General features: G+C 73.2%; 166 protein-coding genes, 2 pseudogenes and 1 riboswitch (1 of these 169 cut by a window edge). Of the genes and pseudogenes, 69 read left to right on the top strand and 99 right to left on the bottom strand.

Features of this window, described 5'->3' with window-relative positions; translation table 11 throughout:
- Positions 1 to 123: 123 nt before the first annotated feature.
- The 3 genes from AC07DW_RS02125 to AC07DW_RS02115 are packed head-to-tail and all read right to left on the bottom strand — an operon-like array spanning position 124 to position 2,368.
- Positions 124 to 528 (bottom strand): RidA family protein, encoded by a 405-nt coding sequence (locus AC07DW_RS02125; RefSeq protein WP_478855670.1) that lies wholly within the window; start codon positions 526 to 528, stop codon positions 124 to 126.
- Entirely contained in the window at positions 525 to 1,286 is a 762-nt protein-coding gene (locus AC07DW_RS02120; protein WP_478855669.1) for an IclR family transcriptional regulator, read from the bottom strand. Before AC07DW_RS02120 ends, AC07DW_RS02125 begins: the two co-directional genes overlap by 4 nt.
- Positions 1,283 to 2,368, bottom strand: a complete 1,086-nt coding sequence (locus tag AC07DW_RS02115; protein ID WP_478855724.1) for a sugar kinase — start codon at positions 2,366 to 2,368, stop codon at positions 1,283 to 1,285. The genes AC07DW_RS02120 and AC07DW_RS02115 overlap by 4 nt, the downstream gene beginning before the upstream one ends.
- A gap of 156 nt (positions 2,369 to 2,524) precedes the next feature.
- Between AC07DW_RS02115 and AC07DW_RS02110 the strand changes: the two genes are divergently transcribed.
- Complete coding sequence (locus tag AC07DW_RS02110) at positions 2,525 to 3,805, top strand: amino acid deaminase (protein WP_478855668.1); 1,281 nt, start codon at positions 2,525 to 2,527, stop codon at positions 3,803 to 3,805.
- Positions 3,806 to 3,817: 12 nt separating this feature from the next.
- Positions 3,818 to 5,401 (top strand): N-acyl-D-amino-acid deacylase family protein, encoded by a 1,584-nt coding sequence (locus AC07DW_RS02105; protein ID WP_478855667.1) that lies wholly within the window; start codon positions 3,818 to 3,820, stop codon positions 5,399 to 5,401.
- Between the two features lie 33 nt (positions 5,402 to 5,434).
- Here AC07DW_RS02105 and mptB read toward each other — a convergent pair whose 3' ends face one another.
- From mptB to AC07DW_RS02090, 3 genes are all read right to left on the bottom strand, one after another.
- Complete coding sequence (mptB, locus tag AC07DW_RS02100) at positions 5,435 to 6,889, bottom strand: polyprenol phosphomannose-dependent alpha 1,6 mannosyltransferase MptB (protein ID WP_478855666.1); 1,455 nt, start codon at positions 6,887 to 6,889, stop codon at positions 5,435 to 5,437.
- 37 nt (positions 6,890 to 6,926) lie between these two features.
- Positions 6,927 to 7,778, bottom strand: a complete 852-nt coding sequence (locus tag AC07DW_RS02095) for a S1 family peptidase (RefSeq protein WP_478855665.1) — start codon at positions 7,776 to 7,778, stop codon at positions 6,927 to 6,929.
- A gap of 191 nt (positions 7,779 to 7,969) precedes the next feature.
- Positions 7,970 to 8,749, bottom strand: coding sequence for an SDR family NAD(P)-dependent oxidoreductase (locus AC07DW_RS02090; protein WP_478855664.1), 780 nt, complete (start codon positions 8,747 to 8,749; stop codon positions 7,970 to 7,972).
- Positions 8,750 to 8,858: 109 nt separating this feature from the next.
- On the opposite strand from AC07DW_RS02090, the gene AC07DW_RS02085 reads away from it, so the two are divergent.
- Entirely contained in the window at positions 8,859 to 10,070 is a 1,212-nt protein-coding gene (locus tag AC07DW_RS02085) for a pyridoxal phosphate-dependent aminotransferase (protein WP_478855663.1), read from the top strand.
- An 82-nt stretch (positions 10,071 to 10,152) separates the two neighbouring features.
- Positions 10,153 to 10,545, top strand: coding sequence for an SCO4983 family protein (locus AC07DW_RS02080; RefSeq protein ID WP_478855662.1), 393 nt, complete (start codon positions 10,153 to 10,155; stop codon positions 10,543 to 10,545).
- Between the two features lie 263 nt (positions 10,546 to 10,808).
- Here the strand turns inward: AC07DW_RS02080 and AC07DW_RS02075 are convergent, their stop codons facing one another.
- Positions 10,809 to 12,635 (bottom strand): phosphoenolpyruvate carboxykinase (GTP), encoded by a 1,827-nt coding sequence (locus AC07DW_RS02075; protein WP_478855661.1) that lies wholly within the window; start codon positions 12,633 to 12,635, stop codon positions 10,809 to 10,811.
- A 207-nt stretch (positions 12,636 to 12,842) separates the two neighbouring features.
- Between AC07DW_RS02075 and trhA the strand changes: the two genes are divergently transcribed.
- On the top strand, positions 12,843 to 13,520 hold the full coding sequence (gene trhA / locus AC07DW_RS02070) for a PAQR family membrane homeostasis protein TrhA (RefSeq protein ID WP_478855660.1): 678 nt from the start codon (positions 12,843 to 12,845) through the stop codon (positions 13,518 to 13,520).
- 204 nt (positions 13,521 to 13,724) lie between these two features.
- A complete protein-coding gene (locus AC07DW_RS02065; RefSeq protein ID WP_478855723.1) occupies positions 13,725 to 14,303 on the top strand; it encodes a TetR/AcrR family transcriptional regulator in 579 nt (192 codons plus the stop codon).
- Here AC07DW_RS02065 and AC07DW_RS02060 read toward each other — a convergent pair.
- From AC07DW_RS02060 to AC07DW_RS02040, 5 genes are all read right to left on the bottom strand, one after another.
- Positions 14,293 to 16,683 (bottom strand): galactose oxidase-like domain-containing protein, encoded by a 2,391-nt coding sequence (locus AC07DW_RS02060; RefSeq protein WP_478855722.1) that lies wholly within the window; start codon positions 16,681 to 16,683, stop codon positions 14,293 to 14,295. The two genes, AC07DW_RS02065 and AC07DW_RS02060, sit on opposite strands and share 11 nt — an antisense overlap.
- A gap of 50 nt (positions 16,684 to 16,733) precedes the next feature.
- Complete coding sequence (locus tag AC07DW_RS02055; RefSeq protein ID WP_478855659.1) at positions 16,734 to 17,915, bottom strand: glycosyltransferase; 1,182 nt, start codon at positions 17,913 to 17,915, stop codon at positions 16,734 to 16,736.
- Positions 17,912 to 19,573, bottom strand: coding sequence for an ArnT family glycosyltransferase (locus AC07DW_RS02050; RefSeq protein ID WP_478855658.1), 1,662 nt, complete (start codon positions 19,571 to 19,573; stop codon positions 17,912 to 17,914). Before AC07DW_RS02050 ends, AC07DW_RS02055 begins: the two co-directional genes overlap by 4 nt.
- Positions 19,570 to 20,826, bottom strand: a complete 1,257-nt coding sequence (locus AC07DW_RS02045; RefSeq protein WP_478855657.1) for a glycosyltransferase — start codon at positions 20,824 to 20,826, stop codon at positions 19,570 to 19,572. The genes AC07DW_RS02050 and AC07DW_RS02045 overlap by 4 nt, the downstream gene beginning before the upstream one ends.
- A 271-nt stretch (positions 20,827 to 21,097) precedes the next feature.
- Positions 21,098 to 23,155 carry a thioredoxin domain-containing protein gene (locus tag AC07DW_RS02040; protein WP_478855656.1) on the bottom strand — a complete coding sequence of 686 codons (2,058 nt, stop codon included), beginning with the start codon at positions 23,153 to 23,155 and terminating at the stop codon, positions 21,098 to 21,100.
- Positions 23,156 to 23,385: 230 nt separating this feature from the next.
- Between AC07DW_RS02040 and AC07DW_RS02035 the strand changes: the two genes are divergently transcribed.
- The gene (locus AC07DW_RS02035; protein ID WP_478855655.1) at positions 23,386 to 23,952 is read left to right on the top strand and encodes a Uma2 family endonuclease; all 567 of its coding nucleotides are present in this window, start codon (positions 23,386 to 23,388) and stop codon (positions 23,950 to 23,952) included.
- Between the two features lie 124 nt (positions 23,953 to 24,076).
- Positions 24,077 to 27,301 carry a tetratricopeptide repeat protein gene (locus tag AC07DW_RS02030; protein ID WP_478855721.1) on the top strand — a complete coding sequence of 1,075 codons (3,225 nt, stop codon included), beginning with the start codon at positions 24,077 to 24,079 and terminating at the stop codon, positions 27,299 to 27,301.
- Positions 27,302 to 27,483: 182 nt separating this feature from the next.
- On the opposite strand, the gene AC07DW_RS02025 is transcribed toward AC07DW_RS02030, so the two are convergent.
- Both AC07DW_RS02025 and mca read right to left on the bottom strand, forming a co-directional pair.
- Positions 27,484 to 27,729 carry a hypothetical protein gene (locus AC07DW_RS02025; RefSeq protein WP_478855654.1) on the bottom strand — a complete coding sequence of 82 codons (246 nt, stop codon included), beginning with the start codon at positions 27,727 to 27,729 and terminating at the stop codon, positions 27,484 to 27,486.
- A gap of 1 nt (position 27,730) precedes the next feature.
- Positions 27,731 to 28,612, bottom strand: a complete 882-nt coding sequence (mca, locus tag AC07DW_RS02020; RefSeq protein WP_478855653.1) for a mycothiol conjugate amidase Mca — start codon at positions 28,610 to 28,612, stop codon at positions 27,731 to 27,733.
- Positions 28,613 to 28,709: 97 nt separating this feature from the next.
- On the opposite strand from mca, the gene AC07DW_RS02015 reads away from it, so the two are divergent.
- Complete coding sequence (locus tag AC07DW_RS02015; protein ID WP_478855652.1) at positions 28,710 to 29,111, top strand: DUF4307 domain-containing protein; 402 nt, start codon at positions 28,710 to 28,712, stop codon at positions 29,109 to 29,111.
- 177 nt (positions 29,112 to 29,288) lie between these two features.
- Entirely contained in the window at positions 29,289 to 29,786 is a 498-nt protein-coding gene (gene greA / locus AC07DW_RS02010; protein ID WP_478855651.1) for a transcription elongation factor GreA, read from the top strand.
- Positions 29,787 to 29,848: 62 nt separating this feature from the next.
- On the opposite strand, the gene AC07DW_RS02005 is transcribed toward greA, so the two are convergent.
- The 3 genes from AC07DW_RS02005 to ilvA form a co-directional block, all read right to left on the bottom strand.
- On the bottom strand, positions 29,849 to 30,697 hold the full coding sequence (locus AC07DW_RS02005) for an ABC transporter permease (protein WP_478855720.1): 849 nt from the start codon (positions 30,695 to 30,697) through the stop codon (positions 29,849 to 29,851).
- A 5-nt stretch (positions 30,698 to 30,702) separates the two neighbouring features.
- Positions 30,703 to 31,737: an ATP-binding cassette domain-containing protein gene (locus AC07DW_RS02000; protein WP_478855650.1), complete on the bottom strand. Its 1,035-nt coding sequence runs from the start codon at positions 31,735 to 31,737 to the stop codon at positions 30,703 to 30,705.
- 152 nt (positions 31,738 to 31,889) lie between these two features.
- The gene (ilvA, locus tag AC07DW_RS01995; RefSeq protein ID WP_478855649.1) at positions 31,890 to 33,119 is read right to left on the bottom strand and encodes a threonine ammonia-lyase; all 1,230 of its coding nucleotides are present in this window, start codon (positions 33,117 to 33,119) and stop codon (positions 31,890 to 31,892) included.
- A 113-nt stretch (positions 33,120 to 33,232) separates the two neighbouring features.
- On the opposite strand from ilvA, the gene AC07DW_RS01990 reads away from it, so the two are divergent.
- Genes AC07DW_RS01990 through AC07DW_RS01980 form a run of 3 tightly spaced genes read left to right on the top strand, consistent with a single transcriptional unit; the run spans position 33,233 to position 34,535 of the window.
- Positions 33,233 to 33,763 (top strand): MarR family winged helix-turn-helix transcriptional regulator, encoded by a 531-nt coding sequence (locus tag AC07DW_RS01990; RefSeq protein WP_478855648.1) that lies wholly within the window; start codon positions 33,233 to 33,235, stop codon positions 33,761 to 33,763.
- A gap of 32 nt (positions 33,764 to 33,795) precedes the next feature.
- Complete coding sequence (locus AC07DW_RS01985; protein WP_478855647.1) at positions 33,796 to 34,284, top strand: sigma factor-like helix-turn-helix DNA-binding protein; 489 nt, start codon at positions 33,796 to 33,798, stop codon at positions 34,282 to 34,284.
- The gene (locus AC07DW_RS01980) at positions 34,281 to 34,535 is read left to right on the top strand and encodes a hypothetical protein (RefSeq protein ID WP_478855646.1); all 255 of its coding nucleotides are present in this window, start codon (positions 34,281 to 34,283) and stop codon (positions 34,533 to 34,535) included. The genes AC07DW_RS01985 and AC07DW_RS01980 overlap by 4 nt, the downstream gene beginning before the upstream one ends.
- 28 nt (positions 34,536 to 34,563) lie before the next feature.
- Here AC07DW_RS01980 and AC07DW_RS01975 read toward each other — a convergent pair whose 3' ends face one another.
- Positions 34,564 to 35,718 carry a cystathionine gamma-synthase gene (locus tag AC07DW_RS01975; protein WP_478855645.1) on the bottom strand — a complete coding sequence of 385 codons (1,155 nt, stop codon included), beginning with the start codon at positions 35,716 to 35,718 and terminating at the stop codon, positions 34,564 to 34,566.
- A gap of 60 nt (positions 35,719 to 35,778) precedes the next feature.
- Between AC07DW_RS01975 and AC07DW_RS01970 the strand changes: the two genes are divergently transcribed.
- The 3 genes from AC07DW_RS01970 to abc-f all read left to right on the top strand — a co-directional run bounded on the left by AC07DW_RS01970 (position 35,779) and on the right by abc-f (position 39,516).
- On the top strand, positions 35,779 to 36,888 hold the full coding sequence (locus AC07DW_RS01970) for a hypothetical protein (RefSeq protein WP_478855644.1): 1,110 nt from the start codon (positions 35,779 to 35,781) through the stop codon (positions 36,886 to 36,888).
- 158 nt (positions 36,889 to 37,046) lie between these two features.
- Complete coding sequence (gene msrA, locus AC07DW_RS01965; RefSeq protein WP_478855643.1) at positions 37,047 to 37,709, top strand: peptide-methionine (S)-S-oxide reductase MsrA; 663 nt, start codon at positions 37,047 to 37,049, stop codon at positions 37,707 to 37,709.
- A 175-nt stretch (positions 37,710 to 37,884) separates the two neighbouring features.
- Positions 37,885 to 39,516 carry a ribosomal protection-like ABC-F family protein gene (abc-f, locus tag AC07DW_RS01960; protein WP_478855642.1) on the top strand — a complete coding sequence of 544 codons (1,632 nt, stop codon included), beginning with the start codon at positions 37,885 to 37,887 and terminating at the stop codon, positions 39,514 to 39,516.
- Between the two features lie 100 nt (positions 39,517 to 39,616).
- On the opposite strand, the gene AC07DW_RS01955 is transcribed toward abc-f, so the two are convergent.
- Both AC07DW_RS01955 and AC07DW_RS01950 read right to left on the bottom strand, forming a co-directional pair.
- Positions 39,617 to 39,964: a DUF1330 domain-containing protein gene (locus AC07DW_RS01955; RefSeq protein WP_478855719.1), complete on the bottom strand. Its 348-nt coding sequence runs from the start codon at positions 39,962 to 39,964 to the stop codon at positions 39,617 to 39,619.
- A 73-nt stretch (positions 39,965 to 40,037) separates the two neighbouring features.
- A complete protein-coding gene (locus AC07DW_RS01950) occupies positions 40,038 to 41,084 on the bottom strand; it encodes an NAD(P)-dependent alcohol dehydrogenase (protein ID WP_478855641.1) in 1,047 nt (348 codons plus the stop codon).
- 127 nt (positions 41,085 to 41,211) lie between these two features.
- On the opposite strand from AC07DW_RS01950, the gene AC07DW_RS01945 reads away from it, so the two are divergent.
- Positions 41,212 to 42,072, top strand: a complete 861-nt coding sequence (locus AC07DW_RS01945) for a helix-turn-helix domain-containing protein (RefSeq protein ID WP_478855640.1) — start codon at positions 41,212 to 41,214, stop codon at positions 42,070 to 42,072.
- 92 nt (positions 42,073 to 42,164) lie between these two features.
- Here AC07DW_RS01945 and AC07DW_RS01940 read toward each other — a convergent pair whose 3' ends face one another.
- The gene (locus AC07DW_RS01940) at positions 42,165 to 43,430 is read right to left on the bottom strand and encodes a L,D-transpeptidase (protein WP_478855639.1); all 1,266 of its coding nucleotides are present in this window, start codon (positions 43,428 to 43,430) and stop codon (positions 42,165 to 42,167) included.
- A gap of 214 nt (positions 43,431 to 43,644) precedes the next feature.
- Complete coding sequence (locus AC07DW_RS01935; protein ID WP_478855638.1) at positions 43,645 to 43,986, bottom strand: hypothetical protein; 342 nt, start codon at positions 43,984 to 43,986, stop codon at positions 43,645 to 43,647.
- Positions 43,987 to 44,092: 106 nt separating this feature from the next.
- Between AC07DW_RS01935 and AC07DW_RS01930 the strand changes: the two genes are divergently transcribed.
- Positions 44,093 to 44,383, top strand: a complete 291-nt coding sequence (locus tag AC07DW_RS01930; RefSeq protein ID WP_478855637.1) for a hypothetical protein — start codon at positions 44,093 to 44,095, stop codon at positions 44,381 to 44,383.
- Positions 44,384 to 44,414: 31 nt separating this feature from the next.
- Here AC07DW_RS01930 and hutH read toward each other — a convergent pair whose 3' ends face one another.
- The 5 genes from hutH to AC07DW_RS01905 all read right to left on the bottom strand — a co-directional run bounded on the left by hutH (position 44,415) and on the right by AC07DW_RS01905 (position 50,286).
- Complete coding sequence (gene hutH / locus AC07DW_RS01925) at positions 44,415 to 45,956, bottom strand: histidine ammonia-lyase (RefSeq protein WP_478855718.1); 1,542 nt, start codon at positions 45,954 to 45,956, stop codon at positions 44,415 to 44,417.
- Positions 45,957 to 46,020: 64 nt separating this feature from the next.
- On the bottom strand, positions 46,021 to 47,232 hold the full coding sequence (locus AC07DW_RS01920) for a GGDEF domain-containing protein (protein ID WP_478855636.1): 1,212 nt from the start codon (positions 47,230 to 47,232) through the stop codon (positions 46,021 to 46,023).
- Between the two features lie 105 nt (positions 47,233 to 47,337).
- A complete protein-coding gene (locus AC07DW_RS01915) occupies positions 47,338 to 48,126 on the bottom strand; it encodes an enoyl-CoA hydratase/isomerase family protein (protein ID WP_478855635.1) in 789 nt (262 codons plus the stop codon).
- Between the two features lie 39 nt (positions 48,127 to 48,165).
- Entirely contained in the window at positions 48,166 to 49,326 is a 1,161-nt protein-coding gene (locus AC07DW_RS01910) for an adenylate/guanylate cyclase domain-containing protein (protein WP_478855634.1), read from the bottom strand.
- Between the two features lie 108 nt (positions 49,327 to 49,434).
- Positions 49,435 to 50,286: a biotin--[acetyl-CoA-carboxylase] ligase gene (locus tag AC07DW_RS01905; protein WP_478855633.1), complete on the bottom strand. Its 852-nt coding sequence runs from the start codon at positions 50,284 to 50,286 to the stop codon at positions 49,435 to 49,437.
- Positions 50,287 to 50,395: 109 nt separating this feature from the next.
- Here AC07DW_RS01905 and AC07DW_RS01900 point away from each other — a divergent pair, with 109 nt between their 5' ends.
- Positions 50,396 to 51,997 (top strand): acyl-CoA carboxylase subunit beta, encoded by a 1,602-nt coding sequence (locus AC07DW_RS01900; RefSeq protein WP_478855632.1) that lies wholly within the window; start codon positions 50,396 to 50,398, stop codon positions 51,995 to 51,997.
- 9 nt (positions 51,998 to 52,006) lie between these two features.
- Positions 52,007 to 52,216 (top strand): acyl-CoA carboxylase epsilon subunit, encoded by a 210-nt coding sequence (locus AC07DW_RS01895; RefSeq protein WP_478855631.1) that lies wholly within the window; start codon positions 52,007 to 52,009, stop codon positions 52,214 to 52,216.
- Here AC07DW_RS01895 and AC07DW_RS01890 read toward each other — a convergent pair.
- A complete protein-coding gene (locus tag AC07DW_RS01890) occupies positions 52,213 to 53,358 on the bottom strand; it encodes an SGNH/GDSL hydrolase family protein (protein ID WP_478855630.1) in 1,146 nt (381 codons plus the stop codon). The genes AC07DW_RS01895 and AC07DW_RS01890 overlap by 4 nt on opposite strands.
- Positions 53,359 to 53,389: 31 nt before the next feature.
- On the opposite strand from AC07DW_RS01890, the gene AC07DW_RS01885 reads away from it, so the two are divergent.
- From AC07DW_RS01885 to AC07DW_RS01875, 3 genes are all read left to right on the top strand, one after another.
- Complete coding sequence (locus AC07DW_RS01885; RefSeq protein WP_478855629.1) at positions 53,390 to 54,052, top strand: TetR/AcrR family transcriptional regulator; 663 nt, start codon at positions 53,390 to 53,392, stop codon at positions 54,050 to 54,052.
- A 70-nt stretch (positions 54,053 to 54,122) separates the two neighbouring features.
- Entirely contained in the window at positions 54,123 to 54,251 is a 129-nt protein-coding gene (gene mmpB / locus AC07DW_RS01880) for a morphogenic membrane protein MmpB (protein ID WP_268251468.1), read from the top strand.
- Between the two features lie 57 nt (positions 54,252 to 54,308).
- Positions 54,309 to 54,917 carry a Maf family protein gene (locus tag AC07DW_RS01875; protein WP_478855628.1) on the top strand — a complete coding sequence of 203 codons (609 nt, stop codon included), beginning with the start codon at positions 54,309 to 54,311 and terminating at the stop codon, positions 54,915 to 54,917.
- Positions 54,918 to 54,959: 42 nt separating this feature from the next.
- Here the strand turns inward: AC07DW_RS01875 and AC07DW_RS01870 are convergent, their stop codons facing one another.
- Positions 54,960 to 55,418: a hypothetical protein gene (locus tag AC07DW_RS01870; protein ID WP_478855627.1), complete on the bottom strand. Its 459-nt coding sequence runs from the start codon at positions 55,416 to 55,418 to the stop codon at positions 54,960 to 54,962.
- 357 nt (positions 55,419 to 55,775) lie between these two features.
- On the opposite strand from AC07DW_RS01870, the gene AC07DW_RS01865 reads away from it, so the two are divergent.
- Together AC07DW_RS01865 and AC07DW_RS01860 are read left to right on the top strand one after the other, a co-directional pair.
- Positions 55,776 to 57,530, top strand: a complete 1,755-nt coding sequence (locus AC07DW_RS01865) for an acetyl/propionyl/methylcrotonyl-CoA carboxylase subunit alpha (protein ID WP_478855626.1) — start codon at positions 55,776 to 55,778, stop codon at positions 57,528 to 57,530.
- Positions 57,531 to 57,641: 111 nt separating this feature from the next.
- Positions 57,642 to 58,250, top strand: coding sequence for a TetR/AcrR family transcriptional regulator (locus tag AC07DW_RS01860; protein WP_478855625.1), 609 nt, complete (start codon positions 57,642 to 57,644; stop codon positions 58,248 to 58,250).
- Between the two features lie 153 nt (positions 58,251 to 58,403).
- Here the strand turns inward: AC07DW_RS01860 and AC07DW_RS01855 are convergent, their stop codons facing one another.
- A complete protein-coding gene (locus tag AC07DW_RS01855; RefSeq protein ID WP_478855624.1) occupies positions 58,404 to 59,375 on the bottom strand; it encodes a DeoR/GlpR family DNA-binding transcription regulator in 972 nt (323 codons plus the stop codon).
- Positions 59,376 to 59,555: 180 nt separating this feature from the next.
- Entirely contained in the window at positions 59,556 to 60,995 is a 1,440-nt protein-coding gene (locus AC07DW_RS01850; protein WP_478855623.1) for an NAD(P)H-quinone dehydrogenase, read from the bottom strand.
- 139 nt (positions 60,996 to 61,134) lie between these two features.
- On the opposite strand from AC07DW_RS01850, the gene AC07DW_RS01845 reads away from it, so the two are divergent.
- The 4 genes from AC07DW_RS01845 (at position 61,135) to AC07DW_RS01830 (ending at position 66,084) form a co-directional block, all read left to right on the top strand.
- Positions 61,135 to 61,572, top strand: coding sequence for a gamma-glutamylcyclotransferase family protein (locus tag AC07DW_RS01845; protein WP_146482009.1), 438 nt, complete (start codon positions 61,135 to 61,137; stop codon positions 61,570 to 61,572).
- A gap of 200 nt (positions 61,573 to 61,772) precedes the next feature.
- Positions 61,773 to 62,597, top strand: coding sequence for a purine-nucleoside phosphorylase (locus tag AC07DW_RS01840; protein ID WP_433114621.1), 825 nt, complete (start codon positions 61,773 to 61,775; stop codon positions 62,595 to 62,597).
- A 533-nt stretch (positions 62,598 to 63,130) separates the two neighbouring features.
- Positions 63,131 to 64,771: a phospho-sugar mutase gene (locus AC07DW_RS01835; RefSeq protein ID WP_478855622.1), complete on the top strand. Its 1,641-nt coding sequence runs from the start codon at positions 63,131 to 63,133 to the stop codon at positions 64,769 to 64,771.
- A 122-nt stretch (positions 64,772 to 64,893) separates the two neighbouring features.
- Complete coding sequence (locus AC07DW_RS01830) at positions 64,894 to 66,084, top strand: mannosyltransferase family protein (protein WP_478855621.1); 1,191 nt, start codon at positions 64,894 to 64,896, stop codon at positions 66,082 to 66,084.
- A 3-nt stretch (positions 66,085 to 66,087) separates the two neighbouring features.
- Here the strand turns inward: AC07DW_RS01830 and AC07DW_RS01825 are convergent, their stop codons facing one another.
- The 3 genes from AC07DW_RS01825 to AC07DW_RS01815 all read right to left on the bottom strand — a co-directional run bounded on the left by AC07DW_RS01825 (position 66,088) and on the right by AC07DW_RS01815 (position 68,814).
- Positions 66,088 to 66,678: a PH domain-containing protein gene (locus AC07DW_RS01825; protein WP_478855620.1), complete on the bottom strand. Its 591-nt coding sequence runs from the start codon at positions 66,676 to 66,678 to the stop codon at positions 66,088 to 66,090.
- A 30-nt stretch (positions 66,679 to 66,708) separates the two neighbouring features.
- A complete protein-coding gene (locus tag AC07DW_RS01820; RefSeq protein WP_478855619.1) occupies positions 66,709 to 67,326 on the bottom strand; it encodes a class F sortase in 618 nt (205 codons plus the stop codon).
- A gap of 114 nt (positions 67,327 to 67,440) precedes the next feature.
- Positions 67,441 to 68,814: a hypothetical protein gene (locus AC07DW_RS01815; RefSeq protein ID WP_478855618.1), complete on the bottom strand. Its 1,374-nt coding sequence runs from the start codon at positions 68,812 to 68,814 to the stop codon at positions 67,441 to 67,443.
- A 252-nt stretch (positions 68,815 to 69,066) separates the two neighbouring features.
- Between AC07DW_RS01815 and deoC the strand changes: the two genes are divergently transcribed.
- The 3 genes from deoC to AC07DW_RS01800 are packed head-to-tail and all read left to right on the top strand — an operon-like array spanning position 69,067 to position 72,354.
- Positions 69,067 to 70,014 (top strand): deoxyribose-phosphate aldolase, encoded by a 948-nt coding sequence (gene deoC, locus AC07DW_RS01810; protein WP_478855717.1) that lies wholly within the window; start codon positions 69,067 to 69,069, stop codon positions 70,012 to 70,014.
- A gap of 5 nt (positions 70,015 to 70,019) precedes the next feature.
- Positions 70,020 to 71,456: an aldehyde dehydrogenase family protein gene (locus AC07DW_RS01805; RefSeq protein ID WP_478855617.1), complete on the top strand. Its 1,437-nt coding sequence runs from the start codon at positions 70,020 to 70,022 to the stop codon at positions 71,454 to 71,456.
- Positions 71,446 to 72,354 carry an aldehyde dehydrogenase family protein gene (locus AC07DW_RS01800; protein ID WP_478855616.1) on the top strand — a complete coding sequence of 303 codons (909 nt, stop codon included), beginning with the start codon at positions 71,446 to 71,448 and terminating at the stop codon, positions 72,352 to 72,354. The genes AC07DW_RS01805 and AC07DW_RS01800 overlap by 11 nt, the downstream gene beginning before the upstream one ends.
- Positions 72,355 to 72,429: 75 nt before the next feature.
- Here AC07DW_RS01800 and AC07DW_RS01795 read toward each other — a convergent pair whose 3' ends face one another.
- Positions 72,430 to 72,792 (bottom strand): hypothetical protein, encoded by a 363-nt coding sequence (locus AC07DW_RS01795; RefSeq protein ID WP_478855615.1) that lies wholly within the window; start codon positions 72,790 to 72,792, stop codon positions 72,430 to 72,432.
- Positions 72,793 to 72,913: 121 nt separating this feature from the next.
- Between AC07DW_RS01795 and AC07DW_RS01790 the strand changes: the two genes are divergently transcribed.
- Positions 72,914 to 73,558, top strand: a complete 645-nt coding sequence (locus AC07DW_RS01790; protein WP_478855614.1) for an ATP-binding protein — start codon at positions 72,914 to 72,916, stop codon at positions 73,556 to 73,558.
- 212 nt (positions 73,559 to 73,770) lie between these two features.
- Here AC07DW_RS01790 and AC07DW_RS01785 read toward each other — a convergent pair whose 3' ends face one another.
- Complete coding sequence (locus tag AC07DW_RS01785; protein WP_478855613.1) at positions 73,771 to 74,493, bottom strand: SigE family RNA polymerase sigma factor; 723 nt, start codon at positions 74,491 to 74,493, stop codon at positions 73,771 to 73,773.
- A 149-nt stretch (positions 74,494 to 74,642) separates the two neighbouring features.
- On the opposite strand from AC07DW_RS01785, the gene afsQ1 reads away from it, so the two are divergent.
- The 5 genes from afsQ1 (at position 74,643) to AC07DW_RS01760 (ending at position 78,361) form a co-directional block, all read left to right on the top strand.
- Positions 74,643 to 75,320: a two-component system response regulator AfsQ1 gene (gene afsQ1 / locus AC07DW_RS01780; RefSeq protein ID WP_179166385.1), complete on the top strand. Its 678-nt coding sequence runs from the start codon at positions 74,643 to 74,645 to the stop codon at positions 75,318 to 75,320.
- Complete coding sequence (locus AC07DW_RS01775) at positions 75,317 to 76,810, top strand: ATP-binding protein (RefSeq protein ID WP_478855612.1); 1,494 nt, start codon at positions 75,317 to 75,319, stop codon at positions 76,808 to 76,810. Before afsQ1 ends, AC07DW_RS01775 begins: the two co-directional genes overlap by 4 nt.
- On the top strand, positions 76,803 to 77,411 hold the full coding sequence (locus AC07DW_RS01770) for a hypothetical protein (RefSeq protein ID WP_478855611.1): 609 nt from the start codon (positions 76,803 to 76,805) through the stop codon (positions 77,409 to 77,411). Before AC07DW_RS01775 ends, AC07DW_RS01770 begins: the two co-directional genes overlap by 8 nt.
- Before the next feature lie 76 nt (positions 77,412 to 77,487).
- Entirely contained in the window at positions 77,488 to 78,081 is a 594-nt protein-coding gene (locus AC07DW_RS01765) for a VanZ family protein (protein WP_478855610.1), read from the top strand.
- Positions 78,082 to 78,160: 79 nt separating this feature from the next.
- Positions 78,161 to 78,361, top strand: a complete 201-nt coding sequence (locus AC07DW_RS01760) for a PspC domain-containing protein (RefSeq protein WP_189550794.1) — start codon at positions 78,161 to 78,163, stop codon at positions 78,359 to 78,361.
- A gap of 88 nt (positions 78,362 to 78,449) precedes the next feature.
- Here AC07DW_RS01760 and AC07DW_RS01755 read toward each other — a convergent pair whose 3' ends face one another.
- Together AC07DW_RS01755 and AC07DW_RS01750 are read right to left on the bottom strand one after the other, a co-directional pair.
- The gene (locus AC07DW_RS01755) at positions 78,450 to 78,782 is read right to left on the bottom strand and encodes an ATP-binding protein (protein WP_478855609.1); all 333 of its coding nucleotides are present in this window, start codon (positions 78,780 to 78,782) and stop codon (positions 78,450 to 78,452) included.
- A gap of 129 nt (positions 78,783 to 78,911) precedes the next feature.
- Positions 78,912 to 80,066, bottom strand: coding sequence for an adenosine deaminase (locus AC07DW_RS01750; RefSeq protein ID WP_478855608.1), 1,155 nt, complete (start codon positions 80,064 to 80,066; stop codon positions 78,912 to 78,914).
- 100 nt (positions 80,067 to 80,166) lie between these two features.
- On the opposite strand from AC07DW_RS01750, the gene AC07DW_RS01745 reads away from it, so the two are divergent.
- From AC07DW_RS01745 to AC07DW_RS01735, 3 genes and pseudogenes are all read left to right on the top strand, one after another.
- Positions 80,167 to 80,937, top strand: a complete 771-nt coding sequence (locus tag AC07DW_RS01745; RefSeq protein ID WP_478855607.1) for an alpha/beta hydrolase — start codon at positions 80,167 to 80,169, stop codon at positions 80,935 to 80,937.
- Between the two features lie 114 nt (positions 80,938 to 81,051).
- On the top strand, positions 81,052 to 81,480 hold the full coding sequence (locus tag AC07DW_RS01740; protein ID WP_478855606.1) for a GNAT family N-acetyltransferase: 429 nt from the start codon (positions 81,052 to 81,054) through the stop codon (positions 81,478 to 81,480).
- Between the two features lie 12 nt (positions 81,481 to 81,492).
- Positions 81,493 to 81,577: pseudogene (locus tag AC07DW_RS01735) on the top strand (ATP-binding protein); the annotation flags it as partial.
- A 72-nt stretch (positions 81,578 to 81,649) separates the two neighbouring features.
- Here AC07DW_RS01735 and AC07DW_RS01730 read toward each other — a convergent pair.
- From AC07DW_RS01730 to AC07DW_RS01710, 5 genes and pseudogenes are all read right to left on the bottom strand, one after another.
- A pseudogene (locus AC07DW_RS01730) lies at positions 81,650 to 81,796 on the bottom strand (IS5/IS1182 family transposase); the annotation flags it as partial.
- A gap of 73 nt (positions 81,797 to 81,869) precedes the next feature.
- Positions 81,870 to 83,921: a hypothetical protein gene (locus AC07DW_RS01725; RefSeq protein WP_478855605.1), complete on the bottom strand. Its 2,052-nt coding sequence runs from the start codon at positions 83,919 to 83,921 to the stop codon at positions 81,870 to 81,872.
- 15 nt (positions 83,922 to 83,936) lie between these two features.
- Positions 83,937 to 84,686, bottom strand: a complete 750-nt coding sequence (locus AC07DW_RS01720; RefSeq protein WP_478855604.1) for a hypothetical protein — start codon at positions 84,684 to 84,686, stop codon at positions 83,937 to 83,939.
- Positions 84,687 to 84,735: 49 nt separating this feature from the next.
- Entirely contained in the window at positions 84,736 to 85,050 is a 315-nt protein-coding gene (locus tag AC07DW_RS01715; protein ID WP_478855603.1) for a hypothetical protein, read from the bottom strand.
- A gap of 101 nt (positions 85,051 to 85,151) precedes the next feature.
- Positions 85,152 to 86,117 carry a LysR family transcriptional regulator gene (locus AC07DW_RS01710; protein WP_478855602.1) on the bottom strand — a complete coding sequence of 322 codons (966 nt, stop codon included), beginning with the start codon at positions 86,115 to 86,117 and terminating at the stop codon, positions 85,152 to 85,154.
- 62 nt (positions 86,118 to 86,179) lie between these two features.
- On the opposite strand from AC07DW_RS01710, the gene AC07DW_RS01705 reads away from it, so the two are divergent.
- From AC07DW_RS01705 to AC07DW_RS01695, 3 genes are all read left to right on the top strand, one after another.
- Positions 86,180 to 87,469, top strand: a complete 1,290-nt coding sequence (locus tag AC07DW_RS01705) for an MFS transporter (RefSeq protein WP_478855601.1) — start codon at positions 86,180 to 86,182, stop codon at positions 87,467 to 87,469.
- A 33-nt stretch (positions 87,470 to 87,502) separates the two neighbouring features.
- Positions 87,503 to 88,198, top strand: coding sequence for a L,D-transpeptidase family protein (locus AC07DW_RS01700; protein ID WP_478855600.1), 696 nt, complete (start codon positions 87,503 to 87,505; stop codon positions 88,196 to 88,198).
- A gap of 67 nt (positions 88,199 to 88,265) precedes the next feature.
- A complete protein-coding gene (locus AC07DW_RS01695; RefSeq protein WP_478855716.1) occupies positions 88,266 to 89,240 on the top strand; it encodes a sigma-70 family RNA polymerase sigma factor in 975 nt (324 codons plus the stop codon).
- Here the strand turns inward: AC07DW_RS01695 and AC07DW_RS01690 are convergent.
- The 9 genes from AC07DW_RS01690 to AC07DW_RS01650 form a co-directional block, all read right to left on the bottom strand.
- Entirely contained in the window at positions 89,185 to 89,526 is a 342-nt protein-coding gene (locus tag AC07DW_RS01690; protein ID WP_478855599.1) for an STAS domain-containing protein, read from the bottom strand. The genes AC07DW_RS01695 and AC07DW_RS01690 overlap by 56 nt on opposite strands.
- 30 nt (positions 89,527 to 89,556) lie before the next feature.
- Positions 89,557 to 89,739 carry a hypothetical protein gene (locus AC07DW_RS01685; RefSeq protein WP_478855598.1) on the bottom strand — a complete coding sequence of 61 codons (183 nt, stop codon included), beginning with the start codon at positions 89,737 to 89,739 and terminating at the stop codon, positions 89,557 to 89,559.
- Between the two features lie 62 nt (positions 89,740 to 89,801).
- Positions 89,802 to 91,079 (bottom strand): thymidine phosphorylase, encoded by a 1,278-nt coding sequence (locus AC07DW_RS01680; RefSeq protein WP_478855597.1) that lies wholly within the window; start codon positions 91,077 to 91,079, stop codon positions 89,802 to 89,804.
- 120 nt (positions 91,080 to 91,199) lie between these two features.
- Positions 91,200 to 91,589 (bottom strand): cytidine deaminase, encoded by a 390-nt coding sequence (locus AC07DW_RS01675; protein ID WP_478855596.1) that lies wholly within the window; start codon positions 91,587 to 91,589, stop codon positions 91,200 to 91,202.
- Positions 91,586 to 92,857, bottom strand: coding sequence for an ABC transporter permease (locus tag AC07DW_RS01670; protein WP_478855595.1), 1,272 nt, complete (start codon positions 92,855 to 92,857; stop codon positions 91,586 to 91,588). The genes AC07DW_RS01675 and AC07DW_RS01670 overlap by 4 nt, the downstream gene beginning before the upstream one ends.
- Positions 92,854 to 93,963, bottom strand: coding sequence for an ABC transporter permease (locus AC07DW_RS01665; protein WP_478855594.1), 1,110 nt, complete (start codon positions 93,961 to 93,963; stop codon positions 92,854 to 92,856). Before AC07DW_RS01665 ends, AC07DW_RS01670 begins: the two co-directional genes overlap by 4 nt.
- Complete coding sequence (locus AC07DW_RS01660; RefSeq protein ID WP_478855593.1) at positions 93,960 to 95,495, bottom strand: ABC transporter ATP-binding protein; 1,536 nt, start codon at positions 95,493 to 95,495, stop codon at positions 93,960 to 93,962. Before AC07DW_RS01660 ends, AC07DW_RS01665 begins: the two co-directional genes overlap by 4 nt.
- Before the next feature lie 265 nt (positions 95,496 to 95,760).
- A complete protein-coding gene (locus tag AC07DW_RS01655) occupies positions 95,761 to 96,807 on the bottom strand; it encodes a BMP family lipoprotein (protein ID WP_478855592.1) in 1,047 nt (348 codons plus the stop codon).
- 234 nt (positions 96,808 to 97,041) lie between these two features.
- Entirely contained in the window at positions 97,042 to 98,262 is a 1,221-nt protein-coding gene (locus AC07DW_RS01650) for an amidohydrolase (protein ID WP_478855715.1), read from the bottom strand.
- Between the two features lie 393 nt (positions 98,263 to 98,655).
- Here AC07DW_RS01650 and AC07DW_RS01645 point away from each other — a divergent pair, with 393 nt between their 5' ends.
- Positions 98,656 to 98,859, top strand: a complete 204-nt coding sequence (locus AC07DW_RS01645; protein WP_478855591.1) for a hypothetical protein — start codon at positions 98,656 to 98,658, stop codon at positions 98,857 to 98,859.
- On the opposite strand, the gene AC07DW_RS01640 is transcribed toward AC07DW_RS01645, so the two are convergent.
- The 3 genes from AC07DW_RS01640 to AC07DW_RS01630 form a co-directional block, all read right to left on the bottom strand.
- Positions 98,846 to 99,679 carry a MerR family transcriptional regulator gene (locus AC07DW_RS01640; RefSeq protein ID WP_478855590.1) on the bottom strand — a complete coding sequence of 278 codons (834 nt, stop codon included), beginning with the start codon at positions 99,677 to 99,679 and terminating at the stop codon, positions 98,846 to 98,848. The two genes, AC07DW_RS01645 and AC07DW_RS01640, sit on opposite strands and share 14 nt — an antisense overlap.
- Positions 99,680 to 99,733: 54 nt before the next feature.
- Positions 99,734 to 100,393 (bottom strand): leucine efflux protein LeuE, encoded by a 660-nt coding sequence (gene leuE, locus AC07DW_RS01635; RefSeq protein ID WP_478855589.1) that lies wholly within the window; start codon positions 100,391 to 100,393, stop codon positions 99,734 to 99,736.
- Between the two features lie 82 nt (positions 100,394 to 100,475).
- Positions 100,476 to 102,056 carry an acyl-CoA mutase large subunit family protein gene (locus AC07DW_RS01630; protein ID WP_478855588.1) on the bottom strand — a complete coding sequence of 527 codons (1,581 nt, stop codon included), beginning with the start codon at positions 102,054 to 102,056 and terminating at the stop codon, positions 100,476 to 100,478.
- Between the two features lie 183 nt (positions 102,057 to 102,239).
- On the opposite strand from AC07DW_RS01630, the gene AC07DW_RS01625 reads away from it, so the two are divergent.
- Positions 102,240 to 103,094 carry a L,D-transpeptidase family protein gene (locus AC07DW_RS01625; RefSeq protein WP_478855587.1) on the top strand — a complete coding sequence of 285 codons (855 nt, stop codon included), beginning with the start codon at positions 102,240 to 102,242 and terminating at the stop codon, positions 103,092 to 103,094.
- Positions 103,095 to 103,602: 508 nt separating this feature from the next.
- Here the strand turns inward: AC07DW_RS01625 and AC07DW_RS01620 are convergent.
- The 10 genes from AC07DW_RS01620 to AC07DW_RS01575 form a co-directional block, all read right to left on the bottom strand.
- Entirely contained in the window at positions 103,603 to 104,745 is a 1,143-nt protein-coding gene (locus tag AC07DW_RS01620) for a hypothetical protein (RefSeq protein ID WP_478855586.1), read from the bottom strand.
- Positions 104,745 to 105,428, bottom strand: coding sequence for an RNA polymerase sigma factor (locus AC07DW_RS01615; RefSeq protein ID WP_478855714.1), 684 nt, complete (start codon positions 105,426 to 105,428; stop codon positions 104,745 to 104,747). Before AC07DW_RS01615 ends, AC07DW_RS01620 begins: the two co-directional genes overlap by 1 nt.
- A 266-nt stretch (positions 105,429 to 105,694) precedes the next feature.
- Complete coding sequence (locus AC07DW_RS01610; protein WP_478855585.1) at positions 105,695 to 106,576, bottom strand: hypothetical protein; 882 nt, start codon at positions 106,574 to 106,576, stop codon at positions 105,695 to 105,697.
- Positions 106,576 to 107,133, bottom strand: a complete 558-nt coding sequence (locus tag AC07DW_RS01605) for an RNA polymerase sigma factor (protein ID WP_478855584.1) — start codon at positions 107,131 to 107,133, stop codon at positions 106,576 to 106,578. Before AC07DW_RS01605 ends, AC07DW_RS01610 begins: the two co-directional genes overlap by 1 nt.
- Positions 107,134 to 107,236: 103 nt before the next feature.
- Positions 107,237 to 107,917 (bottom strand): maleylpyruvate isomerase N-terminal domain-containing protein, encoded by a 681-nt coding sequence (locus tag AC07DW_RS01600; RefSeq protein ID WP_478855583.1) that lies wholly within the window; start codon positions 107,915 to 107,917, stop codon positions 107,237 to 107,239.
- Between the two features lie 59 nt (positions 107,918 to 107,976).
- Entirely contained in the window at positions 107,977 to 108,276 is a 300-nt protein-coding gene (locus AC07DW_RS01595; RefSeq protein ID WP_478855582.1) for a hypothetical protein, read from the bottom strand.
- A gap of 63 nt (positions 108,277 to 108,339) precedes the next feature.
- Positions 108,340 to 108,549, bottom strand: coding sequence for a hypothetical protein (locus AC07DW_RS01590; protein ID WP_478855581.1), 210 nt, complete (start codon positions 108,547 to 108,549; stop codon positions 108,340 to 108,342).
- Between the two features lie 157 nt (positions 108,550 to 108,706).
- On the bottom strand, positions 108,707 to 109,744 hold the full coding sequence (locus AC07DW_RS01585) for a hypothetical protein (RefSeq protein ID WP_478855580.1): 1,038 nt from the start codon (positions 109,742 to 109,744) through the stop codon (positions 108,707 to 108,709).
- Positions 109,745 to 109,956: 212 nt separating this feature from the next.
- A complete protein-coding gene (locus AC07DW_RS01580; RefSeq protein ID WP_478855579.1) occupies positions 109,957 to 110,466 on the bottom strand; it encodes a hypothetical protein in 510 nt (169 codons plus the stop codon).
- A gap of 85 nt (positions 110,467 to 110,551) precedes the next feature.
- On the bottom strand, positions 110,552 to 112,207 hold the full coding sequence (locus AC07DW_RS01575; RefSeq protein ID WP_478855578.1) for a beta-N-acetylhexosaminidase: 1,656 nt from the start codon (positions 112,205 to 112,207) through the stop codon (positions 110,552 to 110,554).
- 157 nt (positions 112,208 to 112,364) lie between these two features.
- Between AC07DW_RS01575 and AC07DW_RS01570 the strand changes: the two genes are divergently transcribed.
- The 8 genes from AC07DW_RS01570 (at position 112,365) to AC07DW_RS01535 (ending at position 119,066) form a co-directional block, all read left to right on the top strand.
- Positions 112,365 to 113,102 (top strand): 2-oxo-4-hydroxy-4-carboxy-5-ureidoimidazoline decarboxylase, encoded by a 738-nt coding sequence (locus AC07DW_RS01570; protein WP_478855577.1) that lies wholly within the window; start codon positions 112,365 to 112,367, stop codon positions 113,100 to 113,102.
- Between the two features lie 135 nt (positions 113,103 to 113,237).
- Positions 113,238 to 113,618 (top strand): succinate dehydrogenase, cytochrome b556 subunit, encoded by a 381-nt coding sequence (gene sdhC / locus AC07DW_RS01565; protein ID WP_189550766.1) that lies wholly within the window; start codon positions 113,238 to 113,240, stop codon positions 113,616 to 113,618.
- Positions 113,619 to 113,626: 8 nt separating this feature from the next.
- Positions 113,627 to 114,106, top strand: a complete 480-nt coding sequence (locus AC07DW_RS01560; RefSeq protein WP_478855576.1) for a succinate dehydrogenase hydrophobic membrane anchor subunit — start codon at positions 113,627 to 113,629, stop codon at positions 114,104 to 114,106.
- Positions 114,107 to 114,128: 22 nt separating this feature from the next.
- Complete coding sequence (gene sdhA, locus AC07DW_RS01555; RefSeq protein ID WP_478855575.1) at positions 114,129 to 115,883, top strand: succinate dehydrogenase flavoprotein subunit; 1,755 nt, start codon at positions 114,129 to 114,131, stop codon at positions 115,881 to 115,883.
- Positions 115,883 to 116,641, top strand: coding sequence for a succinate dehydrogenase iron-sulfur subunit (locus AC07DW_RS01550; RefSeq protein ID WP_403855161.1), 759 nt, complete (start codon positions 115,883 to 115,885; stop codon positions 116,639 to 116,641). The genes sdhA and AC07DW_RS01550 overlap by 1 nt, the downstream gene beginning before the upstream one ends.
- A 165-nt stretch (positions 116,642 to 116,806) precedes the next feature.
- Positions 116,807 to 117,997, top strand: coding sequence for a cytochrome P450 (locus tag AC07DW_RS01545; protein WP_478855574.1), 1,191 nt, complete (start codon positions 116,807 to 116,809; stop codon positions 117,995 to 117,997).
- Positions 117,998 to 118,008: 11 nt separating this feature from the next.
- A complete protein-coding gene (locus AC07DW_RS01540) occupies positions 118,009 to 118,200 on the top strand; it encodes a ferredoxin (RefSeq protein ID WP_478855573.1) in 192 nt (63 codons plus the stop codon).
- Between the two features lie 107 nt (positions 118,201 to 118,307).
- On the top strand, positions 118,308 to 119,066 hold the full coding sequence (locus AC07DW_RS01535; protein ID WP_478855572.1) for a TetR/AcrR family transcriptional regulator: 759 nt from the start codon (positions 118,308 to 118,310) through the stop codon (positions 119,064 to 119,066).
- Here AC07DW_RS01535 and AC07DW_RS01530 read toward each other — a convergent pair.
- The gene (locus AC07DW_RS01530) at positions 119,032 to 120,357 is read right to left on the bottom strand and encodes a metallophosphoesterase (protein WP_478855571.1); all 1,326 of its coding nucleotides are present in this window, start codon (positions 120,355 to 120,357) and stop codon (positions 119,032 to 119,034) included. The genes AC07DW_RS01535 and AC07DW_RS01530 overlap by 35 nt on opposite strands.
- A gap of 13 nt (positions 120,358 to 120,370) precedes the next feature.
- Positions 120,371 to 120,622 carry an SCO4848 family membrane protein gene (locus AC07DW_RS01525; RefSeq protein WP_064068161.1) on the bottom strand — a complete coding sequence of 84 codons (252 nt, stop codon included), beginning with the start codon at positions 120,620 to 120,622 and terminating at the stop codon, positions 120,371 to 120,373.
- A gap of 85 nt (positions 120,623 to 120,707) precedes the next feature.
- On the opposite strand from AC07DW_RS01525, the gene AC07DW_RS01520 reads away from it, so the two are divergent.
- The gene (locus AC07DW_RS01520) at positions 120,708 to 121,973 is read left to right on the top strand and encodes a D-alanyl-D-alanine carboxypeptidase family protein (protein ID WP_478855570.1); all 1,266 of its coding nucleotides are present in this window, start codon (positions 120,708 to 120,710) and stop codon (positions 121,971 to 121,973) included.
- Here AC07DW_RS01520 and AC07DW_RS01515 read toward each other — a convergent pair.
- The 4 genes from AC07DW_RS01515 to AC07DW_RS01500 are packed head-to-tail and all read right to left on the bottom strand — an operon-like array spanning position 121,906 to position 125,018.
- Positions 121,906 to 122,808 carry a YihY/virulence factor BrkB family protein gene (locus tag AC07DW_RS01515; protein ID WP_478855569.1) on the bottom strand — a complete coding sequence of 301 codons (903 nt, stop codon included), beginning with the start codon at positions 122,806 to 122,808 and terminating at the stop codon, positions 121,906 to 121,908. The genes AC07DW_RS01520 and AC07DW_RS01515 overlap by 68 nt on opposite strands.
- Positions 122,796 to 123,203 (bottom strand): GtrA family protein, encoded by a 408-nt coding sequence (locus AC07DW_RS01510; RefSeq protein WP_478855568.1) that lies wholly within the window; start codon positions 123,201 to 123,203, stop codon positions 122,796 to 122,798. The genes AC07DW_RS01515 and AC07DW_RS01510 overlap by 13 nt, the downstream gene beginning before the upstream one ends.
- Positions 123,200 to 124,111: a decaprenyl-phosphate phosphoribosyltransferase gene (locus tag AC07DW_RS01505; protein WP_478855567.1), complete on the bottom strand. Its 912-nt coding sequence runs from the start codon at positions 124,109 to 124,111 to the stop codon at positions 123,200 to 123,202. Before AC07DW_RS01505 ends, AC07DW_RS01510 begins: the two co-directional genes overlap by 4 nt.
- Entirely contained in the window at positions 124,104 to 125,018 is a 915-nt protein-coding gene (locus AC07DW_RS01500; RefSeq protein WP_478855566.1) for a phosphatase PAP2 family protein, read from the bottom strand. The genes AC07DW_RS01505 and AC07DW_RS01500 overlap by 8 nt, the downstream gene beginning before the upstream one ends.
- A 162-nt stretch (positions 125,019 to 125,180) precedes the next feature.
- Between AC07DW_RS01500 and AC07DW_RS01495 the strand changes: the two genes are divergently transcribed.
- Together AC07DW_RS01495 and AC07DW_RS01490 are read left to right on the top strand one after the other, a co-directional pair.
- On the top strand, positions 125,181 to 126,548 hold the full coding sequence (locus AC07DW_RS01495) for an FAD-binding protein (protein ID WP_478855565.1): 1,368 nt from the start codon (positions 125,181 to 125,183) through the stop codon (positions 126,546 to 126,548).
- 10 nt (positions 126,549 to 126,558) lie between these two features.
- Positions 126,559 to 127,329 (top strand): decaprenylphospho-beta-D-erythro-pentofuranosid-2-ulose 2-reductase, encoded by a 771-nt coding sequence (locus AC07DW_RS01490; RefSeq protein ID WP_478855564.1) that lies wholly within the window; start codon positions 126,559 to 126,561, stop codon positions 127,327 to 127,329.
- 10 nt (positions 127,330 to 127,339) lie between these two features.
- Here the strand turns inward: AC07DW_RS01490 and AC07DW_RS01485 are convergent, their stop codons facing one another.
- From AC07DW_RS01485 to AC07DW_RS01475, 3 genes are all read right to left on the bottom strand, one after another.
- Entirely contained in the window at positions 127,340 to 127,927 is a 588-nt protein-coding gene (locus tag AC07DW_RS01485) for a 2'-5' RNA ligase family protein (protein WP_478855563.1), read from the bottom strand.
- A 182-nt stretch (positions 127,928 to 128,109) separates the two neighbouring features.
- On the bottom strand, positions 128,110 to 129,123 hold the full coding sequence (trpS, locus tag AC07DW_RS01480) for a tryptophan--tRNA ligase (protein WP_478855562.1): 1,014 nt from the start codon (positions 129,121 to 129,123) through the stop codon (positions 128,110 to 128,112).
- Between the two features lie 122 nt (positions 129,124 to 129,245).
- Complete coding sequence (locus AC07DW_RS01475) at positions 129,246 to 130,523, bottom strand: serine hydroxymethyltransferase (RefSeq protein ID WP_478855561.1); 1,278 nt, start codon at positions 130,521 to 130,523, stop codon at positions 129,246 to 129,248.
- Positions 130,524 to 130,559: 36 nt separating this feature from the next.
- A riboswitch (ZMP/ZTP riboswitch) is annotated at positions 130,560 to 130,651 on the bottom strand.
- A 108-nt stretch (positions 130,652 to 130,759) separates the two neighbouring features.
- Here AC07DW_RS01475 and rocD point away from each other — a divergent pair.
- Complete coding sequence (gene rocD / locus AC07DW_RS01470) at positions 130,760 to 131,962, top strand: ornithine--oxo-acid transaminase (RefSeq protein ID WP_478855560.1); 1,203 nt, start codon at positions 130,760 to 130,762, stop codon at positions 131,960 to 131,962.
- A 109-nt stretch (positions 131,963 to 132,071) separates the two neighbouring features.
- On the opposite strand, the gene pdxR is transcribed toward rocD, so the two are convergent.
- Complete coding sequence (gene pdxR, locus AC07DW_RS01465) at positions 132,072 to 133,511, bottom strand: MocR-like pyridoxine biosynthesis transcription factor PdxR (RefSeq protein ID WP_478855559.1); 1,440 nt, start codon at positions 133,509 to 133,511, stop codon at positions 132,072 to 132,074.
- Positions 133,512 to 133,558: 47 nt separating this feature from the next.
- On the opposite strand from pdxR, the gene AC07DW_RS01460 reads away from it, so the two are divergent.
- Together AC07DW_RS01460 and AC07DW_RS01455 are read left to right on the top strand one after the other, a co-directional pair.
- Positions 133,559 to 134,083: a carboxymuconolactone decarboxylase family protein gene (locus tag AC07DW_RS01460; protein WP_478855558.1), complete on the top strand. Its 525-nt coding sequence runs from the start codon at positions 133,559 to 133,561 to the stop codon at positions 134,081 to 134,083.
- Positions 134,080 to 134,805 (top strand): isocitrate lyase/PEP mutase family protein, encoded by a 726-nt coding sequence (locus AC07DW_RS01455; protein WP_478855557.1) that lies wholly within the window; start codon positions 134,080 to 134,082, stop codon positions 134,803 to 134,805. The genes AC07DW_RS01460 and AC07DW_RS01455 overlap by 4 nt, the downstream gene beginning before the upstream one ends.
- Here the strand turns inward: AC07DW_RS01455 and AC07DW_RS01450 are convergent.
- Positions 134,784 to 135,878: a GNAT family N-acetyltransferase gene (locus AC07DW_RS01450; protein WP_478855556.1), complete on the bottom strand. Its 1,095-nt coding sequence runs from the start codon at positions 135,876 to 135,878 to the stop codon at positions 134,784 to 134,786. The genes AC07DW_RS01455 and AC07DW_RS01450 overlap by 22 nt on opposite strands.
- Positions 135,879 to 136,278: 400 nt before the next feature.
- On the opposite strand from AC07DW_RS01450, the gene AC07DW_RS01445 reads away from it, so the two are divergent.
- From AC07DW_RS01445 to AC07DW_RS01435, 3 genes are read left to right on the top strand one after another with little or no spacing between them, the layout of a single operon-like run.
- Entirely contained in the window at positions 136,279 to 136,785 is a 507-nt protein-coding gene (locus AC07DW_RS01445) for a DinB family protein (protein ID WP_478855555.1), read from the top strand.
- On the top strand, positions 136,782 to 136,916 hold the full coding sequence (locus tag AC07DW_RS01440) for a hypothetical protein (protein WP_478855554.1): 135 nt from the start codon (positions 136,782 to 136,784) through the stop codon (positions 136,914 to 136,916). Before AC07DW_RS01445 ends, AC07DW_RS01440 begins: the two co-directional genes overlap by 4 nt.
- 27 nt (positions 136,917 to 136,943) lie before the next feature.
- Positions 136,944 to 139,883, top strand: coding sequence for a SpoIIE family protein phosphatase (locus tag AC07DW_RS01435; protein WP_478855553.1), 2,940 nt, complete (start codon positions 136,944 to 136,946; stop codon positions 139,881 to 139,883).
- 47 nt (positions 139,884 to 139,930) lie between these two features.
- Here AC07DW_RS01435 and AC07DW_RS01430 read toward each other — a convergent pair whose 3' ends face one another.
- Both AC07DW_RS01430 and AC07DW_RS01425 read right to left on the bottom strand, forming a co-directional pair.
- Positions 139,931 to 140,425 (bottom strand): LIC_13387 family protein, encoded by a 495-nt coding sequence (locus tag AC07DW_RS01430; protein ID WP_478855552.1) that lies wholly within the window; start codon positions 140,423 to 140,425, stop codon positions 139,931 to 139,933.
- A complete protein-coding gene (locus AC07DW_RS01425; protein WP_478855551.1) occupies positions 140,415 to 141,014 on the bottom strand; it encodes a DUF2867 domain-containing protein in 600 nt (199 codons plus the stop codon). Before AC07DW_RS01425 ends, AC07DW_RS01430 begins: the two co-directional genes overlap by 11 nt.
- 96 nt (positions 141,015 to 141,110) lie before the next feature.
- Between AC07DW_RS01425 and AC07DW_RS01420 the strand changes: the two genes are divergently transcribed.
- On the top strand, positions 141,111 to 141,671 hold the full coding sequence (locus AC07DW_RS01420) for a TetR/AcrR family transcriptional regulator (protein ID WP_478855550.1): 561 nt from the start codon (positions 141,111 to 141,113) through the stop codon (positions 141,669 to 141,671).
- Positions 141,672 to 141,945: 274 nt separating this feature from the next.
- On the opposite strand, the gene AC07DW_RS01415 is transcribed toward AC07DW_RS01420, so the two are convergent.
- The 7 genes from AC07DW_RS01415 to AC07DW_RS01385 form a co-directional block, all read right to left on the bottom strand.
- Positions 141,946 to 142,899, bottom strand: a complete 954-nt coding sequence (locus AC07DW_RS01415) for an ABC transporter substrate-binding protein (protein ID WP_478855549.1) — start codon at positions 142,897 to 142,899, stop codon at positions 141,946 to 141,948.
- 1 nt (position 142,900) lies between these two features.
- Positions 142,901 to 144,802 carry an ABC transporter permease gene (locus tag AC07DW_RS01410; protein WP_478855548.1) on the bottom strand — a complete coding sequence of 634 codons (1,902 nt, stop codon included), beginning with the start codon at positions 144,800 to 144,802 and terminating at the stop codon, positions 142,901 to 142,903.
- The gene (locus AC07DW_RS01405) at positions 144,799 to 145,950 is read right to left on the bottom strand and encodes a quaternary amine ABC transporter ATP-binding protein (RefSeq protein ID WP_478855547.1); all 1,152 of its coding nucleotides are present in this window, start codon (positions 145,948 to 145,950) and stop codon (positions 144,799 to 144,801) included. Before AC07DW_RS01405 ends, AC07DW_RS01410 begins: the two co-directional genes overlap by 4 nt.
- Complete coding sequence (locus AC07DW_RS01400) at positions 145,950 to 147,476, bottom strand: GMC family oxidoreductase (protein ID WP_478855546.1); 1,527 nt, start codon at positions 147,474 to 147,476, stop codon at positions 145,950 to 145,952. The genes AC07DW_RS01405 and AC07DW_RS01400 overlap by 1 nt, the downstream gene beginning before the upstream one ends.
- 23 nt (positions 147,477 to 147,499) lie before the next feature.
- Positions 147,500 to 148,996: an aldehyde dehydrogenase family protein gene (locus tag AC07DW_RS01395; RefSeq protein WP_478855545.1), complete on the bottom strand. Its 1,497-nt coding sequence runs from the start codon at positions 148,994 to 148,996 to the stop codon at positions 147,500 to 147,502.
- A gap of 133 nt (positions 148,997 to 149,129) precedes the next feature.
- The gene (locus tag AC07DW_RS01390) at positions 149,130 to 149,669 is read right to left on the bottom strand and encodes a hypothetical protein (protein ID WP_478855544.1); all 540 of its coding nucleotides are present in this window, start codon (positions 149,667 to 149,669) and stop codon (positions 149,130 to 149,132) included.
- Positions 149,666 to 149,920: a helix-turn-helix transcriptional regulator gene (locus tag AC07DW_RS01385; RefSeq protein WP_478855543.1), complete on the bottom strand. Its 255-nt coding sequence runs from the start codon at positions 149,918 to 149,920 to the stop codon at positions 149,666 to 149,668. The genes AC07DW_RS01390 and AC07DW_RS01385 overlap by 4 nt, the downstream gene beginning before the upstream one ends.
- A 105-nt stretch (positions 149,921 to 150,025) precedes the next feature.
- Between AC07DW_RS01385 and AC07DW_RS01380 the strand changes: the two genes are divergently transcribed.
- Positions 150,026 to 151,192, top strand: a complete 1,167-nt coding sequence (locus AC07DW_RS01380; protein ID WP_478855542.1) for an acyltransferase family protein — start codon at positions 150,026 to 150,028, stop codon at positions 151,190 to 151,192.
- A 12-nt stretch (positions 151,193 to 151,204) separates the two neighbouring features.
- Here the strand turns inward: AC07DW_RS01380 and AC07DW_RS01375 are convergent, their stop codons facing one another.
- From AC07DW_RS01375 to AC07DW_RS01355, 5 genes are all read right to left on the bottom strand, one after another.
- Positions 151,205 to 152,194 (bottom strand): malate dehydrogenase, encoded by a 990-nt coding sequence (locus AC07DW_RS01375; RefSeq protein ID WP_478855541.1) that lies wholly within the window; start codon positions 152,192 to 152,194, stop codon positions 151,205 to 151,207.
- Positions 152,195 to 152,362: 168 nt separating this feature from the next.
- Positions 152,363 to 153,397 (bottom strand): XRE family transcriptional regulator, encoded by a 1,035-nt coding sequence (locus AC07DW_RS01370; protein WP_478855540.1) that lies wholly within the window; start codon positions 153,395 to 153,397, stop codon positions 152,363 to 152,365.
- 468 nt (positions 153,398 to 153,865) lie between these two features.
- Positions 153,866 to 155,101, bottom strand: a complete 1,236-nt coding sequence (locus AC07DW_RS01365) for an NADP-dependent isocitrate dehydrogenase (RefSeq protein ID WP_478855539.1) — start codon at positions 155,099 to 155,101, stop codon at positions 153,866 to 153,868.
- A gap of 193 nt (positions 155,102 to 155,294) precedes the next feature.
- Complete coding sequence (locus AC07DW_RS01360) at positions 155,295 to 156,044, bottom strand: DUF3017 domain-containing protein (RefSeq protein WP_478855538.1); 750 nt, start codon at positions 156,042 to 156,044, stop codon at positions 155,295 to 155,297.
- Between the two features lie 23 nt (positions 156,045 to 156,067).
- On the bottom strand, positions 156,068 to 156,928 hold the full coding sequence (locus AC07DW_RS01355) for a bifunctional methylenetetrahydrofolate dehydrogenase/methenyltetrahydrofolate cyclohydrolase (protein WP_478855537.1): 861 nt from the start codon (positions 156,926 to 156,928) through the stop codon (positions 156,068 to 156,070).
- A 209-nt stretch (positions 156,929 to 157,137) separates the two neighbouring features.
- Between AC07DW_RS01355 and AC07DW_RS01350 the strand changes: the two genes are divergently transcribed.
- Together AC07DW_RS01350 and AC07DW_RS01345 are read left to right on the top strand one after the other, a co-directional pair.
- Complete coding sequence (locus tag AC07DW_RS01350; protein WP_478855536.1) at positions 157,138 to 157,785, top strand: RDD family protein; 648 nt, start codon at positions 157,138 to 157,140, stop codon at positions 157,783 to 157,785.
- A 211-nt stretch (positions 157,786 to 157,996) separates the two neighbouring features.
- On the top strand, positions 157,997 to 158,737 hold the full coding sequence (locus AC07DW_RS01345) for an RDD family protein (RefSeq protein WP_478855535.1): 741 nt from the start codon (positions 157,997 to 157,999) through the stop codon (positions 158,735 to 158,737).
- 107 nt (positions 158,738 to 158,844) lie between these two features.
- Here the strand turns inward: AC07DW_RS01345 and purH are convergent, their stop codons facing one another.
- Entirely contained in the window at positions 158,845 to 160,398 is a 1,554-nt protein-coding gene (purH, locus tag AC07DW_RS01340) for a bifunctional phosphoribosylaminoimidazolecarboxamide formyltransferase/IMP cyclohydrolase (RefSeq protein ID WP_478855534.1), read from the bottom strand.
- The gene (gene purN, locus AC07DW_RS01335; RefSeq protein WP_478855533.1) at positions 160,385 to 161,011 is read right to left on the bottom strand and encodes a phosphoribosylglycinamide formyltransferase; all 627 of its coding nucleotides are present in this window, start codon (positions 161,009 to 161,011) and stop codon (positions 160,385 to 160,387) included. The genes purH and purN overlap by 14 nt, the downstream gene beginning before the upstream one ends.
- A 250-nt stretch (positions 161,012 to 161,261) precedes the next feature.
- On the opposite strand from purN, the gene AC07DW_RS01330 reads away from it, so the two are divergent.
- Positions 161,262 to 162,041 (top strand): hypothetical protein, encoded by a 780-nt coding sequence (locus AC07DW_RS01330; protein ID WP_478855532.1) that lies wholly within the window; start codon positions 161,262 to 161,264, stop codon positions 162,039 to 162,041.
- A gap of 101 nt (positions 162,042 to 162,142) precedes the next feature.
- On the opposite strand, the gene AC07DW_RS01325 is transcribed toward AC07DW_RS01330, so the two are convergent.
- Positions 162,143 to 163,939 carry a cell division protein PerM gene (locus tag AC07DW_RS01325; protein ID WP_478855531.1) on the bottom strand — a complete coding sequence of 599 codons (1,797 nt, stop codon included), beginning with the start codon at positions 163,937 to 163,939 and terminating at the stop codon, positions 162,143 to 162,145.
- Between the two features lie 116 nt (positions 163,940 to 164,055).
- Here AC07DW_RS01325 and AC07DW_RS01320 point away from each other — a divergent pair, with 116 nt between their 5' ends.
- Positions 164,056 to 165,162 carry a helix-turn-helix domain-containing protein gene (locus AC07DW_RS01320; protein WP_478855530.1) on the top strand — a complete coding sequence of 369 codons (1,107 nt, stop codon included), beginning with the start codon at positions 164,056 to 164,058 and terminating at the stop codon, positions 165,160 to 165,162.
- Between the two features lie 109 nt (positions 165,163 to 165,271).
- On the opposite strand, the gene sucD is transcribed toward AC07DW_RS01320, so the two are convergent.
- The 6 genes from sucD to AC07DW_RS01290 all read right to left on the bottom strand — a co-directional run.
- Positions 165,272 to 166,156, bottom strand: a complete 885-nt coding sequence (sucD, locus tag AC07DW_RS01315; RefSeq protein WP_433114782.1) for a succinate--CoA ligase subunit alpha — start codon at positions 166,154 to 166,156, stop codon at positions 165,272 to 165,274.
- A gap of 20 nt (positions 166,157 to 166,176) precedes the next feature.
- A complete protein-coding gene (sucC, locus tag AC07DW_RS01310; RefSeq protein WP_478855529.1) occupies positions 166,177 to 167,355 on the bottom strand; it encodes an ADP-forming succinate--CoA ligase subunit beta in 1,179 nt (392 codons plus the stop codon).
- A 273-nt stretch (positions 167,356 to 167,628) separates the two neighbouring features.
- Positions 167,629 to 168,555 (bottom strand): hypothetical protein, encoded by a 927-nt coding sequence (locus tag AC07DW_RS01305; protein WP_478855528.1) that lies wholly within the window; start codon positions 168,553 to 168,555, stop codon positions 167,629 to 167,631.
- A 97-nt stretch (positions 168,556 to 168,652) separates the two neighbouring features.
- Positions 168,653 to 169,567 (bottom strand): hypothetical protein, encoded by a 915-nt coding sequence (locus AC07DW_RS01300; protein ID WP_478855527.1) that lies wholly within the window; start codon positions 169,565 to 169,567, stop codon positions 168,653 to 168,655.
- A 104-nt stretch (positions 169,568 to 169,671) separates the two neighbouring features.
- Positions 169,672 to 170,817 carry a VWA domain-containing protein gene (locus tag AC07DW_RS01295; protein ID WP_478855526.1) on the bottom strand — a complete coding sequence of 382 codons (1,146 nt, stop codon included), beginning with the start codon at positions 170,815 to 170,817 and terminating at the stop codon, positions 169,672 to 169,674.
- On the bottom strand, positions 170,814 to 171,499 hold the 3' end of the coding sequence (locus AC07DW_RS01290; RefSeq protein ID WP_478855525.1) for a DUF5682 family protein. It continues 1,687 nt past the right edge of the window; 686 of the gene's 2,373 nt are visible here — the last part of the coding sequence; its start codon lies beyond the right edge, outside the window; the stop codon is at positions 170,814 to 170,816. Before AC07DW_RS01290 ends, AC07DW_RS01295 begins: the two co-directional genes overlap by 4 nt.

Raw genomic sequence — 171,499 nt, 5'->3', positions numbered from 1 at the left:
ATTCCCTGCCCCCCTCACTCAAAAAAAAAAACCATCACCCCCCCCCCCCCCCCCCCCCCCCCCCCCCCCCCCCCCCCCCCCCCCCCCCCCCCCGTGCCGTGGGGCGGGGCGGTTCGAGCGGGGTCAGCCGAGGACCGCCATGGCGTCGATCTCGATGAGCAGGCCGGCGGGGAGACCGACGTACACCGTGGTGCGGGCGGCGGGGGGCACGGTGAGGCGGGCGAAGTACGCGTCGTAGATCTCGTTCATCTCGGCGAAGTGCGCCGTGTCGGTGAGGTAGACGCGCATCATCATCACGTCGTCCCAGCTCGCGCCGCCCTCCTTCAGGACGGCCTCGACGTTGGCGAGGGTCTGGAGGGTCTGCTCGCGCAGGGTGGGGCCGGCCGGGGTGGGGGCCCGGCCCTCGACGGCCGGGAGGAAGCCGACCTGGCCGGCGACCTGGAGGATGTTCCCCTTGCGCACGCCGTGGGAGAACCGGGCGGGCGGGGCGGTGTGGCCGGCGGGGGTGATCGCGGTCTTCTCGGTCATGCGGTGTCCTTCGGGGGTGTCGTGCCGGAGTACTCCCGGCTGATGGCGTCGGCGGTGCGGCGCACCAGCGGGAGGAGGGCGAGGAGTTCGTCGGCGGTGACGACGACGTTCGGCGCGGACACCGACATGGCGGCGACGACGCGGCCGTCCGCACCGCGGACGGGGGCGGCGACGCAGTTGATGGACTCCTCGTGGCCGCCCAGGTCGGTGGCCCAGCCCTGTTCGCGCACGGTCGCCAGCTCCTGGAGGAACGCGGCGGCGTTCGGGATCGAACGGGGCGTGTACATGGGGTAGTCGAGCTTCGCGGCGAGCGCGCGCCGCTCCGGCTCGGGCAGGTCGGCCAGCAGCAGTTTCGCCACGGCGGCGACGGTGATCGCGACGGGCTTGCCGATGCGCGAGTACATCCGGACGGGGTAGCGGCTGTCGACCTTGTCGATGTAGAGCACCTCGTTCTCCTCGTGCACGGCGAGGTGGACGGTGTGCCCGGTCCGCTCGCCCAGCTGTACGAGGTGGGGGTGGGCGATCTCGCGGATGTCGAGGTTCTCGACGGCTTCCTGCGCGAGGGCGAACAGCCGGGCGCCGAGGCGGTAGCGCTGGTCCTCCTGGCGGTAGACCAGGCCGTGTTCGTGCAGGGTGCGCAGCAGCCGCAGGGCGGTCGACTTGTGTACGCCGAGGGCGTCGGCGACCTGTCCGAGGTCGGCGGGGCCCCGCGCGAGCAGCGGCAGGATGCTGAGCGCGCGGTCGACGGTCTGGCTCATGGCGTACGTACCTCCTGGTCCTCCCCGGTACGCGTCCAGCCGGGGCCGAGGTGCAGTCTCCCCCAGGCGCCGTCGTCCAGGGCGGCGAGGCGGTCGGCGTGGGCGCGGGCTGGCGGGTCGGCGAGGTCGCCGGGGACGGTGAGCGCGGCGGCGGCCATGAGGTGCCCGTGGCGGAGGCGGCGCTCCAGGGCGAGCCCGCGGAGGGTGGCGGAGAGGAACCCGGCGGCGAACGCGTCCCCGGCGCCGACATGGGCGACGACCTCGACCCGGGGGGCGGGCACGAAGGCGACGGAGTCGCCCGGCGGGTGGGCGACCGCTCCGGCCGCGCCGGGGTGGCGGCCGGTCGGGGACCCGGAACCGTCGGGGCGCGGCGCGGCGGCGGGCGGTACGGCGGCGGGCGGCGCGGCGGCGCGGGCGTACGCCGTCGCGCCCCGCGCGCCGTGCTTGACGACCAGGACCGCCGGCTCCGGCAGTGCCGCGCGGATCGCCGCCGCGTCCCGCAGGCCCCATGCCGCCTCCGCCTCGTCGTCGCCGACGAGCACCAGGTCGGCGCCGCGCGCCAGGTCCAGCAGCACGGCGGGGTCGGCGCCGCGCCACAGGCCGGGACGGTGGTTGACGTCGAAGGAGAGCAGGGGGCGGCCGGGGCGGCGGGCGGTGAGGGCCCGCAGCAGGGCCAGGCAGCCGGCGGACAGGGCGGCGGTGATGCCGGTCAGGTGCAGGACGCGCGCGGCGGTGAGGTCCCGGGGCGGGACGGTGTCCGGGCTCATCGCCGAGGCGGCGGAGCCGGCGCGGTAGTAGACGACCTCGTGGCCGTCGTCGGCCCGGTCGGCGGCGGTGCGGAAGTAGACGCCGGTCGGGCGGTGCGGGTCGCGGCGTACGGCGGTGGTGTCGACCCCGTACGCGGCGACGGCCCGCACCAGGTGGTCGCCGAAGCCGTCGGCGCCGACGCGGCTGACCCACTTCGCGCGGTGCCCCGCCGCCGCGAGCGCGCAGGCGACGTTGGACTCGGCACCCCCGATGGCGCGGCTGAAGGACGGCACGTCGGCGAGGGGACCGGGGCGGGAGGGCAGGAATGTGACCATGGACTCGCCGAGACAGACGACGTCGGTTGCGGTCACGCTGGGGGCTCCTCACCGGGCGCTCCGGATCCATTGACCCGGCATTGCGCCGGATGTTAGACACCACCGAGCACTAGACGCAATGACCGTTGCACGCTATGCAACAGATGGGGGGCTGCCATGGCCGCCGAACACCTCAGGGCCGAGCACCTCGCGGCCGAGCGCGTCGACCACCGGTTCAAGGGGCTCCCCGCCGACGCCGAGGGCCTCACCGTGGGCGAACTGGCCGCCCAGCGGCGCGACCTGTTCACCGGCGGCTTCACCACCCCCGTCCTCGCCCTCTCCGCCGAGGCCCTGGAGCACAACCTGGCGCTGCTGGAGACCTACGCCGAGCGGCACGGCCTCGCCTTCGCGCCGCACGGCAAGACCTCCATGGCGCCCCAGCTGTTCGACCGGCAGGTCGCGTACGGCGCCTGGGGCATCACGGCAGCCGTGCCGCACCAGGCCCGCGTCTACCGGGCCTTCGGCATCCGGCGGATCTTCCTCGCCAACGAGCTCGTCGACGCCGCCGCGCTGCGCTGGGTGGCCGCCGAGTTGGAGCGGGACCCGGACTTCCGCTTCCTCTGCTACGTCGACTCCGTGCGCGGCGTCGAGCTGATGGACCAGGCCCTGCGGGGGACCGCCCGCCCCGTCGACGTCGTCGTCGAGCTCGGCGCGGGCGACGGCGCGCGCACCGGGGCGCGTACGGAGGCGGACTGCGCCGCCGTCGCGGACGCGGTCGCCGCGACCGGCACGCTGCGCCTGGCCGGGGTCGCCGGGTACGAGGGCGAGGTGCCGGACGCGACGTCCGGCTCGGTGCGGGCCTGGCTGCGCCGCCTGACCGCCCTGGCCGTCGAGTTCGACACGGCGGGCCGGTTCGCGGACGACCTCGGCGAGATCGTCGTCAGCGCGGGCGGCAGCGCCTGGTTCGACACGGTGGCCGAAGTGTTCGCGGAACTGCCCGCGCTGTCCCGCCCGGTGCTGAAGCTGCTGCGCTCCGGGGCGTACGTGTCGCACGACGACGGGCAGTACCGCGCCCTCACGCCGTTCAACCGGGTCCCGCGGGAGGGTGCCCTCCGGCCCGCGTTCCGGCTGTGGGCCCAGGTGGTGTCCCGCCCGACGGCGGAGCAGGCGTTCGTCAACGCGGGCAAGCGGGACGCCGCGTACGACCTGCACCTGCCCGAGGCACAGGTCGTCCGCTCCGCGCGGGACGGGTCGGTGCGGCCGGCGGAGGGGATCGCGGTGACCCGCCTGTCCGACCAGCACGCCTGGCTGGAGACCGCTCCCGGCGCGGAACTGGAGGTGGGCGACTGGGTCGGCATGGGCCTGTCGCACCCGTGCACGTCGTTCGACAAGTGGCAGTTGATCCCGCTGGTCGAGGCGGACGGCACGGTCGTCGACTTCGTCCGCACCTTCTTCTAGGAGCGCTCCGGAATGGACCTCGTCATACGGGACGCCCGCGTCGTGGACGGCACCGGCGGCCCGTCGTACCGCGCCGACGTCGGCGTCACCGGCGGCCGGATCGCCGCGATCCGCCGCGAGGGGGACCCGGCGCTGTCCGGCCGGCGTGTCCTGGACGCGCACGGGCTGGCCCTCTCCCCCGGTTTCATCGACATGCACGCCCACAGCGACCTCGCCCTGCTCCGCGACCCGGACCACAGCGCCAAGGCCGCGCAGGGCGTCACCCTCGAAGTGCTGGGCCAGGACGGCCTGTCGTACGCGCCGGCCGACGACCGCACCCTCGACGAGGTCCGCCGGGCGATCGCCGGCTGGAACGGCGGTGGGCCCGGGGACACGACCGTGGACCTGGACTGGCGGACCGTCGGCGAGTACCTGGACCGCCTGGACCGCCAGGGCATCGCGGTCAACGCGGCGTACCTGGTCCCGCAGGGGACGGTCCGCGCGTACGCCATGGGCTGGGAGGACCGGCCGCCCACCGGCACCGAGCTGGCCCGGATGAGACAGCTCGTGGCGGAGGGCCTGGAGCAGGGCGCGGTCGGCATGTCGTCCGGCCTCACCTACACACCCGGCATGTACGCGCGGGACGCCGAACTGACCCAGCTCTGCCGGGTCGTGGCGGCGTACGGCGGCTACTACTGCCCGCATCACCGCAGTTACGGCGCCGGCGCGCTGGAGGCGTACGCGGAGATGGTCGCCCTCACCCGGGAGGCGGGCTGCGCGCTGCACCTGGCCCACGCGACCATGAACTTCGGGGTGAACGAGGGCAGGGCGCCCGAGCTGCTCGCGCTGCTCGACGAGGCGCTGGCGGACGGGGCGGACATCACGCTCGACACCTACCCCTACACCCCCGGCTGCACCACGCTCGTCGCGCTGCTGCCGAGCTGGGCGGGCGAGGGCGGCCCGGAGGCGGTCCTGGCCCGCCTCCGCGACGACGCCACGGCCGAACGGATCCGCCACCACCTGGAAGTCACCGGCTCGGACGGCTGTCACGGCGTACCCGTCGAGTGGGGCACCATCGAGATCTCGGGCGTCTCCCGGCCGGAACTCGCCACCCACGTCGGCCGCCGCGTGGACGGCTGGGCCACCGCGCGCCGCCTGCTGGTCGAGGACCGGCTGGGCACGACGATCCTCCAGCACGTCGGCCACGAGGAGAACGTCCGGGCCATCATGCGCCACCGCGTCCACACGGGCGGCTCCGACGGCATCCTCCAGGGCGCCAAGCCGCACCCGCGCGCGTACGGCACGTTCCCCCACTACCTGGGGCGGTACGCGCGCGAACTGGGCGTCCTGTCGCTGGAGGAGACGGTCGCCCACCTCACCTCACGCCCCGCCGCCCGCCTCCGCCTCCCCGACCGCGGCCTGATCCGCGAGGGCCACCGCGCCGACCTGGTCCTCTTCGACCCGGACACGGTCGCGGCGGGCTCCACCTTCGAAGCCCCCCGCACCCTCCCGGTGGGCATCCCGCACGTCCTGATCGACGGGCGCTTCGTCATCGAGGACGGCCACCGCACGGACACCCTGGCCGGCCGCGCCGTCCGACGCCCGCCGACGCGCTAGGTCGGCCGGCCATCCGCCGCGCGCACCGTCCCGTCAGGGCGTGCGGGCCTCGTCCCGGCGCGCCGGGCGGGGGGTGGGGAGCCGGTCCGGACGGTGGGCGGGGGCCGGCTCGTGGCGCAGGAGCAGCGCCCCGACGGCGCAGGCGACGGCCGCCAGGGCGAAGCCGTACGCCGGGGTGCGGCCGGAGGGGGCCGTCTCGTAGACGAGGGCGGTGCCCAGCACCAGCAGGACCCGGCCCGCGCGGCCGTTCCAGGCCGTGGCGGCCACCACGGTGCCGCCCCACAGCAGGTACCAGGGCTGGACCATCGGCGACAGGGCCACCAGCGCGACGAGCGACAGGCCGAGCCCGTGCACCGGGTCCAGCCGGCCGCGTGCCGACCGCCACGCCAGGTGCCCGATGAGCGCGAGCGCCGCGGCGAGACCCAGGCGCTGGACGGCGGCCTTGACCGGGTCCGGATCGGTGCCCGCCGACAGGCGCAGCAGCTCGCCGAGGACGAGGCCCAGGTCGCTGGTGACCGACAGCGCGGTGTGGATCGTCCCGGCGACGCTCTGGGTCCGCAGCCAGCCGAACCCGGTGCCCGCGAGCAGCGTCGCGGCGACGGCGACCGCCCCGGCGACCAGGCCGGGCCCCAGCAACCCCTTCACGATCCGGTGACGGGACGCCGCCCGGCCCGCCATGACCCCGATGAACAGCAGCGCGACGGCGGCCGGGGACTTGACCGTCATCGCGAGTCCGACGACCGCGCTGCCCACGACCCACCGCCCGCGCCGGGCGAGGACCACGCCCGCCAGCATGAGGGCGATCATCAGCCCGTCGTTGTGCGCGCCGCCGATCACGTGCATGAGCAGCAGCGGGTTGAGCGCCCCCAGCCACAGGGCCCCCCGCTCGCCGTCCTCGCCACGCCCACCTGCCAGCCGGCGCAGCGCCCATACGATCAGGACCAGGGCCGCCACGGAGATCAGCCGCATCCCGAGCACCGCCGGCACGATCGTCCCGCCCGTCACCCGGACCACCGCCTGCGCCAGCACCAGGAAGACCGGCCCGTACGGGGCCGGGGTGTCCGTCCAGTGCCCGCCGACGCTCGCCGCGGCGTCCCCGCCGATGCCGGCCGGATCGAGCACGGACGGCCCGGCGCCGTACACGTCGTGGCCCTCCAGGACCATGGCGCCCTGGGCGATGTAGCTGTACACGTCGGCGCTGTGGAGGGGCGGGGCGAGGAGCATCGGCGCGGTCCACCAGCCGAGCGTCACCAGGGTGTGGCGTACGGACGACCCGGCCCTGCCGTAGCCCCACCAGGCGACCACGAGGAGGGTCAGGCCGAGGTACGCCAGGACGGTGGCCGCCACCGTGACCCCCGGCCCGTGGGGGACCCAGATCCCCCACGGGTCGCGGGACGGCAGCGTTCCGGCGGCCCAGCCGCCCGCGGCCGCCGCGGCCGATCCGGCCGCGCCCAGCCGGCGGTACCCGACAGCGCTCATTGCCCACATGACCCGCCAACCTATCGGGCGGGCCGGGCACGCCGCGCTACGGCTTGGGCAGGGCGCAGCCCGGCCGGCCGAGGTCGATCTTGTTGCCGGTGCCGACGCAGGCGACGATGCCGTACGTCTGCTGGGCGTAGTTGATGCCCCGGCGGACGGTCACGGTGCCGTTCTCGTCCACCTCGCACGGGTTGTTCATGGTGCAGCGCTGCCCGTCCTCGTTGCCGGTGTTGTTGACGGCGACGACCTTGCCGGTGGCGCTGTCGACGACGGGTGACCCGGAGGTGCCGCCGATGGTGTCGCAGGCGGCGGTGTAGCGGACGGAGTCCTTCATGGTCCAGCCGGCTTCCTTGAGCCGGTAGGCGAAGCCGTCGATCGAGCAGCTGTAGATCCGCTTCCAGTAGCCGGAGACGACCTTGATCGCGGTGCCCTGGGCGGGGCGGGTCGCGTTCAGTTCCAGCGCCCTGATGGAGTAGCGCGCCTCTATCTGGGCGTAGGTGCTGGTCAGCTCGTACAGCGAGACGTCGGTGTCGGTCATGGTCGCGTACGCGACCTTGGCGGCGCGCAGGGTGGCGACCTTGGTGCCGGCGGAGTTCAGCAGGCCGAAGGTGCGGCTGGAGGGCTTGTCGACGACGACCGCGCCGGGTGCGGGCATCCCGCTCTCCAGGCAGTGTCCGTTCGACAGGACGAGCGCGGGGTCGGCCGGCTGCGAGCCGGGTACGCGGACGACGGAACCGGAGCAGTTGCTGAGCGCGACCGTGCCGGCGAAGTCGACGGCCCGGACGGCCGGCGCGGGCTCGGCGGCGGGCGCCGGGGCGGTCGTGGTGGCGGTGGCGGTCGGGGCACCGGCTCCCAGGAGCACGAGTGCGAGCAACGCGCCGACGAGAGGCTTGCGCATGTGGGGGGTCCCCTCTGGGCGATGACTTTGTCATGCGCATTGTGAGGGGTGGGGCGGGTGTGGGAGGAGACCGTTTTCAGCCGCGCGGCGTCCGCTCGGCGGACGCGCGGCACCAGGGCCGTGAACCGGGCCCCGGGGCGAGGGCTCGGGGCGGCCGGACGCCGTAGCCGGGCCCGGGGGACGGGCGGGCGTCAGTCGTCCGCGAGGACCTGCGCGAAGCCCGTGTTGATCGCCAGGAGACCCCCGTCGACGCGCAGCGTCGTCCCGGTGATCCAGGACGCGTCCGGCGAGGAGAGGAAGGCCACCGCCGCCGCGACATCCTCCGGTTCACCCACGCGGCCGAGTGGGTACACCCGGTCGGCCAGCACCTCCAGCTCGCGCTCCAGCCCCTTCCAGCCGCGCGTGCGGATCGTGCCGGGGTCGACCTGGTTCACCCGGACACCGCGCTTGGCCGCGTCGGCCGCGAGGGTGCGGGTGAGCGAGGTGAGCCCGGCCTTGGCGGCGCTGTACGCGTGACCGCCGAAGGCCTGCTCGGCGTTGACCGACCCGATGTTGACGATCGCGCCGCGGCCCGACGCCGCCAGGGGCCGGAGCGCCGCCCGCGCGCACCGCAGCGCGCCGAGCAGCGTCACGTCCAGGGACCGCCGCCACACCTCGTCGGCCTCCTCCTCGAAGCGGGGCGCGTCGGGGATGCGCGCGAAGGCGTTGTTGACGAGGACGTCCAGCCGGCCGAACCTCTCCACGGCGCACGCCACCGCCGCCTCGACGGCCTCGCCGTCGGCCACGTCGCACCTGTACGCCAGCGCCCCGGGAATCGTCCCGGCCACCTCGCGGGCGGGCCCCTCGTCGAGGTCGACGACCAGCACCCGGGCACCCTCGGCGCCGAAGCGGCGCGCGATGGCCTCACCGATCCCGCGCGCCGCGCCGGTGACCAGTACGCCGTACCCGTCGAAACGTCCCGAAACGGCCATCCGCCGATGATGCCCGCACCGGTGCGGGGCGATCAAGGGGGCCGTCGGGCGGGGGCGAAGTGGCACAAAACACGAGGCGCCCCAACCGTCACCGCCGTAAGCTCGCGACATGCAGGTGATCCAGTCCACGAAGCTCGCCAACGTCTGTTACGAAATCCGGGGCCCGGTGCTCGAGGAGGCGATGCGGCTGGAGGCCGCCGGTCACCGGATCCTGAAGCTGAACACCGGCAACCCCGCCGCCTTCGGCTTCGAGTGCCCGCCCGCGATCCTCGAGGACATGCTCCGCAACCTCGGCGAGTCGCACGGCTACGGCGACGCCAAGGGTCTGCTGTCGGCGCGCCGGGCGGTGATGAGCCACTACGAGACCAGGGGGATCCCGCTCTCGGTCGAGGACATCTACCTCGGCAACGGCGTCTCCGAGCTGATCCAGATGGCGATGCAGGCGCTGCTCGACGACGGCGACGAGGTCCTCGTACCGGCTCCGGACTACCCGCTGTGGACGGCGTCGGTGTCCCTCGCGGGCGGTACCGCGGTGCACTACCGCTGCGACGAGCAGGCCGACTGGATGCCGGACCTCGCCGACATCGAGCGCAGGATCACCGACCGCACCAAGGCGCTCGTCATCATCAACCCGAACAACCCGACGGGTGCGGTGTACGACGACGAGATGCTGCGCGGCCTCACCGAGATCGCCCGCCGGCACAACCTGGTCGTCTGCTCCGACGAGATCTACGACAAGATCCTCTATGACGGCGCCACCCACACCCCGACCGCCGCGATCGCGCCCGACCTGCTGGTGCTGACCTTCAACGGCATGTCGAAGAACTACCGGGTGGCCGGCTACCGCAGCGGTTGGCTGGCGGTCTGCGGGCCCAAGGCGCACGCCTCCTCCTACATCGAGGGGCTGACGATCCTCGCCAACATGCGGCTGTGCGCCAACATGCCGGCCCAGCACGCGATCGCCGCCGCGCTCCAGGGGCGCCAGTCGATCGAGGCGCTGGTCCGGCCGGGCGGCCGGCTGCTGGAGCAGCGGGACGTGGCGTACGAGCTGCTGGTGCAGATCCCGGGCGTGACGTGCGTGAAACCCAAGGGCGCGCTGTACCTGTTCCCGCGGCTCGACCCGGACGTCTACAAGATCAAGGACGACCGGCAGATGGTGCTGGACCTGCTGCGGGCCGAGAAGATCATGGTGGTGCACGGGACGGGCTTCAACTGGCACGAGCCGGACCACTTCCGGATCGTCACCCTCCCGAACGCGGCGGACCTGGCGGACGCGGTGACGAGGATCGGCACCTTCCTCGACGGTTACGGCCAGCACTGACCCCAGCGCATGGAGTCAGCTCAACTTTAGACAGAATCCAAGGTAGGATGGTCTCCTGTCACCGAGCAGGAGGCCGTCCACCATGTACGAACCGATCCGCACCAAGTCGGTCCACCGGATGGCCGACGACGCCCCGGACCGCATCCCGCACCGCTCGCGCGAGGAGGAGCTGGACATCCAGCTCGCCGGTCACCTCGCCGCCCTGCTCGCCGTGACCGACGAGCTCGGTGACGCGGCCGCGGCGGAGAGCATCGCCCGCCAGGTCGCCCGGCTGCGCGGCGCCCCGCCCGCCCGGCACGCGGGCCTCACCGGTGCCGATCCGGTCACCCTGCACCGCCGCGCCCACGCCCTCGCGGGCCGCGCCCTGGTCGTCGCCGCCTCCCGGGCCGACACGGCCGCCGCGATCCTCGCCGCCGAGCGCATGGACGCGCACACCGCCGCCCTGGACGAGCCCCGTCCCGTCGGCGCCCTCTGACGGCCCCGGTCCGCGCCCGGTGAGGGCGCGGACCGGGTTGCCACCCCCGCACACCCCCACCCCCGTACGCACCCCGGCGGCACCGCCCGCCCCGCTCCCGCCGAACGCGCGACCGCACGCCGTGGCGCCGCACGCCGCACGCGTCAAAGGGTCGGCCCCCGAAGCCTGAGGGGACTTCGAGGGCCGATCACATCGCGGCGGGTCATTCGTGAACCCACAGGTCAGGGCGGATGTCGGGCTGACCCGCCACGAAATCCCGCGGGTCAGCCCAGGCGGGCGACCAGGGAGCGGTACTCGTCCCACAGCTCCGTGGGCGTGTGCTCGCCGAAGGTGTTGAGGTGCTCGGGAACCAGGGCGGCCTCCTCCCGCCACACCTCGGTGTCGACCTTCAGCAGGAAGTCGAGGTCCTCCTCCGGCATGTCGAGACCGTCCGTGTCGAGGGACTCGCGCGTCGGAAGGATGCCGATCGGCGTCTCGACGCCCTCGGCCTTCCCGTCCAGGCGCTCGACGATCCACTTCAGGACGCGGCTGTTCTCGCCGAAGCCGGGCCAGACGAACGCGCCGGCGTCGTTCTTGCGGAACCAGTTCACGTAGTAGATCTTCGGCAGCTTGTCCTGGTCGGGGGCGTTCTTGCCGACCTTGATCCAGTGGGCCATGTAGTCGCCCATGTTGTAGCCGCAGAACGGCAGCATGGCGAACGGGTCACGGCGCAGCTCGCCGACCTTGCCCTCGGCGGCGGCGGTCTTCTCGCTCGCCACGTTCGCACCGAGGAAGACACCGTGCTGCCAGTCGAAGGACTCGGTGACCAGCGGGACGGCGCTCGCGCGGCGGCCGCCGAAGAGAATCGCCGAGATCGGCACGCCCTTGGGGTCCTCCCACTCGGGCGCGATGATCGGGCACTGCGAGGCGGGGACGGTGAAGCGGGCGTTGGGGTGGGCGGCCGGGGTGCCGGAGTCCGGCGTCCAGTCGTTGCCCTTCCAGTCCGTGAGGTGCGCAGGCGCCTCCTCGGTCATGCCCTCCCACCACACGTCGTTGTCGTCGGTCAGCGCGACGTTGGTGAAGACGGCGTTGCCCCACAGGGTCTTCATGGCGTTGGCGTTGGTGTGCTCACCGGTGCCGGGCGCGACGCCGAAGAAGCCCGCCTCGGGGTTGATCGCGTACAGCCGGCCGTCCTCGCCGAACCGCATCCACGCGATGTCGTCGCCGATCGTCTCGACGGTCCAGCCGGAGATCGTGGGCTCCAGCATCGCGAGGTTGGTCTTGCCGCACGCGGACGGGAAGGCGGCGGCGACGTACTTCGACTCACCGTGCGGCGGGGTGAGCTTGAGGATGAGCATGTGCTCGGCCAGCCAGCCCTCGTCGCGCGCCATGACGGACGCGATGCGCAGGGCGTAGCACTTCTTGCCGAGCAGGGCATTGCCGCCGTAGCCGGAGCCGTAGGACCAGATCTCGCGGGTCTCGGGGAAGTGCGAGATGTACTTGGTGGAGTTGCAGGGCCACGGCACGTCCTGCTCGCCCTCGGCGAGCGGCGCGCCGAGGGTGTGGACGGCGCGGACGAAGAAGCCGTCCTCACCCAGCTCGTCCAGGACCGCCCGTCCCATGCGGGTCATGGTGCGCATGGAGACGGCGACGTACGCGGAGTCGGTGATCTCGACGCCGATGGCGGAGAGCGGCGAGCCGAGGGGGCCCATGCAGAAGGGCACGACGTACATCGTGCGGCCCTTCATGGAGCCGCGGAAGATGCCCTTCTCGCCCGCGAAGATCTCCTTCATCTCCGCCGGGGCCTTCCAGTGGTTGGTCGGGCCCGCGTCCTCCTCCTTCTCGGAGCAGATGAAGGTGCGGTCCTCCACGCGCGCGACATCGGTCGGGTCGGACGCGGCGTAGTACGAGTTCGGACGCTTGATCGCGTCGAGCTTGCGGAACGTGCCCTTGGCGACGAGCTCCTCGCACAGGCGCTCGTACTCGGCCTCTGAACCGTCACACCAGACGACGTTGTCCGGCTGCGTGATTGCTGCGATCTCGTCGACCCAGGAGATCAGCCCCTGGTGGTGGGTGGGGACGGTGGTGGGAGCCGCATTACCGCGCGCCACGATTGCTCCTTGTTGAGGGGTTTTGGGTTGTCTGCCCCGTGGGGGCTGCGACCCGGATGCTTCACTGCATGAACCTCTGGCGCTCATCCGGTGCCGACCGCACTCATCTGATCATCCGTGTCTTGTGCGCATATGTCCAGAGGGCCTCTCACGTGAGCATGACCACTCGATGCCGGTAGCCGCCGGGGCGTCGGTAACATTCCGGTCATGACTGCAGCCGGGCCCGAAGTGGCCGAGATAGAGCCTCCGCCGGTGAAACCGAGGCTGCGCGGCTGGCTGCACGCAGGCATGTTCCCGGCCGCCCTGGTCGCCGGCATCGTTCTCACGGCGCAGGCGGAAACGACCCGCGCCCGGGTCGCCTGCGGGATCTACGCCGTCACGGCCTGCCTGCTCTTCGGGGTGAGCGCCCTCTACCACCGGGGCGACTGGGGCCCGCGCGCCACAGCGGTGCTGCGCCGCCTCGACCACGCCAATATCTTCCTCATCATCGCGGGCACCTATACCCCGCTGACGCTGCTTCTGCTCCCGGACTCCACCGGGCGGGTGCTCCTGTGGGCGGTCTGGGCGGCCGCGGTGGCGGGGATCGCGTTCCGTGTGCTGTGGGTCGGCGCACCGCGCTGGCTCTACACCCCGTGCTACATCGCGATGGGCTGGGCGGCCGTCTTCTTCCTGCCCGACTTCCTGCGCACGGGCGGCGTCGCGGTGCTCGTCCTGGTGGTCACCGGCGGTCTGCTCTACAGCCTGGGCGGCGTGGTCTACGGACTCAAGCGCCCCAACCCGTCGCCGGCGTGGTTCGGCTTCCACGAGGTCTTCCACTCCCTGACGCTGGCCGCGTTCACCGCCCACTACATCGGCATCTCCCTGGTGACCCACCAGCACGCGTGACCGCACGCCGCCCCGTACGGCTCCGCGCGACCCCGGCGGAAACGGCCGTGACGCCCTCGCGTCACGGCCGTTCGCACATCCGGGCGATGGCGGACAATGAGCCATATGCCCGCCGACTCCGTCGACTCGCTCGACCCGCCCTCCTCGTACGCACCACCCGATCCGCTCGGGCCGTTCGACCCGCTCGGTGCGACGCGCCGGCCCATGGGGCTGCGGGAGCGCAAGAAGCTCAAGACCCGGGTCGCGATCCGGCGGGCCACCCACCGCCTCATCGCCGAACAGGGGTACGAGGCGACCACCGTGGAGCAGATCGCCGAGGCGGCCGAGGTGTCGCCCAGCACGGTTTTCCGGTACTTCCCCTCCAAGGAGGACATCGTCCTCACCGACGAGTACGGCCCGCTCATGGCGGACGCGCTGCGCGAGCGGCCCGCCGGCGAGGAGCCGCTGGAGTCGCTGCGCTCGGTCCTGACCCGGACCGCGGCCGCTCTGCTGGCGCACGAGCCGGAGGAGACGCGGCGGCGCGCCCGGCTGATGGCCGAGGTCCCGGCCGTACGCGCCCGGACGAGCGGGACGACGGCCGGGACCTCCCGGTTGCTGGCCGGGGCGCTGGCCGACCGCACCGGGCGGGGCGCGGACGACCTGGAGGTGCGGGTCCTCACCGCCGCCGTGATGGGCGCCTTCGGCGAGGCGATGGTCTACTGGGCCGAGCGCGACCAGCGGGACGATCTGGTCGCGCTCGTGCACCGCACCCTGGACGCGCTCGGGAGCGGGCTCACCGGGTAGGCGGGGCCCGGTGGACGTCCCCCTTCCCGCAGGCCACGCCGTCCCGGTCCGGGTCGAGCCGCAGCGGGTCGCCCCTGCCGTTGACCTTCAGGCGGCCGTAGTCGTGGTCCGCCAGCCAGTCGCACCGCGCCTTCGTCGTCGCCTTCACCGACCGCGGGAACACCGTCGGCACGCACACGCCGGCCGAGCCGTAGTGCCGGTCGCACCCGGCGATCCGCGGGCTGACCGGGACGGAGTCCCGCTTCTTCGGCGGCTTCTTCGGCGCGGCCGCGAGGTCGCCCGCGAAGTCGTGGACGTGCGCCGACCGCTCCGCCTCCGCCGCCATCGCCGCCGGTCCGCCGAGGTGCACCCACTGGGCGACGGACGGGACGCCGTTGGCGTCGACGGCGAAGAGCATGTACCAGCCGGGCGGGGCGAGGTTCGGGTTGGCGGTGACGTTGAGGTCCACCGTCCGGTCGTCGATCACGGACAGCGGCAGGTCGACGAACCGCTGGTTGGGGTCGGAGGAGTGGGTGACGGCGGCCGGGCGGATCAGCTCGGCCCGGGCGATCGGCCGGTCGACGGTGATCCGCCGGGTGTCGCCGTAGTTCCACCGGCCGTCGATCACGGAAGTGATCTTCGGGCGGGGGCCCTTGAGCAGGTACGGCGGTGTGTAGACCGACACGTCGTGGTTGTAGGTGCCGTTGCCGGGGTTGTCGCCGACCGCCATGACGCGGCCGTCGGGCAGCAGGAACGCCGAGGAGTGGTACGTGCGCGGTACCGGGTCGGCGGCCAGACCGGGCTCGTAGGTGTTGGTGACCGGATCGAAGAACGACGCCTCGTACACCGGGTCGGCCCGGTCGTGCAGACCGCCGCCGGTCTCCAGGACCTTGCCGTCCGGCAGCAGCACCGCCGAGACGAACATCTTGCCCTCGTCGCCGGTCTGCGGCCGCTTGCCCTGCCCCTGGTCGACCAGGCCCTGCGGGATGGGCGGCCCGGCGACGTAGGCCGGGTTCGGCTGCTTGAGGTCGATGATGTCGGTGAGGCGGTTGGCGACCGGGTTGCGCTCGTTGTTGCCGCCGCCGATGGTCAGGACCCGCTGGTCCTGGGCGGGCGGCAGCAGCACGCTCGCCGACTCGTCCCGCTCGTCCTTGTTCCTCAGACCCGGTACGTCGGTGATGGTGTTGGCGTCGTAGTCGTAGATCGACGCGCCGGTGCCGGGGGTGCCGTTGCCGAAGGTGTGGCTGCCGGAGTAGAACAGCCGCCCGTCCTGCATCAGGATCATCGACGGGTACAGGCCCCAGTACGACCAGGTCTGCTTCACCTCGTTCATCGGCAGCCACTTGTGCTGCGCGGCGGAGAACCTCTCCGCCGTCACGTTGCCGGTGGAGTCCTCCTTCAGGCCGCCGAAGGTGATCACGTCGCCGTTGCCGAGGATCGTCGCCGACGGATACCAGTGCCCGTCGTGCATGTCGTTGGTCCTGGTGTACGTCTCGGTGGCCGGGTCGAAGACGTACGAGTCCTTCAGGCCCTGGTAGCCGATCTTCCCGTCGGCGGACGGGTAGCCCTTGTTGCCGCTCATCACCAGCACCCGGCCGTCGGACAGCTGCACATGGCCGGCGCAGAACATGTCGACGGGCGTGGGGATCGTCCTGAACGAGCCGTTCGCCGGGTCGTACACGGCCGAGGTGAAGGTCCCGGCCTCGAACATCTCCGGGTCGTTGCCGGAGCCGGCGATCAGCAGCACCTTGCCGTTGTGGAGGACCACGGAGTGCATGGAGCGGACCGGGTTCTTGACGCCCAGGACCTCCCACCTGCCCTTGGCGCACTCCTCGGCGGTGCCGGTGCACACCGGGTCGGGGGCGGACGGGGCGACCTCCTCCATCACGTAGTCGTCGGTGGTGACGCCGCCGATACCGAAGACGGACACGCCCCAGGCGATCCGGTCGGTGCCCGGCGGCACGACCGGCGTGCGCACCTCGGCGCGGGCGTAGGCAGCGGCGGCCGGGAGGGTCTTGAGGTCGGTCCAGTACTGCCAGCCGGCGGTCGTGTCGTGCCGGAAGAGGGTGATCGCCGCGTCGGGGGTCGTCGACTTGTACCAGAGGGACAGGTCGTACTGCCGCTCGGCGGCGACGGCCGGGGCGCAGGCGGCCGACTCGGTGATGAGGGCCTTGCGGTCACCGTCGGCGCGGCGGGTCAGCTCGACCTTCATGGCGCGGGTGCCGGAGTGGGCGTCGGTCGTGGTGGTGAACGTGACGTCGTTGTCGCCCCAGCCGGACCGGGACCAGCAGGCGGGCATGGCGTCCTGGCCGGTGCCCGGGGTCTCGAAGCCGGGGTTCTTGATGAGGTTGATCCCGGCGGCGGCCGGGGGCTGGGCGGCCAGGAGGAGGCCGGAGGTCATGGCGCCGATGGCGAGCAGCGCCACCCGTCGCCTTCGTCGGGGGGTCGGCTTCACCGGACGTTCCCTTCCGTGCGGGCCGTACGCGTCCTGCGGGGCAGGTAGACCAGCGCCTCGGTCCCGGCGAAGCGCAGGACGAAGGTGGTCAGCAGCGCGAGGGCGGTGGCGGGCAGCACCGCCATGTGGAGCTGCCCGGCGAGCAGGGCGATCAGGGGGATGCGCAGGACGAGGTCGGCGTTGGCGAGCAGGGCGAACCGGCCGACGCGGTCGGCCCGGTGCCGGTGGTGGCGGCGGTCGCGGAACAGCAGGAGCTCGATGAGGAGGAAGTTCCAGGCGACGCCGAACTGGTTGGCGAGGATCTCGGCGGGCAGGTAGTGCAGCCCGGTGCCGGTGAGGAGGTACAGGGCGGCGAGGTTGGGGACGAAGCCGGTGAGGCCGATCAGCCCGAAGGCGGCCATGCGGGCGGCCGGGGACGCGGTGCGCAGCCCCACGAGGTGGCGCAGGAACCGCAGGCCTTCCGCGGTGGTCGACTTGGACTCGCCCGCGAACCGTTCCTCGAACACGAACGGCACCTCGGCGACGCGGGCCGGGCGGTTCCGTACGGCCAGCTCCAGCAGGATCTTGTAGCCGAGCGGGCGGAGGTCCTTCGCCGTCACCGCGCTGCGGCGGATGGCGAAGAAGCCGCTCATGGGGTCGCTGATGCCGCCCAGGGCGCGCGGGAAGAGCCCCTTGGTGAGCCAGGTCGCCCCGCGCGAGACGGCGACGCGGTGGCCGCCGGCGAGCCCGGCGCGGCTGCCGCCGGGCAGGTAGCGGCTGGCCACCACGAGGTCGGCGTCCTCCTTCTCGCCGGTGGCGACCAGGTCGGGGACGAGGGCGGGCGGGTGCTGGAGGTCGGCGTCCATGACGACGATCCAGTCCGAGGCGGCGGCCTTGAGCCCCTCGACGACGGCGCCGCCGAGGCCGCCTTCGGGGGCGTCGCGGTGGATGACGGAGACGGGGAAGGGGCAGTCCCGCGCGGCGTCGGCGATCACGGCGGGGGTGTCGTCGGTGGAGTCGTCGACGAAGACGACCTCGCAGGGGACGCGGCCGGGCACGGACGCGGCGATCCGGCGCAGCAGCTCCCGTACGTTGGCGGACTCGTCGAAGGTGGGGACGACGAGGGTGACGGCGCCCGGCTCGGGGACACCGCCGGTGACCGGGGCGGCGTGTTCGGCGCCGGTGGGCTGGATGGTCACGGGGCCTCCGCCCAATCGTTCCGGCCTCCGGCGGTCCCGCCGCCGGTGATCTTCCGGATCTCGATCCGTTCCTCGCCCTCGCCGAAGGTGGCGACGGGCGCCGAGTGCTCCAGCGCCGCCCTGACGTTGGGCAGGTCGCGCGCGTCGCGCCGTACGGTCGGGGAGGCGACGACGTAGTCGAGGTCACGCCAGCCGCGCGGCATGGTCCTCGTCACCGCCGGGTCCAGGTCGGCCTTGTAGAACCAGATGGCGCCGAGCCCGGGGTCGTATCCGGCGTGGACGAGGTCCAGCCAGAGCGCGTCGTCCACCAGCACGCGCGTGTGGGCCGGGTCGGGGATCTCGGTGCCGAGCCAGGCCGAGGCGGCGCGGTAGGGGGCGTTGGCGTCGGCGGTCATGGCGGTGCGGTCGCCGTCGTACCAGCGCGGGACGACGTACACGAGGGCGGTGGCCGCCAGGAGCACGGCGGCAGCCCGGCGGACCGGGAGGAGGGCGGGGGTACGGCGGCCCTTGCGCAGCACGGCGTGGGCGACGCTCGCCGCGCCGCCGGCCAGGACCAGGGCCAGGAAGGGCAGTGCCTGGATGACGTACATGGCCGGCAGGTAGCCGGAGGGGCGCAGGGCGACGAGCGCCAGGACGGCGACCGCCAGGGCTGGTCCGGCCAGTGCCCGGGCGGTGACCGACCGGCCGACGGTGGCCAGGAGCAGGGCGGCGCCGGCGAGGCCGCCGATCGGCAGGACCCGGTCGTAGTAGAGCCAGGAGTCGAGGACCCCGTTGGAGCCGGTGCCGTCGGTGAGGATGAAGCCGGAGCCGGGGCGGCCCATCTGGTACGTGATGCCGTCCCACAGGGAGACGTGTCCCGCGCCGGGCAGCAGCTCGCCCTTGAGGAGCGCGAACAGCGGGTAGGAGAAGCCGATCAGAACGCAGGCGGTGATGGCGCCGGTGACGGCGAACTTGCGGGTGTCGCGGTGGCTGTGGCGCCACATGGTCACCAGCAGCGCCGGCAGGACGACGAGCATCGTCTCCTTGGTGAGGACGCCGACGGCTCCGGCGACACCGGCCCCGAAGTGGTGCCACAGGTGTCTGCTGGGCGAGGCGGCGAGGCAGAACGCCAGCAGCATCCACATCACGGCGAGGTTGTCGAGGAAGATCTCCCGCTGGAGGACCACCGACAGCGGGGACAGCCCGAAGAGCACCATGGCCAGGCCGGCCGCCCAGCGCGGCAGCCACAGCCGGCGGGCCAGTACGTAGAGCAGCACCGCGGAGGCGGCGGAGACCAGCAGCATCGCCAGGCGCATCGATGCGACGGTCATCGTCTCGGGGGCGATCAGCGACGGGATCCAGGTGAGGGCGGCGAGCTGCATCCAGCCGAGCGGCGGGTGGTCGTACCAGTACGTGTAGTGGGCGAGGCCCCGGCCGTTCTGCACGGCCCACGCCTGGGCGAGGTAGGTGCCCTCGTCGTCGCTGAGGGTGGGGTAGTGCTGGATGTTCCAGCCCTGGACGAGGAGGATCGCCGCGAGGAGCACCCCGCACAGGATCAGGTCCGGGCGGGAGCCGCGGAAGCGGACGACCGGCCGGGTGACGAGGCGTCTCCTGTCGTGCGGTACCGGGGCGGTGCCCGGCTCGGGGAACGCGGGAGCGGCGGGCAGGGTCGCGGTCATCGGGCGGCCTCCTCGCGGACGAGGTGGGCGCCCACGTGACTGGTGAGCTCCCACTCGTTGCGGCCGCGCTGCTCGCGCCAGACGGCCCGGACCGCCGCGCCGGCCAGCAGCATCTGGTAGAAGGGCCCGCCGGCGATGAGCTTCACGTAGTGGACGAGGCGGACCCGGAGCCCGTACTGGCGGCCGAAGTCGTGCAGTCCGACGATCTCGAAGACGAACGTCACCATCGCGGTCAGCAGGGGGAGGAAGGTGATGACGGCGACGCCGATGGGGACGTCGAGGAAGAGCGCGATCGCCACGTTGAGCGGGATGACGACGCCGGTGAAGGCCTGCATGAACGGGGTCATCAGGGTGTGGCGGGCGAGCATCCGCTGCCCGAGGGTGGGCAGTTGCTTCCAGTCCTTCTTGCGGTAGACCTGGAGGAAGCCCTGGTTCCAGCGGGTGCGCTGCTTGAGCAGGCTCATCAGGGTGCCGGGGGTCTCCTCGCGGGTGACCATGTCGGCGTCGTACGCGACGACGACCTTCTTGCCGACGCTGGACAGCCGTACGCCCAGGTCGCAGTCCTCGGCGAGGCAGTTCTGGTCCCAGCCGCCGGCCTCGCGCAGGACGTCGGTGCGCACGAAGACGGTGTTGCCGCCGAGGGGGATGAAGCCCTTGGCGGCGTGCAGGTGGAGGCGGGACCGGAACCAGAAGAAGTACTCCAGGCAGTTGCGCAGGGAGTACCAGCTGGAGTGGAAGTTGATCAGCTGCACGCCGCCCTGGACGACGTCGGCGCCGGTTGCGCCGAAGGCGTGGTCGACATGGGCGAGCAGTTCGGGGTGGACCTGGTCCTCGGCGTCGAAGACGCCCACCACGTCCCCCCGGCAGTACGGCAGGGCGGTGTTGAGCGCCTTGGGCTTGTTCTTGGCGTCGTGGGTGTCGACGACGACCCGTACGCGGCCGGGGTCGCGCGCCGCGGCCCGGTCGGCCACCTCGGCGGTCCCGGGGTCGTCGTGGCCGACTATCACGATGATCTCGAAGTCCTGGTGCCGGGACTCCAGCAGCCGGTCGATCGTGTGCTCCAGGACCGCCTGCTCGTGGCGGGCGGGCAGCAACAGCGAGAACGACAGGCTCTGTTGTCCGTCGGGACTCTCGAACCGGGTGGCGGCGAGCGTCTCCGGTGTGCGCCAGGCGTGCATCTGCCACCACAGGGTGAAGGCGGCCATCCAGAAGAGCGCCAGCGATATCGCGGCGACGGACACGGAAATGAGCACGGAAAGGTTCCCCCCTCCGACCACGCCACGACGGAGCGGGTGAGCCCGCCGGTGGTCACACCGGTGGTACGCCGCCGCGATGCGGTCGTTCCCCAAGAGACATGTCAGGGGCGAATCGCGGCAGGACCCCCCTGGCCGTCGACGCCCTCGTTCAACGTCCGCGCACGCCCTCCCCAGAACGTGCGCGGAGTCTCCACTCCTTTGTCCGACGAGAATAGAGGCAGAGGGTGACAGTCAGGAGGTGTCTGGATGAAAACTGTGTCTCCGGGGGTCAGTTGGCCAGTTTGCCCGCCAGAGCCTCCGGATCCGTGGTAGGCGCGTCACAGGTGAAGTGGTGGCAGACGTACGCCGCGGGCTGCCCGTCCACCAGCGGACGGTCCCTGAGCAGCGGGAACTCCCCGGCGGCGGCCGGTGCGCCGAAGGCCACGACGGCGCCCGGAGCGGTTCCCAGCAGCGCGGCCCGGTGCAGCGCGCGGGCGGCGTCGTCGTCCGGGCGGCCGACGACGGCGACCTCGCGCGGCCCGTCGAGGAGCGCCTCCGCCACGGCCAGGCCCCAGCCGATGAACCGGGGCGCGCGCGGGCCGAGGGCCTTCACCACGCCCAGGGCGCCCTCGGCGGCGGCGCGGTGAGCCTCCGAGCCGGTGTGCGCCGCGTACGACAGCAGGGCCCCGGCGGCGGCGGTCCAGCCGGAGGGGGTGGCGTTGTCGGTGGGGTCCTGGGGGCGGCGGATCAGCTGCTCGGCGTCGTGCGCGGTGTCGTACAGCGCGCCGCCCTCGCCGGTGAACCGGTCGAGCACGATGTCGAGGAGGAACCCGGAGAACTCCAGCCAGACGCCCTCACCGGTCACGGCCGCCAGCGCCAGGAACCCCTCGGCGACGTCGGCGTAGTCCTCCAGCACCCCGGCGTTGGCCCCGGCGTGCCCGTCCCTGGAGGTGCGGCCGAGCCGCGCCCCGGGGTCCAGGTGCAGCCGTACGAGCAGGTCGGCGGCCTCCGTGGCCCGCTCGACCAGGTCGGGGCGGTCGAAGTAGGCGCCGGTCTCGGCGAGCGCCGCGATCGCCAGACCGTTCCAGGCGGCGACGATCTTGTCGTCCCGGCCCGGACGGGGGCGTTCCTCACGAGCGGCGAGCAGCCGCTCACGGATCCCCTCCAGCCGCTCGGCGTCGACGACCCCGACGCCCTGCGGCAGTTGCAGCACCGAGGCGCCGTGCTCGAACGTGCCCTCCTCGGTGACGCCGAAGTGCTGGGCGGCGTACGCGGCGTCCTCGTCACCGAGCACCGCGCGCAACTGCTCCGGCGTCCACACGTAGTAGGCGCCCTCGACGTGCTTGCCGGAGTCTCCGGCCTCGGGGTGCCCCCATCCGTCTCCGACGGCGCTGTCCGCGTCGAGCGCGGAGGCGAACCCGCCCTCGGCGGTGCGCAGTTCCCGCACCATGAAGTCCGCGGTCTCCAGCGCGACCCGGCGGGCCAGGTCGCTGCCGGTGACCCGCCACAGGTGGGCGTAGACGCGGCACAGCAGGGCGTTGTCGTACAGCATCTTCTCGAAGTGCGGCACGACCCACTCGCGGTCCACCGAGTACCGGGCGAATCCGCCGCCGAGCTGGTCGTAGATCCCGCCCCTGGCCATCGCCTCGCAGGTGTCGGCGGCCATCTGGAGGGCGCCCTCGGCACCGGTGCGGGCGTAGTGGCGCAGCAGGAACTCGATCACCATGGAGGGCGGGAACTTCGGCGCCCCGCCGAAGCCGCCGTGCCGGTCGTCGTAGTCGCGGGTGAGCCCGAGCAGCGCCTGGGCGAGCTCCTGCTCGCCGGGCGCGCCGGCCGCGCCGTGGGCGAGGGACCGCCCGGCCAGCTCCCGCACGATGTTGCCCGCGACCTCGTCGACCTCCTCGCGCCGGTCGGCCCAGGCGATCGCGACGCCCTGGAGGACCTGCGGGAAGGACGGCATGCCGTGGCGGGGCGCGGGCGGGAAGTACGTACCGAAGTAGAACGGCTCGGCGTCGGGCGTCAGGAAGACGGTCATCGGCCAGCCGCCGTGGCCGGTGGCGGCCTGCACGGCCTCCATGTAGACGGCGTCGACGTCGGGCCGCTCCTCGCGGTCGACCTTGACGGGGACGAAGTGCTCGTTGATGTACTCGGCGGTCGTCTCGTCCTCGAACGACTCGTGCGCCATGACGTGGCACCAGTGGCACGCCGAGTAGCCGACGGACAGCAGAACGGGTACGTCGCGCCGTCGCGCCTCCTCGAACGCCTCCGGCGTCCACGGCCACCAGTCGACGGGATTGTCGGCATGCTGAAGCAGATAAGGCGAGGTCACACCAGCCAACCGGTTCATACGACCCAGCCTCTCACAGCACCCCGCCCCGCCGGGGAGGCCTGCGGATCCGCCCGCGCACCGCCTCGCCCGGCCGCACCGCGCCCGTGCGCCCCGACGTGGTGCCCCCCATGCGGAATGGCCTCCGGGGGTCAGTCGCGACCTGTGAAATAGGGCGCCTCGGCATCGCAGGACAGTAGGCTGAGCCCAGCAGCGCTGGAACTGTTGAGGCTCCTCAGAGGAGGCACACCATGACCGCCGAGATGGTGGCGCCCGCCTGGATGCACACCCAGATCAGCGCGGAGCAGTACGACTCCTGGTCCGAGGAACAGTGTGCCGGTATCGAGATCGTGGACGGGATGGTCGTCGTGAGTCCGAGCGCCTCCAAGCGGCACAACCGGCTGGCCCGGATCCTGGCCAATGCCTTGGACGCCGCCGCGGGCAGGGACTGGAACGCCGACACGGACTTCGACGTCCGCCTGCAGGACGTTCCACTCAACAACCGCCGTCCGGACGTCATCGTCTACCGGGCGGAGACCATCGACCTCACGCCCACCCGCCCCGAACACGTACTCCTGGTCGTCGAGGTCGTGTCGCCCGGCTCGGAGACCACGGACCGGATCGTGAAGGTCGACCAGTACGCCAAGGCCGGCATCCCCTTCTACTGGCGGGTGGAACAGGCCGCCACCGGTGTCCCGATCGTCTACACGTACGTTCTCGACCCCGCCACCGAGGTCTACCGGGACGGCGAGATGTTCACCGGCGTGATCAAGGCTGCCGCGCCGTTCCCCGTCACCGTCGACCTGGGAACCCTCTGACAGCGGCGCGGGCGTTGTCCACAGCCCCTCGCACGTGTTGTCCACAGCCCCTCGCGCCGATCAGCCGTGCGGCGGACACTTGTCCCGGAGCGATCGCCGGCGGAGGGGGACGCGGATGACGCGGATGCGGGACAGCCATCGTGCGGAGGCCCAGCGGCTGCTGGCCAGGGCGGTGGAGGAGGAGGTGCGGCGCTCGGGCGGCCGTGCCGACGCGGCGGTGCTGCTGGCACGGGGCAGGGACGCGCTGGACTCCATGGCGGCGGGCGCCGCCGAGGAGTACGCGGCGTACGCGGCGGCGCTGGACGAGGCGGGAACGGACCGGGTCCCCCTGGCGGAGCGGTTCGACCGGCGGGCGGTAGGGGCGCCCGCGCTGGTCACGGCGGTCGCCGCGGTGGCCGCCACCGGCGCGGACCTGGCACTGGGCACGGCAGTGGGGACGGCGCTGGCGGCGGGGACGGTGGTCGCCGTAGCCGGGGCGGCGGCGACGGTGCTGCGGGCGACCGCCGCGCACTGGCCGGCCGCGCACCGGCGGGCCGGGGAGCTGGGCCGGCCCGGCGGCGCCGAGCAGTTGCGGCTCCAGTGGCTCACGGCGCTGGAGGTACGGGGCATCCGCCCCTTCCTGGACCAGCAGCGAATCCTGGCGGCCGCCACCGCGAAGAAGCCCGAGCCGCAGGCGGCGCCGCGGCTGCGCGGGCTCGACCGCAGCGCGATCGCCCGCCGGCGGGCCGCCCTGGAGCAGTCCTACGGGCACCTGCCCGAACCGGACGCGCCGTTCGCGGGTCGGCGCGCGGAGCTGGAGCGGATCGAGCGGTGGGTGCGGGAGGCGCGGGCGTCCACCGAGACGCGGCCCGTGGTCGTGGTGCTGCACGGCGAGCCCGGCGCGGGCCGCACCGCGCTGGCCGTGCGGGCCACGCACCGGCTGCGGGACCTGTTCCGCGGGGCGTGCCTGGTCGACCTGCGGGGCGCGGGGGGCGAGGAGCCGCCCCTGACGACGCGGGACGCCCTGCTGAGCCTGCTCAACCGGCTGGGGGCACCGCGTGAGCAACTGCTGCCGCGCGAGCGGTCGTCGGCGGAGCAGCAGGCGCGCAGGCTGGCCGAGGTGTACCACCAGCACCTGACCGGGCTGCCGGTCATCGTGGTGCTGGACGACGCGCACGACGCGGCCCAGGTCCGCACGCTGATCCCCGAGCGCTCGGACGGCCTGGTCCTGGTGACGGCGCGTGAGCCGCTGGAGCTGGGCGAGGACGTCCCGGCGTGGGTGCACCACCTGCCGGTGGGCGGTCTGGACGGGGCGGACGCCGAGGAGCTGCTGCGGTCGGCGGGCCAGGGCCCGCGCCCCGGTCCGTACGACGCGGAGGGCACGGAGCGGCTGCGGGAGCTGTGCGGCGGGCTGCCGCTGGCCCTGCGGGTGGCGGGCCCGGCCGGCGCCCGCCCGGTGGGCGAGGTCGTGCGGATGCTGGCCGGGCGGACGGGCGGCCCGGTGGAGCGGGCCCTGGCGTTCTGCTACGCCACCGACCTGGACGACGACCAGCGGCGGCTGCTGCGGCGCCTGGCGCTGGCGGGCCGGGCGTCCCTGGGCGCGGCGGCGGCCGCGGCGCTGCTGGCGGCCGGCGAGGAGGAGGCCCGGCAGCGGCTGCGGGAGCTGGCGGGGGCGGGCCTGCTGGACCGGGCGCGGGGCGACCGGTTCCGGCTGCACGACGCGGTGCGGGCGTTCGCGGCGGCGCGGCTGCGTGAGGAGGAGGACGCGGAGGCGATCGCCGCCGCGCAGGAGCGGCTGGTGCGGAACTACGCGGAGCTCGCCGACGCGGTGATCCGCATGGTCGACGGCAAGATGTCGACGCGGGCCGGCCAGGGGACCCGGTTCGACGGGCACGGCTTCGCGTCGCCGGACGCGGCGCTGCGCTGGCTGGACGACGAGTCGGCGTTCATCACGTCCGCCCTGCGGGGCGCGGAGGGTGTGAGCCGGCAGACGGTGCTGGACCTGCTGGGCGCGCTGTGCGACTACTGCCTGCTCCGCGGCGACCTGCACCGGCTGGGTGAGCTCCAGCAGCTCACGGAGGCGGTGGACCAGGGACTGCTGGTGCGGTCGGTGCGGTGGCGCACGGGTATCGCGGCGCGGCAGTTGGGCGAGCTCGACACGGCGCGTACGACGCTGACCTCCGTGGTGTCGCTGTACCAGGAGGCCCACCAGGACGCGGGGGCGGCGCTGGCGCTGTGCTCGCTGGGCATCACGCTCCACCACCAGGGCAACCTGCCGGAGGCGGCGGTGCGGCTGCGCGAGGCGCTGGAGCTCCAGGCGTCGCCGGAGCTGGCGGCGGACCGGGCGTGGACGCTGCACGCCCTGGCCGCGGTGGAGCGCGACCGGGCGAATCTCGGGGAGGCGCTGGCCCTGCTCGGCACGGCGCTGGCGCTGCACCGGGAGAACGAGTCCTTGCACGGCGAGGCCTGGGCACACTTCCAGCTGGGCCAGGTGTGCCTGCGCATGGGCGAGGTACCGGGCGCCGAGGAGGAGTTGCGGACGGCGCTGGAGCTGTACGGGCGCATCCACGACGGGCGCGGTGAGGCGTGGGCGCTCACCCAGCTGGGCCGGGCCCGCCTGGTGGCCGGCGATCCCGGTCCGGCGGCCGAGCAGTTGCGTACGGCCCTGGTGCGCCACCGGGACAACGAGGACGTGCGCGGCGAGGCGTGGACGCTGTACTACCTGGGCCAGGCGCTGGAGGACGGGGGCGAGACCGACGAGGCGGTGCGCGAGCTGGAGCGGGCCCGGACGATGTTCTCCCGGATGCGGGACGTGTACGGCCTGGCGTGTGCCCGCCACCACGCGGGCCGCGCCACCCGCGACCAGCGCGCCGCCCGGACGGGCAACCTCCGCAACTCGGGCTTCGCCCGGCAGCTGCTGGTGGACGCCCGCGCGGACTTCCGCCGCATCGGTGTGGCGCACGGCGAGGCGTGGACGTGCCTGGAGCTGGCGGTGATCGACGCGGGCAACAGCCGGGCCCCGCAGGCGCTCGCCCTGGCGGACGAGGCGACCGCGCTGTTCACCTCGTACGGCGACCTCCGCGGCGCGGACTGGTCACGCTTCCTCCGCTGCACACTGCTGCCGTACGCGTCTCCGGGCGGTGTGGAGGTCGGCACGGTCGTCGCCCAGCAGGAACTCACGGCGCTCAAGGACGCCGCCCACCCGGCGCGCGACCCGAGGCTGACGGAGGCCCTCTCGGCCTGGTCCCTGGTCCTGGAGCGCGGCATCCGCCTGGAATCGCCCTGGCAGGCGTGGACCCTCGGCCTCACCCCCGGCCGCCACGCGCGCGAGGTCATGGGCGTCCCCACAGCGGCCGGAGCCCGCCCCTGAGGCCCGGGGCGGCGGGCGCGGCACCCGTGGCCGCGCACACCGCGATCAGGGCACGGCGCCGCCCCGCGCGCGGCGCCGCCCCACGCGGAACGGACCGGAACGGAACGGGGCGGTCGCGGGCGCGGAAAGGCTCCACGACCACCGGGCCGGCGGTCGTGGAGCCGTGACGGCGACGGCGTTCGTTACCGCGCGCTCTTGCCGGACGCGGGCTCGGCACCCGCGGCGGCGGGGGCTCCGGAACCGGCTTCCGGGGCTTCCTCGAAATCGACCTTGCCCATGTGCCGGTTCATCGACTTCATCAGCAGCCACACGCCCACGGCCATGACCGCGAAGACGAGGAAACCGAGGACGCCGGGGGTCACCTTGTTCTCGTCGAGCTCCTTGGCGGCGAGCGGGACGAGCTGGGTCAGTGCCTGGTGTGCGCTCATGTCAGGCATTGTCCCGGATGCCCGCGAAGAGGTCGTCCTCGGGGAGGGAGGTGTCCACCACGGACTTGGCCAGCTCGTAGTCCTCGGTCGGCCAGACCTCCTTCTGGATCTCCATCGGCACGCGGAACCAGCCGCCGTCCGGGTCGATCTGCGTCGCGTGGGCGATCAGCGCCTTGTCGCGGATCTCGAAGAAGTCGGCGCACGGCACGTGCGTGGTGAGGGTCCGCTCGGCGCGCTCGAACTCCTTCCAGCGCTCCAGCCACTCGCCGTACGGCGACTCCAGGCCACGGGCGAGCAGCGCCTCGTGCAGGGCGACCGTGCGGGGACGGTTGAAGCCCTGGTTGTAGTAGACCTTCGAAGGCTGCCAGACGGGGCCGAACTCCGACTCCGGGTACTTCTCGGGGTCGGCCGCGCCCTCGAAGGCCACCATCGTGATCTTGTGGGTCATGATGTGGTCGGGGTGCGGGTACCCGCCGTTCTCGTCGTACGTGGTGATCACCTGCGGGCGGAAGGTCCGGATGGACTTCACCAGGCGCCCGGCGGCCTTGTCCACGTCCTCCAGCGCGAAGCAGCCCTGGGGCAGCGGCGGCAGCGGGTCGCCCTCGGGCAGGCCCGAGTCGACGAATCCCAGCCACTCCTGCTTGACGCCGAGGATCTCGCGGGCCTCGTCCATCTCCTTGCGGCGTACCTCGTGGATGTTCTCCTCGATGTACGGATCGCCCTGGAGCTTCGGGTTGAGGATGGAACCGCGCTCGCCCCCGGTGCAGGTCACGACCAGCACGTCCACCCCCTCGGACACATACTTGGCCATCGTTGCCGCGCCCTTGCTCGACTCGTCGTCGGGGTGGGCGTGAACGGCCATCAGTCGCAGCTGCTCAGTCAAGACTCGATCCTCAATGAATTGTCACATCGGGCGGCTTCTATAGTGACGGAATCGGTGGGCGGAAAATTCCGTCGTCCGGCCGAGGAGAGGAAAGATCATGAGCGCGGTGCGGGAAGGGCTGCCCGAGGGCCGTTACGGCCGCTCGGCGGACGAGCGCGCCGACCGCACGCTCAGGATCGTCGGCTCGGTGCTGGGCGTCGCGCTGCTCTCCCTGGTGGGCTGGTTCGGGTACGACTACATCGCCGGCCAGCGGATCAGCGCCGAGGTGATCAAATTCGACGTCTCGGCCGGCGACCGGGTGCAGGTGCACCTGGAGGTGCGCAAGGACCGGGACGCCAAGGGCTCGTGCACCCTGCGCGCCCTCGCGGAGGACGGCGCCGAGGTGGGCCACAAGGACGTCCGGTTCGACCGGGCCGCCGACCGGATCGACGAGGTCGTCACGGTGCGTACGACGGCCAGGGCGACCAGCGCCGAGCTGCTCGGCTGCACGGCGGAGTAGACGCGCCGGGGGCAGTCCGGTGTTCCCGCCGTGACCTGCGGGGACACAGAATCCGTGGCTTTCGTCCTCCCCCTTCTCCGCCGAAATTGTTAGGCTCGTGGTTTCGCCCATCCAGGAAGGCACAATCCTTCTGGGTAGGGCGATGCTTGTTATTCCCAGTACCGACGAGGAGCACCTGTGACCCAGACCAGCGACAACGTCACCTGGCTCACCCAGGAGGCGTACAACCAGCTCAGGGCCGAGCTGGAGTACCTGTCTGGTCCCGCGCGAACCGAGATCGCGGCCAAGATCGCGGCTGCGCGCGAGGAGGGCGACCTGCGGGAGAACGGCGGGTACCACGCGGCCAAGGAGGAGCAGGGCAAGCAGGAGCTGCGCGTACGCCAGCTGACGCAGCTCCTGGAGCACGCGAAGGTGGGCGAGGCTCCCGCGCAGAGCGGTGTCGTGGCGCCGGGCATGGTGGTCACGATCGCGTTCGACGGCGACGAGGACGACACCCTGGACTTCCTGCTCGCCTCGCGCGAGTACGCGAGCTCCGCCATCGAGACGTACTCCCCGCAGTCGCCGCTCGGCTCGGGCGTCAACGGCAAGAAGGTCGGCGAGGACGCCCAGTACGAGCTGCCGAACGGCAAGAAGGCGTCGGTGCGGATCCTCGACGCGAAGCCCTACTCCGGCTGACACCGGGCACGGACACGAAGGGGCCGGGCCGCACACGCGGCCCGGCCCTTCTTCGTCCGTCGTCAGCCCGCCGATCGGTACTTGCGCACCGCGAGGGTCCGGAAGACGACCAGGATCAGCAGCGACCACAGCACCGAGGCCGGGATCGGGTGCTGCATCGGCCAGGCGTCGGACGCCTGGAAGCCGGGCGGCAGGTTGCCGAACAGCTCCCGGCAGGCCTGCACGGTGGCGCTGAACGGGTTCCACTCGGCGATGTGCCGCAGCACGGTCGGCATCTTGTTGGCGTCGACGAAGGCGTTCGAGATGAACGTCAGCGGGAACAGCCAGATCAGGCCGCCGGACGTGGCCGCCTCGGGCGTACGGACCGAGAGGCCGATCAGCGCGCCGATCCACGAGAACGCGTAGCCGAGCAGGAGCAGCAGGCCGAAGCCGAGCAGCACCTTGCCGATGTTCTCGTGGACCCGCCAGCCGACGAGGACCGCGACGATCGCCAGGACGGCGAGCGTCAGGGCGGTCTGGACGAGGTCCGCGAGCGTCCGGCCGGTGAGGACCGCGCCGCGCGCCATGGGCAGCGAGCGGAACCGGTCGATCAGGCCCTTGTGCATGTCGTCGGCGATCCCGGCACCGGCGCCCGCGGTCGCGAAGGTGACCGTCTGGGCGAAGATGCCCGCCATCAGGAATTCCTGGTACGCGGACGGGGAGATCGCGGTGCCGACCTCGATCGAGCCGCCGAACACGTACGTGAACAGCACCACGAACATGATCGGCTGCACCAGCCCGAAGATGACCATCTCGGGGATCCGGGACATGCGGATCAGGTTGCGCCGGGCGATCACGAGGGAGTCCGCGACCGCCTGGGTGATGCCGCCGCGCGGTGTGGGGGCGGCGAGCCGGGGGGTGGTGCCGGACACGGTGCTCACTTCGCCTCCTCTCCGGCCGGTACCCCGGCCGGTTCTCCGGCCGCCGTGCCGCCATCGCCGCCGGCTTTCGCGCCGGTCCGTTCCTCGGCCAGTTCGGCGGTGTGGCCGGTCAGCGAGATGAACACGTCGTCGAGGGTGGGGCGGCGCAGGCCGATGTCGTCGATCTCGACGCCCCGGGCGTCCAGCTCGCGGATGACCTCGGCGAGCAGCTTGGCGCCGCCCGTGACAGGGACGGTCAGCCTGCGGGTGTGCGTCTCGACGGCGACCTCGCCCTTGCCGAAACCGGCGAGGACGGCACGGGCCGGGACGATCTCGTCGGGCCGGTGGACGACCACCTCCACGCGCTCGCCGCCGGTGCGGACCTTCAGTTGGTCGGAGGTGCCCCGGGCGATGACCTTGCCGTGGTCGACGACGCAGATGTCGTGCGCCAGATGGTCGGCCTCCTCCAGGTACTGGGTGGTCAGCAGCAGGGTCGTGCCGCCGGCGACGAGTTCCTGGATGACGTCCCAGAGCTGCTGACGGTTGCGCGGGTCGAGCCCGGTGGTCGGTTCGTCCATGAACATCACGGGCGGCGACACCACGAGGGCGGCGGCGAGGTCGAGGCGGCGGCGCATGCCGCCGGAATAGGTCTTGGCCGGGCGGTCGGCGGCCTCGGCGAGGTTGAACCGCTCCAGCAGCTCGCCCGCCCGGATCTTCGCGGCCTTGCTCGACATCTGGTAGAGCTGGCCGACCATGTGGAGGTTCTCGCGGCCGGTGAGGTACTCGTCGACGGCGGCGAACTGCCCGGAGAGGCCGATGGAGCGGCGGACCTCGTTGGGGTGCTTGAGGACGTCCACGCCCGCGACGACCGCCTTGCCGCTGTCGGGCTTGAGCAATGTGGTGAGGACGCGTACGGCGGTGGTCTTGCCCGCGCCGTTGGGGCCCAGCAGCCCCAGGACCGTCCCCTCGGGGACATCGAGGTCCACGCCGTCCAGAGCCCGTACGTCGCCGAAGGTCTTGACCAGACCTTCCGCGTGAATTGCGCCTGGCATGTGGGTTCTCCCGTTGATGGGTGACGCTACCCAAGCGTAGGGACGCGGGGCGGAACCCGCCCGGCATTTATGTGACTGGCACCACAGACCGGCGCGATACACCGCGTCTCACCGGAAGGCTCCGCCCGGCACCGACCGGGGCGCGCGGTGGTTCAGGGCATCACCGTGTAGCCCGCCTCCCGCAGGGCGGAGGCGACCTCCTCGCAGTGCTCCGGCCCCTTTGTCTCCAGGTGCAGCTCCACCTCCACCTCCGTCAGACCCAGCCGCGGGTCCGTACGGACGTGACCCACGTCCAGCACGTTCGCGTCCGCCACCGACAGAACGGCCAGCAGCGTCGCCAGGGCGCCCGGGCGGTCCGTCAGGCGCAGCCGCAGGCTCAGGTAGCGGCCCGCCGCCGCCATGCCGTGCCGCAGGATGCGCTGCATCAGCAGCGGGTCGACGTTCCCGCCCGACAGCACCGCCACCACCGGCCCGCCGAACGTCCCGGGCGCGCCCAGCAGCGCCGCCACCGGGCTCGCCCCGGCCGGCTCCACCACCAGCTTGGCCCGCTCCAGGCACAGCAGCAGCGCCGACGACAGCTGGTCCTCCGTCACCGTGCGCACCTCGTCGACGAGCTCCCGCACGATCGCGAACGGCACGTCCCCCGGCCGCCCCACATGGATGCCGTCGGCCATCGTGGGCGAGGTGCCGATCGCCAGCGGATGGCCCGCCGCGAGCGACGGCGGGTACGCGGCCGCTGCCTCCGCCTGTACGCCGATCACCTTCACGTCCGGCCGCAGCGCCTTGACCGCCACCGCGATGCCCGCGGCCAGCCCGCCGCCGCCGATCCCGACCACGATCGTCCGCACCTCGGGGCACTGCTCCAGGATCTCCAGCCCCACGGTGCCCTGCCCGGCGATGACGTCCCGGTGGTCGAAGGGGTGGATGAACACCGCGCCGGTGTCGTGCGCGTACTCCTGCGCCGCCGCCAGCGTCTCGTCCACCACCTGCCCGTGCAGCCGCACCTCCGCCCCGTACTCCCGCGTCGCCGCCACCTTCGGCAGCGGGGCCCCCACGGGCATGAACACCGTGGACCGCACGCCCTGGAGCGACGAGGCCAGCGCGACGCCCTGTGCGTGGTTGCCCGCCGACGCCGCGACGACCCCGGCCGCCCGCTCCTCCGGGCGCAGCCCGGAGATCCGCACGTAGGCGCCCCGCAGCTTGAACGACCCGGTCCGCTGGAGGTTCTCGCACTTGAAGTGGACCGGCGAGCCGACCAGCCGCGACAGGTACCGGCTGCCCTCCATGGGGGTGACCCTGGCGACGCCGGACAGCATCTTCTGCGCCCCGCGGACGTCGTCGAGGATGACGGGGTGTGAGGGGTATGGCGTACCGAAGCTCATGACGCCAAGTCTCGCAGCTCATCACGTTTGTGCAGCGCCGGTACCAAGGCGCGCGGGTCCGCGTACTCTGTCCCCCACCAACCGACCACCACCGCACGAGAGAGCCCCGAGCCATGCCCACATCTCAGGACATGACGACTGATCTCGACCCCGGTCTCCTCGATGCCCTCCAGCACCAGGTGGCCGTCTTCGCCCGCCGGGCCGAGCAGACCCGCCTCGGCGGCACCGGCCAGCTCCGCAACTCGATGGACCGCGCCGCCTACCTGCTCCTCAACCGCCTCGACCGGGAAGGCCCGATGGGCGTCAAGGCGCTGGCGGCCGGTATGGGCATCGACTCGTCGACCGTGACCCGCCAGGTCGCGCCGCTGGTCGACACCGGCCTGGTCAAGCGGACCTCGCACCCGGAGGACGGCCGCGCCGTCGTGCTCCAGCTGTCGCCGCGCGGCCAGGCCCGCCTGGAGGAGGTCCGCTCCTCGCGGCGCGAGCTGATGGCGCAGGTGACCGACGGCTGGACCGAGGCGGAACGCGAATCGTTCTGCACCCTGCTGACCCGCTTCAACTCCGCGCTGTCGGCCCGCCAGGCCGGCCTGCCGCCGGTGGAGCGGGAGACCGAACGGGACACGGAGACGACTCCGGCCTCTTGACCCACGCCGGGCGCCTGGCCTGATATGAGGACGTGCGAGAGCAGCGGCGGCACCAGACCACGGCGCGGCCCCCCGGCGCCCGGGAGCGGAACTTCGAGGCGTACGTCGCGGGCGCGGCCGGCCGGCTGCTGCACGCCGCCACGCTCCTGACGACCGAACCGCCCGGCCGCGCCCCGCGCGCCCAGACGCTGCTGACCGCCGCGCTGGGGGCCACCTACGCCCGCTGGGACCGGCTGCGCGGGGAGGACCCGTACGACCTCACGCGCCGTGAGCTGGCCGGCCGCTTCGCCCGCGCCGCCTGGCGCTTCCACCGCCCCCGGGGCGGGGTCCTGTCCCGGCTGACCCCGCTGGAACGGCTGGTCGTCGTGCTGCGCCTGTACGAGGGGGTCGCCGAGGAGCAGACGGCGGCGCTGCTCGGGCTCCCCGCGGAACGCGTCCGGGCGACCTGCACGCGCGCGGTGAGCGTGCTGCGCGGGACGGCCGGAACGCGGGGCGCGCCCGAGACGCGGGGCCCGCCGTGAGCGCCTACGACCGCAAGGAGGACGAGGTCCGGCGCATGCTGGACGCCCCGCCGCGCGGCCCGGTCCCGCCCGACCTGCTGCCCCGCGCGCTCGACCGCGGCACGCGCGCGCTGCACCGCGCCCGGGTGCTGCGCCGCCTGCTGTGGCTGCTGCTCACGGCGGCGGCGGTCGCGTTCGCGGTGTGGGCGTCCGTCGCCGAGCCGTGGCGGACACCGCCGGCGGGGGTCACGCCACCGTTCCTGGGCTGGTGACGTGACCGGCCGCGACCGGCGGGCGGGCTCAGCCCAGCGCCTGGCGCAGGTCCTCCAGCAGGTCGTCCACGTTCTCGATGCCGACCGACAGCCGCACCAGGTCCGCCGGGACCTCCAGCAGCGAACCGGCGACGCTGGCGTGCGTCATCCGGCCCGGGTGCTCGATGAGCGACTCGACGCCGCCCAGGGACTCGCCCAGCGTGAAGAGCCGCGCGCGGTCGCAGACCTCGACCGCCGCCTCCTCGCCGCCCCGGACGCGGAAGGAGATCATGCCGCCGAAGCTCCGCATCTGCTTGGCGGCGACCTCGTGCCCCGGGTGCTCGGGCAGGCCCGGGTAGAGGACCTGGGTGACCCTGGGGTGTTGCTGGAGCATCTCGGCGACCCGGGTGGCGTTCTCGCTGTGCCGGTCCATGCGCACGGCCAGCGTCTTGATGCCGCGCAGCACGATCCACGAGTCGAACGGCCCGGCGACCGCGCCCATCGCGTTCTGGTGGTACGCCAGCTCCTCGCCGAGCGCCGCGTCGGCCGTCACCAGCGCGCCGCCCACGACGTCGGAGTGGCCGCCCATGTACTTGGTCAGCGAGTGCACGACGACGTCCGCGCCGAGCGCCAGCGGCTGCTGGAGGTAGGGGCTGGCGAACGTGTTGTCGACGACGAGCCGGACGCCCGCCGTGCGGGCGACGTCCGCGAGGGCCGCGATGTCGGTGATGCCGAGCAGCGGGTTCGACGGCGTCTCGACCCAGATGGCCTTCGTCCGGTCGGTGATCGCGTCCCGTACGGCCGCCGGGTCGGAGGTGTCGGCGACCGACCACTCCACGCCCCACCGGGCGACGACCTTCGCGAACAGGCGGAACGTGCCGCCGTACGCGTCGTTCGGGATGACCACGTGGTCGCCGGGGACCAGCAGCGTGCGCAGCAGGCAGTCCTCGGCCGCGAGGCCCGAGGCGAAGGCCAGGCCGCGCCGGCCGCCCTCCAGCGCCGCGAGGTTCTCCTCCAGGGCGGTACGCGTCGGGTTGGCGCTGCGGCTGTACTCGTAGCCGCCGCGCAGGCCGCCCACACCGTCCTGCTTGTAGGTGGACACCTGGTAGATGGGCGGGACGACCGCGCCGGTCAGCGGGTCGGCGGTGTTGCCCGCGTGGATGGCGCGGGTCTCGAAGTTCTGGTGGGTGTGCTGGTCGCTCATGGGTCCCGAGCGTAGTCGCGGGCGGCGAGCCGCACCGGGCGCGTCCGGGACAATGGCGTCATGGAGATTCTCGTGTTCCTGTTCGCGGTGGGTCTGATCGGCGTGATCGTGGTGCCGTGGCTGCTGCGCCGCCGCGCCGGCGGCGGCATCCGTCTGGTGGCGCCGGGTTCGCCGGACGCGGCCGACCCGAGCGCGTACGGCTTCGTGCTCCAGGAGGAGCTGGACGTGCGCATGCCCGGGCCGGACCAGGACCTCCTGGACGTGCTGGACGTGGTGCAGCGCACCCAGGACTGGCGGGCCGCGTCGCAGTTGCTGGCGGGCACCGGCAAGGACGGCGAGGTGCGCTGGCAGCGGGTGCAGGCGTTCGCCGGCGCCGCCTCGCTGGAGCTGGCCCGGCAGCCGGGCACGGGCGGGGCGTGGCTGCGGGCGTGGCGGGCCGAGAAGCCGAAGGACCCGGGCGGGGCCGAGGTGCACGCCGAGTTCCTGGTGCAGCAGGCGTGGCGGTCGTCCTCGGCGGGCAGCGACGACTTCCGGATCATCCTGGAGGAGGCGCGCGCGGTCTGTGCGGAGGCCGCCCTGCTGGCGCCCGGCGACCCGGTCCCGTACATCACCGAGCTGGCCGTCGCGCGGGGCCTCGGCTACCCGCACGAGCAGTTCGACCAGGTGTGGGCGAAGATCATCGACCGGGCGCCGCAGCACATGGGGGCGCACCTGGCGGCGCTGCACTACTGGTGCGAGAAGTGGCACGGGTCGCGGAAGGACGCGGACCGGTTCGCGACGGCCGCCGCTGCGCGCGCCCCACAGGGCTCGCTGCTCGCCGCGCTGCCGCTGTTCGCGGTCTTCGAGCACCTGCCGGAGGTGGCCCTGGTGCGGGACTTCTACGGCACCGAGGTGGTGTCGAGGGCCATGGAGGGCGCACTGTACGCGGTGCACTCGGCCCGCCCGGACGACCCGATGCTGGCACACGTGCGCCACCTGCTGATCCACTTCCTGGTCCGGGCCGAACGCTGGTCGGAGGCCATGCACCAGCTGGTCCACGTGGACGGCCACGTGGGCGCGCTGCCGTGGACGCTGAGCGAGGACCCGGCGGCGGAGTACGCGATCCACCGGGCGCTCGCCGTCGCGGGGTACGAGGCGAACGGCGGCAGCCCGGCGACGCTCCCCCACTGACCGCGCGCACGGACCGCCGGCGCCGGGTGGGCCGGCGGGCGCGCCGGCACCGCGCCCGCGTCGGCACCGTCCGCGCGCGTGGGGCGTGGAATTCCGCCCCCCGCCGGAACGTTGTCCGGATGCCGCCCACACCGCGTCCGTACGAAGGAGTCACCGTCATGCTGTTCGGCCGCACCCCTGTGCTCCCCACCCCCGACCAGGCCCTGCGCGGCCGTCCGGAGCCGGACTTCACCGTCCCCTCCCGCCACACCGTCCTCGGCAACCCGCTCCTCGGCCCCTACCCGGCCGGCCTGGAGGTCGCCGACTTCGCCCTGGGTTGTTTCTGGGGCGCGGAGCGGAAGTTCTGGCAGACCGAGGGCGTATGGACGACCCTCGTCGGCTACCAGGGCGGCTACACGCCCAACCCCTCGTACGAGGAGGTCTGCTCCGGCATGACGGGCCACACGGAGGCCGTCCGGGTGGTCTTCGACCCGACCGTCGTCTCCTACGGCACGCTGCTGAAGCTCTTCTGGGAGTCCCACGACCCCACGCAGGGCTTCCGCCAGGGCAACGACGTGGGCACGCAGTACCGCTCGGCGCTCCACACCCACTCCCCCGACCAGGCGGCGGCCGCCGAGTCCTCGCGCGACGCCTACCAGCGGGTGCTGAACGGCTCGGGGTACGGGACGATCACCACCGAGATCCTCCCCGCCGACGACCGCCCCTTCTACCCGGCCGAGGGCTACCACCAGCAGTACCTGGACAAGAACCCCGGCGGTTACTGCGGCATCGGCGGCACGGGCGTCTCCTGCCCGATCGGCGTCGCCAGGGCCGACGGCTGAGCCGGAGCCTCCGCACCCGGTCGCACGGGCGGTAATCCGGTGGAACGGCGGCGGGCCGTTCCCTACCATCGCACGCATGGGTGCGTACTACTTCTTTCTCTGATCCCGGGCGCGGACGCGCAGGCGTCCCGTCATGCCCCGTCCTGCCCGAACCCGGACATCAGGGAAAGAACCCATGCGCGATCGCGCCCCTCACCCTTCGACCACCCCTTCCCAGCTCACCGTCAAGGACGTCTCGAAGGCGTACGGGGACAGGTCCGTCCTCGACGGCGTCACCTTCACCGCCCGCCCGGGCGAGCGCATCGGCGTCATCGGTGAGAACGGCTCCGGCAAGTCCACCCTGCTGAGGCTGCTCGCCGGTGCGGAAGCCCCCGACGGCGGCGAGGTGACCGTCCGCTTCCCCGGCGGGGTGGGCCACCTCGCCCAGACGCTCGGCCTCGACCCGGCGGCGACCGTGCAGGACGCCGTCGACGCGTCGCTCGCCGACCTGCGGGCGATGGAGCGCCGGCTCCGGGCCGCGGAGGCGACCCTCGGGGAGGCGTCGGACGCGGAGCTGGCCGCGTACGGAGAGCTGCTGAGCGCCTACGAGGAACGCGGGGGCTACCGGGCGGACGCCCGTGTCGACGCGGCCCTGCACGGGCTCGGCATCGGCCGCGTCGGGCGGACCCGGCGGCTGGGGACGCTGTCCGGCGGCGAGCAGTCACGGCTGGCCCTGGCCTGCGTACTGTCCTCGGGCGCGGAGCTGCTGCTGCTCGACGAGCCGACCAACCACCTGGACCGGCAGGCCGCCGGCTGGCTGGAGGAGCGGCTGCGGGCGCACCGCGGCACGGTGCTGGCCGTGACGCACGACCGGGCGTTCCTGGAGGCGGTAGCGACCGCGGTCCTGGAGGTCGACCGGGACACCCGGTCGGTGACCCGGTACGGCGACGGCTGGGCCGGTTACCGGACCGCGAAGGCCGCCGCCCGCCGCCGCTGGGAGCTGGACCACCGGACCTGGCTGGCCGACCTGGCGGACGCGCGGGCGCAGGTGGAGGCGGCCGGGCAGCGGCTCGCCGGCTCGGGCGGGGATCCGCGCGAGGGCTTCGGCAAGCACCGGCGCTCGCACGAGGCGAAGTTGTCCGGTCGGATCAGGGCGGCGCGGCAGCGGCTGGAGCGGCTGCGGCGGGATCCGGTCCCGGCGCCCCCGGAGCCGTTGCGGTTCGCACCCCGGCTGGTGGCGGCCTCCGGCGCCGCGGGCCCGGCGGTGGAGCTGGACGGGGTGGTCGTCGGCGACCGGCTGCGGTTGGCGGGGCTGGCCGTGGGGGCGGGCGACCGGCTGCTGGTCACCGGCCCGAACGGGGCCGGGAAGACGACCCTGCTGCGGGTGATCGCCGGGGACCTGCGCCCCGACGAGGGCACCGTGCGCCGCCGGGTCCCGGTGGGCTACCTGCCGCAGGAGCTCCCCCCGCGCCCGTCGCGCCGCCCGCTGCTGGCGGCGTACGCGGCGGGGCGCGGCGGGGTGCCGGAGGACCACGCGGCCGGGCTGCTGGCGCTCGGGCTGTTCCGGGAGGAGGACCTGACGGTCCCGGTGGCCGCCCTGTCGGTGGGCCAGCGGCGGCGCCTGGAGCTGGCGCGCCTGGTGACGCGACCGGCCGGCCTCCTCGTCCTGGACGAGCCGACGAACCACGTGGCGCCCGTCCTGGTCGAGGAACTGGAGGCGGCGCTGGAGGCGTACGAGGGGGCGGTCGTCGTGGTCTCGCACGACCGCCGCTTCCGGGGGTCCTTCACCGGCGCCCGGCTTGAGCTGCGGGCGGGACGCGCCGTGTGAGCGCCCGCCGGCGCCCCGTGCGCGCGCGTCGCCGGTCGCGCGCCACCCGCCGGGGCCACGCGCGCCCACCTCGCGCGCCCATCAGGGCCGCGCGCGCCGGTCAGGACCGTGCCGCCCGCAGCGCCGCCGCCGTCGCCGCCGGGTCGTAGCCGGGCGCGACGCCGTCGATCAGCAGGATGTCGCCGGCCATGTGCCGGGTACGCAGGGGGATCAGCTCCCGGTAGGGCTCGGAGTCGTACCAGTCGCGCGCGTGGTCCATGGACGGGAACTCGATGATCACGAGCGCGGCGTCCCACGACCCCTCGCGGACCTCCCTGGCCGGTGCGCCGTGCACCAGGAACCGGCCGCCGAAGGGGTCGAGGGTGGCCTGGATGCGCTCCATGTAGTGCAGGACCTCGTCGTCGGGGACGGCCGGGGGCCTGAGGTTGCCGAGGGCGTAGGCGGGCATGGGGTCCTCCTGGTGGGTTGCGGAGGACCCCATGCTCCCCAAGGCACGCGTCAGGAGTCGATTACCCCGGAGGTCATCGGATCGTCGAGGCGTCGATGACGAAGCGGTAGCGGACGTCGCTCCTCAGCACCCGCTCGTACGCCTCGTTGATCCGGTCGGCGGTGATCAGCTCGATCTCGGCGCCCAGGCCGTGCTCGGCGCAGAAGTCGAGCATCTCCTGGGTCTCGGCGATCCCGCCGATCATCGAGCCGGCGAGGGTCTTGCGGCCGGTGATCACGGAGAAGAGGTTCAGCGACACGGGCTCCTCCGGGGCGCCGACGTTCACCAGCGTGCCGCCGGTCCTCAGCAGACCCAGGTAGGCGTCGAGGTCCAGGGGCGCGGAGACGGTGGAGACGATCAGGTCGAAGGTGCCCGCGAGCTTGGTGAAGGTCTCCGGGTCGCCGGTCGCGTAGAAGTGGTCGGCGCCCAGCTTGCGGCCGTCCGCCTCCTTGCGGAGGGTCTGGCTGAGGACGGTGACCTCGGCGCCCATCGCGTGGGCGATCTTCACGCCCATGTGGCCGAGACCGCCGAGGCCGACGACGGCGACGTTCTTGCCGGGGCCGGCGTTCCAGTGGGCGAGCGGCGAGTAGAGGGTGATGCCTGCGCACAGCAGCGGTGCGGCGACGTCGAGGGCGAGGCCGTCGGGGATGCGGACGGCGTAGTTCTCGTCGACGACGATGTGGGTGGAGTACCCGCCGTAGGTCGGCTCGCCGTCGCGGTCGAGGGCGTTGTACGTACCGGTCATGCCCTCGACGCAGTACTGCTCCAGGCCCTGGCGGCAGTACGCGCACCGACGGCAGGAGTCCACGAAGCAGCCGACGCCGACGCGGTCCCCGGCCCGGTACTTCGTCACGCCGGGGCCCACCTCGGTGACGACGCCGGCGATCTCGTGGCCGGGCACCATCGGGAAGATGCCCTCACCCCAGCCGTCGCGGGCCTGGTGGATGTCGGAGTGGCAGATCCCGGCGTACTTGATCTCGATCAGCACGTCGTGCTCGCCGACCGCCCGGCGGGGAACGGTGACGCGCTCCAGCGGGGCGTTGGCGGCGGGGGCTGCGTATGCGGGAACGTTCGTGGTCATGGCTACGAGCCTGCCGGTGTCCTGGCAGGTCACCCAGCCCTCTGTGCGGCGTACGACCGGTGTGCGTACCACTGGCAGGGACAGGCTCGGCCCCGCGCCCGTGCGTACGACCCGGAATACTTGCGGTATGGATCAGCGTGCCGACTTGAGCGAATTCCTCCGTTCCCGGCGGGCCCGGCTGAAGCCGGAGGACGTCGGGCTGCCCGACTTCGGGCGGCACCGCCGGGTGCCGGGGCTGCGCCGGGAGGAGCTGGCACAGCTGGCCGGGGTCTCGGTGGCGTACTACACGCGCCTGGAGCAGGGCAACGGGCGCAACGTCTCCGTCGAGGTGCTGGACGCCATCGCCCGGGCGCTGCGGCTGACGGACGCCGAGCGGGCCCATCTGACGCACCTGGCGAAGCCGACGCACCGGAAGAAGAAGCGCGCGGCGGCAGGCCGGGCGCACACGGTGCGGCCACAGCTCCAGCACCTGCTCGACGCGATGGACGGGGTGCCCGCCTATCTGCTGGGTCGGCGGCTGGACATCATCGCGTGGAACCGGATGGCACGGGCGCTGCTCGGCGACTTCGCGGCGCTGGAGCCGCACGAGCGGAACATGGCCTGGCAGGTGTTCCTCGCGCCCAACGCCCGGGACCTGTACGCCGACTGGGACGCGAAGGCGACGGAGGTCGTGAGCGTGCTGCGGATGTACGCGGGCTGCTGGGCGGACGACCCGCAGCTGTCGGCGCTGGTGGGGGAGCTGTCCCTGAAGAGCCAGGAGTTCCGGACGCTGTGGGCGGCGCACCTGGTGCAGGACAAGGGCCACGGCACCAAGCGGCTGCGCCATCCACTGGTGGGCGAGATCACGCTCACGTACGAGACGCTGCGGGTGCCGGACGACCAGGACCTGGCGCTGGTGACCTACACGGCGGAACCGGGTTCCCCCTCGGCCGAGGCGCTGCGGCTGCTGGCGCACTGGGGCGTGGACGAGGTCGCGACCGCCCGCTGACCGGCCCGCCCCGCACCACGCGGGCGGTTCCCGTACGACGAGGGCGGCGGCCCTCCGTGAGGAGGACCGCCGCCCGCTGTCGTACCGGTGGATCAGACCGCGGAGCCGGCCTTCCACTCCGCCCAGCTCATGTTCCAGCCGTTGAGGCCGTTGTCCGGGGCGATGGTCTTGTCCTTGGAGTTCTTGACGACGACCACGTCACCGACGATCGAGTTGTCGAAGAACCACGCGCCCGGCTGGCTCGGGTCGTCCGCGCCCTTGGCGTCGTTCAGGCCCACGCAGCCGTGGCTGGTGTTGACGTTGCCGAAGATGGAGTCGGAGCCCCAGTAGTTGCCGTGGATGAAGGTGCCCGACGTGGACAGCCGCATGGCGTGCGGCACGTCCTTGATGTCGTACTCGCCCTTGCCGTCCTCCTTGGTGAAGCCGACCGTCGAGCCGTCCATCCGGGTCTCCTTGAACTTCTCGGAGATGACCATCTGGCCGTTGTAGGTCGGGTTCTCGGGCGCGCCGGCGGAGATCGGGATGGTCTTGACCGTCTTGCCGTCCTGGGTGACCGTCATGGTCTTGGCGGCGGCGTCGACGGTGGAGACCTGGTTGCGGCCGATGGTGAAGGTGACGGTCTTCTGCTGGACGCCGTAGACGCCGTCGGAGCCCTCGACGCCGTCGAGGTCGAGCTTCAGCGTGACCTTGGAGCCCTCGGCCCAGTAGTTCTCGGGGCGGAAGTCCAGGCGCTGGGAGTTGAACCAGTGGCCGACGACTTCCTGGCCGCTGCTGGAGGACACGCTGATGCCGGACTGGACGGCCTTCTTGTCCGTGATCGGCTTGTTGAAGTTGATGGAGACCGGCATGCCGACGCCGACCGTGGAGCCTCCCTCGGGGGTGTAGTTCCCGATGAAGCTGTTCTCCTTCGACACGGTGGTGAAGGACGAGTTCTCGTGGGCCTCCCGGCCCTCGGAGTCCTTCGCCGAGACGGCGATCTTGTAGGTGGTGGCCCGCTCCAGCTGCTCGGTGGGCTTCCAGCTCTTGCCGTCGGCGGCCATCTCGCCCTTGACGGCGGTGCCGTCCGGCGCGGTCATGGTCACCTGGGTGAGCGTGCCCTCGCTGACGGTGACCTTGGCGTCGTCGTTGATGCCGGCGTTCTGCGCGCCGTTCTTCGGAGTGATCGCTATTCGGGCCTGCGAGGCGTCCTTCGCCGCTGCCGCGTCGACCTGGGACTGTGACGTCTTCGAGCCGTCGGAGGCGTCGGCCTTCTCCTCACCGCCGCTGCAGCCGGTGAGCACCAGAACGCCGCCGAGCAGTGCGGACGCGGCCGTCAGGCCCCCGCGCCGCTTGCTGTCCGTCATCACACGCTTCTCCATCGTCGCCGAATCCCTGCCAACTGTCTCAACAACACCCATAACAACCCGTCCGGTTCCCCATCAGGCTCGGATGTGGGGAACACCACTGATCGACGCACCCGGGTGTCCACCGGTTCCCGATCTTCCCGGGGCAAGCGGACGCGCGGGAAGCGGGCCCCGGACCCCGCCCCCGGAGGCGGCCGTCCGGGACCCGGAACGTGTCGAGTCTCACACGCTACGGCCGTACGTCGTCGAGGTGGTCCTCATCATCCTCCTCGTCCAGCTCCCACATCTCCGCGTCGGAGTCGCGCTCGACCCGCTCGCTGGTCCACGACGCCTGGGCGAGCTCGACGCCCGGCACCCGGCCGACCAGATCGACCGGCTCGACGAGGTAGGCGAGAGCTTCCGCTTCGTCTTCTCGTACCGCGGACCGGGCGTGCGTACGCTCCTCGTCCGGCATGAATTCGTCGGCTTCCACGCGCTCCAGCGCGGCTGCGGCGAGTTGACCGCCGTCCGTCACGTCCAGCAGGAGTTCCACCCGAAGGCGCACATACCGTGATGTCTCAGCAGGGCTCATATGACGGAGCGTAAGCTGCCCGGAGCCGCGACTTTCCTACGACCCGCTGTGTTCATTAGCATCGGCGCACCAGTCAATTCTCGGTTCCGCAAGGGGATCTGAATCTGTGTCCGTCGCACGTCGACCGCTGCTGACCGCCACCGCCGCCGGGACCCTGCTCGGCGCGCTGTGGTTCGTCCCTTCGGCCAACGCCACCGTTGAACGGCCACCCGCGGAGCGGCACGAGACGAGAGCGTCCGCGGTCGTGTCCCCCGCCGGGGCGTCCGGCGAGCTCGTGCTCGCCGACACCGGAGGCGTGGACACCACCCCGTACGTCCTCGCCGGCACCGCCTTCCTGGGGCTCGGTACGGGACTGGTGGCCTTCGCCGTACGACGCGGGGCGCGCACCGTCCTGTGACGGGGCGCGCCCCCGCGCGTGGAGTTCCGGATCAGGCCAGCGGGCCGGTGACCTTCTCCACGGCCTCGACGAGCCCGCCCTCGCGCACGAAGGCGTCGGCGGCCTCCAGGTCGGGGGCGAGGAAACGATCCGGCCCGGGACCCTGGACGCCGGCCGCGCGCAGCGCCTCGATCGCGGCCCGGGAGGCGGGCGCCGGGGTGAGTCCCTCGCGCAGCTCGATGGCCCGGGTCGCGGCGTACAGCTCCACGGCGATGATCCGGCCGAGGTTGCCGACGGCGGTGCGCAGCTTGCGCGCGGCCGACCAGCCCATGGAGACGTGGTCCTCCTGCATGGCGGAGGACGGGATGGAGTCGGCGGAGGCCGGGACGGCGAGCCGCTTCAGCTCGCTGACCAGGGCGGCCTGCGTGTACTGGGCGATCATCAGGCCGGAGTCGACGCCCGCGTCGTCGGCGAGGAACGGCGGCAGGCCGTGGGAGCGGTTCTTGTCCAGCAGCCGGTCGGTGCGGCGCTCCGCGATGGAGCCGAGGTCGGCGGCGGCGATGGCGAGGAAGTCCAGCACGTAGGCGACGGGCGCGCCGTGGAAGTTGCCGTTGGACTCGACCCGGCCGTCCGGCAGGACGACCGGGTTGTCCACCGCGGCGGCGAGCTCGCGCTCGGCGACGAGCCGGGCGTGCGCCATGGTGTCGCGGCCCGCGCCGGCCACCTGGGGGGCGCAGCGCACCGAGTAGGCGTCCTGGACGCGCGGGGCCTCGTCCTGCTGGAAGTGACCGGTGAGCCCGGAGCCCTGGAGCACGGCGAGCATGTTCGCGGCGGCGGCGCCCTGGCCGGGGTGCGGGCGGATGGCGTGCAGCTCGGGCGCGAGGACCTTGTGCGTGCCGAGGAGCGCCTCGAGCGACAGGGCGGCGGTGATGTCGGCGGACTTGTAGAGCCTGTCCAGGTCGGCCAGGGCCATGATCAGCATGCCGAGCATGCCGTCGGTGCCGTTGAGGAGCGCCAGGCCCTCCTTCTCGCGCAGCTCCACGGGCTCGATGCCGTGCTCGGCGAGGAGTTCCCCGGCGGGGCGGACGCGCCCGTCGGGGCCCTCGGCGTCGCCTTCGCCCATCAGGGTGAGCGCGCAGTGGCTGAGGGGCGCGAGGTCACCGGAGCAGCCGAGGGAGCCGTACTCGTGGACGACCGGGGTGATCCCGGCGTTGAGTACGTCCGCCATGGTCTGCGCGACCTGGGGCCGGACGCCGGTGCGGCCGGAGCAGACGGTCTTCAGCCGCAGGAACATCAGGGCCCGTACGACCTCGCGCTCCACGGGCGCGCCCATGCCGGCGGCGTGCGAGCGCACGATGTTGCGCTGGAGCCGGGCCCGCAGCTCGGGGCTGATGTGGCGGGTGGCGAGCGCGCCGAAGCCGGTGGACACGCCGTAGACGGGCTCGGGCTTGGCGGCGAGGGCGTCGACGATCTCGCGGGCCTTGGCGAGCGCGGCGAGCGCCTCCGGGGAGAGCTCGACACGGGCGTTGCCGCGGGCCACGGCGATGACGTCCTGGTCGGTGGTACCGGACGTCCCCACCACGACTGTGTGCATATCCATATTCAGCAGCGTACGGACTGAATCCCAACGTGTCACTACCCCGCCTTCCCTGAGCCCCTTACCCGGCCGGGTCCCCGCCGCCCGGGGCGTCCGGCGGCGCGGGGAGCCCCGCGGTCGCGGTCGGGTCCGCTGGGGCGTCGCGGAAGCGGCGGCGGTCGCGCGCGAGGGCCGGCGGGTGGTCCGCCAGCGCGATCACCGTGCCGTCGCGGCCGGCCACCACCGGCTTGGCGGACCGCGCCGCCTTCGCCCGGTACTGCGCCGCGTCCGCCAGCCGGAACAGCCGCCGCGCCGACGGCACCGGCCCGATCGGGTCACCGGTCGACGCCACCCCGCACGCCACGCCCTCGCCCAGCTCCAGGTCACCGGCGCGTGCGCACAGCTCTTCCGCGGCGGCCACCACCTCGTCCGCCTCCGGCCCCACCGACACCAGGCAGAACTCGTCCCCGCCCAGCCGCGCCGCCAGCGCGCCCGGCAGCATCGCCCCGCAGTACGACAGGACCGACCCGAACCGCTCCAGCAGCCGGTCCCCCACCGCGTGCCCGAGGGTGTCGTTGACCCGCTTGAGGCCGTTGAGGTCGCACACCACCAGACTGACCACCGTCCCGTCCGCGAGGAAGCGCTCCACGGCACCGTCCAGCCGCATGTCCACCGCCCGCCGGTTGGCGAGCCCGGTGAGCGGATCGGTGAAGGCCAGCCTGCGGACCTCCTCCAGCCGCTCGGTCTGCGCGATCCCGGCCGCGACCACCGACGCGAGGACGGTCGCGAAGTCCGCGTCATGGCGGTCGAACACCGGCGCGCCGACCGGCCGCGCCACGTACAGCTCGCCCCAGGCCCGGCCGTGCATCACTATCGGCGCGACCACACAGCAGCCCCGGCCGCGCCGCCGCAGCGCCGCGACCCGGCCGCGCAGCGCGGCGTACTCCGGCTCGCCGGACACCGCCTCCCGCTCCGCGGCGGTCTCCACCCAGGCGTTCGGCTCCCCGCCGACCGCCCACCGCTCGTGCAGGAACTCGGTGATCTCGCAGAACTGGTGGACCGGGTACGTCTCGGAGTCGGGGAACTCCTCCTCGTCCGGCGTCCGCGCACCCGCGTTCACCAGCACCTTGAGCCGGCCCAAATCGCGCTCCCACGTCGAGAGCGCGGCGAACGACCCGCCGAGCGCGTCCCGGGCGCCCAGCGCGGCCGCCCGCCAGGTCTCGCGCGGAGTGTGCGCCGACGCCATGGCCTGCGCGAGCGCCACTACAGCGCGTAGCCGGACATCCTCACCCATTCCTCAAGCTTAGGGAGCATCCTCGACTTTTCACTCCCCGGGGCACTCCGGCCACCGCGGCCACATGCGCCGGGTCGATGCCGCGCTCCGGCCGGGCGTGCCGGATCACTGCCCGGGCCACTCCGGCTTCCGCTTCTCGTTGAAGGCCGCCACTCCCTCGGCGCGGTCGCCCGAGAAGGCCACCGACCGCCACGCCGCGTCCTCCACCTCCAGGCCCGCCCGCAGGTCCAGCCCGTGGCCCAGCCGCATGGCCCGCTTGGCGGCCCGCAGCCCGACCGGCGAGTTGGCGGCGATCCGCGCGGCCAGCTCCAGCGCGCCCTCCCGGGCGTCGTCCACGAGCCGGTCGACCAGCCCCAGCGACTCCGCCTCGGCCGCCCCCACGCGGCGCGCGGTGAACACCAGCTCCGCCGCCCGGGCGGCTCCCACCCGGCGCGGCAGCAGCTGCGTGCCGCCGCCGCCGGGGATCACACCCACCGACACCTCCGGCAGCCCGACGATCGCCGTGGCGTCGGCCACGATCAGGTCGCAGGCGAGCGCGAGCTCGAACCCGCCGCCCAGCGCGAAGCCGTGCACCGCCGCGACGGCCGGCATCGGCAGCTCCAGCACCCCGGTGTACGCGCCGCGCGCCACCGGCCGCTGGCGCACCAGCTCGGCGTCGGTGAGGGAGTTGCGCTCCTTGAGGTCGGCGCCCACGCAGAACGCCTTGTCGTTGGAGGAGGTCAGCACCGTCACCCGCACCGAGGGATCGGCGGCCAGCGCCTCGCAGGCGGCGCCGATGGAGCGGGCCATCTCCGTCGAGACGGCGTTCATGGCCTTGGGCCGGTCGAGGACCAGCTCCGCCACGTACTCATGACGGCGTACGGCGACGAATTCCCCGAAGCGCTGCTCGGACATGCGTGACACACCCTCCCGGTTAACGAACGTTAGCGACCGCTATCCGGGGATCTTAGGCTCCCGCCTCCTCAGCAGCCAGGGTTCGATCACGCCCAGCCCGCGCACCGGCCGCTGCCACATGGGCTGGAGCGCGAAGCGGTACGACGGCGGCGCCTCGCCCTCCTTCTCCGCGCGCGCCACCTCCTCCGCGACCTGGGCCTCCGACACCGGGGCCTCACCGGTGCGCGACAGCTCCTTCGCGAACGCCCCGTCGACCAGGACCGCGTCCTTGGGCGCTATTGAGGTGAGCCGGCTCGCCAGGTTCACCGTCGTACCGAAGACGTCGCCCATCCGGGTCGTGACCGTGCCGAAGGCGATTCCGACGCGCAGCGCGGGCATCGTCTCGTCGTGGGTGAGCGTCTCGATGAGCCGCAGTGCGATCTCGGCCGCCGTACCGGCGTCGTCGGCCGCGTAGAGCACCTCGTCGCCCAGCGTCTTGATCAGCCGCCCGCCGTGCGCGGCGACCAGGTCGGCGGAGGTGGTCTCGAACGCCTCGACCAGCTCGCCCAGCTCCTCCTCCTCCAGGCGCCGGGTGAGCCGGGTGAAGCCGACGAGGTCCGCGAAGCCGACCGCCAGACGCCGGTCCACCATCTCCTCGTCGTCGGCGGCCTGCACCACCCGCCCGGTCGCCGCGGCGAGCTGCCGCCGCCACACGTACACCAGGAACTCCTGGAGCTCCGGCAGCAACAGCTCGACCAGCGGATACGTCACTTCGGTGCGGGTCATCCCGGGCTCGGGCGGCTCGGTGAGACCCTCCAGGAAGGAATCGATCTGCCATTCGGCCAGCCGGGCGGTGGTCTGGCCGGTGGACCGGGCCACCTGAACGGCCATCGGCTCGCTCAGCAGGCCCGCCTCGACCAGACCGGCCAGCCGCCGCAGCGCCAGCACGTCCGCCTCGGTCAGGGCCTTGGCCTGCCCGATGTCGGCGAAGCCCATGGCCCGCCAGAACCTGGAGGCCAGGTCCATGGACACCCCGGCGGTGCGGGCCGCCTGGAAGGGGGTGTAGCGCCGCTCGGCGCCGAGGATCAGCTGCTCCAGCCGGATGGCCAGGGGGTCGTCGGTCGGCTCCGCCGTGTGATCGACGACATGGTGGGGGGTGGGGTACTCCGCCCCGCCCGGCCCGGACCCGGACCCGCCCGAGTTCGCGTCGTCGACGGTCACCGGCCGCCTCCTGCCCGTTCCCTGCGCACTGTCCTGCCGATCTGTAGCTGGATCGTCGTCCACGATACGGCAGGTGTGCCCTGGCTCACGTCCCGACGACCCAGCGCGTCAGTCCACCGGGCGCAGATGCACGACGTCGCCCGCGCCCACGGGCTCCCTTTCCCCGCCGGGCGGCGCCACCACCAGCCGGCCGTCCCCGTCGATGGCGACCGCCTCACCGGTGAGCGTGCGGTCGCCGGGCAGCTCGGCGCGGACGGTACGGCCGAGGGTCGCGCAGCCCGCCGCGTACGCCTCCTGGAGCCCGGACGCCGCCGGGTCGCCGCCGGCGGCGGTCCACCGGCCGTACCACCGCTCCAGGGAGCGCAGGACGGCGCGCAGCAGCGGGTCGCGGTCGGTGGAGATCGCGTCGGCGAGGAGGAGGGAGCCGGCGGTGGGGACGGGCAGCTCCTTTTCGTGGAGGGTGACGTTGAGGCCCAGTCCCACGACGACGCCGTCGTCGCCGGCGCGCTCGGCGAGGATGCCGCCGGTCTTCCGCTCCTCGCCGCCGACCTTCACCATCAGGTCGTTGGGCCACTTCAGCGCCATGTCCACGCCGGCGGCACGCGCCAGGCCGGTGGCGGCGGCGACTCCGGTGAGCAGCGGCAGCCAGGCCAGTCGGGCGACGGGGACGTCCGGCTTGAGCAGGACGGAGAAGAACAGGCCCGAACGGGCGGGCGCGGACCAGACGCGGTCCAGCCGGCCGCGCCCGGCCGTCTGCTCCTCGGCGACCAGCACGGCGCCCTCGGGCAGGCCGGCGGCGCGGGCGGCGAGGTCGGAGTTGGTGGAGCCGGTGGCGGGCACGATGTCGAGGGAGGTCCACAGGCCGCCGGTGCGGACGAGGGCGCGGCGCAGGGAAGGGGCGTTCAGGGGCGGTCGTTCGAGGTCCGACCAGGGGCTCCCTGGACCAAGTGAGGGCGTCATGCAAGCCAGCGTAGGTGTGGTAAACACCGCACTGCCGAACGGTATCGCCGCCGATACGCTACGGGTCAGTAGCCAACGAACCCGTGACCAGGCAGGGAGCGCCATCCCGATGTCCGAGCCGGCCAAGCCCCAAGAGCCCCAGAAGATCGACATCCATACGACCGCGGGCAAGCTCGCGGATCTGCAGCGCCGTATCGACGAGGCGACGCACGCGGGCTCCGAGCGCGCCGTCGAGAAGCAGCACGCGAAGGGCAAGTTGACGGCACGGGAGCGGATCGCCCTGTTGCTGGACGAGGACTCCTTCGTCGAGCTCGACGAGTTCGCCCGGCACCGCTCCACCAGCTTCGGCCTGGAGAAGAACCGCCCGTACGGAGACGGTGTCGTCACCGGGTACGGAACGGTCGACGGCCGCCCCGTCGCGGTGTTCTCGCAGGACTTCACGGTCTTCGGCGGCGCTCTCGGCGAGGTGTTCGGGCAGAAGATCATCAAGGTGATGGACTTCGCCCTGAAGACGGGCTGCCCGGTCGTCGGGATCAACGACTCGGGCGGCGCCCGCATCCAGGAGGGCGTCATGGCTCTCGGGATGTACGGCGAGATCTTCCGCCGCAACACCCATGCCTCGGGGGTGATCCCGCAGATCAGCCTGGTGGTGGGGCCGTGCGCCGGAGGCGCCGTGTACTCCCCCGCCATCACCGACTTCACGGTGATGGTCGACCAGACCTCGCACATGTTCATCACCGGCCCCGACGTCATCAAGACGGTGACGGGCGAGGACGTCGGCTTCGAGGAGCTGGGCGGCGCCCGGACGCACAACACCACCTCCGGTGTGGCGCACCACATGGCGGGGGACGAGAAGGACGCCATCGAGTACGTCAAGTCCCTGCTGTCGTACCTGCCGTCGAACAACCTCTCCGAGGCGCCCGCCTTCCCGGAGGTGGCGGACCTGGAGCCCAGCGACGAGGACCGGGAGCTGGACGTCCTCATCCCGGACTCGGCGAACCAGCCGTACGACATGCACACCGTCATCGAGCACGTCCTGGACGACGGCGAGTTCCTGGAGACCCAGGGCATGTTCGCGCCGAACATCCTCACCGGCTTCGGGCGGGTCGAGGGCTACCCGGTCGGTGTCGTCGCCAACCAGCCGATGCAGTTCGCGGGGTGTCTGGACATCGACGCCTCCGAGAAGGCGGCCCGTTTCGTCCGCACCTGCGACGCGTTCAACATCCCGGTGCTCACCTTCGTCGACGTGCCGGGCTTCCTTCCGGGCGTCGGCCAGGAGCACGAGGGCATCATCCGGCGCGGCGCCAAGCTGATCTACGCGTACGCCGAGGCGACCGTCCCGCTGATCACCGTGATCACGCGCAAGGCGTTCGGCGGGGCGTACGACGTCATGGGCTCCAAGCACCTGGGCGCCGACCTCAACATGGCGTGGCCGACCGCGCAGATCGCGGTGATGGGCGCGCAGGGCGCCGTGAACATCCTGCACCGCCGCACCATCGCCGAGGCCGACGATGTCGAGGCGACCCGCGCGCGGCTGATCCAGGAGTACGAGGACGCCCTGCTCAACCCGTACACGGCGGCCGAGCGCGGTTACATCGACGCGGTGATCATGCCGTCCGAGACCCGGGCCCAGATCGTCAAGGGCCTGCGTCAGTTGCGTACGAAGCGGGAAAACCTGCCTCCGAAGAAGCACGGCAACATCCCCCTCTAAGGAGCCCCCATGATCAAGGTTCTGCGGGGCAACCCGACCCCGGAGGAGCTGGCCGCGGCCCTGGCGGTGGTCCAGGCGCGCGCCGCCGCGTCCGCCTCGGCGGCCTCCGGCGGCGCGGAGCGCGTCCCCGAGGGCTGGTCGGACCCGGCGAGGATCGCCCACACGCACCGCCCCCACCCGGGCCCGCGGTCGTGGGCGCGCTCCTTCCGGCCGGCCTAGAAGGCAAGCACCGGCACGACGGCCTCCGCCATGACGCGGTATCCCGCGTCGTCCGGGTGGAGGCCGTCCTCGTACGCGTAGGCGGGGTTGAGCCGGTCGGGGTCGGCCGGGTCCGCCATGAGCCGGTGGAGGTCGACGACCGCGTCGAACTCGCCGGACTCGCGGATCCAGTCGTTGACCTCGGCGCCGACCTTCGCGGCGTGCGCGCCCCAGTGGGTGGTGCCCTTGAAGGGCAGGATGGTCGCGCCGACGATGCGTACGCCCCGGGCGTGCGCGGCCCCTATGAGCCGGCGGTACCCGGTGACCAGGTCGGCGGCCGCCAGGACGGGGGCGGGCCGGTAGGTGGGCTGGTCCGCCGCCTCGCTGAAGCCGATGTCGTTGAGCCCCTGGAGGAGGACGACGGTCCCGGCTCCGGGGAGGTCGAGGGCGTCGCGGTGGAAGCGGGCGGAGGAGCGCTCGCCGAACCAGGCGGAGTCGTTGAGCAGCAGGTTGCCGCCGATCCCGGCGTTGAGCACGGGGCGGTCGACCCGTTCGGCGAGGGCGTCGGACCAGCGGCGGTCGGTGTTCGGGGTGGAGCCGAAGCCGTCGGTGAGGGAGTCGCCGAACAGGACGACGCCCGGCGCGGGGACGCCGGGTCCGCTCACGTCGACCCCGGTCAGGTAGTACCAGGATTGGGTCGTCTCGGTGAACGGGGCACCCGTGACCTCTTCGCGGTGGTCGCCGGCGGCGCGGTGGGTGTCGGTGAAGCCCTGGGCGTGGAAGGTGGCCGGGCCGGTGGTGCCGGCCAGGTGGAGGGTGACGGTCACCCGGTCCAGGCGCCGCAGGGCCAGTGGGGCGGGGTCGCTCTCGGCCCGTCCGTGGGCGCCGATCACGGCGGAGCGCTCGCCGCCGAAGGTGAGGTGGTGGACGGAGCCGGGGCGGAGGGCCGCGCCCGTGCCGGCGCGGGCGACGGTGGCGCCGGTGATGTGCAGCGGTGAGGTGCCGTACGCGTTCGACAGGCGGACGCGGACGCGGTCGCCCGCGGCGGTGACACGCAGGACCTGGCGGACGGTGTGATCGGAGAAGCCCTCCTGCGACCAGTTGGGGGTGAACCCGGTGGAGGGAGGCTGGGGAGAGGCGGTCCAGGCGGCGGTCCAGTACATCAGGACTCCCTAATGGGATCAGAGTTCCATTATGCTGGCCCCGAACGTACCACTGTCCTCGCCACAAACGAAACAGGAGGCCCATTTGGAATCGCCGCCCGGCACCGTACGCCCCGGCGGGCGCACCGCGAAGGTGCGCGCCGCCGTCCTCCGCGCCACCCAGGAGGCACTGGCCGCCGAGGGCTTCCACGCCCTCAACATGGACCGGATCGCCACGAGCGCCGGCGTCGGCAAGACCACCGTCTACCGGCGCTGGGCCTCCCCGGTGGGACTGGTCGCCGACCTGCTGCACGACATGGCCGAACGGTCGGTTCCCGCCTCGGACACCGGCGCCCTGGAGGGCGACCTGCGCGCCAACGCCGACCTCGTCCTCACGACCCTCACCGACCCCCGCATGGGCCCCGTCTTCCGGGCCGTCGTCGCGGCGGCCGCCTGCGACGAGGAGTGCGCCGCCGCCCTGCGCCGCTTCTACGAGACCCGCCTGCGTACCTGGGCGACCGCCGTCGAGCGCGCCGTCGAGCGCGGCGAGGCCCCACCCGGCACCGACCCGGTCGAGGTCGTCCGCGCCGTGTCCGCCCCGCTCTACTACCGCTTCGCGGTCAGCCACGAACCGCTCACCGCCGCCGACGCCGGACGGGCCGTCGCGGCGGCACTCGCGGCGACCCGCGCCGGGGTCTTCACCGTCCCGCACTAGTCCGGAAGCACCCCGGCGCCTGAGTACGCGTACTCAGGCGCCGGGCGGGCGGGGGCCGCACGATCGAGGAATGCTGTGGTCCGACCCCGAGAACGAACCTCCCGAGGAGATGCGCGACATGCAGGCGATGCTGCGCCGCGCGGGAATCGTGCTGGCACTGGCGATGGTGCTGGCGATGTTCGCGGTGGGCCTGCACTGACCCGCCCCGGCCGGGCGAAGACCCCGGCGACCGGGGCGCCTTCCGTACGATGGCGCCATGACTGCCGCTCAGCGCCGCCGCCTCGTCCTGGCCTCCCAGTCCCCCGCCCGCCTCGGTCTGCTGCGCCAGGCCGGGCTCACCCCCGAGGTGATCGTCAGCGGGATCGACGAGGACAGGTTCACCGCCCCCACCCCGGCCGAACTGGCGCTCTCCCTCGCCGAGGCCAAGGCCGCCCACGTGGCCGCCAGGCCGGAGGCGAGCGGCGCGCTCGTCATCGGCTGCGACTCGGTGCTGGAACTGGACAAGCGGGCCCTCGGCAAGCCCGCCGACGCCGAGGAGGCCACCGCCCGCTGGAAGGCCATGCGCGGCCGCGCCGGCATCCTCCAGACCGGCCACTGCGTCTACGACACCACCGCCAAGCGCTACGCCTCCGCGACCGCCTCCACCCTGGTCCGCTTCGGCGACCCGACGGACGAGGAGATCGCGGCGTACGTGGCCAGCGGCGAACCCCTCCACGTGGCCGGCGCCTTCACCCTGGACGGCCGCTCCGCCCCCTTCATCGACGGCATCGACGGCGACCCGGGCAACGTGATCGGCCTGTCGCTGCCACTGCTGCGCCGTCTGCTCGGCGAACTGGGCGTCGCGATCACCGACCTGTGGGACTGACCCGCCGTCACCGACCCGTGCGACCGGCCCGCCCGGCCCCGCTCACGCCGCCGCCACGCCGCCCCGCTCCACGGGCGGCGCCGGCTCCCCACCCGCCGGCTCCTCGCCCTCCGGCGCGTACAGCACCAGCGACGCCACGACGAGCCCCAGCACCACCATCAGGTACGCGAACGCCGCCCACCCGACCAGGCCCACCGCCACCGCGCCCAGCACCCCGTGCGTGATCGCACAGGAGATCAGCAGGATGCGCACGGCCCGCCCCGGCCAGCGGTCGCGCACGCCGAGACGCACCAGCAGCACCCCGCACAGCGCCACGTACGCCCCGAAGACCCCGCCCATCACCCAGACCGCGGTGACCATCAGGTCCGGGTCGAGCTCGTCCAGCGACATCCGCTGACCGGCGAGGACCTTGGCGAGGACCATGTGCAACAGCACCAGCCCCACCGCCTCCAGGACCAGCACGATCCCGGCCGCCAGAGCTGTCGGTCTGCGGGCCACCATGGGCGCTCCCCTGCCTGTTACCTGCCGCGACGAGTCGGTACGGACGACAGCGCGCAGGCTACTGACTGGTAAACCTCGGGACAAGGGTTCTGACCGGACGGCAAAGAATCATTCGCCCATTCGTAGGGACTCCACAAAGAAACAGGATCCCGTGCTGACCGGGAAGACAGAGACCTTGACCACACCGGCGGGTTACTGTTCCGGCAAGAAGCCCTGCGTAACGTGGTGCGACAAGGGATTTCACGACTCCACTACGCCTCGAATCACGCTCCGTGTGGGCAAGCTCACCATTGGGGACGGGTCGAAACGTCGTGTCGGCTGTCCCTAAACTCAGCTTGTTTCAAGGAGGGAGCCATCGTGCGCAAGGTGCTCATCGCCAACCGTGGCGAAATCGCTGTCCGTGTCGCCCGTGCCTGCCGGGACGCCGGGATCGGGAGCGTAGCCGTCTACGCCGATCCGGACCGGGACGCCCTGCACGTCCGGGCGGCCGACGAGGCGTTCGCCCTGGGCGGTGACACCCCGGCCGCCAGTTACCTGGACATGGCCAAGGTGCTGCAGGCCGCGGCGGATTCCGGTGCGGACGCCGTCCACCCGGGTTACGGATTCCTCTCCGAGAACGCGGAGTTCGCCCAGGCCGTCATCGACGCCGGGCTGACCTGGATCGGCCCGCCGCCGCAGGCCATCCGCGACCTCGGTGACAAGGTCGCCGCCCGTCACATCGCCCAGCGCGCCGGCGCGCCGCTGGTGGCCGGCACGTCCGACCCGGTGTCCGGCGCCGACGAGGTCGTCGCGTTCGCCCGGGAGCACGGCCTGCCGATCGCCATCAAGGCCGCCTTCGGTGGCGGCGGGCGCGGTCTGAAGGTCGCCCGCACCCTCGAAGAGGTGCCCGAGCTGTACGACTCGGCCGTCCGCGAGGCGGTCGCCGCCTTCGGCCGGGGCGAGTGCTTCGTCGAGCGCTACCTCGACAAGCCCCGGCACGTCGAGACCCAGTGCCTGGCCGACAAGCACGGCAACGTCGTGGTCGTCTCCACGCGTGACTGCTCGCTGCAGCGCCGCCACCAGAAGCTGGTCGAGGAGGCTCCGGCGCCGTTCCTGACCGCCGAGCAGAACGCGGAGCTGTACGCCGCGTCCAAGGCCATCCTGAAGGAGGCCGGCTACGTCGGCGCCGGCACCGTGGAGTTCCTCGTCGGCACCGACGGCACGATCTCCTTCCTGGAGGTCAACACCCGTCTGCAGGTCGAGCACCCGGTCACCGAGGAGGTCACCGGCATCGACCTGGTGCGGGAGATGTTCCGCATCGCCGACGGCGAGGAGCTCGGCTACGACGACCCGCCGGTGCGCGGCCACTCCTTCGAGTTCCGCATCAACGGCGAGGACCCGGGCCGCAACTTCCTGCCCGCCCCCGGCACCGTCACCAGCTTCTCCCCGCCCACCGGACCGGGCGTCCGCCTGGACGCGGGTGTGGAGTCCGGCAGCGTCATCGGCCCGGCGTGGGACTCCCTGCTCGCCAAGCTGATCATCACCGGGGCGACCCGTGAGCAGGCGCTGCAGCGGGCCGCACGGGCCCTGGCCGAGTTCCAGGTCGAGGGCATGGCCACCGCCATCCCCTTCCACCGCGCGGTCGTCGCCGACCCGGCGTTCACCGCCGACCCGTTCCGCGTCCACACCCGCTGGATCGAGACGGAGTTCGTCAACGAGATCAAGCCGTTCGCCGCGCCGGCCGAGGCCGATGCGGAGGACGAGGCGGGCCGTGAGACCGTCGTCGTCGAGGTCGGGGGCAAGCGCCTGGAGGTCTCCCTGCCCTCCTCACTCGGCATGAGCCTGGCCCGCACCGGCCTCGCCGCCGGCGCCAAGCCCAAGCGCCGCGCCGCCAAGAAGGCCGGCTCGGCCGCCTCGGGCGACACGCTCGCCTCCCCGATGCAGGGCACGATCGTCAAGGTCGCCGTGGAGGAGGGCCAGGAGGTCAAGGAGGGCGACCTGATCGTCGTCCTGGAGGCGATGAAGATGGAGCAGCCGCTCAACGCCCACCGCGCCGGCACCGTCAAGGGTCTGTCGGCGGAGGTCGGCGCGTCGGTGACGTCCGGCGCCGCGATCTGCGAGATCAAGGACTGACGCACCTCACCACGGGGGCCCGCCGGCAGCAGCCCGGCGGGCCCCTCGCCATGTCCGCGATGGCATCCTGGAGACGGAGGCGGGGCTGGGCCGCGAGGGAGGACGGGCGCGATGGCGACGAGCACGGCGGCGAGCGGGACCGCGGCGGACGGAACGCCGGGTGCGCCGCGCCCCATGCGCGCCGACGCCCGCCGCAACCACGAGCGGCTCCTGACCGAGGCCCGGGCCGCCTTCGCGGAGCACGGCACCGACGCGTCGCTGGAGGACGTCGCGCGCCGCGCCGGAGTCGGCATCGGCACGCTGTACCGGCACTTCCCCAACCGGCACGCGCTGATGAACGCCGTCTTCCAGGACGCGCTGCACACCTTGCTGGAACGGTCCCGCGACCTGGCCGGCGCGGAGCAGCCGTGCACGGCGCTGGTGGAGTGGCTGCGGGCCATCGTCACCCACGCGGGCGAGTACCGGGGCCTCGCCCGTGCGCTGATGTCGGCCTCGCACGACGCCAGTTCGGCCCTGTCGCAGTGCAGCACGCCGATGCGCACGGCGGGCGAGCGGCTGCTGGTACGCGCCCAGGAGGCGGGCGCGGTACGCGCGGACGTGTCGATCGGCGACCTGATGCAGCTCACCAACGCGATCGCCCTGGCCGCCGAGCAGTCCCCGGACGATCCGGAGCTGGCCGACCGCCTGCTCACCCTGACGCTGCGGGGCCTGAGGGCCTGACGGCGGGTCGCGCCGCCACCCGCTGGGGGCGCCGCCGCCCCGGAGGGCCCCGCCCGTCAGGGCGACACGCCCCGCCGGAGCGACACGTCCCGTCAGGACGACCGGAGCGACACGCCCCGTCAGCGCGACACGCCCGGGCGCGGGGCCGGCCCGTCAGCGGCGGCGCAGGTCCGCCACCCGGGCGCCGCGCTCCGGGGGCTGGCCGTCCCCCGACAGGGACGCGCTGCGCAGCTGCGGGCCGCCCGGGTGGCGGCCGCGCTGGCCCGGCAGCGGCACGTCCCTGCGGCCCTGCCGGCCCGGGGGCGGGGCGCCCTCGGGCCCGGACGCGCCGGAGGCGCCGGCCGCCGAGCCGGCCACGGTGATCTGGACACCCTGATCGGCCAGCGCCTGGAGCTCGGTGCCCGCCCGGTCGTCGTGGACGGGCGGCTCGTCGGTGACCAGCCGGGTGATCAGGTCCGTCGGCACGGTCTGGAACATGGTGTCCGTACCGAGCTTGGTGTGGTCGGCCAGCACCACCACCTCCGCCGCCGCCTGCACCAGCGCCCGGTCGACGCTCGCGGAGAGCATGTTGGACGTGGACAGGCCGCGCTCGGCGGTGAGCCCGCTCCCGGACAGGAACGCCCGCGAGACCCGCAGCCCCTGGAGGGACTGCTCGGCCCCGCTGCCCACCAGCGCGTAGTTGGACCCGCGCAGGGTGCCGCCGGTCATGACGACCTCCACCCGGTTGGCGTGGGCCAGGGCCTGGGCGACGAGCAGGGAGTTGGTGACGACGGTCAGCCCGGGGACGCGGGCGAGCCGGCGGGCCAGTTCCTGCGTGGTGGTCCCGGCGCCGACCACGATGGCCTCGCCCTCGTCGACGAGACCGGCGGCCACGTCGGCGATGGCCGTCTTCTCGGCGGTCGCGAGATGGGATTTCTGCGGGAAGCCGGACTCTCGCGTAAAACCGCCGGGCAGCACCGCACCGCCGTGCCGGCGGTCGAGGAGTCCTTCTGCCTCCAGTGCCCGCACGTCACGCCGTACGGTCACTTCGGAGGTCTGGACGACGCGGGCGAGCTCCCGGAGCGATACCGCCCCGTTGGCGCGCACCATTTCAAGGATCAACTGGCGACGTTCTGCAGCGAACACGAAACTGACAGTAACGCCAGCGACCGTTTCTTTGCAGCGGTATGCGCCTATTAAGCGAAGTTGCGAACAGAGGGGCCCGCCAAGTGGTATAGGCGGGCCCGTCCGGGAACGTTCCTTGATAGATCGATGTCCCGACTTGCCGGGGGTTGCCGGGTGTTGTCCCTGCCCCGGGGGGCCGGACTAAGCCTCGGCGGACGTCTTCCGGGTGTGCAACTGTCGTGCCACCTCGGCGATCGAGCCCGACAGGGACGGGTACACGGTGAAGGCGTTTGCGATCTGTTCGACCGTCAGGTTGTTGTCCACCGCGATCGAGATGGGGTGGATCAGCTCGCTGGCGCGCGGCGCGACGACACAGCCGCCGACCACGATGCCGGTGCCGGGGCGGCAGAAGATCTTGACGAAGCCGTCCCGGATGCCCTGCATCTTGGCGCGCGGGTTGCGCAACAGCGGCAGCTTCACACTGCGCGCGTCGATCTTGCCCGCGTCGACGTCCGCCTGCGTGTAGCCGACCGTGGCGATCTCGGGGTCGGTGAAGACGTTCGAGGAGACCGTCTTCAGGTTCAGCGGGGTCACCGCGTCGCCCAGGAAGTGGTACATCGCGATGCGGCCCTGCATCGCGGCGACCGACGCCAGGGCGAAGACGCCGGTGACGTCACCGGCCGCGTACACGCCCGGCGCGGAGGTGCGCGAGACCTTGTCGGTCCAGATGTGGCCGGAGTCCTTGAGCCGTACGCCGGCCTCCTCCAGGCCCATCCCCGCGGTGTTCGGGATGGCGCCCACGGCCATCAGGCAGTGCGTACCGGAGATGACCCGCCCGTCGGCGAGCGTGACCTCCACCCGGTCCCCGACGCGCTTGGCGGACTGCGCGCGGGAGCGGGCCATGACGTTCATGCCGCGGCGCCGGAAGACGTCCTCCAGGACGGCCGCCGCGTCCGGGTCCTCGCCGGGCAGCACGCGGTCGCGCGACGAGACCAGGGTGACCCGGGAGCCCAGCGCCTGGTAGGCGCCGGCGAACTCGGCGCCCGTGACGCCGGAACCGACCACGATGAGCTCCTCGGGGAGCTCGTCCAGGTCGTACACCTGGGTCCAGTTGAGGATGCGCTCGCCGTCCGGCAGGGCGTCGGGGATCTCCCGCGGGTGGCCACCGGTCGCGATCAGCACGGCGTCGGCGGTGAGGGTCTCCTCGCTGCCGTCGGCGGCCGTGACGATCACCTGGCGGGATCCGTCCGTGGCCTGACGGCCGTCGAGCCGGCCCCGGCCGCGCAGCACGCGCGCGCCGGCCCGGGTGACGGAGGCGGTGATGTCGTGCGACTGGGCGAGGGCGAGCCGCTTCACCCGCCGGTTGACCTTGCCGAGGTCGACGCCGACGATCCGGGCGGCCTGCTCCAGGTGCGGGGTGTCGTCCGCGACGATGATGCCGAGCTCCTCGTGGGAGGAGTCGAAGGTGGTCATCACCTCGGCCGTGGCGATCAGGGTCTTGGAGGGTACGCAGTCGGTCAGGACGGACGCGCCGCCGAGGCCGTCGGTGTCGACGACGGTCACCTCCGCGCCGAGCTGGGCGCCCACCAGGGCCGCCTCGTATCCGCCGGGTCCGCCACCGATGATCACGATCCGGGTCACAGGGGTTACGCCTCGCGCTCTCGTCACGGCAGGGGTGCAAGTACGTACCCCATTGTCCCGCACGGCTCCGGGTGCTTCCCGCCGGGGCCCTCCATCCAGGAACAGCGCTCACCCCCGGCGCTCCCGTACCCTCGATCCCATGTCGCTCTACGCCGCGTACGCCGGCAACCTCGACGCGCGGCTGATGACCCGCCGCGCCCCCCATTCCCCGCTGCGCGGTACGGGCTGGCTCAACGGCTGGCGGCTGACGTTCGGCGGGGAGCAGATGGGCTGGGAGGGTGCCCTGTCCACGATCGTGGAGGCGCCGCGCTCCCAGGTGTTCGTCGCCCTGTACGACATCGCGCCCATGGACGAGGACTCCATGGACCGCTGGGAGGGCGTCGGGCTGGACATCTACCGGCGCATGCGGGTGCGCGTGCACACCCTGGACGGCGAGGAACCCGCCTGGGTGTACGTCCTGAACGGATACGAGGGCGGCCTGCCGTCGGCGCGCTACCTGGGCGAGATCGCGGACGCGGCGGAGTCGGCGGGCGCCCCGCACGACTACGTGATGGAACTGCGCAAGCGGCCCTGCTGACGGGCTCCCCGACGCTTGACTGCGGGGCCTTGTCGGAAACGACAAGACAACGATCCGAGGTCCGTGGGCAGCGTCATCTACGCGCGTAGGCAACTTCGGGCTACGCTCTTGTGCGTACTGCTTTCTTCCGGGGCCGGCCCCCGGACCCCCGGCCCTCGCGAGGTCCGGGGCGACTGTTACTTCGCGAGGCGAGAGACTCTGTGAACGCAACTGCCACCCCGGACCACCTCCAGGGCGACCCCTACGCCGCCGCCGCCGACGCCGCCGCGCGCCTGCGCGAGCTGACCGGCGCCGAGACCCACGACGTCGCCCTGGTGATGGGCTCCGGCTGGGCCCCGGCCGTCGACGCGCTCGGCGCCCCCGACGCCGAGTTCCCGGTCACGGAGCTCCCCGGCTTCCCGCCCCCGGCCGTCGAGGGCCACGGCGGCAAGATCCGCTCGTACGCCATCGGCGACAAGCGCGCGCTGGTCTTCCTGGGCCGTACGCACTTCTACGAGGGCCGCGGCGTCGCCGCCGTCGCCCACGGCGTGCGCACCGCCGTCGCCGCCGGCTGCAAGACCGTCGTGCTGACCAACGGCTGCGGCGGCCTGCGCGAGGGCATGCGCCCCGGCCAGCCCGTCCTGATCAGCGACCACCTCAACCTGACCGGTGCCTCCCCCATCGTCGGCGCCAACTTCGTGGACCTCACCGACCTCTACTCGCCGCGCCTGCGCGCGCTGTGCAAGGAGGTCGACGAGACCCTCGAAGAGGGCGTGTACGTCCAGTTCCCCGGCCCGCACTACGAGACCCCGGCCGAGATCAACATGGTCCGCGTCCTCGGGGGCGACCTGGTCGGCATGTCGACCGTCCTCGAAGCCATCGCGGCCCGTGAGGCGGGCGCGGAGGTCCTCGGCATCTCCCTGGTCACCAACCTCGCGGCGGGGCTCTCGGGCGAGCCGCTGAACCACGAGGAGGTCCTCCAGGCCGGCCGCGACTCCGCCGCCCGCATGGGCGAACTCCTCACCCGGGTGCTGGACCGCATCTGACCCACCCCGGGGCCCGCCCCGGACCCGGACCCCGGCTCCCGCGGGCGCGGCCCGTCGGCGGGCCCGGGTTCCCCGGCGACCCGCCCGGTGCCGGTTGCCGTGGGGTCCGCTCCGTGGCGGGTGTCCCGGGCTCTCCCTCGCAAGCTCGGTCGTCTTACGCCCGGAACACCCCCCACTGCGCGTCCCCCTTCAGGAGGCGGGCCCGGGGCGGTTTCCGCCGGCGTGAGGGTGACGGGGCCGGAGGCGGGGGGTGCTCGGACGTAAAACGAGCGAAGCGAGAGTCCGAGCACCCCCCGCCCGCCTCCGGCCCAGACACCCGCCCCACCCACCGGGCAGGAGCCGAACGGCGAAACACCCCGCCCACCCCCAGGAGCCGGACGGCGAAACACCCCGCCGCCACCGGCACCGGCCGGACGGCACCCGCCACCACCCACCGGCGCCGGCCGGACGGCAAAGGGCCGGGAACCGGGACGGAGGCCCGCCGCCGGGGTACGGCACGTACCGCAGACCAGACATCCAGAGAGGCAGACACCGTGCAGCAGAACCTCATCGCGCAGGCGGAGGCGTGGCTGGCCGAGGACCCGGACGGGGAGACCCGCGACGAGCTCGCCGGCCTCATCGAGGCCCGGGACCTCGACGAGCTCGCCGCCCGGTTCAGCGGCACCCTCCAGTTCGGCACGGCCGGACTGCGCGGCGAGCTGGGGGCCGGCCCCATGCGGATGAACCGGGCCGTGGTGATCCGGGCCGCCGCCGGGCTGGCCGCGTACCTGAAGGCCGAGGGCCACACCGGCGGCCTGGTCGTGATCGGCTTCGACGCCCGCTACAAGTCGGCGGACTTCGCCCGCGACACCGCCGCCGTCATGGTCGGCGCCGGCCTGCGCGCGGCGATCCTGCCGCGCCCGCTGCCGACGCCCGTCCTGGCGTACGCCATAAGGCACCTGGGTGCCGTCGCCGGCGTCGAGGTCACCGCCAGTCACAACCCGCCCCGCGACAACGGCTACAAGGTCTACCTGGGCGACGGCTCGCAGATCGTGCCGCCCGCCGACACCGGGATCGCCGCCGGGATCGCCGCGATCGCGAGCCTGCGCGACGTCCCGCGCGCCGAGGACGGCTGGGAGACGCTCGGGGACGAGGTCCTGGATGCCTACCTGGCGCGTACGGACGCCGTCCTGAGCCCCGGGTCCCCCAGGACCGCGAACGTCGTCTACACGGCCATGCACGGCGTCGGCAAGGACGTCGTCCTCGCGGCCTGGGAGCGCGCCGGGTTCCCCGCGCCGACGCTCGTGGCCGAGCAGGCCGAGCCGGACCCGGCCTTCCCGACCGTCGCCTTCCCCAACCCCGAGGAGCCGGGCGCGATGGACCTGGCGTTCGCCACGGCCCGCGAGGTGCGCCCGGACATCGTCATCGCCAACGACCCGGACGCCGACCGCTGCGCCGTCGCCGTCCCCCACGAGGGCGACTGGCGCATGCTGCGCGGCGACGAGGTCGGCGCGCTGCTCGCCGCCCACCTGGTCCGCAAGGGCGTCACCGGCACCTTCGCCGAGTCGATCGTGTCGTCGTCGCTGCTCGGCCGGATCGCCGAGGCGGCCGGTCTGCCGTACGAGGAGACGCTGACCGGCTTCAAGTGGATCGCCCGCGTGGAGGGCCTGGCCTACGGCTACGAGGAGGCGCTCGGCTACTGCGTCGACCCCGGCGGCGTACGCGACAAGGACGGCATCACGGCGGCGCTGCTCGTCGCCGAGCTGGCCTCGGAGCTGAAGGAGCAGGGCCGCACCCTGTCCGACCTGCTCGACGACCTGGCGGTCACGCACGGGCTGCACGCCACGGACCAGCTGTCCGTGCGCGTGGAGGACCTGGGCGTCATCGCGGACGCCATGCGCCGGCTGCGCGAGCAGCCGCCGACGGCGCTCGCCGGGCTGACCGTCACCTCCGCCGAGGACCTGACGAAGGGCACCGGCACGCTGCCGCCCACGGACGGTCTGCGGTACCACCTGGACGGCGCGTTCCGGGCCCGCGTCATCGTGCGCCCCAGCGGCACCGAGCCCAAGCTGAAGTGCTACCTGGAGGTCGTCGTCCCGGTCGCCGGCGCGAGCGGGCTCGCCGACGCGCGGGCGAAGGCCGGCGACGTGCTGGCCGCGATCAAGCGGGACCTGGCGGCGGCGGCCGGCATCTGACCCACCCGCCAGCCCCGTACGGGTGATTCACGTACGGCACTTGACGCAGCGGTCCGGTACGTACCGGGGGCCACCGAGCAGGGTGACCCCCGGTACCTCAGCCGAGCCCCTGGAGCGCCACCGTGCCGCCGTCGGTGATCACCCCGCGCCCGACCGTCCCCGCGTCGCGCCGGCCCCCGTCCGCGCCGGCCACGGGCGTGCGGGAGCGGACCGCCCGCTCGTTGCGGTACGCGGCGCCCGCGCTGCTCGGGTACCTCGTGGTGCGCCTCTCCGGGCTGCTGGTCCTGGCCCGCTGGGCGCGCCTCAAGCAGCACGGGGTGTGGCCCACGCTGGCCACGTCCTGGGACTCGGACTGGTACCTGGGCATCGCCGACCACGGTTACCAGGACCACCTCGGCACCAGGTACGACTCCAACAACCTGGCGTTCTTCCCGCTCTACCCGGTGCTGGTCAAGGCGGTCGCGGGCGTCACGCCCGGCTCGCGCGCGTCGGTGGCGCTGCTGCTCGCGGCGGCCTTCTCGCTGGTCGCGGCGTGGGGGATCTTCGCGGTCGGCGACCGGCTGCACGGGCGCCGCGCCGGCACCGTGCTCGCCGTCCTGTGGGGCGCGTCGCCGGTCGGGATCGTCCAGTGGATGGGATACACCGAGTCGCTGTTCACGGCGCTCGCCGCGTGGGCGCTGTACGCCGTGCTGTCCGGCCGCTGGCACACGGCGGCCGCCCTCACGGTGCTCGCCGGGCTCACGCGCCCCACCGGGATCGCCCTCGCCGCCGCGGTGACGGTGACCGGAATGGTCGCGGCGGCCCGTACGCGCGCGTGGACCCCGTTCGCCGCGGCGCTCACCGCTCCCCTGGGCTGGCTCGGGTACGTGGCGTGGGTGGGCGTCCGGCTGGGCCGCTGGGACGGCTACTTCGCCGTGCAGCGGCTGTGGCGCAACGCCTGGGACGGCGGCGCGGGCACCCTGCGCGAGCTGCGCGAGCTCCTGGCGTACGACCGGACGCCGCAGTTGTTCCTGGTGGCCGTCTCGGCGGTGCTGGTGGCCTCGGTGGCGCTGTACGCGCTGTGCCTGGCCGACCGGCAGCCGCTGCCGCTGCTGGTCTTCTCCGGGGCGCTGCTGGCGGTGGTCCTGGGCAGCGGCGGGGTGTACTTCCCGCGCGCCCGCTTCCTGCTGCCCGCCTTCCCGCTGCTGCTGCCGCTCGCCGTGGCGGTGGGCCGGGCGCGTCCGGCGGTGGCCGGTGTGGTGCTGGGGGCGGCGGTGCTGTCGTCGGCGTGGCTGGGGGGCTACATGCTGCTGGTGTGGTCCGGTCCGCCGTGAGCCTCAGACGGCGATCAGGACCAGGAGCAGGACGAGCCCGGCGAGTGCGGGCACGATGATCTCGTAGGCCCACCGGACGTGCGGGGCGCCCTGCGCGGAGGGCCGTGACGCGCACCGCTCGGCCAGTTCGCGCAGGTCGGCGATGATCTGGTCGGCCCCCGCCGAGCGGGCCGCCCCCGGGTCCGCGGTGCCGGCCGCCCGGTCCTGGCGGCGCGCGGCCTTCTTCCGCTCGCGCAGCGAGACGGGCACGGACCACAGCTGGTACGTGGTGCCGTCCCGGGTGAGGACCTCGCTGGAGTACCCCGCCCGTACGTCGGCGACCGACGCCCACGGCAGGTCGACGGTCCGGAAGGGGTTCCGTACCCGCATGCGGTCGTCGTTGACGTACACCACGGGCCGGAAGGTGAACGCGACGACCAGCGGGACCACCAGCAGGAGCCCCGCGGCGGCGATCCAGGGCACCCGGCCCTCGCCGGTGACCAGCGCGTCGCCGCCGATCCAGGCGGCGAAGCCGAGGAGCAGCAGCCCTCCGACGATCCCCGGGGTCGAGCGGTGGGACCGGTCGGCGTACTGGGGCTCCTGGGGGGTCGTCATACGGCCGATTCTGCCTCACCGCCCGGAGCGTCACACGACCAGATCGGCGTACAGGATGATGTTGTCGGGCCGGTGGCCGTCCACCAGTTCGCCGCCGCAGGTGATGAGGCGCAGTTCGGGACGGGCGGTGTCGCCGTAGACCTTGCGGGTCGGGAAGTCCTTCTTGTCGACCTGTTCCAGTTCCCGTACGCGGAAGACGGCCGTGGTGCCGTCGGCGCGCCGGACCCTGATCTCGTCGCCGGTACGCACCTTGGCGACGTCCTTCAGGACGGCCGGGCCCCGGGCCGTGTCGAAGTGGCCGATCAGCACGGCGGGGCCGGTCTCCCCGGGCGTGACGCCCTTGTCGTACCAGCCGATCCGGTCCGCGTCGGCGACGGACGGCACCTCGACCGTGCCGTCGGCGGCGAGGCCGAGGTCGAGCACGGGGCCGGTGTCGACGCCCGCGGCGGGGATCTCGACCCTGAGGGGTTCCGACCGGGGCAGGGGGGCGGCGGCCGCGGCCGGGGGGGCGGTGGCGGGCCTGACGTGGGCGGGCGGGGTGGGCGGGACGTCGGGGGTGGTCGGCGGGCCGCCCTGCGCGGCGCCGCAGCCGGCGAGCGCGGCGGGGGCGGCGAGGGCGAGGAGCGCGGCGGCGAGCCGGAGCCTCACGGGGCCTCCTGGAACGTGGGCGGCGGGCCGCCGCGTGGGGTGTGTCGCGGCGGCCCGCCCGGAAGGGGGAGGTGGCCTGCTCGGGTCATGGACAGGTACGGGGAGGAACGGTGGTCAGCCGCGGTCGGCGGCCCGGCGGCGGCGCATGGCGACGAAGCCCAGACCGGCGGCGGAGAGCGCGGCGGCTCCCGCGCCGGAGGCGACCAGCAGGGTGGTGTCGCCGCCCTCGACGGCCGTCTCGGCACCGGCTGCGACGCCGCCCCGGGGCACGACGGAGGTCTGCGAGGTGCTGCCCTGGGCGGCGGGGGCCGTGGTGGCGGCGGGCGTGGCCGTACCGGCGCCCGGCTCGTCCCCGGCCTTGTCGCCGCCCTTGTCGCCGCCCTTGTCGCCGCCCTTGTCCCCGGCCTTGCCCCCGTCCTTGTCGCCGCCGTGGTCCGCGCCGGGGACCTCGGCGCCGACGTAGACGGCCGCGCTCTGGGTGGCGGCGCCGGTGAGGTAGTGGGAGAAGGTGCCGTCCCGGTCGAGGACGACGACGGCCGAGCCCTCCCGCAGGACGGAGCGGCCGGTGTCGTCGACGAAGACGGCGCCCTTCGGGCATCCGCCGTCGTCGCACGCGGAGATGCCGTAGCGCCCCGAGACCGTCCGCACGATCTGGATCAGCAGGCCGTTCGGGAGCTTGTACACGCCCGGCTTGGCGGCCGTCACGACGTTCTCCAGCCCGAGCCAGTCGTAGGTCGAGCCGTCCGCGTCGAGCACGAAGTACTGGACGTCGTTCTGGCCGGCCACCGACCGGCCGTCGGCGTCGAGGACCCCGATCGAGGCGCCGTCGACGAAGGCGTCGGCGCGGTGGTGGTTGTCGGTGACGCGGTAGATCTTGACGTACGTGCCGTTCTTGAGGGTCCCGGTGCGGATCAGCTCGCCCATGTCCTCGTCGACCTGGCGCGGGACGACCCGGCCGTCGGCCTTGAGGAGCACCTCGACGCGGTTGTAGGTCCGCTTCTCGCCCGCCTTGAGGGTGAACAGCGTCTTGCCGGCCTTGAGGACGTCGGCCTCCGGCTTTCCGTCCACCAGGAACACCCGGGCGGACATGCCCTCGACGAGCGGCACGGTCCTCACGGGCTCCCGCTCGCCCGTGCCGGTCCCGGTGCCCGTCTGCGTGCCTCCGGCCGCGGGCTGGGTGCCCGTGCCGGATTCCGTACCGGTTCCTGTACCGGCTCCCGTGCCGGTGCCGGCTCCCGTGCCGGTGCCGGCTCCCGTGCCGGTGCCGGCTCCCGTGCCGGTGCCGGTGCCCGTGCCGGGCTTGTCCGCCGGCGCGCCCGGCCGGGCGCCGGAGGCCGGAGCGGCGGCGTCGGCGGCGGGCTTCGCGGCACCGGCGGGGGCCGGCCGGGCACCCTCGGCGGCGAGGGCGGCGGTGGCGGTGGCCACCGGGGTGAGGGTGGCACCGGCGAGGACGGCGGTGGCGACGGCGGTGCGAAGGGCGAAACGCATGACGACTCCGTGACGCTGCGAAGAGTGGATGAGGAGGAAGAGCCGCATGCCGCCTGCTCGTTCGGGTGGGGCCGGTGAGTTCTGGCGGGCTGCACGGACCAAGTTATGGATCTTGTGTGCGGGACGCGTCCACTCCGCGTAACAGGCGCGTGACAGAGGTCACGCCACCCGTGACCACCAGCGCTTTCGCACGGACCGGCGGCGCGGGGCTGTACAGGCCGCTACGCGCGTAGATATGCTCAAGTGGTGACCATGCCCCCTGCACCCGCATTCGCTGACGTGACCGCGTCCGACAGCACGCTGCGCCGGTTCCTCCATGGGCTGCCCGGCGTCGACACCGTCGGCCTGGAAGCGCGCGCCGCGTCTCTCGGTACCCGTTCGATCAAGACCACGGCCAAGGCGTACGCCATCGACCTGGCCATCTCGATGATCGACCTGACGACGCTCGAAGGCGCGGACACCCCGGGCAAGGTCCGGGCGCTCGCCGCCAAGGCCGTCAATCCCGACCCCACCGACCGCGCCACGCCGCGCACCGCCGCGGTCTGCGTCTACCCCGACATGGTGGCCACCGCCAAGGCGGGCGTGGCGGGGACGGACGTCAAGGTCGCCTCCGTCGCCACCGCCTTCCCGGCCGGCCGCGCCGCCCTCGACGTCAAGCTCGCGGACACCCGTGACGCCGTCGCCGCCGGGGCGGACGAGATCGACATGGTGATCGACCGCGGGGCGTTCCTCGCGGGCGGCTACCTGAAGGTCTACGAGGAGATCCGCGCCGTGAAGGAGGTCTGCGGCGAGCAGGCCCGCCTGAAGGTCATCTTCGAGACCGGCGAGCTGTCCACGTACGACAACATCCGCCGCGCCTCCTGGCTCGGCATGATCGCGGGCGCGGACTTCATCAAGACCTCGACCGGCAAGGTCGGCGTCAACGCCACCCCCGCGAACACCCTGCTCATGCTGGAGGCGGTCCGCGACTTCCGCGCCCAGACCGGGGTACAGGTCGGGGTGAAGCCCGCCGGCGGCATCCGGACCACCAAGGACGCCATCAAGTTCCTGGTGCTGGTGAACGAGACGGCCGGCGAGGACTGGCTGGACAACCACTGGTTCCGGTTCGGCGCGTCGAGCCTGCTGAACGACCTGCTGATGCAGCGGCAGAAGCTGGCCACCGGACGTTACTCCGGTCCCGACTACGTGACGGTGGACTGATCACGATGACCAAGTTCGAGTACGCACCCGCTCCCGAGTCCCGCTCGGTCGTCGACATCGCGCCGTCCTACGGCCTTTTCATCGACGGTGAGTTCACCGAGGCCGCGGACGGCAAGGTCTTCAAGACCATCTCGCCCGCCTCCGAGGAGGTGCTCTCCGAGGTCGCCCAGGCGGGGGCCGAGGACGTGGACCGGGCTGTGAGGGCCGCCCGCAGGGCGTTCGAGAAGTGGTCCGCGCTGCCGGGCGCCGAGCGCGCCAAGTACCTCTTCCGGATCGCCCGGATCATCCAGGAGCGCAGCCGCGAGCTGGCCGTCCTGGAGACCCTGGACAACGGAAAGCCGATCAAGGAGACCCGCGACGCGGACCTCCCGCTGGTCGCCGCGCACTTCTTCTACTACGCGGGCTGGGCCGACAAGCTCGACCACGCGGGTTACGGCGCGAACCCGCGCCCGCTCGGCGTGGCCGGCCAGGTCATCCCGTGGAACTTCCCGCTGCTGATGCTGGCGTGGAAGATCGCCCCGGCCCTCGCCACCGGCAACACGGTGGTCCTCAAGCCCGCCGAGACGACCCCGCTGTCGGCCCTGTTCTTCGCGGACATCTGCCGCCAGGCGGGCCTGCCGAAGGGCGTCGTGAACATCCTCCCCGGTTACGGGGACGCCGGCGCCGCGCTCGTCGAGCACCCGGACGTGAACAAGGTGGCCTTCACCGGCTCCACCTCCGTCGGCAAGGCCATCGCGCGCCAGGTGGCGGGCACCGGGAAGAAGCTCACCCTGGAGCTGGGCGGCAAGGGCGCCAACATCGTCTTCGACGACGCGCCCATCGACCAGGCCGTCGAGGGCATCGTCACCGGCATCTTCTTCAACCAGGGCCAGGTCTGCTGCGCGGGCTCCCGCCTGCTGGTCCAGGAGTCGATCCGGGACGAGCTGCTGGACGCCCTCAAGCGCCGCCTGTCGACGCTGCGCCTGGGCGACCCGCTGGACAAGAACACCGACATCGGCGCGATCAACTCCGCCGAGCAGCTGGCCCGCATCACGGCGCTCGCCGAGACGGGCGAGGCCGAGGGCGCCGAGCGCTGGTCGCCCGCCTGCGAGCTCCCGTCGTCCGGTTTCTGGTTCGCCCCGACGCTCTTCACGAACGTCACGCAGGCGCACACCATCGCCCGTGACGAGATCTTCGGCCCGGTCCTGTCGGTCCTGACGTTCCGCACCCCGGACGAGGCCGTCGCCAAGGCCAACAACAGCCAGTACGGCCTGTCCGCCGGCATCTGGACGGAGAAGGGCTCCCGCATCCTCGCGGTGGCGAACAAGCTCCGCGCGGGCGTCGTCTGGGCCAACACGTTCAACAAGTTCGACCCGACCTCGCCCTTCGGTGGCTACAAGGAGTCGGGCTTCGGCCGCGAGGGCGGCCGTCACGGCCTGGAGGCGTACCTCGATGTCCGATAAGACCGAGCAGAACCGTCTGAGCGTCTTCAAGACCTACAAGCTGTACGTCGGGGGCAAGTTCCCCCGCAGCGAGAGCGGCCGGGTGTACGAAGTGCAGGACAGCAAGGGCAAGTGGCTGGCCAACGCGCCGCTCTCCTCCCGCAAGGACGCGCGTGACGCGGTCGTCGCGGCGCGCAAGGCGTTCGGCGGCTGGTCGGGCGCGACGGCGTACAACCGCGGCCAGGTCCTCTACCGCGTCGCCGAGATGCTGGAGGGCCGCAAGGGCCAGTTCGTGCACGAGGTGGCGCACGCCGAGGGGCTGTCCAAGTCCAGGGCGGCCGAGATCGTCGAAGCCGCCATCGACCGCTGGGTCTGGTACGCGGGCTGGACGGACAAGATCGGCCAGGTCGTGGGCGGGGCGAACCCGGTCGCGGGCCCGTTCTTCAACCTGTCCACGCCCGAGCCCACGGGCGTCGTCGCGATCGTCGCCCCGCGCGAGTCGTCGTTCCTCGGCCTGGTGTCGGTCGTCGCCCCGGTGATCGCCACCGGCAACACGGCGGTCGTCATCGCCTCCGAGAAGGCCCCGCTCCCGGCACTGTCGCTGGGCGAGGTGCTGGCCACCTCCGACCTGCCGGGCGGTGTGGTCAACGTGCTGTCGGGCAGGGCGGCCGAGATCGCCGCGCCGCTCGCCGCGCACCAGGACGTCAACGCCATCGACCTGACCGGCGCGGACGCCGACCTGGCGCGCGAGCTGGAGATCGCCGCCGCGGACAACCTGAAGCGCGTCCTGCGTCCCCAGGCCGTGGACGGCGAGGACTTCGCCGCCGACCCGGGCACGCACCGCCTGACCGCGTTCCTGGAGACCAAGACGGTCTGGCACCCCACCGGCTCCCTGGGCGCGTCGGGATCCTCGTACTGATCCCCGGGTGACCGAACGGCTCCGCCTCCCCTCCGTCCGGGGGAAGCGGAGCCGTTCTCGTACCGCGCGGGCGCCTCAGCCGGGGACGACCCCGCCGAGCAGGGGCCCCGCGACCGGCAGGGCGGGCAGACTCGTCAGGGAACCGGTCACCGAGGTCGTGTCGACCGGCTTGAAGTCGCTGACCTGGGTGCCGACGCCGTTGTTCAGCGGGTCCACCCCCGTCTGCGCCAGCGGGTTCACCTTCAGGTTCTTGGCCACCCCGGTCACATGGGGAACGGCGCCCATCGTCCCCTCCAGGGCCGCCTGGAGGTCCATCTCCGGAAGCCGCGGCACCTGCGGTGGCTGCACCACGGCGTGCGCCGCGCCCCCCGTGGCGGCGAGGGCGGCGCCCAGCGCCGAAACGGTGAGCCCGGCCCTCAGCCAGGTGTGACGTGTCATGGAAAGCTCCTGCCGCCTGGGTAACCTTTCGGGTACGCACCGTATTTGAGATGTGATGCTGGATACCAACGGGTCCCTGGCGGGGTCCCCCTACCGGGTCAATGGTTCAGACTGGTGTCCCGTGAGTTCCCAACCGATCCCGACCCGCGTCGTGCTGCTCGCGGGCCCCTCCGGCTCCGGCAAGTCCTCCCTCGCGGCCCGCACCGGCCTGCCCGTGCTGCGCCTCGACGACTTCTACAAGGAGGGCCACGACCCCACGCTCCCGCTCGTCCCCGGGAGCACGGACGTCGACTGGGACTCCCCGCTGTCCTGGGACGCCGACGCCGCGGTGGCGGCCGTCGTGGAGCTGTGCGCCACCGGGCGCACCACCGTCCCCGTGTACGACCTCGCCACCAGCTCCCGCGTCGGCCGGGAGGTTCTCGACATCGAGCGCACCCCGCTGTTCGTGGCCGAGGGCATCTTCGCGGCGGACATCGTGGCGCGGTGCCAGGAGCTCGACGTCCTCGCGGACGCGCTGTGCCTGCGCGGCCGTCCCTCCACCACGTTCCGCCGCCGGCTGCTGCGGGACCTGCGGGAGGGCCGCAAGTCGGTGCCGTTCCTGCTGCGGCGCGGCTGGCGCCTGATGCGCGCCGAACGCGCGATCGTCACCCGCCACGCCGCCCTGGGAGCCCACCCCTGCGACAAGGCCGAGGCCCTCGGCCGCCTCGCCGCCGCGGCCGCCGGCCGCCACCGCACCCCGGCATCCCGAGCCCCGGAACCGGCCTGACCCCCGCCGGGACGCCACCCGGACCCGCCCCCTGACCCTGCCGGGCGACCGCCGGACGGCGCCCCCGGGTACAGCGAAGGGCCGGACAGAACCCCCCGTTCCGTCCGGCCCCGCGCCTTCTCCCCCCCGTACCCCCGTGCTCCCCCGTTCCCCGTGCTCCCCCCGTCCACCGGTCGCCGTCTCCCCCGAGACCGCGACCGGCCCCCCACCCTTCAGGCCACGAGCTGGCCGAAGGACTCCTCTTCGTCACGGCCGAAGCTGAGGACCTCGTCCTCGCGCAGCCGGCGCAGGGAGCGCCAGATGCTCGACTTCACCGTGCCGACGCTGATGTCCAGGATCTCCGCGATCTCCGGATCCGTACGGCCCTCGTAGTAGCGCAGCACCAGCATGGTGCGCTGCAGTTCGGGCAGCCGGGCGAGTGCCTGCCAGAGCACGGCGCGCAGTTCGGTGCCGCGCATCGCGTCGGTGTCGCCGGCGGACTCGGGGAGTTCCTCGGTCGGGTACTCGTCTATCTTCCGCCGCCGCCAGGCGCTGATGTGCAGGTTGGTCATGGTGCGGCGCAGGTAGCCGCCGACCGCCGCCTTGTCGCTGATGCGCTCCCAGGCGCGGTACGTCGAGAACAGCGCGCTCTGCAGCAGGTCCTCGGCCTCGAACCGGTCGCCGGTGAGGTGGTAGGCGGTGGCGTACAGGGAGGCGCGGCGCTCTCTCACGTAGGCGGTGAACTCCGCCTCCGTGAGGGTCGTCCGCTCCCCCGAGTCCTCCCCGTACGCCGCTCCCCCGTCGGACACGGCGACCATGTAGGGCGCCTTGTGCTGACGCCCGGCGGTGCGGACACACCCCCGCGAGTTCACACCGCCGGACTTCTCCGCGCTCCGCGTGACGTCGTGGAGACGCGTGACAACTGCGCTTGAGGTGGTGCTGTGCAGTGCGTTCATCTCGCGCCCCCCGTCGGTTGGAGTCCGTTCCGGTCCGTGTGCCATTGAGCTTGCCGGGGTCACTTCATGGTGGTGTCCGCCGACTGTCACAGACCTGTCACAGCCCCCGGCGGTCGATCTGTCCGGCCCCCATGGGACAGAATGACGCCGTGCCTTTCCTGTTGCTGATCGAGGACGACGATTCCATCCGCACGGCCCTCGAACTCTCGCTGTCACGCCAGGGCCACAAAGTGGCCACCGCGGCGACGGGCGAGGACGGCCTGAAACTGCTGCGGGAGCAGCGGCCGGACCTGATCGTGCTGGATGTGATGCTGCCGGGCATCGACGGTTTCGAGGTGTGCCGTCGCATCCGGCGTACCGACCAGTTGCCGATCATCCTGTTGACCGCGCGCAGCGACGACATCGACGTGGTCGTCGGTCTGGAGTCCGGTGCGGACGACTACGTCGTCAAGCCGGTGCAGGGCCGTGTGCTGGACGCGCGGATCCGGGCGGTGCTGCGGCGCGGTGAGCGCGAGTCGACGGACTCGGCGACGTTCGGGTCGCTGGTGATCGACCGGTCGGCGATGACCGTCACCAAGAACGGGGAGGACCTCCAGCTCACGCCGACGGAGCTGCGGCTGCTGCTGGAGCTGTCCCGCCGTCCGGGTCAGGCGCTGTCGCGGCAGCAGTTGCTGCGCCTGGTGTGGGAGCACGACTACCTGGGCGACTCGCGCCTGGTGGACGCGTGCGTCCAGCGGCTGCGGGCGAAGGTGGAGGACGTGCCGTCCTCCCCGACGCTGATCCGCACGGTCCGTGGCGTGGGCTACCGGCTGGACGTGCCTGCGTGAGGCGGACGAGTCTGCGGCTGCGCCTCGTCATCGTCTTCGCCCTCGTCGCGCTGACCGCCGCCGCGTCCGCGTCGGGGATCGCGTACTGGCTCAACCGCGAGGCGGTGCTCCAGCGTACGCAGGACTCGGCGCTGAACGACTTCCGTCAGGAGATGCAGCGGCGTGCGGCGACGCTGCCGCTGCGGCCCACGGAGGAGGAGCTGCGGCGGACCGCCGAGGAGATGTCGTCCGGCGGTGTCGGGTACGGCGTGGTGCTGCTGGGCGAGCGGGCCAAGGGCAAGCCGATCGCGGGGGTGTCGGACCCCGACCGGTTCACCATGGACGACGTGCCGCAGGAGTTGCGCGCCGCGGTGAACGAGCGGCAGGAGGTGGCGGACGGCAACGAGTACCCGTACCACCTCTTCTGGCAGCGGACGACGCGCGACGGCACGCCGTACCTGGTGGGCGGGACGCGGATCGTGGGCGGCGGGCCGACCGGTTACATGTTCAAGTCGCTGGAGCCGGAGCGGCAGGACCTGAACTCGCTGGCCTGGTCGCTGGGGATCGCGTCGGCGCTGGCGCTGGTCGTCTCGGCGCTGCTCGCGCAGGCCGCGGCGACGACCGTGCTGAAGCCGGTGCACCGGCTCGGGGAGGCGGCGCGGCGGCTGGGCGAGGGCGAGCTGGACACCCGGCTGCGGGTGTCGGGCACGGACGAACTGGCCGATCTGTCCCGGACGTTCAACAGCGCGGCGGAGAGCCTGCAGAAGAGGGTCGCGGACATGAGCGCGCGGGAGGAGTCGAGCCGGCGCTTCGTCGCGGACATGTCGCACGAGCTGCGTACGCCGCTGACCGCGCTGACCGCCGTGACGGAGGTGCTGGAAGAGGAGGAGGACGGCCTCGACCCGATGATCGCCCCGGCGGTCAAGCTGGTGGTCAGCGAGACACGGCGGCTGAACACGCTGGTGGAGAACCTGATGGAGGTGACCCGCTTCGACGCGGGCACGGCGCGGCTCGTCCTGGACGACGTCGACGTCGCCGACCAGGTCACGGCGTGCATCGACGCGCGCGCGTGGCTGGACGCGGTCGAGCTCGACGCCGAGCGGGGGCTGATGGTACGGCTCGATCCGCGCCGCCTCGACGTGATCCTGGCGAACCTGATCGGCAACGCGCTCAAGCACGGCGGGTCGCCGGTGCGCGTCGCGGTGCGGACGGCGGAGGACGACCTGTACATCGAGGTGCGCGACCACGGGCCGGGCATTCCCGAGGACGTGCTGCCGCACGTCTTCGACCGGTTCTACAAGGCGAGCGCGTCCCGGCCGCGTTCGGAGGGCTCGGGACTGGGCCTGTCGATCGCGATGGAGAACGCGCTGATCCACGGCGGAGGCATCACGGCGGCCAACTCGCCGGACGGCGACGGGGCGGTGTTCGTGCTGCGGCTGCCACGCGACGCGTCGCGGACGGACTCGGAACGGGAACCGCGGCAGGAGGGTGGCGGTGATGGGGATGCGTGAGCGACGGGGTCTGAGCGCGCTCGTGGGGGTCGCCGTGGTCGCCGCCGTCGCCTCCGGCTGCGGGATCCGCACGACGTCGGTGCCGGTGGACGCGGGCGCGGCGCCGTCCCGGCTGCCGTGCAGCGTGTCGGGATCCGGCCTCCCGTCACGGGCGCAGCAGCAGCCGGCGCCGGTGCGGGTGTATCTGATGTGCGCCTCGGGCATGGAGGCGATGGACCGCGCGGTGCCGGAGACGGGTGACAAGGACCCGCGGGGCAGCCGGCTGGCGGTGGCGCGGGCACTGCTGAACCAGCTCGTCGCGGAGCCGTCGGCGGCGGAGCGCGAGGCGGGGTTCACCACCTCCGTGCAGGGGCCGCTGGCGGTGTCGGCGGGCCGGGAGGACGACCCGGGGGGTGCGGTGCGGCTGAGCCGTCAGCCGGAGGACCTGCCCGCGGCGGCGCTGTCGCAGATCGTGTGCACGTACGCCGAGAACGGCGCGACCGCCGACGGCGGGACGGTCCTGCTGGGCGGTCCTGGCCCGTATCCGGTGCGGCGCTACGCGTGCACGGAGCAGCTGAGGGAGCGCCCGGACTCGGCGGTGCCGACGCGGTCGGCGTCCTGAGGCCGCCGCGGGGCCGCGGCGCGGCCGTCGGACGGCGGGCGGAACCGACCGTGCCGGTCGGCGCGTCTTGGGGGGCGTGCAGCGTCATGGTTCGGACGGCAGCGCCGTCATCCGCCTCCGCGCGGCGGGGCTCATCCTCCTCATCGCCCATCTCGTGCTCGTGGCGTGGCTGACGCTGCGCCCGCGGGACGTGATGTGGGTGACGGCCGCCAATTTGCAGCCGTTGGCCGGGATCAAGGCCGATCTGGCGCTGGGGCCGCTGGAGGCGGCGAGACGGATCGCCGAGGGTCTGCTGCTGCTGGCGCCGCTCGGGGTGCTGCTGCCCATGGCGGGCGGCCGGCTGGCGGTGTCCCCGTGGGCGTCGCTGTTCCGGACGGTCGTCGCGGGCGCGCTGGTGTCGCTGGGCATCGAGCTGGCGCAGACCGTGGTGCCCGGTCGGGTCGTGGACGTGGACGCGGTGCTGCTGAACACGCTCGGCGTGGCGCTCGCGCACCTCGCGGTCGTGCCCGTCTGGCGGGGGCGGCTGCGGCGGCGGAATCGGGGTCCGGGCGCGGGGCGGGGGCAGCGGCCGACCGGGGGCGGGAGCCGGGGCCGGGGGCTGGGGACGCTGCGGGACGACGTCTCTCAGGGTGCGACCCCGAGGATTCCCAGGGTCGGTATCGCCCCGTAGTCCGACGTTTTGTCCGGGGCTTGCGGGCGAGAATGGAGGACATCGGACGAACCGACTTCCTCCCGCGAAGGAGCCCACCATGGCCGCACTTGCCCGCCCCCGTGACGGACGCATGATCGGCGGAGTGTGCGCAGCGCTGGCACGGCGCTTCGGCACCTCCGCGACGACGATGCGCGTGATCTTCGTGGCGTCGTGCCTGCTGCCCGGACCGCAGTTCCTGCTGTACCTGGCGCTGTGGATGCTGCTCCCGTCGGACCACGCCACCAAGCAGGCCTGGTAGGCACCGGCAGTCGCCCGCCCACGCCGCAGGGGGCGCCCACCCGTGAAGGTGGGCGCCCCCTGCGGCGTACGAGGCTGCCGCCGGTGGATCAGGCGCCGAGGCCGGCGACCGGGAGGCTGCCGCCGACGGGCAGGCCGCCGAGCAGGCCGGTGACGGCCGCCGGGTCGAGGGGCAGGCCCTGGAGGGACGCGTTCTTGGTGGCGGCGCCGGTCAGCCCCTGACCGGTGGCGAGCAGTTCGGTGGCGTTGTTCGGAGCCTGCTCCACGGCGGACTGGAGGACCGGCACCGCGGTGGCGGTGGCGGCGCCCAGCGCGGCGCTGGCGGGCGTCGACGTGGCCGCGGAGGCGGTGCCGGCGGCGGTGGCGGCGAACGCGGCACCGAGGGCGGCGACACCGATGGTCTTGGCGGCGGACTGCTTCATCGAATTTCGTCCTTGCGGGAACTCGGGGAAAGATGAGCGGCTCTGCAACTTAGTCATCGTTCCGCGGGCCCCGCAAACACCCGAAACGGCCAGGTCATGGAATTCCCCGGCCGCTCCCGCCCGTCGTTGTCAGGGCGCCTTCGGTACGGAATCGCTGGTCGCGGCGGTCTGCCTGAACAGCCATTCGGACTTCAACTCGGCGTACCCGGGCTTGATCACGTCATTGATCATCGCCAGCCGTTCATCGAAAGGAATGAAAGCTGATTTCATCGCATTGACGGTGAACCACTGCATGTCGTCGAGCGTGTAACCGAACGTCTCGGTCAACAGCTCGAATTCACGGCTCATGCTGGTGCCCGACATCAACCGGTTGTCGGTGTTGACCGTGGCGCGGAAGTGCAGGCGGCGCAGCAGGCCGATGGGGTGCTCGGCGTAGGAGGGCGCCGCGCCGGTCTGGAGGTTGGACGTCGGGCACAGCTCCAGCGGGACGCGCTTGTCGCGTACGTACGCGGCGAGGCGGCCGAGCGCGACGGTGCCGTCCTCGGCGACCTGGATGTCGTCGATGATGCGCACGCCGTGGCCGAGGCGGTCGGCGCCGCACCACTGGAGCGCCTGCCAGATGGACGGCAGGCCGAAGGCCTCGCCCGCGTGGATGGTGAAGTGGTTGTTCTCGCGCTTGAGGTACTCGAAGGCGTCGAGGTGGCGGGTGGGCGGGTACCCGGCCTCGGCGCCCGCGATGTCGAACCCGACGACGCCCAGGTCGCGGTAGCGGTTGGCGAGTTCGGCGATCTCCAGCGCGCGGGCGGCGTGCCGCATGGCGGTGAGCAGGGCGCCCACCCGGATCCGGTGGCCGTTCTCCCGGGCGCGCCGCTCCCCCAGGCGGAACCCCTCGTTGACGGCTTCGACGACCTCTTCGAGGGTGAGGCCCTTCTCGAGGTGCTGCTCGGGCGCGTACCGCACCTCCGCGTAGAGCACCCCGTCCTCGGCGAGGTCCTCGGCGCACTCGGCGGCGACGCGGACGAGGGCCTCGCGGGTCTGCATGACGGCGCAGGTGTGCGCGAAGGTCTCCAGGTAGCGCTCCAGCGAACCGGAGTCGGCGGCCTCGCGGAACCAGAGGCCGAGCTTGTCCGGCTCGCGCTCCGGCAGCGCGGTGTACCCGGTGGCCTCCGCGAGGTCGATGATGGTGCCGGGGCGCAGACCGCCGTCGAGGTGGTCGTGGAGCAGCACCTTGGGGGCTCGGCGGATCTGGTCCGCGGTGGGGATCTGGGGTGTCTGGCTCGTCATTTCCGAACTCTAGCCCCTACGCGCGTAGAGAGCCCGTCGATACCTAACAGTGACCGTGTGTACGGATCGCGTACACGTCGACTTCTGAGACTGTTCTGCCATGGCACCCAACGCACTCGTAGGAACGGCAGGCGCGCGGGCGGCCGGGCTGGGCCGCCCGGTGGGGACGTCCGCCCCGGCGGTGGGCGGCGTGGTGCTGCTCCTGCCGGACGGGGAGGCGGAGTCGGCGCGCGGTCCCTCGCCGGTCGCCCACGCCGCGGCCCTCGCCACGGCGCGCCGGCTGGCCCGCGCGGGGCGGGCCGAGGGTCTGGTGGCCCATGTGGTGCGCTACCGGGGGCGCGGCTGGAACGGCGCGGACGAGCGGCTCGCGGTCGACGCGCGGTGGGCCGCCTCGGAGGTCGTGCGCCGGTATGGCGACGTCCCGCTCTGCCTCGCCGGGCGGGGCATGGGCGGCCGGGCGGCGCTGCGCGCGGCGGGCCACACGGCCGTCAACGCCGTGCTGGCACTCGCCCCGTGGCTGCCGGAGGACGACGTGGCGGCGGCACCCGAACCGGTGAAGCAGCTCGCCGGCCGTCACGTGCTGATCGCGCACGGCACCAACGACGCGCGTACGGACCCGGAGCTGTCGTACCGGCTGGCGGAACGCGCCAAGAAGGCCAACCGGGACACCTGCCGGTTCGAGGTCCACTCGGACGGTCACGCGCTGCGCGAGCACCGCGCCGAAGTGACCGCCCTGGCCGCCGACTTCGTCCTGGGCGCCCTGTTCGGCCACCCCTTCTCCCGCCCGGTCGCCGACGCGTTCGCCGCACCTCCGCCGCTCGGTCTGCGGATGCCGCTGGCCTCCGGCTTCGGCAGGGCGCTGCGGCGCTAGGGGGTCTTGTCGATCAGTCGGCCGGTTCGCTGAGTCAGGTCGTCAGTCAGAGTGGGAAGAGCTTGGCGCGGTAGCCTGGCGATCGTGGGGGACTGGATGATTCGGTCGGCTTCGATGGCGGACGTCGAGCCGGTGGCCGAGCTGCGGGCCGTGGTGCTGCGGTCGGATCTGGAGCGGCTCGGGCGGTACGACGAGCAGCGAGTGCGGCAGCGGCTGCGCGAGGGGTTCACGCCGGCGCACACGTGGGTGATCGAGGTGGGTGGTCTGTTCGCTGGCTGTGTGTCGCTGCGGCCTGCCGAGGACGCCCACTGGTTGGAGCACTTTTACCTGGCTCCGCACCTGCAGGGCAGTGGCATCGGTACGGCTGTGCTGCGTGAGTTGCTGGAGCGGTGTGACCGCGAGGGAACCCGGGTTCGGCTCAACGTGTTGCAAGGCAGTCCGGCCCGGCGGCTATATGAGCGGCACGGATTCACACTTGAGACCGAGGAACCGGTGGACGTGTTCATGGTGCGCGAGCCGGCCTTGGCTGTGCGGGACAAATGATCAGCCAGCCGGTTCCTCGTCGGCACCGACGGCACGATCTCCTTCCTGGAGGTCAACACCCGTCTGCAGGTCGAGCACCCGGTCACCGAGGGCGCGCATGGGGCGCGGCGCACCCGGCGTTCCGTCCGCCGCAGTCCCGTGGACGTACTCCAGCAGCTTCACCCAGGTCCCAGCGGGCGGACCTCCCGTAGACCGTCCGCCACGGCCCATACCGCTCAGGCAGATCACGCCACGGACGGCCACGACCATCCGTCCGCGGTAGCAGGGGCTCTATTCGCTCCCACGCTGCGTCCGTCAGCTCACCCCGACCTGCCACAAGATCAATTTCAGACGAGCCCCAGGGCGGGTCCGTGAAGCCGCGCCCGGCCCGCGACGACGTCCGGATGCCGTCAGCGGTGTTCCAGCAGGCGGGCGGTGGGATGCCACAGGGCTTCGGAGGCCCGGTTCAGCATGCTCTTGCGGCGCGTCGCGATACCGGCCAGGAGCAGGCCGGAGACCGCGCACGTACCGAGGGTGATCATCGAGAGCGTGAACGCGACCAGGTCGTCACGCACGTAGACGAAGGCCATCGCGAGGAGGGCGGCCAGCAGGCTGACGCCGAGGACGGCCCTCAGGGGCCGCGCCGCGAAGGACCGGAGCCCCTCGTCCGTGCCCTCGGTCCCCTGGCGGCGGTTCTGGAAGTAGGTGTCCAGCGCCATGAGTCCCGACCCGACGACGGAGAGCACACCCGCCCAGTCGGCACGGTCCAGGAGGAAGGGCAGGAAGGTGGCGGCCAGACAGATGGCCAGGCAGATCAGATTGACCCGCCGTACCCGCCGGATGTCCTTGCGGTGCGGTACGTACAGCAGGTGCAGGGTGGCCTGCGTCAGGCGGTGCGCGGGGCCGTCGTCCTCGCGGGGGAAGCGCACGGTGAACTGCCTGGGCAGCTCCTCGCGGGCTCGCTGGGGCCAGCCGGAGCGGGTGGTGTCCGGCTCCATCGCGGCGGGCTCCTCGCTGCTGAACTCCATGTGGGCGAGCTCGACGCCCTGCGGTGTGGGGAGAGTGATGTGGTTGCGCACCTCGGTCGGCAGGACGACCTGGAGGTCCACCCCGACCCCCACGAGGCCACGGCGCCGGACGACGCAGGGCCCGTCGTAGGCGTACTCCACCGTCTGGGACATGCCCGACCGGGCGTCGAGCTGGGCCACCAGCGGCAGGTACCGGGTGGCTTCGGCGATGCGCTCGCGAACCGGCCCGCGCGTCTCCTCCGCCGCTGTCCGCAGGAGTTCCCCGACGGCTTCGTGCTGCATGCCGTGCAGGGCGGAGGACAGCGACCGGGAGATCTCGCGGTGGGCGGGCAGCATCGTCCCGTCGCCGCGGCCCTGCTCGTCGGTCTCCGTCAGCCAGAAGGAGACGGCGTTCGCGATGGTCGACCGCGTCTCGAACGAGGAGAGGGACGTCACCGTGTTGCTGTTGGCGTCCTTGAGACGCAGCGCGTCGACCGTCTCCACGGCGTCCAGCGGGAACAGGTCGATCACGTCCCGGGTGTTCTGCGGTCCGCTCGCACGGGTGACGACCGTCGACCTGACCGCGTGCCGCACCAGGCTCCGCCCCCGCAGTTCGACCCGGTGGTCGCGCCGGGCGATGTTGTGGGGGAAGTGGGCGAATGCCTCGGCGACGGCCAGTGCGGCGGAGACCTCCGGCATGCCGTGCCGGTCCACCCCTGTCACCGCGTCCGGCGCCAGGGCGGCGCTCATGGTCGGCGCGGGGGCGAGGCGCTCGCTGTAGTACGTGACCAGATCGCGGGCGAGCCGGGTGATGCGCGAGGCGGCGAGGTCGAGGGTGGGGCGGGACCGCACCAGAAGGCCGTCCAGACGCACGATCACCTGCTCGTCCACCCGGGCCGACGAAGCGAGCACCTTCGCGACGAGCTGGACGATCTCCGCCAGGAAGACCAGTCGTTCCGGCGGGTCGTCGGCCTTGAGGGCCTCGGTCGCCGCCCTGCTGGCCGCCTCGGGGAGTCCGTGCAGAAGAGCGCTGTGACAGAAGGTGGACATCCGGCCGAACGCACGGCCGGGGTTGGCGGCGGCCAGGTGGTGGATCTCCTCCACGTACCGGCCGACGGTGTCGGCGTGGAACGGGTCCAGGGCCTGGTGGAAGTACCCGGCGGCCAGTCGGTGGGCGCGCTGGAGGGTCTCCGGCCGCTGGTCGCGCAGCTCGTCGAGGAGGTGCCGCCGCAGGAGCGGACGCAGGCGGACGTCGTCGGTGGCCGCCGCCGCGACGCGCGGTTCGAGCATGGGCAGCCGGACGAAGAGCGCGGTGTCGATCCGGGTGTGGAGGGCGGCGGCGGTGTAGTCCACGGTGTCCGGGCGGAACCACCGGTACACGCAGAGATGTTCCAGCAGGGACCGCTCGGGGCCGGGCAGCCTCTCGAAAGAGGTCCGGACGGCGCGCAGGATCATTTCCGTATCCATGGATCACCCGCCCGTGGAGGGGAAGTGGGACAGGAACTCCTTGATCACTCCCGGCAGGCCGGCGGTCCCGGTGCACACCACCTGGGCGAGCCCTTTCAGGTCCTCGACGCCCGCCAGCTCGATCCATTCCTCGACGGTCCGGGTGTCGAAGGGCGGAAGGACCAGCGTGCGGGTGGAGTCGGCGTACGCCTCGGAGAGGCGGGGGACGACGCGGCCGGCGAGGAAGACGGCTATACGGCGGCCGGACAGGAGGTCGGGGACGAAGCTCGTGGTGAGCCAGTCGCGCAGCGGTGGCTCACACTGCTCGAAGCCGTCCAGCAGCAGGACGGGCCGCGCGTCGGTCGCCGACTCGTGCAACGACGCCACGAGTTCGTCGGCGAGTGCCGACTGCTGGGCCTCGCGGTTCGCGTTCACGCTGAGGGCGATGTCGACGTGGGACCGGTTCACGTGGGCCCCGTCGAACCGCACCGTGGGCAGGTCTCCGTACCGCTGCTTGAGGGCCCGGAAGGCGTCCATGCGGATGCCCGCGCCGGCGGCCTGCCGGGCTATCGCGTTCATGACCTCCCACTCGGCGTAGTGTTCGCCGAGGTCCACGTAGAACACACTGCTCTCGGTATGCCGGCGGCGCATCTCGCTCAGCAGGGCCGTCTTGCCGATCCCCTCCCGGCCCTCGAAGAAGATCGCCCGGTGTGAGGCGTCGCCGCTGATCGTGCGGGCGGCGTCCGCCAACTGCTCGGCGCGGTCCACGTGCACGTGGTGAACTCCCCCTGTTCGGCTCCGGCAGCGGCGTCGACCGGCGGCGTCAGCTCGCGCCGGGGCCGGGCGGCGGCGGGGAGGTGGTGTCCTTCCGGACGATGACGCTGCTCTTCCTCACCTTGGAGTCGGTGAACCGGACCTTGGCCGACTCCACCACGTCCACCAGGGACTTGAGGAGCGAGGTGCGGGTGACCTGGAGGTTCTCGTCCTTCGCGGCGGGGTCGTCCGCCGTCTCCACCCCGACGCCCCAGAGACGGACGCGCAGGCTCTTCAGACGCTTCCGCAGCAGGAACACGACGAGGACGAGGGCCACGACGGCGGCGACGGCCACCGCCGCCGTCTGCCAGTTCTCGATGATCATGCATGACCCCCCGTCATAGATCGACCACGGAGAATGATGGCACAGAACCGGCCGTCCGGGGGATGGGCCGACCGCCGCGGGCGCGGACGGAGACGGAGGGGTCAGAGGTCCGCGGGCTCGTTCAGCAGGCGGCCCCGGCGGGAGAGCAGGAACCGTTTGAAGGCCGCCACCGGCGGGGTGTCGGGGTGCCCGTCCAGCCAGGCGACACCGATCTCGCGGGCGGCGCGCGGGGCCGTCACCGTGAGCTCCACGACGCCGGGGCGGGCCACCGCGGGCGGCGGGAGCAGCGCGACGCCGAGGCCCGCGGCGACCAGGCCGCGCAGCGTCTCGGCCTCCTCGCCCTCGAAGGCGATCCGGGGCGCGAAGCCCGCTTCGGCGCACAGCGCGTCGGTGATGCGGCGCAGTCCGTACCCGGGCTCCAGGGTCACGAACGTTTCCTCGGCGGCCTCCGCGAGGCGGACGCGCTTGCGCCCCGCCAGCCGGTGGTCGTCCGGGACGACGAGCCGCAGCCGCTGCTCGTCCAGGCGGCGGGCGACCAGGTCGGGGGCGTCCGGCACGGGCGAGGTCAGGCACAGGTCCAGGTCGCCGGCGCGCAGCCGCTCGATCATGGCCTCCCCGTAGTTCTGGACGAGCGTGAAGCGGACCTTGGGGTGGTCCACCCGGAAGGCGCGGATCAGCCCCGGTACGGTCTCCGAGCCCATGGTGTGCAGGAACCCGAAGGCGACCCGCCCCGCCGAGGGGTCGGCGTCCGCCCGTACCGCGTCGGCGGCGCGCTCCACCTCCGCGAGCGCCCGCTCCGCGGAGGCCAGGAAGGTGCGGCCCGCCGGGGTGAGCGCGACCGTCCGGCCCTTGCGGGCGAACAGCGCGACGCCGAGGTCCCGTTCGAGGCGGACGATCGCCCGGGAGAGCGTCGACTGGGGCACTCCGAGATCCTGCGCGGCGCGCGTCACGTGCTCGTGGCGGGCGACCGCCGCGAAGTACGCGAGCCGCGGCGCGAGCATCGGCCCCATGTCTTCTTCGTTACTGTTCGATGACAGCCACTCGCGTGAGCTGTGGTTATGCGCCATGGGAACGATTAAAGCCGTTCCATGCATTGGACGCATGAAACGGCTGTGCCTACGGTCGGGGTATGCCTTCCGCCAGTACCAAGGCGGCCGCCACCGAAGCGGTCGCCGACACCCGCCTTTCCCCCGGCCGTCCCGGCTACCGCCGGATGAGCTTCGCGCTGTTCGCCGCGGGGGTCGCCACCTTCGCCCTCCTCTACTCGACCCAGGCCCTGCTCCCGGCCGTCTCCGCCGACTTCGGCGTGAGCGCCTCGGCCGCCAGCTGGAGCGTGTCCGCCGCGACCGGCGCGCTCGCCCTGTGCGTCCTGCCGCTGAGCGCTCTGTCCGAGCGGTTCGGCCGCCGCGGCCTGATGAGCGCCTCCCTCGTGGTCGCCGTCGCGGTCGGGCTGCTCGTGCCCTTCGCGCCGAGCCTGGAGTGGCTGGTGGCGCTGCGCGCCGTGCAGGGCGCCGCGCTCGCGGGGGTGCCCGCGTCGGCGATGGCGTACCTCGCGGAGGAGGTGCGGCCCAGGGCGCTGGTCGGGGCGATCGGCCTGTTCGTGGCGGGCAACAGCATCGGCGGCATGAGCGGCCGGATCGTCACCGGCTGGGTCGCCCAGCTGTGGGGCTGGCGCGCCGCGCTCGCCGCGGTCGGGCTGATGGCGCTGGTGTGCGCGGTGGTGTTCCGGCTGATGGTCCCGAGGGCTTGGCACTTCACCCCCGGCCCGCTGAGCCCCCGTGCGCTGGCCTCGACGGTCCGCACCCACCTGTCCGACCCGCTGCTGATGCGGCTGTACGCGATCGGCGCGCTGTTCATGACGGTGTTCGGCGCCGTGTACACGGTGATCGGCTACCGGCTCGTCGAGGCGCCGTTCTCGCTCCCGCAGGGCGTGATCGGGTCGATCTTCCTGGTGTACCTGGTCGGTACGGTCTCGTCGGCCGCGGCCGGGCGGCTGGTGGGCCGCATGGGGCGGCGCGGGGCGCTGTACCTGGCGGTGACCACGACGGCGGCGGGCCTGCTGCTGTCGCTGGCCGACACGCTGGCGGCGGTCCTCGCCGGCCTGGTGCTGATCACGGCCGGGTTCTTCGCCGGTCACGCGGTTGCCTCGTCCTCGGTGAGCCGTACCGCCACGACGGGCCGGGCGCAGGCGTCGGCGCTGTACCAGTCGGCGTACTACCTGGGCAGCAGCGTGGGCGGCACGCTCGGCGCGGTCGCCTTCCACGCCGGTGGCTGGGCGGGCACGGTCCTGCTGGGGCTGGTCGCGGTCCTCGGGGTCGTCTCCCTCACCCTGTACGGGACGCACGCCGCGCGTGTGGAGAACCGGAAGTCTCGCGAAACGTACAACCGCGCCGCTTCCCCGAGCGTCCTAAGGGCATAACTACCGCAACGGGCTCCAGGGGGAGTGGTGTACGTGGGTGGGATACGCAGACGTGCCGGGGTGGCGCTCGGCCTCACCGGACTGGTCGTGCCGCTGACGGTCGCGCTCGGCGCCGTGCCGGCGCAGGCGGCGTCCTGTACGGCGGCGACCGGGCCGTACCAGAAGCAGGTCGAGAAGTTCATGGGCAGGCCGGTGGACGGGAAGCAGTCGCCGGCCGACTGCAAGGCGACACAGACCTTCCAGCGCTGGCACGGGATCACGCCGTCCGTCGGGTACGCGGGTGAGGTCACCTGGCGCACGATGAACACGATCCTCCAGCAGCGGGCGGCGGGGAAGAACCCCAACGCGGCGAGGGCGTGCCCCACGAACAAGGGGCGCATCGCGTGCGTGGACCTGACCAGGCAGCTGAGCTGGATCCAGGACGGCGCCAGGCTGGCCTACGGGCCGGTGCCGGTACGGACCGGCCGGGACGGCGACGAGACCCGCACGGGCGCGCGGAAGATCTACCACCGCAACATCGACCACTGGTCGACGCTGTACCAGGTGCGGATGCCGTACGCGCAGTTCTTCGACGGCGGGCAGGCGTTCCACTCAGTCGGCAAGTCCATGTACAACCCGCCCGGCTCGCGCGGCTGCGTCAACATGCGCGAAGTCGACGCGAAGGCGTACTGGAACATGCTGAAGAACGGCGACGACGTGTTCGTGTACGGGCGCAAGCCCGGGACGTGACCGCCGTTGTCAGTCCCCTCCTGTAGCTTCCGTGACGAGACGTGGGAAGCGCGACAGGGGTGACGCGATGACGGGTGTGGCGGGCGATGCGGCGAGCCTTGAGCAGTACCGGACCGAGCTGACCGGGTACTGCTACCGCATGCTGGGATCGGCCTTCGAGGCGGAGGACGCCGTCCAGGACACCATGGTCCGGGCGTGGCGGAGCCTCGAGAAGTTCGAGGGCCGGTCCTCGGTGCGCTCCTGGCTGTACCGCATCGCGACGAACGTGTGCCTGGACGCGCTGAACGCGGGCAACCGGCGGGCGCGGCCCATGGACCTGACGGCGCCGACCCCGGTGGCGCGGGCGCAGCTCACCTCCCGCCCCGAGGTCACCTGGCTGGAGCCGGTGCCGGACGGGCGGGTCCTGCCCTCGGCCGCCGACCCGGCGGAGACCGCGGTGGCGAAGGAGTCCGTGCGGCTGGCGTTCGTGGCCGCGCTCCAGCACCTGCCGCCGAAGCAGCGGGCGGTGCTGATCCTGCGCGAGGTCCTGGCGTGGAAGGCCGCCGAGGTCGCGGAGCTGCTCGGCACCTCGGTCGCGTCGGTCAACAGCGCGTTGCAGCGGGCGCGGGCGACGCTCGCGGAGTCGGAGCCGGCGAGGACGGACACCGCGGACCCCCTGGACGAGGAGCAGAAGAAGCTCCTCGACCGGTACGTGGCGGCGTTCGAGGGGTACGACATGGCGGCCCTCACGGCGCTGCTCCACGAGGACGCCACGCTGTCCATGCCGCCCTACGACCTGTGGCTCCGGGGGCACGACGACATCGTCGGCTGGATGCTGGGCGTCGGCGAGGTGTGCCGGGGTTCGCGGCTGGTGCCGGTGGTGGCCAACGGCACGCCGGCGTTCGCGCACTACCACCCGGACCCGGAGGGCGGTTTCAGCCCGTGGGCCCTCATGGTCATCGAGATCGTGGACGGCAAGGTCTCGGGCATCACGTCGTTCCTGGACGTCAAGCGCTGGTTCCCGCTGTTCGATCTTCCGGAGCGGCTGGAGGCGGGAGCGTAAGGAGCAGGTCGGCCAGTCCGGCCAGCTCCAGCAGCGCCCGCAGCCCGGGCCCGGCGTCGGGCACCACCATCGGGTGCCCGAGCCGCTGCGCGGTGAGCCGCAGCCGGGCGAGGGCGTCGAGCGCGGCGAGGCCCGGCCGGGTGATCCCGCCGGCCTGGCACACGAGGGGCGCCCCGGGCCGCGACCGACCGGCGAGCAGGGCGCCCAGCTCCTCGCACAGGCGCGGGACGTCGCCGGGCTCGATCGGCCCGGCGACCTGGAAGACGATCGGCTCCGTGGTGTCCACACGGGGGAAGACCCGTGGCGCGGGCGGAACTCATCGGCGGCCCCCGTGGGCGCGGGTGGGCCGGCCGGCGGTGAAGGTGCTGGTGTCGAGGGTGATGTCGAAGGGCTCGGGCAGGCGGAGCTCGTACGCCGTCGCCGTGGGGCGGCCCGGGTGCCGGGCTGTCGAGCCGCGGGTGGAGCGGCACGCCCGCCGTGGCGCGGTGCGGTGCGTCACCGGTCCCGGCATGCCGAACGGGACCGACGGAGGCCCATCGGTCCCGTTCAGCCGTACGGGTGTCAGGCGATGCGCTCCAGCACCACCGGCGTCGGCTCGTGGGCCGTGCCCTCGGCGGCGATGTCGTAGGCGCCGTCCAGGGACTTCAGGGCGTAGTCGAACTTCTCCGGGGTGTCCGTGTGGAGGGTCAGCAGGGGCTGGCCGGCCGTGACCGTGTCACCGGGCTTGGCGTGCAGCTCGACGCCCGCGCCGGCCTGCACCGGGTCCTCCTTGCGGGCGCGGCCCGCGCCGAGGCGCCAGGCGGCGACGCCGACGCCGTACGCGTCGAGGCGGGTGAGGACGCCCGACGCGGGGGCGGTGACGACGTGCCGCTCGCGGGCGACCGGCAGGGTGGCGTCCGGGTCACCGCCCTGGGCGGAGATCATGCGGCGCCAGACGTCCATCGCGGAGCCGTCCGCGAGGGCCTTCGCCGGGTCGGCGTCCTTGATGCCGGCCGCGTCGAGCATCTCGCGGGCGAGCGCGATGGTGAGCTCCACGACGTCGGCGGGGCCGCCGCCCGCGAGGACCTCGACCGACTCGCGGACCTCCAGGGCGTTGCCGGCGGTGAGGCCGAGCGGGGTCGACATGTCGGTGAGCAGCGCGACCGTCCGCACCCCGTGGTCGGTGCCGAGGCCCACCATGGTGGAGGCCAGCTCGCGGGCGTCCTCGATGTTCTTCATGAAGGCACCCGAGCCGACCTTGACGTCCAGGACCAGCGAGCCGGTGCCCTCGGCGATCTTCTTGGACATGATCGAAGACGCGATCAGCGGGATCGCCTCGACCGTGCCGGTCACGTCGCGCAGCGCGTACAGCTTCTTGTCGGCCGGGGCGAGGCCGTCGCCAGCCGCGCAGATGACCGCGCCCGTGGTGTCCAGGACGTGCAGCATCTCCTCGTTGGAGAGCAGGGCGCGCCAGCCGGGAATGGACTCCAGCTTGTCGAGCGTGCCGCCGGTGTGGCCGAGGCCCCGGCCGGACAGCTGCGGTACGGCGGCGCCGCAAGCGGCGACGAGCGGGGCGAGCGGCAGCGTGATCTTGTCGCCGACGCCCCCGGTGGAGTGCTTGTCGGCGGTGGGGCGGGACAGGGACGAGAAGTCCATGCGCTCGCCGGATGCGATCATCGCGGCGGTCCAGCGGGCGATCTCCGTACGGTTCATGCCGTTCAGCAGGATCGCCATGGCCAGGGCCGACATCTGCTCGTCGGCCACCTCGCCGCGCGTGTACGCGTCGATGACCCAGTCGATCTGCTCGGGGCTCAGCTCGCCCCGGTCCCGCTTGGTGCGGATGACGGAAATCGCGTCCATGGCCTTAAGGGTTCCTTCCAGCGGGGTGGGACAGTCCTCTACACGGACTCTACGCGCATAGAGGACAGGGGGGAGGAAAGGACGACCCCTCCACGGACAGCGCGGAAGGGTCGTCCCGTCTCAGCGGAGGTGCTGCGGCCCGAACGCCTGCGGCAGCATCTCGGCGAGCGTCAGCACGCCCGCGGGGGTGTCCAGCAGCAGTTCGTCACCGCCGAACTCGTACAGCAGCTGCCGGCACCGGCCGCACGGCACCAGCACCCGGCCGCGTCCGTCGACACACACGAAGTGCGTCAGCCGGCCGCCGCCGGTGGCCCGGAGCTGCGAGACCAGCCCGCACTCGGCACACAGGCCGATGCCGTACGAGGCGTTCTCCACGTTGCACCCGGTGACCGTGCGCCCGTCGTCGACGAGCGCCGCGGCACCCACCGGGTACCCGGAGTACGGGGCGTACGCGTGGGACATGGCCTCGCGGGCGGCGGCGCGGAGCGACTCCCAGGCGTCGGGCGTCACTTGCCCTGGCCCTTCTTGTACGGCAGGCCGTCCGCCTTGGGCATCCGGAGCCGCTGGGCGGACAGCGCCAGCACCAGCAGGGTGGTGACGTAGGGCGCGGCGTCCACGAACTGGCTGGGCAGCGCCTCGGTGAAGGCGTACCAGACGAACAGGCCCGCGGACACGACGGCGGCGATCACCGCGGCCACGTACTTCTTCTTGTACAGCTGCCAGGCCACCATCGCGACCAGCAGGATCGCCAGCAGCAGGAGCATCGCGTGGACGTTCTCGGCACCGCCGCGCAGCTTGAGGCTGTCGGTGAAGCCGAAGAGCCCGGCGCCGAGGGCCATACCGCCCGGCATCCAGTTGCCGAAGATCATCGCGGCGAGGCCGATGTAGCCGCGGCCGCCGGTCTGCCCCTCCTGGTAGATACCGGTGGAGACGATGGCCAGGAAGGCGCCGCCGAGGCCCGCGAGGGCGCCGGAGACGATGACCGCGATGTACTTGTACTTGTAGACGTTGACGCCGAGGGACTCGGCGGCGATCGGGTTCTCACCGCAGGAACGCAGGCGCAGACCGAACGCGGTGCGCCACAGGACCCACCAGGTGCCGGGGATCAGCAGCAGCGCGAGGACGGTCAGCAGCGACAGGCCGGTGACCAGGCCGCCGAGCACGCCGGCGAGGTCGGAGACGAAGAACCAGTGCCGGGCCTGGAGGTCGGCCAGCCCGTCCGACAGCCCGGGGATGGTGATCCGGTCGATCGCGTCGATGCGCGGGGACTGCTTGGAGGAGCCGCCCTCCGCCTCGGCGAAGGTGAAGTTGGACAGGTAGCGGGTGGCGCCGGTGGCCAGGATCGTGATGGCCACACCGGAGACGATGTGGTTCACGTTGAACGTGACGGTGATGATCGCGTGCAGCAGGCCGCCGAGCGCACCGCCCAGGATGCCCAGCACGACGCCGGTCCACGGACCCCACTGGTAGCCGGCCCAGGCACCGAACCAGGTGCCGAGGATCATCATTCCCTCGAGGCCGATGTTGACCACGCCGGCCCGCTCCGACCACAGACCGCCGAGGCCGGCCAGCCCGATCGGGACGGCGAGCTGGAGGGCGCCGGCGACCTGGCCGACGGAGGTGAGGTCGTCGGCACCGCTGATCACCCGGACCAGCGAGAACAGCGCCAGGCCGCCCGCGATGATCAGCAGGATGACCGGCAGGGACAGCTTGCGGCGTCCGCCGCCCTTCTTCGGCGCGGTGGCCGCGGCCGACACAGTGCTCGTGGACTCGCTCATGCCGCCACGTCCTCCTTGTTCTTGCGGGCCTGGGCGGCAAGTTCCTCGCCGACCTTCTGCTGCTGTCGGCGCAGCCCGTACTGCCGGACGAGCTCGTAGGAGACGACCACCGAGATCACGATCAGGCCCTGCATGATCGTGGCGATCTCCTTCTCGTAGCCGAACTGGTCGAGCGAGGCCGAGGCCTTGTCCAGGAAGGCGACGAGCAGCGCGGCGAAGAAGATGCCGATCGGGTTGTTGCGGCCGAGCAGCGCGATGGTGATGCCGGTGAAGCCGATGCCCGCCGGGAAGCTGAAGCTGTACGTGTGCGTCTGGCCGAGCAGCAGCGGCAGGCCGGTCAGGCCCGCCACGGCGCCGGAGATCAGCATCGCGGTGAGGACCATCTTCCGGGCGTCGACACCGCTCGCCTGGGCGGCCGAGTCGCTGGCGCCGGTGGCGCGCAGGTCGAAGCCGAAGCGGGTGCGGTTGAGGACGAACCAGTAGACGACACCGAGCGCGAAGGCGACGAAGGTGAAGCCGTAGATGGTGCCGCCGTCGACGTCCAGGCCGGGCACCCAGCCGGACTCCGGGATCGCACCGGTGGTCAGGTCGTTGGAGCCCTCCGCCTGCACGCCGAGGTTGGCGGGCAGGATCATCCAGGCGATGAGGCTGGTCGCGATGGCGTTGAGCATGATCGTCGAGACGACCTCGCTGACTCCGCGGGTGGTCTTGAGGATGCCCGCGATGCCGGCCCAGAAGGCGCCGACGAACATGGCGACGAACACGATCAGCAGGACGTGCAGCGGACCCGGCAGCTCGACCGAGGCACCGACGACCGCGGCGAGCATCGCCGCGAGGCGGTACTGACCGTCGACACCGATGTTGAACAGGTTCATCCGGAAGCCGATGGCGACCGCCAGCGCGGCGAGGTAGTACGTGCCCGTCTGGTTGAGGATGAGGACCTGGACGTCGGTGAACTCGGCGTTCTCGACCATGATCCGGTACGGCTCGAACGGGTCGCGGTCCGAGACGAGCAGCACCACGGACGTCAGCAGGAAGGCCACGACCAGGGCGAGCGCCGGGCCGGCGAGGCCCAGGAGCAGCCGGTCCTTGTCGAATTTCCTCATCGGCCCTCACCGTTCTCGTTGTGCTCGAGGTGGCCGGTGGCAGCGCCGGTCATGGCCGAGCCCAGCTCCTCGGGGGTGATCGTGGCGGGGTCCGCGTCCGCGACCAGCCGGCCGCGGTACATCACCCGCAGGGTGTCGGAGAGCCCGATGAGCTCGTCCAGGTCGGCGGAGATCAGGAGAACCGCCAGGCCCTCGCGGCGGGCCTCCCGGATCTGGTCCCAGATCTGCGCCTGCGCGCCGACGTCCACACCGCGGGTGGGGTGGGCGGCGATCAGGAACTTGGGGTTGTGGCTCATCTCGCGGCCGACGATCAGCTTCTGCTGGTTGCCGCCGGAGAGGGAGGCCGCGGTGACGTCGATGCCGGGGGTGCGCACGTCGTACTCGCGCACGATCCGCTCGGTGTCCTTGCGGGCGGCCTTGGGGTCGAGGATGCCGCGCTTGCTGTTGGGCGCCTCGGTGACGTGGCCGAGGATGCGGTTCTCCCACAGCGGGGACTCCAGCAGCAGGCCGTGCCGGTGGCGGTCCTCGGGGATGTAGCCGATGCCGCCCTCGCGGCGCTTACGGGTCGGCGCGTGCGAGATGTCGGCCCCGTCGAGGCTGATCACACCGCCGTCCAGGGTGCGCAGCCCCATCAGGGCCTCGATCAGCTCCGTCTGGCCGTTGCCCTCGACGCCGGCGATGCCGACGACCTCGCCCTTGTGGATGGTGAAGTCGATGCCGTCGAGGACCTCTCGGACCACGCCGTCGGGGTCGGTGGCGGTCAGCCGCAGGCCCTGGACCGACAGCATCGGAACGTCCGTCACCGTCGACTCCCGCGTCTCCGGCGACGGCAGCTCGGTGCCGACCATCAGTTCGGCGAGCTGCTTGGTGGTGGTGGTGCGCGGGTCGGCGGTGCCGACGGTCGTGCCGCGGCGGATGACGGTGATGTCGTCGGCGACCGCGAGCACCTCGCCCAGCTTGTGCGAGATGAAGATGACCGTGAGGCCCTCGGCCTTGAGCTCGCGCAGGTTGGCGAAGAGCGCGTCGACCTCCTGCGGGACGAGCACGGCGGTCGGCTCGTCGAGGATCAGGGTGCGGGCGCCGCGGTAGAGGACCTTGAGGATCTCCACGCGCTGGCGGTCGGCGACACCGAGCTGCTCGACGAGGGCGTCCGGGCGGACGTTCAGCCCGTACGCGTCCGAGATCTCCATGATCTTCTTGCGGGCCCTGGCGCCGATGCCGTACAGCTTCTCGCCGCCGAGAACCACGTTCTCCAGGACGGTGAGGTTGTCGGCCAGCATGAAGTGCTGGTGCACCATGCCGATGCCGGTGGCGATGGCGTCGGCGGGGCTGGAGAAGGAGACCTGCTTGCCGTCGATCGTGATGGTGCCCTCGTCCGGCTTCTGCATGCCGTAGAGGATCTTCATCAGGGTCGACTTGCCGGCACCGTTCTCACCGACCAGGGCGTGGACGGTGCCCTTGCGGATGGTGATGTCGATGTCGTGGTTGGCGACGACGCCGGGGAAGCGCTTGGTGATGCCGCGCAGTTCCACGGCGGGAGCAGCCGGCGGCGATGACGGACTGGACGCGTTGATGACGCACTCTCCTTGGCGGGAAAGGAGCTTCAGGAGCGGGAGCAGGGGGGCAGGTGCCGAAGTTATCGCGCCACGGAGGGCTCTACGCGCGTAGCGACGGCGAAGGGGGGAAACCGGGGGGCGACCCCCCGGCGGGGTACGGACGGGGCGGAACATGACCGGGGTCCGGAAGGGCGGCTGGTGCCGCCCCTCCGGACCCGCGGACCTGGTCGCGGCCGCGCGGTTACGGAGCGGTCTTGACCTTGATCTTGCCGGCGGTGATGTCGGCCTTGGCCTTGTCCACAGCGGCGGTCACGTCGGTCAGCTTGGTGAAGGCCGGGTTCGAGGTGGCCAGGCCCACGCCGTCCTTGTCCAGGCCGTAGCGGATCTCACCGGTCTGCGGCTTGCCGTCCTTGACCGACTTGATCAGGTTGTAGACGGAGTCGGAGACGTCCTTGGTCACCGAGGTGAGGATGTACTCCTTGTAGGCCGCGAGGCCCTTCTGGTTGTACTGGTCGGAGTCGACGCCGATGGCCCACTTCTTGGCCTTGGCGGCGGCCTCGATGGAGCCCGAGCCGGCGAGGCCGGCGGCGGCGTAGATGACGTCGGCGCCCGCGTCGATCTGGCCCTCGGCGGCGGCCTTGCCGAGGTCCGGCTTGGCGAAGCCACCGAAGTCCGGCGGCTGCGTCAGGTACTGGACCTTGACGTTGACGCTCTTGTTGGTGTCCTTGACGCCCTGGACGAAGCCCGCCTCGAACTTCTTGATGAGCGGGGTCTCGACACCGCCGATGAAGCCGACGGTCTTGGACTTGGTCACCTTGGCGGCGGCGACACCGGCCAGGTAGGAGCCCTGCTCCTCGCTGAAGACCAGGTTGGCGATGTTCTTGCCGGTCTTGGAGGTGTCGTCGATCAGGCCGAAGGTGGTCTTCGGGAACTTCGGCGCGACCTCGGCGATGGCGGGCGCGTACGCGAAGCCGACGCCGATGACGGGGTTGTTGCCGGCGCGGGCCAGCTCGGTCAGGCGCTGGACCTTGTCCGGGTCACCCTCGCCCTCGCTGGGCTCGGCCTCCGTGCCCTTGATGTCGAGGTCCTTCTCGGCCTTCTCCAGGCCGGCGAAGGCGGCGTCGTTGAAGGACTGGTCGCCGCGACCGCCGATGTCGTACGCGATGGCCGCCTTGGGGTCCTTGTCGTCGCCGCCGCTGGACGACGACTTTCCGCCACACGCGGTGGCGCTGAGTGCGAGTGCCGCTGACGCGACACCCACGGTTGCGATCCTGGTGATCCGGCGCAAGGGAGGCTCCTTCAACCTGACCTAAGCGCCTCTTCTCGGCGCTGGTTTCGCGGCGATCGTAACGCGCGTAGATGTCAGGTAAAGGCCTGTTCGGTAGCCGTTACCAGATCGACGCGAACAGCCGGTGACACTCGCGACACCGCCACCGGGCGTAATGGGACCCTGCCGGTCGGGTGACCGGAAACAACCGGGCCGGCCCGCCGCGAACGGCGGGCCGGTTCCGTCCGGGAACGGTCAGCGGTCGCCGTCGAGCAGCGCGGCGGCGGTGAAGAGTTCGACGCCCACCTGGATGGCCCGCTCATCGATGTCGAAGTTGCCCCGGTGGAGATCGAGCCGGGACGTATCACCCGGCCGGCGGACACCCAGCCGGGCCATCGCGCCGGGGACGTGCTCCATGTACCAGGAGAAGTCCTCGCCGCCGAGGCTCTGCTCGGTGTCCTCGATCGCGTACGCGCCGCACCGCGCGGCCATCGCGTCGTGCAGCAGCTGGGCCACGGAGGCGTCGTTGACGACGGGCGGGACGCCCCGCACGTACTCGATCTGGCACTTGGCGCCGTGCAGCGTCGCCACCTCGTCGATCGCGGCGTACACCTGGTCGGGGGCGTGCCGCCAGGCCTCCAGGTCCAGGCAGCGGACCGTGCCGCCCAGCTCGGCGCGCTGGGGGATGACGTTGGGGGCGTGCCCCGCCTCGATGCGGCCCCACGTCAGGACCAGCCCGGAGCGGGTGTCGATCCGGCGCGAGAGCACCGCGGGCGCGTCGACCGCGACGCGGGCCGCCGCGGTGACCATGTCGGTGGTCAGGTGCGGGCGCGCGGTGTGGCCGCCGGGCCCGTCGAGGGTGACCTCCAGGCGGTCGCAGGCGGAGGTGATCGGCCCGGTGCGCAGCCCGATGCGGCCGACGTCGACGCGCGGGTCGCAGTGCACGGCGATGATCCGGCCCACTCCGTCCAGGACCCCGGCGTCGATGGCGGTGATCGCGCCGCCGGGCATGACCTCCTCGGCGGGCTGGAAGATCAGGCGCACGGCGCACGGCAGCCGGCCCTCGCGGGCCAGGTCGGCCAGCACCAGTCCGGCCCCGAGGACGACGGTGGTGTGCACGTCGTGGCCGCAGGCGTGGGCCCGGTCGGGGACGGTGGAGCGGTACGGGACGTCCGTCTTGGTGTCCGGGATGGGCAGCGCGTCGATGTCGGCGCGGATCGCCAGCATGGGGCGCACGCCGTCCCACGAACCGATGTCGCACGTCAGACCGGTGCCACCGGGCAGGACCCGGGGGCTGAGCCCGGCCGCTTCGAGGCGCGTCTTGATCGCCGCGGTGGTGCGGAACTCCTGGAAGCCCAGCTCGGGGTGCATGTGCACATCCCGGCGGAACGCGATCAACTCGGCGCGCAGGCTCTCTGGCAGCGCGCCGAGGAGGGGCGTATCGCCGGGAACGTCTGTTTCGGGGTCGCGGGACATCACCTTGTTCACCCATGACAGGGTAGGCGCGTTTGGCCCTCAACTAACGTGTGATCTACAAAACTTCAGCCCGATAGGGGAAGGAAACCCTGGACGGCGGGCTTGAGCGCCAGATGAAGTGGGTAAGCTCACGCCTTTTCACACATCTGTCGATCTTTCTCGATCGCCTTCCGGTCAGGCGTTCGCGTGCGTGCTCGGGCGCGCGGATCGGTCGCGGATCCGCCCCGCTGAGCGGGTGCCGCACCCGGCGCGGGACCGGACCGGTGTGACCGACGTCTCACCCTCAGGTGGGTGGCGACGGGCCGTGGGCCGCGTTCCACGGCGTCCCGGCCGCCCGAGTGGATACCGGGGCCCTGCTGGACCGGCCGGCCCCGTACCGGAACGACGACCCCGGTGCCGGTGTCTCCGGGCCGGGCGCGCGCCGCTGCCCGGCCCGGAGACACCGGCGCGGTCCACGGCGTGGACGACCTCACCGGCCTCCTCCACGCCGTGGGGCTCGCGCTGCGGCGCCGGGTCCGCCCAGGCGTCCGGTCCGGCGGCGGAGCGGTACCCGGGTGGGCGCGCCGGCTGCGGGGCGCGGTGCTCAGGGCGTCCTGACGACCGGCTCCTGGATCTCCGTGACCCACTGCGCGGGGTCCTCCGGGCACTCCAGGTACAGCTCGCGGGAGTAACCCGCCGAGCGGTAGCCGTTGGCGTCGATCCAGGTGGCCAGGGTCTGGATGGTGGGCAGCAGGTCGTCCATGGAGCCCCGGTGGACGACCGTCGCCGCCCGGTCGATGCCCGGCAGGTCGACGATCTCCACGTCGGGGACGTCCGGGGCGGTGACGCCGGCCGGGAGCGTCACCCCCGCGTGGACGACGATGGAGCCGTCGCCCGCCGGGGCGTCCTCGTAGTGGGCGATGCCCGGGCCGAAGCCGGTGACCCCGGCGGCCTCCAGCCGGGCGCACAGCTCCTGGTACAGGGGGGCGATGACCGGGCCGATCTCGCCGGGGCCGAAGCCGGCGGCGACGCCGGTCAGCTCGGCGAGCCGGACGCCCGGAACGCTCTTGACGACGACGTCCTGTGCGGACATGTGTCCCTCGCTCTCGATGGCTCGGAGCCGCGCCCCGACCCGCGCCAGCCGCGCGGCCGCCTCACTCACGGCCGACTCCAGTTCGGCCTGGCGCAGCCGCAGCATCCCGCGCAGTTCGCCGGGCCCGACCTCCTCGTCCAGGATCGAGCGCACCTGGTCGAGGGTGAAGCCGAGGTCCTTCAGCGCGATGACGCGGTTGAGCCGGGCGAGCTGGCCGGCCTCGTAGAAGCGGTAGCCGCTGTGCGGGTCGACACGGGCGGGGCGCAGCAGTCCGACGGCGTCGTAGTGGCGCAGCATCCGGACCGACACCCGGCCGTGTCTGGCGAAGTCTCCGATGGTGAACATGACGCCTCCAACGACACGGCCTGACACGGTGTCAGGGTCAAGCCCCGGCGGCGTTCAGGCGGTGCTGCTGAGCGACAGCTTCACCGCGAACCCGAGGAACAGCGCGCCGGCCGCCGAAGTCGCGGTGGCCGACAGGCGCTTGCTGCGGCGGAACGCGGCGGCCAGGTGCGTACCGGTGAGGATCAGCAGCGTCAGGTAGAGGACGCTCGCGACCTGCGCGAGCGTGCCGAGCACCACGAAGGACAGCGCCGGGTACTGGTACGCCGGATCGACGAACTGGACGAAGAAGGCGATGAAGAACAGGATCGCCTTCGGGTTCAGCAGGCTGATCACGAACGCCCGCCGGAACGGCCGCTCCGCCGCCGGAGCCGGGACGGCCCCGCCCAACTCCTCGGCCGCGCGCTCCCTGCGCGTCCGCCACATCGACCAGGCGGCCCGCAGCATCCCGACCGCCAGCCAGGTCAGGTAGCCGGCGCCCGCGAACTTCACGATCCCGAAGAGCAGCGCGTTGGCCTGGAGCAGGGAGGCCACACCGGCCGCCGACAGCGTCATCAGGACCATGTCGCCGCACCAGACGCCGGAGGCGGCGACGTACCCGGTCCGTACCCCGCGCCGGGCGGAGACGGACAGCACGTACAGCGAGTTCGGCCCGGGCAGCAGAATGATCAGGACGAGGCCCGCGAGATAGGTCGGCAGATCGGTGACACCCAGCATGAGGCGGAGTGTCGCACACGGGTACGACACTCCGCCTGGGGGTTCCGTATGACGGAAACCGCTGGTGCGGCGCGTGACGGGGTCAGAACGCGTCCGTCGGGACGTACGTCCCCCACACCTCGCGCAGCGCGTTGCAGACCTCGCCGACCGTCGCCCGCGCCTTCAGCGCGTCCTTCATCGGGTACAGGACGTTGTCCGTGCCCTCGGCCGCCTTCTTCAGCTCCGCGAGCGCCGCGTCGACCGCCGCCTGGTCGCGCTCGGCCCGCAGCTTGGCGAGCCGCTCGGCCTGCTGGGCCTCGATCGCCGGGTCGACCCGCAGCGGCTCGTAGGGCTCCTCCGTTTGGAGGGTGTAGCGGTTGACGCCGACGACGACCCGCTCGCCGGAGTCGGTCTCCTGGGCGATGCGGTAGGCGGACCGCTCGATCTCGTTCTTCTGGAAGCCGCGCTCGATGGCGTTGACGGCGCCTCCGAGGTCCTCGACCTTCGTCATCAGCTCCAGGGCGGCGGCCTCCACCTCGTCCGTCATCTTCTCGACGACGTACGACCCGGCGAACGGGTCGACGGTGGCGGTGACGTCCGTCTCGTACGCCAGGACCTGCTGCGTACGCAGGGCCAGGCGGGCGCTCTTGTCGGTCGGCAGCGCGATGGCCTCGTCGAAGGAGTTGGTGTGCAGCGACTGCGTACCGCCGAGGACCGCCGCGAGGCCCTGCACGGCGACGCGCACCAGGTTCACCTCGGGCTGCTGGGCGGTCAGCTGCACGCCCGCCGTCTGGGTGTGGAAGCGCAGCATCATCGACTTGGGGTTCTTGGCGCCGAACTCGTCGCGCATCACCCGTGCCCAGATCCGGCGGGCGGCGCGGAACTTCGCCACCTCCTCCAGGATGGTGGTGCGGGCGACGAAGAAGAACGACAGGCGGGGCGCGAAGTCGTCGACGTCCATGCCCGCGGCGACGGCGGTACGGACGTACTCGATGCCGTCGGCGAGGGTGAAGGCGATCTCCTGCGCGGGCGAGGCCCCGGCCTCCGCCATGTGGTAGCCGGAGATCGAGATGGTGTTCCACTTCGGGATCTCGGCCTTGCAGTACTTGAAGATGTCGGCGATCAGCCGCAGCGACGGCTTCGGCGGGAAGATGTACGTGCCGCGGGCGATGTACTCCTTGAGCACGTCGTTCTGGATGGTGCCCGTCAGCTTGTCCGCCGGGACCCCCTGCTCCTCGCCGACGAGTTGGTAGAGGAGCAGGAGGAGGGCGGCGGGGGCGTTGATGGTCATCGACGTGGAGACCTTGTCCAGCGGAATGCCGCCGAACAGCACCCTCATGTCGTCGATCGAGTCGATCGCCACGCCGACCTTGCCGACCTCGCCGTGCGCGATCGGCGCGTCGCTGTCGTGGCCCATCTGGGTCGGCAGGTCGAAGGCCACGGACAGGCCCATGGTGCCGTTGGCGATGAGCTGCTTGTAGCGGGCGTTGGACTCCACGGCGGTGCCGAAGCCGGCGTACTGCCGCATCGTCCAGGGCCGGCCGGTGTACATGGTCGGGTAGACACCGCGCGTGAAGGGGTACGAGCCCGGTTCGCCCAGTTTCTCGTCGGCGTCCCACCCGCTGAGTGCGTCCGGCCCGTACACCGGCTCGATGGGCAGACCCGACTCCGACTCGCGCGCCATGTGCTGTGCCTTCCGATAGACCTACTCGCTGGTACCGACCCTCGCGACGGACTGTAGCGGCGGGCGTGCGGCGGGTGGAGAGCCGCACGCTGGGACCTTGCTCACAGCATGCTCCGCGCCGCGCAACCAAGCACCCCTGGGGAGCATCCATTAGGTACAGGTCGACAAACTCGGGGGGCTCACATGCACCGCACATCCGTCATACGCAGAACCGTTCTGGCCGCCGCGGCCGTCGCGCTGGCGGCCACCGGCTGCACCGCCCAGGCCGTGGGGGCGGCCGGGGGGTCCGCGTCCACCTCTCCGGCGTCACCGGAAACCGGCGCCTCGCCGTCCTCCGCGGCCTCCGCGGCGGGCGGCGCCGAGCCGACGGCCTCCGCCCCGGCCGGGACGCCCGCGACGCCCGCCGACAAGGTGCTGATGGCGGAGGGCACCGAGAACGAGCAGGTACGGGAGCTCCAGGCGCGGCTGCGTCAGCTCGGGCACTTCCACCGCAGCCCCACCGCGTTCTACGGCTCGATGACCGGCAAGGCGGTCTCGGCGTTCCAGCAGGCGCGGGGCCTGACCGCGACCGGCGAGGTCGACGGGCGCACCTGGGCGAAGCTGACGGCCGCGTCGCGCAAGCCGACCGCCGGGGAGCTGCGTCCGGCCACCACCAACGAGCTGGACAAGCCCGACGCGCGCTGCATGACGGGCCGGGTGCTCTGCATCAGCAAGGAGAGCCGGACCCTCGCCTGGATGATCGACGGCAACGTGGTCTCGGCGATGGATGTGCGCTTCGGCTCGGAGAACACACCGACCCGCGAAGGCACGTTCAAGGTCGACCGCAAGGAGCGGCAGTGGAAGTCGACGCTCTACCACACGTCGATGCCCTACTCGATGTTCTTCAGCAGGGGCCAGGCCGTGCACTACTCGGCGGACTTCAAGGCCCGGGGCTACAGCGGCGGCTCGCACGGCTGCGTCAACGTCCGGGACATGGACCGGCTCTCCGCCGTCTTCGACCAGGTGAAGGTCGGCGACAAGGTCGTCGTCCACTGGTGACGTGATGTGACGTCATGGCTGAGGAGGAGAGAGGGCGCGAGCGGGACCGGGGGAACGTGTCCCGCCCGCGCCATGTGCGCTGAGCCGTAGGTACGGGGGGAACCCCGGCTCTCCGCGCTGCCGATGACCAGTCGGCTCACTCATTACTGCGCCGCGGGGTGGAAAAACGTCACACCCTCACCGAACAATTTATGAAACCGCAGGTCAGAGCGGTTCGGGACGGGACGGGAGCGGGGTCGCGCCCGGCCCGGGAGTCGCGTCCCCGGGGGCCGGGACGGCGCGTGCGGCGCGGCCGCGGCGGGGGCGGGGGTGCGTGTCCGGGGTGGCGCGGGGTGGGCGGCAGGCGGCGCGGGGCACGCGTGCGGCAGGCGGCGCGGCCACGGCGGCGCGGGGTGGGCGGCAGGCGGCGCGGGGCACGCGTGCGGCAGGCGGCGCGGCCACGGCGGCGCGGGGTGGGCGGCAGGCGGCGCGGGGTGGGCGGCAGGCGGCGCGGCCACGGCGGGGGCGGTCAGAAGAGCAGCCCGGTCCGCCGCACGGTGAGCGACGGGGCCAGCGGCCGCCATGAGGCCGACGGGCGCGCCGCGTCCGAGTCGTCACCGTCCTGGCCCTCGTCACCGCCGCCCTCGCCCCAGCCACCGCCCGCGCCGGCCCCGCCGCCGGAGCCGTCACTGCCGGAGCCGCCGCCGGAGCCACCGGAGCCGGAGCCCGCGCCGCCCGCACCGGACCCGGCACCCGGGATCGAGCCGCCGGGGCCCGTACCGGTCGAGCCGTTCCCGTACTGGAGGTCCCCGGCCAGCACCTTGTCGCAGAGGGCCTTGAGCTTGGCGGGACCGTTCGCGGCGTCCTCCAGCTTCTCCCGGCGGTCTTGGTCGAGGCGGCCCGCACGGTAGTCGCGGCAGTCCCGGGCGGTCCGCGCGAACCAGTTGGCGTCACCGTCCGGGCCGGTCACCGAACCGGACCCCGCGCCCGCGACGTCGGCCGTGTCGCCCCCGGAGGGCCCGCCCGTGGCGTCGCCGTCCCCGACGGCACCGTCGCCCTCCGGGTCCGGCCGCCCCGGCACGCGCTCCCTGCCCGGGCCGGGCGTCGCCGACGCGGACGGCGGTACGGCGCCGGGCTCACCGGCCGTCGCCCCGGGCGTCGCGGAGCCGGGCCCACCGGTCGTCCCGCCGGTCGGCGACGTGTCCGGCGTACCGTCGGCGGACACCGACGCGGCGGGCAGCGGCTCGCTGTCGCCGCCCAGGACCGGCAGCACGCCCGTACCGGCGCCGACGGCCACGCCGCCGACCGCCAGGCCGGCCACCGAGGCGGCCAGCCCCCAGCGCACGGGCCGGGCCCAGCACATCCGTCTGCGGGGCCCGGGCCGGGTGCGGACCGGGCCGGCCTCCGCCACCTCCGGCACACCGGACGCGCCCGGGGCGGCTCCCGCCCCGGCGGCCTTCTCCGCCCGCGCCGCGCGGAACGCCGCCACCGCGGCCTCCTCGCCCGCCAGTTCGCCCGTCGCGGGGCCGGCGGTGGCGCGCAGGGCGTCCAGCGCCCGCTCGACCTGCCGGGCCCGCTCCCGCGTGTGATCGTCGAAGGGGCCGACCGGTTCACCCCGAAGCAGGTTCTCCGCCGCGTCCTGGTCGAGCCACTCATCCCGCTCGTCGGCCATCACATGTCCCTCTGCGTCCGCGCGCGCCAATGCGTCACACCGGTACGCACCCGGGAACCGGCCCGGCGACCGGGCTGCGGCGGTACGGCGCTCAGCGCGCCGGGCGCGGTCCCGGCAGGCTCGCCGCCCGCGCCGTCCGCGTCCAGCAGCTCGGCCAGCCGCTTCAGTCCGCGGTGGGCGGCGGTGCGTACGGCGCCGGGGCGCTTGCCGAGCGTCTCGGCGGCGCTCTTGGCGTCCAGCCCGACGACGACGCGCAGGATGACGGCCTCCGCCTGGTCCTGCGGGAGCTGGGCGATCAGGTGCATGGTGCGGCCCGTGGAGAGGGCCTCCATCGCCTCGTCCGCGGTGTCGGACTCGGCGGGCTTGTCGGTCAGCTCCGTCTCGTCCCCTCCGACGGCGGGCCGCCTGCCCCGCATGCGCAGGTGGTCCAGGGCGCGGTTACGGGCTATTCGCGCCGCCCAGCCGCGGAAGCGATCGGCGTCACCGCTGAACCGGTCGAGGTCGCGGGATATCTGGAGCCAGGACTCGGACGCGACGTCCTCCGCGTCGGCGTCGCCGACCAGCGTGCGTATGTAGCCGAGCAGCCGCGGGTGCACGGCGCGGTACACAGCACGGAAGGCTTCCTCGTCCCCGTCCTGCGCCGCGAGCACCGCGGTGGTCAGCTCCGCGTCGTCCCCCAGCACTCCCACTACCTGTTCGTCATCGCGGCTGGTCACCGCCGTCGCTACGCCCGGCGCGCAGCAGCACGCTACGTGGTCGTGCGGCGTTACGTCCATGTCCTGTACAACCTGCGACATCACATCCACCGAGTGCGGTGTGACAGAAAACGCATGCGTGGCGCTGTTAGGAGTACGGGGCCGTACCACGGACCCGTGGACGACGACCGGGGCCTCTCCTGTGGGGGGTGGCGGCCCCGGTCGTCCTCCGCCGCCGCGCACGGGCGTGCAGGTCACGGCCTGCCCTTCCGGCCCGGAGCGCCGTTGCCGGCGTCCGGCTCCCCGCCCGCCTCGCGCCCGGCCTTCTTCGTACCCTTCCCGCCCGGTTCGGCCTTGCCCTTCCCGCGCGGCTCGGCGTTCGGCCCGCCCGGCCGCTCCGAGCCCGGCTCGGCGTTCGGCCCGCCCTGCGACTTGGTGGGCTTCCCGTGCGGCTTGGTGTGTGCCTCGGTGGCCGGTGCCGTGTGCGGCTTCCGTCCGGCCTTGTCCCCGCCTTTCGCGTCCGCCTCGTGGCCCGCCCTCGCGGTCGGCTTCCGCCCGGGCTGCCCGCCCGGCCCCGCACCCCGGCTCGCCCCGGCGCCCGGCGTCGATCCGCTCTTCCCGTCCGGCCGCGCGCCCGGCCGCCCGGTGACCGCCGCCGGCGCGCGCCCGTCCGGCACCGCGCCCGCGCCGGGCGTCGCCGCCGGACGGTGCGGCGCTCCCTCCCGGTCGGCGAGCGGTGTGGCGGGTACGCCGGCCTCCTGCGGGGACACCGCCGAGGGCCGGGGCTCGGGGGCGGCGCCGCCGCCGTCCCGCCCGCTGAACGGCGAGTCGATCACGCCGGTCTGCGCCGCCACCGCGACCCCGCCCACCAGAACGGTCGCCGCCAGCCCCATCGCCGTGGCCCGCAGCGAACGCAGCCGCCGCAGCTCCCGGCCGGGCCGCCAATCGTCGCGCCGCCGGGTGCGGCGTACGGCGTGCTCACCCTCGTCCCTGGCCGCCCGGAACGCCGCGACCGCCCGCTCCTCACCCGCCGGGTCGACCGCGCCGCCCAGCAGCGCCGCCGCCAGCAGCGCGGCCGGCCCCGACGTGTCGCCCGCCCCGATGTCACCGTCCCGCGGTTTCCTGTCCCTGCTCATCACCCAGCTCCGCCCTGCGCCAGTCGCCCGGCGAGTTTCCTCAGTCCTCGGTACGCGGCGGTGCGCACCGCTCCCGGCCGCTTGCCCAGCACCCTCGCCGTCGCCGGGCCGTCCAGCCCCACGACGACGCGGAGCAGCACCGCCTCGGCCTGGTCGCGCGGCAGCCCGCGGATCATCGCGAGCGCCTGCTCCGTCGACAGGCTCTCCAGCGCCGCGGCGGCGGTGTCCTGGCCGCCCGGCAGCTCCAGCACGTCCTCTTCGATCAGCGAGGTACGGGGGCTCCGCCGCTGCTTGCGCAGGTGGTCCAGCGCCCGGTGGCGGGCGATGGTGGCCGTCCACCCGCGGAAACCCGCGCCGTCCCCCTGGAACCGCCCGAGGTCCCGGGCGATCTCCAGCCACGCCTCGGCGGCCACGTCCTCGGCGTCGTCGCCGACCAGCCCGCGCACGTATCCGAGCAGTCCGGGATGGACCAGCCGGTACGCCCACGCGAACGCGTCCTCGTCCCCCTGCTGAGCCCGCTCGACGGCGGCGCCGAGTTCCGTGTCGTACGCCCCCACGCTGCCCTCTTCGCGCCGCCCGTCACAGTTCCCCCGACTTCTCTCTGCGTCAGGGGGCCGGAAAATGTCACAACGGCACCTTCTTCCGGCGCCGCGGACCGTGTCAGCCGCCGCGGGGGGCTCCGTACCAGCGCCAGGACGCCAGCCGGTCCCGCCCAGGGAGGTCGCCGCGGCCGGTGGCCCACAGCAGGGTGGGCCAGGGAGCAGTGCCGGCCGGCGCGCCGGGGAAGAGCCGCGCGAGTACGCGGCGGCAGAGTCCGGCCGGCGGGTCCCAGGGCAGGCCGAGCCCCTGGGCGACGTCATGGGTGTGCACGAGGGTCTCGACGACGCCCATCGCGGCGAAGCCCGCCGCGTCGGACGCGCCGAACACGTGGTGGGAGCGCACCCCGGGCGGGGTGACCCGCACCATCGCGGCGAGCATCGCCCCGCACGCCTCCAGCACCTGGAGCAGTCCGGCCGCCCCGGCGCGCCGGTCGGCGTACGTGACGTTCGCCGGCCCGCCGGGACGGCGCGGCTCCCACAGGAAGGGCAGGTGGGTGTCGAGCGGCGGGCGTTCAGGGCCGAGCTGCGCGGCGTACGCGAACAGGTCGTCGGCCAGATGCTCGACGGTCTCCCAGCAGGTCCACTCCAGGGATCCCGCCCGGGCGTCCCAGTCGGCCTCGCCGTCCGCCTCGCCGAGGGCGCCCACCGCGAGGCGGACGGCGGCCAGGACGTCGTCGGCGGTGACGGGACCGCCGCGGTCCTCGTCGCCGGTCAACCGGGCGGCCGGTCGGTGGGTGGCCATGGCGCTCCTCGCGGTCCCGTCGGGCGGGTACGGTCCACCCCGTACGCCCGTACAGCCACTCACCGTACGGGTTCGGCCCAGGCGGCGTACGTGAGGACCGTCTCGCCGTCCGCAAGGTCGAGGCGGGCCCGCGGGCCGTAGTGCACGCGGTAGGCGAGCCCTTCGATCTCGACGAGCCCGCACTCCGTACCGCCGCCCACCGGCTCCTGGAAGCCCGGGCTCTCGACCACGTCCCACCCGGCCTCACGGGCCAGGTACACCCACTCCTGGTAGGCCTCCTCGTTCCCGCCCACGTCCGGGTCCGTGTCGCCGACCCGGATGAGGATCTGTACGGGGTCCACCCGCCGCCCCTGCGCCATCACCGACCGACCTTCCGCACCGGACTTCACCACCTGCGGGGACGGGTCCCCCGTCGGGCGGGGTCAGAACGCGCCGAACGCCCCGCCCGCCCGGATCACCGCGGAGCCGGCCGCCAGAGCGCACACCCCGATGCCGCCCATGACGCAGGCCACCGTGCGGTGACGAGCGGCCAGGGCCACCGCCGCCAGGCAGAGCAGACCTCCGGCGACGCGGAGCAACCGCAGGGACAGGAGGACGAATCCCAAGAGCGCGATCGACAGGACCACGCCCATGAGACCCCCGCGAGTGTAGGTGTTGACGGAAGCAATGAGACCGGAAAGCGTGAACCCGGTCAACAGAGCTGCCGCACGTCCACAGAGGCATCCGAACGCCGCACGAGCCGGACCGGCCCGTGCGGTCGTGACCCGTGCGTGCCCGGCGGGGCGGCGCCTAGGCGGCGTCGTCGGCGGGGAAGTCCTCCTCGAAGCCCTCACCGAAGCCCTCGTCGGCGAGGTCCGCCTCCCCGACGCCCTCCTCGTCCATCATCGCGCCGGCGAACCCGCCCATGAGCTCGTCCAGGTTCAGCTCGGTGGCGCCGGCCGGGGCCGTGGGCCTCGTGCCCTGGCTCATCCGCAGCACCAGGCCGAGCTTCTTGACCTTCGCGTCCTCGGCCAGCTTGGCGAGGTCGACGTTCACCTCGGTCAGCTCGCCGTTCCTGAGCGTGAAGTCGGCCGTGACCTTGGCGTCCGGGGCGTCCTTGAGGTCCTTGGCCGTCGGCAGTTCCACCCCCGGCGGCAGGTCCTTCGCCAGCGGGCGGATCTCGTCGAACAGTTCGGTGATCAGCGTACGGAAGGGTGCCGTGGCGGTGATGTGCTCGGTGCCGTCCTTGCCGCCGGAGGTGGTGAAGTCGACCTCGCGGGCGATGGTCTCGCGGAGGGCCTCCAGCAGCTTCTTCTGGGTCCTGGCGTCAAGGGTGGGCTCCGGTGCGGGCTTCGCGCCGGGCTCCGCGCCCATGTCGGCGCCGGCCTTCTCCATCTCCTCGGTGTTGAACTTCACCCACTTGCCCTCCAGCACCTTCTTCAGACCTCCCGCCTCGGGGGGCAGGTCCTTGACGGTCGGTACGGGAAAGCCCATCGCCTTGCCGACGGCGTCCACGTCGGTGCGGATGTAGGTGTGGTCGCCGACGACCCGGTACTCGATCAGCTCGCCGTCCGGGCCGCTGATCTTCATGGCCATGCCGACGTAGTCCTTCTCGCCGGACTCGTCGATCGGCTTCTTCGACTCCACCGTGACGCTGATCTTCGCCCCGCTGAGCAGCTCGGCGGCCTCGTCGGGCATCTCGTCGCCGGGCTCCGGGTCGGTCGTGGCGTCCAGCGCCCTCAGCGTGGCGGCGTCGGTGTCGAGGTCGAGCTCGAAGGAGATCGACTTCTCCTTGCCGAGCCTCTCGAAGGCCTGGTCGAGCTTCTTGCCGGCGGAGAGCTGCTCCACCGTGCCACAGGCGGCCGAACCCGCCAGGACGGCGCCGACGACTGCGGTGGCGGTCAGGGTCTTGCGTATGGCGGTGATGATGGTCTCCTCGTCGATGCGACCACGGCGTGGTCACTCAGAAGACCCACGACTCCTCCGGAAGGTTGCCCTGTCGGCCCGTTCCGTCCCCGCGCCCCGGGGCAGGGCCGGGGATCCCGGCCGGCCGGCCGTGGTCAGGCGCCGCGTCCGCGCCGCGAGAGCACGGCCCGCAGCACCCGCCGCGCCTCGGCCGAGACCTCCAGTACCGGCCGGAGCCCGTCGGAGGGGCCGTCCGCCGCCGCGGCGGCGAGGAGCTCCAAGACCTGCGCCTGCCGCCGCGCCTCGGCGTCCGCCAGCGGCCCGCCGCCGAGCCGTTCGTGCGCCTCCCGCGCGGCGCCCGAGCACGTCCCGGCCCAGGCGGACAGCGCCGGCCCGTCCCACGCGGACGGGGCGGTGCCCAGCATGTCCCGTACGAGCGCGGCGGCGGGGCCGGCGTCCTCGCCGTCCGTCACGGCGGCCCTGACCTCCTTCAGCCGGGCGGCCCAGTCCGCCCCGCCCTCGGCCACGCTCCGCCACAGGGGGCGGAGCAGGTCGTCGGGCGCGGAGCCCAGCAGGGGAAGGCAGCGGTCGAGGCAGGCCAGCGCGGAGGCCGCCGGCCCCCGCTCGCCGATCCGGGCGGTCGGCTCCTGCGCGCTGTGACTCATGGACGTCTCCCGTCGCGGACGCGGTTCTCCCCTTACTGCGCCGCCTGGCCAAAATTCATCACTGCGTGTGGCGGGAAACCATCGGTCAGCGACCGTCCGCCCCGCCGTCCAGCCGGTCCGCGAGCGTGCGGAAGGCCTGCCAGGTGAGCTGCGGCCGGGCCGGATCCCACAGTTTCTGGGCCGTCGCCCGCAGCGGCATCCGGATGCCGCTCGCCACCTGCGCCGGGGTCTGGGAGCCGGCCAGGTCGCACCAGACGGCGAACCGGCCGCCCAGGATCTGGTCCGCGTACCGCTCCGGCACCGCCGACGAGCCGCGCAGCACCAGCGGCGTCCACTCCTGGTAGATCCGCCGGCCGGTGGGGTACGTGAACCGGTTCGGCTCGCCGAGCACGTAATAGAGGTACTCGTCGTTGAGGTTCACCATCTCGCGGCCCTCACGCAGGTACTCCACCGGTTCGCGGGCGCCGATCTCCTTGCCCGTCCAGTACTCGACCTCGATGCCCTTCCGGGCGCTCGCCGCGCCGCCGGGGAAGAAGCCGTCGTTCCATGCCTTGGCCTTCTTCCCCGCCGCGCCCACCACGGCCGCCCGGTCGTTCAGCCAGCCGGTCGCGAGGTCCTCGACCCCGGCGTCCGGGCCGTACCGCTGCCGGGCCGCCCGGGCGAGCTGCGGGTACGAGGCGGCCGGGTCGCGCACGGTCAGCGCCTGGTACTCGTCGGCGCCGATGTGGAACCAGGGGCCGGGGAACAGCCCGGCGTACTCGCGCAGCAGGTCGTCGACGATCCTGGCCGACTCGGGCTTCGAGATGTCGATGGCGCCCTGCCTCGGGGTGCCCCGGGTGTTGCGCAGCTGGAGCTGCGGGTGCGCCCGCAGGACGGCGCCGAGGTGTCCGGGCGAGTCGATCTCGGGCACCACGCTGATGTGCAGCCGGTTCGCGAGCGCCACGATCCGGCGGACCTCGGCCTTGGTGAGGTGCGGTCGCGACACGACCTCGGGGTGCGAGGCCGACTCGATGCGGAAGGCCTGGTCGTCCGAGAAGTGCAGGCCGAGCTGGTTGAGCTTGAGGTCGGCCATGTCGCGCAGCCGGTCCTCCAGCCACGCGGCGCTGAAGTGCTTGCGGGCGATGTCGACGTTGAGCCCGCGCTGTGGTTTGGCGGGCCGGTCGCGCACGACGCCCTCCGGCACCACCCCGCCCGAGCGGAGCGCCTGTTTGACGGTGCGGGTGCCGTAGAAGGCCCCGGCCTCGTCGGGCGCGGATATGCGCACCCGGCCGCCCCGGGTGGTGAGGGTGTACGACTCGGGGCCGCCGGCCTGCCCGGTGTTGAGGGCGAGCTCGATGTCGCCGGGGCGGGCGGCGGCCTCGCCCCGGTAGGCCGCCTTCAGCTCGCCGGCGAGGAGCCGGGCCTCGTCGGCGAGGGCGCCGCTGCCCTTGGCGACGACGACCGCGCTGCCGCTGCCGGGCCGCCAGCCGGGGCCCCGGGCGGGTTCGTGGTCGCGCACGGCCGGGATGGTGCGGGGCGCGGTGGAGAGCGGATACGTCCGTGTGGGTGACGGAGGGGGTGGTGTCGTCGGGGCCGGCGTGGTGGTCTCCGCCGGTGGGGTGGCGGGTGTGGTGGCGGTGCCGGGTGCCGCGGTCCCCTGGTCGCCGTCGCCGCCCCCGCAGCCGGCGACGGTGAGGGAGAGCACCACGGCCGTGACGAGGCCCCCTGTGGAATGCCGGTTCACGCGCTTACCTCCGTCCATGGGTGTCCATGGCTGTACGGAAACTCTCTCTTCCGAGTGAACTTCTCGCATCTCTCGTCCAGCGCACGCTCACCCTGGGTAATGTTGTGCCCCTCCCCTCACACCTTCCTCACAAATCTCCCGCGTCCCGTCCGCTGTCCTTTCCGAGGAGCCCACGATGGCCGGCGACTCCACCGCAGGCGGTCCGAAGCGACCGCCCACCCTCCCGGCCCGGGCCGCCGCGCCCGGATCCGGCGCCGCGGGGGCGGCCGCCCGGTCCCGACACGCCCAGCCCGAGGCCGTACGCACATCCGGACCGGCCCGCCGCCAGGGCGCCCAGCCCGACGGCACGCCGCTGGGGGCCCAGCGTCCGGAGGCCGCCCGCGCCCGGCCCATACCCGCCCAGGACCACGGGACGCGCGCCCTGGAAGGGCTGGCCCGGTTCAACGCCGCCCCGGCCGCCGCGGCCGAGGCCGCCCTGCTCGCCTGCTGCGGCAGCCGCGGCTGGGCCCGGCTGATCGCCGCCCACCGCCCGTACCCCACGCTCGACGCCCTGCTCGCCGCGGCCGACGAGGCCAGCTACGACCTGGCCGGCCCCGACCTGGACGAGGCGCTGGCCGACGAGACGTCGGCGGGCCTGCCACCGGGCACCCCGGCGGCGGCGCACACCGCGTGGGAGGCGGCACACGCCGAGTACGAGAGCCGCTTCCACCACGCCTTCGTGATCTGCCTGGACGGCCACCGGCCCGAGGAGCAGCTCAACCAGGCGCTCTCGGCCATCCACCTCCGGATGAGCCACCCGCCGGAGAAGGAGCGGGCGATCGCCGCCGACGAGCTGCGCCGCCTGGCTCGTGCCCGTTTGTCCCGTCTGATCGGACGAACCGGCCCCTCGGGTAGCCCGTCCGTGCCTGTTTGATCACACCTGGGGACCCCGGGCGAGGGATCCGACAAGTCGTCGCTACGATGACCGGGGCCGGTGGACCGTACCCGGCCGGGTCAGACCGACATCGAAGCCGGCCGACCCTGATCCCCGCTCCCGGAGGGTTTTTCCGTGCCGGCTGGAACGCTGTACCGCGGCCGGGAAGGCATGTGGTCGTGGGTGGCTCATCGAGTCACCGGCGTCCTCATCTTCTTCTTCCTGTTCGTACACGTGCTGGACACCGCTCTCGTCCGGGTCTCCCCCGAGGCCTACGACGAGGTCGTCGCCACCTACAAGACGCCGATCGTCGCGCTGCTGGAGTACGGCCTCGTGGCCGCCATCCTCTTCCACGCGCTCAACGGTCTTCGCGTGATCGCCGTGGACTTCTGGTCCAAGGGCACGCGCTACCAGAAGCAGATGCTCTGGTCCGTGATGGCCATCTGGTTCGTCCTGATGGTGGGCGCCCTCTACCCCGTGCTCGGCCACGCCGTACGCGAAGTGTTCGGGAGCTGATGTCCGAGATGTCCACTGACCTCACCAAGTCCGCCGTCGGCCCGGTCGAGGGCGAGAGCCTGTACGACGCCGACAACCCGGCTCCGTACATCGAGGCGCCCCGCAAGCGGACGGGGAAGACCCCGAAGTCGACCCGCGGCAACTTCGAGATGGCCGCGTGGCTCTTCATGCGGCTGTCGGGCATCGTGCTGGTCGTCCTCGTCATCGGCCACCTGCTGATCCAGCTCGTGCTGGACGGCGGCGTCTCCAAGATCGGCTTCGCCTTCGTGGCCGGTCGCTGGGCGTCCCCGTTCTGGCAGGTCTGGGACCTGCTGATGCTGTGGCTGGCGATGCTGCACGGCGCCAACGGCCTGCGTACCGTGATCAACGACTACGCCGAGCGCCCGAACACGCGCCTGTGGCTCAAGGGCCTGCTGTACACCGCCACGGTGTTCACCATCCTTCTGGGCACGCTGGTGATCTTCACCTTCGACCCGAACATCCGCTAGGCACGGGGCTGAGGAAATCCGCATGAAGATCCACAAGTACGACACCGTCATCGTCGGCGCCGGCGGCGCGGGCATGCGCGCCGCCATCGAGGCGACGAAGCGCAGCCGTACCGCCGTGCTGACGAAGCTCTACCCGACCCGCTCCCACACGGGCGCCGCGCAGGGCGGCATGGCCGCCGCGCTGGCGAACGTGGAGGAGGACAACTGGGAGTGGCACACCTTCGACACGGTCAAGGGCGGTGACTACCTGGTCGACCAGGACGCCGCCGAGATCCTGGCGAAGGAGGCCCTCGACGCCGTCCTCGACCTGGAGAAGATGGGCCTGCCGTTCAACCGGACCCCGGACGGCACCATCGACCAGCGCCGCTTCGGCGGCCACTCCCGCAACCACGGCGAGGCCCCGGTCCGCCGGTCCTGCTACGCCGCGGACCGCACCGGCCACATGATCCTCCAGACGCTGTACCAGAACTGCGTCAAGGAGGGCGTGGAGTTCTTCAACGAGTTCTACGTCCTGGACCAGCTGATCACCGAGGTCGACGGCGTCAAGAGGTCCGCCGGTGTGGTCGCCTACGAGCTGGCCACCGGCGAGATCCACGTCTTCCAGGCGAAGGCCGTGATCTACGCGTCCGGCGGCACCGGCAAGTTCTTCAAGGTGACCTCCAACGCGCACACCCTGACCGGTGACGGCCAGGCCGCCTGCTACCGGCGCGGCCTGCCGCTGGAGGACATGGAGTTCTTCCAGTTCCACCCGACGGGCATCTGGCGCATGGGCATCCTGCTGACGGAGGGCGCCCGCGGTGAGGGCGGCATCCTCCGCAACAAGGACGGCGAGCGCTTCATGGAGAAGTACGCGCCCGTCATGAAGGACCTCGCGTCGCGTGACGTCGTCTCGCGCTCCATCTACACGGAGATCCGCGAGGGCCGCGGCTGCGGTCCCGAGGGCGACCACGTCTACCTGGACCTCACCCACCTGCCGCCGGAGCAGCTGGACGCCAAGCTCCCGGACATCACCGAGTTCGCGCGGACGTACCTCGGCATCGAGCCCTACACGGACCCGATCCCGATCCAGCCGACCGCGCACTACGCCATGGGCGGCATCCCGACCAACGTCGAGGGTGAGGTCCTCAGCGACAACACCACCGTCGTGCCGGGCCTGTACGCCGCCGGCGAGGTCGCCTGCGTGTCGGTGCACGGCGCCAACCGCCTGGGCACCAACTCGCTGCTCGACATCAACGTCTTCGGCAAGCGCGCCGGCATCGCCGCCGCCGAGTACTCCGCCAAGGCCGACTACGTCGAGCTGCCGGAGGACCCCGCCTCCTTCGTACGGGAGCAGGTCGAGCGCCTCCGCAACTCCACCGGCAGCGAGCGGGTCTCGGTGCTGCGCAAGGAGCTCCAGGAGACGATGGACGCCAACGTGATGGTGTTCCGCACCGAGCAGACGATCAAGACGGCGGTCGAGAAGATCGCCGAGCTGCGCGAGCGGTACCGGAACGTGTCGATCCAGGACAAGGGCAAGCGGTTCAACACGGACCTGCTGGAGGCCATCGAGCTGGGCAACCTGCTCGACCTGGCCGAGGTCATGGCCGTCTCGGCGCTGGCCCGCAAGGAGTCCCGCGGCGGTCACTACCGCGAGGACTACCCGAACCGCGACGACGTCAACTTCATGCGCCACACCATGGCGTACCGCGAGGTGGGCGACGACGGCTCCCAGTCGATCCGTCTCGACTACAAGCCGGTCGTCCAGACCCGCTACCAGCCGATGGAGCGTAAGTACTGATGGCTACCCCGACCCTGGAGAAGCGGGAAGCCGGCTTCGCCGACTCCCCGTACATCACCGCCACCTTCCGGATCCGCCGCTACAACCCCGAGGTGTCGGAGCACGCGGTCTGGGAGGACTTCCAGATCGAGATCGACCCCAAGGAGCGCGTCCTCGACGCCCTCCACAAGATCAAGTGGGACGTCGACGGCTCGCTCACCTTCCGCCGCTCGTGCGCGCACGGCATCTGCGGCTCCGACGCGATGCGGATCAACGGCAAGAACAGGCTCGCCTGCAAGACGCTGATCAAGGACATCAACCCGGAGAAGCCCATCACGGTCGAGGCCATAAAGGGCCTGACGGTCCTCAAGGACCTGGTCGTGGACATGGAGCCGTTCTTCCAGGCGTACCGCGACGTGATGCCCTTCCTCGTCACCAAGGGCAACGAGCCGACGCGTGAGCGGCTCCAGTCCGCCGAGGACCGCGAGCGGTTCGACGACACCACCAAGTGCATCCTGTGCGCCGCGTGCACGTCGTCCTGCCCGGTGTTCTGGAACGACGGCCAGTACTTCGGTCCGGCCGCGATCGTCAACGCCCACCGCTTCATCTTCGACTCTCGCGACGAGGCCGGCGAGCAGCGGCTGGAGATCCTCAACGACAAGGACGGCGTGTGGCGCTGCCGCACCACGTTCAACTGCACGGACGCCTGCCCGCGCGGCATCGAGGTCACCAAGGCGATCCAGGAAGTGAAGCGCGCGCTGATCACGCGTCGCTTCTGAGCCTCCCGGCGCCCCGCCGAAGGGCCCGTTTCCTCACGGAAGCGGGCCCTTCGGCCTGTGCGTCGCCCGTACCGGTGGTTTGGCCGAACTAGGCGTAGACCGGATGGATGCCTGAGGCATGTAGTGGAGATCGGCAAACCGATTCCCGTCGCTTGCGAGGCCACCATGACGGAAGCCGTGGCGTTCCCCCAGGACCGCACGTGTCCCTACCACCCGCCCACCGCCTACCGGCCACTGCGCGAATCGCGGCCGCTGTCCCGCGTCACGCTCTACGACGGCCGGTCCGTATGGGTCGTCACCGGACACGCGGCCGCCCGCCGGCTGCTGTCCGACCAGCGGCTGTCCACCGACTCCACCAACGCGTCCTTCCCGCTCCCCACGGAGCGCTTCGCGGCCGTGCGCAGCCGCCGCCGTGCCGCCCTGCTGGGCGTGGACGACCCGGAGCACAACGCGCAGCGCCGGATGCTCATCCCGAGCTTCACGCTCAAGCGCACGGCCGACCTGCGGCCGCGCATCCAGCGGACGGTGGACGAGCTGATCGACGCGATGGTCGAGCAGGGACCGCCGGCCGAACTGGTGTCGGCCTTCGCCCTGCCGGTGCCGTCCATCGTCATCTGCGACCTGCTGGGCGTGCCGTACGCCGACCACGACTTCTTCGAGGAGCAGTCGCGCCGGCTGCTGCGCGGCCCGGCCGCGGAGGACATCGAGGACGCCCGCGAACAGCTGGAGGGCTATCTCGGCGATCTGGTGGAGCGGAAACGCGACAAACCCGGGGACGGTGTCATCGACGACCTGATCGCGCAGCAGCTCGCCCACGGCAACCTCGACAAACAGGAACTGATCGCGCTGACCACGATCCTGCTGGTGGCCGGCCACGAGACCACCGCGAACATGATCTCGCTCGGTACGTTCACCCTGCTCCAGCACCCGGAACAGTGGGCCGAGCTGAAGGCGGACCCGGAGCTGATGCCGGCCGCCGTGGAGGAGCTGCTGCGGTTCCTGTCGATCGCGGACGGCATGCTCCGGGTGGCCACCGAGGACATCGAGATCGACGGGGTGACCATCCGGGCGGACGAGGGCGTCGTCTTCTCGACGTCGGTCATCAACCGGGACACGTCCGCGTACGCCGAGCCGGACACGCTGGACTGGCACCGGTCGGCCCGCCACCACGTCGCGTTCGGCTTCGGCATCCACCAGTGCCTGGGCCAGAACCTGGCACGGGCGGAGATGGAGATCGCGCTGCGCACGCTCTTCGAGCGGCTGCCGGGGCTGCGACTGGCGGCGCCGGCCGAGGAGATCCCGTTCAAACCGGGGGACACGATCCAGGGAATGCTGGAACTCCCCGTCGCATGGTGAGGATGAACCCCATGGACATTCTGATCGACAAGGCCGTCTGCATCGGCGCGGGCCAGTGCGCCCTGACCGCGCCGGACGTGTTCACCCAGGACGACGACGGGTTCAGCGAGCTCGTCCCCGGGCGGGAGGACGGCGCCGGGAGTCCGCTGGTGCGGGAGGCGGCCCGGGCGTGCCCGGTGAGCGCCATCAAGGTGGCGCCCTAGGCCGGGGTACGGCGGGCCGGGCGGGCGGGCATCCCGGGGGGACAGGTCGGCTTGAACCTGTTCAAACCGAGGGGCTACAGTCAGGCTGCTCCAGCACCCTGAAGGACGTGAAGCACGTGACGGACGCCCAGGCACCGGAGCCCGCCCGGCCCGCCAAGGCCCCCAAGGCCGAGCAGACCCGCACCCTCATCCTCGAAACCGCGCTCCGGCTGTTCCAGGAGCGCGGTTACGACCGGACGACGATGCGGGCCATCGCCCAGGAGGCGGGCGTCTCCGTCGGCAACGCCTACTACTACTTCTCGTCCAAGGAACACCTGGTCCAGGGCTTCTACGACCGGCTCGCCGCCGAACACCTGGCCGCCGTCGAGCCCGTCCTGGCGGGCGACCGGGACCTGGCGGTACGGATCAGGGACACGCTGCTGACGTGGCTGGACGTGGCCGAGCCGTACCACCCGTTCGCCACCCAGTTCTTCAAGAACGCCGCCGACCCCGACAGCCCGCTCAGCCCCTTCTCGCCCGAGTCGGTCGCCGCCCGCGAGGCGGCCGTCGCCATCCAGGAACGGGTCCTGTCCGGCTCCGACACCAAGACCGCTCCGGAACTGGCCGGGCTCCTGCCGCACCTGATGTGGCTGGCGCAGATGGGGCTGGTGCTGTTCTGGGTGTACGACCGGTCGGCGGGCACCGAGCGCAGCCGCCGTCTCGTGGTCCGCACCGCGCCCCTCGTCGCACGGGCCGTCGCGCTGTCCCGGTTCCGGGTCCTGCGGCCGCTGGTGCGGCAACTGCACGAGGTGCTGGAGGAGTTCATGCCGGGCGCCGCGACCGGGGCGGCGGCTACGCCTGCTTCGACGCCAGCTCCACGAGCGTGATGTCGGACGGGGCGCCGACGCGGACGGGCGGCCCCCAGGCGCCCGCGCCCCGGGACACGTACAGCTGCGTGTCGCCGTACCGTTCCAGCCCGGCGACGGTGGGGTTGGCCAGCTCCGCGAGGAAGTTGCCGGGCCAGAGCTGACCGCCGTGGGTGTGGCCGGACAGCTGGAGGTCGACCCCGTGCGCCACGGCGTCGTGGATGACGACCGGCTGGTGCGCGAGCAGCACGGCGGCACGCGCCCGGTCGCGGTCGCCGAGCGCGGCGGCGAAGTCGGGGCCGTCGCCGTAGTTCTCGCCGGCGACGTCGTTGACGCCCGCCAGGTCGAACCCGGCGATCTCCACGCGCTCGTTGCGGAGCGGGCGCAGGCCCAGCTCGCGCACGTGGTCGACCCATTCCTCCGCGCCGGAGAAGTACTCGTGGTTGCCGGTCACGAAGAAGGAGCCGTCCCGGGCGCGGAGCCGCGCGAGGGGCTCCGCGGCGGGGCCGAGGTCCTCGACGCTGCCGTCGACCAGGTCGCCGACGACGGCCACCAGGTCGGGCTGGGTGGCGTTGATCGCGTCGACGATGCGCTGGGTGTGGGCGCGCCCCAGGATGGGCCCGAGGTGGATGTCGCTCACCACGGCTATCCGGTACCCGTGCGTCCCCCGGGCCAGCTTCGCGAGCGGCACGGTGACCCGCTTGACCCGGGGACCGCGCAGGACGCCGTACGTCCCGTACCCGACGGTCCCCAGCGCGGCGGCCGCGGCGGCGCCGCCGACGACGCGCGACACGAACAGCCGCCGGGACGGGCCGGTCGTCCCGGGGCCCTGCGCCGGACCGTCCTGCGCGGCGCCGCTCCCGGGCTCAGGCGCGCCGGACGGCGCGGACGGCGCGGCTCCGGCCGGTGCGGCGAGCGGCGCGGGCGCACCGGCCGTCGCCGCCACGGGCGCGGGCGACACGGGCGCGGGCACCGCGCCCGGGGCGGCGGCCGCCCGGCGGTCCAGGACCCGGCGCAGCAGGGGCCGGACCGCATCGCCCACCACCAGGGCCAGCACCACGTACAACAGCAGCGCCAGCCACAGGAAGCCCGGCCACGACACCACCTGCTGGAGCCGGAACGGCGCCCCGGCCCGGCCGGCCGTCAGCGCGCCGAGCGAGAGCAGAGGCAGCACAATCAGGGCGACGGTGCCCAGCCGCCGCGCCGTACCGCCCGGCGCCGTGACGTCGCGCACCAGGCGCCGCCACACGTACCAGTGCACGGCCCCCAGCAGGGCGACGACCACGACGAGCACCAGCGAGACGAGCAACACCGGCCCCTACCCCCTATTCGACGCGCGTGTCCCGGCGCGAAGCGCGGACACCACGCAACCCGATGACGCCCACCACCGTCCCCAGAACAAAGGACGTGATGGCGAGCAGCAGATGAACCCAGAAGTAGGCAGTCGGGTCGCCCGCGTCGTCGAAGGCGAGACCGCTCCCGTCGTTCCAGAGATTCTTGACGAAAGTGATCCAGATGAACCAGCTCCACACCCCGAAAGCGAGCAGGAACCAGGAGGCGGAGCGGCTGAGCTTCATGGACTCAGTATCGCCGCCGCCGGTCGGGGGTCTCCTGCGGGGTGTGGTGTCGGCCTCCCCCGGGGCCCCCTGTACGTTCACGACCGTGTCAGCTTTGAAGAAGACCGTCCTGACGGTCGCCGCCGCGCTGCTGCCCGTCCTCACCGCCGCTCCGGCCCTGGCGGCGCCGGGCCCCGACAAGGAGGACGCGCAGCCGAGGCCGCCCGCCCTCATGTCGACGGTCGGCGGGACGAAGCTCGGCAGGCCCGGCACACAGGTGAACCTCGCCCCCGGGGTGCCCGTACTGCCCAAGGAGGTCACGGGCCGCTCGTGGATCGTGGCGGACGCGGAGAGCGGGGCCGTGCTGGCCTCGCACAACGCCCACTGGCGGCTGCCCCCGGCCTCGACCCTGAAGATGCTGTTCGCCGACACCGTGCTGCCCAGGCTGCCCAAGTCGCGGTCCCACGTGGTGACGCCCGAGGAGTTGGCGAAGGTCGGCCCGGGCTCCAGCCTCGTCGGGGTCAAGGAGAAGCAGAGCTACACCGTCCACGACCTGTGGCTCGGCGTCTTCCTCCGCTCGGGCAACGACGCCGTGCACGTCCTGTCGTCGATGAACGGCGGCATCGGCAAGACGGTGCGGGACATGAACGCCCGCGCCGCCGAGCTCCAGGCACTCGACACGCATGTCGTCTCGCCCGACGGGTACGACGCCGCCGGTCAGCTCTCGTCCGCGTACGACCTCACGCTCATCGCCCGCAGCGGCATGCAGAACAAGGACTTCCGGGAGTACTGCTCCACTCCGCGCGCCAAGTTCCCCGGCGAGGTCAAGCCCGGGAACAAGAAGCGTTCGACGTTCGAGATCCAGAACACCAACCGGCTGCTGACCGGTGACTTCGGCGTCCCCGCCTACCAGGGCATCGCCGGGGTCAAGAACGGCAACACCACGCACGCGGGCGCCACCTTCACGGGTGTGGCCGAGCGGGGCGGCAAGGTGCTGCTGGTCACCGTCATGAACCCGTCGGCGAAGGAGGGCCACGCCGTCTACAAGGAGGCGGCCCGGCTGCTGGACTGGGGCTTCTCGGCGGCCGGGAAGGTGAAGCCGGTCGGCGAGCTGGTGCCGCCGAAGTCCGCCGAGACCGGGTCCGGGGAGAGCGAAGGGCAGACCGGCCCGGGCGGCGGCGACCAGGCGGCCGGTGACGGCGACGGCCGGGCGACGGTCGCGGCGGCGGGCGGCGGCGGGGCCGGGACGGCGCTGGCCGTGGCCGGCGGGGTGCTGGTGCTGCTGGCGGGCGGGTGGTTCCTGGTCAACCGGCGGTGGCCGCTTCCCGATCTCGTACGCCGTCGTCGTCAGCCGGGGTCCGGGAACGAGTAGCCGTCCAGGCGGCGCAGTACAGCAGCAGCTTGGCGGTGAAGTTGATCCACAGCAGGAGCGCGACGGGCACCCCGAACGCCCCGTACATCGACTTCGCCGCCACGCCTTTCATATAGCCCCCGAGCAGCAGCTTCAGCGCCTCGAAGCCGACCGCGCCGATCAGCCCGGCCACGACGAGGCGGCGGCGCGGCGGGTGGACGCCGGGCAGCAGCGTCAGGACGTACAGCAGGATCAGGAAGTCGGCGAGGACGGCGGCCGCCAGGGCGGCGGCCTGGAGGAGTACGCCGCCGGCGCCGCTGCCCGGGATGCCGAGCCGTTCGGCGGTCCGGCCGACGGCGGTGGAGCCCAGGCCGGAGGCGGCCAGCGAGGCCAGACCGGTCACGCCGAGGCCGAACAGGACGACCGCGTCCTTGCCCTTGCGGACGACGGGGTTGCCCTCGTCGCAGTCGTCGATCCCCCACACGGCCCGCAGGCAGTCGCGCATGGACCCCACCCAGCCGATGCCGGTGAACAGCAGCAGGGCGCCGGCGACGAGACCCACGGTGCCGGCGTTGGCGACGAGCGCGTCCAGATCGAGCTGTTCGGAGATGCCGGGCACCTGTTCGGCGAGCCGGTCCTCCAGGTCGCGCAGCCGGCGGTCGGTGAGGAGCGCGGCGCCCACGGCGGCGGCGACGGTGATCAGCGGGAACAGTGCCAGGAAGCTGATGAACGTGATGGCGGCCGCCAGGCGCGTCCAGTGGGCCTGGTCGAGGGTGTCGTACGAGCGCCAGGCGTGTGTACGCATCAGGCGCGCGACCCACGGGCCGAGGAGCGGGAGCTTGGTCAGCCAGTCCATGACGTGCCCCTACCCCGTGGGCCGAAGACGAGCGTGCGGGTGCCCCAGAAGCGCACGCAGGTGGCGAGGGCCATGCCCACGCCCAGCCCGGAGACGGTGTCGGCCAGCGGGGAGGTGAGCCCGAGCCCGTAGTGCGACACGCCGAGGCAGGCCAGCTGCACGGCGGCGCCCGCGAGGTTGACGCCGAAGAACGCCCCGTACTGGCGCAGGTGGAGGCTCCGGCGGCGGTACGTGCCCAGCGCGTTGCCGAGGTACGCGACGGTGCAGCCGGCGAGGAAGGCCAGCGCCTTGGCGGGGAGCGGGTCGAGGTGGGGCCGCAGCGCGAGGAAGAGCGCGAGGTCGGCGGCGTACGCGACACCGCCCACGAGCAGGAAACCGAGCGCCTCGCGCCTCACAGGTCGGCCACCGCCATCCCGTACATCGCCAGCCAGGCGAGCCCGATCACCGCGAGGGGGCGGTCGCGCAGGACGACGTCCTCGGGAGCGCCGGCGGTGCCGCGGTCGGCGAAGACGGCGTAGCGCAGGACGGCCAGGATGAACGCGATGGTGGAGAGCTGGCGCCAGGGGCCGCTGTGCTCCAGCGCCCAGAGGCAGTAGCCGAGCACCGCGACCCCGGCGGCGAGCTGCCACACGAAGCGGAGGTAGCCGGTGGTGTACTCGGTGAGCAGCACGCGCGTCTCGCCGCCGCGCCCGGCCATCTGGACGGCCTCGGAGTAGCGCTTGGCGGCGACCATGAAGAGGGCGCCGAAGCCGGTGGTGATGAGGAACCAGCGGGAGAGCGGGATGCCGAGCGCCACGCCGCCGATCATGGCGCGCATCACGAAGCCGGTGGTGACGACGGCGAGGTCGACGACCAGGACGTGCTTGAGGCGCAGGCAGTAGGCGAGTTGCATGACCAGGTACGCGGCCAGCAGCGCGGCCGTCAGGGTGTTGCACAGCACGGCGGCGCCGAACAGCGCCGCGAGCGCGAGGACGCCGCCGGTGCCGTACGCCACGGGGACGGGGACCTCCCCGGCGGCCACCGGGCGGCGGCACTTGACGGGGTGGGCGCGGTCGGCGTCGGCGTCGCGGGCGTCGTTGACGAGGTAGACGGCGGCCGCGGCGGCGGTGAACAGCAGGAAGACGATGCCGAGTTGCCAGGCGGTGTGCCGGGACACCAGTTGCCCGGCGGCGGCGGGCGCGGCGGCCACGAGCACGTTCTTCACCCACTGGCGGGGGCGCGCGGCCCGTACGAGCCCGAGCGGCAGCACGACCGCCTGGGACACCGGGCGGGTGACGGCCGCCGCGACGGTCGGCTCACCCACGGCGGGACCCGCCAGCGCGGAAACGATCCTTCAGCGTCGCCGGCGCCCACCGGGTGCCCGCCCGGGCCGTCGCGGCGCCCAGCAGCGCGCCGGCCACCACGTCGGCCGGATAGTGGACGCCCACCAGCAGGCGGGACAGGCACATCGCGGCGGCCACGGGGGCCGCCGCCCAGCGGGCGCCGGACCGCACCGCCGCGAACGCCAGTGCGGCGGCGGAGGCGGAGGCGGCGTGCGAGCTGGGGAACGAGTACCGCCCCACGACGGCCCGCAACGGCCCCCGCACCCGCGGACCGCCCCCCGTCCCCGGTGCCGCGCCCCCGCCGTCCCCGGCGCCCGCAGGGCCCCCGGTACCGGACCCGTCAAAGGACGCGGCGCGGCAGCCGTCGCCGCCGGTCACCGGACCGCCCTCGGCACCCGGCAGCGTCACCCGCACCGGCACGGCACCGGCACGGGACCCGACCGGGGGCGCAGCGCAGCAGCCGTTGCCCGTCACGGACACGGCACCGGCCAAAGCCTCGGACGCACCGCCGCCCCTGACGGCACCCGGCACGGGCGGAACCTCCGCGCCGGTGGACGCCGTCCCGTGGGCGGGCACCGCACCGGGGGGCGCGTCACCGGTCGGTGCCGGGCCGGGGGTGGGGCGGGGGCGGCGGACCAGGTGTTTCACGGCCGAGGCCGCCAGGTGCGCGCTGGCCGTCAGGGCCGTGGCGCGCAGCCAGGCGCCGCGGCGCGGGCGGTCGGCCGCGGCGGCGGCGAGGCCGGCCGCGAGCCAGAGCGCGGCGTGCTCGCCCGTGAGCGACAGCGTCCGCGCGGCCGCCGCCACCGCCGGCCTGCGGCGGCCGAACCCGTACAGCGCGTCCGACAGCCGACGATCGGCGTCCTCCCACCGGGTGCCCGCCTTGCGCATGCTCCGCCACCCTTTCGTCGTCCACGGACGACTCTGGCGCGCCGCACGCCGCAGGACGCGGCAATCTTTCATGACACTCGTTTAATCACCCATTTCGGCGAGCCGGGCGACTCAGCCGACAAACCGCACGAACAACGCAAGTGCGGCGATACGGTCGCATCCATGTCTGATGCCGAGACCCCCACCGAGCCGGCCGAGCCGGTGACCGGCTGGGGCCGCACCGCCCCGTCCGTCGCCCGGCTCATGCGCCCCCGCAGCTACGAGGAAGCAGCCGCCGCCGTCCGCGCCTGCGGCACGCGCGGGGGCATCGCCCGCGGCCTCGGCCGGGCGTACGGCGACGCGGCCCAGAACGCCGGCGGCGCCGTACTGGACATGACCGCCCTCGCCCGGATCCGCACCATCGACGCGGACGCCGGGCTCGTGGTGTGCGACGCGGGCGTGAGCCTGCACCGTCTGATGGAGGTGCTGCTGCCGCTCGGCTGGTTCGTCCCGGTCACCCCCGGCACCCGGTACGTCACCGTCGGCGGGGCCATCGGCGCCGACATCCACGGCAAGAACCACCACGTCTCGGGCTCCTTCAGCCGCCACGTACGCGCCTTCGACCTGCTCACCGCCGACGGCACGGTCCGCACCGTCCTCCCCGGCACCGACCTCTTCGACGCGACCACCGGCGGCATGGGCCTGACCGGGGTGATCCTCTCGGCGACGATCCAGCTGCTGCCCGTCGAGACGTCGCTGATGTCGGTGGACACCGAGCGCGCCACCGACCTCGACGACCTGATGGCGCGCCTCACCGCCAACGACCACGGCTACCGGTACTCCGTGGCCTGGATCGACCTGCTGGCGCGCGGGGCCGCCACCGGCCGGGCCGTCCTCACGCGCGGCGACCACGCCCCGTACGACGCCCTCCCCCGGCGGGCCCGGCGCGCCCCCCTGGCCTTCCGCCCCGGCCGGCTGCCGGCCGCCCCCGCCTTCGTCCCGGAAGGGCTGCTGAGCCGCCCGGCGGTCGGGCTGTTCAACGAGCTCTGGTACCGCAGGGCGCCCCGCCACCGCACCGGCGAACTCCAGCGGCTGTCCGCCTTCTTCCACCCCCTGGACGGGGTGCCGCACTGGAACCGGGTGTACGGGCGCGGCGGCTTCGTCCAGTACCAGTTCGTCGTCGGGTACGGGCGGGAGGACACCCTGCGCCGCATCGTGCGCCGGATCGCGCGCCGGGGCTGTCCTTCGTTCCTCGCGGTCCTGAAGCGGTTCGGCGAGGGCGACCCCGGCTGGCTGTCGTTCCCCATGCCGGGCTGGACGCTGGCGCTGGACGTCCCGGCCGGGCTCACCGGCCTCGGCGCGTTCCTCGACGAGCTCGACGAGGAGGTGGCGGGCGCGGGCGGGCGCGTCTACCTCGCCAAGGACTCCCGGCTGGGCCCGGAGGCGCTGCGCGCCATGTACCCGCGCCTGCCGGACTTCCTCGCCCTGCGCGCGGAGCTGGACCCGCGCTCGGTGTTCACCTCGGACCTCGCCCGCCGTCTCGGCCTGTAAGGAGTACGTCATGAAGGACGCCTTCGGCGCCCCCCAGTCCCTGCTCGTCCTCGGTGGTACGTCCGAGATCGGCCTCGCCACCTCCCGCCGCCTGATCGCGCGGCGTACCCGCACGGTCTGGCTGGCCGGCCGCCCCTCCCCCGCCCTGGACGCCGCCGCGGCCTCGCTGCGCGAGCTGCGTCCGGCGGAGGACGCGGTGACCGTCCGCACCGTCCCCTTCGACGCCCTGGACCCCGCCTCGCACGAGGAGACCCTGGGCAAGATCTTCGCGGAGGGCGACGTCGACATGGTGTTGCTCGCCTTCGGCGTCCTGGGCGACCAGGGGCGCGACGAGGCGGCGCCGCTCGCCGCCGTGCGCGTCGCCCAGACCAACTACACCGGTGCCGTGTCGGCCGGTCTGACCTGCGCCAACGCGCTGCGCGCCCAGGGGCACGGCTCGCTGGTCGTGCTGTCGTCGGTGGCCGGTGAGCGCGTGCGGCGGGCCAACTTCATCTACGGATCCAGCAAGGCGGGCCTGGACGCCTTCGCCCAGGGACTGGGCGACGCCCTGCACGGCTCGGGCGTCCACGTGATGGTCGTCAGGCCCGGCTTCGTACGGACGCGGATGACGGCCGGCCTCTCGGAGGCGCCGATGGCGACGACCCCGGAGGCGGTGGCGCACGCGATCGAGCAGGGGCTGTGGCGCCGTTCCGAGACGGTGTGGGTGCCGGGCGCGATGCGCCTGGTGATGTCGGCCCTCCGGCACGTGCCGCGCACGGTCTTCCGCCGCCTGCCGCTGTGAGGCCCCCGGCTCAGCGCGTGGTGGCCGGCTCGTCCACGGGCGACCCCTGGGCGGGCACGGACCGGGCCGGGCGGCCTGCGCCGAACTCGTACTCGGACAGCTTCCGCCACACCGCGTCGGGGCCCTGCTGGTACAGGGCGAAGGAGGCGACGGTCCACGACGCCTCGAAGTCGGCCAGCTCCTCGTACGCCCGGTCCATCGCCTCCTCGGCGATGCCGTGCGCCACCGTCACGTGCGGGTGGTACGGGAACTGCAGCTCCCGCTCCAGCGGTCCCGACGTGTCCCGGACCCGCTGCTGGAGCCAGGAGCAGGCCGCGGCGCCCTCCACGACCTGGACGAAGACGACCGGCGACAGCGGCCGGAAGGTGCCCGTGCCGGACAGCCGCATCGGGAACGACCGGCACGACGCCGCCACCTCGGCGAGGTGCGCCCGGACCACGGGCAGCCGCGCAGCGTCCACCTCGGTCGGCGGGAGCAGCGTGACATGCGTGGGGATGCCGTGCGCGGCGGGATCACCGAAGCCCGCGCGCCGCTCCTGGAGCAGGCTGCCGTAGGGCTCCGGGACCGCGATCGAAACGCCGAGCGTTACGGTCCCCACGTCGTTCTCCTCAAGTGTCGGTTCGGTCGTCGGTCGTCGTCGGTGTCCGCGGGCCGGCCGGCGGTCGCCGGCCGGCGGCCGTGTCGTCAGCCGCCAGTGTGGCGGCTGGACCCGTCGTGTGGCCAGAGTCGTTGGGCCCGCCACGGAGCGGCGCCGGTGGCACGCCGGCGCTCGCCCCGGTCTCAGTGCTTGGCGGGCAGGAAGCCCACCTTCCCGTAGGTCTGCGCGAGCGTCTCGCCGGCGACCGCGCGGGCCTTCTCCGCGCCCTTGGCCAGCAGCGAGTCCAGCGTCTCGGGATCGTCGAGGTATTCCTGGGTGCGGGTCCTGAACGGGGTGACGAAGTCGACCATGATCTCGGCGAGGTCGGTCTTCAGCGCGCCGTACATCTTGCCCTCGTAGCTCCGCACCAGGTCGGGGACGGAGGTGCCGGTGAGGGTGGACATGATCGTCAGCAGGTTGCTGACGCCCGGCTTGCCGGCGCGGTCGAATCGGATCACGGTGTCGGTGTCGGTCACGGCGCTCTTCACCTTCTTCGCGGTCGCCTTCGGCTCGTCCAGGAGGTTGATCAGGCCCTTCGGGGTGGAGGCCGACTTGCTCATCTTGACCGCCGGGTCCTGGAGGTCGTAGATCTTCGCCGTCTCCTTCAGGATGTACGGAGCCGGGACCGTGAACGTCTCACCGAAACGGGCGTTGAACCGCTCCGCGAGGTCGCGGGTGAGCTCGATGTGCTGGCGCTGGTCCTCACCGACCGGGACCTCGTTGGCCTGGTAGAGCAGGATGTCCGCGACCTGGAGGATCGGGTACGTGAACAGCCCGACCGTGGCGCGGTCCGCGCCCTGCTTGGCGGACTTGTCCTTGAACTGGGTCATGCGGGAGGCCTCGCCGAAGCCGGTGAGGCAGTTCATGACCCAGCCGAGCTGGGCGTGCTCCGGGACGTGGCTCTGGACGAAGAGCGTGCAGCGCTCGGGGTCGAGACCCGCGGCGAGCAGCTGGGCGGCGGCGAGCCGGGTGTTGGCACGCAGCTCCGCCGGGTCCTGCGGAACGGTGATCGCGTGCAGGTCGACGACCATGTAGAACGCGTCGTGGGACTCCTGCAGCGCGACCCACTGGCGGACCGCGCCGAGGTAGTTGCCGAGGTGGAACGAGCCGGCGGTGGGCTGGATCCCGGAGAGCACGCGAGGACGATCAGAGGCCATGTCCCTCATTCTCTCAGCTACCGCCGACAGGTCGGGAATCGTCCTGTGAGACGAGCGACACAGCGCCCTCCGCCCGGCGCCCCGGCCCCCGCCGGGGCGGGGGCGGGGGCCGGAGCAGGGGGTCAGGCGGGGATGCCGGGGGCGGGGTGGGCGGCCATCAGGTCGGCGACCTCGGAGCGGATCGCGGCCAGGGCGGGTTCGTCGCCGGTGCGGGCGGCGGTGACGCCCCGGTCGATCCAGCCGGCGACGGCCGCCATGTGCTCCGTACCGAGCCCGCGGGACGTGAGGGACGGGGTGCCGATACGGATGCCCGAGGGGTCGAAGGGCTTGCGGGGGTCGTAGGGGACGGTGTTGTAGTTCACGACGATCCCCGCCCGGTCCAGGGCCTTCGCGGCGACCTTGCCCGGTACGTCCTTGCGCGTGAGGTCCATCAGGATCAGGTGGTTGTCCGTACCGCCCGAGACCAGGTCGAAGCCGCGGGCCAGGAGTTCCGCGGCGAGCGCCCGGGCGTTGGCGACGACCTGGTGCGCGTAGGCCGTGAAGGACGGCTGGGCCGCCTCGTGGAGCGCGACGGCGATGGCGGCGGTGGTCTGGTTGTGCGGGCCGCCCTGGAGGCCGGGGAAGACGGCCTTGTCGACGGCCTTGGCGTGCTCCTCGCGGCACATGAGCATCGCGCCGCGCGGGCCGCGCAGGGTCTTGTGCGTGGTCGTGGAGATCACGTCGGCGTGCGGCACCGGCGAGGGGTGGGCGCCGCCCGCGATCAGGCCGGCGATGTGGGCCACGTCGGCGACGAGGACGGCGCCCGCCTCGCGGGCGATCCCGGCGAAGGCGGCGAAGTCGATGGTCCGGGGCAGGGCGGTGCCGCCGCAGAAGATGACCTTGGGCCGCTCCTTGAGTGCGAGGTCGCGCACCTCGTCGAAGTCGATGAGCCCGGTGTCGTGGCGTACGCCGTACTGGACGCCGCGGAACCAGCTGCCGGTCGCGGAGACGCCCCAGCCGTGGGTGAGGTGACCGCCCATCGGCAGGGCCATGCCCATCACGGTGTCGCCGGGCTGGGCGAAGGCGAGGTAGACGGCGAGGTTGGCCGGGGAGCCGGAGTAGGGCTGGACGTTGGCGTGGTCGACGCCGAACAGGGCCTTGGCGCGGCCGACGGCGAGCCGCTCGACCTGGTCGATGTTCTGCTGGCCCTCGTAGTAGCGCCGGCCCGCGTAGCCCTCGCTGTACTTGTTCTGCAGGACCGTCCCGGACGCCTCCAGCACCGCCCGGGAGACGTAGTTCTCGCTGGGGATCAGCCGCAGGGTGTCGGCCTGGAGCCGCTCCTCCGCGCCGACGAGCGCGGCGAGTTCGGGATCGGCGGTGGCGAGGGCGGGGTGGTGGGCGGGCAGCGGAAGGCTGGTCATGGCGTCCTCCAGGGGGCCGGCAGCACGGACGAGGTCGTGGGGTGCCCAGGCGGGCGGCACCCTCGTGTGGTCTGCCGCGCACGGCTCCCCCGGGGTCGCTTCCCCGTACGCCAGTCGCCGCGCGTACCGGTCACCCTAGCGGCCACCCCCGCAGCGAGGTTTCCCCGTCCGCATGGCGAGCGACGATAGAAAGGGGCGCCACCACCGCCCCACGCCGCAGGACGAACGGAGATCCCGTGTCGAGCACACAACAGGCGATCGCTTCCGCGGAGGCGCACAGCGCGCACAACTACCACCCGTTGCCCGTCGTCGTCTCCTCGGCGGACGGTGCCTGGATGACCGACGTCGAGGGGCGCCGTTACCTCGACATGCTCGCCGGCTACTCGGCGCTCAACTTCGGGCACGGCAACCGCCGGCTCATCGAGGCCGCGAAGGCGCAGCTGGACCGGGTGACCCTGACGTCCCGGGCGTTCCACCACGACCGGTTCGCGGACTTCTGCGCGCGGCTCGCCGAGTTCTGCGGCATGGAGATGGTGCTGCCGATGAACACCGGGGCGGAGGCGGTGGAGACCGCCGTGAAGACCGCCCGCAAGTGGGGGTACCGCGTCAAGGGCGTACCGGACGGCATGGCGAAGATCATCGTCGCGGCGGACAACTTCCACGGCCGTACGACCACGATCGTCAGCTTCTCCACCGACCCCGAGGCGCGGGCGGACTACGGCCCCTACACGCCCGGGTTCGAGATCGTGCCGTACGGCGACCTCGCGGCGATGGACCTGGCCATGACGGAGAACACCGTGGCCGTGCTGCTGGAGCCCATCCAGGGCGAGGCGGGGGTGCTGGTGCCCCCGGCCGGGTACCTGCCGGCGGTCCGCGAGCTGACCCGGCAGCGGGACGTGCTGTTCATCGCGGACGAGATCCAGTCGGGCCTGGGCCGCACGGGCCGCACGTTCGCGTGCGAACACGAGGACGTCGTCCCGGACATGTACGTGCTGGGCAAGGCGCTGGGCGGCGGTGTCGTCCCGGTGTCGGCGGTCGTGTCGAGCGCGGCGGTGCTGGGCGTGCACCGGCCGGGCGAGCACGGCTCGACGTTCGGCGGCAACCCGCTGGCGTGCGCGGTGGCGCTGGAGGTGCTGGCGATGCTGCGCACCGGCGAGTACCAGCAGCGGGCGGCCGAGCTGGGCGACCACCTCCACCACGAGCTGGGGCTCATGGTCGGCGGCGGCGCCGTGGAGGCCGTGCGCGGCCGCGGCCTGTGGGCGGGCGTGGACGTCGTGCCGAGCCTGGGCACGGGCCGGGAGATCTCGGAGAAGCTGATGGAGCGGGGGGTCCTGGTGAAGGACACCCACGGCTCCACGATCCGGATCGCCCCGCCCCTGGTGATCGGCAAGGAGGACCTGGACTGGGGTCTGGAGCAGCTGCGGCAGGTGCTCCGCTGACGACCCGTACGCGCGCCATGACCCGACGGTGCGGGGCGCGACGCCCCGACCGTGCCGGGCCGCTGCGTACGGCAGGGCGCGGCGGCCCCGGCTCGGGGCGCCGCGCCCGTCAGGGCAGCGCCCGGCAGAGGGCGTCGAGGGCCCCGGACCAGGCGCTGTCCGTCGGGGTGGCGTAGCCGACGACCAGGGCGTCGCTGCCGGGCGGGACCGCCGGGTGGCGGAAACGGTCCAGACCCTGGACGGCGAGGCCGTGCCAGGACGCGGCCTGCACGACGGACCGCTCGGTGCCGGGCGGGAGCTCCAGCACGGCGTGGAGGCCGGCCGCGATGCCGCTCACGCGGATGTCCGGCGCCCGCTCGGCGAGCGCGGCCACGAGCTGATCGCGCCGCCGGCGGTAGCGCAGCCGCATGCCGCGTACGTGCCGGTCGTACGCGCCGGAGCGGATGAACTCGGCGAGCGTCAGCTGGTCCAGCGCGCTCGACACCCACTCGGCGTGGCCCTTCGCCGCCAGCACGTCCCCCACCAGGTCCTCGGGCAGCACCATCCAGCCCAGCCGCAGCCCGGGCGTCAGGGACTTGCTCGCCGTACCGAGGTAGACCACGCGCTCGGGGTCCAGGCCCTGGAGGGCGCCGACCGGCTGGCGGTCGTAGCGGAACTCGCCGTCGTAGTCGTCCTCCAGGATCAGCGCGCCCGTCCGCCGCGCCCAGTCCACGGCGGCGGCGCGCCGGTCCGGCGGCAGCGCGCCCCCGAGGGGGAACTGGTGCGCGGCAGTGATCAACAGCGCGCCCTGCCGGTCCAGTTCGCCGGTGCGCGTGCCGCGTTCGTCGTAGGGCAGCGGCGGCGTGTCCAGGCCCGCCCCGGTGAGCAGGTTCCAGTGGATGTCCAGCCCGTACGACTCCACGGCGACGTCCCGCACCGTCCGGCCGCGCAGCACCTGCGCCATCAGCCGCAGCCCGTGGACGAAACCGGAGCAGATGACGATGCGGTCGGGGTCCGCGTGCACGCCCCGGGACCTCGCCAGGTAGTCGGCGAGGACGGCGCGCAGCTCGACGCGGCCGTGCGGTTCGCCGTAGCCGAGCGCCTCGTGCGGGGCTGACGTCAGCGCGCGGCGGGCCGCCTTGAGCCACTCGCCGCGCGGGAAGGACCCGAGGTCCGGTGTGCCGGGGTGCAGGGTGTGCGTCGCGCCGCCCCTGCGGGCGGGCGGGCGCCGGGGCGGTACCGGTGCGGCGGGCGCGCCCCCGCGCGCCGGGGCGCGGTGCCCAGCGGCGGGGCCGGGGCGCGGGGCGGCGCGCCGGGCCACCCGGGTGCCGGAGCCCTGCCGGGCCGTGAGCCAGCCCTCGGCGACGAGTTCGGCGTACGCGTCGGCGACCGTGTTGCGGGCGACGCCCAGGTCGGCGGCGAGGGACCGGGAGGACGGCAGTCGCGTCCCCGGTGCCAGCCGACCGGTCCTGACGGCCTCGCGCAGCGCCTCCATCAGGCCGGACCGCAACCCCGGGCCCCGGATCTCCAGGTGCAGGTCGGCGCCGAAAGTGGCCCAGGAATCCGTCATGGAAGTGGACCATACCGGTGCGCCACACGGCCCGTACGGTCGTAGCCATGACGACGCAGACACAGACACCGACGCAGACGGCCGGGTACGCGGCCGAGCACACTCCCCGGCTCGCCTGGTCCGAGCACGCGCCCGAGGTGTTCAAGGCCATGGTCCGGCTGGACGCCGCCGCCCGGCAGGGCCTCGACCCCGTCCTGCTCGAACTGGTGAAGATCCGCACCTCGCAGCTCAACCACTGCGCGTACTGCCTGGACATGCACACCAAGGACGCCCTGGCGGCCGGCGAGTCGGTCGAGCGGATCGTCCAGCTCAGCGCATGGGAGGAGTCGCGCCACTTCTACACGGAGAAGGAGCTGGCGGCGCTCCGGCTCACCGAGGCCGTCACGGTCCTGACGGACGGTTTCGTCCCCGACGAGGTGTACGAGCGGGCCGCGGAGCAGTTCGACGAGAAGGAACTGGCCCAACTGATCGCCGCGATCAACGTGATCAACGCCTGGAACCGGTTCGCCGTCACCAGCCGCATGGTGCCGGGCCACTACACGCCCGGTCAGTTCAAGGGCCGCGCCACGTGACGGACGCCGCCGGGGCCTTCCGCGCCCTGCACCACGGCCGCGCCCCCGAGGACCCCCTGGTCCTCCCCGGCCCGTGGGACGCGGCGAGCGCCCGCGCCTTCGAGGAGGCCGGCTTCCCGGCCCTCGCCACGCCGTCCGCGGGGGTGGCCGCGTCGCTCGGGTACGAGGACGGGGCCACGCCCGCCGACGAGATGTTCGCCGCCGTGGCCCGGATCGCCCGGTCGGTTTCCGTCCCGGTGTCGGCGGACGTGGAGGGCGGTTACGGCCTCGCGCCGAAGGAACTGGTCGCCCGCGTCCTGGACTCCGGCGCGGTCGGCGTCAACCTGGAGGACTCGCGGGACGGCATCCTGGAGGACCCGCGCGCGCACGCCGACCGGCTGGCGGAGGTACGGGCGGCGGCGGGCGGCGCGCTGTTCGTCAACGCCCGCGTGGACAGCTTCCTGCGGGGCGTCGCCGATCCGGAGGAGGCGATCGCCCGGGCGCGCCTGTACGTCGAGGCGGGCGCCGACTGCGTCTACCCCATCGGCGTCCCGCCGGAGCACATCCCGCTGCTCCGCTCGCGGGTCGAGGGGCCGTTGAACGTGGCGCCCTTCCCCGGCAGCCCGCCGGTCCGGGAGCTGGGGCGGCTGGGCGCCACGCGCGTCACCTTCGGCCCCGGGCTGCTGCACCGCGCGATGGCGGCGGTGCGGGACATCGCCGATCAGGTGCGGCGCAGCTCGTAGACGGCGCTGTCCTCGCCGTCGGCGGCCCGGGTGAAGCCTGCGCGGGTGACGACCCGGTGCGAGGGCGTGTTGCCGTGGTCGACCACGGCGCGCAGCACGGCCGTCCCCGGGCGGGCGAACGCCCATCCGGCGAGGGCGCGCAGGGCCTCGGTGGCGTAGCCGTTGCCGCGCGCGCCCTCCACCACGTCGTACCCGATCTCGGCGCGGCCGCCGGCGTCGGGGGCGGCGTGGAAGCCGATGGCGCCCACCGCGCGGCGGTCGACGGCGCGGACGATGGCGTAGGGGCCCCAGCCGGGGCGGTACGTCCCCGCCTCGTGCGCCTCGGCCACCAGCCGGCCCGCGATCCGGGTGTTCTCCGGGGGGCCGCCGTCCGCCCAGGTGAAGCCGCCGTCGCCGCCGTCGTGCAGGTCGGCCCCGATGTTCGGGGACACCTCGCACAGCCAGAGGCGCGCGGACCGGACCGGCTCGTTGTACCAGCGCCAGACCGCCTGCCGCGGCAGGCCGTCCAGATCGGTGCGGCCGGTGGCCCACAGCAGGGTCCGCCACGGGTCGCCGGTGCGCGGCACATGCGGGAAGAGGCGGTCCAGGACGCGGGCGCACAGCTCCCCGGGCGCCCGCTGGTCGGGCACGCCGTGGGCGCGGAGGATGTCGTGGGTGTGCACCAGCGCCTCGACGACGCCCATCGCCGCGAAGCCGTCGGCCCCGGCGGTGCCGCAGGGGTGCCAGGCCCGTACGCCGCCGGGGGTGGTGCGGACGGCGGCGGACAGGAGCCCGCCGGTCGCCCCGAGGACCCGGACCAGCCCGGCGGGGCCGGTACCGGGCCGCGCGACGACGCCGACGGGCAGGTAGGTGTCGGTGACGCGGCCGGTCAGCTGGGCGGCGTAGCCGACGAAGTCGCCCGCCAGGTGGACGGCCGTCTCGTGGCAGCTCCACTCCAGCCCGGCCGCCGGCCCGGACCAGTCCCGGTCCGCCACGCCCCCCAGCGCGCGGACGGTGAGCGCGACCGCCTCGTCGAGGTCCTCCGCCCCGACGTCGGGTGCCCCGGTTCCCCGTGCCCCCGCCGTGGTCGCCATGGTGCCGACCCTAGGGGACTGCGCCCGCCGGGACCAGCGAGTCCGGCCGTCCCGTGACGGGGGGGGCGGCATGGGCGTGCACGGCGACCCGCCGCCCCGGGCCCCACTCCTGGTGCCCGGTGCCGAGCCGCCGCCGGCCGAGCCGTTCGTACAGCGCGATGGCCGCCGTGTCGCGGGGGACGACGTCCGGGACGGGGTGCGGCCCCCGCGTCCGCGAGGCCGTCCACGGTGAGCCACCCGGACGGGTCGGCGGGCCAGTCGGCCGGGTAGCCGTCGTGTGCGTGCGCGCCGGCCAGGACGCGGACGCACCCCCCGATATCCGCTGGGCCCCGCGGCCGTAGGTGATCCATCCTGAGGTACAAACACAGTCGGCTGCACCGCACTTGAAGGGGATCCTCCCGTGACCACCGAACGCGTCGGCCCTCCGCTGGCAGGTGACGAGCGCGCGATGCTGCGCGGTTTTCTGGACTACCACCGCGCCACCCTCGCCATGAAGTGCGACGGCCTGTCCGACGAGGACCTGCGGCGCCGTTCCATGCCCCCGTCGGCGCTCTCCCTGCTGGGTCTGGTCCGGCACATGGCGGAGGTGGAGCGCGCCTGGTTCCGCCGGACCATCGGCGGTGAGGACGTCCCGCTGGTGTGGTCGCCCGACGGTGACTACCAGGTGGCGTACGACCCGGCGGGGTCGACGCGGTCCGAGGCGTTCGCCGCCTGGGAGGCGGAGGTCGCGCACGCGCGCCGGATCGAGGCGTCCGCCGCGTCGCTGGACGTCACGGGCCGCAACGCCCGCTGGAACGTCGAGGTGTCCCTGCGCCACGTCATGCTGCACCTGATCCACGAGTACGCCCGCCACAACGGCCACGCCGACCTGCTCCGGGAGGGCGTGGACGGCACGGTCGGTGCGTGACGGGCCCGACCGGGCGGGGCGGGTACGTCGCGGGCGCGGCCCGGGGCCGGTACCCCGGCGCGGACGCGGTGACCGCCGGGGCCGCCGGCGCGGAGTCGCTCGCCGCCGGTCGATGCCCCGAGAGCACATAGTGGCTTTTGCCCGATTATCCTGGTTCTGTGGAAGATCGCGGTGAGCAGAGGCCGCCCGACGGCGGGGTACGCCCGGAGATCCTCGCCTCCTGGCAGCGCTCGCAGTCGCTCGGGATCGACACGGAGGGCGCCGCCCTCCCGGTCGAGAGCGACCTCGACCCGGACGCGCGGCTCGTCCGGGCCGCCGCGCCGGTGCTGGAGGATTTGTGCCGGCGCTTCTCCGGTCTGCCCGTCACCGTGACGCTGGCCGACGCCCGGGCGAACATCGTGGACCGGCGGGGTGACCCGGCGGGCCTGGATCTGATGGACGCCGCCTCGCTCGTACCGGGCGCCAACGTCGACGAACGGTTCATGGGGACCAGCAGCGTCAGCATGGTGCTGAGCACCAGGGCGCCGTTCGTGGTGGTCGGCCACGAGCACTTCCTGCACAACCTCAAGGAGCTGACCTGCATGGCCGCCCCGGTGCGCGACCCGGTGGGCGGCACCGTGCAGGGCGCGGTCAACCTGTCCGTACCCAGGGACCTGGCGGAACCGGACATGGCGCTGGCCCTCCAGGACGCCACGGAGCGCATCGCGGAACGCCTGCTGGACCTGAGTACCGCCCGTGAGCGCAACCTGATGAGTTCCTTCCTCCGGTCCCGGCGGCGCGGCGAGCACGCCGAGCTGCGCCTCGGCTCGGGCGAGCTCGCCCCGCTGGGCGCGGCGGCTCCCCGGCTGGACCCGCAGGAGCGGCTGGCGCTGCTGGAGAGCGCCATCGAGCTGATCTCGTCGCCCGCGCCGCCGGAGGACGGCCGGGTGTTCGCGGAGGTCGCGCTGGCGGGCGGACGGATCGCCACGCTGCGCCGCCGGGAGCTGCACCACGGCGACGCGGAGGGCGCGGCCGTCGAGGTCAGCTTCGGCGGCGGGGGTCCGGCACGAAACGCGGGGGCCGCGGGGGGTACGGGAGCCACCGTGACCGCCCCGGACGGCCGGGGCGTCCCGCTGCTGGGCACCGGCCCCGCGCCGGCCCGGCCGCCCGGGAGCGCCCCCGGCTCCGGAGCGGGGAACGGTACGGCGGGCGGGCACACCCCCGGGGCCGAGCCCGGGACCGCGACGGGGCCGGACACCGGGGCCCGGCCGGGCGGCACGGGAGCCGACGACGAAGGCGACGAAAGCGGCGAGGGCGGCGACCCGACCGACGCGTGGCTGCTGCTGGTGGGCGAGCCGGGGGTCGGCCGCCTGGCCGCCGAGGCGCGGGGGCGGCTGTCCCTGCTGAACGAGGCCGGCGTCCGGGTCGGCACCACCCTGGACATGCGGCGCACCGCCGAGGAACTGGCGGAGATCGCCGTGCCGCGCCTCGCCGACCTGGTCGTGGTCGACCTGGTGGAGGACGCCCTCACGGGCGAGGAGCCCCCGGCCGGACGGCCCGCCCCCGGCGCGGCGCTGCGCCGGGTGGCGGCCTGGGCGGGCGAGGACTCCCGCGACGCGCGGGCGGGCGGCCTGGACGAGCCGGTCACGTACCCGCCCGGCACGCCGCAGGCGCGGTGCCTCGCCGGCGGGCGGCCGGTCGCGGACACGGTGATGACCGCCGCCCTGACCGGCCCGCCGACCGGGCCGGAGCACCCCGTGGACCTGCTCGGCGAGGGCGTGCACTCCTACCTGGCCGCCCCGCTGTGCGCCCGGGGTGCCGTCCTGGGCCTCGCCGGGTTCTACCGCCGCGGCAGGACCCGGCCGTACGAGCAGGACGACCTGACCCTCGCGGGCGAACTGGCCGCCCGTACCGCGATCAGCCTGGACAACGCCCGCCGCTACGGCCGCGAGCAGCGGGCCTCGCTCACCCTCCAGCGCAGCCTGCTGCCGCGCGACCTGCCCCGGCTGACCGCGGTCGACCTGGCGTCCCGCTACCTGCCCGCCGACGCCCGGACGGGTGTGGGCGGCGACTGGTACGACGCGATCCCGCTGTCCGGGCTGCGGGTGGCCCTGGTCGTCGGGGACGTCGCCGGGCAGGGGCTGCACGCGGCGGCGACCATGGGCCGGCTGCGTACGGCGGTGCACACCCTGGCCGCCCTGGACCTGCCGCCGGAGGAGGTGCTGACCCACCTCGACGACCTGGTCAGCCGCGGTCCCGCCGACGCGGAGGACCCGGCCACCGCCGCGACCTGCCTGTACGCGGTGTACGACCCGGTGTCCTGCCGCTGCACCGTCGCCGGGGCCGGCCATCCGCCGCCCGCGCTGGTGCCGCCGGACGGCCCACCGCGGCTGCTCGATCCGCCGACCGGTCCGCCGCTGGGGCTCGGCGGGCTCCAGCCGTACGAGTCGGCCGGGTTCGAGCTGCCGGAGGGCAGCCTGCTCGCCCTGTACACCGACGGGCTGCTCAAGGAGGGCCGCGGCTTCGGCCACACCGACGCCCGCACCGCCCAGTTGCTCGCCGCGCTCGACGGGCCCGAACCGTCACTGGAGCGGATCTGCGACCGGATCACGGGCGTGCTGCTCCCCCATGGCCCGCGCGACGACGTGGCGCTGCTGCTGGCCCGCGTGCACGCGCTGCCGGCCGACCGGGTGGTGGCCTGGGAGCTTCCCTCCGACCCGTCGGTGGTTTCCCGCGCGCGCGGGCTGGCGCACCGTCAACTCGCCGAGTGGGGGCTGTCGGAGCTGGACTTCAGCACCGGCCTGGTGGTCAGTGAACTGGTCACCAACGCCGTGCGGTACGGGGGCCGGGGCACGGTGTGCCTGCGGATGCTGCGCGACGGCTCGCTGATCTGCGAGGTCTCCGACCGCAGCAACACCTCCCCGCGCATCCGCCGCGCGGCCACCACCGAGGAGGGCGGACGCGGCCTGTTCCTGGTGGCGCAGTTCACCAAGAGCTGGGGCGCCCGTTTCATGCCGCAGGGCAAGACGGTCTGGGCCGAGCAGGTCACGCACGCCGGCCGGTCCGACGCCGAGCCGGACGAGCAGACGCTGCTGGCCATGTTCGACGACCCGGCGTGAGCCGTCCGCGCGACGGCCGCCCGCCCCATGACCGGCGGTCGTCCCCCCTACGGCCGGCCCGGCGGAGGCGCGGGCCGTGCGGCGGCCAGCGACCCGCCGAACGCGACGGCGGCGGCCGAGAACAGGACGACGGGCGGGAGGGGCAGCAGCGCCACCGACAGGCCGAGGACCACCAGCGAGGCGGCCAGGCCCAGTCCGCTCAGCGACCGTGACCGTACGACGAGGTCCGGGGCGGAACGCGCCACGAGCAGGCACACCGCCCCGCCGAAGATCAGCGCCGTGGCCATGACGAACGACATGCCCAGGTCGAGGTCGCGCAGCGTGCGCCGGACGCCACCGAACTCGATCCCGTACGCCCGCATCGCCGCGACGGCACGGGCCCCGGCGGGGTCCTGGGGGCGCAGCTCCGTCAGCACCGCGAGGGTCAGGTGGCCGGCGCCGGTGAGGATCCAGGCCCAGGCGCCGGTACGGAACGCGGCCGTCGCCCGGCGGGGCCCGGGTCCGGCCGGGCGGGTGCCTGGCCCGGTCGTCTCAGTGCGCACCGGAGCCCGCCGTCCATCGGCGGCCGATCATCCGGAGCAGCGCGGGATACACGCCCAGGTACCGGAACGGCTTGATGGCGGCCATGTAGGCGGTCCCGAGCAGCCCGTTGGGCTTCACCAGGACGGCCATCCGGCCGTGGTGGCCGCCGGTGCCGTCCGGGACCCAGCCGATGTGCATCACCGTGTGCACGGTGGCGTTGGCCATCTCGGCCGCCCACTCGTCGTGCGTCTGGTAGACGGAGGTGAACGGGGCCACTCGCGTGTCCGGGCCCCGTGGGCCGTCGCGGAGGTCCTCGGGCAGCCGGTCCCGCAGACTGCGCACCCGGGCACCGACGCCGGAACCCGGCTTGTCCCAGCCGAACAGGGCGCCCAGCTTCCAGCGGAGCGCGAAGAGCGCGCGCGGTACGGGGGAAGGGACGGGCGCGCCGTCGCCACCGCCGTCACCCTCGGCGAACTGGCGCACCAGCCGCGCCAGGCCGTCCGGGCCGCCGGGCGTCGGCAGGTCCCACACGTCCTCGACCCGGAAGTCGCCGGCGATCTCGTGGATGCGCCAGGGGTAGGACGTGTGCGCGGTGCTGGGGAGTCTCATGGGCGTGCCCCGATCTATACGATGGCGTATAGATCGAGGGTAGACCCATATATACGGCACTGTATAGATGGGCCGGGACGTGAGGGGAGACACACCATGGCCGTGGCGCGCACACCGCGCGGCAAGTGGATCGAGGAAGGGCTGCGGGCGCTCGCCGCCGGTGGCCCGGACGCCGTGCGGATCGAGCCGCTCGCACAGGCGCTCGGCGTCAGCAAGGGCGGCTTCTACGGGTACTTCGCCAACCGGGAGGCACTCCTCACCGCGATGCTCGACACCTGGGAGCGCGAGGTCACCGAGGCGGTGATCGAGCACGTCGACGGTGGTGGCGGGGACGGCAGGGCCAAGCTGGACCGGCTGTTCACCCTGGTCGCGGTGGCCGACGACGCGGTGCCCCGGGGCACGGCGATCGACCTCGCGCTCCGCGACTGGGCCCGGCGCGACGAGGCCGTGGCGCAGCGGCTGCGGCGCGTCGACAACCGGCGGATGGACTACCTGCGCTCGCTGTTCGCGACGTTCTGCGACGACCCCGACGACGTCGAGGTGCGCTGCATGCTCACCTTCTCGGTCCGGGTCGGCACCCACGTCGTGGCCGCCGACCACGACGGCCGCAGCCGCGAGGAGGTCCTGGCGCTGATCAAGAAGTGGCTCCTGCGCTGACCCCCCACCGCGTCCCGCCCCACCCGGCCGCCGGGCCAGGCACCGGACCGGACCCCCGGCCGACCGGACGTCAGGACGGACACCGGGCCCGACACCGTGTCAGGCCCAGAGCCGGACACCGACCCGGACCGGGCTCGGACCTGGCCCCGGACCCCGGCCCCGGACCCGTCCGGACCCGGGACCGGACACCGGCGCCGGCCCGGCACCCGCGGGGGCGCCGGGCCGGCGTCGGGCCGGCCGCCCGGTGCGTCCGGGTGGCCCGTAACCGGTCGCGCTACGGCATCCACTTCCGCCACGTCGGCTCGTTGGCCGCGACCCACTTCTCGGCCGCCGCCTCCGGCGTGAGTTTCTGGTCGGCGATCATCAGCGCCACGTCGTTCTGCGCCTCGGTCGTCCAGCGGAAGTTCTTCAGGAAGGCGGCCGCCTCCCCGCCCTTCCTGGCGAAGTCGGCGTTCAGGAACTTCTGGAGCGGGGTGTGCGGGTAGGCGCAGGCCACCTTCTCCGGGTCGGCGTCGCAGCCCTCCTTGTACGCGGGCAGCCTCACCTCCGTCATCGGCACCTTCTCGAACAGCCACTGCGGCTCGTACCAGTACGTCAGGAAGGGCTTCTTCTCCTTGGCGAACTGCTTGATCTGGGTGATCTGCGCCGCCTCGGAGCCCGCGAACACGACCTTGTAGTCCAGGCCGAGGTTCTTCACCAGCGCCTTGTCGTTGGTGACGTACGACGGTGAGCCGTCCAGCAGTTGGCCCTTGCCGCCGCTCTCCGCCGTGCGGAGTTCGTCGGCGTACTTGTTCAGGTTCTTCCAGTCGGTGACGTCGGGGTGGGCCTTGGCGAAGTACGCCGGGACGAACCAGCCGATGTGGCCGGTGACGCCCAGGTCGCCGCCGCGCGCGATGGTCTTCTTGTCGGTGACGTACCGCCGCTCCTGCTCCGGGTGGCCCCAGTCCTCCAGGAGGGCGTCCACCCGGCCCTGGCTGAGCGCGTCCCAGGCGGGGACCTCGTCGACCTGGACGGTGTCGACGCGGTAGCCCAGCTCGTGTTCCAGCAAGTACTTCGCCACGGCGACGTTGGCCTGGGCGCCCACCCACGACTGGACGGACAGGGTGACCGTCTTCGTACCCCGGGCGGCGGCGTACGGGGACGCCTGCTGGGTCATGTCGGCCGCGCCGCAGCCGGTGAGGGTCAGCAGGGCGAGGGCAGCGGCGCCGACAGTCGTACGCGAACCCATGTCAGGCCTCCTTTCCGGACGGCTGGGTGACCCGGTCGAGCATCAGGCCCAGGCAGACGATCGCGGCGCCCGCGACCAGACCGGTCGCCAGGTCGCCCTGCGCGAGGCCGAACACCACGTCGTAACCGAGCGCCCCACCGCCCACCAGGCCGCCGATGATGACGACGGCGAGGACGAGCACCACCGCCTGGTTGACGGCGAGCAGCAGCGCCGACCGGGCCAGCGGGAACTGCACCTGACGCAACTGCTGCCAGCCGGTGGCGCCCAGCGAGCGGGCCGACTCCAGCGCGACCGGGTCGACGCCCCGCAGGCCCTGGGTGGTGATGCGGACGACGGCGGGCAGCGCGTACACCACGGCGGCGGCGACGGCCGGGGCGCGGCCCACGCCGAACAGCGCGACCACCGGGATCAGGTAGACGAACTGCGGCATTGTCTGGAACACGTCCAGCACCGGGCGCAGCAGCCGCTCCAGGCGGGTGCTGCGCGCCGCCCCCACCGCGATGCCGAAGCCGAGCACCAGCGTGACGGCCACGGCGGCCAGCACCTGGGACAGCGTGTCGAGCGACGCGTCCCACACGCCCAGGACACCGATGGCGGCCATCGCGCCTACCGCCGTCAGGGCGGTGCGCCACGTACCGACGAGCAGCGCCAGCGCGCCGACGACCAGTAGCAGCGTCCACCAGGGCAGCGCCTGGAGGCCGTCCCGTACGGGGTCGAGCACCCAGCCGGTGAAGCGCGCCGCCCAGTCGGCGGTGCCGCCGATGACGGGGACGCCCGAGTAGAGGTGGGCGGTCATCCAGTCGACGGCCCGGTTGACGGGCTCGGCGATGCCGACGTGCCACGCCCCGGGCCAGGTGAGCCCGCCGGTCAGACGGCCGGTCACGGCGGCGGCCACCACGGCGGCGGCGCAGCCGGTCCAGGCGCGGCCCGAACCGCTCCGCGACCGCGCGCCCGTGGCGGTGCGGTCGAGCACCACGGCCAGCAGCACGATCGGGATGCCGGCCGCGAGCGCGGCACCGACGTCCACCGACGCGAGCGCCTGGTAGACCCGGTCGCCGAGGCCGCCGGCGCCGATGACGGACGCGATGACCGCCATCGACAGCGCCATCATGATCGACTGGTTGACGCCGAGCAGCAGCTCCTTGCGGGCCAGCGGGACGCGGGCGGTCAGCAGCCGCTGCCTGCCGGTCGCGCCGAGCGAGGCCGAGGCCTCCAGGACGCCGGGGTCGGCGGCGCGCAGGCCCAGCGCGGTGAGGCGCGCCATGGGCGGGGCGGCGTAGACGACGGTCGCGAGGACGGCGGCGGGGACGCCGATGCCGAAGACCAGGACGACGGGCAGCAGGTACGCGAAGGCGGGCAGGACCTGCATGGTGTCGAGGACGGGCCGCAGGGCCCGGTACGTACGGTCGGAGAGCCCGGCGGCGAGGCCGAGCACGGCACCGAGGGCGACGGACGCGGCGACGGCGACGGCCATGAGGGCGAGGGTCTGCATGGTCGGCACCCACATGCCGAGCAGCCCGCACACGGCGAACGCGGCGACGGCGGTGACGGCGAGGCGCACCCCGGCCAGCCGCCAGGCGACCAGCCCGGCGGCGGCGGTGACGCCGGCCCACCCGGCGGCGAGCAGCACCAGGTAGACGCCGCGGACGGACAGCACGACGGCGTTGCTGACGTGCCCGAAGAAGTACAGGAACAGCGGATGGCTGTCGCGGTTGTCGACGATCCAGTCGCTGGCGGAGCCGAGCGGCCCGGACAGGTCGACGGACAGGGCGGCGGGCCAGCTGCCGCGGCCGGCGAGGACGAGACCGAGCGGTACGAGGACGAGGGCGGCGGCCACCGGCCAGTAGCGGCGCGCGGCGACCGGCGTGCGGGGACGGGCGGGAGCGGTGACGGCCGCGGTCATGCCGCCGCCTTCCCGACGGGGACGCCCGCGACGACCGACAGCAGTGCCTCGTGGTCGACGACGCCCACGCACCGGCCGGCGTCGACGACCCGGACGGGGCCGCCGCTGCGGGCGACGGCCTCGATGGCCTCGGACACGGTGGCGCCGGGCGCGAGGGCCGGGCCGGACTCGGCCTCACCGCCGGACGACGGCCGCATGGCGGAGCGCACGGTGATCACCTGCTCGCGCGGCACGTCGCGCACGAAGTCGCGTACGTAGTCGTCGGCGGGCGCACCGACGATCTCCTCGGGCGTGCCGAGCTGCACGATCCGCCCGTCGCGCATCAGCGCGATGCGGTCGCCGAGGCGCAGGGCCTCGTTGAGGTCGTGGGTAATGAAGATCATCGTCCGGCCCTCCTCGCGGTGGAGCCGGATGACCTCCTCCTGCATGTCGCGCCGGATGAGGGGGTCGAGGGCGCTGAACGGCTCGTCGAACAGGAGCACTTCGGGGTCGACGGCGAGGGCGCGGGCGAGGCCCACGCGCTGCTGCTGGCCGCCGGAGAGCTGGCCGGGCCTGCGGTCCTCCATGCCCGCCAGGCCGACCTTGGTGACGACCTCGGCGGCCTTGGCGCGCCGTTCGGCACGGCCCATGCCCTGGATCTCCAGCCCGTACGCGACGTTGTCGAGGACAGAGCGGTGCGGCAGCAGGCCGAAGTGCTGGAAGACCATGGCGGCGCGGTGCCGGCGCAGTTCGCGCAGCCGGGACTTGTCCATGGACAGGATGTCCTCGCCGTCGATCGCGACGGTGCCGGAGGTCGGCTCGATGAGCCGGGTGAGGCAGCGCACGAGGGTGGACTTGCCGGAGCCGGACAGGCCCATGACGACGAAGACCTCGCCCTTGCGGACGTCGAAGGAGACGTCACGGACGGCGGCGGTGCAGCCGGTGCGCTCGCGCAGTTCGGCGGCGGGCAGGTCGGCGAGGTCGGAGCCGGGCACACGCGTGGATTTGGGGCCGAAGACCTTCCACAGTCCCTCGACGGAGAAGACCGGGGTCGTGGTGGCGGGGTCCGTCGTCGCCGGGCTCGTCACCGGGCTCGTCAGGGGGCCCGTCACCGGGCTCGTGGCCGGACTCGTGCCGGTGGGACTCTTGCTGTCCGGGGTCGTCCTCATCACGCACCGCCTCCCAGCAGTTCCGCGGCTTTCTCGCCGACCATCAGCACCCCGATCATCGGGTTGACGGCGGGCATGGTCGGGAAGACGGACGCGTCGGCGATCCGGATGCCGTCGAGTCCGCGGATCCTCAGGTCGGGCCCCACGACGGCCCGTTCGTCGTCGGCGGCGCCCATCCGGCAGGTGCCGGCGGGGTGGTAGACGGTGTGGGCGACCTTGCGGGCGTACTCGCCGAGTTCCTCGTCGCCGGTGACCTCGGGGCCGGGGCACACCTCGCGCTTGAGCCAGCCGGCGAGCGGCTCGGTCCTGGCGATCTCGCGGGCGATGCGGATGCCGTCGACGAGCGTGCGGCCGTCGTAGTCGTCCGGGTCGGTGAAGTACCGGAAGTCCAGGGCGGGCTTGACCTCGGGGTCGGCGCTGGTGAGGTAGAGCCGGCCGCGGCTGCGCGGCTTGGGGATGTTCGGCGTCATCGACACGCCGTACGCGGGGCGCTCGTAGCCCAGCCGCTCCGGGTTGTCGGTGAAGGGGATCTGGTAGAAGTGGAACATCAGGTCCGGGCCCCTGGACTCGGGGTCGCGGCGCACGAAGAGGCCGGCGTCGCTGTCCATGGCGGAGTTGTCCGGGATGGGCCCGTCGGTCTCCCAGACGATGACCGACTCGGGGTGGTCGAGCAGGTTCTCGCCGACGCCCGGCAGGTCGTGGACGACCGGGATGCCCAGCTTCTCCAGGTCCGCCCTGGGTCCGATGCCGGAGTGCAGCAGCAGCCGGGGCGTGTCGACGGCGCCGGCGCAGACGAGGACTTCGCGGCGGGCCGACACCAGCCGCTCGGCGCCGTCCTTCGTGCGGACGTGGACGCCGGTCGCCCGCGTGCCGTCGAGCTCCAGCCGGTACGCCCAGGTCTCCAGCATCAGACGCAGGTTGGGGCGCTCGTCCATGATCGGGTGCAGGTACGCGACCGACGCGGAGGAGCGCTTGTTGTCCTCCGGGTGGTACGCGAGGTCGAAGAACCCGACGCCCTCGTGGAAGGGCTTCTTGTTGAACCCGTCGACGCGCGGGACCCCGAGCGCCTTCTCGGCGGCGTCGACGAAGTCGCGGGCGATGGCGTTCCGGTCCTTCTCGTCGACCGGGACGATGTTGTTGAGGAGCTTGTCGTAGTACGGGTCCATGGCGGCGGCGTTCCAGCCCTCGGCCCCGGCCTCCTCCCACTCGTCCCAGTCGGACGGCAGTGGCTTGAAGGAGATCAGCGTGTTGTGGGAGGAGCAGCCGCCGAGGACGCGGGCGCGGCTGTGCCGGATGTGGGAGTTGCCGCGCGGCTGCTCGGTGGTGGGGTAGTCGTAGTCGAGGTCGCCGCCGAGCAGGCCCATCCAGCGGCGGAGGGTGAGCACGTCGGGGCGGTCGACGTCGGAGGGGCCGCCCTCGATGACGGCGACGGTGACGCCGGGGTCGGCGCTGAGCCGGTGGGCGATGACGCTGCCGGCGGTGCCGCCGCCGACGATGACGTAGTCGTACACGGTGGTGTCGGTCATGGTGGGTTTTCCCTGTCCCCTGCTCAGCCCGCGAACCAGCGCACGGGGCGCGGGGCGAGGTTCTGGTAGACGTGCTTGCTCTCGCGGTACTCGGCGAGCCCGGCCGGGCCCAGCTCGCGGCCGATGCCGCTCTTGCCGAAGCCGCCCCACTCCGCCTGCGGCAGGTAGGGGTGGAAGTCGTTGATCCAGACGGTGCCGTGGCGCAGCCGTCCGGCGACGCGCCGGGCGCGGCCGGGGTCGGCGGACCAGACGCCGCCGGCCAGGCCGTACTCGGTGTCGTTGGCGAGGGCGACGGCCTCGTCCTCGGTGCGGAAGGTCTCGACGGTGAGGACCGGGCCGAAGACCTCCTCGCGCACGACGCGCATCCCGCGGTGGCAGCCGTCGAGGACGGTCGGGCGGTAGAAGTAGCCCTCGCCGTACGCGGGGCCGGTGGGGCGTGCGCCGCCGGCGCGCAGGACGGCGCCCTCGGCGAGGGCGGAGGCGACGTACTCCTCGGTGCGGGCGAGTTGCCGCGCGGAGACGAGGGGGCCGCACTCGACGCCCTTGTCGGTGCCGCGGCCGAGGCGGATCTTCTCGGCGCGGCGGGCCAGTTCGGCGACGAAGCGCTCGCGCAGCGGCTCCTCGACGATGAGGCGGGAGCCGGCCGAGCACACCTGGCCGCTGTGGATGAAGGCGGCGTTGAGCGCCTGGTCGACGGCGGTGTCGAAGCCCTCGTCGGTCGCGCAGGCGTCGGCGAACACGACGTTGGGGTTCTTGCCGCCCAGTTCGAGGGCGACCTTCTTGACGCCGTCGGCGGCGGCGCGCATCACCTTCGTACCGCTGGCGAGTCCGCCGGTGAACGACACCAGGTCGACGTCGGGGTGTTCGGACATACGGGCGCCGACGGGGTCGCCGGGGCCGGTGACCAGGTTGGCCACGCCGGGCGGGAGTCCCGCCTCGGTGAGGAGCCGGATGAGGGCGACGGTGGTCAGCGGGGTGATCTCGCTCGGTTTGATCACGAAGGTGTTGCCCGCCGCCAGGGCCGGGGCGACCTTCCAACTGGCTTGGAGCAGCGGGTAGTTCCACGGCGTGATCAGGGCGCAGACGCCGACCGGTTCGTGGACGACGACGCTGTGGACGTCGGACGACCCGGCGTCGACGACCCGGCCGCCGCTCTCGTTCATGACGAGGTCGGCGAAGTAGCGGAACGCGTCGGTGACGCAGTCGACGTCGACGCGGCCCTCTTCCAGGGTCTTGCCCGCGTCGCGGCTCTCCAGCAGGCCGAGGGTCTCGCGGTCGCGCTGGAGCAGGTCGGCGACGCGGCGCAGCAGCGCGGCCCGCTCGGCGACGGGGGTGCGCGGCCAGGGGCCCCGGTCGAACGCGGTGCGCGCGGCGGCTATCGCGGCGTCGGTGTCCTCGGCCCCGCCCTCGGCGACGACCGCGAGGGTCGTGGCGTCGGCGGGGTCGAGGATCTCGCGGGTGGCGCCGGTGGCGGCTGCTCGCCACTCCCCGCCCACGTGGATGGTCTGTTGGTCCGACACGTCGCGTTTGCCTTCCGTTCCCGAATCTCGTCACCGACGGTGGTCGGCGACCGGGCTCCCTGCCCTCAGGAACGGAAAGCATGCGCGAAAGTGGGTTTGCTCACTCCCGGCCGGGGTAACCCCGCCGTCGCGGTCAGTGACCGCCGACCGGGTCGAGCACCTCGTCGGGAGCCTCGTCCCGGACCCGCAGGCAGGCCACCCACGAGGGCAGCATCCAGTGGGTGACCAGCAGCGCGAACAGCACCGGGAACAGCGCGCCGCCCTCGAAGCGGACCCCTCCGAGCCATGTCGCCGCCCCGGCGCCGGCCGCGCCGGCGAACAGCAGCCCCAGGGTGATCCGGTGGGCGAGCGACCGGACCCGGTCCCGCTCGGCGTACTGGCGCTCGTCCAGCATCCGGCCGCGCAGCTGCAACAGCCCGTGGGTGGCGCCGTTGATCACGCCCATGGCCACGCACCAGGGCACGACCACGGCCAGCAGGCCGAACGGCATCCACCGTGGACCGGCGTGCACGCTGCCGAGCCAGAGCACCACCCCCGCGGCGGTGAGCGCGACGTGCGCCGCGACCCAGCCGCGGCGGCGCGCGGCGGTGCGGCTCATGGCCCGCGCCTCGGACCTGTTCATGATCGCGTACATCCGCCGGTCGTGGCGCGTGGCGGTGGTGGTGCTGGTCACTGCTTCCTCCCGTGTACCCCGTAGACCTCGTCGGTGAGCGGCTGGAACGGCTCCAGGGAGAACAGCGCCTCCACCGGCAGCCCGAAGTAACGGGCCGCCTTCAACGCCAGGTCGAGGCTGGGGTTGTACTGCCCCCGCTCGATGTAGCCGATGGTCTGGTAGTGCACCCCCAGGGCGTCGGCGAGCGCCTGGCGCGTCACCTTCCGCTCCGCCCTGACCACGGCCAGCCTGTTGTGCACCTGCTCACTCATGTATAAGAAGTACTACATCTCGTAGTGATTTCGCAATGATCCGAATGGATGACCGGTCCGGGCGTCGCTCCCCGCCCCGGCCCGTCGTCGACCTAGGGTGCGTCCATGCGCAGCAGCGACGACCGCGTCTACCTCGCCCCCGTCGACCACCTGCGAGCCGTCGCCGCCGTGCTCGTCGTGCTGTACCACGGGTGCCAGCTGCTCAGCGCGCGCATCGAGGGGCGCCGCTTCGTCCCCGCGACCGACTGGCTGTACTCGGAGAACCCGGCCGCCACGCTCGTCTTCGAAGGCCACACGGGCGTGGCCCTGTTCATGGTCCTGTCCGGCTTCATCTTCACCGTCGGCGCGTACGGCAAGCCGGTCCGCTACGGCCGGTTCCTCACCAACCGCCTGCTGCGCGTCTACCCGCTCTACCTGGTCGTCGCCCTGCTCGGCCTGGCCACCCAGGTCGCCCTGCCCACGTTCCAGGACCTGCTGCGGATCCTGACCTTCGCGACGCCGGCTCAGCCGTACGGGGGCGTCTTCTGGACGCTGTGCGTGGAGATGCAGTTCTACCTGGTCTTCCCGCTGCTGTGCCGGCTCCTCGCCGACCGCGGGCCGGGCGCCCTGCTGCGGCTGCTGGCGGCGGTGGCGGTGCTGCGGGCGCTGGTGTGGCTGAGCAGCCCGGCGCCCGAACCGCACACGGCGTCGCTCTACCTGGGCCTGGCGGGGCGGATCGACCAGTTCCTGCTCGGGATGCTGGCCGCCTGGGTGTACGTGCACCACCGCGACCGCCTGCGGGCCCGGTGGCTGCCGCCGGTGGCCCTGACCCTGGCGACGGGCCTGCTGTGGTCGTTCAACCAGGTGCACGGATTCGTCTCGGACAGCCCGCTGAAGCTGGCGTGGAGCGGCGTCGAGGGCGCGGTGTGGGCGCTGGTGGTGGCGGCGTACGTGGCCGGCGCCCGGGAGGGGCCCGGCGGGTGGCTCTCACGGGCCGCCGCCCGGCTCGGCGAGGTCAGCTTCTCCGTGTACCTGACGCACTTCATGGTGCTGACGGTGACCGGCGAGTACGTGATCGGCGCGTACGGCTGGTTCCCCGGCGCCCTGCCGCCGGTGTGGGCCGCCTTCGCCGTGACGCTGCTGGTGGCCCTGCCGCTGACGGTCGCCGTGTCGTTCGGCACGTACCACGCCATCGAGCTGCCGTTCCTGCGGCTGCGGCGGCCGTACCTCGGCCCGGTGCCCCCGGCGGAAACACCTCGCCCCCGGCAGCGGGAGAGCTACCGGGGGCGGTGAGACGGCTGTGCGTCAGATCAGGCCGAGACCGCGGACCGCGTCGCGCTCCTCGGCGAGCTCCTGCACCGAGGCGTCGATGCGGGTGCGGGAGAACTCGTTGATGTCCAGGCCCTGGACGATCTCGTACGTGCCGTTCTCGCAGGTGACCGGGAAGGACGAGATGAGGCCCTCGGGGACGCCGTAGGAGCCGTCCGACGGGATGCCCATGGAGGTCCAGTCGCCCTCGGCGGTGCCGTTGACCCAGGTGTGGACGTGGTCGATCGCGGCGTTCGCGGCCGAGGCGGCCGAGGAGGCGCCACGGGCCTCGATGATCGCCGCGCCGCGCTTGGCGACGGTCGGGATGAACTCGTCGGCCAGCCACTGCTGGTCGGCCACGACCTCGGCGGCGTTCTTGCCCGCGATCTCCGCGTGGAAGATGTCCGGGTACTGGGTGGCCGAGTGGTTGCCCCAGATGGTCAGACGCTTGATGTCGGAGACGGCGGCACCGGTCTTCGCGGCCAGCTGCGAGATCGCGCGGTTGTGGTCCAGGCGGGTCATCGCGGTGAAGCGCTCGGCCGGTACGTCCGGCGCGGCGGCCTGCGCGATGAGCGCGTTGGTGTTGGCCGGGTTGCCGACGACGAGGACCTTGATGTCGTCCGCCGCGTTGTCGTTGATGGCCTTGCCCTGCGGCTTGAAGATGCCGCCGTTGGCCTCCAGCAGGTCACCGCGCTCCATGCCCTTGGTGCGCGGGCGGGCGCCCACGAGGAGGGCGACGTTGGCGCCGTCGAAGGCGACGTTCGGGTCGTCGGTGATCTCGATGCCGCGCAGCAGCGGGAAGGCGCAGTCGTCGAGCTCCATGGCGGTGCCCTCGGCGGCCTTGAGGCCCTGCGGGATCTCCAGGAGGCGCAGCTTGACCGGCACGTCGGCGCCGAGCAGGTGGCCGGAGGCGATGCGGAAGAGCAGCGCGTAACCGATCTGGCCGGCCGCGCCGGTCACGGTGACATTCACGGGAGTGCGAGTCATGGCGATCTCCGTAAGACAGCTGGCGGTGGGGGTCCCTGCCCCTGGTGCTGGACATCCCCTGTGATCGATCGGTGTCTCGACGTGAAGAGATATCCAGCGGTCAGGCTATCCGACCCGGGCCACCGGGAACCCCCGCCCCCTTGTGTCGCGGCTCACGGCTCCCGCGCCTCACCGCGGCCGCGTACAGCCCTCGGTGCCGTCGGCCAGGGTGGCGCACGCCTTCGGCTCGGCGCCGTCGGCGGCCGCGACCATGGGCGTGTACGCGTCCTTGTCGATCTTCACGGCGCCGTTCTGCGCCGCGCCGCCCGCGCTGATCGTGACCTTGTCACCCGCCACCGCCTGTGAGATACGGGCCCAGGCGGCTCCGCACGTCTCGCTGTAGCGGACCTCGACCTTGGTGGCGCCGACCGTCGCGGAGGACGTCGTGGTGGCGTACTCGCCGCCGCAGCCCATGGCCTCGGGGTCCTGGCCCGTACAGTCGTCGCCGCTGCACTTCACCCCGGCGGGCAGCGGCTTCGGGGCGCTGCTGCTCGGTACCGCCGCCGGTGACCGGGCGACGTCCTTGGCGGGGCCGTCGTCGCCGCCGAGGCCGCTCAGCAGGACGGCGGCGGCGACCACCAGCAGGACGCCGACGACACCGGCCACGACCATGGCGGCCTTCCGCCCGCCCGCGCCCCCGCCCTGCTTGGCCGACGGCGCCGGAACCGGCGCGGGCCCGGCCGCGGGGGCCGCGGGGCCCCGGCGGGCGGGCCCGTTGGGGCCGCCGTCGGGCGGTATGACGGACAGCCGCCCGGAGCCCGGCTCGGGCGCCGGGGCGGCCTTCACCCGCGAGGAGCCGTCGGCCGCCGGTCCGGCGGTGCCGCCGAACTCTCCGAGAGCCGCGCGCGCCTGGGAGATCCGGATGGCCTCCATCGTCATGTCGTGGCGCATCTCGGCGCGGCTCCAGGCGCGCTCCGCGAGCTCCCACATGGTCGTGAGGTGCACCGGGTTGGTCCCGGTCACCTCGGCCAGCGCGACGATCGCCCCCTTGGGTGCGAGAAGCCGCCCGTTCAGATAGCGCTCCCACGACGTCTTGCTGTACCCGGTGCGGTCCGAGACCGCGGCGATGCTCAGACCGCTGCGGTCAACCAGCCGGCGCAGCTGACTCGCGAACTCCTTGACCTGCGGGTCGAGTTCCTCCGGTAGCGCCTTCCAACGAGGCATTGCCTCCCCCTTGTCCCCCCGTACGTGCCTGATGTGCTCCCCCGCGCTGCGTGCCCCCTGACGCTTCCCGGAGGGTCACCGGGGTCTCACCCAGGTGCCACCGAGAGGGATGCGCGGAGCCAGGATGACGGTTCCTGAAGCGGGGGCGCGCGGGCGCGGTCCGAACATGGGCGTGCCCCCTCACGCGCCCCTGTCCCGACTGCCGCCCCAGTTTCGCATCCGTTGCGGGTCGATCACACCATGCCGGAATGGTCACCTCCGTGCCACAGGCCCCGGACATGTCTTGATCCACGTTGGCGCGTGCATGACCCTCTTACGCAGGTCACGGCGCCCGTCCTGCTCGGGGGAGAGGATGGGCGCCGGGGCCCGGCCGGTGCGGTGCCGGCCACGCCCCACGTGCCGCGACTCACACGCGCGGCCCGCGTCCGGCGCGGCTCACGTACCGCCGGACCTCGTCGGCGGCGCGGTTCACATGGGCGCGACGCCCATGGACAGCATCCGCTTCTGCACGGCGGTGTCGAGGACGTCCAGGAACTGCTCCGTGGTCAGCCACGGGTGGTCCGGCGAGATCAGCCCGGCCAGGTCCCTGGTCATCCGCCCGCCCTCGACCGTCTCGACGCAGACCTCCTCCAGGGTCCGCGCGAACCGCGTCACGTCCGGAGTGCCGTCCAGGGTGCCCCGGTGGGCGAGGCCACGGGTCCAGGCGAAGACCGAGGCGACCGGATTCGTCGAGGTCGACCTCCCCTGCTGGTGCCTGCGGTAGTGGCGGGTGACCGTGCCGTGCGCGGGTTCCGCCACGACGGTCCGGCCGTCGGGCGACATCAGTACGGAGGTCATCAGCCCCGGCGAGCCGAAGCACTGCGCCACCACGTCCGCGTGGACGTCACCGTCGTAGTTCTTGCAGGCCCAGACGTAGCCGCCCTCCCGCCGCAGGGCCGAGGCCGCCATGTCGTCGATGAGGCGGTGCTCGTACGTCAGGCCCGCGGCGTCGAAGGCGGCCGTGAACTCGGTGTCGAAGACCTCCTGGAAGAGGTCCTTGAAGCGTCCGTCGTACTTCTTCAGCACCGTGTTCTTCGTCGACAGCAGGACCGGGTAGCCCCGGGCCAGGCCGTAGCGGAAGGAGGCGCGCGCGAAGTCGCGCACCGACGCGTCGAGGTTGTACATCGACAGCGCGACTCCCGCGCCCGGGAACTCGTACACCTCGAGCTCGACCGGGTCGGAGCCGTCCTCCGGGGTGAAGGTCATGCTCAGCGTGCCGGGGCCGGGGACCTTGAGCTCGGTGGCCCGGTACTGGTCGCCGAAGGTGTGACGGCCGACGACGACCGGCTCGGTCCAGCCCGGCACGAGCCGCGGCACGTTGGCCATGATGACCGGCTCGCGGAAGGTCACTCCCCCGACGACGTCGCGGAGGGTGTCTTCCGGCGAGCGGTACATCGCCTTCAGGGAGAACTCCTCCACGCGCGCCCGGTCCGGCGCGATCGTGGCGCACTTGACGCCGACGCCGTACTCCGCGACGGCGTCGGCGGCGTCGGCGGTCACCCGGTCCCGTGTGGCGTCGCGGTGCTGGATGCCCAGGTCGAAGTACTTCAGGTCGACGTCGAGGTACGGCAGGACCAGCCGGTCCTTGATGAACCGCCAGACGATGCGGGCCATCTCGTCGCCGTCGAGCTCGACGACGGGCTGGGCAACCTTGATCTTGGACATGAGGCGGTACGTCCCTCTCGCGCGGCGACGACATGGCTCTCGTCGTCACTCACCGTAGGTCGCGAAGGCGTACGCCGCCCCTCGACGCGCGGCGCGGCCGGCCGGGCCCCCCGGGGGCCAGGGAGTGTCCGGGACGTATCGCCGAGCGCGCGTGCGGGGGGCCGCGGGCCCGGCGGGACCTCGCGGACACCCCCTAGCGGACCGCGAACCGGACGGCGTCCTCCAGGAAGGGGATCTCCAGCCAGGGGTCGGGCTGGGTCATCAGCGAGAGGAGCACGATGCCGGCGCCGAGCACGCCGTACGCGGCCATGTCGGTGAAGCGGGACCGGACGGCGAGCATCCCCACGGAGGGCAGGGTGCGCCGCAGGGCGGCACCGGTGAGCAGGGCGAGGCCGATGAGCATCGCGCCGATGCGGGACGCCTGCGGGAAGGGGTCGAACCCGACGACCAGCAGACCGAGGGCGGTCACCCCGAGCACGGTGAGCAGCGGCCACTGCCGTGCGGGCGCCGGCGCGTCCCCCGGCGCGGCCCGTCCGCCGCCCTCCGGCCGCGCGGTGTCCCGCGTGACGGTGGGCGGCCGCCGCGACCCCGAGGACGCCCGGCGCGGTTCCTCCCGCCCGGCCGCACCCCCCGGCGGGGCGTCGCCCTGGTGGGCGGGGGTGGCGTCCGGGGCGTCGCCCTGGTGGGCGGGGGCGTCCTTCGGAGCGTCCGCCCCCGGGCCGACCCCGCCTGCGGGCATACCCGCCGGGACCGGCCCGCCGGTCGAGGCGTCCGGGGCGGGCCCGGCGTCCGGGGCGCCCGGCCCGGGGGAACCCGCCTGGGCGTCCGGCCCGGGAGCGCCCGCCTGGGCGTCCGGCGCCTCGGGCGCGGTGCCCGGGCCGGAGGTCCCGGGACCGGCCGGCCGGCTCGGGGTGGCGGACTCGTCGTTCGCCCGTACGCCCATGGGGTCGCCCTCTCCGGTCCGGCTCAGCTCGCGGCGGCGGCGCGCTCGGCCGCCTCGACGACGTTGACCAGCAGCTGCGCCCGCGTCATCGGACCGACGCCGCCCGGGTTCGGGGCGCGCCACCCGGCGACCTCGTTCACGCCCGGGTGCACATCCCCCATGATCTTGCCGCTCTCGTCACGGCTGACGCCCACGTCCAGCACGGCGGCGCCGGGCTTGACGTCCTCGGGCTTGATCAGGTGCGGCACGCCCGCCGCGGCCACGATGATGTCGGCCCGCCGCAGGTGCGCGGCGAGGTCCCGCGTACCGGTGTGGACCTGCGTGACGGTGGCGTTCTCGGACTTGCGGGTGAGCAGCAGCGGCATCGGGCGCCCGATGGTCGTGCCCCGGCCGACGACCACGACCTCCGCGCCGGCGATCTCCACGCCGTGCGCCCGCAGCAGCGTGATGATGCCGTTCGGGGTGCACGGCAGCGGGGCGGGCTCGTTGAGTACCAGGCGCCCCAGGTTCATCGGGTGCAGGCCGTCCGCGTCCTTGGACGGGTCCATCAGCTCCAGGATGCGGTTCTCGTCGATGCCCTTGGGCAGCGGGAGCTGCACGATGTAGCCGGTGCAGGCCGGGTCGTCGTTCAGCTCACGGACGACCTCCTCGATCTCCTCCTGCGAGGCGGTGGCGGGGAGTTGGCGCTGGATGGAGGCGATCCCCACCTCCGCGCAGTCGCGGTGCTTGCCCGCGACGTACTTCTGGCTGCCCGGGTCGTCACCGACCAGGATGGTGCCGAGGCCGGGGGTGATGCCCTGGGCCTTGAGGTCCGCCACGCGGGCGGTCAGGTCGGACTTGATCGCGGCGGCGGTGGCCTTGCCATCGAGAATCTGGGCGGTCATGTGCCCATCCTCGCGGATGACCCCTCCCCGGTTCCAATTCGCGTCCGCGCCGCCACGGCCCGGCGCCCTCCCGACTGGACAAGGGTGGGCGCCACGACCACGATGATCGGCGCAATGCCGCGGGCAGTGCCGGGGGGGCAGAACCGCTCAAAGCATATGACGTTCCTCCGCGCGGCCGCGCCGCCCCGATTCCGACGGAGGAACCCCCCATGAGCTTCGGCGACCCCCACAACCCCTATGGGCAGCCGCAGGGTCAGCAGCCCTACGGCCAGCAGCCGCCCTACGGCGGCCAACCGCCCTACGCCCAGCCCGGCTACGGCTACCCGCAGGCGCCCCAGGGCATACCCCCGCAGGGCGCGCCCCAGCAGTTCGGCTACCCGCAGCAGCCCCAGCCGTACGGCGCCTACCCGCCGCCCGGTATGCCGGGCCTGGGCGGTATGCCGCCGTACGCCCACTGGGGCCGGCGCGTCGGCGCGTACCTGCTCGACATGCTGATCATCCTCGGCCCGATCTACGCCACCGTCGGCATCAGCGCCGCCACCAGCTCCACCGGTGAGCCCAGCGCCGGGGTGTTCGTCAGTCTCTTCGGCTTCCTCTACACCGTCGGCATGGCCATCTTCCAGCTCTACCGGGAGGGCAGCACCGGCCAGACGATCGGCAAGAAGGCCCTGGGCATCAGCCTGGTGCGGGAGGCCGACGGCCGCCCGATCGGCTTCGGCATGGCGTTCGTCCGCAAGCTCGCCCACTTCCTGGACAGCATCGCCTGCTACCTCGGCTGGCTGTGGCCGCTGTGGGACGACAAGAAGCAGACCTTCGCCGACAAGGTGTGCAACACCGTCGTGTTCAAGATCAAGTGATCGCCCGTCCGGCGGGCGCCGGCACCGGCGCCCGCGGCCGAGGTTGCACTTGCACAACGCCTTGTCATCCGACTGGACAAGAAGTCGACGATACGACGACGATGATCGGCGCAGTGCCGCGGGCAGTGCCGGGGGGCAAAACCGCTCAAATTACATGAAGTTCCTCCGCGCGGGCCGCGCCGTTCCCGCACATCAACGGAGGAAACTCGCCATGAGCTTCGGCGACCCCAACAACCCCTACGGGCAGCAGCCCCAGGGCCAGCCCCAGCAGCCCGGTTACGGCTATCCGCAGCAGGCCCCCCAGGGCGTGCCGCCCCAGCAGGGTTACGGCTACCCGCAGCAGCCGGGCCAGCAGCCCGGTCAGCCCTATGGCGCTTACCCGCAGGCGCCGGGCACGCTCCAGGCCAGCAACGGCTACATCAACGTGCCGGGCCTCGGCACCGTCGAGATAGCCAGCATGGGCCGCCGGCTGGGCGCCCGTCTCATCGACGGCGCCATCATCGGTGTCGTCTACGGCATCCTCATGGCGGTCGGCTTCGCCGGCATCTTCGGCGCCGCCCAGGAGGCGGCCGACAAGTGCGACCCGAGCTCGCCGCTGTACGAGAGCTGCGTCGAGGCGAGCATCCAGGAGAGCAGCGGCGGCATGTTGGCCGGCCTCATGACGATGTTCGCGCTCGTCGGTCTGATCACCCTGCTCTACGAGTGGCTGCTGATCTCCTTCGTCGGCGCCACGCTCGGCAAGATGGCGGTCGGCCTGCGGGTCGTGAAGGAGAAGACGGGCGGCAAGCCCGGCGTCGGCGCCGGCTTCATCCGGTGGATCATTCCGCAGGTCGGTGCGCTGCTGTGCGGTATCGGCGCCCTGCTCGTGTACCTCTCCCCCTTCTTCGACAACTCCGGGAAGACGCAGGGCTGGCACGACCGTGCCGCCGGCACCCTGGTCGTCAAGAAGTAGGTCCGCCGGGCCGTCGCCCGATAACGGCGAAGGCCGCGCCCCGAGTGGGGGCGCGGCCTTCGCCGTTCGGACGTCCGGTTCCGGAGCTTCCGGGGCCCGGGTGCGCGTCAGTGGAAGAAGTGGCGCGTACCGGTGAAGTACATCGTCACGCCGGCCTTCTTCGCGGCCTCGACGACCAGCTCGTCCCGGACCGAACCGCCGGGCTGCACCACGGCCTTGACGCCCGCCGCGGTGAGGATCTCCAGGCCGTCGGGGAACGGGAAGAACGCGTCGGACGCGGCGTACGCGCCACGGGCCCGCTCCTCGCCGGCACGCTCGACGGCCAGCTTGGCGCTGTCGACGCGGTTGACCTGGCCCATGCCGACACCGACGCTCGCGCCGTCCTTGGCGAGCAGGATCGCGTTGGACTTGACGGCGCGGCAGGCCCGCCAGGCGAAGGCCAGCTCGGCCAGCTCCTCGGCGGAGAGGGCCTCACCGGTGGCGAGGGTCCAGTTGGCCGGGTCGTCGCCGTCGGCCTGGAGGCGGTCGGTGACCTGGAGCAGCGCGCCGCCGTCGATGGGCTTCACCTCGACGGGGTTGGCGGGGGCGCCGGGGGCGCGCAGCACGCGGATGTTCTTCTTGCGGGCCAGGACCTCGACCGCGCCGTCCTCGTAGCCCGGCGCGACGATGACCTCGGTGAAGATGTCCGCCACCTGCTCGGCCATCGCCACGGAGACCGGGCGGTTGACGGCGATGACGCCGCCGAACGCCGACAGCGGGTCGCAGGCGTGGGCCTTGCGGTGCGCCTCGGCGACGTCGGCGCCGACCGCGATGCCGCACGGGTTGGCATGCTTGATGATCGCGACGCACGGCTCGTCGTGGTCGTACGCGGCCCGGCGCGCGGCGTCGGTGTCGGTGTAGTTGTTGTACGACATCTCCTTGCCGTGCAGCTGCTCCGCCTCGGCGAGGCCACCCGTGCCGTCGACGTACAGCGCGGCGCCCTGGTGCGGGTTCTCGCCGTAGCGCAGGACGTTCCCACGGGCGTACGTCGCACCCAGGAAGTCCGGGAGGCCGCTGTCGTCGGCCGCCGCGTACTCGTCGGCGAACCAGGACGCCACGGCCACGTCGTACGCGGCGGTGTGCTGGAACGCCTCGGCGGCCAGACGCTTGCGGGCGGTCAGGTCGAAGCCGCCCGACTTCACGGCGTCCAGGACGTCGCCGTAGCGGGCCGGGGAGGTGACGACCGCGACGGACGGGTGGTTCTTGGCGGCGGCGCGGACCATGGAGGGGCCGCCGATGTCGATCTGCTCGACGCACTCGTCGGGGCCGGCGCCGGAGGCGACCGTCTCGCGGAACGGGTACAGGTTCACCACGACCAGCTCGAACGGCTCCACGCCCAGCTCGGCGAGCTGCTCACGGTGCGCGTCCAGGCGCAGGTCGGCGAGGATCCCGGCGTGCACGCGCGGGTGCAGGGTCTTGACGCGGCCGTCCAGGCACTCGGGGAAGCCGGTCAGCTCCTCCACCTTGGTGACCGGGACACCGGCCGCGGCGATCCTCGCGGCGGTGGAGCCGGTGGAGACCAGCTCGACACCGTTCTCGTGCAGCCCGCGGGCGAGCTCCTCCAGCCCCGTCTTGTCGTAGACACTGATCAACGCGCGACGGATGGGCTTATTCACCGACATGAACCTTTCGTCCCTCAATGCGGTAGCCGTGCCGGGCCAGACGCCCCACGACCTCGACGAGCAGCGAGCGCTCGACTTCCTTGATGCGCTCGTGGAGGGCGGCTTCGCCCTCCTCCGTGTCCTCTTCCACCACCTCGACCACGCCCTGGGCGATGATCGGGCCGGTGTCGACGCCGTCGTCGACGAAGTGGACGGTGCACCCGGTGACCTTCACGCCGTGCGCGAGCGCGTCCCGCACTCCATGGGCACCGGGAAAACTGGGCAGCAGGGCCGGGTGCGTGTTGACGATCCGGCCACCGAACCGGGCCAGGAACTCGCGGCCCAGGATCTTCATGAACCCGGCCGACACCACGAGGTCCGGCTCGTACGCGGCGGTCGCCTCCGTCAGCGCGTGGTCCCACTCGTCGCGGGTGGCGTGGTCCTTGACCCGGCAGACGAAGGTGGGCAGCCCGGCCCGCTCGGCCCGCTCCAGACCGGCGATGCCGTCGCGGTCGGCCCCGACCGCGACGATCGCGGCCCCGAAGCCTCGGGGGTCGTCACCGATGGCGTCGAGCAGAGCTTGCAGGTTCGTGCCGGATCCGGAGATCAGGACGACGAGGCGGGCGGGAGCCACGGGGAAACCCTCTTCGCGTTGGCTTTGTGTGGTCGTACGAATGAATCGGGCCCCTCGATACGGGGAACTCTACGAGAGAGCCGACCGTCAGCAACGATACCGGCACACCGAGCCGCCCCCACGGGACGGGGGCGGGGCCGGGGGGTAGCGTCTGACGCAGGGCCGTCCCCGAACGGACGGACACGACTACACGAGACCCCCGCCCGCGCTGTCGCGCCGGCCCGGGGTCTGAGGGGAAGACGTTCACCACATGCCGGTCCGACACCGCCGCACGGCCATCCATCTCCTGCCGCGGGAACGCCAGTCCACGGAGCCCAGGGACGAGGACAACCCGTTCGCGCCGCCGCCCGAGGGCAGGCCGGACCAGCCCTGGCAGCCGCGCCGGCCGGAAGGCGGCGACGGCACCCCGGAGGGCTCCTCCGGGGAACCGGAACGGGACCGCCCGGCCTGGGGCAGCCAGTGGAGCCCCCGGCAGCCGGGCCGTTCCTCCGGCGGGTTCGGCAACCGCCCGAGCGGCGAGCAGCAGGGGGGCGGCCAGGGCGGGGGCGGGCCGGAGACGCCGGCCCCGCGCTGGGACCCGACCGACCCGGCGCAGCGCCGCGCCCGGTACGCGCTGCTGTCGGGCATGTGGGCGTTCTTCTTCGCGATCTTCGACTTCCCGGAGATCGGCCTGCTCCTGGGCGCCCTGGCGCTGTACTGGGCCATCAGCGCGCTGCGCGCCAAGCCCCGCTCCACCGGCGCCCGGCCCGCCACGACCGGCTCCCCGGCCGCCGTCGCCGGGACCCCGGGCGGCGCATCCCCGCCGGCGGGCCCGCAGCCCGGCTCGGGCCGCCCGCAGACCACGGCCGCGGTGAGCGGCCTGGTCACCGCGGTGCTGGCGCTGATGATCGTGGCGGCGACCTTCACGATCCAGCTCGTCTACCGCGACTACTACACGTGCGTGGACGACGCCCTGACCAAGACGGGCCAGCTGTCCTGCAACGAACTGCTGCCGGGCCCGCTGCGGGACGTCTTCGGCGTCCAGGAGTGACGCGGGCGGAGGCGGCCCGGACGGTTCGCGTCCGCCGCTGAGGAGGTGCCGGGCCGTCGGTGCCCGGCCCACGTCGTCCCGCGCCGCGCGGTCCCCGGGCACTACGCCTCAGGGGCCGCCGGGCTCGGGCGTTCGTCCTCCTGGGGCGCGGTCCGGGAGCCCGCCCGCGGGGCGGCGCCCCCGGGTGTCTCGGCCCCGGGTGTCTCGGGTCCGGGTGTCTCGGGTCCGGGTGTCTCGGGTCCGGGTGTCTCGGGTCCGGGTGTCTCGGGTCCGGGTGTCTCGGCCCCGGCTGTCTCGGCCCCGGGTGTCTCGGCCCCGGCTGTCTCGTCTTCCGACGCGTCGCCGCCGGGGGCGGCCGGGCCGGGGACGGGGGCCGCCGGGAACACGGTCATGAGCCCGCCCGAGGCTTCCTTGAGGGCGCTCCAGCGGGCCTCGCGGGCCACCGGGTCCTCCCAGCCGGCGGGGATGAAGTCGTACGGCTCGAAGGCCGGGTCGCCGGGGTCGTCCTCGGGGGCCGGCCACCGAGGAACGAGCGCCTCGGGCGGGCCGGCCGCGTCCGGCGACGGTACCGGAAAGGCGACGGGCACGGGCGCGGCCACCGGTCCGGGCGCCGCCGGAACCCCCCGAGCCCCCGGCACCCCGCCCTCGCCCCGCCGCCGCCACGCCCGCAGCGCCGGCGCCACCGGCACGCCGAGCCCCGCGGTCCACGCCATGGCCGCCCCGCCCGCGTGCCACCACACGGGGCCGAACGCCGCCAGGCGCCCCGTCCCCAGCGGCCCGCCCGAGGCCGCCGCCAGCACCGCCACCGCCGCCCCGACCAGCACGGCCGCCGCCAGCGCCGCCGCCGCCGCGCCCCGCGGGCCCGTGCCGGGTGCGTCCGCCTCGCGCCGCCGCCCGCCGCAGGTCCACCCGACCGCCACGCCCGCCGCCACCGGCACCACCGCGACCGTCCAGTGCGCCCAGGTCCCGGGCCCGGCCGCCGGGACCGCGGCCAGCAGCGGGAAGGGCGGCGGACCGGCGGTCACCCCCAGCGATGCCGCCCCCAGCGGGGTCACCGCCGCACCCGTACCCAGCAGGAAACCCGGCCCGAGCCCGTACGCCGCACCCCACACCGCCGCGTTCGGGAGGAGCGCGGCGGCCAGCAGCAGGAGCGCCATCCGGCCCGACCACACACCCGACAGGCCCAGCAGCGACTCCCGCGCCGCGCCCGCGTGCCACACCAGCGAGACGGCGACCAGCACCACTCCCCCGCCGAGCAGCACGCCCAGCCCCGCGCCGGCGGCGCGCACGGCGACGGCCGTCCGGGAGCGGGCGAGCCCGACCCGGATCCGCTCCGGAACCCACGCGGGCAGCGGCCCGGTCGGCCTCCCGTGCGCCGTCCAGACCCCGGCGGCCGCGGCGAGCGCGGCGAGCGGCGGCAGGTGGAGCGCCGCGGCGAGGGGTTCGGCGGGCAGCGGGCCACCCGTCCCGTAGGCCAGGGCCGCCGCCGCGACCAGCAGGTAGCCGCCCGTGACGGCGCACACCGCGCCGCCCGCCGACGGTCTCGGCCGGGCCTGGCCGGGCTCGGCGGCGTCCCGCGCCGTGCGGTACACCAGCCACACCGGGAGCGCCACGAGCAGCAGCGGGACGACGCCCACGGGCGCCGGCGTCCCGGTGAGGGTGGCGGGGCGGACCAGTTCGGCGCCGTGGACGAGGAGCCAGAGCGCCGCGGCCACGTGCAGGGCGCCGCCGGGGCCGCTGTCGGGGTACGGGGAGCTGATCCACACCACCATCACCAGGACGGTGAGGGACCCGAGCCCGAGCCCGGCGGCGAGCGCGCCGCGCACGCAGGCCCCGGCCAGCACGGCGGTCCGGCCGCCCTGGACGAGGGCCGGCGGGTGGTCGGTCGCTTCGGTCACGGCGCCATGCTGCCAACGACACGCGCTTGATCCGCGTAACGGCAGAATGCCCGGTGTGGCGCGCAATATACGTTTATGTACTTTTCCGCCGAGTGCAGTCCCGCCGGGGGCCGGCCATGACCCGGACCACCACCGATACCACCCGTACCGCGCCTCCGCTGCCCTCCCCCAAGGAGCGGCGCCGCCTGCGCGAGGCGATGTCCATGACCGAGGAACAGCTCGCCCAGCTGGTCGGGGTGACGCCCGCGACGGTGCGTTCCTGGGAGACGGGACGCACCAGCCCGCGCGGGCGCAAACGGGACGCGTACCTGAGGATCCTGGGCGCCGGCCAGGAGGACCGGGACGGCCGGGACCGGCCCGCGCCCCGCCCCACGCCGGAGAGGCGGACCACGCCCGGACCCGGGGCCGGGGCCGCGGGGGTGCCCACCGAGCCGGCCGACGCGTTCGACGCCCTGTACGCGTACGCCGCACCCGCCCTCGTCCAGCAGGCCTACCTGCTCACCGGGCGGCGGCAGCTGGCCCGCGAGGCGGTCGAGTACGCCTTCCACCTCGCCTGGGAGCGGTGGCCCGAGGTCGCGGTCGACCGGGATCCGGCCGGGTGGGTGCGGGCGGCGACGCACGAGTACGCACTGTCGCCCTGGCACCGGCTGCGCCGCGCGCACCGCCACCCGGACGCCCCGGCCACCGACCAGGCGGCCCAGGAGCTGCGCACCGCGCTGCTGGACCTGCCGTCCTCGTACCGCCGCGCGCTGCTGCTGTACGACGGACTAGGCCTCGACCTGCCCGAGACGGCCGCCGAGACGGAGGCGAGCACCCCCGCCACCGGGAACCGCGTCCTGCACGCCCGCGAGCTGCTGGCCGAGCGGATGCCGGAGCTCGCCGACCCGCGGGTGCTGCACGACCGGCTGGCGTCGCTCCTGGCCAAGGGCCCGACCATGGTGCCGGCCCCGTCCCCGGCCGTACGCCGCGGCAGCGAGCGCCGCGTCCGGTACGGGACCCGGGCGGCCATCGCGCTGACGACGCTCGTCATCGGGGCGACCGCCTTCACCCTGGCGACCGCGCCGACCGCGTACCACCCGCCCCTGGCGCCGGGCGAGCCGGTCGACGGCGTCCCGGTCCTCAGCGGCCCGCAGCGGCTCACCCCCCAGGACGAGGCGCTGCGCGCCCGGCTCCGCACCGGACCGGCCACCGGACCGGCCCGCCTGGTGCCCGACCCGCACTGACGGCGCCCCGCCGGGTGGCCCGCCCAACGGCGACGGGCCCGCCCCCGGAAGTCCTCCGGGGGCGGGCCCGTCGTCCGTGCGGCAGTGCCGGGGCGGAGTCGGCCGGTGCTCAGCCCGCCAGGATGGCGCGCGCCAGCTTGGCCGTCTCGGTCGGCGTCTTGCCGACCTGGACGCCCGCGGCCTCGAGGGCCTCCTTCTTCGCCTGCGCGGTGCCGGACGAACCGGACACGATCGCACCGGCGTGGCCCATCGTCTTGCCCTCGGGGGCGGTGAAGCCCGCGACGTAGCCGACGACCGGCTTGGTGACGTTGGCCTTGATGAAGTCGGCCGCCCGCTCCTCCGCGTCGCCACCGATCTCGCCGATCATCACGATCAGCTCGGTCTCGGGGTCGGCCTCGAAGGCCTTGAGGCAGTCGATGTGGGTGGTGCCGATGACCGGGTCGCCACCGATGCCGACGGCCGAGGAGAAGCCGATGTCGCGCAGCTCGTACATCATCTGGTAGGTCAGCGTGCCGGACTTCGACACCAGACCGATCTTGCCGGGCTTGGTGATGTCGCCCGGGATGATGCCGGCGTTGGACTGGCCCGGCGTGATCAGGCCGGGGCAGTTCGGGCCGATGATCCGGGTCTTGTTGCCCTTCTCGACCGCGTACGCGTAGAACGCGGCGGAGTCGTGGACCGCGATGCCCTCGGTGATGACGACGGCCAGCGGGATCTCGGCGTCGATGGCCTCGACGACGGCGGCCTTGGCGAAGGCCGGCGGCACGAAGAGGACGGAGACGTCCGCGCCGGTCTCCTTCATCGCCTCGGCGACCGAGCCGAAGACGGGGACGGACGTGCCGTCGAAGTCGACGGTGGTGCCCGCCTTGCGCGGGTTGACGCCACCGACGATGTTGGTGCCGTCACCCAGCATGAGCTTGGTGTGCTTCATGCCCGTGGCACCGGTCATGCCCTGGACGATGACCTTGCTTTCCTTGGTCAGGAAGATAGCCATGGTGTTTCCGACCTCGTCCCTTACTTCGCAGCCGCGAGCTCGGCGGCCTTGTCGGCCGCGCCGTCCATGGTGTCCACACGCTGTACGAGCGGGTGGTTGGCGTCCGACAGGATCTTGCGACCCAGCTCCGCGTTGTTGCCGTCGAGGCGCACGACCAGCGGCTTGCTGACGTCCTCGCCCTTGTCGGCGAGCAGCTGCAGCGCCTGGACGATGCCGTTGGCGACCTCGTCACAGGCGGTGATGCCACCGAAGACGTTGACGAAGACGGACTTGACGTCCGGGTCGCCGAGGATGATCTCCAGGCCGTTCGCCATCACCTGGGCGGACGCGCCGCCGCCGATGTCGAGGAAGTTGGCCGGCTTCACGCCGCCGTGCGCCTCACCGGCGTACGCGACGACGTCGAGGGTCGACATGACCAGACCCGCGCCGTTGCCGATGATGCCGACCTCGCCGTCGAGCTTGACGTAGTTGAGGTTCTTGGCCTTGGCGGCAGCCTCGAGCGGGTTGGCTGCGGCCTTGTCCTCGAGGGCCTCGTGCTCCGGCTGGCGGAAGTCCGCGTTGGCGTCCAGCGACACCTTGCCGTCGAGCGCGATCACGCGGCCGTCGGCGACCTTGGCCAGCGGGTTGACCTCGACGAGGAGGGCGTCCTCGGCGACGAAGGTCTTCCACAGGGTCACCAGGATCTCGGCGACCTGGTCCTTGACCGCGTCCGGGAACTTGGCGGCCTCGACGATCTCGCGGGCCTTGGCCTCGGTGACACCCTCGTTGGCGTCGACCGGGATCTTCGCCAGGGCCTCGGGCTTGGTGGCCGCGACCTCCTCGATGTCCATGCCGCCCTCGACGGAGGCCATGGCGAGGAAGGTGCGGTTGGTGCGGTCGAGGAGGTAGGAGACGTAGTACTCCTCGGCGATCTCGGGTGCCGTCTCGGCGATCATCACCTTGTGGACCGTGTGGCCCTTGATGTCCATGCCGAGGATGTCCGTCGCGCGGGCGACGGCCTCGTCCGGAGTGGCGGCCAGCTTGACGCCGCCGGCCTTGCCGCGGCCGCCGACCTTCACCTGCGCCTTGACGACCGAACGGCCGCCCAGTCGCTCGGTCGCCGCGCGCGCCGCCTCAGGCGTGTCGATGACTTCACCGGCCAGCACCGGTACACCGTGCTTGGCGAAGAGGTCCCTCGCCTGGTACTCGAACAGGTCCACGCGCGTCCGTCCCTTTTCTGGTGATCGCGGTTCCGTTGTCTGCGTGGGCGTGCCGCGGAGGGCAACGTGACTGCGCTGTCACAAGGGAGGCGTACACGGTGTCCGTGGACGCGGCATGTCCGTCTCGCAGGTTATCCCCGTGAGACCGAGGGTCCTAAATCACAGATCACACCGGAGCGGTGATACCTGTCACAAGCACGGACCTCCGACGGGCGGCCCCCCTGGCTGTGAGGCCGCCCGTTGCTACGGATTTCGTACCGGATCAGACTCCGGTCACACGCCGTACGGCAGGTAGTCCGGAGTGACCGTCCCGATCGTGCCGTGCGCGCCCGTGGCGGCGTTGCCGGCGAGCGGCTGGACGTCCTCGGTCACGCCCTCCGCCAGGCCGGCCGCGAAGGGCCGGACGTCGCCGGTCACGCCGTACGCGAACGGCGTCACCTCGCCGGTCACGCCCTCGGCGAGGCCGGTCGCGCTGCCGCCCACGCCCTGGACGACCGGCTGGACCTGGTCGGCGACGGCCTGGACGAGCGGCCGCACCGAACCGGTGACGCCGTCCGCGAAGGGGTCGACCTGGCCGGCCACTCCGCCGGCCAGCGGCGGGACGCCGGAGACGACGCCCTCGGCGAAGGGGTAGGCGTCGGAGACGACGTCCTCGGCGAGGACGCCCGCGTCCCCGACGGCCTGGCCGGCGACCGGCAGGACGGAGTGGACGGCGCGGTACGCGATGGGCGGCAGGGTGTCCTGGGCGGCGGCGTCAGCGACGGGCGTGGCGGTGGCGGCGGGGTCGTTCGCCACCTCGTGGGCGAAGGCGGTGAGGGGGCCGAACAGGTAGTCGATCTCGTCCTGGGCCTCCGCGCCCACGGCCTGGACGGGCGCCGACGCGTACCGGGCGTCGGTGCGGACGTCCTGGGCGGCCTGCCGGGTGACGTCCTCGGCGCGGTCGGTGGTGGTGGCGGTCGCGGTGTCGGCGGCGGCTGCGGCTGCGGCGGTCGTACCGCCGGTGACGGCTTCGGCCGCGGTGCCGGTGGCGGTGTCGACCGCCGTGTCGGCCGCGGTGTCGGCGGTGTCGACCGCCCGGTCCGGGGTGGAGACCGGCACCGGCAGGGACACCTCGGCCGCGCTGGCCGCGGCGGTGCCGATGGCCCACATGCCCGTGGCGGTGGCGGCGACGGCTATGGAACGGCGGATGTTCTGGTGCATGGGTACGTCGGATCCTTCGAATTCGGTTCTCGGCTGGAGATGACGGGCAGACCTGTCCCGCCCCCGCGCGGCAGGTCTTGAGCGGGGGAGGGCTGCCCTAGCCGGGGAATTCGAGGATGGTGTGCGGCCGGTCCCGGAGGGGCGCGGCGGTCGCCGGCCGCGCGGTGCCCCGTGCCGGTACGGAGGAGGCGTCCGCCGGGGACGCCACGGCGTGCTGGTCGCCGGGGCGCGGGGTGCCGCCGTCGCCGGCGGCGGACTGCCGGACGGCGCCACCGCACGGGCCGGGCGCGAAGGGCGGCGACGGCACGGCGATGTGGGTGGCCGTGGCGCGGTGCGCGGCGGCCTCGGCGTGGGAGACGGCGGTAGCGGAGCCCGGGGCGTCGGTCGCCGCCGGCCGGAGGGCCGGGGCGTGGGTACGGGGCTGGGCGGCGGCGGGCCGGCCGGCCGTCTCGTGGGCGGTGGCGGCGTCCTGCGCCCCGCCCCGGGTCTCCTGGGCTCCGTCGTGGGTCCCGGGGGTGCCGGTCGGCGGTGCGAGCGGCACGCCGGGGCCGGGCTGCGGCAGGGGTGCCGGGGGCGCGGCGGGGAGGTCAGGGACGACGGGCGGCGCCGACGGGGACGGGATCCCGGGGAGCGCCCCGGTGACCTGGGTCAGGCCCTCGGTGACCTCGGGCACGGTGCTCGTGACGGGCCCGGTGACGGTACCGATCACCGGGTCGGCGGCCTCCTCGGCCTCCCGGACGGCGGCCGTTACGCGCCCGCCGGCGGCGGCTTTGGTCCCATGGGCGTCGACGAGCCGTCCGGCGGCCGCCCCCGGCTGTTCGTGGTCCACGTCGCCGGCAGGTGCCACGGGCGTGGTTCCCGGCCGGTCCGCCGCGTGCGCCGGGCCGCCGAGCAGGAGGCCCAGGGCCAGCAGGCCACCGAGGAGCAGCACGACCGCCAGCGCGCGCCGCGCCACCGTCCCGCGCACGAGGCGCGGGACGGTCACGGGCACGGCGGCGGTCGCTGCGGTCACGGTCTGCGGATTCCTCCTCTGCGCGGAACATCGTCTTCCGCGTACGTCGGGGTGATGCTCGCACGAACCCGCCCCGGTGGCGCAAGCCCCGCGTTACCGATGGGTCACATGTCCGGTATGGGCAGGGGTCGTTTCTCGATCGCCGCCGCCATGACCTCCGGGAAGTGGTCGGGGGTACAGGCGAACGCGGGCGCGCCGAGGGCCGCGAGCGCCGCCGCGTGTTCGCGGTCGTACGCCGGGGCGCCCTCGTCGGAGAGCGCGAGCAGCGCCACGAACTCCACGCCCGACGCCTTCATCGCCGCCACCCGCTTCAGCATCTCGTCGCGTATGCCGCCCTCGTAGAGGTCGCTGATCAGGACGACGACGGTGTCGGCCGGGCGCGTGATCCGCGACTGGCAGTACGCCAGCGCCCGGTTGATGTCGGTGCCGCCGCCGAGCTGGGTGCCGAACAGGACGTCCACGGGGTCGTCCAGCTGGTCGGTGAGGTCCACGACGGCCGTGTCGAAGACGACCAGCCGGGTCGCGAGGGACCGCATGGACGCCAGCACGGCGCCGAACACCGAGGCGTACACCACCGACTCCGCCATCGAACCGGACTGGTCGATGCAGAGCACCACGTCCTTCTTCACGGACCGGGCAGCCCGCCCGTACCCGATGAGCCGCTCCGGCACGATCGTGCGCTGCTCCGGCAGGTAGTTCTTCAGGTTGGCCCTGATGGTGCGGTCCCAGTCGATGTCCCGGTGCCGCGGCCTGCTGACGCGCGCGCTGCGGTCGAGCGCGCCGGTGAGCGTGGCCCGGGTGCGGGTGGCCAGCCGCTTCTCCAGGTCGTCGACGACCTTGCGTACGACGGCCCGTGCCGTTTCCTTCGTCGTCTCGGGCATCGCCTTGTTGAGCGAGAGGAGGGTGCCGACCAGGTGGACGTCCGCCTCGACGGCCTCCAGCATCTCGGGTTCGAGCAGCAGCGCGGACAGGCCGAGCCGGTCGATCGCGTCCCGCTGCATCACCTGGACGACCGTGCTGGGGAAGTAGGCGCGGATGTCGCCGAGCCAGCGGGCGACGGACGGCGCCGACGCCCCGAGCCCCGCGGAACGGTCCCGGCCGCCGCTGCCCCAGCCGCCCTTCTCCCCGTACAGGGCGGCCAGGGTGCCGTCCATGGCGGCGTCGGTCCCGGCGAGCGCGCGGCCCGTCCCGTCGGCCTCGCCCCCGCCCAGCACCAGGCGCCAGCGCCTCAGGCGCTCGTCGTCACTCACCGCTCCCCCGCCCCCGACAGCTCGTCGTCGTCCGTGTCCGTGCCCAGCAGGAGCCGCAGCAGCGGCAGCACCGCGTCCGCCCGGCTCTCGTCGAGATCGGCCGCGAAACCGGGCACCGCGGCCTGCGCACGCGCCGCGCCACCGGCTGCCGGGCCGCGCCGCACCAGCTCGCCCAGCGTGCGGCGGACCCCCGGTTCGTACGCGGAGAACGTGCGCCGCAGCAGCGGCAGCACGTCGGTGAACGCCTCCGCGGGCACCCCGGTCAGCCAGGCGTCGACCAGCCCGAGGAGCCGCTCGTCGTGGACGAGCAGCATGCCGCCGCCGGGGTTGGACTCGCCCCCGCCGACGAAGCCCTCGATCCAGGCGGCGGCCTCGGCGGGCGGGGTGCCGGGCGAGAGCGCGAGCCCCATCAGCCGCGCCGCCTCGTCCTTCGCGAGCCGTCCGTCGTCCAGGAGCAGCCGCGCGGCCCGTCCCCGGATGACGCCGGGGACGCTGTCCCGCCCGGCCAGCCCGCCCAGGACGTCGGTCCACCTGCCCGTGACGTCCTCCGTGCCGCCGGCCGGCAGGAGCCGGATCGCGTTGTGGACGGCGTCCAGGTGGCCGCGCATCTCGGCGGCGCCGTCGGCGTCCAGGCCCGTGCACGCGGGCGGCAGGCCGACGCAGATCCGCATCGCGATCCCGG

Source organism: Streptomyces sp. NPDC045701 (assembly GCF_056432045.1).
This window is presented reverse-complemented; position numbering and strand designations above follow the sequence as displayed.

Excerpts from the sequence above, each read along its gene's own strand:
- AC07DW_RS01920 (WP_478855636.1), bottom strand. The coding sequence starts at position 47,232 with ATGGGTGAGGATGTCCGGCTACGCGCTGTAGTGGCGCTCGCGCAGGCC.
- AC07DW_RS01825 (WP_478855620.1), bottom strand. The coding sequence starts at position 66,678 with ATGACGACCCCCCAGGAGCCCCAGTACGCCGACCGGTCCCACCGCTCG.
- AC07DW_RS02090 (WP_478855664.1), bottom strand. The coding sequence starts at position 8,749 with ATGGCCGTTTCGGGACGTTTCGACGGGTACGGCGTACTGGTCACCGGC.
- AC07DW_RS01375 (WP_478855541.1), bottom strand. The coding sequence starts at position 152,194 with ATGACTCGCACTCCCGTGAATGTCACCGTGACCGGCGCGGCCGGCCAG.
- AC07DW_RS01940 (WP_478855639.1), bottom strand. The coding sequence starts at position 43,430 with ATGGAGAAGCGTGTGATGACGGACAGCAAGCGGCGCGGGGGCCTGACG.
- AC07DW_RS02025 (WP_478855654.1), bottom strand. The coding sequence starts at position 27,729 with ATGAGCGCACACCAGGCACTGACCCAGCTCGTCCCGCTCGCCGCCAAG.
- AC07DW_RS01540 (WP_478855573.1), top strand. The coding sequence starts at position 118,009 with ATGGACATTCTGATCGACAAGGCCGTCTGCATCGGCGCGGGCCAGTGC.
- AC07DW_RS01450 (WP_478855556.1), bottom strand. The coding sequence starts at position 135,878 with ATGGCGACCACGGCGGGGGCACGGGGAACCGGGGCACCCGACGTCGGG.
- AC07DW_RS02085 (WP_478855663.1), top strand. The coding sequence starts at position 8,859 with ATGCAGGTGATCCAGTCCACGAAGCTCGCCAACGTCTGTTACGAAATC.
- AC07DW_RS01725 (WP_478855605.1), bottom strand. The coding sequence starts at position 83,921 with ATGATCCTGCGCGCCGTCCGGACCTCTTTCGAGAGGCTGCCCGGCCCC.
- AC07DW_RS01610 (WP_478855585.1), bottom strand. The coding sequence starts at position 106,576 with ATGAGCAGGGACAGGAAACCGCGGGACGGTGACATCGGGGCGGGCGAC.
- AC07DW_RS02015 (WP_478855652.1), top strand. The coding sequence starts at position 28,710 with ATGAGCGCGGTGCGGGAAGGGCTGCCCGAGGGCCGTTACGGCCGCTCG.
- AC07DW_RS01590 (WP_478855581.1), bottom strand. The coding sequence starts at position 108,549 with ATGGGCGTGGTCCTGTCGATCGCGCTCTTGGGATTCGTCCTCCTGTCC.
- AC07DW_RS01860 (WP_478855625.1), top strand. The coding sequence starts at position 57,642 with ATGGCGACGAGCACGGCGGCGAGCGGGACCGCGGCGGACGGAACGCCG.
- ilvA (WP_478855649.1), bottom strand. The coding sequence starts at position 33,119 with ATGAGCTTCGGTACGCCATACCCCTCACACCCCGTCATCCTCGACGAC.
- AC07DW_RS01330 (WP_478855532.1), top strand. The coding sequence starts at position 161,262 with ATGCCGGTCCGACACCGCCGCACGGCCATCCATCTCCTGCCGCGGGAA.
- AC07DW_RS01350 (WP_478855536.1), top strand. The coding sequence starts at position 157,138 with ATGAGCTTCGGCGACCCCCACAACCCCTATGGGCAGCCGCAGGGTCAG.
- AC07DW_RS01560 (WP_478855576.1), top strand. The coding sequence starts at position 113,627 with ATGTCCACTGACCTCACCAAGTCCGCCGTCGGCCCGGTCGAGGGCGAG.
- AC07DW_RS01970 (WP_478855644.1), top strand. The coding sequence starts at position 35,779 with ATGGAGATTCTCGTGTTCCTGTTCGCGGTGGGTCTGATCGGCGTGATC.
- AC07DW_RS01525 (WP_064068161.1), bottom strand. The coding sequence starts at position 120,622 with ATGAAGCTCAGCCGCTCCGCCTCCTGGTTCCTGCTCGCTTTCGGGGTG.
- AC07DW_RS01760 (WP_189550794.1), top strand. The coding sequence starts at position 78,161 with ATGGCCGCACTTGCCCGCCCCCGTGACGGACGCATGATCGGCGGAGTG.
- AC07DW_RS01490 (WP_478855564.1), top strand. The coding sequence starts at position 126,559 with ATGAAGGACGCCTTCGGCGCCCCCCAGTCCCTGCTCGTCCTCGGTGGT.
- AC07DW_RS01750 (WP_478855608.1), bottom strand. The coding sequence starts at position 80,066 with ATGACGAGCCAGACACCCCAGATCCCCACCGCGGACCAGATCCGCCGA.
- AC07DW_RS01935 (WP_478855638.1), bottom strand. The coding sequence starts at position 43,986 with ATGAGCCCTGCTGAGACATCACGGTATGTGCGCCTTCGGGTGGAACTC.
- AC07DW_RS01570 (WP_478855577.1), top strand. The coding sequence starts at position 112,365 with ATGGCCGGCGACTCCACCGCAGGCGGTCCGAAGCGACCGCCCACCCTC.
- AC07DW_RS01915 (WP_478855635.1), bottom strand. The coding sequence starts at position 48,126 with ATGTCCGAGCAGCGCTTCGGGGAATTCGTCGCCGTACGCCGTCATGAG.
- AC07DW_RS01380 (WP_478855542.1), top strand. The coding sequence starts at position 150,026 with ATGCGCAGCAGCGACGACCGCGTCTACCTCGCCCCCGTCGACCACCTG.
- AC07DW_RS01425 (WP_478855551.1), bottom strand. The coding sequence starts at position 141,014 with ATGAGACTCCCCAGCACCGCGCACACGTCCTACCCCTGGCGCATCCAC.
- AC07DW_RS01600 (WP_478855583.1), bottom strand. The coding sequence starts at position 107,917 with ATGGCCACCCACCGACCGGCCGCCCGGTTGACCGGCGACGAGGACCGC.
- AC07DW_RS02030 (WP_478855721.1), top strand. The coding sequence starts at position 24,077 with ATGCGGGACAGCCATCGTGCGGAGGCCCAGCGGCTGCTGGCCAGGGCG.
- AC07DW_RS01905 (WP_478855633.1), bottom strand. The coding sequence starts at position 50,286 with ATGACGCCCTCACTTGGTCCAGGGAGCCCCTGGTCGGACCTCGAACGA.
- hutH (WP_478855718.1), bottom strand. The coding sequence starts at position 45,956 with ATGCACACAGTCGTGGTGGGGACGTCCGGTACCACCGACCAGGACGTC.
- AC07DW_RS01580 (WP_478855579.1), bottom strand. The coding sequence starts at position 110,466 with ATGAGTCACAGCGCGCAGGAGCCGACCGCCCGGATCGGCGAGCGGGGG.
- AC07DW_RS01885 (WP_478855629.1), top strand. The coding sequence starts at position 53,390 with ATGCTGGCCCCGAACGTACCACTGTCCTCGCCACAAACGAAACAGGAG.
- AC07DW_RS01400 (WP_478855546.1), bottom strand. The coding sequence starts at position 147,476 with ATGACCGACACCACCGTGTACGACTACGTCATCGTCGGCGGCGGCACC.
- AC07DW_RS01515 (WP_478855569.1), bottom strand. The coding sequence starts at position 122,808 with ATGGACTGGCTGACCAAGCTCCCGCTCCTCGGCCCGTGGGTCGCGCGC.
- mmpB (WP_268251468.1), top strand. The coding sequence starts at position 54,123 with ATGCTGTGGTCCGACCCCGAGAACGAACCTCCCGAGGAGATGCGCGAC.
- AC07DW_RS01550 (WP_403855161.1), top strand. The coding sequence starts at position 115,883 with ATGGCTACCCCGACCCTGGAGAAGCGGGAAGCCGGCTTCGCCGACTCC.
- AC07DW_RS01805 (WP_478855617.1), top strand. The coding sequence starts at position 70,020 with ATGACCAAGTTCGAGTACGCACCCGCTCCCGAGTCCCGCTCGGTCGTC.
- trpS (WP_478855562.1), bottom strand. The coding sequence starts at position 129,123 with ATGGCCTCTGATCGTCCTCGCGTGCTCTCCGGGATCCAGCCCACCGCC.
- AC07DW_RS01715 (WP_478855603.1), bottom strand. The coding sequence starts at position 85,050 with ATGATCATCGAGAACTGGCAGACGGCGGCGGTGGCCGTCGCCGCCGTC.
- AC07DW_RS01990 (WP_478855648.1), top strand. The coding sequence starts at position 33,233 with ATGCCCACATCTCAGGACATGACGACTGATCTCGACCCCGGTCTCCTC.
- AC07DW_RS01385 (WP_478855543.1), bottom strand. The coding sequence starts at position 149,920 with ATGAGTGAGCAGGTGCACAACAGGCTGGCCGTGGTCAGGGCGGAGCGG.
- AC07DW_RS01355 (WP_478855537.1), bottom strand. The coding sequence starts at position 156,928 with ATGACCGCCCAGATTCTCGATGGCAAGGCCACCGCCGCCGCGATCAAG.
- sdhA (WP_478855575.1), top strand. The coding sequence starts at position 114,129 with ATGAAGATCCACAAGTACGACACCGTCATCGTCGGCGCCGGCGGCGCG.
- AC07DW_RS01360 (WP_478855538.1), bottom strand. The coding sequence starts at position 156,044 with ATGGGCGTACGGGCGAACGACGAGTCCGCCACCCCGAGCCGGCCGGCC.
- AC07DW_RS01665 (WP_478855594.1), bottom strand. The coding sequence starts at position 93,963 with ATGAGGAAATTCGACAAGGACCGGCTGCTCCTGGGCCTCGCCGGCCCG.
- AC07DW_RS01875 (WP_478855628.1), top strand. The coding sequence starts at position 54,309 with ATGACTGCCGCTCAGCGCCGCCGCCTCGTCCTGGCCTCCCAGTCCCCC.
- AC07DW_RS01620 (WP_478855586.1), bottom strand. The coding sequence starts at position 104,745 with ATGGCCGACGAGCGGGATGAGTGGCTCGACCAGGACGCGGCGGAGAAC.
- AC07DW_RS01640 (WP_478855590.1), bottom strand. The coding sequence starts at position 99,679 with ATGTTCACCATCGGAGACTTCGCCAGACACGGCCGGGTGTCGGTCCGG.
- AC07DW_RS01770 (WP_478855611.1), top strand. The coding sequence starts at position 76,803 with ATGCGTGAGCGACGGGGTCTGAGCGCGCTCGTGGGGGTCGCCGTGGTC.
- AC07DW_RS01405 (WP_478855547.1), bottom strand. The coding sequence starts at position 145,950 with ATGAGGACGACCCCGGACAGCAAGAGTCCCACCGGCACGAGTCCGGCC.
- AC07DW_RS02050 (WP_478855658.1), bottom strand. The coding sequence starts at position 19,573 with ATGACCGCGACCCTGCCCGCCGCTCCCGCGTTCCCCGAGCCGGGCACC.
- AC07DW_RS01500 (WP_478855566.1), bottom strand. The coding sequence starts at position 125,018 with ATGCGCAAGGCGGGCACCCGGTGGGAGGACGCCGATCGTCGGCTGTCG.
- AC07DW_RS01895 (WP_478855631.1), top strand. The coding sequence starts at position 52,007 with ATGATCAAGGTTCTGCGGGGCAACCCGACCCCGGAGGAGCTGGCCGCG.
- AC07DW_RS02115 (WP_478855724.1), bottom strand. The coding sequence starts at position 2,368 with ATGGTCACATTCCTGCCCTCCCGCCCCGGTCCCCTCGCCGACGTGCCG.
- AC07DW_RS02105 (WP_478855667.1), top strand. The coding sequence starts at position 3,818 with ATGGACCTCGTCATACGGGACGCCCGCGTCGTGGACGGCACCGGCGGC.
- AC07DW_RS01595 (WP_478855582.1), bottom strand. The coding sequence starts at position 108,276 with ATGGCGCAGGGGCGGCGGGTGGACCCCGTACAGATCCTCATCCGGGTC.
- AC07DW_RS01785 (WP_478855613.1), bottom strand. The coding sequence starts at position 74,493 with ATGAACGCACTGCACAGCACCACCTCAAGCGCAGTTGTCACGCGTCTC.
- AC07DW_RS01650 (WP_478855715.1), bottom strand. The coding sequence starts at position 98,262 with ATGTCCCGCGACCCCGAAACAGACGTTCCCGGCGATACGCCCCTCCTC.
- AC07DW_RS01845 (WP_146482009.1), top strand. The coding sequence starts at position 61,135 with ATGTCGCTCTACGCCGCGTACGCCGGCAACCTCGACGCGCGGCTGATG.
- AC07DW_RS01975 (WP_478855645.1), bottom strand. The coding sequence starts at position 35,718 with ATGAGCGACCAGCACACCCACCAGAACTTCGAGACCCGCGCCATCCAC.
- pdxR (WP_478855559.1), bottom strand. The coding sequence starts at position 133,511 with ATGACGGATTCCTGGGCCACTTTCGGCGCCGACCTGCACCTGGAGATC.
- AC07DW_RS01900 (WP_478855632.1), top strand. The coding sequence starts at position 50,396 with ATGTCCGAGCCGGCCAAGCCCCAAGAGCCCCAGAAGATCGACATCCAT.
- AC07DW_RS01420 (WP_478855550.1), top strand. The coding sequence starts at position 141,111 with ATGGCCGTGGCGCGCACACCGCGCGGCAAGTGGATCGAGGAAGGGCTG.
- AC07DW_RS01680 (WP_478855597.1), bottom strand. The coding sequence starts at position 91,079 with ATGGACGCGATTTCCGTCATCCGCACCAAGCGGGACCGGGGCGAGCTG.
- AC07DW_RS02035 (WP_478855655.1), top strand. The coding sequence starts at position 23,386 with ATGACCGCCGAGATGGTGGCGCCCGCCTGGATGCACACCCAGATCAGC.
- AC07DW_RS01755 (WP_478855609.1), bottom strand. The coding sequence starts at position 78,782 with ATGAAGCAGTCCGCCGCCAAGACCATCGGTGTCGCCGCCCTCGGTGCC.
- AC07DW_RS01545 (WP_478855574.1), top strand. The coding sequence starts at position 116,807 with ATGACGGAAGCCGTGGCGTTCCCCCAGGACCGCACGTGTCCCTACCAC.
- AC07DW_RS01345 (WP_478855535.1), top strand. The coding sequence starts at position 157,997 with ATGAGCTTCGGCGACCCCAACAACCCCTACGGGCAGCAGCCCCAGGGC.
- AC07DW_RS02120 (WP_478855669.1), bottom strand. The coding sequence starts at position 1,286 with ATGAGCCAGACCGTCGACCGCGCGCTCAGCATCCTGCCGCTGCTCGCG.
- msrA (WP_478855643.1), top strand. The coding sequence starts at position 37,047 with ATGCTGTTCGGCCGCACCCCTGTGCTCCCCACCCCCGACCAGGCCCTG.
- AC07DW_RS02065 (WP_478855723.1), top strand. The coding sequence starts at position 13,725 with ATGGGGCTGCGGGAGCGCAAGAAGCTCAAGACCCGGGTCGCGATCCGG.
- AC07DW_RS01475 (WP_478855561.1), bottom strand. The coding sequence starts at position 130,523 with ATGACCAGCCTTCCGCTGCCCGCCCACCACCCCGCCCTCGCCACCGCC.
- AC07DW_RS02095 (WP_478855665.1), bottom strand. The coding sequence starts at position 7,778 with ATGCGCAAGCCTCTCGTCGGCGCGTTGCTCGCACTCGTGCTCCTGGGA.
- AC07DW_RS02000 (WP_478855650.1), bottom strand. The coding sequence starts at position 31,737 with ATGCCAGGCGCAATTCACGCGGAAGGTCTGGTCAAGACCTTCGGCGAC.
- AC07DW_RS01745 (WP_478855607.1), top strand. The coding sequence starts at position 80,167 with ATGGCACCCAACGCACTCGTAGGAACGGCAGGCGCGCGGGCGGCCGGG.
- AC07DW_RS01890 (WP_478855630.1), bottom strand. The coding sequence starts at position 53,358 with ATGTACTGGACCGCCGCCTGGACCGCCTCTCCCCAGCCTCCCTCCACC.
- AC07DW_RS01495 (WP_478855565.1), top strand. The coding sequence starts at position 125,181 with ATGTCTGATGCCGAGACCCCCACCGAGCCGGCCGAGCCGGTGACCGGC.
- AC07DW_RS01415 (WP_478855549.1), bottom strand. The coding sequence starts at position 142,899 with ATGGGTTCGCGTACGACTGTCGGCGCCGCTGCCCTCGCCCTGCTGACC.
- AC07DW_RS01460 (WP_478855558.1), top strand. The coding sequence starts at position 133,559 with ATGACGACGCAGACACAGACACCGACGCAGACGGCCGGGTACGCGGCC.
- leuE (WP_478855589.1), bottom strand. The coding sequence starts at position 100,393 with ATGCTGGGTGTCACCGATCTGCCGACCTATCTCGCGGGCCTCGTCCTG.
- AC07DW_RS01950 (WP_478855641.1), bottom strand. The coding sequence starts at position 41,084 with ATGACCACGAACGTTCCCGCATACGCAGCCCCCGCCGCCAACGCCCCG.
- AC07DW_RS02060 (WP_478855722.1), bottom strand. The coding sequence starts at position 16,683 with ATGACCTCCGGCCTCCTCCTGGCCGCCCAGCCCCCGGCCGCCGCCGGG.
- AC07DW_RS01710 (WP_478855602.1), bottom strand. The coding sequence starts at position 86,117 with ATGGCGCATAACCACAGCTCACGCGAGTGGCTGTCATCGAACAGTAAC.
- AC07DW_RS01670 (WP_478855595.1), bottom strand. The coding sequence starts at position 92,857 with ATGAGCGAGTCCACGAGCACTGTGTCGGCCGCGGCCACCGCGCCGAAG.
- AC07DW_RS01305 (WP_478855528.1), bottom strand. The coding sequence starts at position 168,555 with ATGCACCAGAACATCCGCCGTTCCATAGCCGTCGCCGCCACCGCCACG.
- AC07DW_RS01795 (WP_478855615.1), bottom strand. The coding sequence starts at position 72,792 with ATGACACGTCACACCTGGCTGAGGGCCGGGCTCACCGTTTCGGCGCTG.
- AC07DW_RS01625 (WP_478855587.1), top strand. The coding sequence starts at position 102,240 with ATGCACCGCACATCCGTCATACGCAGAACCGTTCTGGCCGCCGCGGCC.
- sucD (WP_433114782.1), bottom strand. The coding sequence starts at position 166,156 with ATGGCTATCTTCCTGACCAAGGAAAGCAAGGTCATCGTCCAGGGCATG.
- AC07DW_RS02110 (WP_478855668.1), top strand. The coding sequence starts at position 2,525 with ATGGCCGCCGAACACCTCAGGGCCGAGCACCTCGCGGCCGAGCGCGTC.
- AC07DW_RS01410 (WP_478855548.1), bottom strand. The coding sequence starts at position 144,802 with ATGACCGCGGCCGTCACCGCTCCCGCCCGTCCCCGCACGCCGGTCGCC.
- AC07DW_RS01705 (WP_478855601.1), top strand. The coding sequence starts at position 86,180 with ATGCCTTCCGCCAGTACCAAGGCGGCCGCCACCGAAGCGGTCGCCGAC.
- AC07DW_RS02040 (WP_478855656.1), bottom strand. The coding sequence starts at position 23,155 with ATGAACCGGTTGGCTGGTGTGACCTCGCCTTATCTGCTTCAGCATGCC.
- AC07DW_RS01365 (WP_478855539.1), bottom strand. The coding sequence starts at position 155,101 with ATGTCCAAGATCAAGGTTGCCCAGCCCGTCGTCGAGCTCGACGGCGAC.
- abc-f (WP_478855642.1), top strand. The coding sequence starts at position 37,885 with ATGCGCGATCGCGCCCCTCACCCTTCGACCACCCCTTCCCAGCTCACC.
- AC07DW_RS01800 (WP_478855616.1), top strand. The coding sequence starts at position 71,446 with ATGTCCGATAAGACCGAGCAGAACCGTCTGAGCGTCTTCAAGACCTAC.
- AC07DW_RS01695 (WP_478855716.1), top strand. The coding sequence starts at position 88,266 with ATGACGGGTGTGGCGGGCGATGCGGCGAGCCTTGAGCAGTACCGGACC.
- AC07DW_RS01815 (WP_478855618.1), bottom strand. The coding sequence starts at position 68,814 with ATGCGTTTCGCCCTTCGCACCGCCGTCGCCACCGCCGTCCTCGCCGGT.
- AC07DW_RS01320 (WP_478855530.1), top strand. The coding sequence starts at position 164,056 with ATGACCCGGACCACCACCGATACCACCCGTACCGCGCCTCCGCTGCCC.
- trhA (WP_478855660.1), top strand. The coding sequence starts at position 12,843 with ATGACTGCAGCCGGGCCCGAAGTGGCCGAGATAGAGCCTCCGCCGGTG.
- deoC (WP_478855717.1), top strand. The coding sequence starts at position 69,067 with ATGCCCCCTGCACCCGCATTCGCTGACGTGACCGCGTCCGACAGCACG.
- AC07DW_RS02125 (WP_478855670.1), bottom strand. The coding sequence starts at position 528 with ATGACCGAGAAGACCGCGATCACCCCCGCCGGCCACACCGCCCCGCCC.
- AC07DW_RS01575 (WP_478855578.1), bottom strand. The coding sequence starts at position 112,207 with ATGGACGGAGGTAAGCGCGTGAACCGGCATTCCACAGGGGGCCTCGTC.
- AC07DW_RS01945 (WP_478855640.1), top strand. The coding sequence starts at position 41,212 with ATGGATCAGCGTGCCGACTTGAGCGAATTCCTCCGTTCCCGGCGGGCC.
- AC07DW_RS01630 (WP_478855588.1), bottom strand. The coding sequence starts at position 102,056 with ATGGCGCGCGAGTCGGAGTCGGGTCTGCCCATCGAGCCGGTGTACGGG.
- mptB (WP_478855666.1), bottom strand. The coding sequence starts at position 6,889 with ATGTGGGCAATGAGCGCTGTCGGGTACCGCCGGCTGGGCGCGGCCGGA.
- AC07DW_RS01955 (WP_478855719.1), bottom strand. The coding sequence starts at position 39,964 with ATGCCCGCCTACGCCCTCGGCAACCTCAGGCCCCCGGCCGTCCCCGAC.
- AC07DW_RS01870 (WP_478855627.1), bottom strand. The coding sequence starts at position 55,418 with ATGGTGGCCCGCAGACCGACAGCTCTGGCGGCCGGGATCGTGCTGGTC.
- AC07DW_RS01740 (WP_478855606.1), top strand. The coding sequence starts at position 81,052 with ATGGCGGACGTCGAGCCGGTGGCCGAGCTGCGGGCCGTGGTGCTGCGG.
- purH (WP_478855534.1), bottom strand. The coding sequence starts at position 160,398 with ATGTCGGTGAATAAGCCCATCCGTCGCGCGTTGATCAGTGTCTACGAC.
- AC07DW_RS02080 (WP_478855662.1), top strand. The coding sequence starts at position 10,153 with ATGTACGAACCGATCCGCACCAAGTCGGTCCACCGGATGGCCGACGAC.
- AC07DW_RS01370 (WP_478855540.1), bottom strand. The coding sequence starts at position 153,397 with ATGCCTCGTTGGAAGGCGCTACCGGAGGAACTCGACCCGCAGGTCAAG.